The 220,804-nt window shown below is 58.4% G+C and carries 189 protein-coding genes and 3 pseudogenes; 92 read left to right on the top strand and 100 right to left on the bottom strand.

Annotated elements, in window-relative coordinates:
- Positions 1–865 (top strand): RHS repeat-associated core domain-containing protein (locus tag KDX37_RS10530; protein WP_231652633.1); only part of this gene is annotated, 865 nt, incomplete at its 5' end.
- A gap of 207 nt (positions 866–1,072) precedes the next feature.
- On the opposite strand, the gene KDX37_RS10525 is transcribed toward KDX37_RS10530, so the two are convergent.
- Positions 1,073–1,876, bottom strand: a complete 804-nt coding sequence (locus KDX37_RS10525; RefSeq protein ID WP_231652632.1) for a SirB1 family protein — start codon at positions 1,874–1,876, stop codon at positions 1,073–1,075.
- Positions 1,877–2,040: 164 nt separating this feature from the next.
- On the opposite strand from KDX37_RS10525, the gene KDX37_RS10520 reads away from it, so the two are divergent.
- Positions 2,041–3,102 carry a Glu/Leu/Phe/Val dehydrogenase family protein gene (locus KDX37_RS10520; RefSeq protein WP_231652631.1) on the top strand — a complete coding sequence of 354 codons (1,062 nt, stop codon included), beginning with the start codon at positions 2,041–2,043 and terminating at the stop codon, positions 3,100–3,102.
- Here KDX37_RS10520 and KDX37_RS10515 read toward each other — a convergent pair.
- The 6 genes from KDX37_RS10515 to KDX37_RS10490 all read right to left on the bottom strand — a co-directional run bounded on the left by KDX37_RS10515 (position 3,060) and on the right by KDX37_RS10490 (position 12,658).
- The gene (locus KDX37_RS10515; protein ID WP_231652646.1) at positions 3,060–3,875 is read right to left on the bottom strand and encodes an alpha-amylase family protein; all 816 of its coding nucleotides are present in this window, start codon (positions 3,873–3,875) and stop codon (positions 3,060–3,062) included. The genes KDX37_RS10520 and KDX37_RS10515 overlap by 43 nt on opposite strands.
- A gap of 94 nt (positions 3,876–3,969) precedes the next feature.
- Positions 3,970–5,934, bottom strand: coding sequence for a bacteriophage N4 adsorption protein A (locus tag KDX37_RS10510; protein WP_231652630.1), 1,965 nt, complete (start codon positions 5,932–5,934; stop codon positions 3,970–3,972).
- Positions 5,931–8,051, bottom strand: a complete 2,121-nt coding sequence (locus tag KDX37_RS10505) for a glycosyl transferase family protein (RefSeq protein ID WP_231652629.1) — start codon at positions 8,049–8,051, stop codon at positions 5,931–5,933. The genes KDX37_RS10510 and KDX37_RS10505 overlap by 4 nt, the downstream gene beginning before the upstream one ends.
- A gap of 12 nt (positions 8,052–8,063) precedes the next feature.
- On the bottom strand, positions 8,064–10,280 hold the full coding sequence (locus tag KDX37_RS10500; protein ID WP_231652628.1) for a cellulose biosynthesis cyclic di-GMP-binding regulatory protein BcsB: 2,217 nt from the start codon (positions 10,278–10,280) through the stop codon (positions 8,064–8,066).
- Positions 10,281–10,446: 166 nt separating this feature from the next.
- Positions 10,447–11,688, bottom strand: coding sequence for a non-hydrolyzing UDP-N-acetylglucosamine 2-epimerase (gene wecB, locus KDX37_RS10495; RefSeq protein WP_231652627.1), 1,242 nt, complete (start codon positions 11,686–11,688; stop codon positions 10,447–10,449).
- Positions 11,689–12,391: 703 nt separating this feature from the next.
- Positions 12,392–12,658 (bottom strand): YebG family protein, encoded by a 267-nt coding sequence (locus KDX37_RS10490; RefSeq protein WP_231652626.1) that lies wholly within the window; start codon positions 12,656–12,658, stop codon positions 12,392–12,394.
- A gap of 404 nt (positions 12,659–13,062) precedes the next feature.
- Between KDX37_RS10490 and KDX37_RS10485 the strand changes: the two genes are divergently transcribed.
- Positions 13,063–13,551 (top strand): phosphate-starvation-inducible protein PsiE, encoded by a 489-nt coding sequence (locus tag KDX37_RS10485; protein ID WP_231652625.1) that lies wholly within the window; start codon positions 13,063–13,065, stop codon positions 13,549–13,551.
- A gap of 63 nt (positions 13,552–13,614) precedes the next feature.
- Here the strand turns inward: KDX37_RS10485 and KDX37_RS10480 are convergent, their stop codons facing one another.
- Together KDX37_RS10480 and KDX37_RS10475 are read right to left on the bottom strand one after the other, a co-directional pair.
- Positions 13,615–13,944, bottom strand: coding sequence for a YXWGXW repeat-containing protein (locus KDX37_RS10480; RefSeq protein ID WP_231652624.1), 330 nt, complete (start codon positions 13,942–13,944; stop codon positions 13,615–13,617).
- A gap of 313 nt (positions 13,945–14,257) precedes the next feature.
- On the bottom strand, positions 14,258–14,590 hold the full coding sequence (locus tag KDX37_RS10475) for a DUF3509 domain-containing protein (RefSeq protein WP_231652623.1): 333 nt from the start codon (positions 14,588–14,590) through the stop codon (positions 14,258–14,260).
- Positions 14,591–14,754: 164 nt separating this feature from the next.
- On the opposite strand from KDX37_RS10475, the gene KDX37_RS10470 reads away from it, so the two are divergent.
- Both KDX37_RS10470 and KDX37_RS10465 read left to right on the top strand, forming a co-directional pair.
- The gene (locus KDX37_RS10470; RefSeq protein ID WP_231652622.1) at positions 14,755–15,300 is read left to right on the top strand and encodes a sigma-70 family RNA polymerase sigma factor; all 546 of its coding nucleotides are present in this window, start codon (positions 14,755–14,757) and stop codon (positions 15,298–15,300) included.
- Positions 15,297–16,259 (top strand): FecR family protein, encoded by a 963-nt coding sequence (locus tag KDX37_RS10465; RefSeq protein ID WP_231652621.1) that lies wholly within the window; start codon positions 15,297–15,299, stop codon positions 16,257–16,259. The genes KDX37_RS10470 and KDX37_RS10465 overlap by 4 nt, the downstream gene beginning before the upstream one ends.
- A 100-nt stretch (positions 16,260–16,359) precedes the next feature.
- Here the strand turns inward: KDX37_RS10465 and KDX37_RS10460 are convergent, their stop codons facing one another.
- Positions 16,360–16,788: an HPF/RaiA family ribosome-associated protein gene (locus KDX37_RS10460; RefSeq protein ID WP_231652620.1), complete on the bottom strand. Its 429-nt coding sequence runs from the start codon at positions 16,786–16,788 to the stop codon at positions 16,360–16,362.
- A gap of 249 nt (positions 16,789–17,037) precedes the next feature.
- Between KDX37_RS10460 and KDX37_RS10455 the strand changes: the two genes are divergently transcribed.
- The gene (locus KDX37_RS10455) at positions 17,038–19,542 is read left to right on the top strand and encodes a TonB-dependent siderophore receptor (RefSeq protein ID WP_231652619.1); all 2,505 of its coding nucleotides are present in this window, start codon (positions 17,038–17,040) and stop codon (positions 19,540–19,542) included.
- 75 nt (positions 19,543–19,617) lie between these two features.
- On the opposite strand, the gene fecA is transcribed toward KDX37_RS10455, so the two are convergent.
- The 3 genes from fecA to KDX37_RS10440 form a co-directional block, all read right to left on the bottom strand.
- On the bottom strand, positions 19,618–21,966 hold the full coding sequence (fecA, locus tag KDX37_RS10450; protein ID WP_231652618.1) for a TonB-dependent Fe(3+) dicitrate receptor FecA: 2,349 nt from the start codon (positions 21,964–21,966) through the stop codon (positions 19,618–19,620).
- A gap of 135 nt (positions 21,967–22,101) precedes the next feature.
- Positions 22,102–23,079: a FecR domain-containing protein gene (locus KDX37_RS10445; protein ID WP_231652617.1), complete on the bottom strand. Its 978-nt coding sequence runs from the start codon at positions 23,077–23,079 to the stop codon at positions 22,102–22,104.
- Positions 23,076–23,579: a sigma-70 family RNA polymerase sigma factor gene (locus KDX37_RS10440; protein WP_231652645.1), complete on the bottom strand. Its 504-nt coding sequence runs from the start codon at positions 23,577–23,579 to the stop codon at positions 23,076–23,078. Before KDX37_RS10440 ends, KDX37_RS10445 begins: the two co-directional genes overlap by 4 nt.
- A 202-nt stretch (positions 23,580–23,781) precedes the next feature.
- Here KDX37_RS10440 and KDX37_RS10435 point away from each other — a divergent pair, with 202 nt between their 5' ends.
- Genes KDX37_RS10435 through KDX37_RS10425 form a run of 3 tightly spaced genes read left to right on the top strand, consistent with a single transcriptional unit; the run spans position 23,782 to position 26,041 of the window.
- On the top strand, positions 23,782–24,138 hold the full coding sequence (locus KDX37_RS10435) for a DUF3649 domain-containing protein (protein ID WP_231652616.1): 357 nt from the start codon (positions 23,782–23,784) through the stop codon (positions 24,136–24,138).
- A gap of 20 nt (positions 24,139–24,158) precedes the next feature.
- A complete protein-coding gene (locus tag KDX37_RS10430; protein WP_231652644.1) occupies positions 24,159–25,709 on the top strand; it encodes a PepSY-associated TM helix domain-containing protein in 1,551 nt (516 codons plus the stop codon).
- Positions 25,709–26,041 (top strand): DUF3325 domain-containing protein, encoded by a 333-nt coding sequence (locus KDX37_RS10425; protein WP_231652615.1) that lies wholly within the window; start codon positions 25,709–25,711, stop codon positions 26,039–26,041. The genes KDX37_RS10430 and KDX37_RS10425 overlap by 1 nt, the downstream gene beginning before the upstream one ends.
- On the opposite strand, the gene KDX37_RS10420 is transcribed toward KDX37_RS10425, so the two are convergent.
- The gene (locus KDX37_RS10420; RefSeq protein ID WP_231652614.1) at positions 26,026–26,916 is read right to left on the bottom strand and encodes an AraC family transcriptional regulator; all 891 of its coding nucleotides are present in this window, start codon (positions 26,914–26,916) and stop codon (positions 26,026–26,028) included. The two genes, KDX37_RS10425 and KDX37_RS10420, sit on opposite strands and share 16 nt — an antisense overlap.
- A 136-nt stretch (positions 26,917–27,052) precedes the next feature.
- On the opposite strand from KDX37_RS10420, the gene KDX37_RS10415 reads away from it, so the two are divergent.
- Positions 27,053–27,952, top strand: coding sequence for a DMT family transporter (locus KDX37_RS10415; RefSeq protein ID WP_231652613.1), 900 nt, complete (start codon positions 27,053–27,055; stop codon positions 27,950–27,952).
- 70 nt (positions 27,953–28,022) lie between these two features.
- Here KDX37_RS10415 and KDX37_RS10410 read toward each other — a convergent pair whose 3' ends face one another.
- Both KDX37_RS10410 and KDX37_RS10405 read right to left on the bottom strand, forming a co-directional pair.
- Complete coding sequence (locus KDX37_RS10410; RefSeq protein ID WP_231652612.1) at positions 28,023–28,997, bottom strand: 2-hydroxyacid dehydrogenase; 975 nt, start codon at positions 28,995–28,997, stop codon at positions 28,023–28,025.
- Positions 28,998–29,084: 87 nt separating this feature from the next.
- Complete coding sequence (locus KDX37_RS10405) at positions 29,085–30,032, bottom strand: LysR family transcriptional regulator (RefSeq protein WP_231652611.1); 948 nt, start codon at positions 30,030–30,032, stop codon at positions 29,085–29,087.
- A 186-nt stretch (positions 30,033–30,218) separates the two neighbouring features.
- Here KDX37_RS10405 and KDX37_RS10400 point away from each other — a divergent pair, with 186 nt between their 5' ends.
- From KDX37_RS10400 to KDX37_RS10385, 4 genes are read left to right on the top strand one after another with little or no spacing between them, the layout of a single operon-like run.
- On the top strand, positions 30,219–31,721 hold the full coding sequence (locus tag KDX37_RS10400) for an efflux transporter outer membrane subunit (protein WP_231652610.1): 1,503 nt from the start codon (positions 30,219–30,221) through the stop codon (positions 31,719–31,721).
- The gene (locus tag KDX37_RS10395; protein ID WP_231652609.1) at positions 31,718–33,958 is read left to right on the top strand and encodes an FUSC family protein; all 2,241 of its coding nucleotides are present in this window, start codon (positions 31,718–31,720) and stop codon (positions 33,956–33,958) included. Before KDX37_RS10400 ends, KDX37_RS10395 begins: the two co-directional genes overlap by 4 nt.
- Complete coding sequence (locus KDX37_RS10390) at positions 33,948–34,148, top strand: DUF1656 domain-containing protein (protein WP_231652608.1); 201 nt, start codon at positions 33,948–33,950, stop codon at positions 34,146–34,148. The genes KDX37_RS10395 and KDX37_RS10390 overlap by 11 nt, the downstream gene beginning before the upstream one ends.
- 22 nt (positions 34,149–34,170) lie before the next feature.
- Positions 34,171–35,034 (top strand): efflux RND transporter periplasmic adaptor subunit, encoded by an 864-nt coding sequence (locus KDX37_RS10385; RefSeq protein ID WP_231652607.1) that lies wholly within the window; start codon positions 34,171–34,173, stop codon positions 35,032–35,034.
- 36 nt (positions 35,035–35,070) lie between these two features.
- Here KDX37_RS10385 and KDX37_RS10380 read toward each other — a convergent pair whose 3' ends face one another.
- The 3 genes and pseudogenes from KDX37_RS10380 to KDX37_RS10370 form a co-directional block, all read right to left on the bottom strand.
- Positions 35,071–35,889, bottom strand: a complete 819-nt coding sequence (locus KDX37_RS10380) for an SDR family oxidoreductase (protein WP_231652606.1) — start codon at positions 35,887–35,889, stop codon at positions 35,071–35,073.
- Between the two features lie 17 nt (positions 35,890–35,906).
- Positions 35,907–36,371, bottom strand: a pseudogene (locus KDX37_RS10375) (multidrug transporter).
- Between the two features lie 146 nt (positions 36,372–36,517).
- Positions 36,518–38,206: a hypothetical protein gene (locus tag KDX37_RS10370; RefSeq protein WP_231652605.1), complete on the bottom strand. Its 1,689-nt coding sequence runs from the start codon at positions 38,204–38,206 to the stop codon at positions 36,518–36,520.
- Between the two features lie 186 nt (positions 38,207–38,392).
- On the opposite strand from KDX37_RS10370, the gene KDX37_RS10365 reads away from it, so the two are divergent.
- Positions 38,393–41,173: an RHS repeat-associated core domain-containing protein gene (locus KDX37_RS10365; protein ID WP_231652604.1), complete on the top strand. Its 2,781-nt coding sequence runs from the start codon at positions 38,393–38,395 to the stop codon at positions 41,171–41,173.
- A gap of 111 nt (positions 41,174–41,284) precedes the next feature.
- On the opposite strand, the gene KDX37_RS10360 is transcribed toward KDX37_RS10365, so the two are convergent.
- The 13 genes from KDX37_RS10360 to yaaA all read right to left on the bottom strand — a co-directional run bounded on the left by KDX37_RS10360 (position 41,285) and on the right by yaaA (position 59,260).
- The gene (locus KDX37_RS10360; RefSeq protein WP_231652603.1) at positions 41,285–42,736 is read right to left on the bottom strand and encodes a mannose-1-phosphate guanylyltransferase/mannose-6-phosphate isomerase; all 1,452 of its coding nucleotides are present in this window, start codon (positions 42,734–42,736) and stop codon (positions 41,285–41,287) included.
- A gap of 117 nt (positions 42,737–42,853) precedes the next feature.
- On the bottom strand, positions 42,854–43,522 hold the full coding sequence (locus KDX37_RS10355; RefSeq protein WP_231652602.1) for an alginate O-acetyltransferase AlgF: 669 nt from the start codon (positions 43,520–43,522) through the stop codon (positions 42,854–42,856).
- 12 nt (positions 43,523–43,534) lie between these two features.
- A complete protein-coding gene (locus KDX37_RS10350) occupies positions 43,535–44,710 on the bottom strand; it encodes an alginate O-acetyltransferase (protein ID WP_231652601.1) in 1,176 nt (391 codons plus the stop codon).
- A 10-nt stretch (positions 44,711–44,720) separates the two neighbouring features.
- Complete coding sequence (locus KDX37_RS10345; protein WP_231652600.1) at positions 44,721–46,277, bottom strand: MBOAT family O-acyltransferase; 1,557 nt, start codon at positions 46,275–46,277, stop codon at positions 44,721–44,723.
- Between the two features lie 136 nt (positions 46,278–46,413).
- Positions 46,414–47,553, bottom strand: coding sequence for a mannuronate-specific alginate lyase (locus tag KDX37_RS10340; RefSeq protein ID WP_231652599.1), 1,140 nt, complete (start codon positions 47,551–47,553; stop codon positions 46,414–46,416).
- Positions 47,554–47,561: 8 nt separating this feature from the next.
- Positions 47,562–49,001 carry an alginate O-acetyltransferase AlgX-related protein gene (locus KDX37_RS10335; RefSeq protein ID WP_231652598.1) on the bottom strand — a complete coding sequence of 480 codons (1,440 nt, stop codon included), beginning with the start codon at positions 48,999–49,001 and terminating at the stop codon, positions 47,562–47,564.
- A 14-nt stretch (positions 49,002–49,015) separates the two neighbouring features.
- The gene (gene algG, locus KDX37_RS10330) at positions 49,016–50,626 is read right to left on the bottom strand and encodes a mannuronan 5-epimerase AlgG (RefSeq protein ID WP_231652597.1); all 1,611 of its coding nucleotides are present in this window, start codon (positions 50,624–50,626) and stop codon (positions 49,016–49,018) included.
- 26 nt (positions 50,627–50,652) lie between these two features.
- A complete protein-coding gene (locus tag KDX37_RS10325) occupies positions 50,653–52,131 on the bottom strand; it encodes an alginate export family protein (protein WP_231652596.1) in 1,479 nt (492 codons plus the stop codon).
- Complete coding sequence (gene algK, locus KDX37_RS10320; RefSeq protein WP_231652595.1) at positions 52,128–53,540, bottom strand: alginate biosynthesis TPR repeat lipoprotein AlgK; 1,413 nt, start codon at positions 53,538–53,540, stop codon at positions 52,128–52,130. Before algK ends, KDX37_RS10325 begins: the two co-directional genes overlap by 4 nt.
- 2 nt (positions 53,541–53,542) lie before the next feature.
- Positions 53,543–54,715, bottom strand: a complete 1,173-nt coding sequence (locus tag KDX37_RS10315; RefSeq protein ID WP_231652594.1) for an alginate biosynthesis protein Alg44 — start codon at positions 54,713–54,715, stop codon at positions 53,543–53,545.
- A 40-nt stretch (positions 54,716–54,755) separates the two neighbouring features.
- Entirely contained in the window at positions 54,756–56,237 is a 1,482-nt protein-coding gene (alg8, locus tag KDX37_RS10310; protein WP_264759207.1) for a mannuronan synthase, read from the bottom strand.
- Between the two features lie 98 nt (positions 56,238–56,335).
- On the bottom strand, positions 56,336–57,652 hold the full coding sequence (locus KDX37_RS10305; protein ID WP_231652593.1) for a nucleotide sugar dehydrogenase: 1,317 nt from the start codon (positions 57,650–57,652) through the stop codon (positions 56,336–56,338).
- A gap of 825 nt (positions 57,653–58,477) precedes the next feature.
- On the bottom strand, positions 58,478–59,260 hold the full coding sequence (yaaA, locus tag KDX37_RS10300; protein WP_231652592.1) for a peroxide stress protein YaaA: 783 nt from the start codon (positions 59,258–59,260) through the stop codon (positions 58,478–58,480).
- A gap of 235 nt (positions 59,261–59,495) precedes the next feature.
- Between yaaA and KDX37_RS10295 the strand changes: the two genes are divergently transcribed.
- The 8 genes from KDX37_RS10295 to KDX37_RS10260 all read left to right on the top strand — a co-directional run bounded on the left by KDX37_RS10295 (position 59,496) and on the right by KDX37_RS10260 (position 65,702).
- Positions 59,496–60,674 carry a polysaccharide deacetylase family protein gene (locus tag KDX37_RS10295; RefSeq protein WP_231652591.1) on the top strand — a complete coding sequence of 393 codons (1,179 nt, stop codon included), beginning with the start codon at positions 59,496–59,498 and terminating at the stop codon, positions 60,672–60,674.
- Positions 60,675–60,968: 294 nt separating this feature from the next.
- The gene (locus KDX37_RS10290; protein ID WP_231652590.1) at positions 60,969–62,363 is read left to right on the top strand and encodes a PhoH family protein; all 1,395 of its coding nucleotides are present in this window, start codon (positions 60,969–60,971) and stop codon (positions 62,361–62,363) included.
- A 264-nt stretch (positions 62,364–62,627) separates the two neighbouring features.
- The gene (gene moaC, locus KDX37_RS10285) at positions 62,628–63,110 is read left to right on the top strand and encodes a cyclic pyranopterin monophosphate synthase MoaC (RefSeq protein WP_231652589.1); all 483 of its coding nucleotides are present in this window, start codon (positions 62,628–62,630) and stop codon (positions 63,108–63,110) included.
- Positions 63,107–63,352: a MoaD/ThiS family protein gene (locus KDX37_RS10280; RefSeq protein WP_231652588.1), complete on the top strand. Its 246-nt coding sequence runs from the start codon at positions 63,107–63,109 to the stop codon at positions 63,350–63,352. Before moaC ends, KDX37_RS10280 begins: the two co-directional genes overlap by 4 nt.
- Position 63,353: 1 nt before the next feature.
- Positions 63,354–63,803 carry a molybdopterin synthase catalytic subunit MoaE gene (gene moaE, locus KDX37_RS10275; protein WP_231652587.1) on the top strand — a complete coding sequence of 150 codons (450 nt, stop codon included), beginning with the start codon at positions 63,354–63,356 and terminating at the stop codon, positions 63,801–63,803.
- Between the two features lie 194 nt (positions 63,804–63,997).
- A complete protein-coding gene (locus KDX37_RS10270; protein WP_231652642.1) occupies positions 63,998–64,648 on the top strand; it encodes a CsgG/HfaB family protein in 651 nt (216 codons plus the stop codon).
- A 26-nt stretch (positions 64,649–64,674) separates the two neighbouring features.
- Entirely contained in the window at positions 64,675–65,046 is a 372-nt protein-coding gene (locus KDX37_RS10265) for a DUF4810 domain-containing protein (RefSeq protein WP_231652586.1), read from the top strand.
- Positions 65,043–65,702 carry a DUF799 domain-containing protein gene (locus KDX37_RS10260; RefSeq protein WP_231652585.1) on the top strand — a complete coding sequence of 220 codons (660 nt, stop codon included), beginning with the start codon at positions 65,043–65,045 and terminating at the stop codon, positions 65,700–65,702. Before KDX37_RS10265 ends, KDX37_RS10260 begins: the two co-directional genes overlap by 4 nt.
- Positions 65,703–65,827: 125 nt before the next feature.
- Here the strand turns inward: KDX37_RS10260 and rhlB are convergent, their stop codons facing one another.
- A complete protein-coding gene (gene rhlB / locus KDX37_RS10255) occupies positions 65,828–67,300 on the bottom strand; it encodes an ATP-dependent RNA helicase RhlB (protein ID WP_406641963.1) in 1,473 nt (490 codons plus the stop codon).
- Positions 67,301–67,426: 126 nt separating this feature from the next.
- Entirely contained in the window at positions 67,427–68,086 is a 660-nt protein-coding gene (locus tag KDX37_RS10250; RefSeq protein WP_231652583.1) for an alpha/beta hydrolase, read from the bottom strand.
- 483 nt (positions 68,087–68,569) lie between these two features.
- Between KDX37_RS10250 and KDX37_RS10245 the strand changes: the two genes are divergently transcribed.
- From KDX37_RS10245 to KDX37_RS10210, 8 genes are all read left to right on the top strand, one after another.
- The gene (locus tag KDX37_RS10245) at positions 68,570–69,598 is read left to right on the top strand and encodes an amino acid ABC transporter substrate-binding protein (RefSeq protein ID WP_231652582.1); all 1,029 of its coding nucleotides are present in this window, start codon (positions 68,570–68,572) and stop codon (positions 69,596–69,598) included.
- A 73-nt stretch (positions 69,599–69,671) separates the two neighbouring features.
- Entirely contained in the window at positions 69,672–70,853 is a 1,182-nt protein-coding gene (locus tag KDX37_RS10240) for an amino acid ABC transporter permease (protein ID WP_231652581.1), read from the top strand.
- Positions 70,854–70,863: 10 nt separating this feature from the next.
- Positions 70,864–71,961 (top strand): amino acid ABC transporter permease, encoded by a 1,098-nt coding sequence (locus KDX37_RS10235; RefSeq protein WP_231652580.1) that lies wholly within the window; start codon positions 70,864–70,866, stop codon positions 71,959–71,961.
- Positions 71,962–71,971: 10 nt separating this feature from the next.
- Positions 71,972–72,736 carry an amino acid ABC transporter ATP-binding protein gene (locus KDX37_RS10230; RefSeq protein WP_231652579.1) on the top strand — a complete coding sequence of 255 codons (765 nt, stop codon included), beginning with the start codon at positions 71,972–71,974 and terminating at the stop codon, positions 72,734–72,736.
- A gap of 170 nt (positions 72,737–72,906) precedes the next feature.
- Entirely contained in the window at positions 72,907–74,139 is a 1,233-nt protein-coding gene (locus tag KDX37_RS10225; protein WP_231652578.1) for an MFS transporter, read from the top strand.
- 98 nt (positions 74,140–74,237) lie between these two features.
- On the top strand, positions 74,238–74,729 hold the full coding sequence (locus KDX37_RS10220; protein WP_231652577.1) for a nuclear transport factor 2 family protein: 492 nt from the start codon (positions 74,238–74,240) through the stop codon (positions 74,727–74,729).
- A 37-nt stretch (positions 74,730–74,766) separates the two neighbouring features.
- Positions 74,767–75,120 carry a GIY-YIG nuclease family protein gene (locus KDX37_RS10215; protein WP_231652641.1) on the top strand — a complete coding sequence of 118 codons (354 nt, stop codon included), beginning with the start codon at positions 74,767–74,769 and terminating at the stop codon, positions 75,118–75,120.
- Between the two features lie 65 nt (positions 75,121–75,185).
- Entirely contained in the window at positions 75,186–76,118 is a 933-nt protein-coding gene (locus KDX37_RS10210) for a glutathione S-transferase family protein (RefSeq protein WP_231652576.1), read from the top strand.
- A gap of 14 nt (positions 76,119–76,132) precedes the next feature.
- On the opposite strand, the gene KDX37_RS10205 is transcribed toward KDX37_RS10210, so the two are convergent.
- Positions 76,133–76,483: a glutaredoxin family protein gene (locus KDX37_RS10205; protein WP_231652575.1), complete on the bottom strand. Its 351-nt coding sequence runs from the start codon at positions 76,481–76,483 to the stop codon at positions 76,133–76,135.
- A 6-nt stretch (positions 76,484–76,489) separates the two neighbouring features.
- Entirely contained in the window at positions 76,490–77,491 is a 1,002-nt protein-coding gene (yejK, locus tag KDX37_RS10200) for a nucleoid-associated protein YejK (protein ID WP_231652574.1), read from the bottom strand.
- A 394-nt stretch (positions 77,492–77,885) separates the two neighbouring features.
- On the opposite strand from yejK, the gene KDX37_RS10195 reads away from it, so the two are divergent.
- The gene (locus tag KDX37_RS10195) at positions 77,886–78,167 is read left to right on the top strand and encodes an HU family DNA-binding protein (protein WP_020292090.1); all 282 of its coding nucleotides are present in this window, start codon (positions 77,886–77,888) and stop codon (positions 78,165–78,167) included.
- Positions 78,168–78,268: 101 nt separating this feature from the next.
- Here KDX37_RS10195 and rlmF read toward each other — a convergent pair whose 3' ends face one another.
- Both rlmF and KDX37_RS10185 read right to left on the bottom strand, forming a co-directional pair.
- On the bottom strand, positions 78,269–79,261 hold the full coding sequence (rlmF, locus tag KDX37_RS10190; protein ID WP_231652573.1) for a 23S rRNA (adenine(1618)-N(6))-methyltransferase RlmF: 993 nt from the start codon (positions 79,259–79,261) through the stop codon (positions 78,269–78,271).
- A gap of 171 nt (positions 79,262–79,432) precedes the next feature.
- Positions 79,433–82,279: a valine--tRNA ligase gene (locus KDX37_RS10185; protein WP_231652572.1), complete on the bottom strand. Its 2,847-nt coding sequence runs from the start codon at positions 82,277–82,279 to the stop codon at positions 79,433–79,435.
- Between the two features lie 181 nt (positions 82,280–82,460).
- Here KDX37_RS10185 and KDX37_RS10180 point away from each other — a divergent pair, with 181 nt between their 5' ends.
- A complete protein-coding gene (locus KDX37_RS10180; protein ID WP_231652571.1) occupies positions 82,461–83,570 on the top strand; it encodes an RHS repeat-associated core domain-containing protein in 1,110 nt (369 codons plus the stop codon).
- 47 nt (positions 83,571–83,617) lie between these two features.
- Here the strand turns inward: KDX37_RS10180 and KDX37_RS10175 are convergent, their stop codons facing one another.
- From KDX37_RS10175 to KDX37_RS10165, 3 genes are read right to left on the bottom strand one after another with little or no spacing between them, the layout of a single operon-like run.
- A complete protein-coding gene (locus KDX37_RS10175; protein ID WP_231652570.1) occupies positions 83,618–84,091 on the bottom strand; it encodes a DNA polymerase III subunit chi in 474 nt (157 codons plus the stop codon).
- Between the two features lie 7 nt (positions 84,092–84,098).
- Positions 84,099–84,527, bottom strand: coding sequence for a DNA polymerase III subunit chi (locus KDX37_RS10170; protein ID WP_231652569.1), 429 nt, complete (start codon positions 84,525–84,527; stop codon positions 84,099–84,101).
- Positions 84,528–84,586: 59 nt separating this feature from the next.
- Complete coding sequence (locus KDX37_RS10165) at positions 84,587–86,077, bottom strand: leucyl aminopeptidase (protein WP_231652568.1); 1,491 nt, start codon at positions 86,075–86,077, stop codon at positions 84,587–84,589.
- A gap of 339 nt (positions 86,078–86,416) precedes the next feature.
- Here KDX37_RS10165 and lptF point away from each other — a divergent pair, with 339 nt between their 5' ends.
- Together lptF and lptG are read left to right on the top strand one after the other, a co-directional pair.
- Entirely contained in the window at positions 86,417–87,538 is a 1,122-nt protein-coding gene (gene lptF / locus KDX37_RS10160) for an LPS export ABC transporter permease LptF (protein WP_231652567.1), read from the top strand.
- Positions 87,531–88,592, top strand: a complete 1,062-nt coding sequence (gene lptG / locus KDX37_RS10155) for an LPS export ABC transporter permease LptG (RefSeq protein WP_231652566.1) — start codon at positions 87,531–87,533, stop codon at positions 88,590–88,592. Before lptF ends, lptG begins: the two co-directional genes overlap by 8 nt.
- A gap of 83 nt (positions 88,593–88,675) precedes the next feature.
- On the opposite strand, the gene KDX37_RS10150 is transcribed toward lptG, so the two are convergent.
- The 16 genes from KDX37_RS10150 to gap all read right to left on the bottom strand — a co-directional run bounded on the left by KDX37_RS10150 (position 88,676) and on the right by gap (position 107,695).
- Complete coding sequence (locus tag KDX37_RS10150; protein WP_319941690.1) at positions 88,676–89,176, bottom strand: RDD family protein; 501 nt, start codon at positions 89,174–89,176, stop codon at positions 88,676–88,678.
- An 80-nt stretch (positions 89,177–89,256) separates the two neighbouring features.
- Complete coding sequence (locus KDX37_RS10145; protein WP_003227496.1) at positions 89,257–89,469, bottom strand: cold-shock protein; 213 nt, start codon at positions 89,467–89,469, stop codon at positions 89,257–89,259.
- Positions 89,470–89,862: 393 nt separating this feature from the next.
- A complete protein-coding gene (gene gcvT, locus KDX37_RS10140; protein ID WP_231652564.1) occupies positions 89,863–90,987 on the bottom strand; it encodes a glycine cleavage system aminomethyltransferase GcvT in 1,125 nt (374 codons plus the stop codon).
- Between the two features lie 69 nt (positions 90,988–91,056).
- Positions 91,057–93,921: an aminomethyl-transferring glycine dehydrogenase gene (gcvP, locus tag KDX37_RS10135; RefSeq protein ID WP_231652563.1), complete on the bottom strand. Its 2,865-nt coding sequence runs from the start codon at positions 93,919–93,921 to the stop codon at positions 91,057–91,059.
- A 10-nt stretch (positions 93,922–93,931) separates the two neighbouring features.
- Positions 93,932–94,315 (bottom strand): glycine cleavage system protein GcvH, encoded by a 384-nt coding sequence (gcvH, locus tag KDX37_RS10130; RefSeq protein ID WP_231652562.1) that lies wholly within the window; start codon positions 94,313–94,315, stop codon positions 93,932–93,934.
- Positions 94,316–94,639: 324 nt separating this feature from the next.
- Entirely contained in the window at positions 94,640–96,757 is a 2,118-nt protein-coding gene (locus KDX37_RS10125) for a two-component system response regulator (protein ID WP_231652561.1), read from the bottom strand.
- Positions 96,758–96,766: 9 nt separating this feature from the next.
- Complete coding sequence (locus KDX37_RS10120) at positions 96,767–97,156, bottom strand: response regulator (RefSeq protein WP_231652560.1); 390 nt, start codon at positions 97,154–97,156, stop codon at positions 96,767–96,769.
- Positions 97,141–98,871, bottom strand: a complete 1,731-nt coding sequence (locus tag KDX37_RS10115) for a PAS domain-containing sensor histidine kinase (protein ID WP_231652559.1) — start codon at positions 98,869–98,871, stop codon at positions 97,141–97,143. Before KDX37_RS10115 ends, KDX37_RS10120 begins: the two co-directional genes overlap by 16 nt.
- A gap of 171 nt (positions 98,872–99,042) precedes the next feature.
- Positions 99,043–100,551: a sigma-54-dependent transcriptional regulator gene (locus KDX37_RS10110; RefSeq protein ID WP_231652558.1), complete on the bottom strand. Its 1,509-nt coding sequence runs from the start codon at positions 100,549–100,551 to the stop codon at positions 99,043–99,045.
- A gap of 134 nt (positions 100,552–100,685) precedes the next feature.
- Positions 100,686–101,042, bottom strand: a complete 357-nt coding sequence (locus tag KDX37_RS10105) for a DUF5064 family protein (protein ID WP_231652557.1) — start codon at positions 101,040–101,042, stop codon at positions 100,686–100,688.
- Between the two features lie 66 nt (positions 101,043–101,108).
- Complete coding sequence (locus tag KDX37_RS10100; RefSeq protein WP_231652556.1) at positions 101,109–101,567, bottom strand: YbaN family protein; 459 nt, start codon at positions 101,565–101,567, stop codon at positions 101,109–101,111.
- Entirely contained in the window at positions 101,564–102,178 is a 615-nt protein-coding gene (locus KDX37_RS10095) for a biliverdin-producing heme oxygenase (protein ID WP_231652555.1), read from the bottom strand. Before KDX37_RS10095 ends, KDX37_RS10100 begins: the two co-directional genes overlap by 4 nt.
- Before the next feature lie 113 nt (positions 102,179–102,291).
- On the bottom strand, positions 102,292–104,862 hold the full coding sequence (locus KDX37_RS10090) for a TonB-dependent receptor (protein WP_231652554.1): 2,571 nt from the start codon (positions 104,860–104,862) through the stop codon (positions 102,292–102,294).
- A gap of 120 nt (positions 104,863–104,982) precedes the next feature.
- Positions 104,983–105,888: a FecR family protein gene (locus KDX37_RS10085; protein ID WP_231652640.1), complete on the bottom strand. Its 906-nt coding sequence runs from the start codon at positions 105,886–105,888 to the stop codon at positions 104,983–104,985.
- A gap of 127 nt (positions 105,889–106,015) precedes the next feature.
- On the bottom strand, positions 106,016–106,534 hold the full coding sequence (locus tag KDX37_RS10080; protein ID WP_231652553.1) for an RNA polymerase sigma factor: 519 nt from the start codon (positions 106,532–106,534) through the stop codon (positions 106,016–106,018).
- Between the two features lie 159 nt (positions 106,535–106,693).
- Positions 106,694–107,695, bottom strand: coding sequence for a type I glyceraldehyde-3-phosphate dehydrogenase (gene gap / locus KDX37_RS10075; protein WP_231652552.1), 1,002 nt, complete (start codon positions 107,693–107,695; stop codon positions 106,694–106,696).
- A 220-nt stretch (positions 107,696–107,915) separates the two neighbouring features.
- Between gap and edd the strand changes: the two genes are divergently transcribed.
- From edd to KDX37_RS10025, 10 genes and pseudogenes are all read left to right on the top strand, one after another.
- Positions 107,916–109,742 carry a phosphogluconate dehydratase gene (gene edd / locus KDX37_RS10070; RefSeq protein WP_231652551.1) on the top strand — a complete coding sequence of 609 codons (1,827 nt, stop codon included), beginning with the start codon at positions 107,916–107,918 and terminating at the stop codon, positions 109,740–109,742.
- Positions 109,739–110,704: a glucokinase gene (locus KDX37_RS10065; protein WP_231652550.1), complete on the top strand. Its 966-nt coding sequence runs from the start codon at positions 109,739–109,741 to the stop codon at positions 110,702–110,704. Before edd ends, KDX37_RS10065 begins: the two co-directional genes overlap by 4 nt.
- Positions 110,705–110,794: 90 nt before the next feature.
- Positions 110,795–111,532, top strand: coding sequence for a response regulator (locus KDX37_RS10060; protein WP_231652549.1), 738 nt, complete (start codon positions 110,795–110,797; stop codon positions 111,530–111,532).
- 61 nt (positions 111,533–111,593) lie between these two features.
- Positions 111,594–113,006 (top strand): ATP-binding protein, encoded by a 1,413-nt coding sequence (locus KDX37_RS10055; protein WP_319941689.1) that lies wholly within the window; start codon positions 111,594–111,596, stop codon positions 113,004–113,006.
- 182 nt (positions 113,007–113,188) lie between these two features.
- Entirely contained in the window at positions 113,189–114,475 is a 1,287-nt protein-coding gene (locus tag KDX37_RS10050) for an ABC transporter substrate-binding protein (protein WP_231652547.1), read from the top strand.
- Between the two features lie 102 nt (positions 114,476–114,577).
- Positions 114,578–115,486 carry a carbohydrate ABC transporter permease gene (locus KDX37_RS10045; protein ID WP_231652546.1) on the top strand — a complete coding sequence of 303 codons (909 nt, stop codon included), beginning with the start codon at positions 114,578–114,580 and terminating at the stop codon, positions 115,484–115,486.
- The gene (locus tag KDX37_RS10040; RefSeq protein WP_231652545.1) at positions 115,479–116,324 is read left to right on the top strand and encodes a carbohydrate ABC transporter permease; all 846 of its coding nucleotides are present in this window, start codon (positions 115,479–115,481) and stop codon (positions 116,322–116,324) included. Before KDX37_RS10045 ends, KDX37_RS10040 begins: the two co-directional genes overlap by 8 nt.
- A gap of 2 nt (positions 116,325–116,326) precedes the next feature.
- The gene (locus tag KDX37_RS10035) at positions 116,327–117,487 is read left to right on the top strand and encodes an ABC transporter ATP-binding protein (protein WP_231652544.1); all 1,161 of its coding nucleotides are present in this window, start codon (positions 116,327–116,329) and stop codon (positions 117,485–117,487) included.
- 134 nt (positions 117,488–117,621) lie between these two features.
- On the top strand, positions 117,622–118,983 hold the full coding sequence (locus tag KDX37_RS10030; protein ID WP_231652543.1) for a carbohydrate porin: 1,362 nt from the start codon (positions 117,622–117,624) through the stop codon (positions 118,981–118,983).
- A 109-nt stretch (positions 118,984–119,092) separates the two neighbouring features.
- A pseudogene (locus KDX37_RS10025) lies at positions 119,093–119,973 on the top strand (D-hexose-6-phosphate mutarotase).
- A 222-nt stretch (positions 119,974–120,195) separates the two neighbouring features.
- Here KDX37_RS10025 and KDX37_RS10020 read toward each other — a convergent pair.
- Positions 120,196–121,062: a MurR/RpiR family transcriptional regulator gene (locus KDX37_RS10020; RefSeq protein WP_054079498.1), complete on the bottom strand. Its 867-nt coding sequence runs from the start codon at positions 121,060–121,062 to the stop codon at positions 120,196–120,198.
- Between the two features lie 218 nt (positions 121,063–121,280).
- Between KDX37_RS10020 and zwf the strand changes: the two genes are divergently transcribed.
- From zwf to KDX37_RS10005, 3 genes are read left to right on the top strand one after another with little or no spacing between them, the layout of a single operon-like run.
- Positions 121,281–122,750: a glucose-6-phosphate dehydrogenase gene (gene zwf, locus KDX37_RS10015; RefSeq protein WP_231652542.1), complete on the top strand. Its 1,470-nt coding sequence runs from the start codon at positions 121,281–121,283 to the stop codon at positions 122,748–122,750.
- Positions 122,737–123,450, top strand: a complete 714-nt coding sequence (gene pgl / locus KDX37_RS10010) for a 6-phosphogluconolactonase (RefSeq protein ID WP_231652541.1) — start codon at positions 122,737–122,739, stop codon at positions 123,448–123,450. The genes zwf and pgl overlap by 14 nt, the downstream gene beginning before the upstream one ends.
- A 17-nt stretch (positions 123,451–123,467) precedes the next feature.
- Positions 123,468–124,142 carry a bifunctional 4-hydroxy-2-oxoglutarate aldolase/2-dehydro-3-deoxy-phosphogluconate aldolase gene (locus KDX37_RS10005; protein WP_231652540.1) on the top strand — a complete coding sequence of 225 codons (675 nt, stop codon included), beginning with the start codon at positions 123,468–123,470 and terminating at the stop codon, positions 124,140–124,142.
- 132 nt (positions 124,143–124,274) lie between these two features.
- Here the strand turns inward: KDX37_RS10005 and KDX37_RS10000 are convergent, their stop codons facing one another.
- Positions 124,275–124,511 carry a DUF3820 family protein gene (locus tag KDX37_RS10000; protein WP_231652539.1) on the bottom strand — a complete coding sequence of 79 codons (237 nt, stop codon included), beginning with the start codon at positions 124,509–124,511 and terminating at the stop codon, positions 124,275–124,277.
- 219 nt (positions 124,512–124,730) lie between these two features.
- Between KDX37_RS10000 and KDX37_RS09995 the strand changes: the two genes are divergently transcribed.
- On the top strand, positions 124,731–125,201 hold the full coding sequence (locus tag KDX37_RS09995; protein WP_231652538.1) for a PA2169 family four-helix-bundle protein: 471 nt from the start codon (positions 124,731–124,733) through the stop codon (positions 125,199–125,201).
- Positions 125,202–125,269: 68 nt separating this feature from the next.
- Here KDX37_RS09995 and KDX37_RS09990 read toward each other — a convergent pair whose 3' ends face one another.
- The 5 genes from KDX37_RS09990 to KDX37_RS09970 all read right to left on the bottom strand — a co-directional run bounded on the left by KDX37_RS09990 (position 125,270) and on the right by KDX37_RS09970 (position 133,319).
- On the bottom strand, positions 125,270–126,742 hold the full coding sequence (locus KDX37_RS09990) for a sensor domain-containing diguanylate cyclase (RefSeq protein ID WP_231652639.1): 1,473 nt from the start codon (positions 126,740–126,742) through the stop codon (positions 125,270–125,272).
- A gap of 243 nt (positions 126,743–126,985) precedes the next feature.
- Positions 126,986–128,377: a heavy metal sensor histidine kinase gene (locus tag KDX37_RS09985; protein WP_231652537.1), complete on the bottom strand. Its 1,392-nt coding sequence runs from the start codon at positions 128,375–128,377 to the stop codon at positions 126,986–126,988.
- Complete coding sequence (locus tag KDX37_RS09980) at positions 128,367–129,044, bottom strand: heavy metal response regulator transcription factor (protein ID WP_231652536.1); 678 nt, start codon at positions 129,042–129,044, stop codon at positions 128,367–128,369. Before KDX37_RS09980 ends, KDX37_RS09985 begins: the two co-directional genes overlap by 11 nt.
- Before the next feature lie 10 nt (positions 129,045–129,054).
- A complete protein-coding gene (locus tag KDX37_RS09975; RefSeq protein WP_231652535.1) occupies positions 129,055–132,156 on the bottom strand; it encodes a multidrug efflux RND transporter permease subunit in 3,102 nt (1,033 codons plus the stop codon).
- The gene (locus tag KDX37_RS09970) at positions 132,153–133,319 is read right to left on the bottom strand and encodes an efflux RND transporter periplasmic adaptor subunit (RefSeq protein ID WP_231652534.1); all 1,167 of its coding nucleotides are present in this window, start codon (positions 133,317–133,319) and stop codon (positions 132,153–132,155) included. The genes KDX37_RS09975 and KDX37_RS09970 overlap by 4 nt, the downstream gene beginning before the upstream one ends.
- Before the next feature lie 293 nt (positions 133,320–133,612).
- Between KDX37_RS09970 and KDX37_RS09965 the strand changes: the two genes are divergently transcribed.
- The 7 genes from KDX37_RS09965 to KDX37_RS09935 all read left to right on the top strand — a co-directional run bounded on the left by KDX37_RS09965 (position 133,613) and on the right by KDX37_RS09935 (position 140,600).
- Positions 133,613–133,981 (top strand): hypothetical protein, encoded by a 369-nt coding sequence (locus KDX37_RS09965; protein ID WP_231652533.1) that lies wholly within the window; start codon positions 133,613–133,615, stop codon positions 133,979–133,981.
- Between the two features lie 331 nt (positions 133,982–134,312).
- Positions 134,313–134,897, top strand: a complete 585-nt coding sequence (locus tag KDX37_RS09960) for a fimbrial protein (protein ID WP_231652532.1) — start codon at positions 134,313–134,315, stop codon at positions 134,895–134,897.
- Positions 134,898–134,959: 62 nt separating this feature from the next.
- Positions 134,960–135,751 carry a fimbrial biogenesis chaperone gene (locus KDX37_RS09955; protein WP_231652531.1) on the top strand — a complete coding sequence of 264 codons (792 nt, stop codon included), beginning with the start codon at positions 134,960–134,962 and terminating at the stop codon, positions 135,749–135,751.
- A gap of 259 nt (positions 135,752–136,010) precedes the next feature.
- Positions 136,011–138,503 carry a fimbria/pilus outer membrane usher protein gene (locus tag KDX37_RS09950; protein WP_406641920.1) on the top strand — a complete coding sequence of 831 codons (2,493 nt, stop codon included), beginning with the start codon at positions 136,011–136,013 and terminating at the stop codon, positions 138,501–138,503.
- Positions 138,500–139,285 carry a fimbrial biogenesis chaperone gene (locus tag KDX37_RS09945; RefSeq protein ID WP_231652529.1) on the top strand — a complete coding sequence of 262 codons (786 nt, stop codon included), beginning with the start codon at positions 138,500–138,502 and terminating at the stop codon, positions 139,283–139,285. The genes KDX37_RS09950 and KDX37_RS09945 overlap by 4 nt, the downstream gene beginning before the upstream one ends.
- Before the next feature lies 1 nt (position 139,286).
- Entirely contained in the window at positions 139,287–140,282 is a 996-nt protein-coding gene (locus KDX37_RS09940) for a fimbrial protein (RefSeq protein ID WP_231652528.1), read from the top strand.
- A gap of 93 nt (positions 140,283–140,375) precedes the next feature.
- A complete protein-coding gene (locus KDX37_RS09935; protein WP_231652527.1) occupies positions 140,376–140,600 on the top strand; it encodes a hypothetical protein in 225 nt (74 codons plus the stop codon).
- A gap of 24 nt (positions 140,601–140,624) precedes the next feature.
- Here the strand turns inward: KDX37_RS09935 and KDX37_RS09930 are convergent, their stop codons facing one another.
- From KDX37_RS09930 to KDX37_RS09915, 4 genes are all read right to left on the bottom strand, one after another.
- Entirely contained in the window at positions 140,625–141,377 is a 753-nt protein-coding gene (locus KDX37_RS09930; RefSeq protein ID WP_231652526.1) for a YkgJ family cysteine cluster protein, read from the bottom strand.
- A 112-nt stretch (positions 141,378–141,489) separates the two neighbouring features.
- Positions 141,490–141,813: a hypothetical protein gene (locus tag KDX37_RS09925; protein WP_231652525.1), complete on the bottom strand. Its 324-nt coding sequence runs from the start codon at positions 141,811–141,813 to the stop codon at positions 141,490–141,492.
- 40 nt (positions 141,814–141,853) lie between these two features.
- Positions 141,854–142,315 carry a GNAT family N-acetyltransferase gene (locus KDX37_RS09920; RefSeq protein ID WP_231652638.1) on the bottom strand — a complete coding sequence of 154 codons (462 nt, stop codon included), beginning with the start codon at positions 142,313–142,315 and terminating at the stop codon, positions 141,854–141,856.
- A 62-nt stretch (positions 142,316–142,377) separates the two neighbouring features.
- On the bottom strand, positions 142,378–143,274 hold the full coding sequence (locus KDX37_RS09915) for a chemotaxis protein (protein ID WP_231652524.1): 897 nt from the start codon (positions 143,272–143,274) through the stop codon (positions 142,378–142,380).
- Positions 143,275–143,889: 615 nt separating this feature from the next.
- On the opposite strand from KDX37_RS09915, the gene KDX37_RS09910 reads away from it, so the two are divergent.
- From KDX37_RS09910 to KDX37_RS09870, 9 genes are all read left to right on the top strand, one after another.
- Entirely contained in the window at positions 143,890–144,399 is a 510-nt protein-coding gene (locus tag KDX37_RS09910) for a disulfide bond formation protein B (protein ID WP_231652523.1), read from the top strand.
- Between the two features lie 461 nt (positions 144,400–144,860).
- Entirely contained in the window at positions 144,861–145,802 is a 942-nt protein-coding gene (cyoA, locus tag KDX37_RS09905) for a ubiquinol oxidase subunit II (protein WP_231652522.1), read from the top strand.
- Between the two features lie 3 nt (positions 145,803–145,805).
- Positions 145,806–147,818 carry a cytochrome o ubiquinol oxidase subunit I gene (gene cyoB, locus KDX37_RS09900; protein WP_231652521.1) on the top strand — a complete coding sequence of 671 codons (2,013 nt, stop codon included), beginning with the start codon at positions 145,806–145,808 and terminating at the stop codon, positions 147,816–147,818.
- A 2-nt stretch (positions 147,819–147,820) separates the two neighbouring features.
- Entirely contained in the window at positions 147,821–148,450 is a 630-nt protein-coding gene (gene cyoC, locus KDX37_RS09895) for a cytochrome o ubiquinol oxidase subunit III (RefSeq protein ID WP_231652520.1), read from the top strand.
- A complete protein-coding gene (cyoD, locus tag KDX37_RS09890; protein ID WP_231652519.1) occupies positions 148,450–148,782 on the top strand; it encodes a cytochrome o ubiquinol oxidase subunit IV in 333 nt (110 codons plus the stop codon). The genes cyoC and cyoD overlap by 1 nt, the downstream gene beginning before the upstream one ends.
- Before the next feature lie 10 nt (positions 148,783–148,792).
- Positions 148,793–149,680: a heme o synthase gene (gene cyoE, locus KDX37_RS09885; RefSeq protein ID WP_231652518.1), complete on the top strand. Its 888-nt coding sequence runs from the start codon at positions 148,793–148,795 to the stop codon at positions 149,678–149,680.
- Positions 149,681–149,991: 311 nt separating this feature from the next.
- Positions 149,992–150,876 carry a glycosyltransferase family 2 protein gene (locus tag KDX37_RS09880; protein ID WP_231652517.1) on the top strand — a complete coding sequence of 295 codons (885 nt, stop codon included), beginning with the start codon at positions 149,992–149,994 and terminating at the stop codon, positions 150,874–150,876.
- A 40-nt stretch (positions 150,877–150,916) separates the two neighbouring features.
- Positions 150,917–151,558, top strand: coding sequence for a CatB-related O-acetyltransferase (locus KDX37_RS09875; RefSeq protein ID WP_231652516.1), 642 nt, complete (start codon positions 150,917–150,919; stop codon positions 151,556–151,558).
- 131 nt (positions 151,559–151,689) lie between these two features.
- Positions 151,690–152,709, top strand: a complete 1,020-nt coding sequence (locus KDX37_RS09870; RefSeq protein WP_231652515.1) for a branched-chain amino acid aminotransferase — start codon at positions 151,690–151,692, stop codon at positions 152,707–152,709.
- 96 nt (positions 152,710–152,805) lie between these two features.
- Here the strand turns inward: KDX37_RS09870 and KDX37_RS09865 are convergent, their stop codons facing one another.
- Both KDX37_RS09865 and KDX37_RS09860 read right to left on the bottom strand, forming a co-directional pair.
- Positions 152,806–153,765, bottom strand: coding sequence for an ATPase (locus tag KDX37_RS09865; RefSeq protein ID WP_231652514.1), 960 nt, complete (start codon positions 153,763–153,765; stop codon positions 152,806–152,808).
- A gap of 118 nt (positions 153,766–153,883) precedes the next feature.
- The gene (locus KDX37_RS09860; RefSeq protein ID WP_231652513.1) at positions 153,884–154,672 is read right to left on the bottom strand and encodes a transporter substrate-binding domain-containing protein; all 789 of its coding nucleotides are present in this window, start codon (positions 154,670–154,672) and stop codon (positions 153,884–153,886) included.
- A gap of 155 nt (positions 154,673–154,827) precedes the next feature.
- Between KDX37_RS09860 and KDX37_RS09855 the strand changes: the two genes are divergently transcribed.
- Both KDX37_RS09855 and KDX37_RS09850 read left to right on the top strand, forming a co-directional pair.
- Complete coding sequence (locus KDX37_RS09855; RefSeq protein WP_231652512.1) at positions 154,828–155,124, top strand: ArsR/SmtB family transcription factor; 297 nt, start codon at positions 154,828–154,830, stop codon at positions 155,122–155,124.
- A 77-nt stretch (positions 155,125–155,201) separates the two neighbouring features.
- Positions 155,202–156,212, top strand: a complete 1,011-nt coding sequence (locus KDX37_RS09850) for a zinc-dependent alcohol dehydrogenase family protein (RefSeq protein ID WP_231652511.1) — start codon at positions 155,202–155,204, stop codon at positions 156,210–156,212.
- A gap of 65 nt (positions 156,213–156,277) precedes the next feature.
- Here KDX37_RS09850 and KDX37_RS09845 read toward each other — a convergent pair whose 3' ends face one another.
- Positions 156,278–156,928 carry a hypothetical protein gene (locus tag KDX37_RS09845; protein WP_231652510.1) on the bottom strand — a complete coding sequence of 217 codons (651 nt, stop codon included), beginning with the start codon at positions 156,926–156,928 and terminating at the stop codon, positions 156,278–156,280.
- Positions 156,929–157,201: 273 nt separating this feature from the next.
- On the opposite strand from KDX37_RS09845, the gene sodC reads away from it, so the two are divergent.
- The gene (gene sodC, locus KDX37_RS09840) at positions 157,202–157,720 is read left to right on the top strand and encodes a superoxide dismutase family protein (RefSeq protein ID WP_231652509.1); all 519 of its coding nucleotides are present in this window, start codon (positions 157,202–157,204) and stop codon (positions 157,718–157,720) included.
- Positions 157,721–157,772: 52 nt separating this feature from the next.
- On the opposite strand, the gene KDX37_RS09835 is transcribed toward sodC, so the two are convergent.
- The 6 genes from KDX37_RS09835 to KDX37_RS09810 all read right to left on the bottom strand — a co-directional run bounded on the left by KDX37_RS09835 (position 157,773) and on the right by KDX37_RS09810 (position 164,937).
- Positions 157,773–158,975 (bottom strand): MFS transporter, encoded by a 1,203-nt coding sequence (locus KDX37_RS09835; RefSeq protein WP_231652508.1) that lies wholly within the window; start codon positions 158,973–158,975, stop codon positions 157,773–157,775.
- Between the two features lie 229 nt (positions 158,976–159,204).
- Positions 159,205–159,924, bottom strand: a complete 720-nt coding sequence (locus tag KDX37_RS09830) for a carbonic anhydrase (protein ID WP_231652507.1) — start codon at positions 159,922–159,924, stop codon at positions 159,205–159,207.
- Positions 159,925–160,143: 219 nt separating this feature from the next.
- Positions 160,144–160,998, bottom strand: coding sequence for an alpha/beta fold hydrolase (locus KDX37_RS09825; protein ID WP_231652506.1), 855 nt, complete (start codon positions 160,996–160,998; stop codon positions 160,144–160,146).
- A 14-nt stretch (positions 160,999–161,012) separates the two neighbouring features.
- Complete coding sequence (locus KDX37_RS09820; protein WP_231652637.1) at positions 161,013–161,804, bottom strand: TSUP family transporter; 792 nt, start codon at positions 161,802–161,804, stop codon at positions 161,013–161,015.
- Positions 161,805–161,909: 105 nt separating this feature from the next.
- The gene (locus KDX37_RS09815) at positions 161,910–162,989 is read right to left on the bottom strand and encodes a hypothetical protein (RefSeq protein ID WP_231652505.1); all 1,080 of its coding nucleotides are present in this window, start codon (positions 162,987–162,989) and stop codon (positions 161,910–161,912) included.
- A gap of 709 nt (positions 162,990–163,698) precedes the next feature.
- Positions 163,699–164,937, bottom strand: a complete 1,239-nt coding sequence (locus KDX37_RS09810; RefSeq protein WP_231652504.1) for a DUF1835 domain-containing protein — start codon at positions 164,935–164,937, stop codon at positions 163,699–163,701.
- Between the two features lie 286 nt (positions 164,938–165,223).
- Here KDX37_RS09810 and KDX37_RS09805 point away from each other — a divergent pair, with 286 nt between their 5' ends.
- Positions 165,224–166,060: an AraC family transcriptional regulator gene (locus KDX37_RS09805; protein ID WP_231652503.1), complete on the top strand. Its 837-nt coding sequence runs from the start codon at positions 165,224–165,226 to the stop codon at positions 166,058–166,060.
- A 50-nt stretch (positions 166,061–166,110) separates the two neighbouring features.
- Positions 166,111–166,680 (top strand): LysE family translocator, encoded by a 570-nt coding sequence (locus tag KDX37_RS09800; protein ID WP_231652502.1) that lies wholly within the window; start codon positions 166,111–166,113, stop codon positions 166,678–166,680.
- Positions 166,681–166,697: 17 nt separating this feature from the next.
- On the opposite strand, the gene KDX37_RS09795 is transcribed toward KDX37_RS09800, so the two are convergent.
- Positions 166,698–170,060, bottom strand: a complete 3,363-nt coding sequence (locus KDX37_RS09795) for an ATP-binding protein (protein WP_231652501.1) — start codon at positions 170,058–170,060, stop codon at positions 166,698–166,700.
- A gap of 414 nt (positions 170,061–170,474) precedes the next feature.
- On the opposite strand from KDX37_RS09795, the gene hmpA reads away from it, so the two are divergent.
- Positions 170,475–171,665, top strand: coding sequence for an NO-inducible flavohemoprotein (gene hmpA / locus KDX37_RS09790; protein WP_231652500.1), 1,191 nt, complete (start codon positions 170,475–170,477; stop codon positions 171,663–171,665).
- Between the two features lie 79 nt (positions 171,666–171,744).
- Here hmpA and KDX37_RS09785 read toward each other — a convergent pair whose 3' ends face one another.
- Positions 171,745–171,954 carry a hypervirulence associated TUDOR domain-containing protein gene (locus KDX37_RS09785; RefSeq protein ID WP_231652499.1) on the bottom strand — a complete coding sequence of 70 codons (210 nt, stop codon included), beginning with the start codon at positions 171,952–171,954 and terminating at the stop codon, positions 171,745–171,747.
- Positions 171,955–172,105: 151 nt separating this feature from the next.
- Entirely contained in the window at positions 172,106–173,038 is a 933-nt protein-coding gene (locus KDX37_RS09780) for a bestrophin family protein (protein WP_231652498.1), read from the bottom strand.
- 481 nt (positions 173,039–173,519) lie between these two features.
- On the opposite strand from KDX37_RS09780, the gene KDX37_RS09775 reads away from it, so the two are divergent.
- Complete coding sequence (locus KDX37_RS09775; protein ID WP_231652636.1) at positions 173,520–174,896, top strand: type III effector; 1,377 nt, start codon at positions 173,520–173,522, stop codon at positions 174,894–174,896.
- Between the two features lie 97 nt (positions 174,897–174,993).
- On the opposite strand, the gene KDX37_RS09770 is transcribed toward KDX37_RS09775, so the two are convergent.
- Complete coding sequence (locus KDX37_RS09770) at positions 174,994–176,241, bottom strand: pectate lyase (protein ID WP_231652497.1); 1,248 nt, start codon at positions 176,239–176,241, stop codon at positions 174,994–174,996.
- A 300-nt stretch (positions 176,242–176,541) separates the two neighbouring features.
- On the opposite strand from KDX37_RS09770, the gene KDX37_RS09765 reads away from it, so the two are divergent.
- The 3 genes from KDX37_RS09765 to KDX37_RS09755 all read left to right on the top strand — a co-directional run bounded on the left by KDX37_RS09765 (position 176,542) and on the right by KDX37_RS09755 (position 179,951).
- Complete coding sequence (locus KDX37_RS09765) at positions 176,542–177,045, top strand: CesT family type III secretion system chaperone (RefSeq protein ID WP_231652496.1); 504 nt, start codon at positions 176,542–176,544, stop codon at positions 177,043–177,045.
- Positions 177,042–179,486: a restriction endonuclease gene (locus KDX37_RS09760; RefSeq protein WP_231652495.1), complete on the top strand. Its 2,445-nt coding sequence runs from the start codon at positions 177,042–177,044 to the stop codon at positions 179,484–179,486. The genes KDX37_RS09765 and KDX37_RS09760 overlap by 4 nt, the downstream gene beginning before the upstream one ends.
- Before the next feature lie 75 nt (positions 179,487–179,561).
- Complete coding sequence (locus KDX37_RS09755; RefSeq protein WP_231652494.1) at positions 179,562–179,951, top strand: type III secretion system chaperone; 390 nt, start codon at positions 179,562–179,564, stop codon at positions 179,949–179,951.
- Between the two features lie 101 nt (positions 179,952–180,052).
- Here the strand turns inward: KDX37_RS09755 and KDX37_RS09750 are convergent, their stop codons facing one another.
- On the bottom strand, positions 180,053–185,683 hold the full coding sequence (locus KDX37_RS09750; RefSeq protein ID WP_231652493.1) for an AvrE-family type 3 secretion system effector: 5,631 nt from the start codon (positions 185,681–185,683) through the stop codon (positions 180,053–180,055).
- Between the two features lie 192 nt (positions 185,684–185,875).
- Here KDX37_RS09750 and KDX37_RS09745 point away from each other — a divergent pair, with 192 nt between their 5' ends.
- The 14 genes from KDX37_RS09745 to KDX37_RS09680 all read left to right on the top strand — a co-directional run bounded on the left by KDX37_RS09745 (position 185,876) and on the right by KDX37_RS09680 (position 197,656).
- Positions 185,876–187,471, top strand: coding sequence for a transglycosylase SLT domain-containing protein (locus KDX37_RS09745; RefSeq protein ID WP_231652492.1), 1,596 nt, complete (start codon positions 185,876–185,878; stop codon positions 187,469–187,471).
- 1,075 nt (positions 187,472–188,546) lie between these two features.
- Positions 188,547–189,479, top strand: a complete 933-nt coding sequence (locus KDX37_RS09740) for a sigma 54-interacting transcriptional regulator (protein WP_231652491.1) — start codon at positions 188,547–188,549, stop codon at positions 189,477–189,479.
- Positions 189,480–189,532: 53 nt separating this feature from the next.
- Positions 189,533–190,441: a sigma 54-interacting transcriptional regulator gene (locus KDX37_RS09735; RefSeq protein WP_231652490.1), complete on the top strand. Its 909-nt coding sequence runs from the start codon at positions 189,533–189,535 to the stop codon at positions 190,439–190,441.
- A 93-nt stretch (positions 190,442–190,534) separates the two neighbouring features.
- Positions 190,535–190,849 (top strand): hypothetical protein, encoded by a 315-nt coding sequence (locus KDX37_RS09730; protein WP_231652489.1) that lies wholly within the window; start codon positions 190,535–190,537, stop codon positions 190,847–190,849.
- 53 nt (positions 190,850–190,902) lie between these two features.
- Positions 190,903–191,919 carry a type III secretion system effector HrpZ gene (hrpZ, locus tag KDX37_RS09725; protein WP_231652488.1) on the top strand — a complete coding sequence of 339 codons (1,017 nt, stop codon included), beginning with the start codon at positions 190,903–190,905 and terminating at the stop codon, positions 191,917–191,919.
- A gap of 27 nt (positions 191,920–191,946) precedes the next feature.
- Positions 191,947–192,321, top strand: coding sequence for a type III secretion system inner rod subunit SctI (gene sctI / locus KDX37_RS09720; protein ID WP_231652487.1), 375 nt, complete (start codon positions 191,947–191,949; stop codon positions 192,319–192,321).
- Between the two features lie 9 nt (positions 192,322–192,330).
- A complete protein-coding gene (sctJ, locus tag KDX37_RS09715; RefSeq protein WP_231652486.1) occupies positions 192,331–193,134 on the top strand; it encodes a type III secretion system inner membrane ring lipoprotein SctJ in 804 nt (267 codons plus the stop codon).
- Complete coding sequence (locus tag KDX37_RS09710; RefSeq protein WP_231652485.1) at positions 193,131–193,661, top strand: type III secretion protein; 531 nt, start codon at positions 193,131–193,133, stop codon at positions 193,659–193,661. The genes sctJ and KDX37_RS09710 overlap by 4 nt, the downstream gene beginning before the upstream one ends.
- Before the next feature lie 34 nt (positions 193,662–193,695).
- Positions 193,696–194,277, top strand: a complete 582-nt coding sequence (sctL, locus tag KDX37_RS09705; protein ID WP_231652484.1) for a type III secretion system stator protein SctL — start codon at positions 193,696–193,698, stop codon at positions 194,275–194,277.
- Positions 194,278–194,359: 82 nt separating this feature from the next.
- Complete coding sequence (locus tag KDX37_RS09700) at positions 194,360–194,584, top strand: type III secretion protein HrpF (protein ID WP_231652483.1); 225 nt, start codon at positions 194,360–194,362, stop codon at positions 194,582–194,584.
- Complete coding sequence (locus KDX37_RS09695; protein ID WP_231652635.1) at positions 194,571–195,002, top strand: type III secretion system chaperone; 432 nt, start codon at positions 194,571–194,573, stop codon at positions 195,000–195,002. Before KDX37_RS09700 ends, KDX37_RS09695 begins: the two co-directional genes overlap by 14 nt.
- Position 195,003: 1 nt before the next feature.
- Entirely contained in the window at positions 195,004–197,106 is a 2,103-nt protein-coding gene (gene sctC, locus KDX37_RS09690) for a type III secretion system outer membrane ring subunit SctC (protein ID WP_231652482.1), read from the top strand.
- Positions 197,103–197,306, top strand: coding sequence for an HrpT family type III secretion system protein (gene hrpT, locus KDX37_RS09685; protein ID WP_231652481.1), 204 nt, complete (start codon positions 197,103–197,105; stop codon positions 197,304–197,306). The genes sctC and hrpT overlap by 4 nt, the downstream gene beginning before the upstream one ends.
- 2 nt (positions 197,307–197,308) lie before the next feature.
- Positions 197,309–197,656: a type III secretion protein HrpV gene (locus KDX37_RS09680; RefSeq protein WP_231652480.1), complete on the top strand. Its 348-nt coding sequence runs from the start codon at positions 197,309–197,311 to the stop codon at positions 197,654–197,656.
- 469 nt (positions 197,657–198,125) lie between these two features.
- Here the strand turns inward: KDX37_RS09680 and sctU are convergent, their stop codons facing one another.
- From sctU to sctW, 12 genes are read right to left on the bottom strand one after another with little or no spacing between them, the layout of a single operon-like run.
- A complete protein-coding gene (gene sctU, locus KDX37_RS09675; RefSeq protein WP_231652479.1) occupies positions 198,126–199,205 on the bottom strand; it encodes a type III secretion system export apparatus subunit SctU in 1,080 nt (359 codons plus the stop codon).
- The gene (gene sctT / locus KDX37_RS09670; RefSeq protein ID WP_231652478.1) at positions 199,202–199,996 is read right to left on the bottom strand and encodes a type III secretion system export apparatus subunit SctT; all 795 of its coding nucleotides are present in this window, start codon (positions 199,994–199,996) and stop codon (positions 199,202–199,204) included. The genes sctU and sctT overlap by 4 nt, the downstream gene beginning before the upstream one ends.
- Positions 199,997–200,263: a type III secretion system export apparatus subunit SctS gene (gene sctS, locus KDX37_RS09665; RefSeq protein ID WP_003339811.1), complete on the bottom strand. Its 267-nt coding sequence runs from the start codon at positions 200,261–200,263 to the stop codon at positions 199,997–199,999.
- A gap of 7 nt (positions 200,264–200,270) precedes the next feature.
- Positions 200,271–200,924, bottom strand: a complete 654-nt coding sequence (gene sctR / locus KDX37_RS09660) for a type III secretion system export apparatus subunit SctR (RefSeq protein WP_231652477.1) — start codon at positions 200,922–200,924, stop codon at positions 200,271–200,273.
- On the bottom strand, positions 200,921–201,364 hold the full coding sequence (locus tag KDX37_RS09655) for a FliM/FliN family flagellar motor switch protein (RefSeq protein ID WP_231652476.1): 444 nt from the start codon (positions 201,362–201,364) through the stop codon (positions 200,921–200,923). The genes sctR and KDX37_RS09655 overlap by 4 nt, the downstream gene beginning before the upstream one ends.
- Entirely contained in the window at positions 201,357–202,070 is a 714-nt protein-coding gene (locus tag KDX37_RS09650; RefSeq protein ID WP_231652475.1) for a type III secretion system protein, read from the bottom strand. Before KDX37_RS09650 ends, KDX37_RS09655 begins: the two co-directional genes overlap by 8 nt.
- Positions 202,067–202,678, bottom strand: a complete 612-nt coding sequence (locus tag KDX37_RS09645; RefSeq protein WP_319941685.1) for a type III secretion system HrpP C-terminal domain-containing protein — start codon at positions 202,676–202,678, stop codon at positions 202,067–202,069. The genes KDX37_RS09650 and KDX37_RS09645 overlap by 4 nt, the downstream gene beginning before the upstream one ends.
- A 5-nt stretch (positions 202,679–202,683) precedes the next feature.
- Entirely contained in the window at positions 202,684–203,130 is a 447-nt protein-coding gene (locus tag KDX37_RS09640; RefSeq protein ID WP_231652474.1) for a type III secretion protein, read from the bottom strand.
- Between the two features lie 3 nt (positions 203,131–203,133).
- Positions 203,134–204,483: a FliI/YscN family ATPase gene (locus KDX37_RS09635; RefSeq protein WP_231652473.1), complete on the bottom strand. Its 1,350-nt coding sequence runs from the start codon at positions 204,481–204,483 to the stop codon at positions 203,134–203,136.
- Positions 204,480–205,481, bottom strand: a complete 1,002-nt coding sequence (locus tag KDX37_RS09630; protein WP_231652472.1) for an FHA domain-containing protein — start codon at positions 205,479–205,481, stop codon at positions 204,480–204,482. The genes KDX37_RS09635 and KDX37_RS09630 overlap by 4 nt, the downstream gene beginning before the upstream one ends.
- A 33-nt stretch (positions 205,482–205,514) precedes the next feature.
- Positions 205,515–207,614 carry a type III secretion system export apparatus subunit SctV gene (gene sctV / locus KDX37_RS09625; protein WP_231652471.1) on the bottom strand — a complete coding sequence of 700 codons (2,100 nt, stop codon included), beginning with the start codon at positions 207,612–207,614 and terminating at the stop codon, positions 205,515–205,517.
- The gene (sctW, locus tag KDX37_RS09620; protein ID WP_231652470.1) at positions 207,614–208,717 is read right to left on the bottom strand and encodes a type III secretion system gatekeeper subunit SctW; all 1,104 of its coding nucleotides are present in this window, start codon (positions 208,715–208,717) and stop codon (positions 207,614–207,616) included. Before sctW ends, sctV begins: the two co-directional genes overlap by 1 nt.
- Before the next feature lie 245 nt (positions 208,718–208,962).
- Here sctW and KDX37_RS09615 point away from each other — a divergent pair, with 245 nt between their 5' ends.
- The 3 genes from KDX37_RS09615 (at position 208,963) to KDX37_RS09605 (ending at position 213,441) form a co-directional block, all read left to right on the top strand.
- Entirely contained in the window at positions 208,963–209,517 is a 555-nt protein-coding gene (locus tag KDX37_RS09615) for an RNA polymerase sigma factor (RefSeq protein ID WP_231652469.1), read from the top strand.
- Between the two features lie 85 nt (positions 209,518–209,602).
- Positions 209,603–211,888 (top strand): HrpF/NolX family T3SS translocon protein, encoded by a 2,286-nt coding sequence (locus KDX37_RS09610; RefSeq protein ID WP_231652468.1) that lies wholly within the window; start codon positions 209,603–209,605, stop codon positions 211,886–211,888.
- 368 nt (positions 211,889–212,256) lie between these two features.
- Complete coding sequence (locus tag KDX37_RS09605) at positions 212,257–213,441, top strand: membrane-targeted effector domain-containing toxin (RefSeq protein WP_231652467.1); 1,185 nt, start codon at positions 212,257–212,259, stop codon at positions 213,439–213,441.
- A gap of 145 nt (positions 213,442–213,586) precedes the next feature.
- Here the strand turns inward: KDX37_RS09605 and KDX37_RS09600 are convergent.
- The 6 genes and pseudogenes from KDX37_RS09600 to KDX37_RS09575 form a co-directional block, all read right to left on the bottom strand.
- A pseudogene (locus tag KDX37_RS09600) lies at positions 213,587–213,892 on the bottom strand (autotransporter domain-containing protein); the annotation flags it as partial.
- A 931-nt stretch (positions 213,893–214,823) separates the two neighbouring features.
- A complete protein-coding gene (locus KDX37_RS29530) occupies positions 214,824–215,009 on the bottom strand; it encodes an excisionase family protein (protein ID WP_231652634.1) in 186 nt (61 codons plus the stop codon).
- Between the two features lie 933 nt (positions 215,010–215,942).
- On the bottom strand, positions 215,943–216,194 hold the full coding sequence (locus tag KDX37_RS09590) for a hypothetical protein (protein ID WP_231652466.1): 252 nt from the start codon (positions 216,192–216,194) through the stop codon (positions 215,943–215,945).
- Between the two features lie 72 nt (positions 216,195–216,266).
- Positions 216,267–216,581 (bottom strand): hypothetical protein, encoded by a 315-nt coding sequence (locus KDX37_RS09585; RefSeq protein ID WP_231652464.1) that lies wholly within the window; start codon positions 216,579–216,581, stop codon positions 216,267–216,269.
- A 58-nt stretch (positions 216,582–216,639) separates the two neighbouring features.
- On the bottom strand, positions 216,640–218,898 hold the full coding sequence (locus KDX37_RS09580; protein WP_231652462.1) for a hypothetical protein: 2,259 nt from the start codon (positions 218,896–218,898) through the stop codon (positions 216,640–216,642).
- Complete coding sequence (locus KDX37_RS09575) at positions 218,898–220,571, bottom strand: hypothetical protein (protein ID WP_231652460.1); 1,674 nt, start codon at positions 220,569–220,571, stop codon at positions 218,898–218,900. Before KDX37_RS09575 ends, KDX37_RS09580 begins: the two co-directional genes overlap by 1 nt.
- Positions 220,572–220,804 lie beyond the last annotated feature (233 nt).

Below are 220,804 nucleotides of genomic sequence, written 5' to 3'. Positions count from 1 at the left end.
AATCGATGGTCTCAATCTCTATCGGTTTGCCAGGAACAACCCGAGCACCCTGAGTGATCCTGACGGGATGCAGCCGGAGGTCACGTTGCTGTATGGGTTTTCCCGGGCCCGCGTAAGGTATATGAAACGGCCGGATGTGCTGTCCGAGCGCAGCATCACGACAATCGATTTGCTTAATTATGGCCTGGGTATTCAGCCCGCATCCCTACGTAACCATTTTGGACTCATTTATGAACTCCAGAGTGGCATGGAAGTGGTCGAAGAGGGCGTGACGGAATTCATGCAGAAGGCGTCTCCTGCGTTCAAGGGCAGCGCTGAGGATGCTCGGACGATGCTGGAAAGCTGGTCGCGTTATCTGGCTGATCACTCCGCCGCGTTTGACTTGAATACAAAGATCAATCCGAACACCAGCATTGGCAAAGTGAACGAATTCTGGAAGAAGAATGTGGATCTTGTTCTGTCCTCTGATGCCATAGAGGGCTCGACGAATCGGCTGATAAAAGACCCTGCCAGGTTTATTCAAGCCAAGCAAGGGAACGCAAGAGATAGGGCTACTGCTCCGATCAACTGGATATTTCGGCGAATTTCCAAGCTTGGCCTGGATTGGGTCAATAGTGGATCAGCACCTGCATCAGTCATTGTGGGGTTTCTGAATGTCGGTCGTGACAAAGCATCGGTCTCAGGGAAGAAGTGGCAAGACCTGACCTCTGAACAGGTCTTCGCACAATGCTATAAAACGGTATCTGCCGCGGCTGAGGCTTACGAACCAATTACATTTTCCGAAAGGCGCCATCTGCACCGTAAAGGGGGCTCACTGTCATCACGTATCCGGTTCATAAACAAGGCGCAAATGCTGAACAGATAGCACCGACAAAACGTGAACAACTGTCATAAAAAAAGCCGCTGCACAGGGCAGCGGCTAAATTGACGTTGATTCAGGAGCTATCAAACCCACGCCATTGGAGGGCGCGAAGGTTAGCGTCCCTACAGCGGGCGAAACATCCCCTCGCTGGAGATGCAGCGTTACCCTGAAGGTAATAATGGATGCGCGTCGTGCGACGTTATTGTTGGCTCAATGCACGCTACGGTGGGACGGCAGCTGACTCAGCCGCTCGGTCAGTTCCAAGCGCTGGATTGGGTCTTCGCTCAGCAATAACGCGTGCTGAAGGTCGAACCGCTCGGCCTGAGGGCATTCCAGCGACTGATAAAGGCTGGCGCGCGCCATGTGATCGCCGCTGGTGGCCTGGCCCAGTTCGACTATCCGGTCGGCATCCTTGAGTGCTGCAATAAGATCATCGTTGATGGTGTGCAAGTGCCGTAGGTTGCGTGACAGCCGTTGCATCATGTTCACCGGCGTGGCGCGCTTCATGTGTTCGGCCTGCAAATGCATGGTTGGCCCGAACTGACGGACCAGCAGCTCGCGACAATCCTTGGGGTACAGCCTGCGTCCACCGCAGGGATCAAGCAGATGGTCAGCTCCCGGCACGCGCAGCAGAAAGTGACCTGGAAAGTTGACGCCCTCCATCACAATACCCAGTCGTCGCGCAATTTCCATCGCAATCAACGCCAGGCCCAGCGGCTGGCCTCGGCGACGCTCGACGATTCTGTGCAGCAGCGCTGATTCGGCTCGGGGAGGATTCCAGTCATCCTGTTGAAAGCCCAGCGTGCTGAGTTGTCGCAACAACAGCTGGGCCAGTTCCGGCGCGGGCACAATCGGTAACGCCGAGTCGACCTGATGTTGCAGCCGATCGATCTCGCTCATGACTTCGCGACGATGGAAATCCGGGTCGTGCTCCGCCGAAACCCATAGCGCGGCTTCGAACACTGACGCAGGCGTGTGTTGCAGGCAGGTCAGGCAATGTTGACGTGGAGTCATTGGCCACTCCGCTCAAACAGGGGCAGTGAAAGCGTTTGCGTGAAGACTCCTTTTAGCCCTGCGCATGTATTTCGTCCAGTGCCGCTTGTGTCCGTCTGAGCGGTCGGCTGTTTTTTCAGGCCAGCGCCTATACTCGCCTGACAGAAGAATGGAGGGCACGATCCATGTTCGCTCTCATGCAACAGTCGCGTGCCGAGTCACTGCATGTGTTTTGTGATCCGCATGTCGGTCTGAAAGCGGTGATTGTCATTCACAGCAGCCGAAAGGGCCCCGCGCTGGGCGGGTGTCGCTACCTGACGTACTCGGACGAAGATAGTGCGATAGAGGACGCTGTCCTGCTGGCGAGACAGATGAGTTACAAATCTGCGCTGGCGGGGCTTGCTCTGGGCGGTGCCAAAGCCGTCATCATGCGGTCCGCCCTCGTGCCCGATCGTGCCGCGTTGTTCGAATCCTTTGCGCGATGTGTCGAAAGCCTTGAGGGGCGCTATATCACGGCAGTGGATTGCGGAACCTGCAGTGCCGACATGGACTGCATCGCTCGGTATACCCGGCATGTGACCAGTACCACACAGCAGGGTGATCCATCGTTCAGTACGGCGCTCGGGATCTTCACTGGCATTCGTGCCACTGCCATGGCGCGTCTGGGCAGCGACAACCTGGAAGGTCTGCGGGTTGCGATCCAGGGTCTTGGGCACGTCGGTTACCCACTGGCCGAGCAACTGCATGCGGCAGGCGCCGAACTGTTGGTCAGCGATCTGGACAGCGACAAGGTGCAATTGGCGGTCGAACGCTTCAACGCCCACCCGATCGCGTGCGAAGCCTTGATGAGCACGCCGTGCGACATACTCGCACCCTGCGGCCATGGGCAGGTTTTGAATACCAGCAGCGTTGCTCAACTGCGGTGTGCAGCTGTTGCGGGCGGGGCCAACAATCAACTGAGCAGTCTTCAGGTGGCCGATCAGCTCGAAGCGCGGGGCATTCTGTATGCGCCGGATTATGTGATCAATTCCGGTGGGCTTATCCAGTTGGCGCTCGGGCATCAGGGCGAGGATTCGGCCACAATCAATGCTCAGCTTTCACGCATCGGCGTAAGACTGACTGAAGTCTACGCCTGCGCCCAGGCGCAAAAGCGCTCGCCCGCGCGCGTCGCTGATACGCTTGCCGAGCGCCTGCTGGACGCTGATCAAGGTTTCGTCAGCGCGTTCACTAACTCGGGGGTGACGTAATGCGGGCCGTCAAACAGGTAAAGCGGGTATCCGTCATACGCAGCAAGCTGGGGTTTCAGCTCGGCGGCGGTCGCTGAGCGAAAACCGCCACCGACTTGCGGGCGGAACGCTTCGACGATGATTTTCACACGGTTGCTGCCCAGCCGGTCACGCAGGGCATCGGCGTAAGTACGAGCCACTGGTGCCGTACGAGCGTAGACGCCAACCCCGTCCTGAAAGAACACGCCGATGTCATCCGGCAACCAGGTCTTCAGCCAGTCGGCTGTGGCGGCAGGCCCAATGTTGGCATTGTCGTAGACGCTGATCCACAGCGGTCTTGGCAATTTTGCCAGCAGCGCCGGCAGTTCTTTGGCGCGGCTCCAACTGGGGTCCACTTCGGCAGGGAAATACCAGCCGGTGACATTGAGCGGTGTCTTGACCTTGGCCAGTTGCGCCGACAGCGTGGCCAATTGCTCGATGTTGTCACGCGAGCGGTTTTCGCTGAAATATCCGGCCAGGCCGAGAATCACGTCCTGCGCCCAAGGTTCTTTGCCAATGCGCGCCCAATCGGGCAGGACGGGCACAGTGTGCAGCTTCGTACCCGGTATGAAGGCCTGATCATCCACGGCCGTCCACTGCACCAGCAGCTCCCGCGCACCCAGCCGTTGCCAGTCGCCGCGAATGCCAACCGTGGCGTTGTCCGGCTGCCAGACGATACCCACGATTCCTGGCACCTTGGGCTGCATCTGTTGATACAGACCGGCAGTGGCGAGGCTCAACGCGCCGACCAACATGGTCGCCAGCGCTGCTCTGGCCAGCCTGCCATTGCGCCACCGCGCGGTCAAAACACTCAAGCCTCTCTCCCTGATCGGCCAAGTGCCAACCTCTCTACCACGAGAACGTCATGCGAGCGAACACGCCTTCTGCGCGATCATCACCAAACACTTTTTCCCGGTACTGCACCGAGAAATCGACATACGACTGCGACGCCTTGTGAGTGTCCTCACGGAACCAGTAGCGTACTCCGGCACCTACGCCCACCCCACCCGCATTGCCGGACGATGTTTTGCTGCGGCCCAGCGCGTCGACTTCGCTGCGCATCTTCGAGTCATAGTCTGCTGCGGCGACCACATGCGGAAACACCACCAGCCTGGGGCTGACACGGTCCAGGCGGAAGCTGCGCCCGATCTGCCATTCGCTATTGAAGTAGTTTCGCTTGTCCTGCAAATAGCGACCGCCTTCGGCGTACAACTGCGATGTCCACCAGCTCGGCACATCGACCCGCAAGTCCGTACCGATACTGGAACCATAGCCCAGACGTACCAGCCAGTCGCCGTCGGCGCTGGATTTGCCGATCGGGAAAGTGCGTTCGAACGCGCCGATCACGTTGACGCTGCTGAACGGTTTGACCCTGACGCCCAGCGCTGCCTGCAACGCATCCAGGCCAGTATCCGCGCTGTTTTCCTTGCTCCACAGGGTGTCGGTGACGCGTCCGTAAAGCTCGACGAAGCGTGCGTTGCGATACCCGGACGGGCGCCAGAACACTTCTGTACTGTTCTGCACGCTGTCGCTGTTACTGCTCGGTGCGCCGTTCAGACCACTGGACGTGCTTGCTCCACGATAGGTCGTGGTGTTGGTCACGCCCCATTCACGTGACAGGTCCGATACGGCGCGTCGTGTGTCGAAGACTTGCTGATCGGGCATCTGAAGATCGCCTGCCCGCTGGTAATCGAGTACTGGCTTGAAGTAGGCAATGGCCTGCGCATCGTCCGGCGTGCGCATCGCACTGTAGGCCGCATTCTGAAGGTCCTGTGGCTTGAGGCCCGTCTGTCGGTCGACGCGTTTGAAGGTTTCCAGCGCACCGCGGTCGTCGCCCGCCTGGCTGAGGAAATACGCAATCTGTACTTCATCGCCGGGCTGCAACTCGCCTGCATCGCGTGCCTTCTGCAGGCGTTGCAACGCCTGATCCGGCTGGCCCATGGCGGCATACAGTGACGCCTGTTCGCGCATTGGCAAATTGCCGACTGCCAATGCCTGAGCAAAGTCCTGACGGGCACCGGTCTGATCACCCAGGCGCTGCCGCACCTGCCCGCGCTGGGCGAGCAGGGTGGCATCGTTGCCATTGAGCGCCAGCGCTTCGGTCGCCGCAGAGCGGGCTTCGGCGTATTGCTGCTGGGCAATCAACGCACTGACCAGCAGTTTTCGATAAGCCATTTCTTTCGGAAAACTGCGCACCGCTTCGCGGGCTTCAGTCACCGCTGTTTCGCTGTCGCCGCGTGCCAGCGCGTCATAGCCTCTGGCTGCGGTGTTCACCGCCATTTGCTCCTGAATGCCCTGCATTCGGCGGGTCAATGCCGGTTGCGGCCCCAGCGCCTGCACTGCATCGTTGATTGCCGCTTGCGCTTCATCCAGACGTTGCTGACGCTGCAACGCTTCGATCAGCATCATGCGGTAATCAAGGCTGTCCGGTGCCTGGGCAATCGCTTTGCGTGCGTGGTTGGCCGAGCGGTTGTAGTCGCGATCGGCATAAGCTCTCAAGGCAAGGTTGCCTTCCACATAGCCTGGCTTTGGTCGCGCTTTCGGGTAACGCTGCGGGTGATCGCGGCGGTCCTTGTCGCGCTCGGCCAAGGTAATCAGCTTGCGCAACTGGTCGGCATCTGCGCGTTGACGCAGCGCTTCTTGCGCCTTGGCGATAGCAAGGTCGTAGTCCTTGCGGTTGTAAGCGGCGTAGGCGTCGTTGGCGATTGAAAACGCAGGTCCCGTCAACGGCAGTGGCAGGATTTCTGCCTGGCTGAACGACGACGAAAAACTCAAGCCGGTCGCGATAAGCGAGAGGATGAACGGACGCTTCATGATGGCTGCTCCGTCTGGACGTCAGATCGATAATGGTTGTGCTGACGCGCCACGGCCTGCTCGATGGTCTCTCTGGGCAGGACGCCGATATCGACCAGGTAATCGCCGATTCGGCCGTGCACCTGGGGGCGGTAACCAAGCATCGCCTTGCGAAACACTTCACGGTCCAGCAGACCTTGTTCAATCAGCAGATCACCCAGCAACGGTGTGGTGGCAGACAACGGTTGGCCATCGACTACTTTGAGTTGGCGCAACTGGGCAACGATGTCGCTTTCCCGTGCAATCAACTGCACCGGTTCCGAGCCAAGCTGTTCGGTGATCTGCTGCAAGCCTTCGTCCGGAAGCGGGCTGGCCACAGCGATGATTGCTCGGCCCTGGTCATCCGGGTTCAGCGGCACCAGCCGCCAGCGCAGGCAGAACTCATCATCCAGTGTCGAATGGGCAGGGCGCTTGCTGGCGATGTCGAACACCCGCGGCAAGTCGTTCTGGAAGGCAATGGCTTCGGCCAGGGTTTCATCGTCGAGCCAGCCGTGGCTGAGCAGGATTCTGCCCAGTGGCAACTGCCGGGTCTGTTGTTCGGCCAGTGCGCTCTGAAGTCTCTCGTCAGTGATCGCCTGCCACGACAACAACACACTGCCCAGTCGACGTGGCGCGATGGCAACCAGGTCCGTGGACGGGAAGTCGTGCATGGTCTTGTCCCAGGCCAGCTTGCGGTTGAGCAGCTTGCCAATCAAAAACATCCGCCATGCGCGTGCTGCTGCCATGAAGTTGACGAAGTTGCCCACGACCATGCGCGGCAACGACAGCAAGCCGTGCTGCCAGCCATACAACACAGTGGTGAAATAGAAACGGTGAGCCATGCGCCACAGCAGTGCTACGCCGTTGGCTACCAGCAGGTATTGAGTCAGTCCGTGGGTTTCGAACGGGGTCGGGAAACTGGTGTTCCACAGGCCGCTGGCGCGCAGCACGATCAACGCCACCAACTGCACCAGAATCAGGTAGGCGATGATGCTGACAAACGATGTCACCACACCTTTGCGATCCCGGAACAGCAAGTAACGGTTGGCAAGCGAGCCGCTCCAGCCCATCTGCTCCCAGCCTTGCAGGCCGATGCCCAGTGTCCAGCGCGCTTTTTGCCTGAAGGCGGTGCGGAAGGTGTCCGGAAAGAACTCGCGCACACACAGCGGCATTTCCAGCATCGACTCATATGGCTTGCGAAACCAGGATTTGCGCAACACGCGAAACTGCACCGGGAAGCGAACGAAGATCGCCTGCATACCGTATTTCGCCAGTCGTGCGCCCACGTCGTAATCTTCGGTCAGGCTCTCGGTGTTGAACGGCTGATTCTGGTTTTCGTCAGCCAGCACCATCAGTGCCCAACGCGAAAAACAGGTGCCGACGCCCGCAGACGGCACGGTGTCGGTCATGCTTTCACGCACCACCAGATCCTTGCCGTGCCATTCGGCAAATTCATCCATGTAGGTGCCAGCGACCCATTCGTACCAGTTGCGCTCAAGCGACACGACCGGCAACTGGATCATGTCCTTGCGCGGCAGCAGGTAGTTGAACAGCCGCAGCTCCAGGGGGTGCAGTACGTCTTCGCTGTCGTGCAGGATGGTCCCAGCGAACTGCACATCGTGCGTCTTCTCGTACAGAAAGATCGCCTGGATGACCCAGTTCAAACAGTCGGCCTTGCAGGTCGGCCCGTCGTGCGGCACCTCCACGCGGTGCAACTGCTTGTAGCGACGGCGCATGCGCTCCACTTCATCGATGGTGCGCTGATCGTTGATGTAAGTGCCGACGAATACCACGTAGTTCTGGTAATCGAGCGTCGAGACCATGTTCTCGATCATCGGCGCGATGACGTCGTATTCCAGCCACGCCGGAACCATGATCGCCAGCGGCTGTTCGTCGCGGGCCATCAACTGCTCGGCAGTCAAAGGCCGGTAGCGGCGTTCGGCGGTGAACTTGCGATACAGGCGTCGTGCCCAGTACCACAGGTCGATGATCAGGTCGTCGATGCTCGACACCAGAATGATCACGGCAACCACGATGGTCGCGATTTCCAGCGCGCTGTAATAGTGAGCCAGCCAGTAGGGCCAATAAAGCGACGTCATCGAGGCGTCCCTTTATGAGCGATTGCGACGGGCGCGACGGCCAGCCAGCAACAGCAGCAGGAACAGTACGATGCCGCCCGGGATCAGCCACAGCAACGACGGTTTGCGCCAGGCATCAATACCGGTGCTTTCTTCGTCTTCGATCATCTGGCTGCCGGTCGGGTCCTTGCTGTCGAAGGTCACCAGCGAGCCACTTTCAGCCAGCAATGTGGCATTGCCGCGTTCCAGCAGGACCGGACGCTCGAACACAGGTGCCTGACCGCCAAGGGTGCGATAGATCATGCCGTGTTGGCTGCCGGCTTCGATAACTTGCAGCGAGGCGAGGTGATTGAGCGTTTTGAGGTCGAGTAGCGTCTGTTCTTTATGGTTGATCAGCAGGCGCCCGTTGTTGTCGACCTTGACCGACTCAGTCCCGTCCTTGATCGGCAGTTCGAACGCCAGAAAGGCCTTGTCGGGTGTCACGGCCACGCTTGCATCAGTGCTGACCGCGAGATTGGCACGCAGCGGCGAAACGCCCGCAGCGCTGGCGATATGGATGACATTGGGCAGGGTGCTGGCCGGGCGGTCGAGATAGGTTTTCGGGACCATCACTTGAGTTTCGGCCGCAAAGCGCGCAGCCATGCCCGAGAAATCGCTGTCCGGCGTTGTTTTGTCCAGCACCACATGGCTGGTCGGCAATACCGAAATCGGGAAGGCCTGCGGTGTTTCCAGGCACTGATTACTGACCGGTTGACGCTGGAACGACACGCGCAACGTGTTCTGTGCAGCCAGCGCATAGCGTGGAATGCGCGCTTCGATGCGTTCTTTCTGACCATTGGCGGACAGTTGCATCGCGCCGATCAGGTAGTCATTGAGAAACAGCGTGGCGACCGGCGGTGTGCCCGACGCACCAGGCGCTGCGGCGACATCAATGATTGCGGTTACAGGAACGCGGCCATCGTAGGCAACGCTGCCCAGCGGGAACGATGCGCTCCAATCGGTTTTGGCCAGCACATCCACAGTGCCGGGCTTACCGCCCAAGCGGGTCAGCGCGACGCGGCCGTCCTCGCTGAGCGGCATTGCGGTTTCTTCACCGATGGTCAACTGACGGTTGCGTGCCAGCTTGTTCCAGGCCGAACTGAACAGGCCGATCGCCTTGACCGACGATTCGGGCTTGATCATCAGCAGCGCGCGATTGCCAAGCATCGCCAGACTGACGTCACCGTCAGCACTTTTCGCGAGAGCCTGATTCACATGACGTTCGCGCCATTGGCCAAGTGCGCTGGCTGCGGCAGGGTCCAGTCCTTGAACCTGTGCCTGCAGTGCATCCAGCGAGTCATTGATTGCCTTGAGCAGCGCTGGGTCGTTGATTGCCAGGTCCGCCTGTACTGCCGGTGCCTGGCCGAGCATCAGCAGGGCGCCGATTTCTGCCTGATCACTCAGGGTGTGCGGGCCTTTGCCGTCGAGACTGGCGAACGCCGGAATCTGTCTGAGCTCGGCGGGTATGCGCAGATCACTCAGATCGACGCTGTCCTGCAACGCAGGGAACGGCAGGATGCGAACCTGTTTACCGATGCGCTCCAGCGCAACGCCCAGACGCCATGCCGCGTCATAACTGCCGCTGGACAGAGTGCCCGGTGCAACCAGCAGACCTGGTTTGCCGGGCAAGGCGTTCCAGGCCGCACCGACGTCCTGCAACTGACTGGCGTCGTAGCGATACGTCAGGCGCGTATGAGGATCGATGCGCAACACATTGCCAATGGCACGCTGATCTTCGCAAAGCACTTTGGAAATCACCGACGACCAAGCGATACCCAGCCGGACTGAGCCGCTTTCCCGTGCAGCCTTGTCGACACCGAGTGTCGCGCTGGCATTGCCCTGTTCTTCGTTGAGGCCCATTGCCCTGACCGGGTAACCGTCAAGCGACAGCAGCAGGGTGTTACGGCCTGCTTCGCCGTTCAGGTAACTGGCGTCGAAGTTCAAGGTGGCGTCGGTCAGTGCAACGTTGGCCGGCACCGGCAGGTACAGCTCGCGGCGCGCGTCGGTGGCATTGAGAATGATCGGACGATCGATACCCAACTCACGCAGTTCGATCACGCGCTCTTGACGGCTGTCGGTGGTGATCCGGTTGATGGCCTGAGTCAGGGGGCTTTCGGCCGCCAGTGCAAAGGTGGGCAGCAGAGCCAGCAGGCTCATCCCGCAGGCAAGGGCGTTCAACGCGCCCGTGTTCACGGTAACGGAAGACTTCATTGGGCAAATCTCGGTAAGGGCTCAAGGCCATTGGGTCTTGATGCAAAGCGCTGCACGACGTAAACGGCTTCGCTGGCACTCAGCCTGGGCTGAATGCGCGAAAGCGTCACGGGCGTTGCCCTGCAGGTTGTTTACGGTGTTCAGGTGTTGCGACTACAGGCTTGCGCTAAAGCGCCATGGCGCGATACCGGGCTGGGGGTTGTGATTGCACGTCAGGTTGAGGCGCAATCAGGTCTGGGCGACGACGCGGCAACTCGGCGACGAACTCATCCACTGGACGGCCCATCAGCGCATCCACAATCCGGGTGCTGGCCTTGCCGTCGCCGTACGGGTTGGCGGCATGCGCCGAGGTTTGCCACAACTGTTCGTCATCAAACAAGGCATTGACGCCGCTGACGATGGCATCCGGCTCGGTGCCGACCAGACGAACGGTTCCGGCAGCCACGGCTTCCGGACGCTCGGTCACGTCGCGCATGACCAGCACCGGTTTACCCAGCGAAGGCGCTTCTTCCTGTACGCCACCGGAGTCAGTCAGAATCACGTGTGCACGCTGCATGAGGCGCACGAACGACAGGTAATCCAGCGGTTTGATCAAGTGCACGTTAGGCAGATCGCCCAAGTGCTCCGTCACCGGCCCCAGTACGTTGGGATTCAAGTGCACCGGATAGACGATTTGCACGTCGCTGCGCTCAGCCAGGGTGCGCAGCGCCTTGCAGATTTTCAGGAAACCGTCACCGAAGTTTTCACGGCGATGCCCGGTGACCAGCAGCATCTTGATGTCAGGATTCAGAAAAGCGAACTGACGATCCAGTGCATGGCGAAGCTGGCGGTTGGAGTCGATGCGCTGCGCGGTCATTTGCAGTGCGTCGATCACCGTATTACCCGTCACGAATGACACGCCCTGAAGGCGTTCGCCGAGCACGTTACGACGCGATTCGGCCGTGGGCGTGAACAGGTGATCAGAAATCAGATCGATGCATCGACGGTTCATTTCTTCCGGCCACGGCTGGCGAATGTCGCCGGTACGCAGGCCCGCCTCGACGTGACCAATCGGGATGCGGCGGTGAAATGCCGACATCGCCGCGACCATTGCAGATGTGGTGTCGCCGTGAACCAGCACTCTGTCCGGTTTCAGCTCGTCGAGAATCGGATCGATGGCCGCGTAAAGCGCTGCGGTCAGGGAGTTCAGCGTCTGCTCGGGGCGCATCACGTCGAGGCTGTAATCGGCCTTCAGCTCGAACATGTCCAGCACCTGCTGCAGCATGCTCTGATGTTGGCCGGTGATGCAGATTCTCGAATCGATACCCGGCTCTTCGGCCAGCGCTCTGACCAGAGGAGCCATCTTGATGGCCTCCGGGCGAGTGCCGAAAATTGAAAGAACTTTGGTTCGAGGTTGCTGACTGGCCATCGATTTCCTCCCGCGCTCATATCAAGCGCCGCACAGCCGATTGCATGGGCTTGTGACAGCTCACGCAAAGGCAGGTTATTGGTTTTTCGGGCGGAAAAGATCGAAGTATTACGACTCGATGTTCACTTCAGTGTGAGGTGGCGCTATGCCTTGTTACCCGGAATTGCGCAGATTATTAACATACGAGTTTAATAATGCAAAACTTTTTAACAACTATTTTGCAGTGAGGCAAGTTAGAGGAACTTTAATATTTAATGACGGTCAGTTAGAGGTTTTTTGTTTCTGCTTGGTGGGTTTTGCCCAGTTTTTTCGGGGGTTTCAGGGCATACTACCGAAGTTTTTATTGTTTTAAAAGCGTCGGGATAGCGTATTTTTAGATGGTGGCAAAGTGCTAATATCTGGCGATTAATATAGGCGTAAAAAACATGGCGCCTGAATAATGACAGGCGCAAAACAGGCATAACATCAAACTGACGCTGATTTAATGACGGCGGGGTTTATTGGAAAGGGAAAGGGCTCGGAACACCGGGCGACAATGAAAGTGTGACGGTGTTCAAAACAATCAACAGCAAATGATCTGCTCGGAACTGGAACTTCCAATACGAAGTTTAGAGCGTAGGAAAGAAAAAAGAGTGAAAGATTGGTGAAATAAAGGCCCCGTCATACGAGGGGGCCTTGGGATTGCAACCAGTCAGCGTGCAGCTCAGCTTTCAGCGGGTGCCGCGTCTGACAATTCATTGAGTGCCGTCGCATTGTTCTTGAAGGCTGCGGCGAACACTGCCCGATTCTTCGCCATGTAGATGCTCGCGTCTTCCGCATGCTTTTCTGAAATGCCAGGTACGTTCTTGATCAGAACGTCTGTCAGGAGCTCAGCCAGCTCAAGCATTTGGTCGTGCGCATCGGCGAGTTTACGGTCCACGAAAGTAGTCTCCAGATCGCGGGTACTGCGGTAAAGGGTTTCAACAGCCATTTTGGCCTCGTCGTCATATCCAGTGTTGAAAGGGCTAGACCCGGACGCTCAGTGCGTGATGCCCTGATCAGCGGGTAATGCTAAAGCAGTGACTTGCCGGGCCAGCGCGCCAGCCTTGGCTGTTGCGGTGCCCCATCGACGCTCATCCTCCGCCTCGTGATCCGAGAGCGAAAGCGCCGATTGCTGTATCTTTATACAGTTAAATGCAGGGGTCGATCAAGTCCCTGCCGGATAGTGGCCTTGAACCATCTTTTTTGCCTGGCAAATGTGCCTTGCGACAACCCGTCGCGCTCTCAACCATAGCCTATGGCCCTGTTCCTGCTTTAAAAAGCAGGCCACACAGCGCGTCACACGTACCCGGAATCATCCGGTTGGCATAAATGAAGGTTCAGGGGTAGAGAGTCATGGGAAACAAGTGGGCAGAAAAGATGCGTCAGCGGGTGCATTCGCAGGCCGAATCGCTGGGCAATCTCTGCGTCGAGAGCTTTCACTTCCTCGCGCTGTTCGCGATTGGCGCCATCACGGCCTGGGCGTCTGTAGTCGCTTTTCTGGGAATGGTTGAAAAAGGCAACGTCACGGTCGATGACATCCTGCTGCTGTTTATCTACCTCGAGCTGGGTGCGATGACCGGGATCTATTTCAAAACCAATCACATGCCGGTCCGGTTTCTGATTTACGTCGCGATCACTGCGCTGACCCGCTTGCTGATATCGGACGTGTCCCATCACAACCCGCCAGACATCGGCATCATCTACCTGTGCGGCGGGATTCTGCTGTTGGCGTTTGCAATCCTGGTGGTGCGCTACGCGTCTTATAAATACCCGTCAGCGAAGATTCCCGATTCGTCCAGCGCGATCAAAGGTGCGGTGATCGAGGAGAAAGGCGAGATCTGACGGATCTGAAAGCGCGTCCTGCCGGCCCCATCCGGCGCCGGCAGGGCAGTTGCGCGCGACAGGTCAGTTGACCCAGACCCCGGCATGCCAGTGCCAGCCATCACCCGCGCTTTCCCAATGCGGATGTACATAGCGGTAACCCGGACGTTCTGTTTCCCAGTGACCGTGAACCGGTACGTATCGATCACCGTTCCAGTGCCAGTAGCCGCGCGCCCATACATAGCCGGGACGAGGCGTGGGCTCCACTTCTATGATCCGCTCGGGTGGTGCTTGCGGTGCGACAACTTCTACGTACTCGTGATGCACACGCGGCCGCTCATGAACGATGCGTTCTTCGACACAGCCGGACGCTATTGCAAGCAAGACGATCAGTGCCCCATAACGTAAGAACATGTTGCCTCCTCGGAAGTATCCGCAGGTGGAGAGACGGGCGATACCCGGCTACTCGGATGTTGTTGCGCATTATTGTTGTAACAGCTCATGTCTGTACGAAGGCTGAACCTGCGCCAGTACTCAGGCTGCAAACCTGAGGCGCACGGTGTCGCTGGCCGATGGGCCATTGATGGTTTGATTAGGACGACGCAGATGGGCCACGCACTGGACAGGGCGTGGCCACTATATGATGTGACGAGACGGCGGGGGCGGGCCTTGAAACAAGCGCCTCAAGGCTTGCGGCAAAAAGGCACCATTCAGCAGTGCCTTCTGATCAGATACGGGCAGCCAGAGCGGCCTGGTTTCTTGCCCACGGGCCGTTGGAAGGCGCAGGCGTCGGCTTGAGCGTCGCGCTGTCGGTCATGGCAGCCAGAATCTTGATCGCGCTGTCACCGCATTCGATGGCAATACCGAATTGCACGCTCTCGATCAGGCGGCGCAAGCGTTCAGGGTCGTTGCGTTGAGCAGCACTGATCAGACGTTTGGCGACCACGCCGCGCTCGTTGGAGAGCGTCAACATGATGCTGCCGTCCAGTCCTTGAATACTCAGATTCACCCGGTATTCCGGGTGAAAAGTGTCCGTGATCATCTGAAAAGGATTGTCCATATCATTTACCTGCTCAATGGTTCTGCATAAGTTGACCGGGTATTAGTCCCTTTGGTTCTCAACGACTGATCAGCGGTTGAGGTGTTCAGGTGCTTGCCGCTGCTGGGTTTTGCTGTCATCTTTCGCGTTAATGATAATTTTTCGTGTTTGAGAAGCGTTGACGCATGGGTAATATTTCCGCCGTTGATCACGACCTCGTGTGTCGTAATCGGCAAATGACAGAGCTCTATAGCGACCACCATTCGTGGTTGCAGAACTGGCTGCGAAAAAAGCTCGGTTGTTCGCACCGGGCGGCGGATATTGCACAGGACGCTTTCGTCCGGATTCTGACCCTCAGCGAGCCCCTGAACCTCAAGGAGCCGCGCGCGTTTCTGGCGACGACCGCCACGCGTCTGCTGATCGATGGTGCCCGTCGTCGCAAGATAGAACGTGCCTACCTTGATGCGCTGGCATTGCACGCTGACGAAGCGGGTATTCCGAGCCCGGAAGCCATACACGCGGCGCTGCAGATTCTGGAGCGGATCGCTCAATTGCTTGAGGGCCTCCCGGAGAAACCAAGGCAGGCTTTTTTGCTCCACCGTCTTGATGGATTGACGTACAACGAGATCGCCACTCACTTGGGTGTGTCCTCCAGCATGGTCAAACAGTACATGGCCAGCGTCATGGTTCATTGCTACAAGACACTGCACGGTTCGGGCCATTTTTCGTGAGCACCGAGCACGAGCCGACTGAGCAGATGATCACCGAAGCGGCGTCCTGGCTGGCTTTGCTGCATGACGAACCGGTCAGCGCAGACGATCGTGAGGCGTTTGAGATGTGGCTCCAGGCAGACCCGGCACACGAGTTGGCGGTGTCTCGCATGCAATCGTTGTGGGGCAGTTTTGACGGATTGTCCGACACTCCAGCACGGGTCGCGCTGCGTCAATCGTTCGCACCTGCGGGGTCAAAACCGTTGGCAAGAAGCGTACAGGCGATTGCCCTGATTGGCGTTCTTGCATGCGGTTGGGCAGGGGTTGAGCACGTGCCGGTATGGATGGCAGATCACCACACCGATGTAGGGGAGCGGCAGCAGTTTCTGCTTGCAGATGGCAGTCAGGTTCAGCTCAATTCACGCTCCGCCCTGGATGTTAAATTCGATGGGCGGCAACGGATCGTCGAGCTGTTGCAGGGCGAGTTGTGGGTTGAGGTGGCCAAAGATGTGCAGCGGCCGTTCGTGGTGCGCACCGATCAGGGCACGATTACCGCGCTGGGTACGCGCTTCCTGGTCCGCCGTGACCCTGAAGGCACGACAGTCAGCGTATTGGAGTCAGCCATTGCCGCCCAGGCCAATACTGCGAACGTGGTGAAGGTCGCTACCGGTCAGCAGGCGTTACTCAAGGATGGTGTTGTGCAGACGCCACATGCGTTGGGCAACGATGATCCCGCTGCCTGGACACGGGGGCTGCTCAAGGTCGATGACCGTCCGTTGAGTGAAGTGCTGCGTGTGCTGAACGACTACCGCCCTGGGCTGCTGCGTTTCGATGCGGATGAGTTGCAGGGCATGCGTGTGTCAGGCGTTTTCCGGCTGGACGACACGGATACAGCACTGGCGACGCTGGCTGACAACCTGCCGATCAAGGTCGAGCGGTTCACCGATCTGCTGGTAGTGATAAAACCGTCCACACCCTGACAGGGGCATCGGCAAGAAAGCGCTCACAAAAAAGGGCGAGCCTTTGCAGGCTCGCCCCTCGTTGGTCAAACGGCTGTAGAAACTTTTGAAAAGTCCGGCATCACACCAGACGAGCGGCTTCTTTCTCCTGCTCTTTTTCCAGAAACTCTTCTTCGAGCAACGCATCAGGGCTGACCGAATCTTCATCCTCCTCGACGATGATCGGTGCTGCGCCACGTTTGCCGCGCAGCTTGCCAAACAGATGCTCAAGGGCATGGTCGAGTTTTACAGCCGCGCCATCCACAGCCTGATCTACCGTATCGGCCTTGTGGGAAACAGAAATGGGTTGGTGACCTTTTGGCCGGGCTTCCATCTGGCACTTGATGTCGTGCGGGCCGGGCTTGTCGCCGTTTTCATCGCGGATATGGACTTCCACGCGAGTCAGGTATTCATCGTAGTGTTCGAGCGTGCTTTCAACGGTGGTACGAACCCACTCCTCCAGTCGGATACTGCTTTCGATGTGATTATCGCTATTGACCTGGATTTGCATAGTTAATCCTTATTAGGGCTTGCTCGTGTGAGGCTGGAATGTGCGCTTCCGGTTGGAATGCGGTTTCGCTTGCGCTCATTCACAGTGTTGGCGTCATTGGTCCAACAATTCAACCCCAATATGGAAGAAATATTTCGCGGTAAAAAATATTGTGTGGATGTTTTGAATGTAAATCTATCTCATTCACTGTCTGTTTTTATGCGCCGTGCGTCATGGGTAAGGAAACCTCACTTACACAAAGGATCTGTCATGTCCCGTCCCGCCAGTTCGTTGCCACCTGTGGCTCTTGCCGCCTTGATGGTGTGTGCGGCACTGCCCCTGCACGCTGCCGACCCGTCTTTGCCGGAGGGAAGTACCCAGGCGGCGCGAAGCTTTTCCATCCCGGCGGGCGATCTGAGCCAGGCACTGAACCAGTTTGCGGAGCAGGCCAGTCTGGTACTGGCCTTCGATCCGGCGCTGACCCGAGGCAAGCGCAGTGACGGCCTGCAAGGCCAGTACGGTACGGATGAGGGCATTGCCCGCCTGTTGGCCAGCAGTGGTTTGCGCGCTGTGGCGGTATCGAGCGGTCGCTATCGGATCGAGCCAGCGCCGGCTGCGGCCGACGGCTCGCTCGAATTGCAGGCCACGACCATTGACGGGGCCTACCGCGCTGAGACCGCCAGAGGGCCGGTGGACGGCTATGTTGCCACGCGCGGCCTGTCGGCGACCAAGACCGATACCGCACTGATTGAAACCCCGCAGTCGATTTCGGTGGTCACCAAGGACCAGATGCAGGCGCAGGGCGCTCAGAGCCTGACCCAGATTCTGCGTTACACCGCCGCCGTTGTGCCCGAAACACGCGGCTCGACTGCCTCGCGTCTGGACATGCTGACGGTGCGGGGCTTTTCTCCGGCGCTCTATCTGGACGGGCTACGCATGCCGGGCAGTCGGGATGCGGCGCCGCAAAAGGATTCGTTCGACCTGGAGCGCGTCGAAGTGCTTCGTGGTCCTGCGTCGGTGCTGTATGGCCAGGCCAGCCCCAGCGGTGTAGTGAACATGGTCAGCAAGCTGTCCACCGAGGTGCCGTTTCACGAAATCGGCGTGACTTACGGGACCTTCAATAAAAAACGCACCACCTTCGATTTTGGCGGCCCGGTGGATGATCAGGGCGTTTTCTCCTATCGTATTTCCGGTTTGTACGACGATGGCGATGGCCAGATCGAGCACACTGAAACCCGTCGCCAATCGTTGGCGTCCGCGTTCACCTGGCGCCCGAATGACGACACGTCGCTGACGCTGTTGGCCAACTATCAGCGTGACCCCAAAGGCGCGTCCTATGGATCGATCCCTGCGTTCGGCTCTTTGCTGGACAGCCCCACCGGACGCGACATCGACGTCGATTTTTACGACGGCGAGAAGGACTTCGAGAAGAGCGGTCGCAATTATCACGCGCTGGGTTACCTGTTCGAACATCACCTTGATGACACCTGGACCGTTCGCCAGAACGCTCGCTACATGCGCAGCGAAGGTTTGTATCGCAGCATCTACAACGGCAGCGGCGGGCTGGCGGCGGACTATCGCACCATCAGCCGTTACACCATCGCCACTGACGTGAATCTGGATTCCTACACGCTGGATAACCAGTTGCAGGGTAAATTCGATACTGGTCCTTTGCAGCACACGCTGCTGTTCGGAGCCGATTATCAGAACACCAGCACCGACACCAAATCCGCCAACGGCGCCGGGCCTTCGCTGGACCTGTTCGACCCGGTATACGGCGCCAGCGTGGCGGTCCCGGCGTACACCAACCAGTCGACGCAGCGTAACCAGCAGAAAGGGGTGTACCTGCAAGAGCAGATGAAGTGGGACAAGTGGGTGTTGTTGATGGGCGGCCGCTACGATTGGGCTGATACCGCCAACAGTGCACGCAATCTGCAACGTGGGACGAAGACTCGAACCTCTCAGGATTCGGAAGCGTTCACCGGACGCTTCGGTCTGGTGTATCTGTTCGATAACGGTCTTGCGCCGTATATCAGTTATGCCGAGTCGTTCGAGCCACAATCCGGAACCGGTTTTGGCGGGTCGTTTTTCGAGCCGACCGAGGGCAAGCAATACGAACTGGGCATCAAGTATCAACCGCCAGGCAGCAACAGTTTCATCACCGCAGCGATCTTCGACTTGCGCCGCAGCAACGTACTGACACTGGACCCTGACGCCAGCCATCTGTGCAACGGGGTGCGCTGCAACGTGCAGACCGGTGAGGTGCAATCGCGTGGCTTCGAGCTGGAGGGCAAGGCAAGTCTGAACGACAACCTGGATATCACCGCGGCCTACGCGTACCTGGATAACCGTGTCACCAAGTCCAACAGTACGGTCAGCATGATGCCGGGAGTGGCGGGCGTGCCCAATGGTCCGAACATACCGGCCGAAGGCACGACCTCGGTTGCAGTGCCACGCCATACTGCCTCGGCCTGGGTGGATTACACCTTTCGTGAAGGGCGACTGGAGGGCGTAGGTGTAGGCGGCGGTGCGCGGTACATCGGCTCGTCGTGGGGTGACGAAGCCAATACCCTGAAGGTGCCGGGTTACACACTGTTTGATGCGGCGGTGCACTACGACATCCCCAACATTAACAGCACGATGGACAATCTGCGTCTGGCGCTTAATGTGACCAACCTGGCCAACAAGGAATACGTCGCGTCGTGCTACTACTACACATGGTGCTGGTATGGCTCACAGCGCACCGTGCAAGCCAGCGCAACGTATCGTTGGTAAATATTCCGGCCCACGTTCCAGGCGCTTCGAACGTGGGCGGGGCAGTTAAAGAACGGTGGGTCTGACGGTCAGCGATCAGAACGCAACCGAGGTCTGCACGTACACGGTGCGCGGCTCGCCGACGTACTTGCCGCGGTTGTTGTCATCGAACGAGCGTGTGTAGTACTGGCGGTTGAGAATGTTCTTCATGCCGACGGCAACGTTCAGGTCCGAGAGTTTCGGGCCGAAATCATAGCCTGCACGGGTGCTGAACAGCATGTAACCAGGGATCCGGCCAGTGCTGCCGTCAGCACTTTCGGCCGAGGTGTTGGCGTTGTCGGAGAACTGATTGCTCTGGAATGAGCTGTCCAGATTCAGCTTCCACGGGCCGTCGGTGTAACTGACGCCCATGGTGCCTTTATGCCTGGACGAGAAGGGCACGCGGTTGCCCTTGTTCGGGCCGTCTTCACGAATGGTTGCGTCGACAAAGGCGTAACTGGCGTAAACGTCGACGCCTGCCAGCGCTGGCACCAGCCCTTCAAGCGCGTAGTTGACGCTGGTTTCGATGCCTTGATGGCGTGTCTCCCCCCGCGCAATCACCGTATCGTTGGTCTGGTTGCTGTCGTACTGGTTGTCGAAGTTGATCAGGAACGCCCCGATTTCGGCGCGCAGGTTGCCGTTGTCGTACCGCGTACCCAGCTCCCAGGTCCGCGCCTTCTCGGGTTTGACTTCGCCGCCGGTGACGCGGTTGGGCATCTGGCTGTACTGCACGCTGCCGAACGAGCCTTCGGTGTTGGCGTACAAGTTCCAGGTGTCGGTCAGGTGGTAGAGCACATTCAGCGCAGGCAACGCGGTGTTGTAGTCGCCCTGGTATTTGACGTTAGTCAGGTTGTTGTTCTGGGCGGTGTCGATCATCTCGTAGCGGATGCCGGGGGTGATGGTCCACTTGCCGATGTCGATGCGGTCATCGATGTAAAACGCATGGGCCTCGGTCGAGCCACGGGTATCACGGTCGTTGCGGCTGGCGGTGGTCGGCAGTTCGCCGGTCACCGGCTCGCGATAGCGCAGCTCATGGCCGGCTTCGTTGACGTAACGGTAGCCGACGCCCACTTCATGCCAGGTTTCACCCAATGCGAAACCTTGCGAGAAACGGCTCTCCAGGCCACGCACCCAGTATTCGCGAGGCGACAGCGAAACGAAGCTGCCTTGATCCAGATAGCCACTGCGCAAAGTCTTGGTGAAGAACGTGTTGGCGGTGAAGACGCGTGCATCCTGCTCGTAGCGATAGCCGAAGTTGAACATCGTACGGCGGCCCCAGAACTTGTCCTTGAGACGCGTCGACTGGTAAGGGTCGGCATCGTAGTCCGCAACGCTGAGGCCGCCCGGCATCTGTGCTTCACCGTCGTAATACTGCGCCATGGCGTTGAGGCTGTTGGCCTCGTCGATCTGGTATTTGCCCTTGAGAATCAGGTCGTCGATCTGGGTGTCGCTGTGCTCGCGCCAGTCGCCGCCGCGCACGCCGGAGTACAGAATGGCGCCGCCCAGGCCGTTGTCGGCGGTGCCGCCGGCCAACAGGTTGCCGGTGGTCTTGAAGCCGTCGTGGCTGGACGAAGGGCTGGTCTCGGTCTGGATACCGCCCTTGAGCGTCGGCGCATCAGGGATTGCACGGGTCACGAAGTTGACGATGCCGCCCACGTTCTGCGGGCCGTAACGCACTGCACCGCCACCACGAACCACGTCCACGGCATCCATGTTGCCCATGCTGATGGGCGCGAATGATAATTGTGGCTGGCCGTAAGGCGCGAAGGGCACCGGGATGCCGTCCATCAAGACTGTCGAGCGCGAGGCCAGACGTGGGTTGAGGCCACGAATGCCGAAGTTCAGCGCCATGTCATGGCTGCCAGTGCCGTTGTTATCGGGTGCATTGACGCCGGGGATTCGATTAAGCACCTCACGCGCCGAAGTGGCCCCCACACGCTCGAATTCTTCGCGACGGATCACGTCTCGTGCGCCAGGGTGCTCGAACACGTTGGTCTGTTGCGCTTCGCCCAGCCAGTCGCCTACCACGGTGGAGGCGCCCAGCTCGATAGGTGCGCCCGGCACACTCGCCGATTGCAGCGTAAAACCGTTATTGCCGTCGGCCATGGCCTGCAGGCCTGTGCCTTCGAGCAAGGCGTTCAAGCCTTGCTCGGGTGTGTACTGACCTTCCAGCCCCCGGCTTTTAAGGCCGCTGGTGATTTGCGAGCCGTAGGAGATCAGCACGCCCGACTCGCGACCAAACTGACTCAGCGCCGTTTCGAGTTCGGTCGGGGCGATGTGATAGACCTTGGGCGCCGGATCGGCCGCCTGAGCCATCGACAGACTGCCGATCGAGAGGCTGGCGCCAAAAATGACATGGCGCAGCGTGCGCACCAGCGGTGAAAGTTGGGTAGGGCGGGCTGACATGCAGGAGTCCTTTGACCGAAGGGTTGAGAAGTGCTTTCCCTGTCTGTCACGCGAAGGTCGGAAAACGGCTCACTGATTTACAAATAATTTTTTGAGAGTGGCGAGGCGGGGTGTCTCAGTGCGGCAGATTTGTTGTCAGGCACGTGCCTGCACGTTGATCCAATAACGGGTGAAGCGCTGCACGTGCACAGGCAGGGCGACTTCGAGCATGTCGAGAATGCGTTCGCTGTCTGCCAGCGGGTAGCTGCCGGAAATCAGCAGGTTGGCAACCTTGGCATCGCAACTCAAACGCCCGCGGCGATAGCGACCCAACTCATTCAGAAAGTCGGAGAGCTTCATGCGCGAGGCCACCAGCATCCCGTCGGCCCATGCGCCATTGCTGGCGTCCACCGAGCGCACGGTGTCCCATCCCTCGTTGCTGAAAGTCACTTGTTGCCGGGCCTGTAGCATCAGCCCTGTTCCTGGCCTGTTGCCGGGATCAATCTCGATGGCGCCCGCAAACACCGCCAGTTGTGTGCGCCCGTCAAGCTGACGAACGTTGAACCGGCTGCTGGCGGTCGACGCCCTGACCATGCCTTGAGCGGTCAGCAGGTTCAGTGGGCGGTCGTCCGCCGAGGCGGTCATCAGTATTTCGCCCTGCAGCAGGGTGATGAGCCGCTGCTGTGTGTCGAAGCGCACATCGACGGCACTCGCAGTGTTCAACTGCACCTGGCTGCCATCACTCAGAGCCACCTTGCGGCGTTCACCCACACCACTGTTGTAATCGGCCAGCAACGGTTGGAGTGCGATCTGTTCGCGCAGGCTCCAGCCCGCAACGGAGCCTGCGCCCAGCAGCAACAAAAGTTTGAGCGCATGACGCCGGCCTGCTGACTTGGGCGCACCCATCGCGGCATGCGCCAGTGGCGATGACAACCCGCTCAGACGCTGGTTGACCCGCTGGATGTGCGCCCATGCCCGCTGGTGCTCGGCGTTACCGTTGAGCCACAACTGCCACGCGTGCTGGCGACGCGCATCCAGCGCGCCTTCCTGCATTTCCACCAGCCAGCCGACCGCTTGCTGCGCGACGGCAGGCGAGATATCGGATTTGTTCAGCGATTCACTGTTCAGGCTCATAAGGCGAAATAGCAGCGCAGCGCGGCCTTGTTGATGTGGCGCTTGACGGTGGCGATGGAAATGCTCAGTGCATCGGCAATTTCGCCATGGCTCATACCGTCGACCTGCGACATCAGGAAGGCCCGCTTGACCGCAGCAGGCAGGCCGTCGAGCAACTGATCCAGCTCGATCAATGTTTCAAGAATAATGGCGCGCTCTTCTTCAGAAGGGGCCATGCATTCCGGCAATTCCAGCAGCGCCTGATAATAGGCGCGCTCCAGATCCTGACGTCGATAGTGGTTGCACAGCACCCGTCGGGCGATGGTCGTCAGGAATGCCCTGGGCTCGACAATCTGTGGCGTTTCACGTGCGCCCAGCACTTTGATGAAGGTGTCCTGCGTCAGATCCGCAGCACTGTGCGGGCAGCCAAGCCTGCGCCGCAACCAGCCGGTCAGCCAAGCGTTATGCGCCCGGAACAGGCCGTCAACGGTGTGATTGAGAGAGGAGTGGGCGGTGGGTATCACGGAGAACAATCCACGAGGATTCATTGATGGCGTGGATTCTGGCAGACTCTTTTGCGTATGAGAATATTTATCATTAATATTGCGCTTCATTTGTCCGACAACGGGCAAATCATCGTTCAATGCTGGTCATGACCGCGACGTCTGTCTCGCATTCGTGAATCGGCCCTACCGTTTTCATGGATCGAGTGAAGGCTCTCTGATGGATGGCTCTACTGCAAGCAGCCCAATGGCCCAAAAGCGCATTCCCAAAGCCCGTAATAATGCCCGGAACAAAGGCGTCACGGGTGCCTATCGACTGGCCGTGACGTCCCGTGCCCTGGCCGCGATTTTCGCCGGTTATCTATTGGCATCCGTCGCCAGTATCTGTCTTGCGCAGTGGTTGCCAATGCCTCGTGCCGAGGCCGTGGTGCTCAGTATGATGCTGTCGTTCCTGGTTTATCTGGCTGCGATCATCTGGTGTTTCGCGTGCCGTAGCGCGCTACAGGCCTGGGTTGGCGTTCTGGCGCCCTGCGCGCTGCTCGGCGCCGCTTATGCCTTGGCTCGGTGGCTGTCATGAAAGAGGGATTTCGTCAGGCGATGGCCTGGTTGCACACCTGGATCGGCTTACTGTTTGGCTGGCTGCTGTTCGCGATCTTCCTGACCGGCACGCTTTCCTACTTCAAAGACGAAATCACCCAGTGGATGCAGCCGGAAATACCGGTGCGTACGCTTGATGCCAGCCAGAACGTGCAACTGGCGCAGACGTACCTGCAAACTTATGCGGCAGGTGCGTCGCGCTGGGTTATCACTCTGCCCGACCAGCGCAATCCGGGCCTTTCGGTTGGCTGGTTACCGGAAGGCAAGGCCGGGCAGCGCAATAATTTCGTGCGCAGGCTGCTCGATCCGCAAACCGGCAACGAGGTACAGGCGCGCGACACGCGTGGCGGCGACTTCTTCTATCGCTTCCATTACCAGTTGCAGATGCCTTATCCGTGGGGACGCTGGCTGGCGACCATCGCTGCAATGGTGATGTTTGTCACGCTGATCACCGGCATCATCATTCACAAGAAGATCTTCAAGGAGTTCTTCACTTTTCGCCCGCGCAAGGGCCAGCGTTCATGGCTCGACGGGCACAACGCGCTGGGTGTGCTGGTGCTGCCTTTCCACTTGATGATCACCTACAGCAGCCTGGTGATCTTCATGTCGATGGTGATGCCGGCGAGCATTCTGACCGCCTACGGCAACATGCAGGCGTTCTACAGCGAAGTGTTCCCCGGCCCCGGTGGCGTCAAGGCCGCAGGCCAGCCAGCGCCGCTTGTTGCGCTGGCGCCACTGGTCAGGTCCGCAACCGAACGTTGGGACGGCAATCATGTGGCTCGGGTGATCGTCAATAACCCCGGCGATGCAACGGCGACCGTTCTGCTCACTCGCGACGATAAGGGCAGTATTGTGCTTGATCGGGGCGAAGCGCTAACGTTCAAGGGCGTTACGGGCGAGTTGCAGAGTGAGGCACCGGAGCGGGCGATGACGCTGCAGGTTTCCGGTGCAATTTACGGTTTGCATGTGGGGCATTTTGCCGAGCCGTTGCTGCGCTGGCTGTACTTCATTTTTGGTATTGCCGGCACCGCCATGATCGGCACCGGTCTGGTGATGTGGCTGGGCAAGCGTCAGGTCAAACACGTGAAATCTGGCGTGCTGCCTCTGGAACTGCGACTGGTGGAGGTGCTGAACATCGCCAGCATGTCCGGGCTGATGATCGCCGTGGCTGGTTTCTTCTGGGCCAATCGGCTGCTGCCAACCGCGTTCGCCGGACGTGCCGACTGGGAAGTCAGCGTGTTCTTCACGCTCTGGGGCGTTTCCCTGTTGCACGCAGCGGTGCGTGGCGGGCAACGTGCGTGGCGCGAACAACTGTGGCTGGGCGCACTATTGTTTGCAGGGTTGCCAGTGCTGGACCTGCTGACCAGCAGCGGTTATGTGTTGGGCGCATTGAGGGCGGGGAGCTGGGTGTTGGCTGCTTTTGACCTGACGGCGTTGGCGACGGGCCTGTTTCTTGGCTGGGCCGCGATGAAGTTCAAGCCTGACTCCGCTCGCACGGCGGTGGTTACGGACGGCTTGCCCATGCCGGTCAACACAGGGGAGGCCAACTGATGCTGCTGGCTGCCTTGCTGTGCTACGTGGGGTTTACGGCGCTGTGCCTGTCGATGCCGCGCCATTATGGCGAGCTGCTCAGACGCAGTCTGGCCAGGCCGCGCGGGCTGTGGCTCAGGCTGATGGGCTGGAGTTCTCTGATGCTGTCTTGTTGGGGAGCGGTTGACGCGGACGGTTGGGCCATCGGGTTGGTCCAGTGGTTTGCCGTATTGATGGGCAGTGCCGTGCTGCTGGTTGCGTTGATGCCGTTCAGGCCGCGTTGGGTGCTGACGCTGGCAGGTTGTGGCGCCTTAATCAGCCCGCTGGCGGCCCTGAATCAGTTGCTGACGTGAGTGTTGGCCAGCGCCAGCCGGTACTCGCCGGGTGTCGCACCCATGGCCTGACGAAATCGATTGCTGAAATGGCTGGCGCTGGCAAAACCGCACGTCAGCGCGATGTCACCCAGCGCTTTGCCTGTATTGCGCAGTAGCTGGCGCGCCAGTTCAAGACGTCGCGCCAACAGGTATTGATGCGGCGGCAAGCCAAAGCTTTCACGGAACATCCGTGCAAAGTGGTATTCGGACAGTGCGCACAGACTCGCCAGTTGGCCCAGGCTCAAGGGATCCGCCAAGTGCGTTTCGACGAAGTCCACCAATTGCCGACGCAGATGTGGCGCCAGTCCGCCCTTCAGCCGCAGTCCATCGCGCATCCCTACCTGACTGAGCAAGGCATGGCTGATCATTTCGTGCGCCAGACTGCTGGTCAGCAGACGCTCGCCGGGTTCCGCCCAGTTCATACGGATCAGTTGCTGGAAGCGGCTGGCTTGAGCGGGATCTTCGAGAAACGTGTTATCGCGCAGCTGCATCTCGCGCGGTTCGCGGTCCAGCAGGGTGACGCAGCCCAGTGCAAATTGCTCGGGGCTGAAATACAGATGTGCCAGGCGAATCTCGCCATTCACCACCCAGGCTGACTCATGCCCGGCGGGTAATATGCACAGCTTGCCGGGCGAACCCTTCTGATCCGGTCTGCCGCGACGGAACGTGCCCGTGCCATCTTCGATGTAGCACGACAGGGTGTGGTGAGTCGGGCCGTGATATTCCTGCGAGTCATGCCGGTTGTTCCACAACGCGGCCATCAAACCGTCGCCCAGCGTTGCGCTCTGCTCCAGACGGGCATGGGGCGAGCTGTACAGGGCCTCAAAGACCTGGATGGTGTTGGTGGATGACATGGCAATTCCTCTAGGCTTCGTATCCTACCCGCGACAGACTCGCCTGCCAGCACTTGCTCGATCAAATGCGCAAGATTATGCAAACGGTCCGGCATCGCGGAGCAGCAGACTGATGGCTCATTGAGGAGCCTGCGGTATGAATATCTCGCTTTATCTGCTGACCGTCCTGATCTGGGGCACCACCTGGATTGCCTTGAAGCTTCAGCTGGGCGAGGTCGCGATCCCGGTTTCGATCGTCTACCGTTTTGCGCTGGCCGCCCTGGTGCTGTTTGCACTGCTGCTGCTGACCAAGCGCCTGCAACCGGTCAATCGCCGTGGCCAACTGCTTTGCCTGGCGCAAGGCGTCTGTCTGTTCTGTGTCAACTTCATGTGTTTCTACACCGCCAGTCAATGGATCCCCAGCGGCCTGATCGCGGTGGTTTTTTCAACCTCCACCCTATGGAATGCGCTGAATGCCCGTGTGTTTTTCCGGCAGAAGATTGCCAGCAACGTCATCGCCGGCGGCGCACTGGGGTTGGTGGGGCTGGCTTGTCTGTTCTGGCCGGAGCTGTCCGGCCACGGTGCCAGCCACGAAACGCTGATAGGGTTGGGTCTGGCATTGCTGGGTACGCTGTGCTTCTCGGCGGGCAACATGCTGTCGAGCATGCAGCAGAAAGCCGGGCTGCGCCCATTGACCACCAATGCCTGGGGAATGTTTTACGGCGCGACCATTCTTGGCTTTTATTGCCTGCTCAGCGGCACGCCTTTCACGTTTGAATGGAACACTCGCTACATCGGCTCGTTGCTGTTTCTGGTGATTCCCGGCTCGGTCATCGCCTTCACGGCCTACCTGACACTGGTCGGCCGCATGGGACCGGAGCGTGCCGCGTACTGCACCGTGTTGTTCCCGATCGTTGCGCTGAACATATCCGCGTGGGTCGAAGGCTATCAGTGGACCGTTGCGGCCCTGCTGGGGCTGGTGTTGGTGATGGTGGGGAATGTGCTGGTGTTCAGAAAACCCGCCCCGGTCGTCGTTGCGACGGGCAAGCTGGCTTGAGGCAGTGGGTATTCACGCTTCTTCGCGAGCCTGGCAGTGCCTGGGCTCGCAAAGAGTCAGAACACCGGTATCAGCCTTTCCATACCTGCGGGTTGACCAGGTCCTGTGGGCGTTGGCCCAGCAGTGCGCTGCGCAGGTTGTTATAGGCGCGGTCGGCCATGGCCTGGCGGGTTTCGGTGGTGGCCGAGCCGATGTGGGGCAGGGTCACCGCGTTCTTGAGCTGGAACAGCGGCGATTCACTGAGCGGCTCTTTTTCATAAACGTCCAGACCCGCACCGCGAAGGGTGCCGTTCTGCAGGGCTTCGATCAGCGCTGGTTCGTCGACGATCGGGCCACGGGCGATGTTGATCAGGATAGCGTTAGGTTTCATCAGGCCCAGCTCGCGACGACCGATCAGGTGTTTGGTCTTTTCGCTGAGCGGCACCACCAGGCAGACGAAATCTGCTTCGGCCAGCAATTGATCCAGGCTGCGAAATTGCGCGCCCAGCTCCTGTTCGAGTTCGGTCTTGCGGCTGTTGCCGGTGTACAGGATTGGCATGTTGAAACCCAGGCGACCACGGCGCGCGATGGCAGCACCAATGTTGCCCATGCCGACGATGCCCAGCGTCTTGCCATGCACATCGGTGCCGAACTGCGGCGCTTCGATGCTGCGGGTCCACTGTCCGGCCTTGGTAAAGGCATCCAGCTCGGCGACCCGGCGTGCGCTGCTCATGATCAGTGAGAAACCCAAGTCGGCGGTGCTTTCGGTCAGCACGTCCGGGGTGTTGGTCAACAGGATGCCGCGCTCGCTCAGGTAGCCGACGTCGTAGTTGTCATAGCCCACTGAAATGCTGGACACCACCTCCAGCTTTGCCGCGTTGGCCAGCTGTTCGCGACCCAGTTTGCGGCCAGCGCCGATCAAGCCATGGGAATCGGGCAGGGCTTCTTCAAATTGAGCATTGATGTCGCCCTGTTTGGGATCGGGCACGATCACAGTGAAGTCTTGCGACAGGCGCTCGGCCATTGCAGGGGAAACACGGCTGAAGGCGAGTACAGTTTTTTTCATTGGACAGTCACTCTTGAGCGGTTGAATGAGTAGCACGCTAACATTCCTGCCCGCCCTTTGGCAGCCGCTTTTTGCAGTTGTACGATGTCAGGACATCGCCTTGAGTGCCTGCACGTGCAAATCCGCTTCGTCGGCTGCGAGTATTTCTGGCAACGAGCCACGCAGATACTCGACCCAGGTCTTGATCTTGGCATCCAGGTACTGACGCGATGGGTAGATCGCGTACAGGTTGAGTTCCTGCGAGCGGTACTCGGACAGCACGCGCACCAGCGTCCCGTTACGCAAGCCGTCGATGGCGGAGTAGATCGGCAGAATACCGATCCCCATGCCGCTGGAAATCGCGGTTTTCATGGCGTCTGCGGAATTGACCAGCAACGGCGAACTGTTGATGGTGACCATTTCCTGGCCATCCGGGCCGTCGAACAACCATTTTTCCAGCGGAAAAACCGGGCTCACCAGACGCAGGCAGGCATGGTTCAGCAGGTCGGCCGGCTTGTGCGCCATGCCAAACGTTTTGATGTAGTCCGGCGAGGCACAGACGATGCTGTAAGTGATGCCCAGGCGTTGCGACACGAAGCCCGAATCCGGCAGTTCGCTGGCCAGCACGATCGACACGTCGTAGCCGTCCTCCAGCAAATCCGGCACGCGGTTGGTCATGGTCAGGTCAAACGACACGTCCGGATGACTGCGACGGTAGCGGGCGATGGCGTCGATCACATAGTGCTGACCGACACCGGGCATCGAATGCATCTTCAGTTGTCCGGCGGGCCGGGCGTGGGCATCGCTGGCCTCTGATTCCGCTTCTTCGACCGAGGCCAGAATCTGTTCACAGCGCAGCAGGTAGCGTTTGCCCGCTTCGGTCAGTGCGATGCGGCGCGTGGTGCGGTTGAGCAGACGCGTCTGCAGGTGCGCCTCCAGATTGGAGACGGCACGCGATACGTTGGCCGTGGTGGTGTCCAGCAAGGCGGCTGCGGCGGTGAAGCTGCCAGCTTGCGCCACGCAACTGAAGGCACGCATGTTTTGCAGGGTGTCCATGGATATGTCTCACAGTAGATCGGCAAATTGTGACATGAAGTAACGGATGTAGGACATCCATACCAAAGGATTATCGCCGTTTCGGTAACAAAGATTCACATAACTCCCCGCTTATCGCTGCACGAGACGCCGCCTAGAATCGCCGCCATTGAAGAGCGTTTCACTTCCGGTCGGGAATTCGCAGCTGTGCCGCGTCGTATCATCCAGGGGTTACAGCCCCTCAGTATTCTGATTCTGTCACTCGTTCTCGGCGGTTGCATCGGCACAGCTGGAATCAAACCCCAGAGCAGCGCTTTGTCCCCTGATGACCTGACGACCGATCAGGCCATTCAGAACGCAGCCCATGAGGCGCAATGGCCGGCGGCTGAATGGTGGCGTGCCTACGGCGATGCGCAACTCGATCACTGGATCGAATTGGCGACCCTGGGCAGTCCGGGTCTGGCCATCGCTGCGGCCCGTGTGCGAGAGGCGCAGTCGATGGCGGGGTTTGCCGAGTCTGGCGAGTCACTGCAGGTTCAAGGCACGGCCAGTCTGGATCGACACGGCTGGCCCAGCGATCAGTTTTACGGCCCAGGGGCATTGGCGGATAGTCGCACCTGGGACAACAATGCCTCGCTGGGTCTGAGCTATCCGCTGGACCTGTGGGGGCGAGAGCGCAATGCCAGCGAGCGGGCGCTTGACCTGGCGCACATGAGCGCCGCCGAGCAGCGTCAGGCACAGCTCGAATTGCAGGAAAACGTCGTTCGCGCCTACATCCGGTTTTCGCTGAATTTCGCCCGGCTGGATATCGCCAGGGCCATGCTGGTTCAGCAGCAACAGATGCTTGATCTTGCCCAGCGTCGCTTGCGCGGGGGGATCGGCACGCACTTCGAAGTCAGTCAGGCCGAGGCATCGCTGCCAGAAGCGCATCGGCAAATCGATGCACTTGAAGAAGCCATCGCGCTGAGCCGTAATCAGCTGGCGGCGTTGGCGGGCAAAGGTCCAGGTGACGGTGCTGCCTTGCAGCGGCCTGTATTGTCGCTGCATGTCGAACCGGGGTTGCCTTCGGCATTGCCTGCGCAATTGCTGGGGCAACGGCCGGATGTGGTTGCCAGTCGTTGGCAGGTTGCGGCGCAGGCGCGGGGTGTTGAAGTCGCACACGCGGGCTTCTATCCCAACGTCGACCTGCGCGCCAGTCTGGGCTACATGGCGACCGGTGGTGGCATGCTGGCGTTTTTGACGGGCAGCAAGTTCAGCTACAAGGCCGGTCCGGCCATCAGCTTGCCGATCTTCGATGGTGGGCACCTGCGGGCGGAACTGGGCAAGGCGTCGGCCGGTTACGACCTTGCTGTGGCGCACTACAACCAGACGCTGGTCATGGCTCTGAAAAAAATTTCCGACCAGTTGATTCGCCGGGCGTCGATGGCCAGACAGCAGATGTTTGCCGCCGAATCCGTTGCAGCGGCGCAGAAGACTTATGACATTGCACTGATCGCTTATCAACGCGGGCTGACGGATTACCTGAACGTGCTCAACGCACAAACACTGTTGTTTCGTCAGCAGCAGATTCAGCAACAGGTCGACGCTCAAAGGCTGGCCGTTCACGCAGAACTGGTGGTGGCGCTGGGCGGCGGGCTGTCAGCGGGCAATGATGCACCTGTCGAGGCTCGCACCCTGGCGCCGAAGACGCCTGCGGTGCTGGACCGATGATTGGTCAGGGTTCTCGGCCTCATAAACACCGCCCCGCGACGTTTGCGCTCGTGACCGCATCGTTTGAGCGGTTCATTGCCTTGCCCTGGCGTCGCGAGTTCAACGGTTGGGCGCGCAGCGACGGGGTGACGTGGATCTACATCTTCAAGGTGCTGATCGCGGCGTTTCTGACCTATTGGCTCGCCCTGCGTCTGGAGTTGCCACAGCCACGCACCGCGATGATCACGGTATTTATCGTCATGCAGCCGCAGAGCGGTCAGGTGTTCGCCAAAAGTTTCTATCGCTTGCTGGGCACGCTGGCGGGGTCAGCGATGATGGTGCTGTTGATGGCGTTGTTCGCGCAGAACTCGGTGCCTTTTCTGGGTTGCCTGGCGCTGTGGGTCGGGCTCTGCGCGGCGGGCGCGGCACGTTATCGCAACTTTCGGGCCTACGGTTTCGTGCTGGCAGGCTACACCGCGGCGATGGTCGGCCTGCCTGCACTGGCTCACCCGGAAGGTTCGTTCATGGCGGCGGTCTGGCGGGTACTGGAAATTACTCTGGGCATTCTGTGTTCCACCGCAGTGACTGCCGCCATCCTGCCGCAAAGCTCCAGCGCTGCCATGCGCAACGCGCTGTATCAACGTTTCGGCGTGTTTGCCCGCTTCGTTGTCGACGGTTTGCGCGGCAGTCACACGCAGACTGCTTTTGAAACCGGCAACGTACGCTTCGTTGCAGAAGCCATTGGCCTTGAGGGGATGCGCAGCGTCACAGTGTTCGAAGACCCGCACATGCGACGACGCAATGGTCGTTTGAACCGCATGAACAGCGAGTTCATGACGATTACCACGCGCTTCAACGCCTTGCATCAATTACTCGACAGGCTGCGCCGGGAGCACGCAACCACGGTGCTGCAGCATGTTGAGCCGGGTCTTGAACAGCTCGCCGGTTTGCTTGAAGCATTTGCCGATATTGCCCTGACCACGGGTGACGCGACGCTGTTGATCAGCGAGCTTGAATGTTACAAAACTCGATTTCCCGAAGCGGTCAGGCTTTATCGCTTGGCGCTTGAGCAGACTGGCCCCGATGATGCTGAACGGCTGGATTTTCACACCGCGTTCGAGCTGCTGTATCGCCTGGTCGACGACATGCTCAACTACGCCCGGACCCACGCATCGCTGGCAGACCACAACCATGTCCGTGAGCAGTGGGACCCTGGGTTCGAGTCGCGGACCCACTGGATGACAGCGCTGGCCGCAGGCGCTCGTGCTGCCTGCGTCGTGGCCCTGATGAGCGCTTACTGGGTGCTGACCGCCTGGCCCAGTGGCGCGTTCATGACCCTGGCCTCGGCAGCGACGGTCGCGCTGTCCTCGACAACCGACAACCCGACACGCCTGTCCTTTCGGATGGCCTGCGGCACGCTGCTGGGTGCGGTCCTGGGGTTTGTCGAAACCTTCTTTCTGTTCCCGTACATCGACGGTTTCCCCCTGCTGTGCGTGCTGCTGGCGCCGGTCTTCATGTTCGGCGCCTTTCTCGGCTCACGCCCGCAATGGTCTGGCTACGGGCTGGGCCTGCTGATTTTCTTCAGCATCGGCTCGGTGCCGGATAACCTCACGCTGTATGACCCCTATACCTTTATCAACGACTACATCGCGATGATCATTGGCATGCTGTTTTGCGCAGCGGCGGGCGCAGTCATCCTGCCGCCCAACAGCCGCTGGATGTGGCAGCGCCTTGAGCAGGCTTTGCGTCAGCAAGTGGTGTTTGCAATCAGTGCGCCGTTGAACCGGCTGGGTTCACGTTTCGAAAGCCAGACCCGCGACCTTATGCATCAGGCATACGGCCTGGCTGTCGCCAAACCGCTGGTGCAGCGCGAGCTGTTGCGCTGGATGTTTGTGGTGCTCGAAACAGGTCACGCGATCATCGAACTGCGTCACGAGCAGGCCATGCTGCCGGTGCACCCCAGCTACGCGGCCTACCAACCCTGGCGCATCGCGTTACGTGTGATGGGCCGCGCGCTGGTTCGCCTGTTTATCCAGCCCGACGTTTACAACCTGCAACGCTGCCTGTTGGCGGTGGATCACGCGATCAACCGTGCACAGGAGGCCGATGAGCCCTTCGCGTCGCACTTTGATACCTCTGTGTTGCGCCGGGTCAGAAGCTACCTGCACTTCATCCGCACCTCATTACTGGACCCGCAATCGCCTTTGCTGGCCTATGGCCGGGACCCAGGGCCTTCAGGAATTACCCATGCCGCGTGAAATCGCTTTCCACGGTCTTTACATGCCGACGCTGACCCTGGTGTTTGTGGTTGCCACTGCGCTGGCCTGGGCTCTGGATCGCACCTTGGCCGGGTTCGACCTGTACCGCCATTTCTGGCATCCGGCGCTGCTGCGTCTGAGTCTGTTCGTCTGCATTTTCGGCGCGCTGGCGCTGCCTCTTTATCGTTGAAGTCTGGTTCGAGAACCTCTGGATGAAAAAGCTTTTCAGTCTGATCGCTACGCTGTTGGTTCTGGCCATTGCCCTGTGGATCGGTCGTACCTTGTGGGTTCATTACATGGACACGCCTTGGACCCGTGACGGGCGGGTTCGCGCCGACATCATCAATGTGGCTGCTGATGTGTCCGGCACGGTGGTTGCCGTGCCGGTGCATGACAACCAGCGGGTGAAACAGGGCGATCTGTTGATGCAGATTGATCCTGAGCATTACGTCATTGCCGTCAAACAGGCGCAGGCGCTGCTGGCCTCGCGCAAGGCTACCTGGGAAATGCGCAAACTGAACGCCAGACGCCGTGCCGACATGGACGAGCAGGTGATTTCAGCGGAAAACCGTGACGACGCAAGCACCATTGCTTCTTCCGCGCTGGCCGATTATCAACTGGCGCAGGCGCAACTCGAGGCTGCCGAACTTGACCTGTCACGCACCCGCGTGCTCGCCGCCGTGGATGGTTATGTCACCAACCTGAACGTGCACCGTGGTGACTACGCACGTCTGGGGGAGGCTAAAATGGCCGTCGTCGACATGAATTCGTTCTGGGTGTATGGCTTCTTCGAAGAAACCAAGTTGCCCCATCTGAGCATCGGTGACCCTGCCGATATGCAACTGATGAGCGGCCAGGTCCTCAAGGGACACGTTGAAAGTATCGCCCGCGGCATTTATGACCGGGACAATCCTGAAAGCCGGGAATTGATCGCCGACGTCAATCCGACGTTCAACTGGGTGCGCCTGGCGCAACGAGTTCCGGTGCGCATTCATCTGGACCAGGTGCCGGAGGACGTTTTGCTGGCCGCCGGCATGACCTGCACGGTAATCGTCAACCCGCTGACCAGGGGTTGAAGAGGACTGTGTGCGGCCCGCAGGGATGTCTGATTCTTATAACGCGGTATTCAGCCCGAAGCGCTTGCGCAAGCCGTTCTCAAGCAGCCCCTTGGGCAACAACCAGGCCATCATCGGAAGAATCCGCGAGCCGTTGCCCAGGCGCAGCAGGCGGGGAGGGTTGGCTTGCTGGACGGCCTTGAGCAAGTCGCCCGCGAAGTCGGTGGCGGAGGTCGGGTTGTCCTGAGATGCCTTGGCGCGGGCACGAATGCTTTCGCGGATCGGCCACCAGAGCGATTGCTCGCTGATCAACTGTTCGGCTTCGTGACTGGCGTTTTTTGCAAAACTGGTCGCGATAGCACCCGGCTGCACCTCCATGACCTGCACACCAAAGGGTGCCAGCTCCAGACGAAGCGCATCACTCAGCGCATGCACAGCGGCTTTCGATGCGCAGTAAGCCCCGGCAAACGGTGTGACCAGCACCCCCGACACGCTGCCAATATTCACCACCAGGCCTTTGTTGCGTCGCAGCGCCGGAAACAACGCCCGGGTGACGCCAACGATTGAAAACACATTGGTTTCAAACTGCCGCTGCAAAGCTTCGACGCCGCCATCCAGCAGCGGACCCATGGCGCCGTACCCCGCGTTGTTGATCAATACATCCAGCCCGCTGTGCTCAAGCCCGGCGGCCAGTTGTTCCAGCGCCATGGCGTCGTTGACATCCAGTTGCACGGCGATGAACCCGGCTGCGCTGAGTGTTGCAACGTCATCTGCCTTGCGGGCGGTGGCCCACACTTCGTAGCCGGTGGCCTTGAACGCGTCGGCCAGCGCACGGCCGATCCCGCTGGAACAGCCTGTAATGAGAGCAATGGGCATGTAGGAGTCCTTGTGAGTCAGTCCGAGAAACTGCCTTGAAGATGTTCTGCACGAAACTCCAGCGTTTGCGGACGATAACCCGCTCTCAACGCAGGCAGCGGCACACAGTCCTGCCATTGGGCATTCGCCTGTAAATCGCCGGGGCCGCGGTAGCGCGCGGAGGTCTAGGTATTGTCTGCCAGATTGACGGTATCGCCAGGCGCGTAGGCTGCAATACGCCAGCGTAGCGCTTGCAGCGACACCTTGTTGGTGTTGGTGATCATTATGTGCAAAGGACGGTCAGCGGGGCAGGTCTGCGCAGCGTAGCTGAGGCGTATGTCCAACTGTTCGAGTTGGCGTGTTTCACGACTGTCCTGCCAGATCACGACGGCGGCCACGATGCCAAGACCCAAAGCGGCAGCCAGTGATACGGGCAGTGCCTTGGCCGGATAACGCAGCAGCAGAATCAGCCAGGTCAGGATAAGCACCGCACCGATGAGCATGAGTCGCACCTCGTTAAGACAGAAGTCGACATCCTACAGAAAGCCGGGTGAGGTGTGCGAATGCGCCGTTGGTCTGTGCCGCAGGCGCTGTGCTTGCTTTCATCAGGACACATGCCAGTGGTTGCACGCGTCGATGCCCATCCCTTTCAACATTCGTCTCGATGATTGCGGGGTTTGAACAGCCAGCGCTTGACCGCAGTCAGGAGACCGCTCCAACTCCACCGCCTGTTACGTGAGCCTGGAGTTTTTGCTGGTTTCTCAAGCTGCTCCCACAACCCTGTGTCCGCATGGAACATGAAAGCCCCCCGAAAACCAGTGGGGATGCTGACATCAGTCTTGTGCTGCAGATTGTTCCCACTGAGCGTCGACGTGTAGCCCGCACTCGACGTTATGCCGATGATGCTCCAGGCGGGGGCCTGCAGAGGAAGTTGCAGGTTCTTGTTCCAGTGACCATCTTCAAGGATGTAACGACTGAACTTGTCGCGTGACAGTGGGACGGGAATGTTGGGTTGATTGTTTTCAGCCAGGTAGCGGGGGCCTAGCAGCTGCCAGGTGATTCCAGGATCGGGGTGCGGCGCGAAATTAAGGATGTCTCCCATGCGAAGTGTTATCGATGCGGCGGGAAAGTCGGAGCGGGCCATTATCAACTCGGTGGAATACTGCGCTTGAGTGACGATCTGGAGTGAACCTTCAGCGGGTGCAGACAGTGGCAGATGTAATGTCTTTGTCCAGTGGGCGTTTGCCATGTAGGCGATCAAGGCCCGATAGCCGCTCGTCAGTGTGTGTTCAGTTGATTGGGGAATAGTATAGCTGTAATAACCTTTTATTCTTTCCGCCTTGTCATCATTGGCAACGATGCAACAATCTACAAGACGTTGGCGCAAGGACCAATCCGTGTTGATGATAAAAAAGTCTTGTATATAGGCTTGGTCATGGTATGGATAAAACCAGTCCATGACCTTGTCAGAGAAGTCATCGGGTGTGTACAGAGGGAATTTATTATATTTTGCACATTGAGCTGCCCTCAGCTCGTCGTAGGGCTTGGTTTCGTGTGCCACCCCGTTCAAGAAGTCCTTTAGCTCATCTGTTGAAGGTGTGTCATGGCCGATCCACCGTTGATTGACCCCTGGCCAGAATAAAGGGTCTCGGTCATCATTGCGGTACGCGACCACGACGTTCAAACCATCGTAGTTCCATATCTGCTGAAGGGTCAAATCGCTCATCCAGGGCGGAATCAAACTTGAACCGATACGTTTTTTGATGATGTCACGGAGTTCCAGGTGGGCTTCGTGCGTAAATTCCTGCAAATCATGAAAGTCGAGAATAACGACTTCTTTGGTCGCGCTGCCTTGGGCCGGTTTGTGACGATGAAACCTCAGGACTGTCTCAAGGAAGTCGACTTCAACGGTGCGGCCCGAGGCCGAGTCGTGAATAATTGAAAATCGTCTGGGATCTTTGTCTGGGTAGCCCCAATTAAATCTTACTCTAAGGTCCAGTACCCTGATACCTGTCATCAATTGTTCAAAAGGTGGGTGATCCTGACAGGTCTCAAGACTGTTGGTATACGGCGCTTTTTTGTCATATCCCGAGTTATGTGTTCCCGGCAATATTGAATCGGCAATCCGTAGATTCCGGCACCCCTTGTAATAGGACATCCAGGTGCCCCGATACTCGTTCCAGAAAGGAAGGCAGACGCCATTACCGTTACTACCTCCCCGACACGCTTCAAACACGGTATTTCCGCGATCGTCTTTTTCGATAGGCCCTCTATTAGGGGCTTCCGATTCTGGACCGAAAGGCAAATGGTCGCTGTCATGTATGTCGCTGTCTTTCATGATTCTTCTCCAGCGTCGGGAGGGAGCTTCAAAAAACCATGTATGAAAATTTATTGCGACTGACAGAGTTACTAGTCCTGAGAGGTATCCGATAGAACACCCGAAGTTGAGCCGCTGATCGCTATGTAAGGTCAGGCTGTTCTTTCGACCTACACTGTTTGATAGTTCAATGAAATTGATCAGGCCATGAACATGACTGCTGCCACGTTGCACAGACGCACCCCGGTGTTGTCAGAACTTGATCCCCGAGGGGCAGTGATCGCTTCAATTGGTCTGTGCCGAAGGTCAGTTATCGACCCACCTGAGAAGCGCATCAGCCGTTCGGCGTTTGATGCAGCGGGGCGGCTCGTTGCCAGCTGGGATCCTCGGCTATGGGCGGACGGTGCGCCTGCCAACCTGACGGCTGTTCATTCCCTCTCGGGTCAGGTGCTGGCAAGCGAAAGCACGGACTCAGGTTGGCGGATCATGCTGCCGGGTATGGGCGGGCAGATCTTGATGAGCTGGGACGGCCGAGACACCGTTCGGCGGGTTGAGTATGACAAGAAGCTCAGGCCCACTGCGGTGTTTGAAGATGAGTCTTGCGTGGAGCGGCTGCAGTATGGCACTTCAGTTTTATCCACTCACAACCAGTGCGGCCAAGTCATTCGCCACGATGATCCGGCTGGCACATGCTTGAATGCCGAGTTCGAAATCACCGGCAGTGTGCTGGAGCAAACCCGGCATTTTCTGCAAGGTATCGGCATCCCCGACTGGCCTGAAGCTGTAGGTCAGCGCTGCGCACTGTGCGAGCCTGGTGGTGGTGCAACGACAGGCTGGGGCTACAACGCGCTGGGGGAGGTGATCAAACAGACCGATGCAGTGGGCAACATCCAGGTTCTGGCACATACGGTCGCAGGCCAACTCAAAGAGGCACGTTTGCAGCTCAAGGGCGAAGCAGAGCGGACGCTTATCAGGGATATTCATTACGACGCACAGGGCCGAATCGAATCGGAAACCGCTGACAATAGCGTGGTCAGCACGGCGCGTTATTGCGGTGAGGACGGTCGCCTGCTTTCGTTGAAGTCGGCAAAGGGCAGTGATGAACCTCTGCAGAATCTGCTGTATGACTACGACCCGGTCGGCAACGTTATCCGCATCGAGGATCGCGCTCAGCCGGTTCGCTATTTCGCCAATCAGCGCATCGAAGCCGTTTCGACGTATCAGTACGACACGCTGTACCAACTGATCGAGGCCACGGGACGCGAAGCCGCAATGGGGTCTCGCGGGCCGGCTGCTCCCGGTTTCCAAAGCCCGCCCGACCCCTCGCAACTGAGCAATTACACACAGATTTATCACTACGACGCAGGCGGCAATCTGCGGCAGCTGGTCCATAGTGGTTCACAGTCGCATTCCCGGACACTGATGACCGCGGGCCATGGCAACCGCAGCTTGCCGGTGGTCGACGATCAGATTCCCGACGAACAGGACATCGCCGCTGCGTTCGATGCCAATGGCAATCTTCGTCAGTTGCGAGCCGGGCAGGCCCTTAGCTGGGACCGTCGCAATCAGCTTCAGCAGGTCAACCCGGTAGTACGCGAAGCCGGTATCGACGACAGCGAACGTTACGTTTACGACGCCAGCGGCCAGCGTCTGCGCAAGGTGCGAACCACGCAAGCCAGAGCTGTCACGCATACAGCAGAAGTCCGTTATTTGCCAGGACTTGAAATTCGCACCAACACAGCGACCGGCGAAACCCTGCACGTCATCATCGCGCAGGCTGGACGCAGCAGCGTGCGAGCACTGCACTGGCCGTCTGATGCCGTTAAAAAAGATCAGATCCGCTATACGCTTGCCGACCACCTGGGCTCCTGCACCATTGAGCTGGATGAGACGGCGCAACTGATCAGTCAGGAAAGTTATTACCCCTTCGGCGAAACGTCCTGGTGGGCGGGCAGGGATGCCATCGAGGCGAACTACAAAACCGCGCGTTATTCCGGCAAGGAGCGTGATGCCACGGGCTTGTATTACTACGGTCTGAGGTATTACGCGCCGTGGCTGCAGAGGTGGATCAATCCGGACCCAGCGGGGACTGTGGATGGGTTGAACCTGTTCTGCTTCGCCAAAAACAGGGTGTGCAGCGGAGTTGACCTACAAGGAACGGTCTATCAAGGAATGAACGACTCTTTTGAAAAAAACGCTACGAAGACTTATGCCATAAAGTATCGCGGTATCGAGGAGATGGAGCGCGCAGGAGAGCACGCCCTGGTATTTACGCTGGATATGGCTATCGAAGAAGGGCTGAGTGGGATGCGCAAAGCGGTGTCGCGCCTGGCGAGCGGCGACGTGACTGGGCTTGAGGCGTTTGTAGGTGCCGAAGCACTGGCCAAACAGGGCGAGTCGAACGTATTTGTGTCAGGTGTGATTGCGGGCTACACAAGCATCATCAGCGCACTGTCTCAATATCAGAGGGGAGGAGCGCGGCGAGATCAGCTCGTTTACCTGGAGGGCGATGCCTATGGCCCTCCGGTCAGCGAGTACGCATTTGTCTTTCCAGAAGATACCCACAAACGGATATTTTTTACCGCGGAGTTTCGGGCTAACTCACTGGTCGCAAAAATGTCGACATTGATTCATGAGCTCTCGCACCTCGAGCTGAATACCAATGATGATTTTTATTACCCAGCCTTTGACATGGACTACACGCTGTCTTCAGAGCAGGCGACTGGGTACCAACGAGCGGTGGTCAGAGAAGCGATACAACAAAACAGTGAGCTCAAGGCAACCTATCAATCCTGGAAACATCGCTTCAGTAAATTCGAGACATGGCTGACCCGGGTAGCTGATTTCTGGGGGACCTATATCGTGACGCAGATGCACGATGACAAGGCTGGAGAAATGCATGGGCTTTCAATCGACCGCTTCAATGTGCTCGCCAACCGTCCCAACAGCTCTTCATCCAACCGTTCTGTGCCCAGTCGCGCGAGCTGAAACACTTGAAACAGGGTTTCCCAGAACAAAAAACCCACCCCCCGCCTGCGGATGGGGATACGCAGGCAGGGGTTGGGTTTCAACTGTTACAGCGTGCCGTCAGGCTGATCGTTAACGCGCGATCGTCTGGGTTTTCACGCCTGCTTCCAGCGCGCCCGAGCGGCCGTAGACATCTTCGAAACGCTCGATGTCGTCTTCGCCCAGGTAGCTGCCCGATTGCACTTCAATGATCTCCAACGGGATCTTGCCTGGGTTTTTCAGGCGATGCACCGAGGCGATCGGGATGTAGGTGGACTGGTTTTCGGTGAGCAGGAATACGTTCTCGTCACAGGTCACCTGCGCTGTACCGGACACCACGATCCAGTGTTCGGCGCGGTGGTGGTGCATTTGCAGCGACAGGCAGGCGCCCGGCTTGACCGAGATGCGCTTGACCTGGAAACGACCGCCCATGTCGACCGAGTCGTAGGAGCCCCACGGACGGTAAACTTCGAGGTGGTTCTGGGTTTCGGTGCGACCCTGTTCGTTCAGGGTGTTGACCATCTGCTTGACGCCCTGGACCTTGTCCTTGTGGGCAATCATCATGGCGTCCTTGGTTTCGACGACCACAATGTTGTCCAGACCGATCACCGATACCAGCTTGCCGTTGCCGTGGATCATGCAGTTGCGGCTGTCCTGGATGACAACGTCGCCCTTGGTGACGTTGCCGTTGGCGTCCTTGGCATTCACTTCCCATAGCGAAGACCAGCAGCCGACATCGCTCCAGCCGGCCGACAATGGCACGACGCAAGCGCGTTGGGTTTTTTCCATCACCGCGTAGTCAATGGAATTGTCCGGGCAGCAGGCGAAAGTCGACGCGTCGATTTCGACGGTGTCGCCATCTTCTGTGCTGCGCTCAAGTGTCATCAGGCATGTGTCGTAGATATCAGGGTCGTGCTTTTTCAGCTCTTCCAGGAAGCGGCTGGCGCGGAACAGGAACATGCCGCTGTTCCAGTAGTAACCACCGGCTTCAACGAACTCCTTGGCGCGTTTTTCGTCAGGCTTCTCGACGAATTGCGACACGCGGCTCACGCCTTCCGGCAGTAATGCGTCGGCAGTGGATTTGATGTAGCCGTAGCCGGTTTCCGGCTTGTTGGCCGGGATGCCGAACAGCACCATCTCACCACGTTCAGCAGCCACGGTTGCCAGCGCCAGTGCGCGTTGCAGTGCTTTCTGATCGTCGATCACGTGGTCGGCAGGCAGGACCAGCATCAGGCCGTCATTGCCTTCGTTGACCAGTTTCATGGCGGTCAGGGCCACGGCCGGTGCGGTGTTGCGACCGAACGGCTCCATCAGGATGGCCTGGGTTTGCAGCTTCAGGGCAGCGAGTTGCTCGTTGACGATGAAGCGGTGTTCCTTGTTGCAGACAACAATCGGGTCCTGCATGCCATCGAACACCAGGCGCTCCAGCGTTTGCTGGAACAGCGTGTGGTCGCCGGTCAGTGCCAGGAACTGCTTGGGGAATTGTTTACGCGAAAGCGGCCAGAGTCGTGAACCGCTACCGCCTGACAAAATCACTGGAATCATCTTGTTTCTCCAAAGTATTCAATATGGGCTGTACGTGGTATCTGTCGTTTCTGTCTTGTTCTTGTTCCGCGCCGACCGGCTCATGGCTGATGCCTTGAGCCGGCTGACTTGATCCGTTTAGCGGGTTGCGACCGGTGGCTTGACCCACACTGGCGAGAGGCTGCTGCCACTGCCGGTGATGTAGAGCACAGCGGCTTCGCCACGCTCCAGCGCCACAGGTTTCACATCGGTGACTTTCTTGTCGCCGTCGTACAGCGCCAGGCTGACTTTGACCGGATTGATTTCACGCTCGCCGGTACCTTTGGCAGCCACGGTCTTGACGACCTCGGTCTTGCCATCGGCAGTTTTCAGGGTCAGGGATTTGTCGCTGAGGTTCTGAACACGAACCAGGGATTTCTGTTTGTTCTTGAACGGTGCCTCTTCGACCAGTTGCGGCTTGCCGCTGGCGTTGTTGACCAGCGTGTAATAGTGGTCGCCTGCCAGTTTCACCGGCACGTTCTGGCTGCCCAGCTTGGCGGTGTAGTCACCTGGCGGCATGAAGCTGAACGCAGTGCTGCCCAGTGGCGCCACTTCGTTGAGGTTGGTGTTGCCGACGCTGGCGCTGATTTCGGCGTTGCTGGCGTTATAGACACGCACGAAAGTCGAGCCTTTCGGTGCGGTCGGGCCGTACAGGGCGGAGTCACCGGCAAAGGCTTGCAGCGACATCAGGCCCAGGCCCGCGGCCAGTGCGCAGGTTTTGAACAGGCGGTTTTTAGCCAGACGTTGGGTAGTGTTCTGTTGAGTCATGAGTCAGTCCTCTCAGTTTTGCGCCCGGTTGGGCGACTCGGATGGGGTGGCGCCAAGCGCCAGATTTTCTTTGGAATCACGGGATTTCTTCAGCTGAGCGATCCACTGCGGATCGAACTCACCAAGGTCGTTGTGAGCCGGCAGGTAGCGCTCCGGGAATTCCCAGATGACCACTTGCGGCGGGGTGTTCTTGAACGCATCGGTCTGCAGGTACTTGAGCATCGGCAGAATCGGGCCGTGGCCGTCTTCGGCATAGTTGACGACGTCACTGCGCAACGCTTCTTTCAAGGCACCCACGAAGTTCCAGTTAGGGTTGGCGCTGTAGCTGGTGCCGACCAGGCCGACCGGGATGTCGCTGTCTGCAAACAGCGCGTCGTTGCCAGCGGCGGCGCCTTCTGCCAGATCGGTGCTGCGTTGTTGCAGGTCGTCAGGCTTGGGCAGCAGGTTGCTGAACAGCGGGTCCAGCGGCAGGAAGTTGGTCAGGTCGCCTTTGTAGGGAGCGCTTTCCCTGGCCTGCGTGACGAACTGTTCAGGCTCGCCGCTGAGCGGGGTTTTCTGCGCAATCGCAACGCCCAGTTGTTTGGCTGCCACTTCGGCACCCAGTGGGGTCCAGTGAGTGTCGGTACGCAGAAACACCTGGCCTTGCTGTTTGGCGGCCTGCAGCGGAGCCAGCAGGTCCGGGGCGAAGATGCCAGCCTGGGCCACCTGCGCATGGAACTGTTGATACAGATCCACATGCAGGCTGGCAGGTTTGCTGTTACCGATATGCTCCGGGTAAAGGCGAGTCTTGGCCGGAACGATGGCCAGGACCAGTTTGCTGCCCTGTTTTTCCAGCGCATCGCGCACGCCCTGGATCAACGCCAGGTTGTCCGCTTCGTTCTGTTCGCCATTGGCAACAGCGTCGAACTCTTCATCGGTGTACAGCCACTGGTCCTTGCCGAGCACTACGCCCGGACGCCCTTCCTTGAACAGCTTGTAGTCCAGCGCCGCCCAGAGGTTGGTGCCCAGACGCTTGATCGGGAACTCATCGTCGTAATGAGTTTCCGCCGCCTTGGTCCATTTGCCGTTGAGCACCGTGGTCTCGGCCGACGTGGAAAAGTTGCTGAAGCTGCGCAGCGACCAGGCGCCGAGAACCAGCAACAGGCCCAGGAAGATGGCGATATAGAGGATTCGTAATGAACGGGTCATGTCAGGCTCCTCAGAACTGGAAGTAAAGGAACGGCGAGAAGCTCTGCGCCGAAAGTTTGAGAATCGAGGCAACGAACAACAGCAGGATCAGTGCGCGCATTGCGTAGCGAGGCCAGTCCGCAACCCAGTAAGCCGGTTGCACCTGAGCTTCGCTGCCCACGGTGTAGCCGGGCAGGTGCAGGCTGCCGGGAGCATCGCCAGGTACGGCCTTGATGGTGCCCGGTTGCGCAGTCGCCGGACCGTCGGCCTTGGCGCTCCTGCGGTTGTCCGTTTCACGGTTCTGGTAGAAGTCACGCAGGCCGAAGAACGCCAGCGTTGCGTAAGCCAGTACCAGGGTCGCCACTTGCAGGCCGGTGAGGCTTGCGCGGTTGAGCTCGGACAGCTGCCATTCACCGAAGCTGAACATCGCGCCGTACATACGGCCGGCGACGTGCAGGTTTTCTGCGCGGAAGATGACCCAGCCGACCACAACCAGCAGGAATGTCAGGGCCCAGCGGATTGGGTTGAAGTTGTAAGGCTTGGTGTTGATGCCCAGCGCTTTTTCAATCGCCAGCCACATGCCGTGCCATGCACCCCAGATGATGTAGGTGACGTTGGCACCGTGCCACAGGCCGCCCAGCAGCATGGTCAGGAACAGGTTGCGGTAGGTCGCGAACTTGCCGCCACGGTTGCCGCCCAGCGTGATGTACAGGTAGTCACGCAGCCAGGTCGACAGGCTGATGTGCCAGCGACGCCAGAACTCGGTGATCGACTGGCTGATGTAGGGCTGCTTGAAGTTTTCCATGAAGCGGAAACCCATCATCAGACCCAGACCGATGGCCATGTCGCTGTAACCGGAGAAGTCGAAATACAGCTGCGCGGTGTAGGCCAGTGCGCCGAGCCAGGCATCACCCGTGGTCGGGTTTTGCAGGGCGAAGCAGTGGTCCGCCACAACGGCCAGCGTGTCAGCGATGAACACTTTCTTGATGAAGCCCTGCATGAAGCGCGTGGCGCCTTCAGAGAACTTGTCCAGCGTGTGAGTACGGTTGTTGAACTGGTCAGCCAGGTCGCGGAAACGCAACACCGGGCCTGCGATCAGGTGCGGGAAGATCGCCACGAACGCTGCAAAGTCGATCAGATTGCGCGTGGCTGGCGTGTCGCCGCGGTACACGTCGATGATGTAGCTGATGGACTCGAAGACATAGAACGAGATACCGATCGGCAACAGCACGTGCGTCAGGATGAACGGCTCCAGACCCATGGAGGTCATGGCGGCGTTGATGCTGTCGACACCGAAGTTGGCGTACTTGAAGTAGCCCAGGATACCCAGGTCAACCACGACGCCCAGCAAAAGCCAGCGCTGCGCCGGTTTGGTTCGTACGCCTGCTGCGCCCACTTTCAGACCGATCCAGTAGTTCCAGACGGTCACGCCAATGAACAGTGCCAGGAAGTCCACACGCCACCAGGCGTAGAAGATGTAGCTGGCAATCAGCAGCAGCAGATTGCGATAGCGTTGCCCGCTCAGGTAGTACAAGCCGAGAAAGATCGGCAAGAACAGGAACAGGAACACGTTGGATGAGAAAACCATCCTTATCTCTCCGTAAGTCCAACATTCAAGGGCTCAAAGCCCCCCAAACCCCCCATACGAATATGGCGGTTGTCGCGTCGTTTCAGCGTCACCCGTGGGAGCGAGCAGGCTCGCTTCCACAGGCGTCAACTTTTACTCAAGAACCTTTGTCACTCTTGTCGCCCTTTTCGTGCTCAGGGTCGTAGACCTTGGTCAGGTCACCGCCCAGTCGGAAGGTCTTGAAAGGTTGCTTTTCGTGCTTGTCTTCAAGGACTTCCGGGCTGCAGCTGTAGAGCGCGCAAAAGGGTTCAAGCCAGGCAAATTTCGGGTCCTTTTTCAGGTCCGTCATGTCCTGTTTTTCACCGTTGTGCGCGGCGAATATCGAAGGGTCTTTGACGCCCTCAAGCACGCGGTCAGCCAAGCGTTTCAGTGCACCGTTGTTTTCCGGGCGAAGGTCTACGCCGTTTGCCTGGGCAAAACTTGCGATCATCGCCAGCGGTGGCAGCGCGTAGTTGTGGTACGAAAGGGCGCGTTGACGACGCTTCATTTCGTTGGGCAGGAAACCGTCCTTGTCCACCTGGTTCGCGGCGACCTTGTATTCCTTGACCGCCCAGTCAAACAGGTCCTGGCGATTGGTAGCGACAGCAGTTGCCATCACAGACCACGCCGCCCAGTAGGAATGGTTGTTGATCTTTTCGAGTGGCAGGTTGCTCCAGTCACTGATGACCTGATCGGCGAGCTTGCTGAACCAGCCTTCGATGAGTTGCGATTCTTTCTGGCGGTTGGCCAGTGGACGCGACTCGGAGAACTTCAGGCGCAGGTAAGCCGACGACATGCTGCCCAACGCCCACTTGCGCATGGACTTGCCGGTGTGGTTGAACTCGGTGGACTCCAGCGCATCGGCCTTGGCCCAGGTCGTCATCATGTTCAGCGCGCAATCAAGCTGCTCGGGACGACCATCACGCATGAACTGCATCACGACTTTGCTGACGCCACGTTCAAGATCGGTGATGTCCTGGGTCGCATCACGAAACGCTGCCTCGGACTTCAGGTTCAGCGTCGCACGGGCCTTGTCGGAGCCTTCGTACTTGCTGCGAAAAACCAGCTTGTCGGTGTACGGCTTCGGGATCGAGTCACAGGTGAAGTTGTGATCACCGGTCTTCATTTTTTCGATAGGTGCGTCATAACCCTTGGGTGGCACCAGCGTCGCGGCGGCGGACGCACCCATTGCCCAGGCCATCGATGACAGGATTGCCATCGAGAGCAGGGTAGGGCGTATCAGTTTCGGAGTCTGCATAAGTCACCTCATAGTCCGGCTTGAGCGGTGTGTTTCGCAGCGCTCGGGAACACGTTGCGTTTGCATACTTTGGCGTCGACTTTCTGTGGCTCGGCGCCTGCTTCCGGTCCCTGGATTTCGAGGGCCAGCAACTGTTGATCAGCCCAGTCCTCGTCTTCACGCAGCTCAAAGGCGAAACGTCCATCGGTGTCGGAGGTTTCGGGCTTCTCGATTTTCAGATCCTCGTGGCGGCCATTCATGTACCAGAGCCTGGCCTGAAGAGTTTTCACCGAGGTGTCATCGAATTTGATATCGATCTGGTTGCTGCCGTTGCGAATGTCCTTGATGCCGTTCTTGCCGTTGACCAACACTTCGTTGTTGCCCGGCTTGAGGGTGGTGCTGGCGCTCATGACGGCAGGTTTGCCTTCGCAACCGTTGTCCAGCAGGGACATCATCTGGCGATAGATGGTCTCCTGGTCCAGACGGTACAGCGGCGAGAATTCCCAGATCAGGATTTTTGGTGGACGCTTCTGGAAGTCTTCGCTGCCCAGATACTGCAGCATCGAGCCTTCCAGGCCGCCGCCAGGGAACGCGACGTTCAACACATCGGCGCCGATGTATTCCTGAAGGAAACCGCCGAAGTTGTAGTTCTTGCCACTGTGGCTGGTGCCGACCAGGGTGATTTCCGGGTTGCCGGAATCGCTGAACAGATCGCCGTCACCTGCCTCACCCTTGGGTTCGGTGGTGAACTGGTCCATGTACTGCACGGCGTAGCTGGTGCCACACAGTTGGCCAGCCATGTTGTGCAGAGTACCGGTCTTGCCCATCCGGCCCGACTTGTGGCTTTCGAATTCGCGCTTGGGAATGTCGTCGTAGCCCGGAACTTTCTTGACCGTTTCGGCGACTATCTTCGCGGTGCGCTGGGCGCCGTACGGCGTCCAGTGCTGGTCACCGCGGAAGTAGAAATCGTGCGCCTGCTGCTCGTTGGTCAATGGCGACAGGTCCGGTACCCAATAGCCCATCTTGCTGAAGCGACCGAGCATGGCCTGATAGTTTTTCAGCGCCTTGTCATAGTCGTACTTGTCGCGTTCAGCCGGGAACAGTTTGTTGCGGTCGACCAGCCCACGTGTCGGCTGGTAAACCACAACCAGTTCGACACCTTTGCTTTTGAAGGCATCGTGCAGTTCTTTCATGCGGCGATAGCCCGCAGGCGTGGTGTCGAATTCGGTGCGCAGGTCTTCCTGCGTACGGAACAGCCAGTCGCCCTGAGCCTGCACCAGCGTGGTGAAGTTCTGCTGATAGCGCGTGGTGTAGTTCTTCGCGTCGTGAGCCGCCGGGCACAGGCTGCAGCAAGGCTCGGCGGTGAACGTCGGTGCTTGCGAGTCGTCTGCGCGAGCTGCCCCGGCGGCCGCCATCAGGGCTGCAGTAAGGCTGGACAGGCTCAACAGTTTGATCAAATGTGCGTGCATAACAATACCCTTCCTCATTCCCGCAGCTCGGTCTGGCTTTCGACGGGGTCGATCAATACGGCTTTCTTCTGGCGTACCAGCAGATCGAGGATTTCTTCCTGGCGCTCGCCCAGAACGCCGTTGAGGCTGATGCCGACTTCTTTGGTGGGCATCAGCATCGACACGCGGTACAGCTCGACGCTGAGGGGCGAGTCGATGGACAGCGGGCCGGAACCGTTGCTGGCCAGTTCGCCACCTACCACAATCAGCGATACCTGAGCGTCGAACGGGTCGAGCTCAATGTCGCGGTCGGTGTCGCTCAGGTCCTTGATGTGGCCGTAGACACCCATCAGCCCATTGGCCATGGAGACGTTCTCGTAGAGCTTGATGTTGACGCTGTTACGCACGCGGATACCGTGACGGCGGTTGGCAATCACACGGTTGCCCCACAGCAGGTTGTTGCCGCTTTCGTACAACGTGATGCCGTCGGTGTGGTTCTGGTAGATCTCGTTGTAAGCGACGATGTTGCCGACGCTGTTACGGTCCAGCACCACGCCGGACAACTTGTTGTCGTGGCTCTTGTTGCGGAAGATGAAGCTGTTGTCCACTTCGCGGGAAATAATGATCCCGTGCTTCTTCTTGGTTCCGTAGACATCGTTTTCGGCAATGATCAGGCCGTGCGAGCGGTCATGCGGGTCAATGCCGTAGACGATGTTGTCGCGGTAGGTATTGCCCTTGACCACGAAGTCACGCGTCTCATAGCAGTAGAAGCCGTACCACATGTCCGAGAATTCCGAATCAATGATCCAGCCGGTCGGTTCGGCACGCTTGAGGATCTTCGCGGTGTTGGGCGTGTACTGCGAAATACTGACGCCGTACGACTTGCTCTGGTCGTAGCCCATGCTCGCCATCCTGGTGTTAGCGATCCAGGTTTGCGAACCGCCCCAGGTCAGCACGAACGGGCGAAACTCATTCGGCTTGCGATAGGTCGCCAGGCTGTTGCGGGTCTCGCTCCAGGCGTTGACCTGCGTGTGGGTGATCAGCATGTTGCCTTCGCTGACGATGAACGAGCCCTTCTCCTGAGACAGACGCAGCTCTTTGGTCTTGCTGTCGATCTCGAAAATGCCGGTTTCCTTGACCAGGATTGGCAGGCGCGCCACATAGACACCCGGCGACACTTCGTTGAAGAACTGCTTGGGGACTTTCTTCGCCAGGTCCTGAAGGTTCACGTAGCCATCGGAAATGATGATCGCTTGCGGGATCCCTTTCTGACGGGCTACCCATTCGGCCATCTTGTTGTCGCCGCCGATGAATTCCTTCAGGCCGGTTTCTTCCATCATGCGCGAGACGGTGACTTTGCCTGGCTTGTTGCGCACGATCTTCTTCAGCGCAGCCTCGGCGGTGTAGCCGCTGAGGTCCGGCAGCACCGGCTTGGACATTTCCAACGGCTCGGTGGGCGGGCTGGTGATGGTGTAGCTCTTGGCCTGTTGCAACTCCTTGACTACCGCTTTCGGCGACTCGGGTACGACAGGCGCGTTGGCCAGCGCGACACTGCTCGCCATCAGCAGTGCGCTGCTCAGCACGGCGCTTTCGAGCAGGGCGTGAGGCCAGGTTCGGCTACGCCCGTTGCTTGCTTGACTGTTCATCTCTCGCACTCCTTTGGCGGTCTGCATCAGAAGCGCCAGATGACGTCGACAATGGCGCGATGCATGTATTCATCCACACCGTTGTGGTACGCATCGCCGGGCTTGAAGACACCTGCACGCAAGCGCACCAGTGCCGAAGGTTCATCGAAGGACTGGCTGAGCGAAGCCGGCAGCAAGCCTTGCTTGAAGTACTTGGTGACGACCAGGTCCATTTCCTGACCTAGGTCCTTGCGGCCATCTTCCAGGGGCAGCGAGCTGAACGTATTGGTGTCGCCGTTCTCGCGTACTGCGTTGAGCCCTGAGCTGCCGATCCCGGTATTGCCGTCCACGCGACGGAACTTGTGGTAGATCAGCGACGCGTCGTATTCCTCGTTCATCTGCCACGAGGCGAACAGCGAGCCGGTTTCCACGTTGGCCATTTCGCCCTGGAAGGCTTCACCGAAGCGATGGATTCGCGAGCGTGTGCCGGTCCAGTTCGAACGGTTGCTTTCCAGGCCGTTCTGTACGTAGTCCTTGCTGGCGCGCGAGTAGGCGGCGCCGACTTGCCACTGCGGATCGAGGCGCAGACGCAGGCCCAGATCGGTGGCCCAGCCGTTCATGTCGCGGCTGCTTTTCTCGCCTGCAAAATACTGATCGTTTACCGCGTTGACACCGATCTCGTCACGGGTGCCGTTGAGCCAGGTCAGGCTGCCCCAGTAATTGAGCGTATTGGTGTTGCGATGGTTGTACGCGTCGCTGTCAGCTTGCAGGCCCAACCAGGTCAGGTCGCCATTGGACGTCTTGTCCAGATCGTCCAGCTCCTGGTTCTGGCCCTTGAGCTTGCCGTCGTCATGGCTGTAATGAGCGCGGGCGCCCACCCAATGGCCTGGGGTCCACTGGTAGCTGGCCGAGCCGAACAGGTGCTGACGGTCCTCGTCATCCGGCGCCAGTTCGGTCAGGTCCGTGCGGTATTCGCTGAAGCGTTGGGCAGCACCCAGTTCGGCACGCAGCAGGGTAGTGTCGAAGGTCCAGTTGATGGCTTCGATGTTGGTGTCATGCCATTGGCCATCGTCGTTGCGCAGACGCTGGCGGCCGACTTTCAGGATCTCGCCGGGGTAGGGGGTGAAGCCGCTGTAGCCGACCCAGAATTCACGCAGGGCAGCGTAGGTCTTGTCGACTTCGCGTTCGCTGGCCGTGCCGCGCGAAACCTGCGTGCCGTCGCCGTCTCCGGTGGACTGTTCCAGCGGGTCGGTCTGAATGGTGTCGGTGGCGGTGACCACCTGGCCCATGGCGTAGGCGCTCCAGTTGCCGCGCTCGCCATACACCCACGGGCGCACGTCCAGACCCAGACCGTTGACGTCGCCGCCCGAGCGGGTGCCCAGGTCGCGGTCGTCTTCGGCCTGCGCAGTGGCTTTCACTTCCAGACCGAAGTTCTGGACTTCAGTCAGCGCTGCCAGCGTCGGGCAGGCCCACAACAGGGAGAAACCCAGGCCCATGCCCGCAGCCATCAGGGGATTCAACTTCATAGTGCTTCCTCACCGTCTTTTTCTTCTTGCAGGGCCTGCATCGCCAATGCGCTCTGATTGGCGTTTGCGCCCCGGACTTTTTGCTCGCGTGCCAGCAATTCCTTGGCGCCGGCGAGCTTTTCAGGCGGCAGTTGTGCGGTTAGAACCTGTGCAAGCTCGGTGGCCTGCGGGGTGTTGGAGTTCAGCGCGAGTTGGCTGAATACCCAAGCGTTCACTGGGTCAGGCAGCGTGCCCTTGCCTTGCGAGAACAGTTGCGCGAGGGCGAAGTCGGCGCTGTTCTGACCACCGCGTGCGGCGGTCAGCAATTCATCCACGGCTTTTTGTGAATAGACCTGACCCAGGTAGCCGCGACGGTAGATCTGACCCAGGTAATAGTGGGCAGAGATCTCCGTGGCGGAGGCTTTCTTGAGGTGCTCTTCAGCCTTGGCTGCATCGGCTGGCACCCACTTGCCTTCGTAATACAGGCGACCCAGCAACAGCTCGGCACGCGGTTGGTCCGCGGCGCGTCCGTTGTCCAGGTATTCCATCATCTTGTTGACGTCACCCAGTTCCGGGAAGTCGTACAGCAGTTTGGCCAGGGTGACCCAGGAAACCGGATAACCCGGTGCGATGCCTTCGAGCAATTGCTGGGCGGTCTTTTCGTCCGGCGTGCCGATTTCGCTGTCACCCAGGACGCGCGCCACGCTGTCGACACGTTGCGCGCCAATGCGACCGGCAGCGTGTTCGCTCTTGAGTTGCGCGATCAACGCAGCCTGTTGCTCGGTATTGCCGCGCTTCTGGTAAACCGTGGCCAGTTCGACGTAGCAAATATCGGTGGTGTTCAGCGCCTGCTTGCAGATGCTTTCCACTTCATCGAGATGCTGATCGTAGGTGCCCTGAGTGCGATACAGCAGCACCTGGGCCAGACCGGCTTCCGGATAGCCGGCAGCACGCCACTGGCTGATCTTCTGCTGCGCGTTCACATTCGGGAAACTGTGCGGGTATTGCAGGTACAGCATGGCCAGCGGCACCAGGGTGCCCGACTCGCCATTGGCGAAGGCTTGCTTGAGCAGACCTTCGGCTTCCTGACGCTCGGCGTCCGTGGCATCGGGCTTGGCCGCCAGCAGGCGACCCAAACGCGATTGCGCACGTGGCGAAGTCTGCGCCGCAGCACGGTAAGTCGCCTCGGCCTGCTTGAGCAGGGCGGGGTCACGGGTATTGACCTGAATGTCTGCCAGGCCAACCTGTGCATCGCTGTAGCCCAAGTCCGCCAGCTGCCGATAGTTCTGCTCCGCCAGTGCCGTGTCGCCGTTTTTCAGGGCTTCATTGGCAAGGCGTTGGTCAGGCAGGCCGGCACAGCCGCTCAGGCCGAGCGCGACAGCGAGGCTCAATAGCGTGGGGGTCGACAGGCGTCGTAGTGGGCTGCTCATGATTACAGACCCGCAGCCATGGCTTTGTCGATCAGCCAGTTCACGGAAGGCCCGCGATCACTGACCACTTCAACAGGACGGCCGGCAAGCGAGCTGCTCAGGCTTTCATCAGGCTTGATCTGAACGCGAATGTCGGTAGACAGGTCGGTGTCGCTCAGGTTGGTGCTGCTGACGATCTGGCCAGTGCGCAGTTTGTCTTCACCAGCGATCTGGAAGCTGACACGGGTGCCTGGCTTAACGTCGTTGAACTGGCGATAGGTGAAGCGTGCTTCGACGGTAGCCGGTGCATTGCGCGGTACGAGCTGGAAGATCACCTGGCCTTTGGAAGCGAACTGACCATCAGCCACCAGTTGACGCGCAACCACGCAATCGCAAGGGCTGGTCATGGTGCCGCTCATTTGCTTGCCGTACAGCTCTTCGATCTTGGCTGGCTGCAGGTCTTCACCGGTCAGGCTGCCCTTGAGCATTTCCAGCATGCTGGTGTTGAAGGTGGCCAGAGGCGCGCCTTTCACTGCTTCACCGTTGGGACCGACCAGACTTTGCACGGTGCCTTCACGGGGCATGGTCACGTCCATGCTCGGGATCGACACCAGGCCCGCCGAGGCGTGGCTGACGAAATACAGACCGTAGACAGTCTTGAAGATGAACCCGAACGCCGCCAGGCCGACTATGAAGATACCGAGGCTGAACGTGACCGCGCGCAGACGTCCCATCGTGCTCATGCCGCCGTCGTTGCCCTTGACCTTGCGCGCCTTGGTGAAGTTGTCGCGCTGCAAGGTTGCCAGCACCTCGCCCATGCTCACGATGTCGCCGGACAGGTGAGAAGTGATCAGGTGACGCAGGGTGGCGATGTCCTGAGCTTCCAGGTTCTGGAACTGGCAACCGACGCGGCCGCTGGCGTTATCCAGCGAGCGAATCTGCAATTCAACGTCCATGGCCAGGCCAAGGTTGTCGATCAGAAACTGCAGGCGACCCTTGATCACTTCGCCCGTGGTGTATCTCACACCTTGCGGGGCAATGAAGCTCAAGCCGCCCGCTGACAAGTCTTCGATACGGACCAGAGGTGCATTCGGCTGATTGTTCAGCAGGCGCAGCTTGGCAGGGATCTTGACCCGTGCGTGTTGGCGCTGGGCTTCGGATTCATGTACGACGTTCGCATTCACGGCTGTATTCATGGCTATTTTTCCTACTTAAGCGATTAATCCGTTGGCCCGGTCAAACCATCGTCAACAGCACGGCGACGAAGATGGTGCCAGCCGAGAAAGTCATGGTTCGGGATGACCACGTGTTGAACCAGCCCTGAAAGCTGGCCATGTCGCGGCTGAGTTTGGTGTCCTGGCGAGTCCAGGACTGGCGATCCAGGCGGAAGAACACGTAGATCTTCATCAAGGCGCCGACGATCTGGTTGTAATAGAGGATCATGGGGTAGGCAGGGCCGATCCTGTGTCCCGAGAAGGACAGCAGCAGCGTCAGGATCAGGCGGGTAATGCCGATCCACAGCAGGTACATCAGCAGGAAGGCACCGCCATACTTGAAGCTGGCGATGATGGCGACGCTCAACCCGAGGATCGAGGTCCACATCGACACGCGCTGGTCAAACAGCACCACGCTCGTGAACATTCCCAGGCGACGAACACCCAGGCCAAGCGCACGCGAGTTCTGGCGAAGGTTGTTGCCGTACCAGCGGTACATCAGCTTGCGGCTGGCCTTCAGGAAGCTCTTCTCGGGCGGGTGTTCAACGGTGTTGATCGCTGCATCCGGTACGTAAAAGGTGTCGTAGCCCAGGCGCATCAGGCTGAACCAGCTGGACTTGTCGTCGCCGGTCAGAAACTTGAACGTCCCCAGACGCCAGTGGTTGAGCGAATCGCTCTCCACGTCGGCGATGAACTCTGGGTTGGTAACGACCGAGGCGCGGAACACCGACATACGACCGGTCATGGTCAGTACGCGTTTGGACAGAGCCATGGAGCACATGTTGATGTGGCGCTGGGCGAACCGCAGCTTGTGCCATTCACTCATGATGTAGCCGCCACGCACTTCGCAAAATTCGTTGGTGGTCAGGCCGCCGACATTGTCGAACAGCTGAAACCACGGCACGGTCTTGGCCACGACGCCTTCGTTGAGCACAGTGTCGCCGTCGATTACGGCCACAACCGCACGTTCATCCGGAAGGTGACGCGAGATGGCGCGGAAGCCATAGGCCAGGCCGTCACGTTTGCCGGTACCCGGAATGCGCACGAAGTCGAGTTTCACGCGGTTTGGCGGGTTGAGCCTTGCCCACATGCTCTTGACCAGCAGTTCATCGGACATTTCCACCAGCGAGCAGACGATAGTCGTCGGCAGACCGCAATTGATCGCCTCACGAATCACCGAGCTGTACACCTGAGCGGTGGTCAACGCATCGATACGAAAACTGGTCACCATCAGGAATACATGGGACGGATCTGCCGCCGTACCCAACTTCTGAACCTTGCGACGCAAGTGCGGATAAACGATGTACAGAAAAATCATCCCGCGCACAAAGTGCGTGAACCCCATTGAATAACGCCAGATACCAATGAAGCCGATCAGGAAGATAAAGTTCTTCGACTGTGAGTCGAAGATACTGGTGGGCAATGCCGTAGCAATGCCCATTAATAAACTCAGGTAGAACAGCCAACCGGCGGCCTGTAACAGGCCGTGCTTTAGCCTCTGCATAATCTGTATCCCAAAGTCAGTTGCACGCCTCAAGCCCCAAGCTCAAGCAACGCTTGAACTTGTGGCTTGGAGCCTGGCGCTTGTGGCTTGCGGCTGATTTACCAGCAGATACCTTCGGCACGGCCTTCTTCACTGGTGGCCTTGGACATGAAGCCCACCAGGTCGACGACACGTTTGCCTTCTGGCGTCTTGTCGGCGAGTGCACGGAAGCGCTCGTCGCGGTTACCCAGGATGATTACGTCAGAGTCATTGATGACTTGATCGAAGTCCGAATTCAGCAGAGACGAAACGTGCGGAATCTTGGACTCGATGTACTCCTTGTTGGCGCCGTGAACACGTGCGTATTCAACGTTGCTGTCGTAGATGCTGAGGTCGAAGCCTTTGCCGATCAGCATTTCCGCCAGTTCTACCAGCGGGCTTTCGCGCAGGTCGTCAGTACCGGCCTTGAAGCTCAGACCCAGCAGGGCGACTTTGCGAGTGTCGTAGGCGGCGACCATGTCGAACGCGTTCTGAACCTGGGAAACGTTGCTGCGCATCAGGGAGTTGAGCAGGGGAGCATCAACGTCCAGGGTGCTGGCGCGGTAGGTCAGGGCACGCACGTCTTTCGGCAGGCAGGAACCGCCGAATGCGAAGCCAGGGCGCATGTAGTACTGGGACAGGTTCAGTGCCTTGTCCTGGCAGACCACTTCCATCACTTCGCGACCATCGACGCCGACGGCCTTGGCAATGTTGCCGATTTCGTTGGCGAAAGTGACCTTGGTGGCGTGCCACACGTTGCAGGTGTACTTGATCATTTCAGCAACGGCGATGTCCTTGCGGATGATCGGTGCGTCCAGTTCTTCGTACAGCGATTGCAGGACGTCGCCCGACGCCTTGTCGAATTCGCCGATCACAGTCATCGGTGGCAGGTCGTAGTCTTTGATGGCAGTACTTTCACGCAGGAACTCAGGGTTCACTGCTACACCGAAGTCCACGCCTGCTTTCTTGCCCGAGCAGTCTTCAAGGATAGGAATAACCACGTTGGCAACAGTGCCCGGAAGTACGGTGCTGCGGACCACGATGGTGTGACGGGAAGTTTTGTCACGCAGGACATAACCAATTTCACGGCACACGGCTTCAATGAAATCGAGTTCCAGATCGCCGTTTTTCTTGCTGGGCGTACCCACGCAGATCATCGACAGATCGGTGGCACGGATGGCCTCTGCAAAGTCTGTAGTGCCGCGCAGTTTACCGGTACGAATACCTTGCGCCAGAAGGTCTTCGAGACCCGGCTCAACGATAGGCGACTTGCCGCTATTGATCAGGTCGATCTTGGTGCTGGAAATATCCACACCGACAACTTCATGACCCCGTGCAGAAAGGCAACCGGCACAGACTGCACCGACATAACCCAAACCAAAGATGCTGATACGCATCGTATTCTCCTCGATGTTTACGCCATAAGTTGGCTGGATATTAATTTTGGCCAGCAGGTGACACGCGCCCGTTATCACGGCGAGTAACAGCCGTTAAACTAACGCAGGCAAAATAATGAGTGAGTGCCCAAACAAGCGGGGTTGACTCAAATGACACTAAGTACAAGCGGCAAGTGACCTGGCCTTACCGGGCAGGGCCCTGCTCTCTTGGATGCAGTAAACCACTCCTGTGTAGCGATCGACGGCGGATCAGGAGCTGAAAGCCTTGGTGCAGAGCCTTGGCGATCATTGTCGAGTCCTGCGCGCCACACCATTCTGGTGCTTCGCCTGTCTACCTACTTCAACTAGTGATATGAGTTTAATTTCGGTACCTGACGCCTTCGTTTGTCGAAGAAGGCATGTCGTCGGTAACTTCCCTTTACCCTCGCGTCCCTGTAAGTGATCTCTTACAACGTTGCCGAGAATTGTTACGGGATGTAGGAGCGTAAGGTTTCGCATTTAGTTCCTGGCCGCTCGTCCTGTTTTGGAGAAAATAACGTATCGAACCTGTGACATAGACAATTGCATATTGATGGCACTTTTCGTTTTGTGCCTAGTTGGCGGGGAGTTAAGCGGGGTGGGTGTGAAAGTGCTATCAGTGCAAAAAACTGAAATGCTACTACTGAAAAAAGTTGTTATTTTTTTGAGAATCGCGAGGCGGTTTGTAGGACGATTTTTAAATGACATTTATCTGACGTCATTAAGCTGGCAATCAGGGGTTGAAAGAGAGGGGCTGAGTTGTGTAGCGGCAAGGCGCCACACAACTGTTACTGGATCAACAGTCCGTCAGAGCTGATCTTCGACATCGCGCAGGAACACTAACTTGGTTGGCGTGGACTGCTCCGCGTTGTAGCAGTATCCGCCGACATCGAACTCTTTTAGTGCATCGGGGCTGTCGATACGTTCGGAGATCACAAAACGGCTCATCATGCCGCGCGCTTTCTTGGCGTAGAAGCTGATGATCTTGTACTGGCCGTTCTTGAAGTCCTTGAACTCGGTATCAATGATGCGGGCGTTCAATGCCGAGCGCTTGACGGCCGAAAAGTATTCGGTGGACGCCAGGTTCAGCAGCAGATCGTCGCCCTGTTCGGCCAAGGCCTCATTGAGCCATTCGCTGATGCGCGTTCCCCAGAATGCGTAAAGGTCCTTGCCTCGCGCGTTCGGCAATCGAGTGCCCATTTCCAGGCGGTACGGTTGCATCAGGTCCAATGGGCGCAGCAGGCCATAGAGGCCGGACAGCATGCGCAAGTGGTCCTGTGCGTAGGTGAGCTGCGCTTCGCTCAGCGTCTCGGCCTGCAGACCGGTGTATACATCGCCTTTGAATGCCAGCAGTGCCTGTTTTGCATTGTCGAGCGTGAACGCCGGGTTCCAGCTGCCGAACCGTGCGGCATTGAGGCCCGACAGCTTGTCGGACAGGTGCATCAACTCACCGATCTGTGCGGGTGTCAGCTCGCGAAGCTGGGTGATCAGTTCCTGGGAGTGATCCAGGTACTGCGGCTGGGTAAAACGCTCGGTCGTGGGCGGTGTTTCGAAATCGAGGGTTTTCGCTGGGGAAATCACCATCAGCATGAAGTCGTCTCCTTTGATCGTCCGGCGATTCTAGGGGGTGTGCGCCCGTGACTCCAGCTATGGTGGCGATAGAGCTCGCGTACTGGCCAGCCAGACATGCCTCCGAGTGCACAGGCACCCTGCGTCAGTCGGCGATATCGGCTTTGTCAGCGTGCGGACACAAGACGCGGGGCCGGGATCAGCTATAGTGGCGCGCCGGTCATGGCGTTGACCGTAGACAGAGAGGGCAAAGGGTTTGCGTATTGTTTTAGCAGTTTGCGCGTGTCTGTTCTGGGCCCAGGCTCAGGCGGCCGCTCCGGTGATCGCCACGATGGATCGCAGCGTCTGGCCAGAGCGCCTTGAGACGCCCGCGCTGTTCGACGTCGCCTCCCGTGCAGAAATTCTGGCGTTCGCTCATCAGCTTCTGCTCAGTGAGAAGCTGGACGAAGAAGGGCTCAAGCAGCGTCTCGGTCTGCGTTACGTCAATGTGTCGTCGCTGAATGTGGTTCGCCATCGGCTTTGGTCGCGTCTGCTGGAAAACTATCAGAGCGCGCAGAAAAGCTGCGAAGAGGACGCCAACTTCTGTGTCCTGGTCGAAGACATGGATCAGTTGCGTCAGCGCGCCGAGGAATATCAGGTTTCCAACGACTCTTTCTATGCGGCCTGGGCCAAACCCAGCGCAGTGTTTCACCAGCGCTACCTGAATGAACTGTTGTTCATGGCGGCACTCTTCCCGCAGACCAGCAGCGAGATCGAGCGTTACAACTCGGATGAAATGAGCGGTGACGAGATGCCTGACCGCACCTTCATGCTCAACTTTGCCGGCGGCCCTAGTGCTGCCGACGGCGGTACCGACTGGCTTGCCGATTTCATGCGCCAACAGAAGATGAATGCCACCTTCTTCGTACTTGGCAAAAGCTTGCAGGACCGACTGGAGGGCAGCTCTGCAAGCTCGCTTCAGGCCTTGTACCGCCAGCAATGCGTCGGTATCCAGGGTTGGGAGTATCGCTCGCACAGCCAATGGCTTGACTGGCAGGATTCTGTACAGCGCAGTTCCGAACTGGTTCAGCGCATTCTGCCCGACAACTTCGTGCCGTTGTTCCGCCCCCCGTATGGCCACCGTCGCGCTGACAGCGGCGACTATTTCCGCTCCCAGCATTTGCGGGTGTCGTTGTGGAACATTGATGCACAGGACGCAGCGGGTCGGCTCACTGCCGAACAGTCGGGTGACCGGGTGCTGACGCTCATGCTGCTCTGGCGCCGAGGTACCGTGGTGTTCCACGATACGGCCAACAAGGCGCAGTCGGCGTTACCGCTGCTGCTGGCCAATACGGCGCAAAGCGAGCTGATCTGGGATGACTGCCGAAACATCTCTGAGGCCCCCGAGAATGAAGGGCTGGAGAGCAGCGAAGAGGCGTTGCCGGAAGGGGAGTGACGTGGAATTCAGCCAAGGCTGACTTCGGACTGTAAACGCGCCACGGATGTCCGCCAAGCGCTATTCGTCATCCTGTGAAATAAATTTCAAAAAACTGTCAAAGAGCTTTTTTCTGTCATCCCTTTTGCTGTATTACGAATACAGACCGCCGAAACCTGCAACACAGGTGGCGTCCTCAAAGACCCACCTTGAGCAACACTTCTGCCCTGCCTGAAGGGGAGAAACCGGCGGCCTTTTCGTGGCGCAGCACTGTCGTGGTTCTGCGTCGCCTGGCTACTACAAAGGTGAGCGAGTATGGATGATCACGGACGCACCCCTTCCACCAACCAGCCTATCCTTTACGTGCTCGATACCAATGTATTGATCCATGATCCAAACGCATTGCTGAATTTCGAAGAACATCACGTTGCCATTCCCATGACGGTTCTGGAGGAACTCGACAAACTCAAGGACGGTAAACATTCAGTGGCCGCCGAGTGTCGCCAGGCCATCCGCCTGATTGACAAGACCCTGGGCGAGGCCTCGCCGGAAGACGTTGAAAAAGGCGTGCCTATCGACCGCGGCACCGGTGTGCTCAAAGGCTATCTGTCCATCCTCATGAGCAAGCGCGAAGAGCCCAACAGCCTTCTGCCGGAACACCTCAACGACAACATCATCATCAATCAATTGATCGACCTGCACGCGCGCAACAAGGACTTGAGCGTGGTGCTGGTGACCAAAGACATCAACATGCGCCTCAAGGCGCGTGCCTGCGGTATTGCAGCCGAGGATTACAGCACCGACCAGCTGGTCGACGACGTTTCGTTGTTGTCGCGCGGCTATCACGACATGACCGGTTCGTTCTGGGATCGGGTCAACAAGGTCGATACCCGTCAGGAGCGAGGCCGCACCTGGCATCGTGTCCAGCTCAATGAAGCCCTGCCAGCCGTGCATATCAACGAGTTCATCATTGATGAGCAAGGCTTCGTGGGCTGGATCAAAGGCGTCAAGAACGATGAACTGCTGATTCTGGACATGCATCAGGAGCCATTGCTGCACCAGGAAGCGTGGGGGCTCAAGCCTCGTGACATCTATCAGGGGCTTGCGCTGTTCGCGTTGCTCGACCCGGATATCCATCTGGTCAATCTGTCCGGTGCGGCCGGTTCGGGTAAAACCATTCTGGCGCTGGCGGCGGCCATCGAGCAGACCATGGTTACCAAACGCTATCGTCGTATTATCGCAACGCGCAGCGTTCAGGGGCTGGATCAAGAAATCGGCTTCCTGCCGGGCACCGAAGCGGAAAAAATGGAGCCATGGCTCGGCGCGATCACCGATAACCTTGAAGCCTTGCACATGGATGACGAAAGCACCCATGGCAGTGTCGATTACATCCTCAGCAAAGTACCGCTGCAGTTCAAATCCCTCAATTACATACGAGGTCGCAGTTTTCAGCAGAGCCTGATCCTGATCGATGAATGCCAGAACCTGACACCGCACCAGATGAAAACAATCATCACCCGTGCTGGCGCCGGTTCCAAAGTGGTCTGCCTGGGTAACCTGGCGCAGATCGACACCCCTTATCTTTCGGCCACCAGTTCCGGGCTGACCTACCTGACGGAGCGTTTCAAAGACTTCCCCAACGGCGTGCACATTACCTTGCAGGGCGTGCCACGTTCCATTCTGGCCGAATACGCAGAGAGCCATTTGTAATAGCCTTATAGCGTACCCACCTCCAGCGCCAGGCGTTACATACGCCTGACGCTGGACTCACAACTCTCTTCGTCAGCAGGCTGACTCCCACGGAAGCGTTTGTAACCAGTACGAGCTTGCCCGCGAAGATGACGACACAACTGCCACTAACATGGCTCTTTACCATCGCTTTTTGAGCAAACTTACTCCTGCGGAGTCTGCGCTCAGCCAGCCCCATGCCGCACATTTGGTTTACAATCGCCGCTCCTGTTCAGGAGTAAGGCTGTGCTCACTCATCTCGATTCCCAAGGTCGCGCCAACATGGTCGACGTCACCGATAAAGCGATGACGTCCCGTGAAGCTGTGGCTGAAGCACTTGTACGCATGCTGCCCGCCACGCTGGAAATGATCGTCAGCGGTGGCCATCCCAAGGGCGATGTATTTGCTGTGGCCCGCATCGCAGGCATCCAGGCGGCAAAGAAAACCAGTGACCTGATACCGCTCTGCCATCCGTTGATGCTCACCAGCGTCAAGGTCGAACTGGCGGCGGAAGGCGTTGACGCAGTACGTATCATTGCGCGTTGCAAGCTGGCCGGGCAGACCGGCGTGGAAATGGAGGCGCTCACCGCCGCCAGCATCGCGGCCCTGACCATTTATGACATGTGCAAGGCAGTTGATCGCGGCATGGTTATCGAAACTGTGCGTCTGCTCGAAAAGCTGGGCGGCAAGAGCGGTCATTTCATCGCCGGCGAGGCGGAGGGGCAATGAAGGTTCAGGTTCAATATTTTGCCCGTTATCGCGAAGTGCTCGGGCTGGACAGCGAACGGGTCGAAGGCGACTTCTCGACCATGGATGCACTCCGTCAGCAGTTGCTGGCACGCGGCGATGCGTGGCGGGTGCTTGGCGAGCAGAACCTGATGTGCGCCCGCAATCAGGAGCTGTGTCAATTGGACGAGCCGCTGGTGGATGGCGATGAAGTAGCGTTTTTTCCGACAGTGACCGGAGGCTGATATGGCAATTCGCGTGCAAAGCGCAGCATTCGACCCGGGTGCCGAGGTGAATGCACTGCATGCTGCCAATGTCGGCATTGGTGCAGTGGTCAGCTTCGTCGGCTATGTGCGCGACTTCAATGACGGGCGCGACGTGTCAGGAATGTTTCTGGAACACTACCCCGGCATGACTGAAAAAGCGCTGGCAAAGATCATTGTCGCAGCCGAGCAGCGCTGGCCGTTGCTCAGGCTGGAGGTGCTGCATCGAGTGGGGGCGCTGGAGCCGGGCGAGCCTATTGTCTTCGTCGGTGTGGCCAGTGCCCATCGTCAGGCGGCATTCGAAGCCTGCGACTTCGTCATGGACTACCTCAAGACTCGCGCACCGTTCTGGAAGCAGGAGAACACCCCGCAAGGTCCGCGTTGGGTCGAAGGGCGGCACAGTGATCATGAGGCTGCGCAGCGCTGGAAATAGCCCCCTGAAGTCGGCTCGTCCGTTGATGCACGTCGACCCATGACGGCAATCACATGGCCATATGGCCGTTCAGTCAGATTTCTTTCCTTTTTACTCGTGAGCCTGCGCCTTGCAGTGTGGGCGTCGCGATCAGTTTCAGTTGAAAAGACCGGAGTATGGACGTGAGAAAAGTGCAGCAGGTTTTAGTCACAGGGATGGCAGCAGTCACGCTGGCACTGGTAAGTGGTTGTGCGACCGAGAGCTCTCGGGCGCTGCCGGTGGCGAAGGTGGAGAGCGCCGGTGTCGCGTACACCGGGGTCCGCTACCCGGTCGCGGTCGGCAAGTTCGATAACCGTTCGAGTTACATGCGCGGTATTTTTTCTGATGGTGTCGATCGTCTCGGTGGACAGGCCAAGACCATCCTGATCACCCACATGCAGCAGACCAATCGATTCAACGTGCTGGACCGCGACAACCTTGAGGAAATCAAGCGCGAAGCCTCCATCAAGTCCACGGCTCAGCGTCTCAAAGGCGCCGATTATGTGGTAACCGGTGATGTCACTGAGTTCGGTCGCAAAGAGACCGGTGATCAGCAGTTGTTCGGTTTGTTGGGGCGCGGCAAGTCGCAAATCGCTTACGCCAAGGTTGCGCTGAATATCGTCAATATCAGCACCTCGGAAGTGGTGTTTTCGACTCAGGGTGCGGGCGAGTACGAGCTGTCCAACCGCGAAGTGATCGGCTTTGGCGGCACTGCCAGCTACGACTCGACGCTCAATGGCAAGGTGCTGGATCTGGCCATGCGAGAAGCCGTTAACAATATGGTGCGTGCGGTAGACAGCGGTGCCTGGAAGCCTGTCGCCAATTGATTTGAATAAAGGGAATTATCACCGTTATGAGCAGAAGCAGTGTTTCGTTGCGCTGGATCGCAACGACAGTCGTCGCGAGTGCTTTGATCACCGGCTGCGCGCAGCCGCCCAAAACCTTGTATCAGTGGGGCAGTTACCAGCCTGAGGTCTATGAGTACTTCAAGGGCGAAGCCAAGGAAGCTCAGGTCGCCAAGCTGGAGGAGGATCTTCAGAAGATCCGCGCCAGCAATGGGACGCCACCGCCGGGTTACCACGCTCAACTGGGCATGCTTTACGGCAGCCTTGGCAAGGATGACCAGATGGTCCAGGAGTTGCGCACCGAAAAGGCGTTGTTCCCTGAGTCGACCACGTACATGGACTTTTTGCTAAAGAATGCCCACGCGGGAGCTGCCAAATGAGCCGTCATCTATGCAAGGTCGCAATAGGCCTGTTTGCCATCGCGCTTTTGTCAGGCTGCGTCAAACCCAAGACCGTCGACTACTCGGCATTCAAGGAGAGCAAACCTCGCTCGATCCTGGTGCTGCCGCCGATCAATGAGTCGCCCGACCTCAAGGCAACATACAGCACCTTTTCCCAAGTGACCTACCCATTGGCTGAGTCGGGCTATTACGTGCTGCCCGTCGCGTTGGTCGACGAGACGTTTCGCAATAACGGCCTGACCGACGCCAATGATATACAGGCCACATCGCCAGCCAAGCTGCGTGAGATCTTTGGCGCCGATGCCGGCTTGTACATCACCGTCACGCAATACGGCACCAGCTACATCGTCATCAGCAGCCAGACCATCGTGACCGTTACAGCGAAGCTGGTGGATCTGCGTACCGGCGTTACGCTGTGGACAGGTGCCGCCTCTGCCTCCAGTGACGAGGGTGGCAACAACAATGGTGGTGGGCTGGTCGGCATGCTGATCACGGCTGCGGTCAAGCAGATCATCAACAGCTCTACGGATGCCAGTCATCCGATTGCGGGTATTGCGAGTAACCGTTTGCTGTCGGCAGGCCGACCTGCCGGGTTGCTCTATGGGCCACGCTCACCCAGATACGGCAGCGACTGACCGTGACATGAGCCAGGCAGGGCAGGGTGCTGCCTGCTGTTGCTCATGAGCCTGACCTGGCAACAGGCAAAAAAAACGCAACCTGCAAAGGTTGCGTTTTTTTGTGGGTATTCGCCTCCGGGTTATCAGACGGTGCGACGTACCACGGGCCTTAGCAGTTCGGTGGGCGGCGTTTCGCAGCTGATCTTGCGGCCCAGCTTTTCTTCGATGGCGGGCAGCTGATACGAGTCGTCTTCCCCTGCAAAGCTGATCGAGACGCCATCGGCGCCCGCACGGCCGGTTCGGCCGATACGATGAACGTAGTCGTCCGGCACTTCCGGCAGGGTAAAGTTGATCACGTGGCTGATGCCATCAATGTGGATGCCGCGGCCCGCCACATCGGTGGCGACCAGCACGCGAATCTTGCCTTCGCGGAAGCCTTCCAGTGTCTTGATCCGTTTGTGCTGAGGCACATCGCCGGAAAGCTGCGCGGCGTTGACGCCATCGCGTACCAGGCGTTCTTCGATACGCCGCACTTCGTCCTTGCGGTTGGCAAAGACCATCACGCGTTCCCAGCCGTTGTCGGTTACAAGGTTGTACAGCAGCTTGTATTTGTCGGCGCCGGCAACTGCGTAGATGTGCTGCTCGACATTGTCGCTCGCTACATTCAGCGATTCGATTTCAACGATGGACGGGTCAGTGGTCCACTGCTTGGCGAGGTTCATCACGTCTTCAGTGAACGTGGCCGAGAACAGCAGCGTCTGGCGTTCACCCTTGTGCGGGGTCTGACGAATGATCTGACGCACTTGTGGGATGAAACCCATGTCGAGCATACGATCGGCTTCGTCCAGCACCATGACTTCGACCATGTCCAGATGCACCTCGCCACGCTGGTTGAAGTCCAGCAGGCGGCCTGGTGTTGCAACCAGGATGTCGCAGTGCCGAGCTTCGAGCTGCTTGAGTTGCTTGTCGAAGTCCATGCCACCCACGAACGTCATGACGTTCAGGTTGGTGTACTTGGTCAGGTCGGCGGCGTCCTTGGCGATCTGTACCACGAGCTCGCGGGTTGGCGCGATGATCAGAGCGCGAGGTTCGCCCATGTAACGCTCTTCTGGCGGCGGCGTCTGGGTCAGTTGCTCGATGATCGAGATCAGAAAAGCAGCGGTCTTGCCTGTACCTGTCTGGGCACGGCCGATAGCGTCCTTGCCTTTGAGGGTGAAGCCCAGCACGCCCGCCTGAATCGGCGTGCAATACGGGAAACCCAGGTCCTGAATGGCGTGCATCAGCTCAGGCGCAAGGTTGAAATCATGGAAGCGGGTCTTGCCCTCTTGCGGCTCGACCACGAAGTCTTCGAGCTTCCAGGCCGGAGCAGGCGGCTTCGCCACGCGCTCACGGCGTGGGCGCTCGGCCTTGGGCTTTTCAGTGCGCGGGGCTCTTGCCTGGGCAGGCTGTGTGGCGGGCTCCGAAGGAGGAGTCGGGGTTGCTCGATCAGAATTTGGACTGCTGGCAGGCTTGGTAGCGGCAGCGGCAGCGGCAGGGATGGGGGTGGTCGGGCTGGACGCGAGCGGCTCAGCCTCGCTTTTACCGAACATCTTTTTAAGTGCTTTGAGCACGGTGATCTCGTCAATTGGTTAAGGAATGTACGCCGAGCAGTGTAAAGCAAGATCCGTGCTCGGCGTAGTGTCATCCATGATCCGCTACAGAAGGCGTCCTTTCGGGAGCGCGCAGGCGCGTCCGAGACGCTGTCAACGCAGCTTTTCGGTCAGCCATACACCGATGTCATGAATTTCCTGCGGTAACACTTGGTGACCCATTGGGTATTCCTGCCATAGAACGGTGACACCTTGAGCCTTCAAGTGCTCGTAAGCGGTCCGTCCCATGGCGTTATGCACCACTTCGTCGTGCTGACCGTGCAGGCAGTAGCCGGGTATGCGCTGTTGACTGGCTGACAACGTCATCGTATCGGTGAATGTCGGGGCATAAGTCGACAGCGCCAGCACGCCGCCCAGTGGCCCCTGCCAGCGTCGATAACCGGCGTGTAACACCACCGCGCCGCCTTGGGAAAACCCTGCCAGAAAGATCCGCGCCGGGTCGATGCCGCTGTCGCGTTGCTGCTCGATCAAGTCGAGCACCTTTTGCGCCGAGGCCTCCATCTGATCGTCGTCAATGGCGCGGGCCGCGGCGCTCATGGATTTGATGTCATACCAGCTCGGCATTTCGTAGCCGCCATTGATGGTCACCGCGCGGGTTGGCGCCTGCGGCAGTACGAAGCGGGTGGTAGTCAGGGATGTCTGCAATGCTTCGGCAACCGGCAGGAAATCGTAGCGGTCGGCACCCAGCCCGTGCAGCCAGATAACACAGGCGTCTGGGGTGGCGGATGGTTCGATGATCAAGGGTTCGCTCATGAGTGCTCCATTAGTGTGCGCTTGCGCTTTTTGGGCGCATTAATAAGGTGCGCTGCCAGTTTAAAAATGAAAGAAGATGTCGCAAGGGTACAAGTTTTTGTCTTGACCTGTCGCTAATTTGCCTTGGCCAGCATGCTGGTACGGGCTTTGCTACAGCAGGACTGGAGTCGAGGCGCTTACGTCGTTCGGTAACACTATAAGGCTATTACTTATAGCGATCGAAATGCGGCACGGGAGTCCATGCGTCAGGATTCCTGACACGATTCAGCCTGTACCGCACTGGTCCGGGAAAATCATGGGGCTTCAGTCCAAGGGACCGTTTCTGAATCATGGATACGAATGGAAGATGATCTTGCAGGCGACTCGTGATTCAGGTCCAGCGTCGCATGACCCAAAAATAAGCCAGCACGGGTCATTAGCGCCTCACAAAGGTGCGACGCGACTGAAACTCCCAAACAACAAAGAGCAAACTGGAGATTTTGAATGAAGATGTTGAAATCCACTCTGGCTGTAGTGACAGCCGTAGCAGCACTCGGTGTGGCCGGGGCTGCCAACGCAGGTGCCACACTTGACGCTATCCAGAAGAAAGGGTTTGTTCAGTGCGGCGTCAGCGATGGCCTGCCAGGGTTTTCCGTTCCAGATGCTACCGGCAAGATCACCGGTATCGACGCTGACGTGTGCCGTGCCGTAGCTGCCGCTGTTTTTGGCGACGCTACCAAGGTCAAGTTCAGCCAGTTGAACGCCAAAGAGCGTTTCACTGCACTGCAATCGGGCGAAATCGACATCCTCTCGCGTAACACCACCTGGACCAGTTCCCGTGATTCGGGCATGGGTCTGGTGTTCGCTGGCGTGACTTACTATGACGGCATCGGCTTTCTGGTAAACAACAAGCTGGGCGTCAAAAGCGCCAAGGAACTGGACGGTGCAACCGTTTGTATCCAGGCCGGTACCACTACCGAGTTGAACGTCTCTGACTACTTCCGCTCGAACGGCTTGAAATACACGCCGATCACTTTCGACACCTCCGACGAAAGCGCCAAGTCGCTGGAAGGCGGCCGTTGCGACGTGCTGACCTCCGACCAGTCGCAGCTTTACGCACAGCGCAGCAAGCTGGCCAAGCCGGACGACTACGTCGTTCTGCCGGAAGTCATCTCCAAGGAGCCTCTGGGCCCAGTCGTACGTAAAGGCGACGAAGAGTGGTTCTCGATCGTCAAGTGGACCCTGTTCGCCATGCTGAACGCCGAAGAAGCCAAAGTGACTTCCAAGAACGTTGAAGCTGAAGCCAAGTCGACCAAAAACCCTGACGTCGCCCGTATGCTCGGCGCTGACGGCGAGTACGGCAAAGACCTGAAACTGCCGAAGGACTGGGTAGTTCAGATCGTCAAACAAGTCGGTAACTACGGTGAAGTTTTCGAACGTAACCTGGGCGAAGGCACTGCGCTGAAAATCAAGCGCGGCCAGAATGCTCTGTGGAACGCCGGCGGCATCCAGTACGCTCCACCGATTCGCTGATTGACCCCTGCGCCCGGTCGCCTGAAAAGGTGGCCGGGCGTTTTGTCCTGTTCCATTTTTCCTGGGGCTCTTCATGCCAAATGAAATCGTCGCACCCAAGTCAAAGCTCTCTTTGACTGACCCCAAAGTGCGCGCCTGGTTATTTCAGATCATCACCATTGTGGCTGTGGTCTCAATGGGCTGGTTCCTGTTCGACAATACCCAGACCAACCTGGAGCATCGTGGCATTACCTCTGGCTTCAGCTTTCTTGAGCGAAGTGCAGGTTTCGGTATCGCCCAACACCTTATTGATTACACCGAATCGGACAGCTATGCCCGGGTGTTTTTGATCGGCTTGCTCAATACACTGCTGGTTTCGTTCATCGGTATCATCCTGGCGACGATTCTTGGCTTCATCATCGGTGTGGCGCGTCTCTCGCCCAACTGGATGATCAGCAAACTGGCGACGGTCTACGTCGAGGTTTTCCGTAACATTCCGCCTCTGCTACAGATTCTGTTCTGGTATTTCGCGGTGTTCCTGACCCTGCCGGGTCCGCGTAACGCTCACGGCTACCTGGACATGTTCTACGTCAGCAGTCGCGGCTTGAATATGCCAAGGGCATTCGCTGCCGAAGGTATGTTGCCGTTCGTGGTCGGCGTCGTGATCGCTATTGTCGCAACGGTTCTGATGACCCGCTGGGCCAACAAGCGCTTCGAACAGACCGGACAGCCGTTCCACAAGTTCTGGGTCGGACTGGCGCTGATGGTGCTGCTTCCAACGCTGACGGCACTGGTATTCGGCTCTCCCGTGCACTGGGAAATGCCTGAGCTCAAGGGCTTCAACTTTGTCGGCGGCTGGGTATTGATCCCTGAACTGCTGGCCTTGACGCTGGCGCTTACGGTTTACACCGCAGCGTTCATCGCCGAGATCGTGCGTTCGGGAATCAAGTCGGTCAGCCACGGTCAGACCGAAGCGGCTCGCTCGCTCGGCCTGCGTCCTGGTCCGACTCTGCGCAAGGTCATCATCCCGCAGGCATTGCGCGTGATCATTCCGCCCCTGACCAGCCAATACCTGAACCTGGCGAAAAACTCTTCGCTGGCGGCCGGTATCGGTTATCCGGAAATGGTGTCGTTGTTTGCCGGTACGGTGCTGAACCAGACCGGACAGGCCATCGAAGTCATTGCCATCACCATGAGCGTGTACCTGGCGATCAGCATCAGCATTTCCCTGCTGATGAACTGGTACAACAAGCGCATTGCGCTGATCGAGCGGTGAGGAAAGACGCATGACTACTCATATTTTCAAACCCAACCTCGCACCGCCGAAAACCAGCGTTGGCGTGGTCGCATGGATGCGGGCCAATCTGTTCTCCAGCTGGATCAACACGCTGCTGACGCTGCTGTCGATCTACCTCGTATGGCTGATTGTGCCACCGATCATCAACTGGGCATTTCTGGATGCAAACTGGATCGGTACGACCCGCGCCGATTGCACCAAGGCGGGGGCTTGCTGGGTGTTCATCGAGCAGCGCTTCGGTCAGTTCATGTATGGCTATTTCCCTACCGAGCTGCGCTGGAGAGTAGACCTGACGGTCATTCTGGCGATCGTGGGCGTAGCGCCACTGTTTATCTCCAAGGTGCCGCGCAAGGCTGTATACGGCCTGAGCTTCCTGGTGATTTACCCGATTGTTGCGTTCTACCTGCTGCATGGCGGCGCGTTTGGTCTGACCACCGTGCCTACCAGCCAGTGGGGCGGCCTGATGCTGACGCTGGTCATCGCCACTGTCGGTATCGCAGGCGCCTTGCCACTGGGTATCGTGCTGGCGTTGGGGCGTCGCTCCAACATGCCTGCGGTGCGCGTGGTTTGCGTGACGTTCATCGAGTTCTGGCGCGGCGTGCCGCTGATCACCGTACTGTTCATGTCGTCGGTGATGCTGCCGTTGTTCATGCCAGAAGGGATGAACTTCGACAAACTGCTGCGCGCCCTGATCGGCGTGATCCTGTTCCAGTCGGCCTATGTGGCTGAAGTGGTGCGTGGCGGCATGCAGGCGATTCCCAAGGGTCAGTACGAAGCGGCTGCGGCAATGGGCCTGGGTTACTGGCGTGCCATGGGGCTGGTCATTCTGCCTCAGGCGTTGAAGATGGTAATCCCGGGTATCGTCAACACCTTCATCGCCCTGTTCAAGGATACGAGTCTGGTGATCATCATCGGCCTGTTCGACCTGCTCAACAGCGTCAAGCAGGCGGCCGCCGATCCCAACTGGCTCGGCATGGCCACCGAAGGCTATGTCTTCGCGGCACTGGTGTTCTGGATTTTCTGTTTCGGTATGTCCCGCTACTCCATGCATCTGGAGCACAAGCTGGACACTGGCCACAAGCGTTAGGAGTTTTGTGATGAGTGAAGCTATCAGTAAGCCTCTGGGCGCCGAAGGCATGATCCGGATGGAAGGCGTACACAAGTGGTACGGCCAGTTCCACGTGTTGAAAGACATCAACCTGAACGTGCGTCAGGGCGAGCGTATCGTTTTGTGCGGCCCTTCGGGCTCGGGCAAGTCGACGACCATCCGTTGCCTGAACCGTCTGGAAGAGCATCAGCAGGGGCGCATCGTGGTTGATGGCACCGAGCTGACCTCCGACCTGCGTCAGATCGAAACTATCCGCCGTGAAGTCGGCATGGTGTTTCAGCACTTCAACCTGTTCCCGCACCTGACCATCCTGCAGAACTGCACGCTGGCACCGATGTGGGTTCGCAAGATGCCGAAGAAGAAAGCTGAAGAAATCGCCATGCACTACCTGGAGCGTGTACGGATTCCGGAGCAGGCTCACAAATACCCTGGTCAGCTTTCCGGCGGTCAGCAACAGCGTGTGGCCATCGCTCGTGCCCTGTGCATGAAACCGAAAATCATGTTGTTCGATGAGCCGACCTCGGCACTCGACCCGGAAATGGTCAAGGAAGTACTCGACACCATGGTCAGCCTGGCTGAAGAAGGCATGACCATGCTGTGCGTGACCCACGAGATGGGCTTTGCCCGCACTGTGGCGAACCGGGTGATCTTCATGGACAAGGGCGAAATCGTCGAACAGGCTGCGCCGAACGACTTCTTCGACAATCCGCAAAGCGACCGTACCAAACTGTTCCTCAGCCAGATCATTCACTGATCTCTGAGAGCTGCTTGAGCGGTATGAAGAAACCGGGCAATCGCCCGGTTTTTTTACGCCTGCAAATACCGTCTTGTATGCAATCGCACCTGAACCTTGTGTTCGCAATCATTCTCCAACAGGATACTTGCCCCCTGAAACGGGTCGACATACCTGATACCGAGAACCTGATGACTGCCAAGGCTCCACTCACACCGCAAGCGACTGCCGAGCAAACCCACCCCATTTTGAAGCGACCCTGGCTACTGCTGTTGGGGCTGGTGCTTGTTGCGCTCAACCTGCGCCCTGCGCTGTCCAGCATTGCGCCACTGCTCAACAAGGTTTCTGAAAGCCTGGGCATGTCAGCTGCCGAAGCCGGTCTGCTGACTACTTTGCCGGTGCTTTGCCTGGGGCTGTTCGCACCGCTGGCACCGATTCTGGCACGCCGGTTCGGCAGTGAGCGGGTCGTGCTGGTCATCCTGTTGATTCTGGCGTCGGGCCTGGCATTACGCAGCTCATTCGGCGAGGTCGGTCTGTTCAGCGGCAGCCTGCTGGCGGGAGCGAGCATCGGTATCATTGGTGTGCTGCTGCCCGGCATCGTGAAGCGTGATTTCCCCCGGCAAGCGGGCGCCATGACCGGCGTCTACACCATGGCCCTCTGTCTGGGCGCGGCCATTGCGGCGGGCTCTACCGTGCCGTTGAGTCAGTACTTCGGAGACAGTTGGCAAATCGGCCTGGGATTCTGGCTGATCCCGGCAGTGATTGCGGCGATCTTCTGGCTGCCACAGACCGGCGAAGTGCATGGCACGCGCCGTGATGTCTATCGTGTTCGTGGTCTGCTGCGCGATCCGTTGGCCTGGCAGGTCACCCTGTACATGGGGCTGCAGTCATCGCTGTCATACATCGTGTTCGGCTGGCTGCCATCGATCCTGATCGGTCGTGGTATGACGCCCACCGCCGCAGGTCTGCTGTTGTCCGGCTCGATCATCGTCCAGGTCATCAGCGCCTTGAGTGCGCCGTGGCTGGCCACGCGTGGCAAGGATCAACGGCTGGCAATCCTGTTGGTCATGGCGCTGACCCTCACGGGTCTGTTCGGCTGCCTGTACGCGCCGCTGGAAGGCCTGTGGGGCTGGGCGATCCTGCTCGGTCTGGGGCAGGGCGGCACCTTCAGCCTGGCGCTGGCCTTGATCGTCCTGCGCTCACGCGACTCGCACGTGGCGTCGAATCTTTCCAGCATGGCCCAGGGCTTTGGCTACACCATCGCCTCGATGGGACCTTTCGCGGTTGGTGTCGTGCACGACGTGACCGGAAGCTGGGACGCCATCGGCTGGATCTTCGCAGTGCTGGGCATCGGTGCCGTGATCGCCGGCATGGGCGCAGGGCGCACGCTGTACGTGCAGGTCAGCAGTGAGAAGGTTGAGTAGTCACAGGCCACAAGCTACATATGCGCGGCGAATGTGGGTGGCTAATGAGCCATTTGCCGCTTATCGTGCACCCCTCTTTCGCCAAGGAATGTGCAAGCATGAGCTACGAAGAACAAAGCCAGGCCAATAGCGCACTGATCAACCGGTTCTACGAAGCCTTTGCGCTGTTGGATGCCGAGGCGATGAGTGCTTGTTACACCGACGATGTGGTGTTCAGCGATCCGGCCTTTGGTGAGCTGCGTGGCCGTGAGGTGGGTGACATGTGGCGAATGCTGACGTCGCGTGCAAAAAACTTCTCGGTGGTGTTTGATCAGGTGCGTGCTGACGACCGTACTGGCAGTGCGCATTGGGTGGCGACGTATCTGTTCAGCCAGACAGGCCGGACGGTGGTCAATGACATTCAGGCACGGTTTGTATTACGCGACGGCAAGATCTGCGAGCATCACGATCATTTCGATATGTGGCGCTGGTCGCGTCAGGCACTGGGTGCCAAGGGTCTGTTGCTGGGCTGGACGCCACTGGTGCGCAATGCGGTCCGTGCTCAGGCGCTCAAGGGTCTGAAAACGTTCAGCGAGAGCCGCCGTGCCTGAAGTCGCCCAGCCTGAAATGCCTGCACCTGAGACAGCTGTGCCTGGTGTATCACTGGCCTCCATTGCCAAGGCCGGCGCGCCGGTTGTGGAAAAAAGCTGGTTTGTCTATCTGGTGCGGGCTGCCAATGGGTCACTGTACTGCGGGATCAGTGATGATCCGCATCGGCGCTTTGCCGCGCATCAGAGCGGCAAAGGCGCGCGCTTCTTCTATTCAAGCCCGGCCGTGGCACTGGTTTACGTGGAGCAGTGCGTGAGCAAAGGCGAAGCGCTTCGTCAGGAGCGGCTGATCAAAAAGCTGAGAAAGAGCGCCAAGGAGGTCCTGGCTGCCAGCTATGTCGCAGCGGGTGATTACGCCTCCATCCACGAGCGTGATGCCTTGCCATCCACGTGAGTCGGTAGGCTGACTGCACGTCGCGGGTTAAGCTGTGGGCTTTCCATGTGCCGCAGAGGCTGACCATGTCTGAGCTGATTCTTCATCACTACCCGACGTCGCTGTTCGCGGAAAAAGCCCGTTTGATGCTGGGCTACAAAGGACTTTCGTGGCGCTCGGTCACGATCCCCTCGATCATGCCCAAGCCTGATTTGACGGCGTTGACCGGCGGTTACCGCAAGACGCCGGTGCTGCAGGTCGGCGCGGACATTTATTGCGACACCGCACTGATGGCGCGCCGTCTGGAGCAAGAGAAGGTATCACCGACCTTTTACCCGGAAGGGCAGGAATTCACCGTTGCCGGCTTCGCTGCCTGGGCTGACTCGGTACTGTTTCTGCACGCGGTCAGCCTGGTGTTTCAGCCAGAATCGTTGGCAGTGCGATTTGCCAAGGTGCCGCCGGAAGCCGCAAAAGCGTTCATCGCTGACCGTTCGACGCTGTTCAATGGTGGTAATGCGTCGCGCCTGCCCGCCGAGCAGGCCAGGCACCAGTGGCCGACACTCATGTCTCGCCTGCAACTGCAGCTTTCACGCAATGGCGACTTCCTGTTTGGCGAGCCATCCATCGCCGACTTCTCGGTGGCGCATGCACTGTGGTTCCTCAAGCAGACACCGGTCACCGCACCATTTGTGGACGACTACGCAGGTATCGCAGCCTGGTTTGCCCGTGTGCTGGATTTCGGTCATGGCGCGCCCAGCGACCTGAGCTCCGCCGATGCCGTGGAGATCGCAAAAAATGCCACACCCGCAGCCTTGCCTGAAGAACACTTCGTGGACCCGAATGGCTTCAAGGCAGGTGATCAGGTAGCCATTTCAGCAATTGATTACGGCGTCGAAGCCGTCGAGGGCGAGCTGGCGTTCGCGGGCACTGAAGAGCTGATACTGCGCCGCGAGGATGATCGCGCCGGTACCGTGCATGTGCACTTCCCGCGGTTTGGTTTCAGGATCGAGAAGCGCTGATCAAGGATTGAGTGTTACTTCAGCGCCGCCAATATGTCATCCGGGGCAAAACCCCGGATGATTGTGCCGTTGACATCGATCAGCGGAATGCCGCGCCCACCCAGCGCTTCATAGGCCTTGCGGCCTTGGTCTGATTTCTCGATGTCATATTCCTGGAAGGGGATGCCCTTGCTGTCCAGGAAGCGCCGGGTCTGTTTACAGTAGCCACACCACTCGGTGGCGTACATCACGACGTTTGCCTGACTGTAACTCTGCGCAACATCGGCAGGCGCCGGATTGACGAAGTGCTCGATCCGGCCCCAATTCTGATAGATCACCACCACCAGCATGATCAACGCAAATTTTTTCAGCGTGCGCAGCAGCATGGCCAGTTACCGTCGCTTCAACTGATCGGTGAGCTGGGTCGGCAGGCCTTTGATGATCAGAGTGCCTGCGGTTTCGTCATATTCGATCTTGTCGCCCAGCAAGTGCGCTTCAAAGCTGATCGACAGACCTTCAGCGCGGCCGGTGAAGCGGCGGAACTGATTCAACGTGCGCTTATCGGCCGGAATCTCTGGTGAAAGGCCGTAGTCCTTGTTGCGGATGTGATCGTAGAACGCCCGTGGACGCTCCTCGTCGATCAGCTCGGAAAGCTCTTCCAGGCCCATGGGCTCGCCCATCTTGCTCTGGCTGCTGGCGTAGTCGACCAGGGTCTTGGTCTTTTCGCGCGCCGACTCTTCCGGCAGGTCTTCACTTTCGACAAAGTCACTGAAGGCTTTGAGCAGGGTACGGGTTTCGCCGGGGCCGTCCACGCCTTCCTGGCAGCCGATGAAGTCGCGGAAATACTCCGAGACCTTCTTGCCGTTCTTGCCCTTGATGAACGAAATGTACTGCTTGGACTGCTTGTTGTTCTGCCACTCCGAAATATTGATCCGGGCGGCCAGATGCAGTTGCCCCAGATCCAGGTGTCGTGAGGGGGTCACGTCAAGCAGGTCATTCACTGCCACGCCTTCGCTGTGGTGGAGCAGGGCGATGGCCAGGTAGTCGGTCATGCCTTGCTGATAGTGAGCGAACAGCACATGGCCACCCACCGACAGGTTGGACTCTTCCATCAGCTTTTGCAGATGTTCGACCGCAACACGGGAGAAGGCCGTGAAGTCAGTGCCGCCATCCAGATATTCTTTCAGCCAGCCGCTGAAAGGATGAGCGCCGGACTCGGGGTGGAACAAACCCCAGGCTTTGCCCTGCTTGGCGTTATAGCTTTCATTAAGGTCGGCCAACATGTTCTCGATGGCCTGGGACTCAGCGAGTTCGGAGTCGCGTGCATGGAGAACAGCGGGCGTACCGTCGGGTTTCTTGTCGATCAGGTGGACGATGCAGTGACGGATCGGCATGGGCTTCTCGGCTGAAAAAGGTGAAGAGCGTGCGGCTCGTAGCAAGTCGCCAAGTGTAACGCACGCATGCGCTTGTGGGCTCCGAGCGAGCCGGTTTTCAGCTTCTCGATACTCCCGGCGATCGTTTTTTGCGCAATTCCCATTAAAACCTGACCAAAAGGATAGGTAGGGGCGGATATTTGCTCGGCTCTGTGCTAGTTTTGCGCGGTCTTGCGCACCTTAGCGCGTCAAGCATGCAGATTATGCAAACGTAGGCCGAACCATTACCCGGTTTCAGTATCTACAACTTCGCGATTAATCGTGGCTGCTAGCGGGTGGCCAGGTTCATTGCCTGGCTACTGGCCGACGTTGCGCTCTGCAATCCAAATGAATTTGATAGGGAAGGAACACCACCATGGCTCTTACTAAAGACCAATTGATCGCCGATATCGCTGAAGCTATCGACGCGCCAAAAACCACCGCGCGTAATGCTCTTGAGCAATTGGGCCAAATCGTTGCAGACCAACTGGAAAACGGCGTTGAAATCACTCTGCCAGGCATCGGCAAACTGAAAGTGGCTGAGCGTCCAGCTCGCACTGGCCGTAACCCTTCGACTGGCGCAGCCATCGAAATCGCTGCCAAGAAAGTCATCAAGTTCGTACCAGCCAAAGTGCTGAGCGACTCGATCAACAAGTAAGCCCTGCTTGCTGTTGAAAAAGCCGTGCGCCGTATAACCGGGCACGGCTTTTTTGTGGACGTCAGTTTTTCATGGGCAATTCACATAAGGCTCAGTCCGTCTCAGCGCGGCCAGGCCTGTTGCTGTGCCTTGTCATGAAAGGTCCACGCCACGAAGCGGCTCTGCTTCTGGCCTTGGCCCATTTCGACAACCTTCACTTCCAGGGCACCCGCCTTTTTCAGCGCGCTCTGAATCAGTGGCATGTTTGAAGCCTTGGACACCAGGGTGCTGAACCACAGAACTTGCAACGGTAATGTAGCGCTTTCCTGGATCAACTGGGTCACGAAGCCGATCTCGCCACCTTCGCACCACAACTCCTGCGATTGACCGCCGAAATTGAGCACCGGCAGCTTGCGCTTGGGGTCGGCCTTGCCCAGCGCGCGCCATTTGCGTTGGCTGCCGCGCTGCGCCTCATCCAGCGAAGCATGGAAGGGCGGGTTGCAGAGGCTCACGTCGAAGCGTTCGCTACTATCGAGTAAGCCGAGCAGGATGTGCTTGCGATCGCTCTGCTGGCGCACGCTGATGGCTTTGTGCAGGCCATTGGCTTTGACAATGGTAATGGCTGCCGCAATGGCGGTGCTGTCGATGTCCGAACCCACGAACTGCCAGCCGTAATCACTGTGCCCGATCAATGGATAGATGCAGTTGGCCCCGGTGCCGATATCCAGCGCTTTGACAGCTGCGCCACGTGGAATGACGCCGTTATTGCCTTCGGCCAACAGGTCAGCCAGAAAGTGCAGGTAGTCGGCACGTCCTGGAATGGGCGGGCAGAGGTAGTCGGCCGGGATGTCCCAATGGGCGATGCCATAAAACGCTTTGAGCAGCGCCCGGTTGAACACCCGCACGGCCTGCGGGTTGGCGAAGTCGATGCTTTCCTTGCCGTAGGGGTTGAGAATCACGAACTTCGCCAGCTCAGGGCTGGATTTGATCAGCTTGGGGAAGTCGTAGCGGCCTTGATGGCGGTTACGCGGGTGCAGGGTGGCTTTTTCGCGAGGCTCGACTGGTTTTGCAGGCCGTTGGGGTTTTTTGCGAGGCGGTTTCGGGGTGTCGGTCATGGTGGTGATGTCAGCCGTGGTGTCGAAGTAACCGGCCTATTCGCGAGCAATCTGTGTGCAAGAGTGGCCAGGTCTCGGAGAGTTGGCGGCGCAGGCTTGCTCGCGAATAGGTCAGTGCAGATGTTCAGGTAATAAAAAGCCAGCCCGTGAACGGGCTGGCTGGTTTCTGCGTTACAGGCTGGCGATACGAGCGTGTTGCTCGGCCAGCTTCCCGAGGGCCTGTTCGGCTTCGGTCATTTTGGCGCGTTCCTTGGCAATGACTTCGGGCGGCGCCTTGTCGACGAAGGCCGCGTTGGACAGCTTGCCGCCCACACGTTGCACTTCACCTTGCAGACGCTGGATTTCCTTGTCCAGACGGGCAAGCTCGGCGTCTTTGTCGATCAGGCCAGCCATCGGCACCAGCACTTCCATGTCGCCCACCAGCGCGGTGGCCGACAGCGGCGCTTCGGCGCCGTCAGTCAGTACCGTCATGGCTTCAAGCTTGGCCAGTTTCTTGAGCAGGTAGTCGTTTTCGCTCAAGCGACGCTGGTCTTCGGCAGAAACGTTCTTGAGGAACAGCTGCAGGGGCTTGCCCGGACCGATGTTCATTTCCCCGCGAATGTTACGCACGGCCAGCATCAGGCCCTTGAGCCATTCGATGTCGTCTTCGGCAGCCGTATCAATGCGTGCTTCGTTGGCCACCGGCCATTCCTGCAACATGATCGTCTTGCCCTGCGCACCGGCCAGCGGCGCCAGACGCTGCCAGATTTCTTCGGTGATGAATGGCATGAACGGGTGAGCCAGGCGCAGCGCGACTTCCAGTACGCGAACCAGCGTGCGGCGTGTGCCGCGCTGGCGCTCGACGGGTGCGGTTTCGTCCCACAGCACAGGCTTGGAAAGCTCCAGATACCAGTCGCAATACTGGTTCCAGATGAACTCGTACAGCGCTTGAGCCGCGAGGTCGAAGCGGAACTGCTCGAGTTGCCGGGTCACTTCGGCTTCGGTGCGCTGCAGTTGCGAAATGATCCAGCGATCAGCCAGCGACAGCTCGACGGCTTCGCCGTTCTGACCGCAGTCTTCGCCCTTGTCGAGCACGTAACGCGCGGCGTTCCAGATCTTGTTGCAGAAGTTGCGATAGCCTTCGACGCGGCCCATGTCGAACTTGATGTCGCGCCCGGTGGAGGCCAGCGAGCAGAAGGTGAAGCGCAGGGCGTCGGTGCCGTAGCTGGCAATGCCGTCAGCGAACTCCTGGCGGGTCTGCTTCTCGATTTTCTTCGCCAATTGCGGTTGCATCAGGCCGCTGGTGCGTTTCTGTACCAGCGTTTCCAGGTCGATACCGTCGACGATGTCCAGCGGGTCCAGCACGTTACCCTTGGACTTGGACATTTTCTGCCCTTGTCCATCACGCACCAGGCCGTGTACATAGACCGTCTTGAACGGCACCTGCGGTGTGCCATCTTCGTTCTTCACCAAATGCATGGTGAGCATGATCATCCGGGCAACCCAGAAGAAAATGATGTCGAAACCGGTGACCAGCACGTCGGTGGAGTGGAAGGTTTCCAGCGCCTTGGTTTTTTCCGGCCAGCCGAGCGTGGAGAAGGTCCACAGGCCCGAACTGAACCAGGTGTCGAGTACGTCGTTGTCCTGCTGCAGGGCGATATCTGGCCCCAGGTTGTGCTTGGCGCGCACTTCGGCTTCGTCGCGGCCCACGTAGACCTTGCCGGATTCATCGTACCAGGCCGGGATGCGATGGCCCCACCAGAGCTGACGGCTGATGCACCAGTCCTGGATGTCGCGCATCCACGAAAAATACATGTTTTCGTACTGCTTGGGCACGAAGGCAATGCGACCGTCTTCAACGGCAGCAATCGCAGGTTCGGCCAGTGGTTTGGTGGAGACGTACCATTGGTCCGTCAGCCATGGCTCGATAATAGTGCCCGAACGGTCGCCTTTCGGAACCTTCAGTGCGTGGTCATCAACGCTGACCAGCAGGCCGGCGGCGTCGAAGGCGGCGACGATCTGCTTGCGAGCCTCGAAACGGTCGAGCCCTGCATATTGAGCAGGCAGGCTGCCATCAACGCTTTCGTTCAGTGTGCCATCGAGGTTGAACACCTGCGCAGCAGGCAGAACGGCGGCGTTCTTGTCGAAGATGTTCAGCAGCGGCAGGTTGTGGCGCTTGCCAACTTCATAGTCGTTGAAATCGTGAGCCGGGGTGATCTTCACGCAGCCGGTGCCGAATTCCGGGTCGCAATAGTCGTCTGCGATGATCGGAATGCGGCGACCCACCAGCGGCAGCTCGACAAACTTGCCGATCAGCGCCTTGTAGCGCTCGTCTTCCGGGTTCACCGCAACGGCTGCATCGCCGAGCATGGTCTCCGGACGAGTGGTGGCAACGATCAGATAATCCAGACCTTCTGCGGTCTTTGCACCGTCAGCCAGAGGGTAACGCAGGTTCCAAAGGTGGCCCTTCTCGTCGTGGTTTTCCACTTCGAGATCGGAAATCGCCGTGTGCAGTTTGGTGTCCCAGTTGACCAGGCGCTTGCCACGATAGATCAGACCGTCTTCATGCAGACGGACAAACGCTTCTTTCACGGCGTCGGACAGGCCGTCGTCCATGGTGAAGCGCTCGCGGCTCCAGTCGACCGATGAACCCAGTCGGCGGATCTGACGGCTGATGTTACCACCCGATTCGGCCTTCCATTCCCAGATCTTGTCCAGAAACTTCTCGCGACCCAGTTCATGACGGTTCACGCCCTGGGCTTCAAGACGACGCTCAACCAGCATTTGGGTGGCGATACCTGCGTGGTCGGTGCCCGGCTGCCACAAGGTGTTGCGACCCTGCATGCGACGGAAACGGATCAAGGCGTCCATGATCGCGTTATTGAAACCGTGACCCATGTGCAGGCTGCCGGTGACGTTTGGCGGCGGAATCATGATGGTGTACGAGTCACCCGCGCCTTGGGGAGCGAAGTAGTTCTCTGACTCCCAGGTCTGGTACCAGGAAGTTTCGATAGCGTGCGGCTGGTAAGTCTTGTCCATGTGCGGCGGGAACCTGTGGCATTGATTCGGAAACCGGCAAGTATAGCCCTGTGGGCAAGTGACAAGCCATAAGCAGCATGCGACAAGCTGACCGCCTACCTCGTTGATCTGCTAGCTTGCGGCGAGTGGGGCAGGACGGATAATCCGCTTTTCAGACTCAATCTGCAGGGCGGGTTTCGCCATGAACGATATTTCTGAAACCAGGCGCACGCTGTGTCGATACCGCTATGACGGGCTGGATCGTATTGCCATGGTGGGTATGGATACACAGGATTCAGTGTCGCGCTTTTATCAACAGAGTCGTTTGACGGTTGAGGTACAAGGATCTGCTAGCCGTAAGGTCTTTCAGGGTGGCGGCCAGTTGTTGGCCGAGCATGGCGCTGACTGCTCCAGTGTTCAGGTGGAGCTGCTGGGCACTGACACACAGCACAGCGTACTGCACGCCCTGAGCGGGCAAGCGTTTCAACCGCTCGCCTACAGCCCTTACGGGCATCGGCTACCGGCAAGCATCCTTTCGGGTTTCAACGGCGAGCGCCCGGATGCTGTGACCGGACATTATGCGTTGGGCAATGGTTACCGCTCTTTCAACCCGGTACTGATGCGCTTCAACCAGCCAGACAGCCTGAGCCCATTCGGGAGGGGAGGCTTGAACGCCTATGCTTATTGTCTGGGGGACCCGATTAACAGGCGTGACCCGAGTGGACATATCTCGGGGTTCAGAGTGCCGGGCCTGACCTTGTTTCCTGCCAGGCTCCCCCTTCAGAAACTACCGAACGAAATCCTTGCAAAGGTCGTCAGGCACCTGTCAGCCAGAGACGCTGCCGCGCTGAGTGCAACGGCCCCTGCAATGGGACAGAGAGTGTCCGGGCTGTTAAACAAAAAGTGGGTTGATATACATGGTCCAGACGCACTGAAGACGATCAAAGCGGATCTGAAAGGGGAAACGGGACTTTCATTCGCCGAACTCAGCAACGACCCCTTTTACCGAGCGCAGTTTGAGCATGCGGCGACGATCGCTGATCAAAACATGGCGAATCAAATCAGTATCGCCATAAGTGAAAAACAATCATTTATCAGGGAGGTGACAGGTGTATCACCTGCCAGTCAGTTCGAATTCGATCGCCAGTTAAATCTTCACAAGCTCAACGCAGATAACCCCGGCGCATGGTCGAGGATTCACCGAACAGCGGAAAGACTTCGTCAGTTGGACGCACGCGCAAAGTCGTTTATCAGTCAGCGCGCAGACACACACGATCTGGCAAAGGAGATCCGCTTGAACATTGGCGCTTAAGTACGGAGCATCGACGCATGACCTGGCCATACACCGACGCCCCCATTTCACTTTTGCTGCTGAGCCAATAACCGGTCCAGTCTGGATTCAAGCCTGCGCTTGATCTCGGTTTCGATGTGCGGCGCGAAATCGTCGATCACATCCTGCATGATCAACTGCGCGGCGGCTCGCAGTTCACTGTCCAGATGCAACAGGGCGTCAGGGTTGGGCTGTGCCGGGTTCCGGGCCTGAGCTGGCGGCGGTAATACCGGGGTGATCGCGGGTGGCAGCACGTCAGGCGTGTCAGCGACCAGGGTCGGTATGTCGGCTTCGTCGACATAGTCGTAATTATCATGACCTTCTTGATCGTGATCGGTTCTGGGCTTGCCACCCACCACATCGAACAACAGGGGAATCTGGCCTTCACGGTGCACTGTGTCGGTCAGCAACGGCGGTTGTGTGGTGTCATCGCCGAGCAATTGGCGGATCGATTCAAGATCGTCCAGCAAATGCGCGGATTCAGCTTTTTTTGAAGTGTCCATCGTGTCCTCAAAGACGCTGCAGTCGGTGATCTTGCGGAGGATAACCCTGTTCGCGGTAGGAGCGGAAACTCTCACGCGCGGCAAGGCGCACCGACGGGTCCTCGACAACCACTTCTGCCACACGGGCGAAGCGCTTGAAGAAGGTCGGGATACGCAGGTCAAGATTGACCAGCAAGTCATCGTGTGTGCCCGAGTCATCGCCGAGGCCCAGCACCACCGGCGCGTCGTTATCGCTCTCGGCGTCGCCGTGGGGCAGGAATACTTCGCCCTTGAAGCGCCAGAGCCGTGCATCAAGGTCTTCACGTTGCGCTGCATCGCTGCAGTGCAGGTAAACCTTGTGTCCCAGGCGCCAGGCTTTTTCAGTGAGTTTGCAGGCGAAGTCCAGACGGGCAGCCGGGTCGGCCACCGGGAGAATGTAAAAATCGACTTGGGTCATAGGGGTTCCAGAGCCAGTGGCGCATCGACGTTACGCGATGCGCCACAAGGCAGCCTGTGTCAGGCGCCAGCGCGGTCAAGCAGATACTGGGTCAGCAGCGGGACCGGACGACCGGTAGCGCCTTTTTCCTTGCCGCCGCTCAGCCATGCGGTACCCGCGATGTCCAGGTGCGCCCAGTCATACGCTTTGGTGAAGCGCGACAGGAAGCACGCCGCCGTGATGGTCCCGCCTTTCGGTCCGCCAATATTGGCGATGTCGGCAAACGGGCTGTCCAGCTGTTCCTGGTACTCATCGAACAACGGCAATTGCCAGGCACGGTCATCGGCCAGTTTGCCAGCGTCCAGCAGTTGATTGATCAGTGCGTCATTGTTGCCCAGCAGGCCGGTGGTATGACCGCCCAGTGCAACCACGCAAGCGCCGGTCAGGGTCGCGATGTCGATCACCGCCTGCGGCTTGAAGCGCTCGGCATAGGTCAGGGCATCGCACAGCACCAGACGGCCTTCGGCGTCGGTGTTGAGGATTTCGACGGTCTGGCCACTCATGGTGGTGACGATGTCGCCCGGACGGGTCGCAGTACCGCTCGGCATGTTCTCGGCGCACGCCAGGATACACACCAGGTTGATCGGCAGCTTCAGTTCCAGTACCGCACGCAGGGTGCCGAACACACTGGCCGCGCCGCACATGTCGAACTTCATCTCGTCCATGCCGGCCGCTGGCTTGATGCTGATACCGCCGGTGTCGAAGGTGATGCCTTTGCCGACCAGTACGAACGGCTGGTCACCTTTCTTGGCGCCCTGATAGTTCATGACGATCAAACGGGGCGGCTGGGCGCTGCCCTGTGCTACGGCCAGGAACGAGCCCATGCCCAGTTCGGCCAGTTTTTTCTCGTCGTGTACTTCAACTTTCAGGTTTTTGTGAGCCTTGCCCAGCGCCTTGGCTTCTTCGCCCAGGTAGGTTGGATGGCAGATGTTTGGCGGCAGGTTGCCCAGATCGCGGGTCAGCGCCATGCCGGTAGCGATTGCCTGAGCGTGGGTGGCCGCACGCTCGACGTCGGCTACGCTGACCTTGGCGGTCAACAGCGTGATTTTCTTGAGGGCGCGTGCTTCGGCTTTCTGCGTCTTGAAACGGTCGAAAACGTACTCGCCGTCGGCCAGCGCTTCAACCAGCAGGCGTGCCTTGCCGTAGGTGTCGCGCTGCTTGACGGTCAGGTCATCCAGAGCGATGGCGGCGTCGGTGCCGCCCAGGCCTTTGAGCGAGGTCAGAACGCTGCCAACGATTTTCTTGAGTTGACGGTCGGACAATTCGGCTTCTTTACCGGTGCCGGCCAGCAGCACACGTTCGGCTTTCAGGTTGGGCAGATTGTGCAGCAATAGGCTCTGGCCGACCTTGCCTGCCAGGTCGCCGCGCTTGAGAATGGCAGCAATCGCGCCACCGCTGAGGGTGTCGACGCTTTGAGCAGCGAGGCCCAGTACGCGGTTTTCGCCGACGGTGACGACCAGCGTTGCAGTCTTCAAGGTTTCTGGGCTTACGCTTTTAACAACCAATTCCATGTGGGGTCCCCGAATAAACGATGAGAGTCGCAATTATGAATGATTACGCAGCGTGGGATGCCTCTGTCCTCTTGCGAGGAGGGTGTCTGGAGGATCGCGCCTGCGGCAAGTCTTGCAGTTTGACCCTGCTGTGCGACTGCTGACAACCCCGTAGAGTGCCTCGCGGTGAAGCCCATGTAGGAACTATCCCTAGTGCTCAGTGACATAAACACTCAATCACAGGATAATGCCGCATATTTTTGAAGGCCCGGGCGTTTGACGGGCGTGAACATCCGGTTGCCGTGGCTCACAATTTCCCTTGTTTGGCTGCCTGAGCCTGACAACCCTGGAGTGTCTGGTTTGATTGTCTTTCGTTATCTGTCCCGAGAAGTGCTGGTTACCCTGAGCGCGGTCAGCGCCGTGCTGCTGGTAATCATCATGAGTGGGCGTTTCATCAAATACCTGGCCCAGGCCGCCTCTGGCGCCCTGGATCCAGGCGTGCTGTTCATGATCATGGGCTTTCGCCTGCCTGGTTTTCTGCAGCTGATTCTGCCGCTGGGGCTGTTTCTTGGCATCCTGCTGGCATACGGCCGCCTTTACCTGGAAAGCGAAATGACCGTGCTGGCGGCCACCGGCATGAGCCAGCAGCGTCTGCTCGCCATCACCATGGCGCCTGCTGCGTTGGTCGCTCTTCTGGTTGCGTGGTTGAGCTTCAGTCTGGCGCCGCAGGGTGCCACGCAGTTTTCGCTGCTGATCAATCAGCAGGATGCGATGACCGAATTCGACACGCTGGTGCCGGGTCGCTTTCAGGCATTGCGTGACGGTACGCGTATCACCTACACGCAGGAAATGTCGGAAGACCGCTCGCAACTGGGCGGTGTGTTCATTTCAGAAAAACGTCTGTCCTCTGACAAGAGCAAGGATCGCGGCATTACCGTGCTGGTCGCTGAAAAAGGGCACCAGGAAGTTCGACCCGATGGCAGCCGTTTTCTGATTCTCGAAAACGGCTACCGTTACGACGGTAACCCGGGGCAGGCCGACTATCGCACCATCAAGTACGACACCTACGGTGCGATGCTGCCAAAACCTGAAATCAGCGAAGAGATCACTGACCGCGAAGCGATTCCGACGCTTGAACTGTTTGGCAATAACACGCCGCGTTATGTGGCCGAGCTGCAATGGCGTATCTCGTTGCCGATCCTGGTTTTCATCGTGACGCTGATGGCCGTGCCACTGGCTCGGGTCAACCCGCGTCAGGGTCGCTACCTGAAACTGTTGCCAGCCATTCTTCTTTATATGTCGTACCTGACCATCCTGATTGCCGTACGCGGCGCGCTGGAGAAGGGCAAGCTGCCTTTGTCGCTGGGCATGTGGTGGGTCCATGGGCTCTTCCTGTTGATCGGTCTCGGATTGTTCTACTGGGAGCCATTGCGGCTGAAAATGGCGAGTCGCCGTAGCGTTGCGGAGGTGGCTCGTGGTTAAGCTCGACCGGTACATTGGCAAAAGTGTGTTCATGGCCATTATGGCGGTACTGGGGATCATCCTTGGCCTGGCGTCGCTGTTCGCGTTCATCGACGAAATGGGCGATATCTCCGACACCTACAGTGTGTGGGATGCCAGCAGTTTCGTACTGATGACGGCACCACGTCGCGTCTACGACATGCTGCCGATGGCTGCGCTGATCGGCTGTCTGATCGGTCTGGGCAGCCTGGCCAGCAGCAGCGAACTGACCATCATGCGTGCAGCGGGTGTTTCCATAGGGCGTATCGTGTGGGCAGTCATGAAGCCCATGCTGTTCCTGATGGTCGCCGGTGTGCTGGTGGGTGAATACGTCGCGCCTTATGCCGAGAATCAGGCGCAGGCCAACCGTTCGCTGGCTCAGGGCACCGGTGATGCGCAAAGCGCCAAGCACGGCCTGTGGCATCGTCAGGGTGATGAGTTCATCCATATCAACGCCGTGCAGCCCAACGGCCTGATGTATGGCGTGACGCGCTATCGGTTCGACGATCAGCGCCACATGCTGACCTCAAGCTTCGCCCGGCAGGCCAACTTCAAGACGGATTACTGGGAACTGAAAGACGTCGCCACCACGTATTTCCGTGACGGCAGCACCGAGGTTATCAACACTCCGCTGGAACGATGGGATGTGTCTCTCAGCCCGCAGTTGCTGAGCACCGTAGTCATGCCGCCCGAGTCGCTGTCGATCTCTGGCTTGTGGAGCTACTCGCATTACCTCGCCGATCAGGGCTTGAGCAACGGTCGTTACTGGCTGGCGTTCTGGACCAAGGTCTTGCAGCCATTCGTGACGGTGGCGCTGGTGCTGATGGCCATCTCGTTCATTTTCGGGCCACTGCGTTCTGTAACACTGGGACAACGCGTGTTTACGGGCGTATTGGTCGGTTTCACTTTCCGTATCGTCCAGGACCTGCTGGGTCCGTCAAGCCAGGTGTTCGGCTTCCCGCCGTTGCTGGCCGTACTGGTGCCTGCCACTGCCTGTGCCGTCGCGGGCTTGTGGTTGCTGCGTCGCGCCGGATAGCGCTTGGCAGTTCTGAAAAAGCCGACTCAGAGTCGGCTTTTTCATGGGCGACGTATTTGTTTGCGGGGCAGGTGGGAGGGCGGTTATCTCTGCCCAGGTACTCGTACCAGCCGACTCCTGGAGTACCGGTCGTGCCAGGTACGGCGATCTGTGTCGAACAGGCTCCAGATAAAGCCTAGCCCAAAGCACAGCCAGGAAACCACCGCTACCGCAAAGCGCAACAGTGCCTGTGTCAGGCTGATACGCGTGCCGTCCGCGTTTTGCACGCGAATCCCCCAGGCCTGCATGCCCAGCGTCTGTCCGCCACGGGTCCAGAATCGGGCGAAGAAGGCAAAGGTGACCAGCAGCAGAATGCACGAAAGCAGTGGATCGCCGTCCAGCGATCCTGACTCGGAAAGTTCGCGCAGACGTGCTTCACGGACGATCATCATTGAGATGAGCTTGTAGAGAAAGGTGGTGATCATTTGCAGAGCGAGGCAAAGCAGTATGTCGTAGCTGATGGCAGCCATACGGCGAGGCAGGCTGGCGGGCTGAAAATCACCCCGAGGCCGGAGGACGTGTCGGGGCGTTGTAACGCTATCAATCACGATGAAGCCGCCGTTCACGAAGTGACGTCTGCAAAAAAGCCCCTGGCAGTCATGTCAGGGGCTTTCGGGGGTGTGGCTCAGGCTTCGGCTTGAACTTCGTCAGCCTGCATGCCTTTCTGGCCCTGCACTGCGACGAATGTAACTTTCTGGCCTTCTTTCAGGCTCTTGAAGCCGTTACCTTGAATTGCGCGGAAATGCACGAACAGATCCGGACCGCTTTCTGGAGTGATAAAACCAAAACCCTTTTCGTCGTTGAACCACTTGACGGTGCCGCTCTGACGTGTGGACATTATCTTATTTCCTTGACGCTTGAATTAATGACAGCCTCTTTCACCTGAAAGAGTACTGGGGCTGGTTGCAGGAAGTAAGAAACGTAGAGCGGGTTGTAGCAAACCTAGAGCTACTGCCCAGGTCCCGATTCAGCGACCTATGCAAACACAGTTCAGAAACTCTACGCCAACTCTTGTGACAAAAACAAGCCCCCGTTTCGTACCCTGTTTCCGGGGGCAGAGGGTGGCAAAACGCTTGTTCACCGAATGGGTGCAGTCATCATGTTTACACGTGTTTGTGCACATTGCCGGTGCGTTTCAAGTGCTGACCTCAGGCTGTTCAACTCCGCATGGCAGCAGAGTGGACAGCCTGTTTATATGATGCACGCGTCGCTGTTTTTTTGACGCTGCTATTCAACCGCGGAAGTAACGTTGCGCAACAAAAGGCATTTTAGCGATATGCATCGGAACTTTCTTGCCGCGAACCATTGCCCAGACCGATGTATCCAGCGTTGTATAGTCAATGTTCAGATAAGCCATTGCCAACGGACCGCCGAGACTCGGGCCGAACCCACCACTGCATACCGTACCAATGACGTTATCGCTGGCATCTACAATCTGAGTGCCTTCACGCACGGGCGTGCGCTCTTGTGGCAACAGGCCGACGCGCTTTTTATCGACGCCGTTCTTCTGTTGGGCAAAGATATGCGCTGCGCCCGGAAAACCACCCGCCCGCGCGCCATCGGCCCGACGGGTTTTGGAAATTGCCCACAACAGGCTGGCCTCGACAGGTGAGGTTTCAGTGTTCATGTCGTGGCCATACAGGCAGAGGCCTGCTTCAAGACGCAGGGAATCACGCGCGCCCAGGCCGATAGGTGCGACTTCCGGCTCATCCAGCAAGCGACGCGCCAGAGCTTCGGCATGCTCGGTGGGCACGGAGATTTCATAACCGTCTTCGCCGGTGTAACCCGAGCGGCTGACGAAGCATTCGACGCCCATCAGCGTGACGCTGGCAAACTGCATGAAGGTCATGGTCGCTACTTGCGGCGCGAGACGTGCAAGCACCGTGACGGCCTCCGGGCCCTGCAAGGCGAGCAGCGCGCGTTGTTCAAACAGCGATTCGACGGTGCAGGACTCGCCCAGGTGCTTGCGCAGATGTGCCAGATCCTGATCCTTGCAGGCTGCGTTGACGACCAGCATGAGTTGGTCGTTACCCAGATTGGCGACCATCAGGTCGTCGAGGATGCCCCCGGTTTCGTTGGTGAACATCGCATAACGCTGCATGCCGACCGGCAGGTCGACGATATCCACCGGAACCAGGGTTTCCAGTGCGGTGGCGGCTTCAGCGCCAGTCAGGCGAATCTGGCCCATGTGCGAGACGTCAAACAAACCTGCCTGCGCACGGGTGTGCAAGTGTTCTTTCATGACGCCGGCCGGGTATTGGACCGGCATATCGTAGCCTGCGAACGGCACCATTTTTGCGCCGAGTTCGCGGTGCAGGGCGTGCAGGGGAGTGGTCAGCAACGTTTCTGTGGACATGTTCAATTCCTTGATGATCGAGTGCTTGCAGCGCCGCCGACCGGGGTCGACAGCGCCGTGAGGTGGCTGTCAGGCTTCCTGATAGCTCTCGATGGAGGGGCAGGCACAGACCAGGTTGCGGTCGCCGAACACGTTGTCGACACGACCTACCGGCGGCCAGTACTTGTTTTCGATCAGGGAATCGACCGGGTACACGGCTTGTTCACGGCTGTACGGATGCGTCCATTGGCCGACGATTTCAGCGGCGGTGTGCGGCGCGTTTTTCAGCGGGTTGTCGTCCTTGTCCAGCGTGCCGTTCTCGACCGCGCGGATTTCTTCGCGAATCTTGATCATGGCGTCACAGAAACGGTCCAGTTCTTCCTTGGATTCGCTCTCGGTCGGCTCGATCATCAGCGTGCCCGCGACCGGGAAGGACATGGTCGGAGCATGGAAGCCGAAGTCGATCAGGCGCTTGGCCACGTCATCCACGCTGATGCCGCTGGTCTCTTTCAGAGGACGCAGATCAAGGATGCACTCGTGTGCCACCAGCCCGTTGGTGCCGGTGTAGAGCACTGGGTAGTGCTCTTCGAGACGACGGGAAATGTAGTTGGCATTGAGGATCGCCAATTGCGATGCGCGTTTGAGGCCCTCACCGCCCATCATGCGGATGTACATCCAGGTAATCGGCAAAATGCTCGCGCTGCCAAATGGCGCAGCGCAGACGGCGCCTTCCTTGCGTTCCATGCGCGCATGGCCTGGCATGAATGGCGCCAGGTGCGATTTGACGCCGATCGGACCAACGCCCGGACCGCCGCCACCGTGCGGGATGCAGAACGTCTTGTGCAGGTTGAGGTGCGAGACGTCGCCGCCGAACTTGCCTGGAGCACAGAGGCCGACCATGGCGTTCATGTTGGCGCCATCAATGTAAACCTGGCCGCCGTGGTCGTGGACGATGCCGCAGATCTCGCGAATGCCTTCTTCGAACACGCCATGAGTGGACGGGTAGGTAATCATCAAGGCTGCGAGCTTGTCGCTGTGCTCGATGGCTTTGGCGCGCAGGTCGTCGATGTCAACGTTGCCGCGGGCATCACACGCGGTCACCACCACGCGCATGCCTGCCATGTTGGCAGTGGCGGGGTTGGTGCCGTGTGCGGAAGAAGGGATCAGGCAGATGTCGCGGTGTTCGTCGCCACGGCTCTGGTGGTAAGCGCGAATGGCCAGCAGGCCTGCGTACTCACCCTGGGAGCCCGCGTTGGGCTGCAGCGAGATGGCGTCGTAACCGGTGGCTGCGCAAAGCATGGTTTCCAGCTCGTCAGTCAGTTGCTGATAACCGGCACTTTGCTCTGCGGGTGCGAACGGGTGCAGATTGCCGAACTCGGCCCAGGTCACCGGGATCATTTCGCTGGCAGCGTTGAGTTTCATGGTGCACGAACCCAGCGGAATCATGGTGCGGTCCAGTGCCAGGTCCTTGTCGGCCAGCTTGCGCAGATAGCGCATCAATTCGGTTTCAGAATGGTAGCGGTTGAACACCGGGTGGCTGAGAATCGCCGATTCACGCAGCAGTGCGGTTGGCAGGCGTGATGTGGTGCTCGCAGCCAGTGCCGGGAAATCAGGCAGGCTCTGGCCATCAGTAGCAAAAATCGACCATAGCGCTTCGACGGCGGATTGCGAGGTGGTCTCGTCGAGTGAGACACCTAGCGATTCGTCACTGACTTCGCGCAGATTGATGTGCTGCTCACGTGCGGCGGTATGCAGTGCTGCCGTCTTGCTGCCCGTGTTGATGGTCAGGCTGTCAAAGAAGAACTGCTGCTCGACCTTGAGGCCCAACTGGCCCAGGCCCTGGGCGAATATCGCAGTCAGGTGATGAACGCGACTGGCGATTTGCGTCAGGCCGCGTGGCCCGTGGTAGACCGCGTACATGCTGGCAATATTCGCCAGCAATACCTGGGCGGTGCAGATGTTGCTGGTCGCTTTCTCGCGACGAATGTGTTGCTCGCGGGTTTGCATGGCCAGACGTAGCGCCTGCTTGCCGTGGCGATCAACCGAGACACCGACCAGACGGCCAGGCATGTCGCGCTTGAACGCGTCGCGTGTCGAGAAGTAAGCCGCATGCGGGCCGCCGAAGCCCAGCGGCACGCCAAAGCGTTGCGCGCTGCCGATGGCAACGTCGGCGCCAAATTCACCTGGAGGCGTCAGCAATGTCAGGGCCAGCAGGTCGGCCGCTACCGCGACCAGTGCGTGGGCACTGTGGAAGCGCTCGACCAGCTCGCGGTAATCAAACACGTCACCGTTGCTGGCCGGGTATTGCAGCAGCGCACCGAAGTAGTCGCTGACGTCGCCCAGTTCGCTTTCATCCGCCACGACCACAGTGATGCCCAGCGGCTCGGCTCGGGTCTGTAACACGTCCAGCGTTTGTGGATGGCAATGGCTGGAGGCGAAAAACTGCATGCTGCCTTTGTTCTTGCTGAGGCGTTTGCAGAACGTCATGGCCTCGGCAGCGGCGGTTGCTTCGTCCAGCAGTGATGCGTTGGCAATCGGCAGACCGGTCAGGTCGCTGATCAGGGTCTGGAAGTTGAGCAGCGATTCCAGGCGGCCTTGGGAAATTTCCGGCTGATAAGGCGTGTAGGCGGTGTACCAGGCCGGATTTTCCAACAGATTGCGCAGGATCGGCGCAGGTGTGTGAGTGTTGTAGTAACCCTGGCCAATGTAGGTTTTGAACAGTTGGTTCTTGCCAGCGATTGCCTTGATCGAGGCCAGCGCATCAGCTTCGCTTTGCCCGGCAGGCAGGTTGAGAACGCTGGTGCCCTTGATGCTTTCCGGGATCACGCTCTCGCTGAGCGCGTCGATAGAGTCGAAACCCAGTGTCTGCAGCATGGCCTGTTCGTCGGCAGCGCGCGGGCCGATGTGACGGGCAATGAATTCGTTGGCGGTGGTCAGTTCAATACGGTCAGTCATGGCTCGCTCCTCAGGCTTCGGCATTGGCTTTGATCAGACGGTCGTAAGCGTCCTGATCCAGCAGGCCGTGGATGGCGTTGGCATCTTGCGGGATGAAGCGGAAGAACCAGCCAGCGCCCAGGGCGTCTTCGTTGACCAATTCTGGCGTGGCGTCGAGCGCCGAGTTGACGTCGACCACTTCGCCGTCCAGCGGCATGTTGATGCTGCTGGCGGCTTTTACCGATTCCACGACCGAGACTTCGGCGTGCTGAGTGTAGGACTGCAGATCGGGAAGCTGTACGAAGACTACGTCGCCGAGCGATTCTTGTGCGTAGGGCGTGATGCCTACCGTGACACTGCCATCGGCTTCGGCGCGAAGCCATTCGTGGTCAACGGTGAATCGCAACTCGCTCATAAAAACTCCTCGGTATAGGTTCCGCGCTAGGCGCGAAGGAATCCTTTACCCATAGCAATTTTACGGCCATGTTTTATTTTTCTTTATAAATCAGAGGCTTGTTTGGTTTTGGTGCGAGCAGCAAGCAGGAGAGCTGTAATGAAAACGCTACAGGCAGGGATATCCTGAAATACGATTGCGATCAGAGCCTTGCCGTCCGCTTGCTCGGTCGAGGTGGAATGAATTCATTACGTCGGATCGAATTCGTTACGGTAGTGAGAAGGGGCAGTTTGCTGCCCATCTGCGTCCTGCAAATCCGGACTGAAGGGTAGACCAGATCAAGGCCTACGCAACTCGGCTGCCTGATGAGCGCAAGTAAGTCTCCAGTTGTTCGCGCTGCAGCGGTCGGCTCACCAGAAAGCCTTGCACCTGATCGCAGTGGTTCAGGGTCAGAAAATTCAGTTGTTCCACAGTTTCGACGCCCTCGGCAATGACCTTCAGATCAAGACTGTGAGCCAGTTCGATGATTGCTCTGGCAATGGCGGCGTCCTGCGGGTTGCTGGTGACTTCACGAATGAAGGCGATGTCGATCTTCAGCTTGTCGATGGGGAACCGGCGCAGGTACGCGAGGCTTGAATAGCCGGTGCCAAAATCATCGATGGAAATCTTCACGCCGATGTCCTTGAGTGTCTTCAGGCTGGCGATGGTGTGCGAGGTGTTCTCCATCAGTGAGCTTTCGGTCAGCTCCACTTCCAGCCATTTCGGGTCAATCTGGTTGTCGGTCAACGCCTTGCGGATCCCGTCTATCAAGCTGTCACCCTTTATCTGATGGCCTGAGACATTCACTGCCACCTGATAAAGCCCCACCCCTCGGCGATGCCAATCTGCAATCTGTGCGCAAACGCTGTCGATCACCCAACTGCCGACCTGACTGACCAGCCCTAGGCTCTCCAGTACAGGGATGAACACCGCTGGCGACACGGCGGGAAGGTCCGGTCGGGGCCACCGCAGCAGAGCTTCAAGCCCGCAGACCTGGCGATCATGCAGGCTGATCTTGGGCTGATAAACGATCTCGAAGGCGTTCTTGTGAACCGCGTCGCGCAGAGCGTTTTCGAGGTCCAGGCGGGCAGCAACCTCTGCATTCATTTGTGCGGTGTAAAAGCGATACGTATTCACCCCTGCCTTCTTCGCGCTGTTCATCGCGGTGTAGGCGTGGCGGATCAGTTCAGGCGCGTTGTCTCCGTCTTCCGGGTACAGCGCAATGCCGATACTGGCCGTCATGATGATGTCCTGACCTTCGATCTGGAAAGGTTTGTGCAGGGCTTTGCGAATGCGTTCCAGGGTCTGCCGGCTGTCGGTCTGACCGTCACGGAGCATGAGAATCAACGCGAATTCGTCGCCGTCCACGCGGCCCAGCGTGTCACTGACGTTGAGGCATTCGGCAAGGCGCTGGCTGACTTCCAGCAGCACCTGATCGCCCAGCACATGCCCCCAGGTTTCGTTGATGGTTTTGAAGCCGTCCAGGTTTACGGTCATCGCGGCCAGTTTCCAGCGGCTCACCGCCGCCTGGGTCAGGCCCATTTGCAGGCTGGTGAAAAACAGGTCGCGGTTGGGCAGGCCTGTCAGCGAGTCGTAATGGGCCATCTTCAGTAAACGCTGATCGGTTTCCTTGCGCCGGGTGATGTCGCGCACGATGCCGACGATGATCCAGTCTTCGCCTGCTTTATAGGCCTGGCGATGAACCTCCACCGAAACATCCCGGCCGCTTTTGTCGCGTATCTGCGTTTCCATCGGCTCGACCGGGCCTTTGCCGGCAATGATCTGGTCGTAGACGACTTCCAGCTGTTCCATGGACGCCTCGCCCAGGTCAGCGGGCGTCTTGTGCAGCAGTTCTTCCGTGGTGTAGCCCAATAGCTGACAGGCGCGGCGGTTGAATTCGATCAGGCTCATGGTGTTACGGTTGATGAGGAAAATTGCATCTTCCGAGGCGTCCATCACCGAACGAAAACGTTCAAGATCAATGGTGCGTTGCTGCAACTGATCCTCAAGGATCAGGCTATGGCTTTTCAGGTAATCGCCAAATGCCTTGAGCCTCAAGAGATTGCGCACGCGAAGCCACAACTCTGCGCTGTCCACCGGCTTGTTGAGGTACTCCTCGGCGCCAGCTTCCAGGCCCGATATTCGGGCGCTTTTCTGATCGAGTGCCGACAGCATGATGATGGGGATATTGGAGGTACTTTTATTGGACTTGAGCTGGCTGGCGACTTCATAGCCGTCCATGCCCGGCATCATGATATCCAGCAGGATCAGGTCTGGCGGGCTCTGCTCGATCAGCGCCAGTGCCTGCTCGCCGGACTCTGCGGTCTGGGTCAGGTAATTCTGATTGTGCAGCAGAACTTCCAGCAGGTCTCGGACGTGGGCGTCGTCATCGACAATCAGTATGGTTGCAGTGGTATCGGTCATGATGATCGCTCATGTGGTTGGCTGTTGAAGGTCCGTTTTTTCCAACAAGTCATCAATGACCCGATACAGCTCCTGGTAACGCAAGGGTTTGGTGATGTAAGCGTCGCAACCCGCCAGGCGCGCTTTTTCTTCGTCTTCTTTCATTGCCATGGCGGTCAGGGCAATCACCGGTATCGCGGAGGTCCTGTCGTCCTTCTTGAGCAGCGAAGTGGCTGTCAGACCGTCCATCGCGGGTAACTGGATGTCCATCAGAATCAGTTCAGGCTGGCATTCACGGGCCAGTTTCAAGCCGGTTTCGGCGTCGGCTGCGCCTGTGACACGGTGTCCGGCGCTGGTCAACAGCAACTCCGCGAGGCGCATGTTGGCCGCGTTGTCTTCGACAATCATGATATGGGCCACGGCGCCTCCGCAGGAGCACTGGCGCGGACCGGCAGCCATGCGACGAAACGCGCCCCAAGCCCTTCGACACTGGCCACCGCGACGCAGCCGCCATGCAGTTCGGTCAATTGCTTGACCATCGCCAGGCCCAGTCCGGTGCCTTCGAATTTTCTCGACAGACCACTGTCGATCTGGCTGAAAGCCTTGAACAGCTTGCTCATGTCACTTTTGGCAATACCGATGCCGGTATCGCTGACGCTCAGTTCTAGAAACTGCTCGTGTTCGCTGCCTGGGTTATGCAAGCAATAAGACGGCCAGTCACCTTCCAGAACGCCGACTTGGGTTACAGGCACCTGACGAACCCTGAGCGTCACCCAGCCGCCGGGCGAGCTGAATTTCACTGCATTGGCCAGCAGGTTGTAAACGATCTGCTTGGTCTTGCGCCGGTCCAGCTCAATCAGGCCAAAGTCGGTGTCGGCCTCAAGTTTCAGTTGAATGCTCTGCAACGCTGCCTGTTCACGAACAATCAGCAGGCTGTTACTGAGCAGGTCGTTCAGCTCGACGGGTTCCAGTTCCAGCTCCATCATCCCGGCCTCGACCTTGGACAGGTCGAGGATGTCATTGATCAGCGACAGCAGATGTTGGCCGCTGTTGAAAATGTCGCCGATGTATCTGCGCTGATCGTCAGTCATGTCGCCGACCATACCGTCGCGTAGCGCTTCGGAAAAACCGATCACGGCATTCAGGGGCGTGCGCAGTTCGTGAGACATGGTGGCGAGAAATTCGGATTTCATATGGCTGGCGTGCTCCAGCTCGATGTTCTTTTCTTCCAGTGTGCGCTCGAAGCGTTTGCGCTCCGTCACATCGCGCGCTGCGGCGAAGACGCCCTTGAGTTTGCGGTCGCGGTCATGAAAGGTCGCAGCGTTATAGGACACCACGGTTTCGCTGCCATCGTAGGCCCGCACCGTCAGCTCGTAGTCACTGACTGTGTGTTCGCTGAGCACGCGCTTGATTGCAGCATCTGCGCTCGCGGGGTCGGTAAAGAACTTGCGGCAGGGCGCGCCGATCAATTCGTCACGAGTGCGTCCGGTCAACGCCATCATCTGTTTATTGACGTCGGAGATGATCCCCTGCGGGTCAGTCATCATCAGCGCATCGATATTCGATTCGATCAACGAGCGGGTATAGAAGTGTTGATCGCGCAATCGTTGGTCCAGCAGTGCCTGGGTTTCTTCCTCCTGCTTGCGGGCCGTGTTATCGGTGCCGATCAACAGGTAGCCAATGATGGTTTCAGCGCTGTCACGCAACGACGTGACCGAGACCATGGCCGACAGGCGGCTGCCGTCCTTGCGGATGTAGGTGAGTTCGTAAATGTCTTCGATGCCACGCGAGGCCTTGAACACCAGCGCCTCGAAACCCGGCGTGATCGGCGTATTCAGTTCATGGCTCAACGCGGCTGCACGGGTGATAAGTTCTGCCGGGTCGGAAATGTCGGCGGGCGTAATCTTGTTGACGACGTCTTCTGACTGATAGCCAAGCATGCGCTCGGCGCCGACGTTGAATATCTGGATGACGCCATGCTCGTCGGTGGCGATGCTGGAGAAATAAGCACTGTTGAAGATCGCGTCCTGGAGGGCACCGGTCTTGAGCAGGTTTTTCTGACGCTGCGACTCGACCAGCTTCTCGGCGCGAGACTCAGGTTCGGCGGGCGGGCTGTCTGTTGGTGGGGTCTGCATGATGTGCTCCCGGTACTTCGTGAACCTGCCTGCACTGGCTAGCGAAGCGCGCAAGGGCACTCATTCGGATGGATGAGACGAGGTAGGTGAAACATAGCAGACACGCTATCGACTGGCCGCGTTTAAATAGCCTGCTTCATGGGATTTATTTAACAGGATCACGAAACAGACTCAACGTTTGGCAGAGATTCCGTATTTGCGCAGCCGGTGTGCAATGGCTGTGTGCGAGGTGTGCAGGCGGGCTGCCAACTGGCGAGTCGAGGGGTAATCGGCGTAGAGCTTTTCCAGCAGGTCTTTTTCAAAGGCTTCGACAGCGTTTTCGAGGCTGTCGACCTGAGTGTCGTTCTGGCGCGCTACCGCCGTGCCAGCGATATCCAGATCGCCGATATCAACCACATTGCCGTCACTGATGGCAGCGGCCCTGAAAATGACATTCTGCAACTGACGGACATTGCCCGGCCAGCGGTTGCTCAGCAGGGCCGGGTAGGTGCCGGGTGCCAGACGACAGATCGGTCGTTGTATCTGGGCGCAGGCCTGCTCCATGAAATAGCGCGCCAATAACAGGATGTCCTGCCCGCGTTCGCGCAGTGGCGGTACTTCCAGGTTGAGCACATTCAGGCGGTAGAACAGGTCTTCGCGGAAGCTGCCCTCACTGACCATTTTTTCCAGGTCGCGGTGGGTAGCGCTGAGAATGCGTACGTTGACTCGGACTTCCCGGTCGCCACCCACGCGTCGAAAGCTGCCATCGTTGAGAAAGCGCAACAGTTTGGCTTGCAGATAGGGCGACATTTCGCCGATTTCATCGAGGAACACTGTGCCCTGGTTGGCCAGTTCCATCAGCCCAGGCTTGCCGCCGCGTTGCGCACCGGTAAAGGCGCCGGGTGCGTAGCCGAAGAGCTCGCTTTCCGCGAGGTTTTCAGGGAGCGCCGCGCAATTGAGCGCCAGAAAGGGCTCGCCGTGACGGGCACTGCTGGCATGGCACGCCCGGGCGACGAGTTCCTTGCCGGTCCCTGTCTCACCCTGAATGAGCAAAGGAGCGTCCAGCGCTGCGATCCGTTGCGCGCGCGCCTTGAGTGTACGAATCGCCGATGATTCGCCGAGCAGCGCGTCGAAGCCTTCGGCGTGATCGTGGTGCAGCGCTGACAGGCGTTCGCCGATCCGGCTCGGCAAATAAAGAGTAATCAGGGCGCCCGCTTCGGTGATGGGCGTGGCGTCGAGCAGCAACGCTTCGCCATTGAGCGTGATCTCGCGCAGCGGCAGGCGAAAGCCGTTTTCCAGCAGCGCGGTTTGCAGGCCGGGGTCGGCGAACAGCTCACCAATAGGTTCGCCGGCAGGTTCCCTGCCAATCAGCGCGTTGAGCGCGGGGTTGGCCAGTAGCACATGCCCGGCGCTGTCGAGCGCCAGAACCGGATCGGTCATGGCGGCGAGCAATGCGTCCAGCTGCAAATGTCGACGCTGGCCAGGAAGAATATCCACCACGGTGATCGCTTCGACGCCACGCACCCGAAACAGCGCATCCTTGAGCTCTTCCAGCATTTGATGGCTCAAGGTGGGCGCGTCGATGTAGACGTTGGGTGGCACCATTTCCACCGCATCCAGATTCAGATTGCGCCCGCCCAGAATCGCCAGAACTTCCTGAGTGATACCGACGCGGTCAATGAAACTGACATGGATACGCATGAAGTGGGTCTGGCTCGGCGAAAAAGGTCACCAAGTATGCCCTGCCACAGTGCGTTGAGTGAAATGCATTGGCTGGCGAGCCCGCAGACGTTCGCCAGCTCGCATTTTGCCTGAAGGGCACCAGCTGGAAAGTGTTACTCCAGATGCTCCGGCTTGACCGGCTCGCCTGACTTGGCGTGCAGTTTGTTACGAATGTCTTCGAACATCGAGTCGTAGTCTTTGTGCTGGGCCAGCGGCAGCCCGGCGCTATTGGGCAGGCCGTGCCTGATGGCAATACGCGAAACGTCATGGGCAAAGTTGTAGGCCAGGTCGCGTGGCAACTGAAACTCTTCGTTGAAGGCCTTGCCGCCGATGTCGCCCTGTACGGTGAAATGGACGCCGGTGCCTTCCTTGGGGTCTTCGGTCACTTCATAGTTGAGGTGTATGTCATACGTGACGTCGGACTGTTGCAGCGCCGCGTGGGTGATATGCAGATGGCCAGGCTCGAACATGGAGGTTGCTCCATCGGGTGAGTGTGTGGGTTGTGACACCCGCTTCTTCCCGGCAGTTCAGCCTGATCAGCGTTCAGTCCTGGCGGGCTCGGGCCTCGACCATATCCACAGATTGCCAAGCCCCATGCCTGCGATTGCCAGATAGAGCCACCAGACATGGTTAAGCAGGCTCAGCATCATGACGGCGCAAAAAAGCATGCTCACGGTGGCGCTGATCTTGGCTTTGCGTGTGACCAGTCTGCCGTTGCGCCAGTTGCGAAGCATGGGTCCGAACAGTCGGTGGTTTTCCAGCCAGGCGTTCAACCGCGGCGAACTGCGGGTGGCGGCCCAGGCGGCGAGCAGGATGAATTCGGTGGTGGGCAGCCCCGGAATAAAAATCGCAGCGATGCCGATACCCAGGCTGGCATAGGCGAGGATGCCAAACAGGAAGCGCGAAAGTCTTGAGCCGGGTGGTTTGTACGTCATGATCTCTACAGGCAGGTTCGAAAAGCCCGGCCAGCTTAACAGCACCGGGCGTTTTTTCATGCGTGTGCCACTTCTGTGACGGGTGCGGTGGCATAGGCGTGTTGCAGCAAGACGTTAAAACGCTCGAATGCTGCGACAGCGCCCTTATCCAGTTGGATCTCCTGTTCGGCAGTCAGCGGCAGTTCGTCCAGTGTCTTGACGAAGGTCTTCCACCCCGCAGCCCGTCCACCGGCAGGCTCGCCCAAGTGTCGTGCACCAAAGCTGTCGCTGAGGTTCAGTGCCACGGCGCGTTTGATCAGGAAAGCAGCGCCCAGCTTCGAGCCCTCGGAGACGAACAGCCAGCCAAGGGCTTGAGCGATACCCGGATCGTGCAACGCCCCGGACACCGGCTCCGGGATGTCCATATTCAGGTCGGCAAGGTCAGCCCTGGCCTGCTCGGCTCGGCAACGAGCGGGCAGGTCGCTGATGATCGCTTGAAGTGCCGTTTCGTTGTACAGGCTTTGCAGCTCCGCCTGGAACAGGTATTGCGCCACCACAAAACGACCGTAGCTGGGCAGCGTTTCGAACGGCGCGTGCGCCTTGACGGCCTTGTCGAGTTGTTCGTGCGGAGCATGGGTAATCAGGTTGAGACGTTGCGAGCGCAGGAGCGTACGGTTCTGTTCAGGGGGCATTGCAGTCTTCCTTGCGGATTGAAGGGCTTGTTGAATAGACGAATGGCCACGTCTGCGAGCGTAAAAAAACACGCCGTCCAACCTCGACGGCGCGGCGCAGGGCAGCAGAGGGATCAGATGTCCCAGACAACATTGACGCTGAAGTTGCGGCCCGGTTGGGTAAGCCGATCAAGGTTGGCCGGGGCGGTTACGCCTGCTTCGCCGACGCCGTCATAGCCTCGCACGTCATCCCACAGCCAGTACTTTTTATCCGTCAGGTTGTAGAGGCCGGCATTGACGGTCACGTCGTGGGTGACCTTGTAATACCCCGTCAGGTCGAGAATGCCGAAGCCTGGCGTCTTGAACTGGCTGGAGGTGCCGTCCGGCGTATGGAAGTTGCTGTCATCCACACCTGTCTTGCGCTTGACCAGCGTCCAGCTCAGCAGGCTGCCATAGCGGTCCTGTTCGTAGCCCAGACCGAGCACGCCGGTCAGCGGGTTGACGCTGTTGATGGGCTCGCCGGAGTCGTTGTTGCGTCCGTGTGCGTAGGCAACGGATGCCTGACTGTAAAGGCCTTGCGGCGCGCCAACGCTGTCGAGGTTCAAACGGCCCTTGAACTCTGCGCCTTTGATGGTGGCGTGCTTGATGTTGTTGGACTGGAAGGTGGTCTGACTGTAACCGGGGGTGATGGCGTCTTCGTTGATGAAGTCACGGTATTTGTTATAGAACACCGCGATGTCGAACGAGCCCTGCTCGAAGCGTCCGCGCAGACCGGTTTCATAGCTTTTGCTTTTTTCCGGGTCCAGGTCCGGGTTGGGCTCTACCACGTAACCTGCATTGAGGTTTTCAAAGCGTCCGTACAGCGCCTTGGCCGATGGGGTGCGGAAGCCTTCGGCATATTGGCCATACCAGGTGTACGCGTCCGTCAACGCGTAGGTCACGCCGAGTTTTGGCGATACGCGGTGCCAGGTCTTGTTTTCGTCACTGGCCTGGCTGGCATCGGTCAGGCTGACCGAGTTGAGAAATTCAGGTGTGATTTTCGGATCAAGCCGGGTGTAGTCGTAGCGTACGCCGGGCAGCAAGGTCCAGTTGTTCCAGCTGATCTGGTCCTGCGCGAACAGCGCATAACTGTTGACGGTCGGATCGGGAAAGTCGCTGGTTGCGACCAGTCGATCACTCGGGCTGTCTGCGCCCACCACGCGGCAGGAGCCGAAGACGCGCGCGCAGGTCCCGCTGCCACTGCGCAGCCCAGTGACCTTCTGTTGTTTGAGAGTGGTGCCGTAGGTCAGCACGTGGTCAGTGCTCGCAATGGAAAACGCCTTGTCGAGCTGGGCATCGAAAATCCACTGTTTTTCCTGGTACTGGGTATCGCGGTAGCGAAACACGTCACGGGAGAACGGGAAGTAGCGCTCCTGAGTGCTCTGATCGGTCTTGGCGGCCTGATAGTTCAGGCTCCACTTGACGTTGTCGACCAGCCCGCTGTCGAGGGTGAAGCTGTTGTCGATGCCGAAGCGCTCACGGGAGATGGTGTCGCTGCCTTCGCGCGACTGATACATGCCAAGGCCGCTGCCATTGGTAAAGGGGCCGCCCACGGCACTTTTCTGATCGGTGTCGCGATCGTCCTTGTACTTTTCGTACGTAAGGGCCACGCGGGAGCCTTCTCCGTAATTCCAGCCCAGTTTGGCCAGCACATTGGTTGTGCGCACATCCTGCGGATTGGCTTCGGTGCGGCTCAGGCCGTTTCCGCCAGTGCTGCCGTAGGATTCGGTCTCGTGCCCATTGCGCTGACTGACGTGCAACAAGGCGTCGAAATCATCCAGACGTCCAGCGGCTGTAACGGAATTCAGCCAGCTGTCGTCGGCTGAGCTGTAGCCGGTTTTCAGGCGTGCGCCGACGTCTTTTCCGGGCTTGATGATGTCGTCCGGGTCCAGCGTGTAATAGCTGACCACCCCGCCGATGGCGCTGCTGCCGTAGAGAGCAGAGGCGGGGCCACGCAGCACTTCGACGCGTTTGACGATTTCCGGATCGACGTAATTGCGATGCGTCTGGGCGTAGGGGCCGGTGAAGAAACTGTCGGGCACTTCAACGCCATCGACCTGAGTCAGGATGCGATCACCGTCAATGCCGCGAATGTTATATCCGGTGGTGCCTGCGCGCTGTCCCGCGCCGCCGACCGAAATCCCCGGCTCGTTGCGCACCAGGTCGCGAATGCTGTTGACGTTGCGCCGGTCCAGCTCGTCTCTTGAATGCACGCTGACCGTGCTGGGCACTGTTGCAACATCCTGAGCCTGGCGGGTGGCGCTGACTGTGATCTGTTCAAGCGCGAGCACACCGGCGATACGTTTTTCCAGCACCACGTTGTTGTTGCCCAGGTTTCGGTAACTCAGTTGGCTGCCCGCCAGCAGCGCGTCGAGCGCTCTGGATGCGGTCAGATCCCCACGTGCGCCCGACGATTTCACGTTCTGCGCCAGTTCCGACGACACGCCCACTTGCCAGCCAGTGATGCGGCTGAACTCGTTCAGCGCCGACACCAGCGATTGCGGGGCGATCGCGAAGTGGTAAGTGCCTGCCGTGCTTGTGCGCTGCGAGCTTTCGGCGGCGACTGCCGGAATCGCCTGCAGGCTTGCGCCCAGCATGGCGATGGTCAGCAGTGAAAGCGTCATTCGTACGCGGGGCTGAACGGTGGGCGTGAACGTGGATGACATCGGTAGCGCTCCCTGATGTGTGGCTCGTTATAGTGTTCTGCAGTTGCTCAATAATGAGAATCAGTTGCATTGGCTATAACTAGACGAACGACCAGTGGCTATCGCGTAAAAAAAGTTCGATCAGTTGAGGATGACCAGCGCCGGCATTTCGCGCACGCTCGCCGAAGTGATATGGGCCAGTGAGCGCACCACATCCAGCGGGTTGTCCAGGCGGTAATTGCCGGTCACTGCCAGACGGTCCAACTGTGGGTTGGTGTTGATGATCCAGCCCGGATAATAACGACGCACCTCGGCGAGTACCTCGCTCAGCGGGCAATTGTCGAAAATCAGGCGGCCTTGCACCCAGGCCAGATCCCGGACCGGATCGAGTTTTTCCCGGTGGCCGAAACCGCCCGGGCCTACGCTAATACGCTCCCCGGCAGCGAGGCTGACGCTGGCATCGCCCCGGGTAGCCCGCACGTCCACCGCACCACGCTGGACCTGAACCTGAGTAACACCGTCCAGGTAGCGCACTGAGAACTCGGTGCTGTTGGTACTCATGCGTACGGGGCCTGCTTCGATTTCCAGCGGCAGACCTGGCCTTGGCGGGACAGTGATGTACGCCTCGCCTTGCAGCAGGCGGGCAGATCGTTGAGTGCTGGTGATCGTGCTGGAAAATGCCGAGTCGGTATTGAGCAGGACTTTCGAGCCGTCGGCCAACTCCAGGCGCTGACGTTCGCCGACGACCGTCAGGTGTTGCGCCTGCAACTTCAGCGGCAGATTGCTGAAATTGAACAGCCCCACCAACAGCACGGCAGCAGTGGCCAGGGGTTTCCAGTGTGGACGGGCGCGTTGCCACATCGACGGCCTTTGCGAGTGCTCGACACTCACCGCAGCCTGCTGCACCGCTTGAGAGTTCCAGATGGTCCGAGCCTTTTCGAACGCGCACTCGTGCGCCGGGTCGGCGTTCAACCACTCGCGGAACCGGGCGTGCTGCGCATCGTCAGCATCCTCCAGTTCTATGAGCCAGGTCAGCGCCTGATCCATTGCGCGGTCGCTCACCACCTTTTCTGCAGGTGGCTGTGAGCGTTCTGTTCGTGGGGCCACGGTGTTCCTCAACAATCCTGAAACGGTATCAATGTGGTTCTGCTGGCTTTGCAGCCTGCGTCAGGGTTCAGGGCGGGTCAAGCCTTGAAACGACGCCCACGCAGATCGCCATGATCAGTTTCAATTCTTTTTGCACCGTGCTGGCCGAGACATCCAGTTGTCTGCCGATCTCCGTATAACTGCATCCATTCAGGCGGCTGAGAGTGAAGATTTTCTGCTGCCGCGGGCTCAATGTTTTCAGGCTGTCGCTCAGACCTTCGATCAGCCTGTTGGCATGCGTGGCGTCTTCCGGGGTGCTGAGTTGAGCCACGACGCTTTCAAGCTGGGCCGATGAAACATCCTCGATCATGGTCCGGCCGTGAATACGTCGCGCGCGCAGATGGTCCAGCGCCAGATTGCGGGCGGTCTGAAAAACGAAAGGTTCAAGATGATCGATAGGGTGTTCGGTCAAAGCGCGGCTTACCCGCAGCCAGGTTTCCTGCAGCAGATCTTCCGCAGCGCTGCGGTTGCCGACCATGCGCTGCAACGTGCGTAACAGCACATCGCGCTGGGCCAGGAAAATATCGTTGAAATGTGACTGCGACACGGAGGGACTCAACCGATGATTCAAGCGAATGATAATGCTTATCATCTGTCTTTGCGGTCAAGAGCTGAGTTGTATCTGTTTTGATGCAATTTCTTCTCGGACCAGCGGCGCAGCGCTGGTCCGCGAAGAGGTTGTTGCAGAGCGTTACCGTAGCGAGCCTTACTGGGCGTTATGCAGCGCCAGGCAGTTGTCCAGCATGCGGTTGGAGAAAGCCCACTCGTTGTCGTACCAGGACAGCACCTTGAGCAGCTTGCCGCTCACCTTGGTGTGGTTGGCGTCGAAAATCGACGACAACGGGTTGTGATTGAAGTCGTGGGAAACCAGCGGCAGGGTGTTGTAACCCAGGACCTTGGAGTGCTGGCTCGCTTCTTTCATCAACGCGTTGACTTCCTCGGCAGTGGTTTCGCGCTTGAGGGTCACAGTCAGGTCGACCAGCGATACGTTGATCACAGGAACCCGAACCGCCATGCCGGTGAGTTTGCCTGCCAGTTCCGGCAGCACCAGACCTACCGCTTCAGCAGCACCGGTCTTGCTCGGGATCATCGATTGGGTAGCCGAGCGGGCACGGTACGGATCGGTGTGATAAACGTCGATCAGATTCTGGTCGTTGGTGTAGGCGTGGATGGTGGTCATCAGGCCGTTTTCGATACCCAGCTCACGGTGCAGAACCTGAGCAACCGGCGCCAGGCAGTTGGTGGTGCAAGAAGCGCTGGAGATGATCTGGTGTGACTGGCGCAGGGTGTCGTGGTTGACGCCATAGACGATGGTGGCATCGGCACCACTGGCCGGTGCTGAAATAATGACCTTGCGTGCGCCCGCAGTCAGGTGTGCCGAGGCCTTGTCGCGGCTGGTGAACAGCCCGGTGCATTCGAACACCACATCAATGTTGTGAGACTTCCACGGCAAATCGGCAGGGTTGCGGATGGCGCTTACGGCGATACGGTCACCGTTGACGGTCAGGCTTTCAGCGTCGCACTCGACGGTACCGCTGAAAGGGCCGTGTACAGTGTCGAAACGAAGCAGGTGTGCGTTCATCTCGCTATCGCCCAGATCGTTGATGGCGACGACCTGCAGGTCCTGCCGGTAACCTTGGGTATACAGTGCGCGTAGGACGTTGCGGCCGATGCGGCCAAAACCGTTGATTGCGATACGAAGAGTCATACAGCCGTCCTTCCTGAATTTGTTGTTGGAATTACAAGATTATTCTCATAAAAATAGAAAACAAGCCTTTTTAGTGGCAATATTTTGTTTTATCTACAACTACAAGCCTGAAAGGCCTTCCCAGCTGATCGAGATCAGGGTTCCGCATCGTTGCGAACCGGGCTCGATCACTGAAACCGTCTTTACGGGTGACCATAGACGTTAGCCTGGAGTTCATCACATGCATCCCCGCATTCTTGAGGTAACCGAGCGGCTGATCGCTCGCAGTCGCGACACCCGTCAGCGCTATCTCCAATTGATTCGCGGCGCAGCGAGCGATGGCCCGATGCGCGGAAAGCTGCAATGCGCCAACTTCGCCCACGGCGTTGCCGCCTGCGGGCCGGAAGACAAGCAAAGCCTGCGCATGATGAACGCCGCCAACGTGGCCATCGTCTCCTCCTACAACGAAATGCTCTCGGCGCATCAGCCTTACGAACACTTCCCCACCCAGATCAAACAGGCACTGCGTGACATTGGTTCGGTTGGCCAGTTTGCCGGCGGCGTGCCGGCAATGTGCGACGGCGTGACCCAGGGTGAGCCCGGCATGGAGCTCGCCATTGCCAGCCGCGAAGTAATCGCCATGTCTACAGCGGTGGCGTTGTCGCACAACATGTTTGATGCCGCGATGATGCTGGGCATATGTGACAAGATCGTTCCGGGCCTGATGATGGGGGCGCTGCGTTTCGGCCACTTGCCAGTCATCTTTGTGCCGGGTGGGCCGATGGTTTCCGGCATATCCAACAAGGAAAAAGCCGATGTCCGCCAGCGCTACGCCGAAGGCAAGGCCACTCGTGAGGAATTGCTGGACTCGGAAATGAAGTCCTATCACGGCCCGGGCACTTGCACCTTCTACGGCACCGCCAACACTAACCAGTTGCTCATGGAAGTGATGGGTATGCACTTGCCGGGTGCTTCGTTCGTCAATCCGTACACGCCCTTGCGCGACGCACTGACCGTCGAAGCCGCGCATCAGGTCACGCGCCTGACCAAGCAGAGTGGCAGCTTCATGCCCATCGGCGAAATCGTCGACGAGCGCTCATTGGTCAACTCGATTGTCGCGCTGCACGCCACCGGTGGTTCGACCAACCACACCTTGCACATGCCGGCAATTGCTCAGGCCGCCGGCATCCAGCTGACCTGGCAGGACATGGCCGACCTTTCGGAAGTGGTGCCTACCCTCAGCCACGTTTATCCAAACGGCAAGGCAGATATCAACCACTTCCAGGCGGCAGGTGGCATGTCGTTCCTGATCCGTGAACTGTTGGCGGCGGGTCTGCTGCACGAGAACGTCAATACCGTGGCCGGTTACGGCTTGAGCCGCTACACCAGAGAGCCTTTCCTTGAGGACGGCAAACTGGTCTGGCGTGAAGGCCCGCTCAACAGCCTGGATGAAAACATCCTGCGCCCGGTGTCCCGTCCGTTCTCGCCGGAAGGCGGTCTGCGGGTCATGGAAGGCAACTTGGGCCGAGGCGTGATGAAGGTATCTGCCGTGGCACTTGAGCATCAGATTGTCGAAGCTCCTGCCAAGGTCTTTCAGGATCAGCAGGCCCTGGCGGATGCGTTCAAGGCGGGCGAACTGGAGTGTGATTTTGTAGCCGTGATGCGTTTCCAGGGGCCGCGCTCCAACGGCATGCCGGAGCTGCACAAAATGACGCCTTTCCTTGGGGTGCTTCAGGACCGTGGCTTCAAGGTGGCACTGGTGACCGATGGACGAATGTCCGGCGCTTCGGGCAAGATTCCGGCGGCCATTCACGTCTGCCCGGAAGCCTTTGATGGTGGCCCTTTGGCTCTTGTGCAGGATGGTGACGTGATTCGCGTTGATGGCGTGAAAGGAACGTTGCAAGTTCTGGTCGAACCGTCAGAATTGGCCGCCAGAGAACCTGCCATCTGCCAGATCGACTATAGCGTCGGCTGCGGTCGGGAGCTGTTTGGATTCATGCGCATGGCCTTCAGCTCCGCAGAGCAGGGCGCCAGCGCCTTTACCTCTAGTCTGGAGAAGCTCAAGTGAAATTGGCCCTGGTCGGCGACATCGGCGGTACCAACGCAAGGTTTGCCATCTGGGAAGACGATTCACTGCATTCGGTGCGGGTATTCCCGACAATCGACTACACGGGTCCGGAGAAAGCGATCGAGGTCTACATGCAAGACCTCGAACTGCAACGCGGCGACATCGGTTACGTCTGCCTGGCGGTAGCAGGGCCGGTCGACGGCGACCATTTCCAGTTCACCAACAGCCACTGGGAACTGAGCAAGACCGCATTCTGTGCCACGCTGAAAGTCGATCATCTGCTGCTGATCAACGATTTCACCGCCATGGCACTGGGCATGACCCGGCTCAAGGATGACGAATACCTGACAGTCTGCCACGGCATCGGCAAGTCTGATCGCCCACGCGTGATTGTCGGGCCGGGGACCGGCCTGGGTGTCGGTACCTTGATCAAGCAGAGTGGCAGCCACTGGATGGCGTTGCCGGGCGAGGGCGGTCATGTCGATCTGCCGATTGGCACAGCACGCGAAGCCTTGCTCTGGACGCGGCTGATGGCCGAGCACAAGCATGTCAGTGCAGAAGTGGTGCTCAGCGGTGCCGGGCTGTTGTTGCTGTATCAGGTGAGTTGCGCGCTGGATGGCATCGAGCCAACCCTCAAATCTCCGGCCGCCATTACTTCGGCTGCGCTCGAAGGCGATGCGGTTGCAGCAGCGGTGCTGGAGCAGTTCTGCGTGTTTCTTGGTCGGGTGGCCGGCAACCAGGTGCTGGCCGTGGGCGGTCTGGGTGGTGTGTACATTGCCGGTGGTGTGGTGCCGCGTTTCGTCGACTTCTTCATGAGCAGCGGCTTCAAGCGTGCGCTCGCCGAGAAGGGCGTGATGAGCGATTATTTCAAAGGCCTGCCGGTCTGGCTGGTCACCGCTGAATACCCCGGCCTGATGGGCTCGGGTGTTGCCTTGCAACAGGCATTTGGCTCAGAAATCTAGAGCTGCAGTCAGCGATGTGGAGTCAGGGCAGCGCGGAGGCGCGCTGCCCCACATAACAACAAAGATCTACAGCCAACAAGGACGCTTCAATTGAGTTCAGTCAGTAAATCGATCCTGCTGGTGGACGACGATCAAGAGATTCGGGAGCTGTTGGACACTTACCTGACCCGTGCCGGTTTTCAGGTGCGTACGGTCGGCGACGGTGCCGGGTTTCGCCAGGCCTTCAACGAAGCGCCCAGCGATCTGCTGATTCTCGACGTCATGCTGCCCGACGAAGACGGGTTCAGTCTGTGCCGTTGGGTACGTCAACATCCCCGCCAACCCCACGTACCCATCATCATGCTGACGGCGAGTTCCGACGAAGCTGATCGGGTAATCGGCCTTGAGCTGGGCGCTGACGATTATCTGGGCAAACCCTTCAGCCCGCGTGAACTTCAGGCGCGTATCAAGGCGCTGCTGCGACGTGCCCAGTTCGGCCAGGAGCGGCCGGGTGGCGATGTTCTGCTGTTCGATGAATGGCGCCTGGACATGGTCAGTCACCGGCTGTTTCACAATGACGGCGAGGAAGTGATCCTGTCCGGCGCCGACTTTGCCTTGCTCAAACTGTTCCTCGATAACCCGCAGCAGATCCTCGACCGCGACACTATCGGCAATGCCACTCGTGGGCGTGAGCTGATGCCGCTGGAGCGCATTGTCGACATGGCAGTCAGTCGTTTGCGCCAGCGCTTGCGCGACACCGGCAAGTCGCCACGTCTGATTCGTACCGTGCGCGGCAGTGGCTACCTGCTGGCCGCCAACGTCAATACGCAAGCGAGCAACGGCTATTAAGCCGCTGGAGACCGCTTCCCGGAAACGCAGCCTGCCTTTGCCGCGTTCACTGCTGGGGCGCATGCTGCTGCTGACACTGTTGGCGGTTTTGCTGGCCCAGACGTTGTCCAGCGCAATCTGGTTGTCACAGTTGCGCGCCACGCAGATGGAAGGGCTGGTCACCAGTGCCCGCAGCCTAGCGTATTCCATGGCCGCCAGCGTCAGTTACTTCCGCTCCCTGCCGCTGGCCTATCGCCCGCTGGTGCTGGATCAATTGCGCAGCATGGGCGGCACGCGTTTCGTGGTGTCGCTCAACGATCACCCGCTCGACATGCAGCTCATGCAGCCGACACCGCGCAAGCAGGCCGTGCTGGATGTGGTCGGTCAGGTGCTGCGTCAGCACCTGGGCAACGATCCGGACATTGCCGTGTGGTTTGTACGGCCTGACGACCTGCGGATCTTCAACAGTGGGCTAAAGCTGGATGAGCTACCCCGCTCATGGGCGCACTACGCGTTGACTCTTGAGCCGGTGAATCCACCGGTACTGGTCACGCAGATCGAGATGGCACCCGGCGAATGGTTCTATATCGCGTCATTGCTGCCCGAGCCTTATACAACCCTTGAAGAACAGGAGTTGCCAGTTCAGCAGGTCTGGTTCATCGCTCTGACCAGCGCCTTTCTGCTGTTGTTCATCGGCCTGTTGGTGCATTGGCAGAGTCGGCCACTCAAGCGTCTGGCGCGGGCAGCACGCGACATGTCCCTTGGCGCTGACGTCGAGCCGGTGGTCGAGGGTGGCGGCAGCGAGGTGGTGGAGGTCAGTCGGGCATTCAACGCGATGCGCAACCGGATCAGCCGTTATCTCACCGAACGGGGACAACTGTTCAGCGCTATTTCCCACGATTTGCGCACGCCTATCACGCGCCTGCGATTGCGGGTCGAACTGCTGGAAGACGAGATGTTGCAACGCAAATTCAGCCGTGACCTCGACGAGCTGGAGCTGTTGGTCAAGGGCGCGCTGCAATGCGTCAAGGACACGGATATCCACGAAAACATCGAGCAGGTCGACCTCAACGTGTTGATCGATTGCCTCGTCGAACCTTATCTGCGTGCCGAGGGCGACGGGCGTGTGACATTGACGGGCGAAGCCTTGGCCAGCTATCCCGGCAAACCGCTGGCGCTCAAGCGCTGCATCGGCAACCTGATCGACAACGCGCTCAAGTACGGTCACCGGGCGCACCTGACCGTCGAGGACAGCCCGTTGGCGTTTGTGCTGTTCGTGGACGACGAAGGTCCTGGCGTTCCCGAGCAGCGGCTGGAGCACGTGTTCGAACCGCATTTCCGTTTGGCAGGCAGCCAGCAGCAAGGCTATGGCCTGGGGCTGGGTATTGCACGCAACATCGCTCACAGCCACGGCGGTGAGGTCAGCCTGCAAAACCTGCGTGATGGCGGGCTGCGGGTGACCCTTCATTTGCCCAGGACTGGTCATGATCTTTGAATCCGTTAACGGGCGCGCCGAACCCTTGGGATAGAGCGTTTCCAGGGAATATCCGTCAATGTAACCAGGTTGTGACATTCGCGCGTCCCTTCGTTACCGTTGCCGTGTTGCGCTTGGTTAGACTCAGGCCAAGCGCAAGCACAAGACTTGCTGGTGTATAACAACAAGAAAAGGTCCCATCGATGAATTCACTCTCTCGCCTCGCCGTTGTCATTTCCCTCGCCTCGCTGTTCCCTCTGAGCGTTTCCGCTGCTGAATCCAAAGGCACTGTAGAAGTGGTGCACTGGTGGACGTCCGGCGGAGAAAAGGCTGCGGTCGATGTGCTCAAGGCTCAGGTTGAAAAAGACGGCTTTGTCTGGAAGGATGGCGCTGTAGCCGGTGGTGGTGGTTCCACCGCCATGACTGTGCTGAAAAGCCGCGCGGTCGCCGGCAATCCTCCGGGCGTTGCCCAGATCAAAGGTCCGGATATCCAGGAATGGGCCTCTACCGGCCTGCTTGACACCGACGCGCTGAAAGACGTCGCCAAGGCTGAAAAGTGGGACTCGCTGCTCGACAAGAAAGTCTCTGACACCGTCAAGTACGACGGCGATTACGTGGCCGTGCCAGTGAACATTCACCGCGTCAACTGGCTGTGGATCAACCCGGAAGTCTTCAAGAAGGCCGGTATCGAGAAAGCACCGACCACTCTGGAAGAGTTCTACGCAGCGGGCGACAAGCTCAAGAAAGCCGGCTTCATCCCCCTGGCCCATGGCGGCCAGCCTTGGCAGGACAGCACGGTGTTTGAAGCCGTTGTGTTGTCGGTCATGGGCGCTGATGGCTACAAAAAAGCTCTGGTTGATCTGGACAATGACGCGCTGACCGGTGCTGGCATGGTCAAGTCGCTCACCGAACTGAAAAAAGTCGCCACCTACATGGATGCCGACGGCAAAGGCCAGGACTGGAACCTGGAAGCTGCCAAGGTCATCAATGGCAAGGCCGGCATGCAGATCATGGGTGACTGGGCCAAGAGCGAGTGGACTGCCGCCAAGAAAGTCGCTGGCAAGGACTACCAGTGCGTAGCCTTCCCGGGTACTGACAAGGCGTTCACCTACAACATCGACTCGCTCGCCGTGTTCAAACAGAAAGACAAGGGCACCACCGCCGGTCAACAGGACCTGGCCAAGGTCGCGATGGGTGAGGACTTCCAGAAGGTCTTCAGCATCAACAAGGGCTCGATCCCGGTGCGCGAAGACATGTTGAACAACATGGCGAAGTACGGTTTTGACTCTTGTGCGCAAACCGCGGCCAAGGACTTCCTGACAGACGCGAAAAGCGGCGGACTGCAACCAAGCATGGCGCACAACATGGCGACCACGCTGGCTGTTCAGGGTGCGTTCTTCGATGTGGTAACCAACTACATCAACGATCCCAAAGCTGACCCGGCAGACACTGCCAAGAAGCTTGGCGCAGCGATCAAGTCCGCGAAGTAATCGGTATCACCTGACCTGAAGCAGTAGTGCTTGCTTGAAATCCCGAGCGGGTTTCAAGCACGCCTGCGGCTCTGATTCGATACACCAGATGGGATATTCCCGATGAGCTCTGTCGCTGTGTTCAGCAAAGCCTCACCACTGGATGCACTGCAACGCTGGCTGCCAAAACTGGTGCTGGCGCCGAGCATGTTCGTCGTGCTGGTGGGTTTTTATGGCTACATTCTGTGGACGTTCGTTCTGTCGTTCACCAATTCGACTTTCCTGCCGTCCTACAAGTGGGTCGGCCTTGCGCAATATGCGCGCCTGATGGACAACGACCGCTGGTGGGTAGCGAGCAAGAACCTGGCAGTCTTCGGTGGCATGTTCATTGGCATCAGTCTGGTCATTGGCGTATTGCTGGCGGTGCTGCTCGATCAGCGCATTCGTCGCGAAGGTGTGATCCGCACTATCTATCTGTACCCGATGGCGCTGTCGATGATCGTCACCGGTACTGCCTGGAAATGGCTGCTCAACCCTGGCCTCGGCCTGGACAAGATGCTGCGTGACTGGGGTTGGGAAGGCTTTCGCCTGGACTGGCTGATCGATCCGGATCGGGTGGTTTACTGCCTGGTGATCGCAGCGGTGTGGCAATCCTCCGGTTTTGTCATGGCGCTGTTTCTGGCCGGTCTGCGAGGTGTCGATCAATCGATCATCCGCGCCGCACAGATGGACGGTGCCAGCCTGCCGATGATCTATTGGCGTGTCGTGCTGCCAAGCCTGCGTCCGGTATTTTTCAGTGCAGTCATGATCCTCGCGCACATTGCGATCAAGAGCTTCGACCTGGTTGCTGCGATGACCGCTGGCGGCCCGGGTTACTCTTCGGACCTGCCCGCGATGTTCATGTATTCGTTCACCTTCAGTCGAGGCCAGATGGGCATGGGCTCAGCCAGTGCCATTCTGATGCTCGGCGCTATCCTGGCGATTCTCGTGCCGTATCTGTACTCCGAGCTGAGGACCAAACGCCATGACTAGTGTTGTCGTCAAACCGGGCATCAGCTTCAGCCGCGTCGTGATTCACGCCGTTCTGCTGGTCGCCTGTTTTCTTTACCTGGTACCGCTGGTGGTGATGTTGTTCACCAGCTTCAAGACGCCGGAAGACATCGGCAGTGGCAACCTGCTGAGCCTGCCGGTGGTGACCACCGCCATTGGCTGGATCAAGGCGTGGGACATCGTCGACGGGTACTTCTGGAACTCGATCCGCATTACGGTCCCGGCCGTGATCCTCTCGACCGCGATCGGTGCGCTCAACGGCTATGTGTTGTCAATGTGGAAGTTCAGGGGCTCGCAACTGTTCTTCGGTCTGCTGTTGTTCGGCTGCTTCCTGCCGTTCCAGACCGTGCTGCTGCCCGCGTCCTTCACGCTTGGCAAGATGGGCCTGGCGAACACCACCACTGGGCTGGTATTCGTCCATGTGGTCTATGGACTGGCGTTCACCACGCTATTCTTCCGTAACTACTACGTGAGCATTCCAGACGCACTGGTCAAGGCCGCACGCCTGGACGGCGCAGGTTTCTTCACCATCTTCGGGCGGATCATCCTGCCGATGTCCACCCCGATCGTGATGGTCTGCCTGATCTGGCAGTTCACCCAGATCTGGAACGACTTCCTGTTCGGCGTGGTGTTCTCCAGTGGCGAATCGCAGCCGATTACCGTGGCGCTGAACAACCTGGTCAACACCAGTACGGGCGCCAAGGAATACAACGTTGACATGGCGGCGGCGATGATCGCCGGGCTGCCGACATTGCTGGTCTACGTACTGGCTGGCAAGTATTTCCTGCGTGGGCTCACAGCCGGCGCGGTCAAGGGGTAATCATGGCGACTCTCGAACTACGTAACGTCAACAAGACGTACGGCACTAACCTGCCAGACACGCTGAAGAACATCGAACTGTCGATCAAGGATGGCGAGTTTCTGATTCTGGTCGGTCCTTCCGGCTGCGGTAAGTCCACCTTGATGAACTGCATTGCCGGTCTGGAAAGCATCAGCGGCGGTGCGATCCTGATTGATGGCGAAGACGTCAGTGGCACCAGCCCCAAGGATCGCGACATCGCGATGGTGTTTCAGTCCTACGCGCTCTACCCAACCATGACCGTGCGCGAGAACATCGCGTTTGGCCTGAAGATTCGCAAGATGGCACCTGCGGCCATTGAAGAGGAAGTCACGCGCGTGGCCAAGCTGCTGCAGATCGAGCACTTGCTCAATCGCAAGCCAGGCCAGATGTCCGGTGGTCAGCAGCAGCGTGTGGCCATGGGCCGTGCTCTGGCGCGTCGGCCGAAGATCTATCTGTTCGACGAACCGCTGTCCAACCTCGACGCCAAACTGCGTGTCGAAATGCGGACTGAAATGAAACTGATGCACCAGCGCCTGAAAACCACCACGGTCTACGTGACTCACGATCAGATCGAGGCCATGACCCTGGGCGACAAGGTTGCGGTCATGAAGGACGGGATCGTTCAACAGTTCGGCACGCCCAAACAGATCTACAACGATCCGGCGAACCTGTTTGTGGCCAGTTTCATTGGCTCGCCGCCGATGAACTTCATCCCGCTGCGTCTGCAACGCAAGGACGGCCAACTGCTGGCTCTGCTCGACAGCGGCCAGGCGCGTTGCGAACTGCCGGTGGGCGTGTCTGACGCAGGTCTTGAGGATCGGGAAGTCATTCTGGGTATCCGTCCTGAGCAGATCATGCTCGCCTCCAGTGAGTCGAGTGGCTTGCCTACGATTCGTGCAGAAGTTCAGGTGACCGAGCCGACAGGACCGGATACGCTGGTATTCGTCACGCTTAACCAGAGCAAGGTCTGCTGCCGTCTGGCACCGGATGTTGCCCCTCAGGTGGGCGAAAGTCTGACCTTGCAGTTCGATCCGTCCAAGGTGCTGCTGTTTGATGCCCAGAGTGGCGAACGTCTTGGGGTTCTCGCAAAGCAACCCTTGGTTGAGCGGCTGAGCAACGTTTCTCAACTGAACCGCAAATGATCGATTGATTCATGTCGAGCACAGCTGGCCGGTTGCTCATTGCCACCACGGGTAGCCGACCAGCGAACACGAAGCAGTGAAATGTAAAACCGATGCACACCAAAGCTAATAACAATAAAACGAGGAATGATGGGATGAAGAAGATCAAAAAGGCTAAATCGCTTTCCCGGCTTCAATTGGTACGCAATCTGTCAGTGTTGGGCGCCATGAGTCTGGCGGGCGGCGCTCAGGCTGCTGACGCGTTCAGTGCCGATTCGCCGTGGATGACGGGCGATTGGGGCGGAGCGCGTACCGAACTGCTCGACAAGGGTTATGACTTCTCTCTGGAATACGTTTCCGAGATGGCCAGCAACGTCAAAGGTGGCTACAACGACGACGTGACGGGCCGTTACAGTGACCAGTTCGCACTGGGTATGAAAGTTGACCTGCAAAAGGTATTCGGTTGGCAAGACGCCGAATTCAAGCTGGCCATCACCGAGCGTAGTGGCCGCAACATCTCCAACGACCGCATCGGCGACCCACGTGCCGGCACACTCAGCTCGTCTCAGGAAGTCTGGGGCCGTGGTCAGACCTGGCGTCTGACCCAGATGTGGGTCAAGCAGAAGTACTTTGACGGCGCGCTGGATATCAAGGCCGGTCGTTTCGGACCGGGCGAAGACTTCAACAGCTTCCCGTGCGACTTCCAGAACCTTTCGTTCTGCGGCTCGCAAGTCGGTAACTACGTAAGCACCTGGTACAACTGGCCAATCAGCCAGTGGGCCTTGCGCGTGAAGTACAACATCACGCCAGAAGTGTATGCGCAGGTAGGTGTGTACGAGCAGAACCCGTCCAACCTCGAAACCGGCAACGGCTTCAAGCTCAGCGGCAGCGGCACCAAAGGCATGATTCTGCCGGTCGAGCTGGTCTGGACTCCGACCGTCAATTCGCTGCCTGGCGAATACCGCGTCGGCTTCTACAAGAGCACGCCTAACGCCGATGACGTCTATGAAGACGTGAACGGTCAGGCCCAAGGTGCTACCGGCGCTGCGTTCAAGTCGCATGACAGCAAGCACGGCTGGTGGATCGTGGCTCAGCAGCAACTGACTGCTCACAATGGCGACGCATCGCGTGGTCTGAGCATTTTCGCCAACGCCACTGTGCACGACAAGGAAACCAACTTCGTCGATAACTACCAGCAGATCGGCCTGACCTACAAAGGTCCATTCGATTCGCGTCCGAAGGATGACATCGGTATCGGTGTTGCCCGCATCCACGTGAACGATGACGTGCAGGATCGTCGTCGTCTGATCAATCAGATCAACAACATCAATGACTACGATAACGCGGGCTACCTGCCAATTCAGAGCACTGAATACAACTCTGAAATCTACTATGGCTTCCACGTTACCAACTGGCTGACCGTGCGTCCCAACGTGCAATTCGTCAAACACCCAGGTGGTGTGAACGAGGTTGACGATGCAATCGTTGTGGGCTTGAAAGTTCAGTCCAAGTTCTGAGTAATGACTGACGCTTAACGCGATCAAGGGTCGTGTGTGCTTTGCGGGCAGCCCTGGCTGCCCGTTTTTTTATGGCGGTGACTTTTTATTTTTCAGGACGCGATTGGTGATGCCCCTCAACGACGCGCAGATGCACGAACACCCACTGCAACGTTTCTTCACATCGCGTCGGCCCAGGCCCACGTTCGAATGGGAGCGTCATCAACTGCGTGACGTGCTGGTGATCGATCATCCTCACTGCCAGGCGGTATTCAGCCGTCAGGGCGCACAGTTACTGCACTTCCAACCGCGAGGCCAGAAGCCCTGGCTCTGGTGCGCCGCACAGTGGCCGCAGGTGGGCGCGATTCGTGGCGGCGTGCCGGTCTGCTGGCCATGGTATGGCCGGCATCCCGGTGAAAGTGGCTGGCCGGCACATGGCTGGGTCGCCTGCTGGACTGGAAGCTTATCGACAGCAGCGAAAGTGAGGAGGGCGTCTGCCTGCACTGGCGCCTGCAACTGTGGGACTGGCAGGTCGACCTGCACGCGGAGCTGGGGCAGGGCATGGAGCTGCGCTTGAGCACCTGTCACGAGGACAGCGAGCCTTGCCATTTCAGTCATGCATTACATGCCTACTGGCGAATCAGTGATGTCGCCGACGTGGCGCTGGACGGCCTCGACGGTGCGCAGGGCTATGACGAGTTGAGTCGCCGGGCGTGCCAGCAGGAAGGCGAGCTGCGCGTGGCAGGTGGCTGTCAGAGGGTCTTCGAGCATGAGGGTGCCTTGCAGCTTCAGGACCCGGCCTGGCAACGACGGCTGAACATCGATACCGGCGACAGCACCAATACCGTCGTATGGCATCCAGGCAGCAGGCCCTTGCTGGGTGTGTGTGGCAGTGAAACGACAGGATTTGTCCGCGTGGAAGCGGCTTCGGGTGCTGCTGATGCTTTCAGCCTGAATCCGGGTGAACACGTGCACCTGAAGCTTCAGGCCAGCGTGGGTTCCTATGCATGATAAGCGTTGGGGTCGGCGTCCATTTTCAAGTCTTTTACCGACGGTCCATCCTGCCTCGTTAACCAACGAGACGCCGCCCGGCTCGCTCTCGCTGGTCGCGATGAAATCTGAACCTGTGGAATCAGTTTGCTGACGAAGAAGCCGGTACAGGCGATGGAGAGGTATCGCCTGTCGGTAAACCTTCGTGACCCGCTCACCGTTGCGGCTATGACACGATAAACGTCAGCCCTGATCTTCTATCGGGTATCGACTGTCGTTCAGGCTTTCCTTGATCTTGCGCAGATGCGGCTGGAAGTCGACGCCGCGGCGCAGGGTCATGCCGGTGGCCAGTACGTCCAGTACGGTGAGCTGAATGATCCGCGAGGTCATCGGCATGTAGATGTCAGTGTCCTCGGGCAGGGGGATGTTGAGGCTGACGGTACTGGCTTGCGCCAGGGGCGAGCCAGCCGCTGTAAGGCCCAGCACCGAAGCGCCGTTGGCCCGGGCGATGCGGGCTACTTCGACCAGTTCACGCGTGCGTCCGGTGTAGGAAATGATCACGAACAGCTCACCGGTGTGCGCCACCGAGGCGATCATGCGTTGCATCAGCACATCGGCGTGGGCGGTGACCGCCAGGTTGAAGCGGAAAAACTTGTGCTGCGCGTCGAGCGCAACCGGCGCTGAAGCACCCAGACCGAAAAAGTGGATCTGCCGCGCCTGGATCAGCATGTCCACCGACTTGCTGATCAGAGCCGGGTCGAGTTGCTGACAGGCGCTGTCCAGTGATGCAATGGCGCTGCCGAAAATCTTCTGGGTATACGCTTCGGGGTTGTCATCCGCCTCGACCGCTCGGCTCACATACGCCGCGCCACTGGCAAGGCTCTGAGCCAGTTGCAGCTTAAGTTCTGGATAGCCGCTGACGTTGAACGAGCGGCAGAAGCGATTGACCGTGGGTTCGCTGACCTTGGCCGCCTGAGCGAGCGCTGCAATGCTGAGTCGCGTCGCCATCTGCGGGTTGAGCAGGATCACTTCGGCCACTTTGCGCTCGGCCTTGTTCAACTCATCGAGTCGGCCCTGGATTTGCTCCAGGAGGTTTCTTACGCGGTCCATTCAAAGTCCTTGTCGGGGCAGATTCACCAACGGTTTTGTCTCGGGCTTTTATTAGCCCTTTAGCCTGTAGCAAAGGTGGCCTATCGTACTGAGGGCCTGTGTTGATCACCACTGGAATATGCTTTTCGACAGAATGTTGTGGTTATTACTACATATGGCCTTGAGTAACGCCTTTAAAAAAGGTATTTGTAGCTTAACTTGATAAAAGAACCAACATTATGCCCTTGATTACGGTTGAACCGTGCACATTTGCCCTGTTTGGTGCCTTGGGAGACCTGGCAGTGCGCAAGCTGTTCCCGGCTCTTTATCAGCTTGATCGCGCCGGACTGCTGCATGAAGACACACGCATCCTGGCCCTGGCGCGTGAACCAGGCGACGAACAGTCGCATCTGGCCTACATCGAAAAATCCATGCGCCGCTTCATTCCCGAGGCTGAGCTTGAAGCAGACAACGTGGGACGCTTCCTGGCGCGCTTGAGCTACCTGCACGTCGATTTCCTCAAGGCTGAGGATTACGCGGCGCTGGCAGAGCGTGTGGGCGATGCGGAAACGCTGATTGCCTACTTCGCGACGCCTGCCTCGGTGTATGGCGCGATTTGCGAGAACCTTGCGTCGGTCAATCTCGCGGACCGTACCCGTGCCGTGCTGGAGAAGCCCATTGGTCACGACCTGGCGTCTTCACGTCGGGTCAACGATGCCGTGGCGCAGTTCTTCCCGGAAAACCGCGTTTACCGCATCGACCATTACCTGGGCAAGGACACCGTTCAGAACCTGATCGCACTACGCTTTGCCAACAGCCTGTTCGAGACTCAATGGAACCAGAACCATATTTCCCATGTGGAAATCACGGTTGCCGAGAAAGTCGGCATCGAAGGTCGCTGGGGCTATTTCGATCAGGCTGGCCAACTGCGCGACATGATCCAGAACCACCTGCTGCAATTGCTCTGCCTGATCGCGATGGACCCGCCCAGCGACCTGTCGGCCGACAGTATCCGCGACGAGAAGGTCAAGGTGCTCAAGGCGCTGGCGCCGTTCAACCCTGAGCGACTGGCCACCCAAGTGGTGCGCGGCCAGTACACCTCGGGTTACAGCGAAGGCAAGGCGGTGCCGGGTTATCTGGAAGAAGAAAACTCCAATACTCAGAGCGACACCGAGACCTTCGTCGCGCTGCGTGCAGATATTCGTAACTGGCGTTGGTCGGGCACACCGTTCTACCTGCGCACCGGCAAACGTATGCCGCAGAAGCTGTCGCAGATCGTGATCCACTTCAAAGAGCCGCCGCACTACATTTTTGCGCCGGAGCAGCGGTTGCAGATCAGCAACCGATTGATCATCCGTCTGCAGCCTGATGAAGGTATCTCGCTGCAGGTGATGACCAAGGACCAGGGCCTGGATAAAGGCATGCAACTGCGCAGTGGTCCGTTGCAACTGAATTTTTCCGACACCTACCGCAGCGCTCGTGTCCCCGATGCCTATGAGCGGTTGTTGCTGGAAGTCATGCGTGGCAATCAGAACCTGTTTGTCCGCAAAGATGAAATCGAGTATGCGTGGCAATGGTGCGATCAACTGATCGCGGGCTGGAAGAAGGCGGGCGATGCGCCAAAGCCTTATGCAGCCGGATCCTGGGGGCCGATGAGCTCCATTGCTCTTATTACTCGTGACGGGAGATCCTGGTATGGCGATATGTGACCTTGAGCTGCCAGCAGGGCTGGTAGCGCGTGACTTCGACACGCCACAGCAACTGGCCGACGCGCTGGCTGCCAATGTGGCTGATCGTTTGAAAACAGCAATCACCGAGAACGGCCTGGCCACCCTCGTGGTTTCCGGTGGCCGCAGCCCGGTTGCGTTTTTCCAGAGCCTGGCGCAGCAGTCACTGGACTGGTCAAAAGTGGTTGTGAGCCTGGCTGACGAGCGCTTCGTACCGACCGAACACGCCGACAGCAATGCTGGCCTGCTTCAGCGTTATCTGTTGCAGGGGCCAGCAGCCAAGGCTCGGTTCCTGGGGTTGTACACCCTGGCAGGCAGTCTGGAGGAGGCTGCGTTGGCAGCCGATCAAGCGCTGGCCGAGTTACCGCCCATCGATGTGCTGATTCTGGGCATGGGTGATGACGGACACACCGCGTCTTTGTTTCCCAACAGTCCCAACCTGACAGAAGCGTTGAGCCTGGAGGGCGAGCGTCTTTGTCTGCCGATGCTGGCACCCACCGTCCCGCACCAGCGCCTGACCCTGACCCGTCGACTACTGGCTTCGGCGAAGCTGCCGATTCTGTCGGTTTCGGGCCAGGCCAAACTCGACACACTGCGCTCGGCCCTGGCGGGCGATGACCTCGCTCAAATGCCGGTTCGTGCCTTTCTAAACCCGTCCCTTGAGATTTACTGGTGCCCATAAGCAAAGGAAGCGTCGCCATGACACAGAACGAAAATAATCAGCCGCGAAGCAGCATGGCGAACAAGATTGCCCAGATCGACGAACTCTGTGCCAAAGCCAGGATACTGCCGGTCATCACCATCTTGCGTGACGAGGATGTGCTGCCATTGGCGGACGCTTTGGCCGCAGGTGGCATGACGGCACTGGAAATCACGCTGCGCTCGGCGTTTGGCCTGAGCGCAATCCGTATTCTGCGTGAGCAGCGTCCGGAGTTATGTGTGGGGGCAGGGACCATTCTGGACCGCAATATGCTGGCTGATGCGGAAGCGGCAGGCGCGCAATTCATCGTTACCCCTGGCAGCACGCAAGAGCTGTTGCAGGCGGCGCTGGACAGTCCGCTGCCACTGTTGCCAGGCATCAGCAGCGCCTCCGAAATCATGATCGGTTACGCCATGGGCTATCGCCGTTTCAAACTGTTCCCGGCAGAAATCAGCGGCGGCGTGGCAGCTATCAAAGCGCTGGGCGGCCCGTTCAACGAAGTGCGCTTCTGCCCAACCGGCGGCGTGAACGAGCAGAATCTGAAGAGCTACACGGCCTTGCCGAATGTCATGTGCGTCGGCGGCACGTGGATGATCGACAATGCGTGGGTCAAGAATGGCGACTGGGGTCGCATCCAGGAAGCCACCGCTCAGGCACTGGCATTGTTCGATTGAAATGAGAATTTCAGGGCGGGGCGCTGACGGCGCCTGGCCCTGGTCAAGAAGTTGTTGTTGGTTGTATGGCTTTGCGGCGCTCCCTGGTCCGGAGCGCCGTTTTTTTGTCCAGACTGTCTGCCGCTTCGCGTATCAACTGTCCTTGAAGGACTGACGCGGGCGTTTTCGCAATGGGTCCAGCAGTGCGCCGAGACCGTTGTGATCAATTTCCTGCATCAATGCCAGTAGTCCGCCAAGCTCCCCTTTCGGAAACCCTTCACGTGCGAACCAGTTCAGATAGTGGCCTGGCAGATCGGCGATCAATCGTCCCTTGTATTTGCCGAACGGCATCTCCTGAGTAACCAGTAACCGTAATTTTTCCGGGTTCATGAGTGAGCCCCCTTGTCGTTTCATCCAGGCGCATACGATACGTGCATTCTGCATGCAGGCCAAAGGACAGTTCATGCAGAAGTCACGACCGAACAGATGTGAAAATTTCGTAAGTTATTGAAAATAATAATAAATAAATTTTTTAAAAACTGGCACGGCGACTGCAATTATCCATGCAGTACCCATTTTCGTATCAACCTGCCATTAGGAAATTATCAAATGACTGATATCAATAAAGAATCGATCTCTATCCTGAATGACCTGATCGAAACCAGCATCGACGGTGAAGAAGGCTTCAAGACCAGTGCAGAGAATGCGAAAAGCCCGCAAGTAAAAGCGTTTTTGGCCAACCGTTCCGCTGAAGTGGCGAGCGCTGTGCGTGAGCTGCAAGCTGAAGTGGTAGCCTTGGGCGGCAAGCCTGAAGATTCTTCCAGTGTATCGGGCTCTCTGCACCGTGCATGGGTCAAACTGAAGTCGGCGGTGACTTCGGATGACGACAAGGCAGTACTTGAAGAAGCCGAGCGTGGCGAAGACGTAGCCAAGAAAGCTTACCGTGAAGCTCTTGAAAAAGCGCGTGAGCACAATGTGCCAGCCAGCGTTATCAGCCTCATCGAGAAGCAACAGGCTGGCGTACTTGCCAACCATGACAAAGTGAAAGCACTGCGTGACCAGGCCCGTGCCGCATCGTAATTCGATGATCCCGCAGTAACAAAAAACGCCAGCCAGTCTGGCGTTTTTTTATGTCGATCGACAGACAATCAGGCTTGGGCGAGGTTCTGCATTTGAGGCGCGGCATAATGCTCGACGCGGTTACGCCCGTTGTTCTTGGCCTGATACAGCGCCTTGTCGGCCATGCCGAAGAACGCTGTCAATTTGTCGCCCGGTTGAATGATCTCCGAGGCCACACCAATGCTTACCGTAATCGGTCGGCCATCCCCGGCAAAGGAGGGCATTGATTCGACCGATCGACGAATGCCCTCGGCAATCAGCAATGCGCCTTCGATGCCTGTCTCGGGCAGCACTACCACGAACTCTTCACCGCCATAGCGCGCGGCCTTGTCGCCTGGACGCCTTATATTGTTGGCGATAGTCAGTGCGACTTGTCGCAATGCCTTGTCGCCGCCCTGATGGCCGTGACGTTCATTGAACGCCTTGAAGTGGTCAACGTCGATCATGAGCAGAGACAACTGTCTGCCGGAGCGTTGCGACCGTGCCCATTCTGTTTCCATTGCTTCATCGAGCTGACGCCGGTTGTCCAGCCCGGTCAAACCGTCGGTGGCTGCAAGACTGGCCAGCTTGTCTTCTGCCCGGTGGCGCCGTCGCAGTTCACGGCACAGCAGCCCGGTCAGCCAGAGCAGGCCCACACACAGCACGCTGGTGGCCGTACCAACCAGCCAGACATTTCGACGCCAACCAGCAAAGACTTCTTCTTGCGACTGGCCAATGACGACAATCAACGGCAGATTACCGACGCGCGAAAACGTGTAGAGCCGCTGTTCCTGCATTTGGGTCGACCATGCGCCGAAGGTGCCGTCGCCTTCTTTGAGGATGCGCTGAAAGTTGGCCGTGTGACTGTAGTCCTTGCCGACCAGGTCCTTGCCATCCCGGTCGGGATGTCGGACCACCAGAATGCCATCAGTGGTAATCAGATTGATGCTGCTGCCTTTGCCAAGCGTCTGGCTTTTGAATAAGTGCTTGAAATAGACCAGTCGCATGGCTGCGCTGGCGATCCCCTGAAATTCACCATCCGGGCCCGACATTCTTCGACTGAAGCTGATGCACCAATCCTTGTAACCCCAGCGGGTCTTGTAGGGAGGGCTGACATGCAGGTCCAGTGAAGGGTCGATCGCATGCTGTTTGAAGTAGGAGCGGTCAGAAAAGTTATCGTCGCGCGGTATGACCGACAATGAGTCCGCGAGTATCTCTCCCTTGTTGTCCAGCAGTACCAGGTCGCCTTTGTAAGGCGCGGCGGTGGAACGATCAAACAGGACAAGTTGTTGAAGTTCCGGTGATATGTGCTTCAAGTCTTCGCGCTGCCAGGACTGGATCATGCCCTGCAAGGAAGAGTCATACACTTCCGCATTTCTCAGCACATCCGCATCAATCAAGTTAACGATGTTGGACGCCGTGCGCGCTGCCGACTCTTCGGTATCACTGCGTTCACGCACCAGCAGGGATGCCACAATCGTCAGGATGGCGAGCACTGACACCGAGCTGCCAAGGATAAGCATGAGCTCCGGCCCGGACCATTTGCCGGTGCTTTTATCGGGTGCAGACAGCGGCATTGGTGTACTACCTACGAACGAATGATTCTTGATAATTGGTTGAGTGTATTATCTAAATGCAGCGGCTTTTAATAAGCGCTGTTCGACGACTGCCCTTATAACCTCATCTGAATTGTTTGGGAATAAAGGCGGGTCTATAAATGTTTAAATATTGAATTCAATCAACTCTTTGAACCGTTGAATATAAATTCACACCCGAGGCGTTCCGAAAAGATCGGACACTGGAAGGTTGATGCCGAAGGTATTGATACCGTGGCGGCTGTTCACAAACACGGTGCCGCCATGCATGACGGCGATGGCCTTGACGATGGCGAGCCCCAGGCCATGGTTTGCGCCACTGTTGCTGCGCGAGGCATCGACACGATAAAAGCGCTCGAACAGTCTGGGCAGGTGTTCGCCGGAAATGGGCGGCCCAGGGTTGGCGACCCCGATGCTGACATGATCCTTGAGCGGTTCAATGTTCACATGGATGATGCCGCCGGCTTTTGTGTGCTGAACGGCGTTATGCAGCAGGTTGATCAAGGCGCGTCGCAGTTGGGTCTTTTCGATGGGGACGCTGGCGTCACCTCGAACCTGTACCTGCACCTGTGCATCTTCGAGAATGAAGTCCAGGTAATCCAGAGTCGTCGCCACTTCCTCTGCCAGCGATGCGCATGTGAGTTCCTTGACCTTGGTGCCCTGGTCTGCGCTGGCCAGAAACAGCATGTCATTGATGATCGAGCGTAGTCTTTCAAGCTCTTCCAGATTGGATTGCAGCACCTCGAAATAATGCTCGGCGGACCGACCGCGTGTCAGCGCCACCTGCGTCTGGCCGATCAGGTTGGTCAGCGGCGAGCGCAGTTCGTGGGCCACATCGGCATTGAACGATTCAAGCCTTGAATACGCCTGCTCCACGCGTTCGAGGGTGGAATTGAACGACGCCACGAATTGCTCAAGCTCTGGCGGCAACGGCGAGAGTTGCAGGCGCCCGGACAGGCGCGGAGGGGCCAGCTTCTGCACCTCCTGCGAAAGGCTTCTCAGCGGACGCAGACCAACGCGCGCCACCCAATAGCCCAGTACGGATGCCAGTACAATGCCGAGCGACGCCAGGCTGACCAGCGCGACCATCAAAGCGTGTTGGGTGTGCCAGAACGTCTCGGTATCGATGCCCGTCAAAAAGCGCAGGGCAGGGCGTTGCTCTTTCGCCGGAAACTCGCTGACCAGTACTTTGAATGCGAAGGGGTGATCCGCCACTTTCAGGTCGTGCATGCCCAGACTGCCTGCAGCGAATCGACGGATATCCGCGTCCGGCTGGCCGAACTCATAGACCGGGTTGTCACTGACTACCCAGAACCTCAAGCGCTTGTCTTCTTCACTGAGCAGGGTGAGTTTGGTCCTGATCTTGTTCCAGTGCTCCGGGTTGCCAAAACGACTGACGGCCGATTCGAGCACGCTGTAGCGCGCATCGACCTCCGCCCGTGGCAGCAGGTCCATGCTTTTGTCGACCTGAAAGTACAGCGCCCAGCCGATCAGCAGGAAGACGCCCAGCGCGACCAGTGCGAACAGGCCGCTCAGACGCAGGGCAATCGAATCAATCCGCACTGCGGTCCTCCAGCGCATAACCCATGCCGCGAATGGTGTGCAGGAGTTTATGTTCGTGCGGACCGTCGAGCTTGGCGCGCAGGCGCTTGATCGCCACTTCGACGACATTGGTGTCGCTGTCGAAATTGATGTCCCAGACCATTTCGGCAATCGAGGTCTTGGACAGGATGTCGCCCTGACGACGAGCCAGCACGCTGAGCAGCGAAAACTCCTTGGCGGTCAGTTCCAGGCGTACACCGGCACGTGTCGCCTTGCGGCTGATGAGGTCGATCCACAAGTCCGAAATAGTGATCTGCACTGGCTCATGGGTCCCGCTGCGACGGGTCAGCGCCTGCAGGCGTGCAACCAGTTCGAGGAAGGAAAACGGCTTGCCCAGATAATCGTCGGCCCCTTCGCGCAGCCCGCGAATACGGTCATCGACCTGCTCACGTGCGGTCAGCATGATCACCGGTGTCTGCTTTCTGGCCCGCAAGGCGCGTAACACACCAAAGCCGTCCATGCCTGGCAGCATGACATCGAGGATGATCACGGCATGGTCATTCTCCAGCCCCAGATGCAGCCCTTCTATGCCATCGCGGGCGACGTCCACGGTGTAACCCTGTTCAGTCAGGCCGCGCCGCAGGTAGTCGGCAGTTTTTTCTTCGTCTTCAATGATCAGCACGCGCATGAAGCGACTCTCATTCGTGGATGGCCAGCGTCGGTGCGGGCGCTGGGTGGCGTCGATGAAACAGTCGTTCTAGCTGCAGATAGATGACCGGTGTGGTAAACAGCGTCAGCATCTGGCTGACCAGCAGGCCGCCTACCACGGCGATGCCCAGTGGCTGGCGCAGTTCGGCGCCGACACCGAAGCCCAGCATCAGCGGCAGGGCGCCGAGCAGGGCAGCCAGGGTTGTCATGATAATGGGCCTGAAGCGCGTCATGCAGGCTTCGTAAATCGCTTCGTGAGGCGTCAGTCCCGGTTCGCGCTGCGCTTGCAATGCGAAGTCCACCAGCAGGATGCCGTTCTTTTTGACGATGCCGATCAGCAGCACTACGCCGATCAGCGCCATGATCGAGAAGTCCTGCCCCATCATCCACAGCAGCAACAACGCACCAATGCCTGCGGAGGGCAGCGTCGAGATAATTGTCAGAGGGTGAACGAAGCTTTCATAACGCACGCCGAGGATGATGTACACCGCGACCAGCGCTGCAAGGATCAGCCATGGCTGATTGGCCAGCGAACTCTGGAAGGCCTGCGCAGCACCCTGAAAGCTGCCGATGATCGAGGCGGGCATGCCGATCTCGTTCTTGGCCTGATCCAGCATACGGACCGCATCGCCGAGTGCGACGCCGGAAGCGAGGTTGAAAGAGAGGTTTGCTGCCGGAAACATGCCGTCATGGCTGATCGACAGCGGCCCCATGCGCGGGGCGCTGACCTTGGCCAGGGCCGACAGCGGCACCATTTCGTTGGTCAATGGCGAGCGCAGGTAAAAATAAGCCAGGCTTTCGGCCTTGCCACGTTGCCGGGCGTCGAGTTCCAGAATCACCTTGTACTGGTTGACCTCGGTCTGATACTCGCTGATCTGTCGCTGGCCGAATGCGTCATAGAGCGCCTGATCGACGTCGGCCGTGGTCAGCCCAAAACGCGCAGCGGCGCTGCGGTCGATATCGATGTGCGTCACGCTGCCGCCTAGTTGCAGGTCGTTGGACAGGTCGCGAAAGGCCGGGTTGGCGCGCAGCTTTTCGGTGAGCCGCTGCGTCCAGGTATTGAGCAGCGGGCCATCATTGCTCTTCAGCACATATTGATACTGGCTGCGGCTGGGGCCTGAGCTCAGGTTGATGTCCTGTCCTGCTCGCAAATACAGAACGATGCCCGGTACCTTGGCCAGCTTGGGGCGCAGACGATCGATGAACTCGCTGACCGACACATCGCGTTCAGATCGGGGTTTGAGTGAAATCCAGAATCGCCCGTTGGCAATGGTCTGGTTGCTGCCCGACACACCCACCGAGTGAGAGTACGCCAGGACTGCGGGGTCGGCACCGACGATCTTGGCCAGTTCCAGGTGTTTTTCGACCATGTCCGGATAAGAAATATCAGCAGCCGCCTCGGTGGTGCCCAGTGCGAATGCCGTGTCCTGAATCGGGAAAAAGCCTTTGGGGATGAGAACGTAGCCTACCACCGCAAGCGCAAGGGTCAGGCCGAATACCCCGAGCATCAGCCGCTGGTGGGCGAGGGCCTTGCGCAGGCCGCGCTCGTAGGTGGTCAGCAGGCGGTCGCTGAACCCCGGCTTCTGATGCTGGTTGTGCTTGGGCGCGCGCATGAACATCGCCGCCAGAGTCGGCGCCAACGTCAGCGAAACGACCACCGAAATCAGAATGGTCGCGGTGGTGGTCAGGGCGAACTCCTTGAACAGTCGACCTACGACGCCGCCCATGAACAGCAGTGGAATGAACGCTGCCACCAGCGAAAAGCTGATCGACACCACCGTGAAACCAATTTCTCCGGAGCCCTTGATCGCAGCCTCTCGCATGCCCTGGCCAGCCTCGAGGTGGCGATGGATGTTTTCGACTACCACGATGGCGTCGTCCACCACGAACCCCACCGCAACGACAATCGCCACCAGCGTCAGGTTGTTCAGGCTGAACCCGAACAAGTACATCATGGCGAAGCTGGCCACCAGCGACACGCCCAGCACGGCGCTGACAATCAGCGTCGCGGACAGCTGGCGCAGGAACAGCGCCATCACAGCGACCACCAGCAGTACGGCGATCAGCAGCGTCATTTCCACCTCGTGCAGCGAGGCGCGGATGGTGCGCGTCCGGTCGTTGAGCACCGAAACATCGACAGTCGCCGGGAGCATTTCCTGCAAGCGCGGCAACTCGCGCTGGATGCGGTCCACCGTGTCGACAATGTTGGCACCGGGTTGGCGGAAAATGGCGATGTTGACGCCTTGCTGATCCCCGGACCACGCCTTGACGTAAGCGTTCTCCGAGCCATTGACCACGCGCGCCACATCACTGAGATGCACCGGCGCGCCGTTTTTGTAGGAAACGATGAGTTGTGCGTAGTCCTGCGGTTTGAACAGCTGGTCGTTGGAGGACAGGGTAGAAATGCTGTCGTTGCCATACAACGCGCCCTTGGCCAGGTTCAGGCTGGTCTGTTGCACCGCCAGTCTGATGTCGGCCAGGGTCAGGCCCAGTGCGGCGAGCTTTTCGGGCGCTGCCTGAACACGAATGGCAGGTCGTTGCTGTCCGGTGATGAAAACCTGGCCGACCCCTTCGACCTGGCTGAGTTGTCTGGCCAGAATGGTCTCGGTCACGTCGCTAAGCTCGGTACCTGGCATCAGGCTCGAGCTGACGCTCAGAATCAGCACCGGGCTGTCGGCGGGGTTTACCTTGCGCCAGGTCGGCAGGTTGGGCATGTCGGCAGGCAGTCGTCCAGCCGCCGTATTGATCGCCGCCTGAACTTCCTGGGCGGCGGTGTCGATGCTTTTGTTGAGCGTGAACTGCAGCGTCAGGTTGGTGGAGCCCAAAGCGCTGCTGGAGGTCATCTGGGTCATGCCAGGGATGGCGCTGAACTGCACCTCGAGTGGTGTGGCCACTGAAGAGGCCATGGTTTCCGGGCTGGCGCCGGGAAGTTGGGCGCTGACCTGGATGGTCGGAAACTCCGCCTCCGGCAGCGGCGCGACGGGCAGCCGGGGGAAGGCAATGACCCCGAGCAAAACCAGGGCAAACGTCAACAGCAAGGTGGCGACCGGATGGTTGATGCACCAGGCGGACACCGAACCCCGGCCGTTCATTGCGCGCGCTCCGCGAGTGCTGGCTGGTTGTCCTGCGCCGGTTCGCCGACTACTTCAATGCTGGCTCCCGGCTTGAGGCGCGACTGACCGTCGATAACCAGTACGTCACCTGCCTGCGGGCCGCTGATCAGGGACTGATCGCTGTCCTGATACAGCACTTTGACCGGCACGACCTCAACCTTGTTATCACCAGTGACGCGATAGACAAAGTGCTGATCAATGCCACGCTGCACCACCTGTGGCGCGACCTTGAGCGAGTTGCGCTCGATGCCGGTCTGGATCTTTACAGTCACCAACTGACCTGGCCAGAGCCGCTCGCCGGGGTTTTTGAACTGTGCCTTGGCACGAATCGTTCCGGTGGTGGCCGAGACCTGGTTGTCGATGAGAGAAAGCGTGCCTTCCCCCAGCAAAAGGCCGTTGGCAGCGCCATCGCCCTGGAACGCCTTGACCGCTGCCGACGTACTGTTGGCGATCAAACCCTGCAGCGTGGGCAGCAATTGTTGGGGCAGCGAAAACTCCACTGTAATGGGGTCGATCTGTGTAACGGAAAACAACCCCGCCGCATCAGTGACGCGCATGAAGTTGCCCTCATCGACGTTGCGAATCCCGACTCGGCCGGCGACTGGCGAGCGTATCTGAGTGTAAGAGAGTTGAACCTGTGCAGCATTGATCGTCGCTTCATTGCCCTGCGCCGTCGCGCCCAGTTGCCTGACCAGCGCCTGCTGCTGATCGAATGTCTGGCGCGAGATGCCGTTGTCTTCCGTCAGTTGGCGATAGCGTTTGAGATCGAGTTGTGCAACGTCCAGCTGCGCCTTGCTCTGGGCCAACTGCGCTTTCGCCTGCTCCAGCGACGCGCGAATGGACCGGTCATCCAGAGTCGCGAGCAGCTCGCCGACTTTGACCTGTTGACCTTCCTTGACCAGCACACGCGTCAGGATGCGGTCCACCTGAGGCCGGATCACCACGCTTTGCAGCGACAGCACCGAACCAATGCCGGTCACGAACCGTGGAACATCCTCAACAGCAACCTTTATCACCTTGACTGGAACGGCTGAAGCCGCATTTTTATGAACAGTGGCGGGCTTTTTCAGGCCCCACACCACGCCCGCGGCGACTGCTATGAGAAGGACGACGACGGTAATAGTCAGGGTCTGTTTGCGCATGTGAAGAAGACGCCGAAAAAGTCAGGGGGAGAGCTATTGGTTTTAGTGCTTCCTTATAGCCTGCAAATACGGTCAGCAAAATGACTTTCAGCTGTCAGGATTGTCAGAAAGCAAAGGGCTGCCTGGGCTGAGTATCAAGAAAACCATGAATCGGGCGATAACCTTTTATAACGGCGAGGTGTCCATAAGGTTGATGGATCCCAAGAAATTTCCGGCGTGTTGTTGGTTGCACGTTTGGCAGTTGCCGTCAGTCTCGACGTAACTCAAACGACGGTTTACCGATGGAGAGTGCCATGAATATCAAGGAAGTGTGCAGCAGGATTCTGACGACCCTGACCCGCCGTCCAGCATGGGCCGCTTCGGCACTGGTGGTGCCCTTGTTGTTTGCGCCAGCGTTGTCACATGCCCGGGACGGCGTACTGAATTTTCGAGGGAGTGTGGTCAATTACAGTTGTGACGTGTCAGCGTCTGTTCAGTCATCCCACGTGTACGCCTCTGCCGATCTGGAAAATGTTCCGGGTATTGTGATTCACATCAACGACGCACGCGGTCCTTGTGCCGACTCGGCCGCTTCCTTCACGGCTCACTATCAATCTTTGCCCGCAGCAGTGTTTGCTGACTATGGTTATCGTGCGGGTATTGTCACGCTGACTTATTTGTAATCGACGAATGACTGTGTATTAACGAGTGTTCCTGCCCGTCACATGACGCCTGCGACGGGCAGCCTTCCATAGCGCACACCCGCAGGCCGGGTCTCGGCATTGCAAATCCATTCCTTTGGTTGATCTTTCAAGTTGGGTATTGGCTGAAACGCCGTGAAACCGCGGCGTGCACGCTGATAAAGTTTACTCCTACAGAGGGATCCTGCACGCCATGTAGTATTGTCCTTGACGTTAAAGTAATGAGCCTGACATCGATTAAGTACTTCGAGACCTATAGTGCTCGCCGTCCGATAGTGGGCACACACGAAATAACACAAGGAAGGTAGTTATCATGAAAAAGCTTTCTCTGACAGTTGCTGTCATGGGTGTACTTGGTTTCGGCCTGGTGGGCACCGCCAGCGCTGCGAACAACGGTAAGCTTATATTTAACGGAACATTGACTAATGTTTCTTGTGATGTTGCTCCAGGCACGGGCGTCAGTGCGGGCACTAATCCAGGCGAAATCAATGTAGACCTGGGTAACGTTTCGTTTTCCGACATCGGCCTCTCAAGTGCGAGTCGATATGAAACCGCTACGCCGATTCAATTGTTGGTCAACTGCAGCGCGGGTACCGACGCTTATAATATGGTGAAAATGCGCTTCACCGCCCGTAACGGCAGTGGCCTGGACAACAACGATGCGAAACTGCTGCGCACCACCGGCGCTGCAGACGGTGTGGGCATTGGCTTGCTCAACGCTTCGAACGTGTTGATGGACCTGAGCGGCAACGAAACAATCGACACCAGCCTGATCAAGGATGGCGCTGGTGGTGCGACCGCAGAAATCAACTTCGGCGCAGTCTACGTGCTCAATGGCACACCCACCAATCCGGGTAACGCCGATGGCTTCATGCCGTTCGTGATGGACTACGAGTAACGCCAGTACAGGGCGAGTTCACTCGCCCTGTCTCCTCTCGAATTCAGGATGATGCCCCGTATATGGTTCTCGACTTTTTCCGTTGTGTCGCGTTGATCGCGATGGCGTTATACCTGCCTTCGGCGCAGGCCGGTATTGTCCTCAATACCACACGTGTCATTTATCAGGGAAGCGACAAGGAAGCCAGTCTGGGTGTGCAAAACACGGGCACTGGAGAGATTCTCTTGCAGTCCTGGCTTGAAGCCGGATTGCCGCGCGTTAACGAGTCGGCGTCAGACAAACCCTCTGAAGATAAACGTTTACCCCTGCAAGGTGCGTCGGACCTGTCGTTTATCGTGACACCCGCGCTCGCCCGCATGCCCGGTGGCGGCAGGCAGTTGCTGCGTATCATTCACTCCGGTGCCAACCTGCCTGCCGACCGTGAGTCGGTGCTGTGGCTCAATGTTCAGGAAATACCTCAAACAGCCGCAGAAAATACGTTGCAGGTCGCGATACGACAGCGCATCAAAGTGTTCTTTCGCCCGAAGGGCCTGCAAGGCGATCCCTTGCAGGCACCTGAAAAGTTGCAATGGAAGTTGCTTGCCGGCGATGTGTTACGGGTTGATAACACCGGGCCGTATCACGTCTCGATGCTCAAGATTACCGCGCAGCAACGCGGTCGTGAACTTGCGACACTGGGCAGTGGAATGCTGGCGCCACATCAACAATTGATTCTCGCGCTTGCACACAGGTCTGACGAAGTACCGGTTGAGTTGAGTTTTATCAGCATCAACGATTTTGGCGGACAGGTTCGTTACAGCGCCACACTATCGGGCAGCGATACAGGATATGCACGTAAAACCGAGCCTCGATAACGCAGAGCCTTCCCGTGGACTCTGAGAGAAACGATGAGCCCGGAAATATAAGCCTGGAGGCTTTTATTTACGCTTGATTATGGGGTCCCTCTGAATAGGGTGGACCGGTAGCCGTGCGCCTGCATGAAAGGATTCCGCTGCGCGTGAGATAGCCGAAGTAGAGTGAAAAACGCTAATGGAATGGCACAGTTCAGACAATAAGGGAGTCGTTGCGCGCTCCCTTTTCCCTCCGGCGCGCTGCCGGTCAGGGCACCGTACAATGACGTCGGCCGGGTTTTACGCCGTCGGTATCGGGCTTGCGTCGATCTTTTCAGGCACGTTACTGGCAGCTTCGCCGAGCATTGCTGATGGGACCGGTACGACCCGATTCAATACCGCGTTTCTTCAGGGCAGCGATCAGCCACCTGACCTTAAAGAGTTTCTGCGCGCCAACAGCGTACTGCCAGGCACTTATCGAATCGACATCTACGTCAATCGTGCACTGAGCGGACGACGCGATATCGTTTTTTCCAAAAGTGAGCGCTCAGGTCTGATCGAACCCTGCCTGACGCAGGACATGCTGCAGAGTTTCGGGCTCGACCTGGGGCGCCTGCCCAAGGTGACCGAGCCCGCCGAAGCCTGTTTCAATCTGCCGGCCAGTGTCGAGTTCGCAAGGGTTGATTACCAGCCTGGAGCGCTGCGTCTGAATATCAGCCTCCCTCAAGCCTTCATGTCGCGTAGCGCCAGGGGTTATGTTTCACCGCAGTTGTGGGACGAAGGGCAAACCGCAGGCTTTGTCAGCTACACCTTCAATGGCTCCCGACGTCGTAACCGCGACCTTGAGACGGATCATTACTACCTCGGGCTGCGCAACGGCGTGAATCTTGGCGCCTGGCGACTGAGAAACGAGTCTTCGCTGGTATATGGCAGCGACCTGCCGATGCGTTTTCGCAGCAATCGCACTTTTGCCCAGCGCGACCTGACCGCCTTGAAAAGCCAATTGACGGTCGGAGAGACGTTTACCGACTCGCAGGTGTTTGACAGTGTGCGCTTCAAAGGCGCCTCCATCGCCTCCGATGAAGGCATGCTGCCGGACAGCGAACGCAATTACACGCCGGTTGTACGCGGCATCGCCGAGACCAACGCGACCGTTGAAGTGCGTCAAAATGGTTTCATGCTCTACAGCGGCAATGTCTCCCCAGGGCCGTTCGAAATTACCGATATCTATCCCAGCGGTTCCAACGGCGATCTTTTGATTACCATCATTGAGGCCGACGGTCGTCAACGTACCTTCACTCAGGCGTATGCCTCGTTGCCGATCATGGTGGCGGCGGGCTCCTTTCGTTTCAGTCTGGCTGCTGGCCGTGTCGACAACAATGATGTCAGTGGTCAAGCATCGCCGATGTTCAGCAGCGCCTCGCTTATCTATGGCCTTTCCGACCGGATAACCGGGTTTGGCGGCCTGCAACTGGCCGAAGACTTTCAGGCGGCCAATCTGGGCGCAGGTGTGAACACCGGGCTGGGTGCCGTTTCTCTGGACGTCACTCAATCCATCAGCCAGTGGCAGGACGCGACTCGCTCCGGCCAGAGTCTGCGGGTTCGCTACGCCAATACGCTGGACGTTACCAATACGACTTTTGCAGTGGCGGGCTACCGTTATTCCACGGACCAGTACCGGACACTCAACCAGCAGGTGAGTGAGACCAGCAGTACTTATGACCAACGGTCACGAGGTCTTGCCAGGGATCGCCTCGAAGTGAACGTTACCCAGATGTTGTCCAGGCAAAACGCATCGTTGAGCCTGACGGCCTCAGAGCAGCGCTACTGGAACCTGCCAGGCAAAACCCGTCAGCTTTATCTGGCTTACAACAGCGCGTGGCGGACTCTGAATTACAGTCTGTCACTGGAACGCAGCGAGGATTTCGGTCGGGCAGGCGATGCGCAAGCAGACAACCGAATCGCTTTGAGCGTAACCATGCCACTGGGGTCAGGCCCAGGCTCGTCACGTGTTTCGTTCAACGGCGTACGCGACAGCGCCGGCGAATACAGTGTGCAGGCCGGGCTCAACGGGCAATTTCTGAATGACCGCGACACGTTCTATTCGGTACAGACCGGCCGCGACAGCAGTTCTGGCAGCTTCGGCGCCGGCAAAATCAACACAACAACGCCGTTCGGACGTTTCGAAGCGGGTTACAGCCAGGGCCGGGATTACGACGCCTTCACGCTGGCGGCGGCAGGGTCGCTGGTGGCCCACGAAGGTGGCGTGAATCTGGGGCAACCCCTTGGCGAGACATTCGCGCTGGTTCAGGTACCCGGCATCGGCGGTGCTCGTCTGAAAACCTTCAGCAATGTTCAAACGGCAGACAATGGCTACGCAGTTCTGCCTTATGCGCAACCCTATCGCACCAATTGGATCAGCCTGGACACCCGTCAATTGGGCGCTGATATCGACCTGGAAAACGCCGTGAATCAGATTGTGCCGCGGCGCGGCGCGATGCCGCTGGTGCGGTTCAAGGCATCGACTGGCAGGCGTGTCCAGTTCGAGCTGGTCCGTGTCGACGGCAGCAGGTTGCCGCTGGGCGCCAGCGTCGAAGACGAACACGGCAAAGCCCTCGCGGTGGTCGACCCCACCAGTCAGGCGCTGGTGCTGAGCGAACTGGACAGCGGATTTTTGTGGGTACGCTGGTCCGATCAGCGCTGCAAGGCACCGTTTGCGCTACCCGCCAGAAACCCCACCCGTGCTTACGAACGACTCAAAGTGATTTGCCAATGACCAGACTTTCACTGGCGCGGACGGGTGGATGTCTCCTGTCGCTGATATTGACGAGTGCCGGCGCAGAGGGCGCTTTATCGCTGGCAGGTACGCGTCTGATCTTTGATGGCCGCTACACGGAGGTCAGCATCGAAACGCACAACAAGGGGAGTAACGCGGTACTCGTACAGGCCACCCTCAGTGACCCTCGCGACGACGATGATACGCCGCCGGACCAGCGCAGGCTGTTGCCGTTCGTGATAACACCACCACTTTCCAAGGTGCCCGCAGGTGGCAAGCAATTGCTGCGCGTGCTGTATCAAGGCGCGGGCATGCCAGCCGGGCAGGAGTCCTTGTTGCACTTGTACGCGCTTGAAGTGCCTCAGCGTCAAGCGCTTGAACAGCAGTTGAATATCGCAGTGCGTCAGCGAATCAACGTCTTTTACCGCCCGCCAGGGCTGGAGGGCGATCCGGCCGACAGCGCCGAGCGATTGCGTTGGACATTCAATAGCCCAGCGTCAGGTACGCGTACCTTGAGCGTTGAAAACCCCACGGTTTATCACGTCTCGCTGGAGGTTGTGCAACTGAACGGTGTTCAAGTCATCGATTACCTGCTGCTGGCGCCAAGGGCCCGACTTGAACTGCCTTTGGCCGAAAGCCATTCCACAGCGCAGGGCCATCAATTGAGGTTCAACGCGCTGACTGATTATGGCGCCCGGCGCAGGTATTGCGCGCCATGGACTGAACAGGCGTCCTTCACGGCTCGTTTGCAGGACACCACTCCCATTCAGGATGAATGCTGACATGACATTTCCCTTAGCCAGCCGCTGGCTGCAACTGACCGCACTTTTGACAATGCTGGCGCCGAGCAGTGCTTTCGCGTTGGTCTGCACCCCATACGATTCTGGTGAAACCGCCATTCATGGAGATCTTGGCAGCACAGTTGCTATACCGGTTTCATTGCCGAACGGCGACATTGTCTGGCGCTCCGAGCCGCTGAGCATCGAGGTCGAGTGCGCGCGGGATGATCAGCCATCGGCTCAGGAAGAAGTGTTTATTCACCTGAATCCCGACGACCTTGTCATCGGCCAGGGTATCCGGGCGGGTTTGACGCTCAATGGTATTGATTACCTGCAAGACAGCGGACGAATAAGCACCGGAGCCTTGCTCACGCCGTGTCTGGAGAACGACGCCACGGTAGAGCGGTGTCCAACGACCCGTTTCAGTCTCGCGTTTTCAGTGTTCATTCAAAAGTTTGGCGCGACACCGCCGTCCGGTGTGGCGAGCCATCTGCTCGATTATCGTTTCTTCGAACTGGGCGGTGCAGGCCTTGACCGCAAGCCTGGGCGCAACCTCAGTTACGTGATCAATAACCTGACGGGACTGCGCTTCGTAGCGTGCGATGCCGAGCTGCAAGTCCTGCCGGAAACGGTGGAGTTCGGTGATCAGGCCATACAGCAGGCCGCTGTCGGCAAGGTGTTTGCCGCGCGACCGTTTTCCCTGCTGACCAGTCGTAGCTGTGACTCCCCGTTCAGCATCAACGCCCGGTTCCGGCCTGTCACCGGCAGTGTGTCTGGCGATTTGCTCATCCCGGCCAATAACGATTCGCTGGGGATACGGATCGTCAGCATGGTCAACGGCAAAACGTTGCGCTACAACGAGCCGTTTCACCTGGCGGACTTGCTGGGTGCGACACACACGGCGCGTGCTGACTTCAACGCTGAGCTGCTCTGGAACAGCAGTCGCCCAAGGACCGGGCCGTTCAACGCCGAAGTGATGGTGGATCTGTTTTACAAATGATGGCGACAGGAGGCTCGGGCGGCCGTTCGACGATTGATGTATGCTGCGCGCCCGCGGGCGTTCGCCCGGCCAATTAGACTTTCTGGTGCCATCATGACCACTCCTGAACAACCACCTGTTCAAGAAGCCCCAACCGACTCGGTAGACACCGCTGAAACGAAGGCTGCCATTGCGCCGTTCAGCTTTCCGTTCAAGCCTTCGGAGTTCGCTCAGGCCAAAAAAGAACAGGCCTGGTATCAGAAGTCGAACAAGCCAGGTCATCACAAGACCCCAGGCGTTGCACCGTCCGGCACCCGTCGTTCCATGGGCAAGCGCTGAGTTTCGGTGGCTTGCCTTGCCTGTTCAGGCTGCCTGCAGCGGGATGAACAGGTAAGACACCGGCTCGCGCAATGTCACCTTGGCACCCGCGAGCTGCAGCGTGTCGATTACGGTTTCACCGACAACATGAAACTCCCATCCCGCATCCTGCGACGATTCGCGTTGACCGTCAGCGATCTGCTCGATAGCCGCCGCGAAGGCATTCATGTCCGGCAGATAGGCCACAAACCCGTTGCCCTTGAGCGCAGTTGTACGAATGCCCAATGTCTGGCAGATCGACTGCTTGGCGTCGATCTCGTCCCGGTCTGCCTGACGTGATTGCTCGATCAGCCTGAGCAACTGGGTATCCACCAGCGTAGTGCCGACGATCAGATCAGGACCCTGTTCCCAGGATTCGGGCGGGCAGTCCTTGTTTTCCGGGCGCAACGGGATGTGCGGATTGATTTCCATCGGATAGATCCGACATACCAGAGGTCGCCGCTCATAGATACGGCAAAGATTTTCTTCGTCAAGATTCCGGCAGCGGCCCACGTTGTACGCAGCGAAGGTGATGGCTACGTGGGCCTTGGTACTTCCGCTGTCAACGATCGTCGAGCGGCGGGTCGCGTGGGTCAGCTGCGCTTCTGGTACGCCATAGCCGTTGGCCAGAAACGCTTCGGTGAGAATGATCACAGTGCCACCGTCAGCCGCCCACTGCTTGGCTTCGGTGAGTGTCAGGGGAACATGGTGATCGGTACAGCAGCTGCCGCAACCTGTGCAGGAAAACCTGGTGCTCATTGATTCTTGGCCTGTTCAGACGTGTATCGGCAGTGGCAGGAATTCTGTCGTCTGCCGATGGATCAAACAGGCAAAGCAAGTAGTGCGCCAGTAAGCGTTCCTGCGGGATAGCTTACCGGGTTGCGGCTTTGCCGATACCGTCCCATTCGGTCACATGGGCCTGGCGGTTTTTTCGGTCATAAAGACACAGCTCGGTGCCTGCGCGGTTTTTCATATGTTTTTGCGGGTAGCGACCTTGCATCAATTGGGCGCTGAAGCCGACCTTGTCGTCGAACAGGGCACTGGTGCCTATGGCGACGGTGCCCTTGAGCTGGCTGGCCTTCAGGCAATCGGCGAGCATGGCCTTGTTCAGGTCATTCCAGGCCTGTTCGCTGGAGGCACGGGCGTGACTGGACAAGGCGAGTGCGCCTGCCAGCAGCAAGATGGGTGCTTTCATCACGATCTCGGCGAAGGTGTCGGGCGGAGATTATGGCAGATCACGACGGGAGAACGGCTGAGCGCCTGACGTAGGACATGTCTGATTTTTCATACAGACGTCGCGCGCCGAGATTGTTTTCCATCACATTCAGATCCACGAAGCCTTCACCATGCTCGCGAAGATGGATGAACAGATGCCTAAGCAGCGCTCCACCAATGCCGCAGTTCCTGTAGTCGGGATGAACGACCAGATCCCTGATGAAGGCGCTGGTCCAGCAAGTGATCACACCCACCGGCACGTCGGCCGCCAATGCCAGAAAACACAGTGAGCGGTCGAACTCGGGATTGTGATCGAAAGCCGCGAGCCACACGGTGTACTCAGGCAGGCTGCCGCTACCGTCTCGATAACCCGACTCCAGCAAGCGATATGCTGACAGCGTGTGGCCTCGACTGAACGCGGCGGGCCGGATATTCGCAGGCCAATGTGCATCAGGCTGCGGCCCGGTGAGGTCGCGTCGCATGAGCCAGTAGTGGTCGGGCGACGCATCTCCAGACGCGGGGCGATCACCCTGCTTTTGCAGGATCAGATACCTTGCGCCACAACCGTCCGCGCCGCCTCGATCAGACACTTGGTCAGCTCGGGGGACGAAAACTTGGTCAGTACCGCATTGGCGCCTGCGATCTGAGCTTTCTCACTGTTCATCGCGCTGTCGAGCGAGGTGTGCAGCAGGATGTACAGATCGTAGAAGTCAGGCGTATCACGCAGCGTGCGGGTCAGAGCGTAACCGTCCATCTCCGACATTTCGATATCGGAAACCACCACGTTGATCTGGGCTGCGGTGCCCTGCAGTTCCAGCAATACATCGATGGCTTCTTTCGCGCTGCGAGCGGTATGGCAACTGATGCCCAGATTGCGCAACGTGATGATGGATTGCTGCAGAGCGACCTGGCTGTCGTCCACCACCAGAATCCGCGCTTTGGCCAATACTTCGGCGTCTTCCTTGGCCAGTTCTGCCGATTGCACGACGATCTGGGCCGGGGCGATGCCGTGAATCACTTTCTCGATATCCAGAACTTGCACCAGCACCCCATCCACCTGGGTAACACCGGTGATGAACGATTTGCTGCTCGAGCCATAGGGAGGAGGGCGGATATCAGTGGTCAGGCAATGAACGATCTTGCTGACCGCCTGCACATGCAAACCCTGTTTGGAACGGCTGACATCGGTCACGATCAGGCAACCACCATCGGGGTCGGCCAGTGGACGCTCACCAATGGCGCGGCTGAGGTCTATCACCGACAGCGACGAGCCCCGCAGGGTTGCGATGCCTTTGACGTGCGGATGTGATTCTGGCAAATGGGTAAGAGGCGGGCAGGGGATGATTTCACTGACCTTGAGCAGGTTGATCGCCATCAGCTTGCCGCTGCGCAACGTGAAGAGGAGCAGCGAGAGTGAATCTGCTCGGACGTTCTTGGACATATGAACCTTCTGGCTGTAGGTGCTTCGTCGCCAGCAGGCGACAAACAACTTTCTATGACAGGTTATCGACCCTCGACGATCTGGCTTTAGGATTTTTAAAAGGATAGCGGGTCTTCAGGCTCGTCGTCAGGCGTCCGGATGCCCTCCCGAGTGTGGGTTTGCGATGAGCGCGAACCTTCGGCGCTTGGCCCGTACGTCAGAAGTTGATAGTGGCATTTTGATTTACGGGGCGTCAAACCCAATGCCAGCGGACAGGCTGGTGCTCGGGGCACGGTATTTCGCGTCCGGGCAGTGTCTGTGCAGGTCATCCGTAAAACCAAGGCTTGCCTGCGACAAAATACCGCGCCTTCTATATATAGAGGAGGTGCGGCAAATTGACGCAGCCTTCTATATATAGAAGGATTGTGATTTCGCTCCCAGGCAGGTGCCGTGAGGCGCGCGCAGTGTGCCACGCCAGCCTCTGAGCAACCACCCGGCGGGCAAATGTGTCCGTATGGTCGGCAATTGCTTGAGTTGGTCGGGACAGCAGATGATTATCGCGTACGATTCGAACCTGACCCGCTTGCATGGCGCGCGAATCCGTTAATCACCCAATCACCTCAGTAAGGTATGTGAATGAGCGACAACCTGTTGTACCTCCGCCGCGAAAAGCGCTTTCTGGTTTTGCTGGGAATCATCTGCCTGTCTCTGATCGGTGGCGCCTTGTACATGCAGATCGTTCTGGGCGAGGCGCCTTGCCCCTTGTGCATCCTGCAGCGTTACGCGTTGCTGTTCATCGCCATCTTCGCATTCGCCGGCGCGGCCATGCCTGGGCGCACAAGCGTAACGGTATGCGAGATGCTGGTGACTCTCAGTGCGTTGGGTGGCATCGTGGCTGCAGGTCGTCATGCCTGGATTCTCGCTCACCCTTCTGAGAGCTGCGGTATCGATATACTGCAACCCATCGTCGATGGTCTGCCGTTGGCTGATCTGTTTCCGGTCGGGTTCCAGGTCAGCGGTTTTTGCACAACGCCGTACCCGCCGGTCCTGGGTTTGTCGCTGGCTCAGTGGGCTCTGGTAGCATTTGTCCTCACGGCAGTGCTGGTCCCGGTATGCATTATTCGTAATCGCCGTAAACCTTACTGAATACAAGGGCTTTAATCCGAAAAGCCTCGCTCTCGCGGGGCTTTTTTTGATCCAAAGGGTGGTAAAACGAGGCGACTGTTACAGATTCTGATAATAACTGTTGCAAAATTAGGCATAGTCATTAAAAATTTACGTATCTACAATCCCCAGCACTTGTCGTCTGGCTTGTCCTGACGATCAGAATTTTGAGGCCTGGAGCGTCCCCTGTGTTCTCTGAACAGGCAGCGCAATGCTGGTCTCTGAGGACGCACAATGGCCGCGCTGAAGGCGTCTGTCCGGTACATCGGGCAGTTTCCAGCAGCTCAAAAATAAGAATCCATAGCTAAAACCGGATTTGTCGATGCGCAGTTGCGTGCTGGCAGGCCCTTGTTCAATTCAAAAAAATTGCCGGCACTGGCAGGGTGAAGTGTTGGCGGTCGAAACCCAACTGCACCGCGCAAGCTGCTTTTAGAGGTCGTGAAATGAGTGAAAAAAGGTACCCCAGGTTTTTTGGCTTCTTGGCCCTTTTCTGTATGCTTTTGCTCAGTGGATGCGAAGGCGTACCTCTGCTCGATCCGAAAGGGCAGGTGGGTATCGAGCAGCGTAACCTGATCATTATCGCTACACTGCTGATGCTGATCGTCGTGATCCCGGTCATTCTCTTGACCCTGATTTTCGCCTGGAAATATCGCGCAACAAATAAAGCGGCCAAATACACGCCGGACTGGTCGCACTCCACCAAGATCGAGATCGCGGTGTGGGGCGTTCCAATGCTCCTGCTGGTCTTCCTTGGCTACTACACGTACGTGTCGACACATTCGCTTGATCCGTACCGTCCGCTGGAATCCAGTGTCGAACCGGTTACCATTCAGGCAGTTTCTGTCGACTGGAAGTGGATCTTCATCTATCCGAAGCAGGGCATTGCCACGGTCAACAAGATCGTCTTCCCGGCCAACACGCCGATCAATTTCCAGGTGACCTCCGACAGCGTGATGAACTCGTTCTTCATCCCGGGTCTGGGTGGCCAGATTTACGCGATGGCGGGCATGCACACCAAGTTGCACCTGATCGCCAACGAAAATCACGAATTCAACGGTATCTCGGCCAACTACAGCGGCGCGGGTTTCACCGGCATGAAATTCAAGGCTATCGCCACGAGTCAGGCTGATTTCGACGCCTGGGTCACCGAAGTCAAGAACTCACCTAAAAAGCTTGGCACGGCGGAATACGCTGAACTGCTCAAGCCCAGCGAGCGCAACCCCGTAGAACTGTTTTCCACGGTTACTCCGAACCTGTTCCAGATCATCATCGACAAGTATGAAGGTATGAACCCAGGCAAGAAGGTTGTTGCTGGTGAGAAAGAAGTCGCTGGTGACGCTGGGACCGGAAAGGGCAAAAATTCAGCTGCTGGGGCAGAGGAGTAAACGATGTTTGGCAAATTAAGTCTGGAAGCGGTGCCGTTCCACGAGCCGATAGTCATGGTGACGCTTGCCATGATCGCGCTTGGCGGTCTCGCTGTAGTCGGGTTGATCACCTATTTCCGCAAGTGGACCTACTTGTGGTCTGAATGGCTGACTTCCGTCGACCACAAAAAAATCGGTGTGATGTACATCATCGTTGCCATGGTCATGCTGCTGCGCGGTTTTGCCGACGCAATCATGATGCGTACTCAGCTGGCAATGGCCCAGAACGGATCCGAAGGGTTCCTGCCGCCTGAACACTATGACCAGATCTTCACCGCTCACGGTGTGATCATGATCATCTTCATGGCGATGCCGTTCTTTACCGGTCTGATGAACATTGTTCTGCCTCTGCAGATCGGTGCTCGCGACGTTGCGTTCCCGTTCCTGAACTCTCTGAGTTTCTGGTTGCTGGTCGCCGGTATGCTGTTGATCAACCTGTCTCTGGGTGTTGGTGAGTTTGCCAAGACTGGCTGGGTCGCGTACCCGCCTCTTTCCGGCTTGCAATACAGTCCTGGCGTGGGTGTCGATTACTACATCTGGGCACTGCAGTTATCCGGGTTAGGTACGACATTGACGGGGGTCAACTTCCTCGTGACCGTGCTGAAAATGCGTACCCCCGGCATGAAACTGCTGGACATGCCGATCTTCACCTGGACCTGCACCTGGGCAAACATCCTGATCGTGGCTTCGTTCCCGATCCTGACCGCTACCCTGGCGTTCCTGACGCTTGACCGCTATCTGGACTTCCACATCTTCACGAACGAAATGGGCGGTAACCCCATGATGTACGTGAACCTGTTCTGGGCGTGGGGTCACCCTGAGGTGTACATCCTGATCCTGCCGGCATTCGGCGTGTTCTCGGAAGTCATCTCCACGTTCTCGGGCAAGCGTCTGTTCGGCCACAAGTCAATGATCTTCGCCTCCGGTGCGATCTGCGTCCTCGGCTTCATGGTCTGGCTGCACCACTTCTTCACCATGGGGGCGGGCGCGAACGTAAACGCCTTCTTTGGCCTTGCGACGATGCTCATCGCGATCCCGACGGGTGTGAAGCTGTTCAACTGGCTGTTTACCATCTACCAGGGTCGTCTGCGCTTCACCGCGCCAGTGCTCTGGACCCTGGGCTTCATGGTGACCTTCTCGATCGGCGGCATGACCGGCGTTCTGTTGGCCATCCCGGGTGCTGACTTCGTACTGCACAACAGCCTGTTTGTGATCGCTCACTTCCACAACGTCATCATCGGCGGTGCGGTGTTCGGTTATATCGCTGGCTTCGCGTTCTGGTTCCCGAAAGCGTTCGGTTTCAAACTGAACGAAGCGTGGGGCAAGGCAGCGTTCTGGTTCTGGATCGTCGGCTTCTTCGTCGCATTCATGCCGTTGTACGCGCTGGGCTTCCTGGGCATGACCCGTCGTTTGAACGCGACCGACATGCCGGAGTGGAACATCTACCTGGACGTCGCGCTGTTCGGTGCCGTACTGATCGCCTGTGGTATCGCTTCGCAACTGATCCAGCTGTTCGTCAGTATCCGTGACCGCAATCAGAACCTCGATCTGACTGGCGACCCATGGAATGGCCACACGCTGGAATGGTCGACCTCGTCGCCGCCGCCGTTCTACAACTTTGCCGAGCTGCCGAAGGCAGACGACATCGATCCGTTCACGGACGCCAAGCGCGCAGGTACTGCTTATCAGGTGCCGGCTCGTTACACGGCGATCCACATGCCGAACAACACGCCGACCGGCTTGTACATGGGCATGTTGTTGACCGTATTCGGCTTCGCATTCATCTGGCACATCTGGTGGCTGGTTGGCGCAAGTCTGGTCGCGACCATTGCAGTCTTCGTTGCTCACGCTGCACGTGACGACCAGGGTTACATGGTGCCGGCAGAAGAAGTAGCGCGTATTGAAGGTGAGCATCACAAGGTCCTGGCGGCCAACGGTGCATACACTCCTGTCAAGTCCTCGCTGGAACAGGTTTAAACATGTCAAACATTGCAATCAATCCAGGAGCCCACGATCACCATCATGATGATCATGGGCATGACGATCACCACGACAGCGGTGGCATGACGGTTTACGGCTTCTGGCTGTACCTGATGACCGACTGCGTGTTGTTCGCCTCGTTCTTCGCGGTGTACGCCGTGATGGTCAACAGTGTCGCGGGCGGCCCGTCGGGCCAGGACATTTTCCTGCTGCCATTCGTGGCTGTGGAAACCGCGTTCCTGTTGGTCAGTAGTATCACCTACGGCTTCGCCATGCTGGCGCTGTACAAGGGCAAGAAGAGCCAGGTATTGGGCTGGCTCTTCCTGACTTTCCTGTGCGGTGTCGCGTTTATCGGCATGGAAGTCTATGAGTTCCATCACCTGATCCACGAAGGTTACGGCCCAAGCCGTAGCGGCTTCCTGTCGGCGTTCTTCTCATTGGTGGGCCTGCACGGTCTGCACGTGACCAGTGGTCTGATCTGGATGAGCATCATGATGTATCAGGTCCAGAAAAAGGGTCTGACCAATACCAACAAGACTCGCCTGAGCTGCCTGAGCCTGTTCTGGCACTTCCTGGACGTGGTCTGGATCGGCGTGTTCACCGTTGTCTATCTGATGGGGGCTTTGTAATGTCAAATTCGCATCACTCCGCTGAAGACAATAGTCACGGCTCGGTGAAGTCGTATGTCATTGGCTTCGTATTGTCGATCATCCTGACCGCTATACCGTTTGCTCTGGTGATGTCTCCCTCGCTGCCGAAGGACATGACTATCGCGATCATCCTGGCGTTCGCGATCATCCAGATCCTGGTGCACTTGCATTACTTCCTGCACCTGGACTTCACGAGCGTACAGCGCAACAACGTGATGGCCTTCGCCTTTACCACGATGGTCATCGTTCTGCTGGTCGGCCTGTCGCTGTGGATCATTTTCAGTATCCACCGCGAAATGATGGCGCATTGAGGAATACCAGATGTCACTGAAGCACTTTATCCAAATCACCAAGCCGGGGATCATTTTCGGTAACGTGCTTTCGGTGGCAGGTGGCTTTTTTCTGGCTTCCAAGGGAAATATCGATTTCAGCGTGTTTCTTGCTGCGGTGATCGGTACTTCTCTGGTCGTTGCGTCCGGTTGCGTGTTCAACAACTGCATTGATCGTGATATTGATCAGCGTATGGAACGAACCCGTAACAGGGTTCTGGTGCAGGGTCTGGTTTCGTTGAAACTGGCTCTGCTCTACGCAACCGTGCTCGGTATCGCAGGCGTTGGCCTGCTGTATACCAAGGCCAATCCGCTGGCTGCACTGTTCGCAGTGATCGGGTTTGTGATTTATGTTGGCTTCTACAGCCTGTACCTCAAACGTAAATCCGTTCACGGCACGTTGGTCGGTAGCCTTTCCGGAGCAATGCCTCCGGTGATCGGTTACTGCGCGGTGAGCAACAGCTTTGACTTTGCGGCGCTGACGCTACTGGTGATGTTCAGCCTGTGGCAAATGCCGCATTCGTACGCGATCGCTATTTTCCGCTTCAATGACTATCGTGCCGCGAAGATCCCGGTTCTGCCGGTCAAGCGCGGCATTCTGGTCACCAAACGCCATATCCTGCTCTACATCCTGGCGTTTCTTGTCGCTACCCTGATGTTGACTGTTGGCGGTTATGCCGGCCTCAACTATCTGGCAGTTGCAGCAGGTATGGGGATGTATTGGTTGTATATGGCCTGGAAAGGCTACAAGGCGGCAGACGATACTGTCTGGGCTCGTAAGTTGTTCGTGTTTTCCATCCTCACCATCACTGCGTTGAGCGTGATGATGTCGGTGGACTTTCAGGTAACGAAAGAGCTGCTGGTCACCTACGCGTTCTGACTGGTCACTGTTTGAAAAACCCCATGCCGAAAGGATGGGGTTTTTTTTCGCCTGCGTTTTATCAATAGCGAAATAGAGACGCTTGTCGGACTGACGATGTAAGACGGTTCCTGAATGCACGAAAGGCATGACAGAACAACGGTCATGGCCTCGTGTTCTGATGAACGGGGTGCCAATCTGTTAGCTGTTCAGGGGCTGGCGTGGAAAAACGCGGTTGGTTGTCGCATCATGTACGCGTTTGTAGGTGATCCGTTACGCTACATCCGGTGCCCTGAGCCTTAAAACTGCAACTCATACAAGGCTGTACTCCAATGACACCCTCAGAAACACAGTGCTCTGCGCCAAAGCCTCTCGTGTCGATCATCGCGCCCTGCTATAACGCGGAGCGCTTTCTCAAGGCGGCTATTGAAAGCATTTTTGCCCAGGACTACGATAATTTCGAGGTCATCATTGTTGATGACGGTTCAAGCGACAACAGCATTGCGATGCTTGAAGACCTGCAACAGCGATACACGTTTCAGCTTTATACCCAACCCAATCAGGGCGTCAGTGCGGCGCTGAACCATGGGCTCAAATACGCCAGGGGCGTGTACGTTTCAACGCCCGACCTGGATGACATCATGCTGGCGTCCTCGGTGCGCATTCGTGCCGAGTATCTGGATGAGCATCCGCAGGTCGGCTGCGTGGGCGCACTGATCCAGTACATGGATTGCGATGGCAATAACGTAAAAAGCCAGTCGCGCACTGAGATCGAACGGCTGCAATTTGACGATATTCTGCGCGGGGCGGTCGTCGTGGGGGCGCCGGTTGCGCTTTATCGAATGCAGGCGATCAAGGATGCGGGTGGGTATGACCCGGAGATCAAGGTGCAGGATTTTCAGATGACGCTGAGGATTGCGCGCAAGGGCTACCACATTCATGTGCTGCCGGTGATCGTGACTCGGTACCGTCGACATCCGAACAACCTCTCGCGCAAGTACAAAGTGCTGTTCGATGCGGACCTCAAAAGCATCGAACCGTACCGCGACCATCCAGACTATCAGGCGGGCCGTACCCAGATCGTCAACAAGGCGCTCAAGTATGCGGCCGTCTCGGACAAGCGATATGCCTGGAGCCTGCTGTGCTCCATCCCCTTCAAATATGTGAACCGGACCACCTGGCGGCGCTGCAAGCGCTTGTTGTTGAGCTACCGATAGCCCGCTGGTTTGTTCAAAATTGGATTTCATCCGAGTGCCCATGAACCCGATCAAATGGCTTGAAGCCAGAAAAGTACGCAAGCACCTGCGCAAGCTGGACAAGCTGGAGAGGGCCGCCGAGAAGATCAGGCTTCGCTATCCTCGCTATCAGATAGGCGTTGGCACGTATGGTATTCCGGAGGTCGTCGAGTTTGGTGACGAAACGGTTTTGCGCGTGGGCTCTTACACGTCCATTGCCGAAGGTGTGCGGATTCTGTTGGGTGGCAAGCATCGTACGGACTGGATCACCACTTACCCGTTCCCCGCGATGGTCGATCAGGTGCGGGACATCAAGGATTACGCCCCGAGCAAAGGCGACGTGACCATTGGTAGCGACTGCTGGATCTGTGCGGATGCCGTGATTCTGTCGGGCGTCACCATCGGTCACGGAGCCATCGTGGCCGCCGGCGCCATGGTGGTACGCGACGTTGCGCCGTTTTCCGTAGTGGGTGGCAACCCCTGCAAGTTCATCCGTTGGCGGTTTGAGGAAGAGGTCCGCGAGCTGCTGCTTCAGGCTGCTTGGTGGGATTGGCCCATGGATGAGGTCAAGTCGGTCGCGCGAACGCTGTGCAGCTCCGATATGGAAGCTTTTCTGACGTATGTTCTTCAGCGTCAGGCCAGCGGGCAGGGGCGAGCAGGCTGACTGTCTGCGCGCCCGGATGCAAAATTGCCTGATCTGTTTGTGTTTATTTCGAGCCTCAGGTTTTGAATGATCTGGCAGAATACGGCATTGGCCTGACTCGTCCAGGCAGTCGCTAAAAGATAGAGGGTGTTATGAGTCAAGAAAGCATCAACTGGGACACGCTGGGTTTCGACTACATCAAGACTGACAAACGCTACCTTTCACACTGGCGTGATGGTGCCTGGGATCAAGGCTCGCTGACCGAAGACAACACTCTGCACATCAGTGAAGGTTCCACCGCGCTTCACTATGGTCAGCAGTGTTTCGAAGGCCTGAAGGCGTATCGCTGCAAAGATGGCTCGATCAACCTGTTCCGTCCTGACCAGAACGCCGGGCGCATGCAGCGCAGCTGTTCTCGTCTGTTGATGCCCCATGTGCCTACCGATGTGTTCATCGAGGCCTGTAAACAGGTCGTCAAGGCCAACGAGCGTTTCATCCCACCCTACGGCTCGGGTGGTGCGTTGTATCTGCGTCCTTTCGTGATCGGCGTAGGCGACAACATTGGTGTGCGCACTGCACCGGAATTCATCTTTTCGATCTTCTGCATTCCAGTGGGTGCGTATTTCAAAGGTGGCCTGAAGCCCAATAACTTCGTGATCTCCGGTTATGACCGTGCGGCACCCAATGGTACCGGCGCAGCCAAGGTCGGTGGTAACTACGCTGCCAGCCTGATGCCAGGTTCGGAAGCCAAGAAGCACAGCTTTGCCGACTGCATCTACCTTGATCCGCAAACCCATTCGAAAATCGAAGAAGTAGGCTCTGCCAACTTCTTCGCGATCACCGAAGACGATGTATTCCTGACGCCGAAGTCGCCGTCGGTGTTGCCGGGTATCACCCGTCAATCGCTGATCGAGCTGGCGAAGTCTCGCCTGGGCCTGACGGTTGTTGAAGGCGACGTGTTCATCGATCAGATCGGCACCTTCAAGGAAGCCGGTGCCTGCGGTACTGCTGCGGTGATTACGCCGATCGGCGGCATTTCGTACAACGACAACCTGCATGTCTTCTACAGCGAAACCGAAGTCGGTCCTGTGACCCAGCGGCTCTACAAAGAGCTGACCGGCGTGCAGTCCGGTGATATCGAAGCGCCAGAAGGCTGGATCGTCAAGGTCTGATGATTTGTGCATGGAGGCGTTGCCGTCGGCAACGCCTCCATGAGTGCATAACGATCAAAGGGCAGACTCGGCCACATACGGTTTTCAGGTCGCAGGTTACTTCGCCGGGCCCAGGACGATTGCCAGATGGCGCAAGTCGTCTATCTCAACGCTGTAACTCTTGCCTGACGGACTCTGCGTCAGCTTCCCCAGCCCGTAGACCGTAAAGAACTTGACCTCATCGGCATGGCTCAGCAGTTCGCTGATATAGCGACTTGAGCGATAGGCCTGCATTTGCGCAGGTGACACATACAAGGTCACCAGTTTGCCGTCCAGACGGTCGAAGAACTTGAACTTGAATCCTTGCCCGTAACGCTGCTCAACCAGTCCGCCGCCATACAGCACGCGACCGTTATCGCCAGGCTGTGCGTACTTGATGTGGCGAAAATACGAACGTAATGACACCTCGCCCTGACCGGGAATCCTCAGTTTCAACAATTTGAATTCTTCGATAGACAGCTCGGCACGGGCCTGGCGATAGCTGTCGACGAGACGTTCGAGATTGTTGGTGCGGGTCTCGCTGTAGCGCGTCGCTTTTGGCGAGCCCGGTTCGGCAGGTTCAGCCTTGACCGCTGCCGGCTGGGGGCGTGGTCCGGTTTTTTCTTCGCCGGACTTTTCCTTTTCGGGCTCTTTTATGACCGGATCAAACACGTCGATGTAGTCGTCGAGCTTGCGTTTGGCCTTGCGCAGACTGGCCTGGGCATCGGTCTCTTCGGCTGGTGTGTCGGGCGTGGCGTCGGCGTCTTCATCTACCCACTCGCACGACGGGTGATGGCCGTAATGTGGGTTGGCGCGAAAGTGTGCCGCCACGAATGTGGGATTGTCCTGGGGTTTGACGTCATAGCGAACCCCCGTCACTTTGGCACCCAAGGCTCGGCAGGCCTCGTTGGAACACAGAAATTCGAAGCGTGCGCGCGGCGGTTCCTGAGAGAAATACTCCCGCCGGGCTGCCGCAATGGACAACTCCTGCTGCAGTTCGACGCAGAACGCACGAGTGATGGGTTTGCTGGGCTTCATGCTCAAGGGCTGCCTTTCGGAACAGGTTCTTGCAACAACCTATTTCAGCGCAACCCGGCTTGCAACTGTTGCCGTACGGTAACCCGCTCTGGATTGCCGCACGGTATGGTGAACGCTCTTACTGGGCCGGTACCGCCAGCCATTCGCTCAGAGCCTGCTGATAAGCACCTGTCGCCTTACTCAGGTGCAACCACTGATCGACATAGCCTTTCCAGGTCACGTCGTCTCGGGGCAGCAGATAAGCTTTTTCACCGTACTGCATGTAACGGGTCGGGTTGACCGCACACAGACCGGGCATACGTTTCTGCTGATAAAGCGCCTCGGAGGCGTCGGTGATCATCACGTCGGCCTTCTTGTCCAGCAACTCCTGGAAGATGGTCTTATTGTCGTGGAACGCAATCGGCGCCTTGGGCAGATACGCGCGGGCGAACGCCTCATTGGTGCCTCCGGCAGGCTCTATCAGGCGAACTGAAGGTTGATTGATCTGTTCGACCGTCTGGTACAGCTTTTCGTCTTCGCAGCGCACCAGAGGGATTTTGCCGTCCACGTCCAGGGTATTGCTGAAGAAAGCCTTCTTCTGTCGTTCCAGCGTGACCGAGATACCGCCCATACCGATGTCGCACTTGCCAGCGATCATGTCCGGCATCAGGGTTTTCCAGGTGGTCGGCACCCATTGCACGGTAACGCCGAGGCTTTTTGCCAGCGAGCGAGCCATGGTGATGTCGATGCCTTCGTATTCACCGTCCTCGCGCAGAAACGTATACGGCTTGTAGTCGCCCGTGGTGCACACCGACAACTGGCCGGCCTGCAACACTTTGTCCAGATGGGTAGAAGGTTCCTGAGCCTGGACCATGCCGGTCAGGCCCAGAAGGAAGGCGGCCAGTGCGCTGTATTTCAGATTCATCATGGGGCTGGGTGCTCACAACGGGTTGGTTAGAATTATTGGACGCACAGAGTGCTTCATTTTCAGGCTGGATGTGAAGCAGGAACCGCGCCAGCCGCGCGCAAATTTTCGCAAGACAGGGGTTGAACATTTCGTAAAAAAGCGTAACGTTGCACCCCATGATACTTGAGCAAATCAAAGCGGTCGGCAATGACACTCGCATGTTGATCATGGAGTGGCTCAAAGACCCGCAGGCCCATTTCCCGCCCCAGGACCATGGTGATCCGGCAATAGGGGTGTGCGTGTCGCATATTCAGGCCAAGGCCTGTCTTTCTGCTTCCACGGCTTCTGCGCACCTGGCGATTCTGCAGCGCGCCGGGTTGGTGCAAGCGACCCGAATCGGCAAATGGACTTACTTCCGCCGCGATGAAGGTGCAATTGACCGCTTCGCCGACAGGCTTAAAAAAGAGCTCTGATGGGCGTACTTCGTCCATTGCGTTTTACATATACATTTCGTCATTTTGCGTAATGTTGAATTGATAGGAGAGAGATCATGAACAACACCACTATTTATGTGCAGGCTGGCGGCGGTTACGACCGTGTGATCGTGGGCAACAGTGAAGTGCTGGCACCAAAAGCCGGCGAAATAACCGTGCGCTTGCACGCCAACTCGCTCAACTACCATGACTTCGCAGTGGTCAGTGGGATGTGGGGCCCAAGCGAGTCACGCATCCCGATGGCGGACGGCGCAGGCGTTGTGACGGCGGTGGGCGAGGGCGTCAGCGAGTTCAAGATCGGTGATTCGGTTGTCAGTACGTTTTTCCCGGAGTGGATCAGCGGAGAGCCGCTGGTTGAAGGGTTTGTTACCGTGCCGGGCGATGGCGTTGATGGCTATGCCCGCGAGCAGGTCACTGCTCGAGCTACCTCGTTCACCCTCGCACCAATGGGTTATACCCACGCACAAGCCTCCACACTGACCACAGCAGGCCTGACTGCCTGGCGTGCGTTGATGGCCGATGATGCGCTCAAGGCCGGGGACACCGTGCTGGTACAGGGTACGGGTGGCGTGTCGATCTTTGCTTTGCAGTTCGCCAAGATGGCGGGGGCGACGGTCATCGCCACCTCATCCAGCGACGAGAAGCTGGAGCGTTTGCATGGCATGGGTGCCGATCATTTGATCAACTACCGCACAGACAGTAACTGGGGCGAGACCGCCCGCAAGCTGACTGGCGGTCGTGGTGTGGACCACATTATCGATGTGGGCGGTCCTTCGACGCTGCAGCACTCCATGACCGCTGCGCGGGTGGGTGGCCATATTTCGGTCATCGGCATCCTCAGCGGCGTCACGGGTCAGCTGGAAATCGTTCCGGCGCTGGTCAAACAGCTGCGCATGCAAGGTGTGCTGGTCGGCAGCCGCACTCAGCAACAGGACATGATCCGCGCTATCGATGCCAACGGTATGCGTCCGGTCATGGATCGCTCGTTCCCGTTGACCGATATTGTCGAAGCCTTCCGCTATCAGGAAACCAACCAGCATTTCGGCAAGATCTGCCTGGACATCTGATGCTGTGACGGACCGTTATCGCCCTTATGGGCGGTAACGCCGGGTGGTGACTGTCATCAGCCGTCTCATAGATACGCCTGCTCAAGCACGAGCAGTTGCGCCTCGACTGCTTTCATCTGCGCTTCCCATTCCGCCTGTGTGCTTTTCCAGTTGTCGCCTTCATGGGTGAAGAGCAGGTCAACGATGGTGTGCGTGAGCGTGCGTTTGCCCGGCAAGGCAAAGGCTTCGACACTCAATGTACGCGCCAGCACGTTGAGCTGGGCAGCGTGATGCATCCAGCGCCACTGATCCTTGACCACCAGCTTGTCCAGCAAAATGCATTGTTTCTTGAACGTCCTGAGCGCGATGCCGAAAGGACTCGAGTCCAGCAGTGACTCGATCTGGCTGGCGTCATGGCCTGTTCGCTCATCAGCCTTCGGGCCGAAGAACCATTCGTTGAAGCCTATCTCTATCTCCCGGAATGTGACGCTGGCTTCCCAGATGACGCCGAGCACCTTTTGCTGACGTGTCTCGCGTTTCCATGAGCCATATGCCTTGAACACCACACCGGCAATGCCGATGACAGCCAGCGCTTCGCCGAGGGAGGACGCCGCTTCGATGAAATAGTAGGCGTTGACCGGCGAGGCGCTGAAGGCCGAGCTGTATACGATGGCGGCCACAACGACTATCAACGCAAGGCAGGCGCTGTAGAACCCGAATGCATAGGGGTCTTTCATGTGTTGCTCGTCCTCATCAGTGATGTGATTGAGGGATCAACTGCTCGGATGATCGGTTTCAGGTTCGCCAGCAATGGACGACGTTGTTGTTCTGACAAGTCGGTAATGCGAGCGGTTGCCATTTTTTTGCATCAAAACCCGCGTGGTTGTGGTCACACCTGTGTTGCATCACAGATGTCGCAGGCCTTCAAAGGTTGGAGGCCCTGGCTGTGCTGGCTTGCCCCTGCACCGCTGACGACTTCTATCAACCGATCAAGGACGCATTGAAACCTTATGAAATCTCATCTTTGGCTAGGTCTGCTGGGTATTTTTTCTGTCAGTGTTCAGGCGGCATCGCTGGACGTTCCGATCAACCTTGTCAGCGCCGATGGCGCGCCCAAGCCCATCGGCAGCGTGACGGTGAGCGAAACAGAATACGGTTTGCTGTTCACCCCTGAACTGAGCGACCTGCCAGCGGGTGTTCATGGTTTTCACGTGCATGAAAACGGCAGTTGCGAGGCCGGTACCAAGGATGGCGTCAAGGTTGCCGCACTGGCGGCGGGCGGGCATTTTGATCCGGCCAGGACCGGTAAGCACTTGGGGCCTTATGCCAATGGTCATCTGGGCGACTTGCCCGCCCTGTACGTGAATGCCGACGGCACGGCGAATTATCCGGTCCTGGCGCCGCGTTTGAAAAAGCTGTCAGAAATCAAAGGCCATGCGCTGATGGTGCATGCGGGCGGCGATAACCACTCTGATATGCCAAAGCCTCTGGGCGGTGGCGGTGATCGCGCAGCCTGTGGCGTGATCTGATCGTGAATGCTCACGCAGTCACTGGCGTGGGCATCACTCATGCGCCAGTGGATCAATCCGCTTGAAGGGCTGATGAGGATCTTCGATCTGCAAACAGCCACGGCGCAATGGCACCGAGCGCGATGCTGATCGTGGTCAACAGCAATATGACCTTTTGCACACTCAAAGGCGCTGCCAGCACAGCAACCGCCAGGCCCGCAAAAGGTTGTGACAGGTTGTTGAGCAGGGTGATGACACCCACTGTCTTGCCGAAGTCTTCTTTCGGAATGACCCTTTGCCGCGTGCTGCGCATGTAGACATTGAACATTTTGTCGAAGCCTACGATCAGCAGGAACCCCAACACATATCCGCTGAAATCCGGACTCAGCGCGCAGATCAACGCTCCGCTGACGATCATCACGTATGAAACGCCGCCCAGAGCACGCAGGGCGACGGCTACGTGGGCGAGAAAGAACAGAATTACCAGGGTGGTCGCAGCGCCCGCCATCTGCAGGCCTGCGTAAGTGGTTTTGGCGGCCGCATGTTCGCCGATGACCATTGCCGCAGACGTGGCGAGTGTCACGCCAACGATCAGGTTGACCCCGACCGCGAGCATGATGATTCGCTTGAGCTCGGTCAGTCTTAGGATATGCCCGACCGCAATTTTCATCGGCTGCCACCAGTTCCCGGCTGACTGTCGTTGCACATCGAATGTCATCCCGCTGATACGTCGCCATACCCACATGGCCAGATCGGCCAGCAGAAAAAGCCCGGCACAGACCAGGACCACCCAGGGCCAGGCCCATTGGTCAAGCAACAGCACCGCCGCCAAAGGGCCAAGCACCAGACCGGTCTGGTCTGCTATCTGTGAGTACGACAGGGTTTTGGTATAGCTGTAGCGCTGAAACACATAGGGCATCAGCACCTCACGTGCCATCACACCCTGGGTGGTGAGGATGCCGCACAGTGCCGACAGGATCACCAGCCAGACAACGCCGCCGAACAGTCCGTACAAAGCCATGGCCAACATACAGATGACTGCTCGGTACACCTGGCTGATGTGCAGAATCCGGACAGGCGAAAACCGGTCGCAGAGTGCGCCGCAAACGGGGAATGCCAGAAAGCGCGGCAGGGATTCGGCGAAGAACGCCAACCCGGCCAATGAGGCGCTTTGGGTGGTCTGGAAGACGATCAAAGGCACGATGAACAGCAGAATCTGATCCGCCAGCCGTGACAGAAACAATGAGATGAAAAATGCGATGTAGTCCTTGCCCACGCAGCTCTCCTGTCGGAATGGCGCGTCATGACGCAAGCCATTGCTCGTGACCGCCTCCGGGTTTGATCAGGCAGATATTACCGTGCAGACGGCGTGTCGTGGTCAGGGTTTTCCAGCGGGGGAGTGGAGGGGGATCAAGGCCCGAACAGGCCGAATGGGGATGAGCGCGATCCCTGCGCTTGAATCTGGATGGACTCAGCCATCGTTGCAACGGTTTGCAGCGTCGGGATCAGACGTCGAAGAATTCGACCTTGCCGTTCTCAAGGCTGTAGTAGGCACCTACGACCTTGACCTTGCCGTCTTTGATCGGGTTCATCAGGGCCGGCTCGGAAGCGGAACGCAGACGGGCAACGGTACGCTGGACGTTGCTCTTGACCGAGTCTTCCAGCAGGTTCTTGCTCTTCTTCGACTTGGCAGACAGTACCGCAGGCACGATAGGTTCGATCATCTGGCCAATGGCACCCGCGAAAACAGTGTTGTCTTCAACCACGGAAACGGCGGCCGCTACGGCGCCACATTTTTCGTGACCCATCACCACAACCAAAGGGACGCCCAACTGGCTGACGCCATATTCGATCGAGCCCAGCGCCGTGGTATCCACTGTGTTGCCCGCGTTACGCACGATAAACAACTCACCGAGGCCGCGGCCGAACAGCAGCTCTGGCGGAACGCGGGAATCGGAGCACGAAATCAGAATGCAGAACGGGGTCTGGCCCTTGGCGATTTCGAGACGACGATCACGGTCGTTTTCGCTTTTTGGGACTTTGCCGCTCATGAACGCATCATTGCCATCGCGCAGCGCTTTCAGCGCCTGATCGGCAGTCATGGTGGTGCGTGGGGAAGCAGGAGTCGCAGCGTTGGCAATGGACGGCATTTCCATCAGGACGGCAGCAACGGGAAGGCAACAGGCGCCTTGCAGAATCTTGCGGCGGGACAGGGACGAATTCATAAAAAGCCTCAGGCTAGTTAACTGTCGATAGTGGAATGACCCTGCGCCCCGAAAAACCAGCGTTACGGGATGCAGAATCCGTTCACTTAATACAGTCAATGGAATTTTAATTCCAATTATATTTGTCACAATTCGTCATAGTGAGAATTTGCGCCTCCAAGTCGCTCGTGACCCGCCTGCATCAGGCAGGGCTTGTTTCAGCATCTGCGTCCACGCTGGTCAAGTCAAAAACGTCGCAATTTTTTTCGCCAGATCGCGAGCATGCTGCGGGTGGTCGCCGAGCCACGCTGAAATGGCATGGTCGCAGCCTGGCAAAACCAGTTTTTCCAGTTGATCGGGCGAGACGCTGTTTTCGATTGCGTCGATTACCTCCCAAGGGATCGCGCTGTTTACCCCGCGTGCCGTTTGCTGATCATTGCGGACCTGTACCAGGCCTGCTGCTTTGCCAGCAATGCCGCCGAAGGCGGTGGATCGCAGCCCGTCGAACTCACCGATGACCAGCATCACCTTGCCCGCGAATGTCCGAAGAAACGCGAGAGATGAAGAGTCGAGAAAACCATAGGGGACGGACAGGACACGTTTGAAAGGCTTCCCGAACGGCTGAGCGTACGCCGCCTCGGGATAGACCGCAGGGCAAAACAGAATGATTTTTCTGACTGTGGCCCGGTGCACTTCGGCCACTTTCAAGGCCAGCGCCCCACCTAGGCTGTGGCCGATAACAGTGTCGAGCGCAGCCCCCGGATGACCTGCAAAACGCAATGACTCTTCCAGGTTACGCGTCAGGGACGTGTCTTCTGCGCTTATGTCTGTGGTGGTGTTATGACCTGAGAGGTTGAAACTCAGGCTGGCCACACCTGCCGCCTGCAAGGGGTAAAGCAGCCCGTTGAGTTTGCTGTAGTCCGAGCGCGCACCGTGAATGGCCAGCACGTGTGGCATGACGGACGGCTGCGTGCGGTTCAACAACACTCGGCCTTCCAGCGCATAACCGGCAAACGGCTCGGAAAAGTAAAACGCCGGGCCCGCCGCTGGCTCGTTGAACTGTAGCCGCGACGTGATCGCAGAGGTCTGGACCATTGCTGAACGGTTCATCATAACGAGGCAAGCGTATGCATGAATGCCATCCGAAGTGGATTGGTGTCGACGCTCAGGAGTTTGATGGCCAGCGCGCAGCAGACCACGATCAACATCGGCTTGATCAGGCGTGGACCTACCCTTACCGCCGCCCGTGCACCGAGCTGAGCACCTGCGAAAGCTGCCAACGCCATGGCGATTGCAATCGGCCAGATAATCACCCCTTTGGTAATGAAAACCGACAGCGAACCCAGGTTGCAGGCAGCATTGGCCAGTTTGGTAAAACTCATGGCGCGCATCATGCCCAGACCGCACAGCAGGACAAGTCCGACGATGAAAAACGAACCGACACCGGGGCCGAAGATACCGTCGTAAAAGCCAAGAAGCGGCGCCACGGTGAAAGAGAAGGCCAGAATGCCGATGCGCTTTCGTCGGTCTTCGTTACCCAGTTTTGGCGACAGCGCAAAATAGACAGCTACCAGAATCAACATCAGAGGTACGCAGACTTCCAGATAGCGCTTGTCAACAGAACTGACCAGCAACGCACCGCTGGCGCCACCCAGAAATCCACACAGCACCAGAAAGCGACCTTCTCGCCATTCGATCAGCCCCTTGCGGGCGAAGGTTGCGGTCGCCGATATCGTGGCTGATGCGGCCTGAAACTTGTTCGTCGCAATGGCGCTGATAGGGTCGACACCCGCCAGAAACAGCGCCGGCAAGGTAATCAGCCCACCGCCGCCAGCAATGGCATCAAAAAAACCGGCGCAAAAAGCAACCAGCGCCAACATGCCAATCAAATCCCAGGACATCATGTTTTTCTCTCAAAAGACGGGTGCTGGCCACTTGCATGGCTGGCGTTTAAAAAGCCCCGCGCGCGGGTGTCGGGATCTTCGTCACAAAAAGCGCGACGGGCGTCAACCGCGCAGCAACAGCGGATCTTCGGAAATCACCAGAGGGGATGAGAATTTTGACAGACCAAAGATTCGCACCAGCACGCGCCGGTTGTCTTTGATCACGTCGCGACAGTGCAGAGCCCGGACGTTGTTGATGATGATGGCGGACTCCTGATTCAACACGTATTGATGGGCTTTGGCCTTGCCGACACCCTCGCAAAACGCTGCGTACGCGGTTTTCACGAATGCCGAGGCGTGCTCGTTGACTGAAAACCGGTAAGCGTTGAATCGGGCGGCGAAGCCGACGTTATCGTTGAACTCCAGAATGGAAACGTTGCGACCATCTTCGCCTTTGCCACTGACGAACGAGTCACTGCGGGTGAACTGGAAACTACCGGTGGTAAGCGCCAGGCAATTCGTAAAACCGATGGTTTCCAGTACTGGGGGCAATGGAATGACCGTCGTGGGCTCGTTTCCGGGGTTCCACAACGCGGACAGGATCAAGGAGGACGGTGATGGAGAGTGTCCGTTTTGTGCGTCTACTGCACACCAGTACGGAGCTTCGGTGTGCGGGCCTAGAGCCAGTCCGGAATGCGAGCTCAGCTCTTTCACAGCGGGTTCTGCGTTTATCGGTGTTGCACCGCCGCCCTTGAAGTTGGCGACCAGTCGAACCAGCTGACCTTCGTTGTCCATGTCGTAGGCAAACGCGCTATTGTCCACAAGCTTTAATAGAATCTGGTTGCGCGCTGCCATGCTCAACACGTCATGGCGGTTTTTCAGATGGGTCAGTTCTGGTAATTCTTCAGGCGGGCAGGCCGAACTGATCGGCAGCATGCCTTCGAATATCAATAATGAGACCAGACCATCCGAATACGCCTCAAGCAGTTCGCATTGGGTGCGGGACAACGAAAACTTCAACTCCGTCGCGGCCACTGATGCCAGCGACTTGGCACCGGCAGCTTGCGGGCCACCCTGTGTTGCCATGCGGTTGGCATGAGTATGAAGCAGTGTCGCTTGCTGTTTGTCGAACTGGAAAGTTCTAACTTCCGGCAGGCTTGAAGAGACAGCGTTGGCAGTGGTGTGCTTAACAGCATCTGACATGTTTACATCCCTGTTGTTTTTGCGCGCCTTTTTGCCTGACTGGCGTCGGCGCTATTGTTATAAGTGTTGACCCCACAAGAGCCGGGTCGGTAAAGACTCATGCCTTGCATACCGGGCGTTGCAGACCATTGACCCATTCAGGACTCTACGACGCACGGCAACGGCGTTTGCTGATACCCGCTACGTTATACAAAAGCCAAACAGCAGCCGTCAGCGGAGTCGTTTTCAACGTTCCGTTCAGGGGGGCTCAACGCAAGATGTCTTAAGGTGCTGTTCTCTGAACGGTCAGACGAACACAACCTGTTTGGCGAAAGCAATACGTGATTACATCGGGACTGGGCGCATGATTGTATAACCTGACTGACTGTTTTTATTGTGGGTTTAAAGCGGCTTTATCGCATTCAGACAGGCATCTACCGAGCGCTGTCTAATGTGTCTGGAAGAGCTGAAGCTTCCAACGGAAAGATTCCGTCCCTAGTTGATTGAACTCCTTTTGAAGCGGGCGAGATGTTATCACCGTGGTGAACGGTGACAAGCTTTTCGACGAAATGCACTTTTCACTTAACCTTATGATTTTGTTGGTTATATTAAATGCAAGAGGTACGACAACTTGTGTTTTAAGGTTGTTTCCGACGAGTGGTAGTAGTCGAATCTGCCGATCATGCAGATCCGACTTCAAGTCATGCCTCCTCGAACGCGTCGAGAAGGCTCAGTCTCGCCACACCGGGGACAGGTCAGCGTCGATCATCCAGTGAGGCTGCCCAGGCCGGATACACACGCCGCCGGTCCAGCGTTCATGATGGGCGTGGTCTGGCCAGTAAGCCTGACCGTTTACCACGTGTTCGCCCAATGCCGTCAATGTCAGCGTTCTGCCAGGCCACTTCAGGTGGGTGTCCGTTTCGCTCAGCAACGGCGCCGGAGTGTCGATCAACGGGCGCAACAACGCGTGGAACATCATGTCACCGAGAAAGGGCAACGGTTCGCGCCGGCCCATCAGTTCTGCGAACACCCTGCCAAAGGTCATCGGGCCCGCCTCGCTGAGGTAGTGCAAGGTCAGGCGCTCGGTGAGGGACAAACCGTCGGTGACGCCAGGCAGCTCCTGAAGCTGGCGCGACAACGCCGGGGCCAGAAGCACCAATGGCAGTTTCGGGTTGCGGGCCAGCGCGGCGAGTTTTACAGGGGAGGGATCGCAATAGGCCAGCCATGCCTCTCGGGCGCAGGTCAGCATGGTTTGTGTGACTGGCTTGCGCTGCGGCCATAACCACGCGAGGACGTCTGGCGCCAGTTGACCAATCCCGATGAATCGCTGAACGCCCGGTATCCGGTCGACTTCGATGAGTTCCAGTCGGCGCGGCAACTGCTCAAGGCCTGCCAGCGCACGGACCAGAAACAGCTGATCATAGGCATCGGCTTCACACCACAGCACCGAGTGCTCGGCCCTGCTCAGGCCTTTCAGCTGAGCGTATTCATCGTCAAATCGCCGTGCCGCATCGTCCCTGTCTATGCCGAATGCCTGGCTGATGAATTGGCTGCGCAATGGATTATATTGCGAAAACGGTACGTTCTGGACCGGGCCCATGCACAGTGGGTCAGCCAACATATGAAATGAGCCCTTGAAGCCAGCCACGCTCAGGCTATGAGCAATATCGTTGCCGCATCGCCAATGCTCGGTTCTGGCTTCATCGCTTGCGGCGAAGTCCGGATGGCGTGCAGCGAAGTCGACCGCATCGACGTGGGCCTTCAGTTTGGGCCAACTGCTGAAACCCAGCTGTCTGGCGATCAACCATTGGGCGTCGGATAACGTTGGCGTCGAGCCTGAGCTGACGAGCTGTGCGAGTTGATCAGGTGCGGCGCCGCTCTTCATGCGCTGCAGAAGTTCCCTGGCACGCTTGCGCTGCTGCTCAAGGTTGATACGGCCGTCATGGGGCAGTGACGAATGGCTGGACATACGATCTCCTTGCACAAACCTTGTCCGCTTGAAGGTTGGGGAGTCGTAGTGACTTGAAGATGAATCTGATCCTGGGCGCAGCCCTTTCCGCGGGTGGTGGCGTGGAATACGCCGACCGGGAATATAGGCAATCGACAGCTCCAAAGCAATGCATGGCAATTTTTACAAAAAAAGCACGCAGGCTTTTGCAGACCGACGTGAACTCATGCGCAGCACAAACCTTCTAGACTGTGCACCTTGCCTGCGCGATAACAGCGGGCCATTTCCAGAACCTCCTCGGTTGACCATGACGCAGAACAACTGGATCGATCTTGCTCAGGACCGTGATACCGGTATCGAGACGCTGCGCGCTCACTTTGAGGGGCATGCCTACGATCCGCATTGGCATGACAGCTATCTGGTAGGCGTGACGGAGCAGGGCGTTCAGCAGTTTCATTGCCGCCGTCAGCGTCACGTAGGCACCTCGGGCCAGGTGTTCATGCTGGAGCCGGGCGAAATTCACGACGGCGATGCGCCAAGTGCAGACGGTTTCACCTACCGGATGCTGTATCTGGACCCGCACTGGATCGCCCGTGAATTGACCTCGTTGTTTGAGCAGGCACCTGAAGGTTATCAGCCCGGTTTTGCCAGCACCCTGATCAGTGATCCGGGCCTCGCCAGCGCTACGATGTCGGCATTCGCTGCACTGCACGGTCAAGCGCCGCGAATTGTCAGGCAAAGCGCTCTGGACGGGTTGCTGGAACGATTGACGCGGCACGTGCACTGGCGCCTCGCACACGACCATGACCCTCGAATGCCGGGAGTGGCACTGCGCGCCCGCGACTATTTGCATGCCCATTATCAGCGTGATCTGGGGCTGGATGAGTTGGCGCTGGTGTGCGCAGTGGACCGCTTTCGGCTGACGCGCGCCTTCAAGGCAGCGTTTGGGCTGCCACCGCATGCCTATCTGGTGCAGTTGCGTCTGTCCATGGCCCGCAGGCTATTGGCGCGAGGTGTTGCGCCCGCGCAAGTCGCCGGTGAGCTGGGGTTCGCCGATCAGAGTCACTTGGGTCGCTGGTTTCTGCGTGCCTACGGCCTGACACCTTCCAGCTACCGCAAGCAGTGCACAGACCGTCCAGACTGAAGCGCTGCGTTGCGCGAGCATGACTGCTTACCGCTTCGGGAGCCGTTGTCATGCTGTCCTTCGTATTATTCGCGTTCGTTGCCTCGATCACCCCAGGGCCTACCAATATTCTGGTGCTCAGCAACAGCGCTCGCTACGGGATATGGGCCAGCCTGCCGATCATCCTCGGTGCCTGCATGGGCGCTGCGGCACTGGTGCTGCTGGTGGGCACCGGCGTCGGCCGTTCGCTGATCGAGGTGCCCGCCGCACAGCCGATCATGTCGTTTGTCGGCCTGGCCTGGTTGACGTGGCTTGCCTGGAAGATCTTCAACAGCGCGACTGCGGTGATCAACTCCGATAAATCCCGTCCGCGCCTGGGTTTCTTCGGTGCCGCCAGTCTTCAGGTGGTGAACCCCAAAACCTGGATGATGGCGCTGGCGGTGGTCAGCGTCTTCAGTCAGGGCGCGGTGGCGGTGCTGGCGTTGGTATTTTTTCTGGTCTCGCTGCCGTGCCTGGCGTGCTGGGCATTGCTGGGTGCGGGTTCAGCGCGACTGCTCGACTCCGAACGCGCCATGCGATGGTTTAACAGGGGGATGGCGTTATTGTTGCTGGTTTCGGCATGGGCGGGCTTCCTTTACTGAGACAAGCCCGCGATCCATCAGGCCTGCTGCAGTTGCTCGCGAACGCTGCCGATCAGATCTGCATGGGTGAAAGGCTTGGCCAGAGACGGCCAGTCCACTTCCAGCGCGGCGAAACCGGTTATGACCAGTACCGCCAGGTTTGCGACCAGGGTCACGGCCTCGGTGGCCAGTTGCGAGCCGTCGATCCCGGGCATCTTGAAGTCGGTCAGCAACAGATCCGGTTGCAAGCCGCTGCGGATCAGTTCAAGCGCGTGTTCGCCGGATCGAGCCTGGGTCAGCACATAGCCTTCGTCTTCGAGCATGTCCATGATCGTCATGCGAACCAGGTCTTCATCGTCGACGACCAGAATGGATGCAATACGAGGCTCGGCGACGGCGTTGTCCGGCGCTGGTGCCTCGTCGTCAGGGATGGCTTCGCTGGCGGGTAGAAACAGATGCACCTGGGTTCCGATCCCGACGGCACTTTCGATCTGTATGTAGCCGCCCATCTGCGCAACGACACCATGCACCATGGACAGCCCCAGTCCGGTCCCCTTGGTGCCCTTGGTGGAGAAGAACGGCTCGATGGCGCGTGTACGCGTCTCGTCGTCCATCCCGATGCCGTTATCGATGACGCTGACTTTCAGGTAGCCACTGGTGGTCGCGCTGATATCAGGCACGTTTTCGGCGCATGAATTCGACAGCCTTACCCGCAACACACCCCCCGAAGGCATGGCATCACGAGCGTTGAGGCACAGGTTGAGCAGCGCCAGCTCCACTTGATTGGCGTCGACCATGGACAAGCGTCTGACGTGATCCAGTTCAAGCACCAGTTCGATGTTGGACTCGAGCGAGCGTTTCAACAGGTCCTGCATGCTCACAATCAACTGTCGTAGATGGGTTGGGCGAGGGTCCAGCGTCTGTTTGCGGGCAAAGGCCAGTAGCCGACTGACCAGCACCTTCGCGCGCTCGGCGCACTGCAACCCGGCGTTGGCCATTCGGGTCGCACGATCATCGCCATCCAGGCGGCGCTTGAGCATTTCCAGGCTGGCAAAAATCGGTGTCAGCAGATTGTTGAAGTCGTGTGCGACGCCGCCGGTCAACTGGCCGATTGTTTCCATTTTCTGCATCTGGTGAAATTGCACAACCAGCGCCTCGCGCTCGCGATTGGCCTTTTCAAGCAGATCACGCTCGCGGCTCTGTGCCGCCTGACGCTGCCTGGCCAGGCTGACAGCGCCGTCGATCCGTGCACGCAGCTCGCGGGCATTGAAGGGTTTGACCAGATAGTCGTCGGCACCTGCAGTGAGGCCTTCAACGCGAGCTTCTTCGCCCGCCCTGGCCGAGAGCAGCATGAACACAGGGTTGCCCAGTTCAGGATCCTTGCGCACAGCTTCCAGCAGCGCGAAGCCGTCCAGTCCGGGCATCATCACGTCGCTGAGAATCAGGTCCGGCCGGGTTTTGCGCGCGGCCTCGAGGGCACTTGAGCCGTTGTCCACAGTAAGTACTTCATAGCCGCCATCGGTGAGGATACGTGCGATGTAATCGCGCATGTCGGCGTTGTCATCGGCGAGCAGGATACGTGGCGCCGGGCCGCCCTTGATGTCGTGCGGTGCAACCATAGCGTGCTGGTGGTGTTCGTCGTTGTCGGGCAGCCAGCGCAGTGCTTCCTCGACATACGCCTGTGTTCTCACACCGGTCGACAATAAAGTGTGTTCAGCACCTATCCGGTCGGCAGGCAAATGACTGGAGCCCGTCGGTATTGAGACGGTGAAGGTGGTGCCTGTTCCGTGCTTGCTTTCCAGCGAAATGGTTCCGCCATGCAGCCTGACCAGTTCATCCACCAGCGACAGCCCGATGCCGGTGCCTTCAAACGTTCGACCTTGCTGGTTCTCTATCCGATGGAAGCGCTGGAAGACCAGTGCCTGCTGATCATCGGCAATGCCAGTGCCGGTGTCGCTCACGGTCAAAACGGCAGCGTCGGCGTCTTGCGTTATCGCGACTCGAATACCGCCTTTCAGTGTGAATTTGAAGGCGTTTGACAGCAGGTTCAGAACGATCTTTTCCCACATTTCCCGATCAACAAAGACCGGTTGCAAGCCGGGTGTGACCTGAATATCCAGGTCAAGCCCGGCGCGTTCACAGGCCGAGCGAAAGTTGCTGGCCAGTTCGGCGGTCAGGACGTTGATGTCGGTCGCTTGAAAGCTGGCGTGTGTGCGGCCGGATTCGAGCCGCGCAAAGTCGAGCAGCGAGTTGACCAGTTTGAGCAGGCGCAGGGCGTTACGGTGTGCGACCGTCAGGCTCTCCTGCTGGGCTGCAGGCAGATCCTGTGCCTGCAGCAAAGCGTCTTCGAGCGGACCGAGCATTAGTGTCAGCGGGGTACGAAACTCATGACTGACATTGGAAAAGAAATCGATCTTCGCCTTGTCGAGCGCGGCGAGTGCCTCGATTTTCTGCCGCTCTTCTTCGTAAGTCCTGGCGTTGGCATAACCTGCCGCAAGGGTGGCCGTCAGTAGGGCAAAGAACACCCGATAAGCGTTGTCGACAGGCAAGCGGGCGCTCACGCCAGCAAGCACCATCGCCACCGGATGCTCGATGCCGGGAACGCGAACCGGGAGTAGAAACGCTTGGTCGGGTGCATCTTCATAGGGGCCACACGTGGTGCCATCGAACAGCGGAGCCAGGCCGCTGATGGCGGTAGGTTCGGTGCTTTTCAACGCCTCTCTCAAGGAGAAAGGCACTGGCGTGTCCACGTCTACGCTTGAAGGCAGCGTGTGCAGGCTGCCGATGCCTGCCTGGGCAACACAGGCGTAGCTCATGTCATGGGGCACAAGTTCGTAGAACGCCAGGTAAGGAATATCGAAGGCAGCTCTCTGCAGGCATTGCAACGCCCGGGCAGCGATCCCGGACATGGACTTCACATCGGCCAACTCGATGTGGACGTCACGCAGTGTGCGGGTCCGGCGCTCACTGAGCATGGTTGCCGTGGTTTCGGTCACTGGGTGAAACAGTCCGCCGATACCGCCACTTTCATCCCTGATCGGGCTGGTGGAAAACGTGAAGAACGTCTCCTCCAGATAACCGTTGCGCGACAGGAACATGCGCTGGTTTTCCAGAAATGAGGTTTTACCCGTCAGAGCCTGCTCGAAGGGTTCGCCAATGGCCGGCCAGGCGGAAGCCCACGTGGTTGTATAAGGCTCACCCAGTGCTTGCGGGTGTGACGCGCCACACAGAACAAGGTAGCCATCGTTATAGATCTGAACATGCTCCGGCCCCCATATGATGTTGATGGGGAAGTTCGAGGCCAGGCACAGACTGACTGTGGTCTTCAGGCTCTGTGGCCATGACTCGATAGGGCCGAGCGCTGTGGACGACCAATCCCTGGAGCGGATCAGACGGGCCATTTCACCCTCGCCGACAAGAAAAGCCGAAGATGCTGACGGGTCGACAAGGGGTTTCACTGGCGGGTAAGGCTCCGTACTGGTCGGGTAAGTGCCGGGCATTGTGGCGGATTCACCTTCATCGATCCACGCCTTTAACACTCATGTGAGTGAAATGAATCAGGAAATTTTCGTCTTTGCATTCATTAAGAGGGTTTGGTCTCGGCCGATGTCCACTGAAGTTAAAACCCGTGCCTGGCGACTGCTTCAGCTGACAGCATCTGGCAAGTCGATATGACATGTTTTCCCTGGCTGGTGTCATTTTGACCAAGTCTTTTTGACTTTTTTTGGCGCCTTGCCATTGATTCATAAGCGGTTTTTATCTGGCACGTAGCTTGCTCCGGTCTGCACATCGAAACTGTATGCAATGGAGTCCACATGCTCACCTCAGCGCAAACCGACATCATCAAGGCCACCGTCCCGATTCTGGAGAAAGGCGGCGAGGCCCTGACCACTCATTTCTACAAGCTCTTGCTGAAAGATCATCCCGAAGTTCGCCCGTTGTTCAATCAGACGCACCAGGAGAACGGCGCCCAGCCACGTGCGCTGGCCAACGCAGTGCTGATTTACGCCCGTAACATCGATCGCCTGGAAAACCTTGGCCCGCTCGCGGCGCTGATCGTCAACAAGCACGTCGCGCTGCAGATCCTGCCCGAACATTACCCCATCGTAGGCAAATGCCTGTTGCAGGCCATTCGCGAAGTGCTGGGTGCTGAAACCGCGACAGACGCCGTGATTGCTGCGTGGGCAGCGGCTTATGGGCAACTGGCCGACCTATTGATAGGCGCCGAAGAAGCTCGATACGCACAGACCGCGGCGGCCACCGGTGGCTGGCGCGGCGAGCGGGAATTCAAGGTGGTTCGCAAGGCAAAGGAAAGCAGCGAGATCACTTCTTTCTATCTTGAGCCTGTGGACGGCAAGCCCGTGGTGGCGCACGAGGCGGGCCAGTACATCGGCATTCGTATGGATGTGGATGGGCAGGACATTCGTCGAAACTACTCGTTGTCGGCAGCCTCGACAGGCCGCCAGTACCGTATCAGCATCAAACGCGAACCCAAGGGGGTTGCCTCCCGTTATCTGCACGATCAAATCGCTACAGGCAGCGTCGTAAAGCTGTTTCCGCCGTCCGGTGCTTTTACGCTCATCGACAGCCGCAAACCCCTGGTGTTGATCAGCGGTGGAGTGGGCATCACACCGACGCTGGCGATGGCCGAGACAGCGCTCAAGGCGGGCGACAGAAGAGTCATTTTCATCCACTACGCGCGCGACGCCGACGTGCAGGCGTTCAAGAGTGTGTTGAGCGAATGGAGCAAGCGTTACCCCCGAAAATTCGAAGCCTTCGTGGTTCATGACTATGTGATCGCTGGCGCGACACCCTTGCCCAATGCTGTAGGTCGTCCAACTATCGAGCAGTTGGAGAAGTGGTTGCCAAAGGACCGCAATGTAGACGCCTATTTTCTGGGTCCCAAGCCGTTCATGGCGTTCATGAAACGCGCACTTGACCAGCTGGGCGTCCCGCAAGGGCAGACCCATTACGAATTCTTCGGCCCAGCAGAGGCATTGGCTTGATTCAACGAACCAAGCGGACAGCCGGTTGTGCTGAAGAAAACGGACGCTGATCAGCGCCCACTTTTCGTTCCGTCTGGGCTCAGGCGTGCTTGAGGGCACTTTGGTGATGCATCGCCAAGTGCCCGGTCTTGTCGCTCTTGACCTCATATTGCGGGTCGTCTTTGGAGGCGGGCCGATGTTTGCCCATGAACTCCACATCCTTTACATGCACCTTGGTGACTTTGCCATGGATCTCGCCGGCCTCGGAGTTCCAGCGCACGGCATCGCCTGTCTTGAATGAAGCAGTCATCGAGTTCTCCTTGATCAGCACAGGTGGCGGACAACGCCCGATGCGTTGACAGCGTGCTGACCAGGTCTTGGATAGCTGTGCGCCATCCGCGTTCCTGCGGGTTGCTCCAGCGGCAGGCTGCCAGTTCCGGTTCAAAACCCGTATCGGTCGCTCAAATCGCCCGCAATAACAGACCGCTGGTGCCGCTTGAATAATTCAACAGCGGGCCCTGTTCAGGTTCGTTGTACATCGAGCACAGGTTTTTTTCGATGTTGCGACACAGTTCATCCATGCGTATCCGATGCTGACTGCTACCAAAGGGCGCTTGCAGGTCTGTTCCGATGCGTTCCATTGCCAGCAGCATGCAACCCACCACAGTGGACACAGCAGGAGTGAACCAGCCCATGGTCGTCACCAGGCTCAGCGGCATGACAATGCAGAACAACGTGCTGAATAGACGGGGGAAGTACACGTAAGGGTAGGGCAGCGGTGTATTGGCAATCCGTTCCATACCGCCCTGGCAGTTCGAGAGGTCGACCAGCGTCGTCTCGATTCTGGAAAAGCGGATGCTGTCGAGTCGGCCTTCGGCAAACTCATCGGCGAGCAACGCAGCAGAACCATTGAGGATATCGTTGGGGAAGTTGTTGCTGTCACGTGATCTCTCAATCTCGTGAGCAGGCAGCAAACCGTCGAGGTCCGCCGTACTCACATCGCCCTTCAGATGCGCTCGCAAGGCACGCAGATAAGCGACATGGCGTCGAAACAACAGGCCCTTGATCGGGTTGCGCCGTAGCGCACCCTCGCCGTCGATCAAGTTCAGTACCTGCCGCCCGTAACTGCGCGAACTGTTGACCATCGCGCCCCACAACGTGCGTGCTTCCCACCACCGGCTGTAGGCACTGGTGTTACGAAAACTGATCAGTACGATCAGCGCCGAGCACAGCAGCGTCAAAGGCATGAGCGGAAAGTCGATGCCGTTGCCGTCGATCAGCATCACATCGACCGTCACCGCGACGTCCCAGAGCAATAACCACAACAGCGACCAGCCGATGTAAGTCAGCGTCCGTTTGAAGCACTTCCATTTTTTTTCAAAAAGACCGGCCATGGCGAAACTCCTGCCCGAGGTGAATGGACGGCTCGCTACTGAGTTGTAACAAGTCGTGACACAAACCTACGGGATAAGCCTTAACGCTCGCTTAATCGGAAGGACTCCGGGTTGCGCGTTGAAAGGCGACGCACTCATGCGCGTCAGCCAATGGGTGGTTCAGGCCCGGCATCCGGTTCCAGGCTTACGGCTGCCAGTTTGGAACCGCGAGGCATAGTCGGACCACAGACCCATTGTCGATCTTTATCGACTGGCAAAAGTCCATGACTTCAGCCACTCCTTTCGTCGCTTGATCGACGCCCTTGCCTTGCCGTCAGGCAAGCACGCTTGGGTGGCGGCGCCTTGCGCGCGTCTCGCCACTCCTACTTCCGTAAGACATAGAGGGAATTTTATGTTGTCTGTCAGTGGTCAAATGACTCAGCGTTCCAGCGTTGAGTCAGCTGAAATCCATTCCGCTCATGAGTCGCAGGCTTCGAGTTCTGTGCAGTCGCTCAGCCCCGCCGAGGAAGCTGAAGTGCGGGCAATCACCGAATGTCTGAATGACATATTTGCAGCTCACAAGCTGCCAGGGAACGACAGCGCAGCCCATGCGCATAACCAGCAGATCGATGCCTTGATCGACAGTCGCGCCCGGTGCCTGCACGATAAAGAGCAGACCCCTGCGATGATCAGGGACACGTTCGCCAAGGCTCAGAAACTGGATCGACTGGCGACAACGGCATCGGGCGCGCTGCGTGCAATGCCCTTTGCAGCCGCGTCGGTGCTGCAGTACATGAAGCCTGCGATCAACAAGGGCGACTGGTTGCCGACACCACTCAAGCCATTGACACCGTTCGTCTCTGGCGCATTGTCCGGCGTCATGGATCAGGTGGGTACTGGCGTCATGAACCGTGTTACCGGCAACGCGCACTACCTGACTGCGCCGACAGAACGATTGCATGAGGCGATGGCCGCTTCGGTCAAACGACATGAGCCAGGTGTGTTGAAGCAAGCCTGGGACATGGGCATCGGCGTGCAGACTTACACCGCACGTAATGCTGTTCGCACCGTGTTGGCGCCGGCACTGGCATCCCATCCGACGGCACAAGGCGCGGTGGACATCACTGTGTCGGCGCTGGGAGGGCTGGCCGCTAATGCGGGCTTCAGCAACCGCATGCAAAGCGTTCAGGAACGCGATCACCTCAGAGGGGCAGCCTTTGTGCTGGGTCTGAAAGACAAGGAACCCAAGGCTGACCTGAATGAAGAGACCGACTGGCTGCATGCGTACGAAGCGATACAATCCGCCAGTTATTCCGGCGCTGCGCTCAATGCTGGCAAGCGTGTCGCAGGCCTGCCTATAGACATTGCCATCGACGGGCTCAAGGCAGTCAGAAGCCTGGTGTCTGCTACCAGTCTGACGCAAAACGGACTGGCGTTGGCGGGTGGCTTTGCGGGGGTCGGAAAACTGCAGGAGTTGGCGACCAGGAATGTTTCTCAGCCGGCAGCCAAGGCGGCGGTCAGTCAATTGACTAACCTGGCTGGCTCGGCAGGTGTCTTTGCCGCCTGGACCACTGCTGCGGTAGCGACCGGACCTGCAATGGAAAAAGCCGAATCCTTTTTGCAGGACACGGTGAAGTCAGCGGCGTCCAGTGTGTCGAGTTACGTCGCCAGCCACACGGCTGAACTCGCCACCCAGACCGCTGGACTCGCCACTCAGGGGGTGCGCCGGGGCGGTGAGGCGATCGTGACGACCGGGGCGATGTTACGCAGCACGTACGACTCGTTGCGCCATCGAAACGTCCGTGAGCCCGACATCGAGGAAGGCGGCATACCGGCCGGCTCGCCCAGCGAATTTCCGTTCAGGGCGGACTATTCATAAGTCGAGATAACGCATCTGGTCAGCACAAAGGGCGCCCTCGGAAGAGGGCGCCCTTTGTGTTTTTGCTGTTTTTCAGAATGATCAGGGTCGCCCGGATTCAGAGCTGATTGAGTTGGGCGGAAGGGGTGAGTTTGTCGTAGGCGTGTTTCACGTCATCGAGCTTGATGTTGCTGGTGGTTACCTTCATGCCCTCGTCCTCGCCTTTGACGAAGGCGAATTTCCCGTGATTGGCTTCAACGTTATTCAGCTCGATGTTCATCTCATCAAACTGCTTGCCACCGTTGGGACGCAGGAACGTGCCGAAATTGCCGGCCTTGAAATTATCGATCTTTATATTGGTATTGGCGTTGAGCTGAAAGATCTTGTCATCGGCCCCCTGAGCGCTGCTATTGGTGATGTTCAGGTTGGTGACCTTCGCGCCGCCTTCGCCCTTGACCGTCAGTGCGTCCTCACCGACATCGGTCCAGTGCACGTTATCGATATTGACGGCTTTATCATTAGCCGCCTTGACGTGAATCCCGTCAGCCTCGTCTTTACCCAGAATCACGTTTTTCAGCGTGGCACCTTCTTCGACTACGAACATCGATTTCTGGTCTTCGCTCTGGTCCCCCGAACCCAGCTTGCTGCTGGCCGAGAAGGTCTGGTTGTGGCCGTCAAACGTTTCGCCCGCGTGGACCACGATGGTGTTGTCCAGAATCTGTTCTTTGCCCGACGATGTCGGCACATTCACCGAGCAGGTTCCAGTACCTCCAGTGGTGGAAGACGTGCCACCAGAATTACCGCCTGCCTGGGTCGTACTGCCTGAGCCACCCTTGCCATCGCCCTCTGGAGAGGATGTACCGCCGCCATTGCCGCTTGTGGTCTCTGGTGTCTCGCCGCCGCCGGTTCCGCCCGTTGCGTCTGGTGTGTATCCGCCGCCACCGCCTGTTTCATCGGTCGAGTAACCGTCGTCACCGCTTTCTGCGGGATCTGAACCCAGACCACCGCTATTCTGGAAAGGGTCCTGCTCCTTGGACTGATCGTCTGCAGGGTTGGTGCCTTGGCCCGTGAGGAGCTTCATGAGCATCTGAATCAGCGATGTCACCAGCGCCGTGAGGAGTTTTACGGGGTCGGACTGGCTGTCACTTGTCTTGGTCTGGTCGACCGGGTTAACCGGTTTGGTGGGCTCTCCGAAGCTGACGTTCTGCTGTTTTTCTGTGGCGAACAACAAGCTGCCGGGGTCTATCGATTGCTGGGTGTTCTGCGGGACCGACGAGCCGGTCTGAGGCTTGTCGTCGTTGAATGCCGAAAAGTCCAGAGCAGATGAAGGGCTTTGATAGGGCTGGGATGAAATGCCGATGCTCATGTTGCTTACCTCCTGGAGGACAGGGCCACGAGTCGAACGCCCTGAATTCATCAGGAACGGGTCGTCGAGTCACCGTCGATTCGTATCGGATTGAGACGCTGGATTGACCTTGCCTGAGGTGAGTGGCAACGGGCGCGCAAGGGGTTCCCGTATTCGCCTGGTGCGGCTGCGATTTCGAAAGGACTTACTGATCAGCGGTGGCGACGAACGTAAGGAACCGAAAATGGCGCTGTGCCGACTCAGTGGCAATACGCTCTGCCGTGGAGGGGGCGTTGCACCCGCCAAATGAGAGGCCATCCAATGGACAACCACCTTGAGCAATACAAAGCACTTATCAACGAGATCTGTGCGCTCAGCCTGATTTCCTCGCCTGAACGTTTTTACGAATCTGCCAGCTTCAGGATCAGTGACATCGATTTTACCCTCCAGTACCAGGACCGTGATCAGGGCCGCGCTGTGCTTGTCTATGGCGACATGGGTGGTTTGCCCGAGCGCAATCGCGACCAGGCGTTACTGGCGCTCATGGACATCAACTTTCACTTGTTTGCAGGCGCACACAGCCCGGCTTTTTCCTGGAATGCGCAGACAGGGCGTGTGTTATTGATGGGCTCGGTCGGGCTGGAGCGAGCCACAGCGGAAGGCGTTCTGCTGCTGATGAGGTCGTTCGCCAATCTGGCCAAGGAATGGCGTGATCATGGGTTTGTTGGCTCAACCAAAGCCGGCGGTGCCAATGCCTCGAACGGAGTGCCCGCTCCCAGGGCTGGACAACGTGAAACGCTTGCCGCGTCGGGGAGGTTTCAATGATCAACTCACGCGTAGGTGGAACCAGCGAAATCCAACTGGCCGCGCTGGCGCATCAAGAGTCGACTGCACCGGTTTCTTCGGCCCACCCCAATGCCGTCACGCCCAGCAATAATCCTCCGCTGACGCCCAACCAGTCGGCGCGGCTCAGTGAGCCGGAGCCGGGTACACGCGCCGGGCAGATGGGCATCGCCAGACAATACACCGAGCGGCTGGCGCAGTTTGAGGCCGAGCAGGCGCAGGGGCGCCAGGGCTCGTCCCCGGTCATCAGCGAGCATGCGGCTGTGTTGATCGGCAGCATGCTGGAGGTCGCCAACAAGGATAGACCGCTGGCCGAACATGTCGGTTTCGAGTTGCTGGCAGAGCGGTTGTCTCCGAGTCTGGCGCTCAAGCAGTTTCACGCCAGTGGCGTGTCCGAGTTGCTGGCGCAATTCACCCGACCCGGGGCGAGCCCGGACAAGGCAGCAGTCGGGCTGCTACTCAAGACCCACGCACAATCGGTCACTCATCAGCTGGAGCACTTTCAGCTCATGCACGATGCATCGGCAGGCTCGGCAGCTGACCGTACCACGCTGGCCGTCAGTCAGGCCGCTTTTGGCGAGTACGCAGGGCGTGCCGGCAAAGCGATTGATCAAGGGCTGACGCAGAGCATCACGACGCTGGATGAACGGATCGCGGCGTTGGACACGACGCTCGCGGGCGAGGTCGATAGCGCATCCAGGCCGGTACTGCAGGCCGACAAGCAAGCGCTGGTCGAGGCGCGGGCGACGTTGAAGGATGTGCAAACTGATTTCGCCAAATCCCCGGAAGCCAAACGGCTCAAGTCCGTTGTCAACCATACGCAGCTGGATACGCAGGCACAAAAGCTGAACGCTGAACGCAACGCGGTAGGCGGACTGAAAGGAGCAGGGCCAATCGTTGCTGCTGCGATCCCGCAGTTTCTGTCCTCGATGACCCACCTGGGGTTCATCCGCTCGGCGACCAACGACAAGATGCAGGACACAGTGCCAGGCAGCAGCAGTGACGCCAGCATGCTGAAAGCTGCGGTTGTCGGGTTGGTGGCCGGCATCGCCCATGAAGGTGTGACCAATCTGGTGAAACCGCTGATGCAGGCCGGCCTGCAGGCAACCGGCCTGAACGAGCGCTTGAACATGGTTCCGCTCAAGGGCGTCGACACTGAGTCGGTGATTCCTGACCCGTTCGAGTTCAAGAACGAGGGTGGGAGAATGGTCAGGAAACCCGACGCCGAACTTGCGGCGGACAAAGCCTATGTTGCCCAGCAGCGCGCAGTGCTTGATCAGAAGAAGGTCCAGGTTTCGTCGACCCATCCGCTGGGCGAGTTTATCCCCTACGCAAGCTTTGGCGGCGGCCAGGCGGTTCGCCAGTTGCTCAACGATTTCAACCAGATCAATGGCCAGACCGTGACCGCCAGGGCGATTGCCTCCGGCTTTGCCGGAGCGGTATCCGCTACGGCTCAGACGCTGTACCAGTTGAACGCGACCTACACCGATCCTCAGGGCCGTACCGTGCCCGTGTTCACCCCGGACAAAAAAGAAGCGAAGTTGGGCGAGGAACTGGCCAAAGGTTTGAACCCCTTGGACGCTGGAGTGCGCACCTCGTTCTACAGCAAGGCTGTTTCCGGGATCCAGAGTTCTGCGCTGACAGCTGAACTGCCGGCCACCTCGAAGGCCAATCCCGGCGGGACCCTGAGTGGCGGCAAAATTGTGGGCAACATGGCGCTGGCAGCACTGGGCTCTGTGACGTATCTGTCGACCCTTTACGCCAACCAGTCGGTAACAGCCGAGGCCAAGGCCCTCAAGGCCGCAGGTGAGGGCGGCGCAACGCCGATGCTGGAGCGCTCGGAAGTCCCCCTCAACAATATTCGTCACCCAAACCGGGCGTCGCTACCGCATACGTCTTCGCAGGACCGATTCCGTGGCCTGCCACGCATCGCGGAAAACGCTTACCACGTCGCGAGGGGTGCGCTGCAGCTGCCTTCCCAGGTCGCCGTCGACATGCTGCGGACAGTGGAGGACGGCGCCCTGAGTGGACTGTCCTCGCTGCGTGACAAGCTCAAGACCGAGACGCCGCCTCAGGTCTCGGTGCAGTCACCGCCGGGCTACGTGTCTGTCGAGACTCCACGAATCTCCGAGCAAGTGCCGCCGTCAACGCCGCCCCGTATCACACCGACGCCGCCCCCCCTCACGCCGCGAACGCAACGGCCCGCGCCCGTCGCCCCACCGGATGACGCCGCTCTGCAAGCGATGGAAGAAGGTCTGCTGCCGACGCCTGAGCCAGATCGCACCCCACGCACGCCGCCGCAACGCAGCGTGCCAAACGCTGAAAGACCCGTTGCCGCTCGCCCACTTGACGACGCTTCGCTGAGGGCGCTGGAAGAGGGCTTGCTCCAACCGGCAAGTAATAGCCCCGTGTCATCACGTTGACCACCCGACCGGGCGCGTGTCGCTGGCAGTACGCGCCCGGTTGACCGGACTGTTATTCACTAAAGGACTTTAGCGATGAAAACCCAATTCAGCCCTCTCACCGGCTTCATCAACGCCCTTGGCGCCCGGCTGGGCACGTCGCTCACGGTGCAGAACGGCGTTTGTGCCCTGTACGACGGCGAGGACAACGAAGCGGCAGTGATAGAATTGCCTGAGCACAGCGAAATGGTGGTGTTTCATTGCCGGGTGGGGCGCTGTCCGGAGCGCTCTGCCGATCTGCAGCAGTTGCTGAGCCTGAATTTCGACGTCGCGCGCTTGCATGGCTGCTGGTTTGCAGTTGATCAGGGTGACGTCAGGCTGTGTGCCCAGCGCGAACTGGCGACACTGGATGAGTCGCAATTTTGCGACGCAGCGCATGGCTTCATTGCGCAGGCGCGGGAGGCCCGCGCGTTCTTGCAGGCCTAAGTGTTAGGCGGGCTTGCCCCGCCTGAACTGCGCAGCTGATTTGACCATTTGAACATCAAAGAAAGCGCCGCATGAAGCGGCGCTTTTCTTTGGTCTGCGTTTCAGCTTTTGAGCTCGAAGCCTTGCTGCTTGAGCAGATCCGCCGCCTCTTTCAGCGCTTCGGACGGCCGTGACAGCTCACCGTCGAACGTATAGCCAATGGGCATATCCTGGTCTTCGCCATAAACGAAGTTGATCCGCCCTAGGGTTTTGGTGATGTTCAATGTCGCGCCACTGTTGTAGCTGACCAACGGTGTCGGGGAGGTGAAGTCTTCCGACTGGGTAGCCGTGTGGAACACCACCAGGCGCTTGATGCGCATTTTATTGCGGTCACCCAGCAAGGCAGACAGATCACCCTGCGTCATGCTGCCCTCGCGACTGCCTTCATCGATCTCATCAAGCAATGAGTCCTTGGGCTCCAGGCGTACGCGTGCCAAGGTACCGTCGCTGCCCTGCATGGCCTTGATCAGGGCACTGAGTTTGGGATCCTGGCGCATCAGTTCGGCAACCCTTTTTGCGTTGCCGGGCGCGCTGGCCTCTCTCACACTGCTCATTATCTTGGTGAGAATACTTTCGCTGTCCAGGCCAGAGAGATCGGTCTTGCTCGTCTCGAAGCGCGCATTGTCCAGCACACTGTGGTTTTTGGCCGAGGCGTCGTCTTGAACCCTGGCCCGCTTCAAGCCACGTAGCGCTTTGTATTGGTCGTCATTTTGCGACTGTTTACCGTCGAACAGCTCGCAAAGCCCTTCGAGGTGAGCCTGGATGGCTGCTTGCGGAGTTTTGCCGGCATAACGTTCGTCCAGAGGATCGGCCAGTTTCGCCAGGCTGGCTGTCGTGGCAGCGTCTTTGAATGCGGCCCCGAGACTGGTGGACAGTTTGTCCACGCTTTTGCGGGTCATGGGGGTCGCCACGTTGTAGCGGAACTTGACCCTTTTGACGGTCCTGCGATCGATCGTCAGGTTAGCGGTAGTGCCCAGATTATTGGCGGCCGACTGAGTGGCCGGTGTGGTACCTGGCGCCGAGGCAGGCGTTGAATGGGCATGAGTGCCGCTGAGCTGAGCGCGGGCCTGTGCACCCACTGCGAGGGTGTTGAGGAAGCGCGGACGGTTTTTCCCGCCTTCACGCAGTTCCGTCTTGTCATTTTTCTGGGTCAGAGAGTAGTCGGTGTACGTCAGCAGGTTGACGGTCACGTTGGCGGCTACACCGAGCCGCGCCACCGCGGAAAAAGGTGTACTGCCTGAATCGGACAGCTCGAAGCCTGCGCGGAACTCTGCCGTACCGCCTGCGATAACGTCAAAGTTGAACCGACGACTCTCGATGGCTTCATGGTCCACGGCTTTCTTGAGCACCTGCAACGGGTTGAGTTTGCCCTCGAACAGGTCATCGACGAACCCGTCGATGTCTTCATCTGCGACAGTAAAGACCACGCCGCTACGCTGACTGCCGGCTGCGGTGGCTGTCAACTCGCCGCCAAGGCGCAGGTTGGGGAGCAGGTTATGCTTGTTGCCGAGGTAGACACTGCCTCTCGGGTTTTTCTCGTCGAAAAACCCAGGCCAGTAATCCTTGCCTGCACCCACGCCACCACTGAGGTTGCCTGCCATTTCACTCATCAGATACAGAGTGATTCCCCCTTCACCGCGCTCGGCATTGAGGATGTAGTTGCGGTTGCTGGTAGTCCCGGCGGTTGGCCATGGCCCCGTGACCTTGTCGGCAAGAATGGCGAATGGCGAGGTGACATTGAGCCCGTAGCTACGCACCAGGCCGATTTCGTCGTCGCCATGTTCCAGTTGCTTGAGCATCGATTTGAACGTGCTGGCCAACTGAGCCTGATCTTTGCTGCCCGTTGCCGCCCGCATGTTGACGCTCACCGCGTGATCGGACTTCTTGAACGATTTCAGGAACGTTTTCACCGAGTCGTAGGCGCTTTCAAGCGCCGCGTTGTCAGTGAAGCCCATGTCGGTGGCGAGCTTGATCGGATTCTCACCGTATACGTCATCGCGCAATGTACTCAGTCTTTTCTGCATCACGGACATATCGCTCTGAGGGGTAAGCAGCTCAGCCTGGTCCAGCAGGTCGCCCAGCTTCTTCAGTGTCACCAGGTCCAGCGCAAGACGCGCTTTGGTCAAGCCCTGATCCTCGCCGGCATCGCGGCGCTGCCCCAGTGGAATGTCGGCCTTCTGGTGCGATATCTTCACACCGTTGTCCTTCAGTTCCTTGAGGATTTTACCGGTCGGGTTATCCGCCGAGGGCGCCACTCTCGCAAGTGCGTTTTCAAGCTCCGCAATCAGGTCATGCCCGGAGCTCTTGTAGTTCAACGCCGAGCCAAGCTCGGCCAGGCGTTTGCCAAGTCCCGTACGCGCTGACGGTTTTGCCACTTCCCCAAGCTGGTTGAGAGCGCCGTCCTGCTGGCCGAGATTCTTCAGCGTGCCGTAACTTTTGCCGATCGACGTCAGTGCAGTCGTGCTGTGTTTCTCCAGATCGTCGCGCAGTGCTTCCAGCTCCTTGACCAGCGTTGCGCCCGCAGGTCCGAGGTTCAGCCGGGCGATGCGCGCCTTGAGGTCATTGCCTGGCGTCGGGTTTGTGCCGGCGGTTTCATGGATCAGTTCAAGTTGCTTGAACACGATCGACTCTTGCTTGTAGAGCGCTTTCAAACCCTCACGGCCGTGGTAACGATGCTGCAGATGGTTGCCGACGTTCTTTGTCCAGCGAGGCGTGAAACCGGAGCTTTTCCAGATATTGGACGCTATGAATTCACGAGTACTGGCGGGTTTGCTTTTCTCCATCCCGCCGCGTCCAAGGGTGTTGACCTCCTGTCTGACCGTCAGCCCGGTACCTGGAATGCGCCAGGTTTTCTGGGAGCGCTTGATTCGGCTGTGCACATCGTTCAAGCCATTCTCTTCCACGGGACGCTGGGTGAACGGCTCCCACTTCCCGTTCTTCAGCCGCATCAGCCCCTGATCCGGTGCATCCTCGATCTGCGCGCTCAGCAGGTTGTCATCGTTGCTGTAAAGGGCTTTGAGGGGCTGGCCGCCGGGCGTGGGCACCTCAGTCCATCTGGCTTGCAATTGCTCGCCCAGTGTCTTGGCCTGCCAGCCTTCTTTGGGCAGGCAAAAAAGCCCGCCGGTGCTGGTGTGTGCGTACAGGTTGTGCTTCTCGTCCAGTGCCAGGGTATTGACAGTGCCCTGCAGACCGGGCGCATCCAGCTCGATCGGCTTGCCGTCCTTGCGATGGGCGGTCAGCACATTCTGGTCGTCGACTGCGACGAATCGCTCGGCGTTGACCATGGCGAAGGCGGTGATCACCCGGTCTTCGAGGCCCTCGATTTCCTTGCCTATTTCAACCTTGGTCGATCGAGCCGTCTGGGCCAGCGCCGAGTGAGGGCCAAAGGCAATGCTGGGATGTTCGGGAGTGACGGTCAGTTTGAGCAGTTTGCCGCCCATGAGCGCGTACGCATTACTGTCAGCCCCGCGCTGCAGACGGTCTACGTCTTTGATCCCGGCGTCTTTCCAGCACTGTGGCGTGGCGTCCCAGCGCTGCACACGACCTTCGCTGAGGCCCACCAGCCCGGACCGGTCAAGGTTGAGCCGGTCTGCCGGCGCCGGTGCTGTGGCCCCGTTGAGTCCGCTGGTCTTGTCCAGCGCCAGGGCGTCAGTGAGGTTCCAGCCTTTTTCAAGGGATGCATTCTGTTCGTCGAGTGAGTGGGTATGAACCTCACCCTGGCGGTTTTTGATCAAGGCATGCACACGGCCGTTTTCGCCGCTGATAAACCCAGTGACGACGTTGTGTCCACCCAATGGCTGGTTATTGATCCGATAACCGTCCTGTTCAGGCTCAAGCGTCACTGACTCCCGATCACGGGCCAGATCGCTGCGCAGTACGCTATACAGTCGGCCTTGTGTGTCCGCAACAAACAAACGATCAGCGCTTAACCCGACAGCTGCCGCCTGCGCCTGACCGCCGCCCAGCACGAGCGTTCGGGCGCGCATGGGGACAGTGGCGTCTGGCTTCAGGTCAGCCATCAGCACGGTTTGAGCATCATCACCCCCCAACAGGGCGGCGGTGCCGTCCGAGGCGATTGAAAAGGACTTCAGGTCATTGATTTGTGCAGTCGATTTCAGCCCGGTTGACAGGGCGCCGACGGTGTCTCCTACCTGGGCGTAGATAACACCGTTACCTCCAATCGCCAGTGATTTGCATGGCACTTCCTGACCATTTTCAGCCACCTTCCACTGATCCTTTGTCGAATCGAAAGTATTAAGCTGTCCATCGTGCAGCCGCAGGCGACCCACGTCGGGGTGCTGGTAGACACCGGTTATATGGCTTATGGCCGCCTTGGGTGGCGGTTCTTGGGTCAGAATCACCTGACCCGCATTGGCAGGGGCCCGGCTGGTGACCAGCGATGTGGCGCCTTCTGCGACGTGACTCATCTGCTGGCTGCTGCGCAGCACCACCAGAGAGGTCTCGTTCTGGGTCAGCTGCAAAAGATGGCCGCTGGACTCAAGCAGCAGGTGGTGTTCGTCACCGGGTTTGCTCTGAACGGCGGTGTAGGTCTGTTTCGATGTGGCGAGGATGTCGGTCAGTAACGGCGCGAGGCCGGGTGTGGTGAAGGTAGAAAAGTCGGGCTTGCCTTTTGCGTTCAGCGTGACGGAACCCTGAGGTCGTGTGGTGCGAACCAGATTGTCATCCTGTTGGGCAAAGCGCCCGCCGTTATTACGTTGCAAGGTCGGCCCTCCGGGGGGAGGAGGCAGTTCGCTCGCTCCGCTGGCCGGATTGCTGAGGCGACTGGTCAAGGTGCGATCGGACTGCCCCAGTGCCCCTTGCGGTGATTCAAATCGTCCACCGGCAGTCACCAGCCTGGACTCGTCAAACGGAGGCGGGTCGGTGTCATTGCCGGCAGTGCCGGAGCTGCTTGCCTCGTTCGGCTCCAGCAAGAGCGGGGCCTTGCCCAGCCTCTGGTTGACGGGGGGACGGCGGGTTCGGGCGTCGCTGTCGGGCGGGTTTTGTGTGTCCTGCGAAAGGGGCTCGTGAGACGGTCTGCTGGTGCGCATCAGCGTGTCTTGCTGCCGGGTGAAACGGCCGCCATTACTGCGGCGCAAAGAAGGTTGCTCAGAGGACGGCTCATCCGCTTCGCTGTTCGCGTGAAGGGTATCGGTGGCCGGGGGATGGGTGTTACGCACCAGCGTGTCTTGCTGCTGGGTGAAACGTCCGCCGTTACTGCGCTGCAACGAAGGTTGCTCAGAGGACGGCTCTTCCGCTTCACTGTTCGAGTGGCGGGTGTCACCAGCTGGTCGATCTGTTGGATCTGATCGCTGCAACGACCGGTTCAGTCCATCGGCGCCTTGCAGGCGGCTCCCGGGATTGCGGGTCTGACGCGCTGCATCCCTTGCAGCCTGCTCATCTGACGGCTTCTTTGATGCCGAGGCCGAGGCCGAGGCCGAGGCCGAGGTAGAGGTAGAGGTAGAGCTGACAGCGGCCTGTGTGGGTTTCTTTGATTTCTGGAAAAGCTTGCCGACACTCTTGGCCATTCTTTTGCCAATGCTGCCCAGCGAATGAGAGGCGCGCTGGGTTGCAGGTTCAGTTCTTTGTCTCAGGTTGCTGGTGCTGCTGGAGGCCGCAGCGGGGTCTGGCTGCACGGTGTGTCCGGTCGTCCGGTTGATCGAGGGTGCCAGCACGTCATAACTCCCTAATTCCATGTGTGCTCGTCAGAGCTTGCGTCCACTAAAAATCCTTTAAGTGACTGAGTGTCGTCATCGGGCAATCGGTTCCTGGGCTTTATTGCGGCTGAAATGATTCAGCATTGAAGCTGCGCGTTGGGTTTAAGCCCGTTCAGGGAACCGAAACGGGGGAGGTGCCACGTAGGAGGACACGATCAGGACATCCCGCTCATGCCAGCCTCCTTCACACTTGCGCGCAGTCATTCGCTTGCCCGCGCGATCCAGATCGCAACGTTTGCCTTGGGTTCGCTGTGCGCAGGTTGCCAGTCGGTGGACTATTCCCAGCCGCATTCGGAACGCACGCCACGGTTGGTTGCTGGCCTGAACTTTTGGTCAGATGCCCCCGAGCCGAGTCCGCGTACGGCGCACGTGGTCAGCGATTTGCCGCCCTTCACCGGCGACGATGTCTGGCGTCGCGTCGCTGAGCGCTGCACGTTGGTCACGGGCCAGGAGGCCAATGAGCGGATCCAGCGCCAGCGCGACTGGCTGCTTGGCAATCGAGGTTTTTTGCGTGGCGCCAGCGAGCGGGCAAGCCCCTATCTGCACTTCATTGTGGAGCGCCTGGACGAACGCCGCATGCCGATGGAGCTGGCGCTGCTGCCGATGATCGAAAGCGCGTATAACCCGATGGCCAACTCGTCGGCCGCCGCAGCAGGTCTGTGGCAGTTCATTCCGTCCACGGGGCGGGATTTCAATCTTCACCAGAGTGCCGCTTATGACGCGCGTCGTGATGTGGTCGCCTCAAGCAAGGCGGCCATGGACTACCTGACTCGTCTGCACGACCAGTTCGATAACGACTGGCTTCTGGCGCTGGCAGCCTATAACTCGGGGGAGGGTACGGTCAGTCGCGCCATCGCAGCCAATCGTCGGCGGGGTTTACCCGCTGATTACTGGCATTTGTCACTGCCCAAGGAAACTCAGGATTACGTTCCACGCCTGCTGGCACTTTCAATGCTGGTGCGCGACCCCGATGCTTACGGGGTAAAGCTGACACCCGTGGCCAACACGCCTTATTTCGATGTGGTAGAGCTGAATCGTTCGGTGGATCTCACCCAGCTTGCGGCCACCGCAGGTGTGGACGAAGGCCAACTGCTGAGGCTGAACTCTGCATTCGTGCGTAAAAAAACCCTGGATGGGCCCGGTCGCCTGCTGATACCCAAGGCTCAGCGGCAAGTGCTGACAGCAGGCATCACCCGGATTACGGGCGAATCTCCGATAATCCCGGCTGCGCTGCAGAGTACGCAAGAGCGAATCGCCGAGCGTACGTCTGCCCCCGAGGCACCGCCGAAAGTCCCGGCCCCGATACGTGAGCCTGTCGTCAGTGCAGCCAGGCCTGTGCAAGTCGCTGCGCGCGCGCCAGTGCCAGTTCCGGTTGAGACACCGGTATCCGTTCCGGCTCGTGATCCGGTTCCTGCAACGGCTGCCTCCGTTCAAGTGGCTGAAACAACGCCTCAGACCGCTCAACCTGCGCAGGCGACCTCACCGCAGTCGCCTCAACCTGTTCAGCCCATGGCGATCGCATCGGTATCAGGCGCCGATGCAGCGGTTCATTCGGCCTCGGCCAGCGAGACAGCTGCAAAAAGCCATTTAGTTGAAGCATTGGCTGACGTAAATCGACCGTCTGTCGCCAAACCGACGCGCATCATCGAGACATTTGAAGACCGTTCGTCGCCTCGCAAGCGTGATGACAGCGAATATCGGAGCGGTCCCCGTGAGCTGCCGACAGGTCCAAGGGTGGTGGTCTACGCCAGCGATCCACGCCAGTAACCTCGGTTTTAATGCCGTGCTCAGTTGAAAACCCCTGAAAAGCGCGCCTTTTTGGTGCTTTTTCTCGTTTTGTTTTTGCTGGTAATTATTTTGGGCCTGTGTGCGTGACCCGATTTCTGATCCGTTATTAAAAATAGACAGGCAGGTCGCCATACTTTTTTGCTCATTCGGGCAGCGATATTTGTATGAACTTCCTTGCTCCTTTGTAGGTGAATCTTTACACACATTTTGAAACACCATGAGTGATGATGCGATATCACTGGCATTTATGGAACCATATTTCCTGAATCGATGTTCGAATGAGGCGTCGCGTTTTGCGCTGAATCATTTCCGCCGGTTATTTTTCTTCGACGTTATGTATCCATTTGCTCTCCCGGCCGACCGTTCGGATTGCCGAATGTAATGATGGCCTATTGTTATCATTTTTGATGCTTGGAAACCGGGGATTGGAGCCGGGTTTTTCACTCGACGCCTTTGTCGTTCGGAAATCCGAATTGAATCGATACTCGATTGCCGTCAACGCTGCCTACTGTTAGCAGGCGCTTCGCTTATTGAATAACGTGTGAAGTATCGTTAATAAAGCGTGTGCGGTTTAGTGTAAGTGGCGTGTGATTAATAAAACTAACGGGTCCATGAAAGTTCTCGGGTAGCCCTGCGGAAGTTTCAAACTTTCTCTGAGGCATGCATTTCGGTCTTGATAAGTTTTGCTGCCTGATCATTTGTTCAAAAAAAACGCGGCCGGTGTGTGCAATCGAAAACGGCTTTGGAAAGACTGTTTCAGGTGCTCTGGACATTTTGACCCTTCGTGCGCTGGCCTTTACGCCCGTTTTAGAGGCAAAGCGTACTGTTCAAGGCGCATCGGGGTCGTCAGGCGTTGGTAATCGCCAGGCGCCCAGGGCGCTTCTTCGGGAAGACCCAACCCCCCTCTTCGAGCCTTTATATGATGATGGTACTTTGACGGTAAATCTCAACTTTGTGATATTTTTCTCATTCGTCAGGGAACTAAATTTTTATATGTGCTCGATGTGGAGCGTGGTATTAGTATTTCTCTTGCCACTCACAGTGAGGGTCATCGATGAGCACAGACATTAATACGGACGTTCGAGAACGTTGGGGTGTTACTGCATTGTCGGCGGGTCAGAAAGTAGCAATGAATGGTGCATTCCTGGATATGGATTTGCTGTTGTGCGGCGAGACCGGCACCGGCAAAGATACCTTGGCCAACGGCATTCATGAGCTTTCCAGCCGCTCCGGGCCTTTTGTGGGCATGAACTGCGCAGCCATCCCTGAATCACTGGCCGAAAGCCAGCTGTTCGGTGTGGTCAGCGGGGCCTTCACAGGCGTTTGCCGGGCACGCGAGGGCTACATCGAAGCGTCCAGTGGCGGCACGTTGTACCTGGATGAAATCGACAGCATGCCTGTCAGCCTTCAGGCCAAGCTGCTGCGGGTGCTGGAGTGCCGTGGCATTGAGCGCCTGGGCTCTACCGAGTTCATTCCGGTGGATCTGCGCGTGATTGCCTCGGCCCAGCGGCCTCTGGATGAACTGGTGGAACAAGGACTATTCCGTCGCGACCTGTATTTTCGGCTCAACGCGCTGACGCTTCATTTGCCAGCCTTGCGCACCCGTCGTGAACAGATATTGCCGTTGTTCGACCAGTTCACCCAGGCCATCGCGGCCCAATTCGGCCGGCCTGCTCCAGTTCTGGACAGCAGACGCGTGCAACTGCTGCTCAGCCACGACTGGTCCGGCAATATCCGCGAGTTGAAATCAGCGGCCAAGCGCTTCGTGTTGGGCTTTCCCTTGTTGGGTACCGAGCAGTTGGAAGCCCGCGACCCTGACACAGGTCTGCGCACGCAGCTGCGTGTGATCGAAAAAAGGCTCATTCAGGATGCCTTCAAGCGCCACAGGCACAACGTCGACGCCGTGCTTCAGGAGCTCGAACTCCCGAGACGCACCTTGTACCACCGCATGAAAGAGCTGGGGGTGCCGGCGCATACCGCCGTGTAACCCGCAATCCCGTTCGCTTGTATTTGCGCAATGATGCTGTGTAGGGGCAATGGATGACTGTTCACGACGGATTCGATGATGATCTGGACCACGAACGTGTTCCGAATCTGGGAATCGTAGCGGAAAGTATTTCGCAGCTGGGGATCGACGTGTTGCTGTCTGGAGAAACCGGTACGGGCAAGGACACGATCGCCAAGCGTATCCATCAGATGTCTGGCCGCAAAGGGCGACTGGTGGCGATGAATTGCGCGGCCATTCCCGAGTCCCTGGCAGAGAGCGAGTTGTTCGGGGTGGTCAGTGGCGCGTTTACCGGCGCAGATCGCTCCCGCGTCGGCTACATCGAGGCAGCCCAGGGCGGCACGTTGTACCTGGATGAGATCGACAGCATGCCGCTCAATCTCCAGGTCAAGCTGTTGCGCGTGCTGGAAACCCGTGCGGTGGAGAGATTGGGGTCCACCTCTCCGATCAAGCTGGATGTGTGTGTGATTGCCTCGGCACAGAGCTCTCTCGACGATGCGGTCGAGCAGGGACGCTTTCGTCGTGACCTGTATTTCCGGCTCAATGTGCTGACGCTTCAGTTGCCGCCACTGCGTTCTCAGCGCGAGCGCATCGTGCCGCTGTTCATGCGGTTCGCGACCGCTATCGCCAGTGAACTTGAGGTGCCTGTGCCGACGGTCTGCCCCTTGTTGCAGCAGGTGCTTATGGAGCATGAGTGGCCCGGCAATATCCGTGAGCTCAAGGCCGCAGCGAAGCGCTTCGTGCTGGGTCTGTCATTGCTGGGGCTGGAACCGCCGAATGAACATCATGCGGGTGCTGGTCTGAAATCGCAGCTGCGAGCCATCGAGAAAGCCTTGATTCAAGACGCCCTCAAGCGTCACCGCAATTGCGTCGATGCGGTGAGCGCAGAGCTCGACATGCCACGTCGCACGCTCTACCGACGTATCAAGGAACTGCAGATCTGATTTTTTTTGCGCAGGTGCTGGAACCGATTTGCTGACCGCTGCCACCTAGTTGTACCAAGCAATCACGCTGGTTATTCGACGAGGTATCAAGCTATGCCACTTTCTAGCGTTTTAAACAAAGCTATCAACACTGTCGGTAGCGGCGCTCAAACGATCAACAGCAGCAAGAGCTCTATCGACCGTAACACCGCCCTGGTCAAGAACACCGGCAGCACTGACAGCATCGACGCAACGCGTGACACAATCAAAAGCGGTGACAAGAAAAGCGCCGAGCTGGACACCACCGCAGACAGCGAGAACGGCCTGCTGCGTGAGTCAAGCATGCTGGCAGGTTTCGAAGACAAGAAAGAAGCACTCTCCAACCAGATCGTCGCCAGTAAGATCCGGAACTCGGTCGTCCAGTTCTGATTGTTCTGAACGCCCCTTCACCATGAAGGGGCAGCTACTTCGAGGAGGGTGTGATGCAGAGTCTCAGTCTTAACAGTTCACTGCAAAGCCCGACGATGGCGCTGGTTCTGATACGTCCCGAGGCGCCTGCCGAGAGCACGTCGAGCAAGGCGCTTCAGGACGTCATCGCTCAGTTGGCTCAAGACCTGACCCAGAATGGTCAGTTGGACCAGAGCTCGCCACTGGGCAAGATGCTCGCCAAAGTCATGGATGCCATGGGGACCACCGGCGGCGGTCTTGAGGATATCAAGGCGGCTCTGGACAAGCTTATCCACGAGAAGCTGGGTGACAATTTTGGCGCCTCGGCCGACACCTTTGGTGCCGGTAACTCATCGGGTGCAGGTCAGTCCGGCCTGATGACTCAGGTGCTGAACGGTCTTGCCAAGTCGGCGCTGGACGAACTGTTGTCCCAGCAAGGCAACGGGACCAGCTTTTCCAAGGACGATATGCCGATGCTGGAAAAGATCGCGCAGTTCATGGACGACAATCCTGCCGCATTTCCGGCCCCCGATTCAGGTTCGTGGACCAAGGAACTCACCGAGGACAACTTCCTGGATGCCAATGAAACGGCTCAATTTCGTTCGGCTCTGGACGTCATCGGTCAGCAGTTGGCCACTCAGCCGAACGAGGCCAGCGGCGGCAGTGGTTTGGGTGGCTCTTCGATTTCGCCGGAAAACCAGGACGTCGACCCTGCTTCCTATTTCACGCCTGATCCGCAAAAGGCCGAGAACACCAGCCTTGGGCAATTGGTAGGCGAAATGGTAGACCGCGGCCTGGAGTCGATGCTGTCCGGCGGAGGATTGGGCACCCCCAGCCCAGCGGCACAACCCGCCAATTCAACAAGCGGCAATACCTCAGGTGTCGACCTGGGTCAATTGCTGGATGGCCTCTTCGAAAAAGGGCTTGAAGCATCGCTTGCAGGCAGCGTCACGGCCAATGTCGGCGGTGACATGAAGAAGGGGGCCGAGCTGATCGCAGCAGCGATCGTCGAGACCCTGCTGCAAAGTCGACAAAGCCAGGCTGTTGCCTGATTCGCATCCGCCTGGAGGAGAGTTCACGTGACCATTTCCCATCTCAGTAACGTCAAAAGCCTTTCGTCGGATCTTGGGCAGGATGGGCCTCAGGGCCTCGTGTCCGAGCCGGCCCAGGCGGATGTCGATTTCTTTACCGCTGCGATGCAGCCAGACAAGGTGCCCGGCGGCGCACCGCTGTCCGAGCACATCGCCAGCGCGATTTCCGGGAGCCTTGGCGAAACCGACAAAATATCCCAGCAAGCCATGCGGTCCATGAAAAAGGCTTCAAACACCGGTGATGCCATGGACATTGCGGCGATGACCAGAACATTGTCGCAATGTTCTCTGCAAACGGCGTTTGCGACCAAGGTGGTAAGCAAAACGGCGCAAGCACTCGATAAGCTGACCAACCTGCAGTAGAGGTCTTGTGTGAAATTTCTCAGTGCAGGCTTGCTGCTGTGCATCCTCATGCTTGGCGGGTGTAGTAACGAAACCGATCTGTTTACCGGTATGTCCGAACAGGACTCCAATGAGGTGGTTGCGCGCCTGGCTGATCAGCATATCGATGCGCGCAAGCGCATGGAGAAGTCAGGTGTAGTGGTCACGGTGGCCACCAGCGACATGAACCGTGCAGTACGCGTCCTGGACGCTGCTGGCTTGCCACGTCAGTCGCGTACCAGCCTGGGCGAGATCTTCAAGAAGGAGGGCGTGATCTCCACGCCCCTCGAAGAGCGTGCACGCTATATCTACGCGCTCTCTCAGGAACTCGAAGCGACGCTCTCGCAGATCGATGGGGTGATCGTGGCCAGGGTTCACGTGGTCCTGCCGGAACGTATTGCGCCCGGTGAACCTGTTCAACCTGCGTCGGCGGCGGTGTTTATCAAGCACTCCTCGATCCTTGATCCTGACAGCGTGCGTGGGCGCATCCAGCAGATGGTGGCCAGCAGTATTCCTGGCATGTCCGGTCAGTCGGCCGATTCGAAGAAGTTTTCGATCGTCTTCGTGCCCGCCACAGAATTTCAGGAAACCACTGAATGGGTCAGCTTCGGGCCTTTCAAACTCGACAGCGCTAACCTGCCGTTCTGGAACCTGATGCTCTGGCTTGTCCCCGTTGCGATCGCGGTGCTGCTGCTCATCGTCACGCTGCTGTTGCGCGGTGACTGGCGCGCTGCGGTGCTGCGACGCATCGGCCTGGGCGGTCGCGGCCGTTCGAATCTGCCGGCACGCACATGACCGGTCTCACCGCCGAAGACCTTTGGGTGCAATGGTGGTGCAACCCCTGGCGGTGGGCTCATCCGGGCTGGCAGAGCCGGTTTGCCGAGCCGCAGGGGCTGTCGGTACAGGCCTGCGACACATTGATGAGCAGCCGTCACAACGCGTTTTTGCAAATCGCAGGAATAGCGCCCAGCCAACCCCCCGAACCTGTCGAGCCGGTGCTGCGCTGGATCGCGATGGACCCCTCACAACAGCAGCGGGCGCTGGCTCTGGCGCAGCTCATCTGCTTCGCTCAGACCGAAACCGCAGGCCCGGATGGGCAGTGGTGCTGGGCGCTGACCAAGGCGCTGCGGCCGGGTGTCTGGCTGGACTGCGACAAGTGCGATGCGCGGCCCTTGCTCGGCGCCTGGCTGGGGCTTGAGTTCTGGTCACGGTTACGTTTGGCATGGCCGCCCGGTGAGGTCGCCGACTATCCGTGCCAGGCCCCTGACAACAAGTTGCAGACGTTGTGGCAGGCCATCATGTGGCGTGTCACCGCGAACTGAACACTTTCGCGTATTACCCGTGCCGGAGTTTCCCATGCTAGCCAAACGCAGTATTGCTCTTTCGGCCGCGACGCTGTTGCCTGAACCGATCCTGCGCCGCGAAGAGATCGCCGACAGCCTGTTGGCACAGAACATCCTGGCCGATGCGCAGGCACAGGTCAGTCAGATGCTGGCCCGTCAGCAAGAGGAAGGGGATCGTCTTCGTGAGCAGGCGCTGGCTGAGTTCTGGACATCTGCCAATGTGTTTCTGATTGAGCTCAAGGCCCAGCGCGAATCCTTGCAGCGACAAGCGATGGAGGCCGTCGAGCAGCTACTGACCGAGTCGCTCAAGCATTTGCTCGATGAGACGTCGCTCGCCGAGCGCGCTCGGGCGCTTGTCAAAAATCTTGCGGCCAGTCAGCTCAACGAGTCGGTAGCCACGCTGAGCGTCCATCCGGATATCGCTGATACCGTTGCCGAGTGGTTGGCGCAGAGTCGCTTTGCCGAATATTGGCAGCTCAAACGTGATGCTTTGATTGCCACCGAAAGCTTGCGTCTGAGCGACGCCAATGGTGCGTTCGATGTCGACTGGGCCACGCTGCGTAACGGTTTGATGGGCAGTCAGCCTTCTAATTGAGTGACCTTTACCGGCAAAAATGGAACCGCTCTGTGCCTTTGCTCCACTCAAGGTTTGAACCTTTCTGCTGGAGTATCAGGACATGATAAGTTTCAAGTCGCTGCAAAATAACCTCGACAACACGCTCACCCGTGCCCTGTCCAACGTGGACGACGTACTGGAAGACGGCAACGGTCATTTTACCGCCGACGATATCGATGCCTTCGGTGAGGCGAGCCAGCAGGCTGCCGTCAGCTCTAACGTTGCTGACCAGTGCCAGCAAGCCAGTTACAAACTGACCAAAAATGTCATTGATGGATTTCAGTGATTTCACCGAGGTCGTCGGCCAGTGGTGCGAACTGCGGCCGTGGACCCCGTTCGACTGCTGGATAGATGACGCCAACGCGCGTCTGGCTGTGGTCGGCGACGGCATCCGCTGCAGTATCGAGCTGCTCGACCCCTACGACGCCAATGATCCGCAGCGGCTCGATGCACTGCTCAGTCAGGGGGGCGCGAGCCTGGCCTGCGCCTGTGAGGGTGCGTTCGGCATCGATCCGCAGACCCGTTGTGTAGTCCTGGTCAGCTGGATGCCCAACCCGTGCACCGTCAACGACCTGCTCAATCGCCTCGAAAGCCTGGCCAATCAGCGCGCAGCCTTGCTGAGCCTGATGCAGACCTCTATTGGAAACACCGCGCTCGCCGCCTTCGGGCGAACAACCCTCAATTACCGGCAACCTGGAGTGTGACATGCGCAAGGCCTTGATGTGGTTGCCTTTATTGTTGATAGGGATAGCCTCTCCAACGTGGGCGGCTACCCCTGAAGCCTGGAAACATACGGCCTACGCCTACGATGCCCGCCAGACTGAGCTGGGCACGGCGCTGGCCGACTTTGCCAAAGAATTCGGAATGGCGCTGGACATGACGCCAGTGACGGGAACGCTCGACGGTCGTATCCGGGCCCAGACCCCCGAAGACTTTCTTGAGCGGCTTGCCCAGGAGTATCACTTCCAGTGGTTTGTCTATAACGACACGCTGTACATCAGCCCGGCCAGCGAGCGCACCTCGGCACGCATCGAGGTGTCATCCGATGCAGTAGACGATCTGCAGACTGCGCTGACCGATGTCGGTCTGCTGGACAAACGTTTTGGTTGGGGCGTGCTGCCGAACGAAGGCGTTGTCCTGGTTCGAGGCCCTGTGAAGTACGTCGACCTTGTGCGCGATTACAGCAAGAAGGTCGACTCGCCGGAGAAAGGCGAAAAGCAGGATGTGGTGGTCTTTCCTCTCAAATACGCCAACGCGGCTGATCGCACCATTCGCTATCGTGATCAACAGCTGGTGGTGGCCGGGGTCGCCAGTATTCTTCAGGACCTGTTGGACACTCGTTCCCGAGGTGATTCCATCAATGGCATCAACTTGTTGGGACGCGGCAGCGCGGGCGGCGGTTTTTCCGGCGGCGGCAGCTCGGGTGTGCCGAGCCTGCCTTACAACATGGATGCCAACGGCATCGATACTGGCGCGCTCCAGCAGGGGTTGGATCGGGTGCTGAGTTATGGCAGCAAAAAACCTGAAAAAGGCAAATCTGGTGGACGCGTGAACATCCGGGTGAGCTCCGATGTACGCAATAACGCGGTGTTGATCTATGACTTGCCCGAGCGCAAGCCGATGTATGAAAAACTGATCAAGGAACTGGACATCCCGCGCAATCTGATCGAAATCGATGCGGTGATTCTCGACATTGATCGCAACGAATTGGCGGAGCTGTCCAGTCGCTGGAACTTCAATCGTGGCAACGTCAGTGGTGGCGCCAACCTGTTCGATGCGGGCACCAGTTCGACGCTATTTATTCAGAACGCCAGCAAATTCTCGGCCGAACTGCACGCGCTGGAAGGCAAGGGCTCGGCGTCTGTCATTGGTAACCCGTCTATCCTGACCCTGGAAAACCAGCCGGCTGTCATCGATTTCAGTCGCACTGAATACCTGACTGCAACCTCCGAGCGGGTGGCGACAATCGAGCCCATCACGGCAGGCACCAGTCTGCAGGTGATACCGCGCTCGCTGGATCATGACGGAAAACCTCAGGTGCAACTGATCATCGACATCGAAGACGGTCAGATCGACGTTTCGGACATCAATGATCAACAGCCAAGCGTGCGCAAAGGTAACGTCAGCACTCAAGCGGTCATCGCCGAGCACGGCTCGCTGGTGGTCGGTGGTTTCCATGGGCTGGAAACCAACGACAAGGTGCACAAGATTCCGCTGCTGGGCGACATTCCCTACATCGGCAAACTGTTGTTCCAGTCTCGCACACGTGAGTTGAGCCAGCGTGAACGGCTGTTCATTCTGACGCCGCGCCTGATCGGCGATCAGGTGAACCCTGCGCGTTACGTACAGAACGGCAACCCTCACGATATCGATGACCAGATGAAGACCATCAAGGAGCGCCGTGACGGCGGCGAGCTGCCGACCCGTGGCGATGTCCAGCAAGTCTTTACCCAGATGGTTGATGGCGTGGCGCCGGTGGGCATGCGCTCCGGGGAAACCCTGCCGTTTGAGACCGACAGTCTGTGCGACCCGGGCGAGGGCCTGGTGCTCGATCAGAAACGCTCACAGTGGTTCGTCAAGAAAGACTGGGGTGTTGCGGTAGTGGTGGCGCGAAACACTACAGACAAACCGGTCCGTATCGATGAAAGCCGATGCGGCGGGCGCTGGGTCATCGGCGTGGCGGCCTGGCCTCATGCCTGGGTGCAGCCGGGCCAGGAGAGCGAGATCTATATCGCCGTTCGCCAACCTCAGATATCGAAGATGGCCAAGGAAAGTCGACCTTCGCTGCTTAAGGGAGTCACACCATGAAAAGCCGTAGCGTTGTTCTGTTGCTCGTTATGTTCGCGACCCTGACAGGTTGCGCCACTCACGGCTGTGCAGGTTATGCCTGCAAACGTCCGGACTCCAGTAACCGTGAACTGGTTATCTGGTGGCCGCAGGATATGCGTCAGGGCGTGGATGAGCGTGATAACGAGCGGGACTATACCGTTGTGCAGTTAAAGGATTAGAAATGATTGAGGTAACTGAAAAAGTGGCGTTCTACACTCAGGTCGCCTCCCAAAGTCCCGCTGTCTGGCCAGTGGCCAATGGAGTGGCTTTCGTCAGTCGTCGCGAACACCATGACTGGGGCATTGCGCTGCACATCGAAGGCCGGGCGCTGCGCCCGGAGCAACTCAGAGAAGCACTGCAACTCCGGTTTTCAGAAGCAGAGCGCTTCAGTAACTATTTTCTGTTTCTGGACGTGCAGCGCGATTTTGTCGTGTGGCATGCGGTCAGTGATGCGCCGAACTCAGTCACCAACCTGGACGACATTCGACGGCACGAGTTGATACTGGCAGGGCTGGATCATCTGGCTTAGGCCGGTATCGCTTGACTCTGCGCCAACGCAGCCCGCGCCGCTTCCGTCTTCACGGAAGCGGTTTTTTTGGGCGCGCTACTTTCTGCTTCTTACTTCCCATTTCTCACGCAACACATGACTGACCAGAGCTGGCAGGGCCTTTCCCGTCCCGCGGGATGAGCCTTGATGTCTGCGCTGGCTGGCGGTCTTGTCCCTATTGCTGGCGTATAACGTTCTTGCCGGGGGTCAGGTGGCAGCAAGCTCGCAGCCTTTCATTGAGCCAGAAAGCATGCGTGCCTCAACGCTCTGGGTTTTCAGGTGTCTGTCAGTCTGCTGCGCTTGCAAGGACCGGCATGCTGGCTCCAGCCACAGGCACCGCGTGCTTCAGCCTCGAACGGCTTGTCGGCGGCGGTTGGATCGGGGGGAGAGGGGAGAGGGGAGAGGGGATAATAAAGCAGGCCAGTGAGTCAGGCCGCCATCAATGCGGTGCTTACAGCTCGACTTCGACCTGGATCACTTCGTCGGTAACCTCATCCAGCTGTCTGACGATTTTGTAGATGTGTCCGACGGCCGTCAGGGTAGGGCGGGGGATGTAGCGGCCGACGTTGACCCTGAACAGGGTTCGCGTCAGCCAGATGCTTTGCACCACGGGAATGCCAGCTTTCCTGGCGCGTGCGATCAGCGCCAGGGCGTCTTCGTCTTCAGCTTTGCAGTGGATCAACGGCAATGGTGTCTCACCCGGACGGTAATAGAGCGCAACCGCGTAATGCGTCGGGTTGATCAACAGCATGTCGGCGTCTTCCACCGGTTTGGGCGCAGCAGAGGGTTCCTGGTTGAGAATCTCATGAGAAAGCTGCCGACGGTGGCCCTTGACGTGGGGGTCGCCTTCGGACTGCTTGTACTCCTTCTTGATATCCTCATGGCTCATGCGCAGCTTTTTCGCGTGGAAGTATTTCTGCAAGGCGAAGTCAACCATTGCGATCACCAGAAGCAGCCCCAGTATCACCCGCATGATGTGCCTGAACAGCTCAAGCAGCGCATGCCAATACGTGCCCAGGTCGCTATTGGCCAGCAAGACCAGCGCACCCAGTGACGGTTTGACCTGCGTGTAAAGCGTCGCAGAAATGGCGACGGCCTTGAGAATGCTGGTCAGCAGGGTGGTGAGGTTCTGCGCCGAAAACAACTGTTTGGCGTGGGAAAAGGGGTTGATCTTGTTGATGTCGATTTTCAGTGCCTTGGGTGCAAACAGAAAGCCGATCTGCATCCAACTGCTGAGCAGCCGCATGAGCATGGCAAGGCCGACGCTGCACAGGGTAAAGCTCAGCAGCACTGAAAACCCTTCGCTGGCGATCAGTTCGACTGATGCTGCGAAGGAGCGGTCGATGCCTTTGAACGAAAGCGCGAGCAATGCTTTCAACTGCTCCACGCTCTGGTCGGCCAGGCCCAGAGTCACTTCACTGACCGCCATCAACACCATCAGCTTGCCCAGGTCCTGACTCTGTCCGACCTGGCCCTTTTCCCGTGCATCACGTATCTGCTTGGGCGTGGCCTTTTCGGTTTTTTCGCTCACGGCACTTGCACCAGGTGAATGAGCAGCGTCTTCAGGTCAGCCAGTTGCTGGATCTGACCGTTACCCAGTTCGAGCAATGTCGGCATGTAAACCAGCAGAAATGCCAGACCGGCCATGCTCTTGGCCGGCATGGACAGCACCGATACGTTCAGTTGCTGGGCATACAGACCGATAATCGCAAACGCCGCTTCGATCATCAGCAACAGGGCAATAAAGGGCGCGGCGTATAGCAGCATGTGCTGCATGGTCTGGTTCAACTGTTCAAGAAAGATATCCAGGCCATCGGCGTTCATGCCCGGCATCCAGGCGGTCGGTGGCCAGAGCGTGTAGCTGTCCCAGATGACTTGGGTGATCAGCGATAGCCCGCCGGTGAGAATGACCAGCATCACCAGGGTTTCCTGGAACAGTTCCCCGAGCGGGGTCGCATCAGGCCCCAGCGAGGGGTTCAACTGACCGCCGCTGAGCGCGCCGCGCTGACTGTCGAGCAAGGCACCGACCGAGGCGAACATCCAGAAGGGTGCATACAGTAACAGCCCCATCAGTGTGCCCAGTACCGCCTCCTTGATCAGCAGCCCGCCGATTGCAAACCAGTTATCGTGCAGTGTGCCTAGCGCACGGCTGATGGCGGGCGCCGGGATCAGTGCAACCGCCGCCACCACGGCATAGCGCAACGGCCCTTTGAGGTATTTGAAACAAAAGGCTGGCACCAGCAACATGCACGGCACCAGGCGCGCCATGGCCAGCGCCATGCCCAGCATTAGCTCGAATATGTATTGCGCGTCAAAGGGCATCTAATGACTGACCCCGGACCGTGCGATCAGGTCGAAGGCCATGTTGATGAACTGGATCAGCTCAACGCCGATCCAGCGGCCGGTCATGGCCAGCGTCAGGCCTACCGCGCCCAGTTTGATGCCAAAGGGCAGGGTCTGGTCCTGGATCTGCATCAAGGCCTGCAGCAAAGACGTGACCACACCGACCAGCACCGCAACTGCCAACGGCGGTGCCGTGAGAATAACGACCAGAAACATGCCTTGCTTGAACAGTGCCAACGCTTCCATGACTGCCTCACATATACGAATAGAACAGGCTGTCGAGAAGCCGCGACCAGCCCGACACCAGTACGAACAGCAGCAGCTTGAGCGGCAGTGACAGGGTCATGGGCGAGACCATCTGCATGCCCAGTGCCAGCAGCAGGTTGGACACGATCAGGTCAATCACGATGAACGGGATATAGATCAGAAAACCGATCTCGAACCCGGCCTGCAATTCCGACATGACGAACGCCGGGATCGCCAGCAGCAGGTCTTCTTTGGTCGCCTGATCGGCCATTTCCTTCGGCCACATTCGCTGGGTATTTTCCAGCAGATGAGCGACCACGTCCGGGTCGGTGTTACGGGTCATGAAGCGTTGCAGTGGCTCGATGACGGTGCGCAGGCTGGTTTGCAGTTTTTCGGCGCTGCCCAGTTCCAGTGGGTGTTCGTGTACACGCTGCTGGATATCGTGTGCGACCGGCGCCATGACGAACATTGTGGCTGCCAGGGCGATGCCATACAGCGCCATGTTGGGCGGTACTTGTTGAACGCCGATGGCGTTTCGCGTGATCAGCAGGGTCATGGCAATTTTCAGGAATGCCGTGCAGACGATCAACAGGAACGGGATCAGCGATAACGAGCCCAGAAACAGCGCGAGCAGGATCGGGTTGACCCCCTCCATGATCATGGCTGAGTCACCATTCGTGTGATCTGCAGGCCCAGTCTGCCATCGACGTCCACCAGCTCGCCTTCGGCCACGACCCGCTCACCGTGGCACAGCGTGGCATAGCCTGGCGCGATGCCGGCCACTTCCAGAACCGTTCCGGCGTCCAGACGTCGCAGCTCGCCGAGGGTGAGTTTGAGTTGGCCGCAACGCAGCGTCAGCTCCAATTCCAGGCTTTCAAACGCGGCCCGGTCAGGCGGTGCTTCGCTTGCTACGGCCTGTTGCGCTTGTTGGTCCTCCAGTTCCCCTTCCTGGTGATCTTCGTCGGCGCCTGCCCAATGCTGTTGGTTATGATCGTCAGCGTTAAAGGCGTGATCATGTTCGTCACGGTCCGCGTAGTCCGTTGCACGCTCGTCGTCTTCCAGGGTGTCTACATCATCCTGGTACAGATCTTCATTACTCATGGTGAGCATGCTCCTCGTGGCTGAGCCGCAGAAATAGTTGGTGATCCTGACTGCCAGCATGGGCTGCCCATTGGCGCCCACCGAGGGCAAGGCGGCCTTGTCCTGCGCTGTCGAACTGGCAATGGGCGGGCAGAAGTACGTCGCCCGGTCGCAGGGAGGCGAGCTGATCCAGGGTCAGCGCCAACTGACCAACGATCAATGGCGTGGTCACGGACCAGGCGTCATCGACCGGCCGCTTGCAGGCTGTCCAGGGCGCGCAGGCGAACAGCCTGAGCAACGTTTCAGGCGCGCAGTGCAGGTGAGCGTGCAGCGACTCTTCGGCAAGACGCACTTGAACCCGGCATCCGAAAAGTGTCGGCGCAGGACCGTCGGCCAGTGGCCCGATCGGTGCCAGCACTGCGGCAATCGAGGGGCTTAAACGTTGATTGAAAAACTGCCAGTACCAGCCTTGTTGCTCCCCGCTCAGCGTCAGCGGGGCGTCGCCCAACAGGCTCAGCACCGCCTCGGCGTCGTCCAGACACAAGGGGCCGACTGCAGTCGTCAGCCAGACACCCTTGATTGGCGTATCGCTGTCTGCTACCAGCGGCAACAGACTCAATTCGCCTTTCTGGCCCTGGGCTTCAAACGTCAATCGCTGACCAGCGCCCAGCTCACGGGTCGCCCTGGCTGGCAGTGGGTCGACCTTGCGCAGACGTAACGCGCTCATGCTGCGAGGTCCTCGTGCAAATGCAGGTCGACGTCATGCCCCATGGCGAGCGCCAGCGCGTCACGGCAGGCACCCGTGCGGCCTTGAAGCCGCTTGAGCACGTCGCGCCGGTTGAACCCCAACTGAATGTTCCATCGGGCTTCAGACTTTTCGGCATTGACCCGCACCTGGCCCAGGTTGGGCATCAGCAGGGTAAAATTGAGCGGCCCGGCAGGCTGGTCCGGTAACCGTTGCGCGACTTCATCAATCAGTTGCGCGGGCACCGGCTCTGTGGTCCCGGAGAAGTCCAGGTTGCTTCCGGCAAAGCTTTGTTGGTCGGGTTCCTCGCTCACCGATGGCACCAGCAGTTGGGAGAAGAACAGCCCGTCGGCGTTCATTGATTCGTCTTCGACGGACCTCCTTGATGTCGAGCGGCCCGATTGCCAGTCGCTGCGTCCGGTGCCGGCGGCCCCGGTGCGCTTTTCATTCATCCCTGCCGATGCACGATCAAATGTCAGGGGACGCCGAGCCGGCAGCGGCGCGGGTGCCTTGTGCTCATCGTGTTCTGGATGTTCGGCGGCGGGCGGTGTTGGCTGTGGCTTTGGTGCGTGTTTGATCGGAATGGGCATCGGCACTAACCTTCTTCGTTGAGGGTCTCGCTCATGCAGGCCAGTTTCTCGACTGCACGCTGAGACGCCTTGGCCTGTTGCTGTCGCTCTTCAAGCAACGCCTGTTGTTCGGCGATTCGAAGTTGCTGTTGCTGAATGTCCTGACGGATGTACGCCAGACGATCGAGCATTTTTTTCTCTTTTTCGTGCCATGCATCGACATCGTTCAGGCTCATGGTCTTTTCCAGGTGAGCCTCTGAAAGCGTCGCGCGTCGTCGTTTGTGGCGGTCACGTTCCTGGTCCAGCAACGCTCTGGTTTCTGATAGGTGGTCCAGCATGGATTTCAGTTCCACCTGTGCCTGGCGTTGCGCCCGTTCGGCACTGGCTTGTCGGTGTTGACGCAGTGGCGTGAGCAGGCCGATCACCTGTTCAAGCGCCAGTCGCTGCGGATCCTCTTCGAGGTTTTCTTCCATGCGTCACCCCGGCAGTTGAGAGGTGAGCCGCAACAGCCCTTCCAGCGTTTCTTCCAGGGGAACCGGTTCTCGCAGGTCCTGACGCAGAAACGCATTGATATCGTCGTTCAACTTCACGGCGCAGTCGGTTACCGGGTCGGCACCCGCCTGGTATTCACCCAGACGCAGCAGCATTTCCACCTGTTTGTAAGCGGCCAGCAGTTGCCGCAGCTGGTTATTGGCGCGTTGATGTTCGCGGCCGGTGACGTTGCCGAGAATCCGGCTGATGCTGGCCGACACATCAATGGCCGGGTAATGGCCGCGCTCGGCCAGCTTGCGGGACAGCACGATATGCCCGTCCAGCAGCGAGCGTACTTCGTCTGCCACCGGGTCGTTCATCGAGTCCTGTTCGATCAGCACCGTATACAGCGCGGTAATTGAACCTTGCTCGCTCATGCCTGCGCGCTCGACCAGGCGCGGCAGCAAGGTGTAGACCGACGGCGGCAGCCCGCCGCGGCCCAGCGGCTCGCCGGAGGCAATACCGATCTCCCGTTGCGCACGTGCAAAGCGGGTCAGGGAGTCGAGCAGCAGCAGTACTTTCTGACCACGAGCGCGAAACGCTTCGGCAATGGCCGTGGCGGTGAACGCCGCGCGGGCTCGCTCCATGCTCGAGCGGTCCGAGGTGGCACACACCAGAACCGAGCGGCTACGCAAGGTTGCATCCAGCTCATGGTCGAGGAACTCGCGCAGTTCTCGGCCCCGTTCACCGATCAGGCCGAAGACAATCACGTCGCACCCCATGTTGCGCGCCAGCTCTGCCATCAGTGTGGTCTTGCCGCAGCCCGCACCGGCGAACAGCCCGACGCGTTGCCCTTCGCCCAGCAGGATGGCGCTGTCGATCGCCCGAACGCCCGTAGGCAGGGCGTTGGTGATGCGTGGTCGCTGAGTGGGCGGCAGCGCATCGGCGATTACCGGCAGGGTCGTGCGGCGATCATCAGGGCCCGCAAAAGCGCCGATGGCGTCGCCCATCAGCGGACGGCCAAAGCCGTCCAGCACACAACCCAGCAGGCTGTCATCGACGCCAATCCGGTGGGCGATGCCCAGCGGACGAATGGGCGCGCCTACCTGAATGCCATCTGGCGCACCGAGAGCGCTGAGCAGCGTGCAGTCCGGGGTGAAGCCCACGATCTCTGCCAGTAGCAGGCTGCCATCGGCCTTGCTCACCTCGCACAGGTCGCCGACCTTTGCGGCGGGCAGTTTGCACTCCAGCAAAATACCCCGCACTGCGCTGACCCTGCCGCTCACCCTTACGGCGCTGTACTGTGAAAGACGCGCCGTATGAACGGCTTTCCAGTGATCCAGAGCAGCGTTCACCAGTTCACCTCGACGTGGCGGTCGCCGTCGAACTGCAGATGATGTTCATCGATCCTGGAGAGGCGTAGCCCGTCTACTTCGTCACCCACATAGAGACGGCGACCATCCGCTGTCACCAGATGGGCATGAGGTCCTGTCATGATCTGCACCACCACGAAGGGCAGGGCGTTGTGAGCACTGGATACATTGTCCAGCACGTTGATCGGTGAGCGGTATCTGTCTTTGAAGCGCTGCAGCATGCGCTGATAGACCAGCAGCGCTTCTTCTTTGACATCGCCGTCGAGCACCAGGCCTTCTGGCCGCTCTTCAATCCTGATATCCGTAAGCAGGCGTTCGCTGAGCATGGTGTTGAGCTGACGTCGAACGGCGTCTGCATCAGCGAGGCGGATGCGCGTGTCCGGCTTTGCCGCTTTCGACGCTGCTGGCATGACCTGCCCGGGCGTATCAGAGGCGGCCGAGCCAACTTGTCGGGCTGCTGCAACCTGGATCACTTCAGGGTCCATTGCGATAGGCGATGGCCGGGTCAGGCTCCAGGCACTGCCGATCACACCAATCAGCAAGCCTGCAATGATGCCCGTGGTGCGGTTCAGGAATTTCTGTGAGCGCGACGGTACCTTCCTCAGCGGCGCAGCGCTGGCAGCTGGCTCGGCCTCGGGGCTAGGCTGAGTCTGAGGCTGTGGAGGAATGATGGCCGGCACCGACGGCCAGTCGTCACCGGCCGGGGATACGCACAGCCAGACCGGGCCCAGCATGAACGCGCTGTTGAGGGTCAGTTCGAGGCTGGCCTGAGGGTTGCCATTCTCGTCGCAGACTTGCCCTTGTTCACCGTTCAGAACCCAACTGTCGTCCTGGCGTTGCAGGCGCCCGTGAAGGCTCTCCACGCCAGCGTCTTCCAGCGCCAGGTCCTGTTGCTCGTCCGAGCCAATCGACCATTGCTCGCCAATCAGTGGCAGAGCCGCACCCTGGTGCTGGCCGTTCAATACGCGTAATTCAAACATTCTGCGTTCTCCCTGTCCTCAAGCCAGGCAGGCTCAAGCGGCATGCTCGTTATCCATCGGTTCGAGATCGTCTTCCAGATCGAACCGCCCCATGACCTTGACCTTGGCCGCGTTGCTGATTTCGGCGAAAGACAGCACGGGCACGTGGTAGAACTCTTCCTTGAGCAAGTTGCGCAGCGGACTGCGCAGGTCCTGTGCGACCAACAGCACAGCTTGCTCCGGCGCTCGCAAGGGGAACGCCATGTGCAATTGCTGCACGAGCAGTTGACTGATCTCGTTGCTCAGCGCAAAGAACGTTTCGGTCTGTGTCTGACGCAGTCCGTCGCGCAGCAGTCCTTCGCTTTCCGGCGTCAGCAGCCACACCATCAAGCCTTCGGCTCCACAGTACTGGTGGTAAATCTGCGATTTGAGTGCGATGCGCACGTAGTCGGTCAGCACGCTGATGTCGCGTTCGTGCTGGGCATGTTCGATCAGGGTTTCGGCAATCACCCTGATCGCTCGCAGCGGCACGCATTCGGAAGCCAGTCGTTGCAGGACCGCAGAGAATCGTGTGAGCGTCAGCACCCTCTGCATCTCCTGGGCAAGTTCGGGTTGTTCGGCTTCCAGCCAACTCAGGATCGCCTTGGTTTCCTGCAAACCGATAAATTGCGGCCCGCAGGATTGCAACGCACGCTCCATGCGCTCGATGATCAAGGTCATGGCGCTCACGCCGTTCAGGTCGTTGTTCTGCAACTCCGGCGCGTCGGCGGGTAGCCACACCCACTGGTCTTCCTGACGATCGGTGTCGCCGTAGATGACAGGCGTCTGGGTGTCGTTTTGCAGCAGGTGTGAAGCCACTGCTTTGTGGGTCTGGCTGAAGGTCGCTTTGACCATCGGTACTTCGTACACCGTAAAGCGGAACTCATCCGGCTGCAGATGGTGTGCATGCTCGATGATGAACGAGGGCAGGGTGAGCCCGTATTGCACCACCAGGCGATTGCGTCGCTGACGGATTTCGCTGACCAGCTTTTCTATCTGGGTGTTGTCCTGGCTGGGGTGGAACTGCAGGACAAACTGCCGGCTCGGCGAGAACGTTCGCAGGTCTTCCTTGCCATTCAGCTCCGGGGCTACCGCCACTGCGCCTTCCTGCTGAGCCTTGGGTTTGGCTCGCTGCAATTGCAGCAGACCACCGGCACCACAAATGATCGCAATGGTGATGAACACCGCCGTCGGCATCCCTGGCAGCGCGGCAAAGCCGAGCATGGCCACTGACGCAATGATCCAGGCTTTGGGCTGGCTGGTGATCTGCTCTGCGATCTCACGACCGATATTGGCTTCGGCCCCTGCGTCTGCGTTGGGGACCCGGGTGATGATCATGCCGCACGTGACGGAAATCAGCAGCGCCGGGATCTGTGCGATCAGGCCGTCACCGATGGTCAATACCGTGTACAGCTGCAAGGCGTCACCGGCGCTCATGCCATGCTGCACGACACCGATGGAGATGCCGCCGATCATGTTGATTGCGACGATGATCAGGCTGGCGATGGCGTCGCCATTGACGAACTTCATCGCCCCGTCCATGGCGCCGAACAGTTGGCTTTCCTTGTTCAGTTCGGCTCGGCGCTTGCGCGCCTCTTGCACGCTGATAAGGTTGGCCCGCAGATCACTGTCGATCGACATCTGCTTGCCGGGCATGGCGTCCAGTGTGAACCGCGCCCCTACTTCTGCGACGCGCTCGGAGCCTTTGGTGATGACCAGAAAGTTGACCACGGTCAGGATCAGAAAGATCACCAGGCCCACGGCAAGGTTGCCACCCACCACGAACTGACCGAAGGCTTCAACGATATGCCCTGCGTCCTGATTGAGCAGGATAAGGCGTGTGGTGGAAATCGACAGTGCCAGGCGAAACATGGTGGTCAGCAGCAGCACCGCCGGAAAGGTCGAGAACGCCAGCGGCCTTGGCAGGTGCATGGCCAGCATGATCAGCAGGCAGGAAATACAGATATTGACCGCAATCAGCACATCCACCAGCCCGGTCGGCAGCGGGGTGATCATCATGAACACGATGGCGATCACAAAAAATGCGCCCACCAGTTCCGAGCGACGCATGGCTGCCAGCGCGACACCGTTCAGCAGGTTGATGAGTTGATTCATCAGGCGAGTCCCTCGTAAAGCTGCTTCTGTTCCTGTTGCGTGAGCTCGGCCATCAGCGTGAGCAGGTTGCTCAACGCGGTCTGACGGCTTTTCATGTCACGCCAAAGCAGAATGGGTAATTGCAGGAGCATCGGGCGCAGACCGTTCAGGAATGCCAGCTGATGCTTGAGTTGCTCGCCACCAATGTGCTGGGTCAGCTGCAACGTCTGGTTCACGTTCATGCCGTTGGCGGTGAGTGTCAGCAGATGTTTGAGAAACGCTGGCGGATCGACTTTCAGGTCAGGGTTCTTGTTACGCATCCGCCCCAGCAAATGCTCGCAGCCTCTGAGCAGTGTGGTCACATGCCGTGCGGTGGTCAGGCCGTGCATCAGCGTGCGCAGCTGCTCATGAGAGGCCGATGGCGTAATGGCCGAAAGATCGTCTGCGATTGCACTGCGCATGTCACGAAGATTGAGATCGAATTGCCCAGGCTCTTCCTGCTCGCTGATCAAGGCCTCGATCAAGCCGGTGACATTGGGCTGGCCGCTCACCGCTACACCGTAGAGATTGCGCAGTGCGGCGCGACGCTTGTTATCGATGTTCTGGCGCCCGAACGCTTTGGCGGTGTTGATACCTGCCTGGGCACGATGGCCGAACTTGCGGCGCAGCTGTTTGAGCCTTTCAGTCAGGACCTCATGCTCTTGCAGACTGCCTTCGGACTCTGCCTGCTTGCGTGCAGCCTGCAGCACGACATGAGCCTTGGCGGCATCGCCGTCTGCAAATTCCAGAATCTGCTCGACCTCTGTTGCATCCTCTTTGAGCAGCTTTTTACGCAGCAGTCTGGCAGCGTTGTCGAGCCCGGTGTCCTGGGTGCTCATCAGCAACTGATAGAGCTCGCCCAGTTTGACCGCCCGTGACTGCAGGGCATTTCTGCTGGCGATCAGCTCTCGCTGACGCAGTATCCGGCTTTGCTGCACCAGCGCTGCGGCGAAGCGTGAAACCTGTTGTGTCGAGGTTCCCTTACCGTTTGGCTCCGTGCCATGAATCGGCCGCGCAGCAGGCGTGATCGCTTGCGTCGGCGCGACTGAATGGATAGGCAATATAGGCGGGGCAACGATTTTCATAGTGAGGTTCTGAGCCTGATCATGACGCCTGAGTGGGGCCACTGGTCGGTTCAGTTCCCTGACAAGGGGCGGCTTCGCGTTTGTGCCAAATGCTGTCGTGGTAAACGTAGGGGTTTGGCAAAAAAATGTATTACAAAAGATTACATGTTTTAAAATGTTCTTTATGATCAAAGAGTTATGTTGATTTTTTGCTTGGCACGGTTATCGCTATAGGGCTTGCACACCATTAGAAAGGGTAGGCCCCCATGTTTCAAAACCTCGTGATCCTGGACAAGACCCAACCCCGTCAAGCGTCTTCAAAAGCTGGTGTGCGCCAGATGACGGACGATCAGATCCAAATGCTCAGGGCGTTCATACAGAAGCGTGTGATGAACCCCGATGATGTGGATGACATCCTGCAGTGTGTTTTTCTTGAGGCGCTGCGCAGCGAGCACAAGTTTCAGCATGCCAGCAAACCGCAAACCTGGTTGTGCGGCATTGCGTTGAACCTGATCCGCAATCACTTCCGCAAAATGTACCGCCAGCCTTATCAGGAAAGCTGGGAAGAAGAGGTGCATTCTGAAGTGGACCTGCACAGCGACATCGGTCACCAGGTCGACGGCCATCGTCAGTTGGCGCGGGTGATCGAGGCCATTGGTGACCTGCCGTCCAACATGCAGCGAGTGCTTGAGGTGTCGCTGGAGATGGACGGCAACTATCAGGACACCGCAAGCAATCTGGGCGTACCGATCGGCACCGTACGTTCACGGTTATCGCGCGCACGCGTGCAATTGAAGCAGCAGATCGACCCGTTCGCCTGAAGGCGTATTTTTGCGCGAGAGCGGGAACCGACCGAGGTCGCCGGCCACACAGTGATCAACCCTCACTTTTGGACGGCGACTTATCATGCGTATATCCAGTTCTCCAGTCTTCAGCGGTAATGTCCCCCAAGTCACCTCTGGCGAGCTGGCTGATACGTCGCCGGTGGCCAGAAACCTGACCTCATCGGGCGGCGATGTGCAGTTCGGTCAATCCGGTCAGAGCCTGTCCGATCTGCTCAACAATGAGGACGACACGGGTTCGTCCGCAGCCTCGTTTTTCTCTCGCAGCAGTACCTCTTCAAGCAGCGACTTCGACTCGTTGTCCACCTCGGGATCTGGCGGGGTTTCGTCCACTGGCTCGGTGGCTTCGACCGGTACTCCAGCCAGCAGCGATGCATCTGACCCGGCCAATGCGCCTCAAGCCTCTGATGCTGCATTTCTCGACAATTCCGAATACTCCTCTCCTGAGGCGCTGAAGCGTTGGGAGCCGATGGTCGCTCATCTGCCGCCGGAAGAGCGTGAGCAAGCGGCCAAGGAACTCAATCGACCGATCGCGGCAGCCTGGATGGCGCGCGACGATGGTCCGGACGCGGCCAAGGCGATGGAGTTCATCAACGCCAACCCTGCATTGAAAACCGCAGTGGACACCGCTCAAGGCGGTAGAGCGGATGGCAAAATCACCAACAAAGACCTCAAGGTCTTCGCCAAAAACATGCAAAAGGCTGCTGACAGCGCCGACAAGGATGTCGAGAAGTATCAGAAAGACAACCCGGACGCAGATCCTCAGTCCCTCGAAATGGTCCGTAATGCGGCTGTGATGCGTGCGAACGTTCCGTTGGCCCGCGCCGCTGAGCCGAATAATGCGCAGGGGGCGGCCAACCAGACCAAGGTCGATGACAACATCAGCGCCGAGGATCTGAAAGGCCTGGCAGCCAACAACCCAGGCTTGTCGGGTGCGCTCAAACGGTCGTGCAGCACGTGGTCGCAACCGGGCTTTATGGGCCAGCTCGATGAAGCCGGGATGAAAGGCCGCGCGAAGGCGGCGCACAGTCCTGACCACCTGTTCAACGCGAAAAACATCAATGAGTGGATCAAGACCAGCGCCCCCACCAACGGGGGTCAGTTTGCCGGGATGCTGAGTGATGCCGCCACGCTCAACTCTGTCGCGGGTATCGATATCAGCAAACTGGGCGCTGACGTTTTTGATCACCCTGATGCCTATACCGGCGCCCAGAAGGCGGCGGTGATGGTCAAGCTGCAGCAAATCCAGCAAAGCGTTGTTGCTGGACGCGGGTTGCGCAACACAGATAAAACTGAAGAAGCGCTCAACGAGCGGATCGCCAAGCTTCAGAGCGACCAGGGCCTCCAGGAATACCTCAACAAAAGTATCCCCGAACAGGAGCGAAAACTGGTACGCAGCGATGCCGCCTTGCAAAAAGCGGTAGTCGAGCAGGCAAACAACGTCGACAGCGGCAAAGCGCTGGAAACCGACATGGCGACGGCGGGCAAGGCGGTCGACAAACACAAGCCCAATGTTGACTACAGCGGTGCGATCAGCGGCCTGGGCGCTCAATTGCAGTTACAGAAAGACCTGTTTCCCGACAAACAGGTAATGACGCCCGATCAGGTGCTGGCTCAGCGTCCAGACCTTCAATCTTCCATAGAAGACTCCTACGTCAAAAATTTCAGTGAGGGTGGCGCGATCAAGCAACTGCTCGATCAGAAGAAGGTGGACGCCAACACGGCATTGCAGACCGCAGATGCGCAGAAGGCAGCGTACGACAGCGTGTTGCCTCCCGAGGTTACCGACAGCCAGCATGAAGACTATGTGAACTCGACCATGGCGCAGCTGCAGGATTCGAAAAAGGGTCGCAAGTTTCTTGAAGGCAAATCAGACGAAGGCAAAGGCCCTTCGGAAGCCATGCAGATCATGGAGCAAGTGGGCCCCAAGGCACTTCAGTCCGTCGTGGGTTTCATGTCGGTTTCCGACATGCTCGCTCAGGGCAACAAATTGGGTGCGACTCAGGCCATCTATGACAGCACCAAACTGGCCGGGGAGGCCGTCAAGGGCGGCTTCGACGCCGGGGCCAAAATGCTGGGTCGTGAGGCTTCAGCCGGTCTGGGACGCATGACCGGGCAGCTGGTGGGACGTGCAATCGGCATGGTGGCGGGCGAAGCGACCGGCCTGGCCGCAGGCGCGGTACTGGGTGCCGCGATCCCGGTCATCGGCTGGGCGATTGATGGCGCCATGGCGCTGGGCTTCGGTATTTCCGCAATTTTCGATGCGGTGAAAAAGCACAAGGCGCAGAAAGCGTTCGACCACAACGTCGACCCAACGCTTGAGCAGTTCGGTATTCCGAAGGCGCATTGATCGATCAGACAACAGGCGGCAGCGACATGTTGGCTTGGTCAGCAACATGCTTGCCTGTCTGAACCTGCAGGGATCGGACTGTGAATGCTCTCCTTGCCAGGAGGTTATTTTTAACTCAGACCCTTTGGCTATCCAACCCAACCGGAGATTGACTCATGAGACCTGTCGGTGGCTCTTCCCCACACTATTATCCAAGCGCGCCTGACGTTCAAAGGCCTGTAACACGACCTGCTCAAGCCGAGTCGGCCCATAGATCGGAGGCCAGTTCATCCAGAGCAGCAGATGAGCCGGTGGCCCCACCGCCTTTGGGCGGTGTTCGCCGTTACGGAGGAGGGCGTTACGCCCATCTTGCTGAGGCCATCGTGCACATGAACATTGCAGGTCAAACGTCTGAAAACGATGAGTCCAAAGGTGAACTGCGCAGCAGGCGAGATACTCGAGTCGGCGGTCAGCGGCGTGCTACTGACTCATCCAGTGTCGCGTCGAGTTCGCGCGCACCACGTGGTCATTCAGGTGACGGCTTCAAAGCCGCAAACCTTGCCGAGCTGGCACGCTGGACGGAGAACAAACACACACACCGTTATGACCCCCGCCTCGCATCTGGGGTATCTATGCCTTCATCCGTGATAGCCAGCATGCTGGATCGCGAAATGAAAGCCATCAAGGCGGGGATTGGCTTTGCGGACCTCAAGCCTGAGGATGTCGGGCTTTTACAAAGCAGGAATCATATTGATGTGAACCTCAATTATCTCGAAATGAGGGAGTGGGCTAAAAGAAGGCCGTGGGGCCCCCTGGATGAAAACAAAGTCGAAGCTAATTTGATCAGAAGGGCAGATCGTTACTTTGATGACTTCAAATCCCAGGACAGGCCTGCGTTGGGTCCTGTTCCCAAACTGAAAAGCAAAGACAGCCTGGGTGTCATGCGCGAATTGTTGAACGATGCCCCTGGGCTGGTAATCGGGGAAGCGCACAGTTCGGTTGCCAGTAAGCGTGAGCTGACCAAAAACATGAAGGATTTGAAGGCTGCTGGCGTGACGACGCTGTTCATGGAACACCTGTGCTCAGACTCCCACGGACAAGCCCTGGACGAGTACATGAACTCTCCGAAAGGCAGTCCTATGCCTCCAAGGCTTAAGGCCTATCTTGATATGCAGACCAGAGGGAATTTACCACCTAACAGACCAATGCCCTCATACACTTTTGCAACCGTAGTGGAATCTGCAAAGAAGGCCGGGATTCAAGTCATTCCACTGGATACCGCTCAGACGTATGACACGTCACGCGATGAGGACGGTAACTCGAGAATCAAAGCGATGAACTATTATGGCTCTGAAAAAATACGCCTCACCCAGCCCCCGGGAAAATGGCTTGCCTTTGTTGGCTCAGGTCACGCCACTGACTACCAAAACGTACCTGGACTCGCTGAGCTACAGGGTGTGAGGAGCCTGATCATTGATGATTATGGTTCAAAGTCCCGTCCTCAGATCGATACCAACGTCAAAAACTATCTGGAGCAAATCAATCCAGACGTAACGATGTCTTATCAGGTCTGATTGAGCTTCTCTTGGCGGTTCCCGTGCACTGTGACAGGACTGAACGGAGTCGCTTTGTCAGCTTCGGTGAGTAATGCCAGCGCGTGGGCGACAGAGGGGCGAGCAAGTGTTTGCTCGTCCCCTCTGAATGCAATGCTCGCTTTTCTCAGAATTGCCAATCCAGCGACAGGCCCACACCGTGGGTCTTGCTACGCGAGCCCAGCGAACCGCTGTAGTCCATGAGCCGCGCATCCCCGCCCAGTGCCAGGCTTGCACGCGCACCGACGACGGCTGCATCGCGATCCATCGATACACTCTGCACGGCGAACGTGTTCACCGCTTTGGCGAACGACAAGTGCTGGTCGGACGACGTATCGCTCAGGTTATGTCGCCAGCCCAGCGTAGCCGACACGTCCAGCTTCTGCGTGTCGGTGAGGTTGAAACGGTTGGCCGCCCGAACGCCCAGGGTTGAAAAGTGATGAAGGGTCTGGCAAGTCAGACTGCTTTGCAGGGTTGAGCCTGGGTTGCAACGATTTCACCCGGTTGAGGCGAGCAATCGACGCTATCGAAGATGGCAGGCCAACTACCCGGAACCCGGTTGACTTTGGGCCAGATGGATAATTGACGTGCTATGGGCATTTTCACTGCATGAAGGACGAATGGGCGGCGACCCACCTCGCGGCTTCTAATGGTCAGTCGTTCATGCAGCCTTTGGACTCGACCATTGATCATCTTGCGGTTATAGCTGGGGACAGTGATTACAAATCTGCCCTTCAAGAGAAAATACCCAGGTTTTCTCGACGGGTCAGCGAAGCTTCTGACGACTGGGTGCTTTACCGTAATGGGGCAGGAGGACGTGAATACCTAGCGATCAGTGAGCACGTGGCAAGGGGCTCAGTAGAAGCGCAGGGACTGCGACGCTTGCTTGATAGCATCGTCACCAGCGGGAACAGCTCCATCTGGCGATTTGGTGCTTTGCCAGAGTAAGACTTGACCCAATTCCGCCCGACGATGCACGCGGCGCTGGGAGCGATCCTGAAAATTTAACTCCGGGCATTACGCCAACTTTACGTCAGACGAAAAAAAAGACCTTGAAGTTCAAGGTCTTTTTTAATTTTGGTGCCCGAGGGGGACTAGAAAACATGGCTGTAAGCCTTTATCTATAAGGGCTTGTTCGTTGTTTGGTTTTTCATCTACTCACAAAACTACTCACTTTTTCAAAAGCCACCCCATCTGCCAAGCCAATTATGTCTTCGTAAACGAGGCTGCTCATACTCCATCGCACCTGACGAACGGTCGTCGCGCCGCTGGCCCTGCCCGAGGAAGTGCTGGAAGGCGTGTCACGACCCCACGGCTTCGAGCGCAACATTTTCGCTTTGTGTTGTTGAGCCGCCCTTAAATGATTAAAGTTCGCCAGCCATCCACGCTTCGATAGCCTGACGACTGTATACGACACGGTTCGCCGGATCTTTGCGCCAGTGCTTGCCCTCCAGCCACAAACCGTTTGATCGGTATTTGCGCGCCGCTTCGGTTGTGATTCCAAAGACTGCTGGCAGGAGCTCCTGCCGAAACCATGCTCCCGCGAATATTTCTGAAGTTCGCTCTTTCGCCCCCGGCCTGGCAGATGGGGTTCTTGTTGAGCTCTGCTGTTCGGCAGCCCACGCAGATATATCCTCGACCGCTTTAGACACTGCGTCCTGCTTTTCGACGAGCTGCTGAAGCAGCGATGTAAGCGTCTTGTTGCTTCGCATGGGCCAACCCCCCTTTTAAAGCATACGGTCCTGGCAGAGCCTGTCCGAACTGCTACGAAAATAGCATTTCCAAAACTACCCAGAATCCGGGTAGTTCGTTCCAATTTGGCTTTTCCGTAAAGCCGCTCAGCAGGGTTGCCAGGCAATTCTGTGGAAACCTTTGTGGAAACCTCGCTTTTGGAAACCAGGCTCAGCAGGCATACGCCTACAACTTGATGTTGCCAACCCCGCGTTATCCACTGCAATGCCTGTTACACCAGTCTGTTCAAGCATCGCAGATGCGTAACCTTGAGCGTAACAATGATCGGCCTAGGCACACCACCCATCTCCCGCACAGGGGCGTCAACACTGTTAACCGGATGTTAGCTCGCGTTCGTACAGCCGCCAGCAATCCTCTAGTAGCAAAATTTAGTCGTGTTTCCAAATTCGTGGATACCGACATGGATACCACCGCGATGGATACCTCGGTTGGGCGTGCACGCCCTGCAGCGCTTGATCGCGCATGAGCACCAGAGCAGTACCGATTTTCTCGGTACCACTCCAGAGTGGTATGAATGCCACGATGTGTTGAAATTGCAGCTATCCGCAGAGGATGGGAAGTGCTCCATACGCAACCCCGTGAACGTGCGTACCTGTCTGCGTACCAGCCAGCTGCGTACCTGCTGGCTCGTCTTGTGAGCGACAAGCCCGATGTGTCTCATTCTTCTGAGCGCGCCGCCTGCAATGCTGAGTGCGTGAAATCTATGCGCCGAGAATTGCTCGAAATCATGCCTATCCGTTTAGGCGCCAGCGGCTCATGAATGTGGTTTTTCGGAGCTTGGGCTCAAGCGCTTTCTGCCAGGTATCACCCCGCAGACGACGCATCTTCACGGTCTGCCATTTGAGGCCGCGCATTGCCGCCCAAAGCATTGCAGGCATGGTCTCAGTACCGAGCGTGACCAGCGTCGCCCCGGCACAAACCGTTGTGCGGATAGGCATGCGTGGAAGTGAAATTGCTGCATTGCCAACGGTCACCAGTTGCATGCTCGGCCATCCTAAGTAAGTCCAGATGGCGCGAATTTATGTGACTGGTAGCCGACCGGTAGGCTATCCCCTTTAATGCAAAGGCAAGGCGTCATACTTGGGTGCAATCTGGGCAACGGCCGCGAGCATCGCATCGACGTTCCGCGTACCAGCCTCGATCATGCGATTAGTCATCGCTAGCGCTTCCTCAATCACGACTGGCCTGGCGTCAACATGGTGCGGGTCAAGAAACGGGTAACGGGCGTAGACGCCATTGAGAGCTGAGGCATATTCATCATTGAGCGCCTTGTCTACTCGGGCTTGGGTAGCTTGCTGCTCAGCCAGCATCTCGATTACACGCTTGGCAATTCGGGTGATCTGGTCGTCGCTCATTTCATTTTGGCTCATGGTTATCTCCTTTGTGCCCGATGGTTCTGCGTGTTCGTTGCGCAGATTTCAACTCTTCTCAGTCCTTTGCTCGCACTACCCAGGCTTTCGAGCCTTCTGGCTGATAAGCCTCGTAGCCGTCGCGTAAGTCGGCCTCACGGATCGCAGCGTTCGCCGCTATTCTCGTCTGGTAGTAGCCCGTAGTTGCGGCTTGGATTTCGATTTGGCGCCTCTGGGCGCGGCGCTCAGCAGGAACATTCCGCTTCTGGGCCGTTGCTGATCCGTACTGGCCTGCCGCAATGCTCGCGGCCGCTGGTGCAGTACCGCCTACCATTGCTCGCGGCAGCACGCCGTTTAGCTTGTCCAGCCCATCCTTAGAGGTCAAAGCGTTGGCCAATATGCGGTTTGAGCGTTCGTTGAGTTTTGCGCCGGCCTTGCGTGGAAGGGTGCGCAAAATGGTGTGCAAGAACCCAGCAGTTGAAGCTCCGGGGGAAAGAGCCGCAACTGCAAGGTCTTCAATCAATCCGCTAGCATCGTCCTGCTCCGCCACTCGCCTGGCTGTTGCGCTGCCCCCGGTCGCTCTTCGGGTAAGACCTGACACGTCCAGCTCATGATCCAAGGTCTGCGTCCACTGCTTGCGGGCGGCATCATCCGGCAGAACAGCAGCGATCTTGCTCCGCCCCTCAGGCGTTCTCAAAAATCCAGCCAAGTCCGGAAGTGCTCCTCGTGTGTTCCTGATCTTATCGGCAATGGCTGATACGACACCGATGCGGGTCGCTTCTTGTTCTGATGGATTGAGTCGTGAAAACTCAGCGGACCATTGCTCAGCGTTTTTGCCGGAATTGAGAAGGGTTTTGCCGTTGTCTATGGCCTTTGCGTATTCGGTATGCCCTGCGAATGAGGCTCGAGCTTTGGCATAGGTTGGTGCGCTGGCATCCATGATCGATAGCAGCTCGTTTTTGATCGTGATGATGTCGCGAGCCTTTGAGCGCTGATTGGAGCCCAGCAAGGTCTCAATCTGGTCATCCAGGTTCTGCTTGATAATGTCCAGATCCCCGGTTTTTGGCACGCGCTTGGCCGTGACTGTTCCGTCATCCGCGATCTGGGCAAAGCTGCCGTCGAACTGACGGCCTTGGTTGGCAGCTTTAATCTCGGCGGCACGGTAGGCAGTCTGCATGGCCGGGCGGCTCATCAAACTTTCGAGAGCAGGGCTCCAAGGCACGTCTTCCGCATGAGCTGCGGCGTATAGCGGAGCAGCTGTTGCGGCGCGCTCTTTTATTACGTCCTCAGTAGCTTGATACGCTGATTTGTTGGTACCCGTCAGCTGTTGTAGGGCTGACTCGATCCGGCCGCCTTGTCCCGCTTGGCGCCCGTATACCGTGTCAACCACGGTCGTTCTTGCTTGGCCTGGCGTGTTGGCTAATCGCTCAACCAGCCCTTTTACGTTCTCCCCACCTGCATCTGCCGGAATTGCGGTGCCAGGCTGCTGAGTCGCTATTTCATCGTATTGGGTACGAAATTGGCCCGGGGTCAAGTTGTCTCGTTCCAAAGCGCGGTTGAGTTGCGATTGTGCTCTCACCTCGGGGCTGACCAGCGCGTTTCTTACGCCCTTCGCGGCGCCAATAACACCAGGCACTGCGCCGCCTACGACGGCGCCCAGCGCAGCACCTTGAAGCGCACCCGGAACCCGGTCTCCGAGATCGCCCTCGGCAGATCCTAGTCCGTAGGCGCCGCCATAAGCTGCCCCGAAGCCAGCACCTTGCACCATCGCGCGCCCGGTTGTCTGCCGCGCCGCCGCTGCGGTCGCAGAGGCGCCGAGTGACATCCCGCCAGACGCAATAGCCGGCGCAATACCACCGACCACTGCGCCGACGGTCGACGTCACAGGATGCTGCTCTTGTCCGATTTTCAGCTGGGCACGCTGGTTGGCCACGTTCTCGTCGTAACGCTGGCGCCAGGTATCAGCAGAAGAACCGTTCTCTGGCGTGGAGATCAGCGGCTGCACTGCAGCGTCCAGTCCTGCGAGGATTTCGTCTTGGAAGCCGAATGTGATGCCGTCGCCCGCGCCTCGAATGGCTGCCGTGCCAACACCCACCTTTTCCTTGGTGTCACTGAATGCACCGTCATACCAGGGCTTGTCCGGCTGAGACGCTGAAGTAGTGGGCAGGGCAGGGCCTTGTGAACGCTGGCCAGCTGGGGTGATGATGGGATCACTCTCCCAGGCGAACCCTTGGCTGGCTTGCGATATCGGAGCGCTCTGTCCGTCAGGCTGCATGCCATTCTGATTCTGCCGCTCCGGTGCAGGATTGATGATTGGGTCGTTGTCCCAGGCGGCCATTATGGTTTTCTCCGATAGTTGCCCTGCGGGTCAATGTAATCTGCCCCAGAGGGCAGGCGGGCGTATTGATCGTCAGTGGTAATGGTGTAAACGGCACCTTGTGCGGGTGAAGGGCTGGCAGCCCGCTGCTGTGGCTGCGCTTGCGCTCCGGATGGTGATCCTGCTTGTAAGGCACCATCAAGCAGACCGTTGACATCCAAGGGATCTAATCCCTGATTTGCCCGGCGGTTGTTGATTGTTGCTCCCCTAAGAGCGGATGCCTGATTGTTGTAGCCGTTGATTTCCTTGATGCGCTGCTGGACGATCTTCGGGTCTCGGATGTTGGTAAACAATTCATTCCAGGCTCGATCAGCGTCACCCTCAGTCTGCGTACCTTTGTTGAGGCGCAGGCTCTCGTTTCGCAGTTTTTCCATTGTCGACAGCATGGACGAATAGTTGGCGCTCACGTCGTCGCTGCCGCCTACAGCATTGCGCGCAGCGCTGGCGATGTTGTCCAACAGCCCGAGCTTGAGAGTGCCATCGCTGATTTGGGAGCTGATTTTTTCCAATGCTCCGTTCATGGTTTTTGTGACGCCTACCGCCTCAATGTCACCGTCTTCGAGCTTCTGCAGGGCAGATGGAAGTCCGCGAGTGTTGCGCTCGGCCCGGCCAGCCAGTGCGATATCTTTTTGCGCGCGCGCGTTCTTGGCGGCCGTGTCTGCCTCGAGTGCGCGAAGCTTTGCTGATCCCGTGCCCAGAGGGTCGCTCAGGGCGCGGTAGGCGTTGCGCTGTTCCTCTGTGGCGTTCGGTGCCGTTGCTGCGTTGAACGCATCTTCGAGACGAGAAGACTGTCGTAGCTGCTGATCGGCAGTCTGGCCCTGACGACGATCGTCGATCTGTCCCTGGGCGTTTTTAACAGCCTCCTGCATGCCTTGGGTTTCGGCTTGTCGCTGCTGATCAAAACGCATATCAGCAAGGGTCGGGCGCCGGCTGCTGTCACTGACCACATTGAAGTTCTGGTCCCTGACCAGTCTGGTATTGGCAAGGTCTAGCCGATCCTTATCGCGCCCAGCTTCACGGATGTCATTCGCTCTCTGGAAGCGCGTAGCTGCCAGTGCCGAGTCGCCAGCATTGGACTGGCTGAACGTGCCAACCCCATCTCCTACGTTTGCGGTCGAGCCGAGAGAGGCGAACCCGGGGCCTTGCGCCGGCGTGCGCCAAGCATCGGACAGCCTGGCCTGTTGTTGCGCGACCGGGTAGGCAGGGCTTGCTGGTTGCTGAGATGCTGAGTTGCCCAAGGTCGGCGAAAGAGAGGTAAGGCGCTGTTCTATCGGCTGATTGGGGGCAGTGAAGTTCGTCTGTATGGAGTTCAGCGAGGACGGAGAGCTACTGAATGACGCCTCACCGTTGGCACCCACGCCAGCGTAGATAGCTTTTCTCCCATCGCCAACGCCTGTAGGGAATGCTTCAGCCAAGCTTACCGGTTGTGTTGTGGACTGGCTGGTCAACTGCTGAGCAGCGCGTCCGACCGGGCCAGCCGGTGATGGCGCTGTAGCCGGTGCGAGTTGGGCTGGCTTCGGTAAATATTGAGCCGGTGTATTCGTCGCATCGAACGATCGCTGTTTTGCTTTGGTCGCCTGGACGACATCGCCGGCCAGGATTGGGTCGTAATCGTCTTTGCTGCTGGTGGCCATGGGGTACTCCGGCTAATTGGGTGGGTGAGTCACAATTAGAGAGTTTGTGACTGATACCCGCTTCACAACCGGAAACTGGGTTATCTCACTTGCCCTGTTGCCTCGGCTTACGCCCGCGCCGCACCTCGCCCAAAGCCTCGCTCCAGTTCATACCTCGATAGCGCCGCATCCTCAGCGCCTGCCACTTGATCCCTTGGATAACCGCCCATTCCTTGGCCGGTCGTGTTTGGCCG

The sequence above is a fragment of the Pseudomonas californiensis genome, from assembly GCF_021147775.1.
GTDB lineage: Bacteria > Pseudomonadota > Gammaproteobacteria > Pseudomonadales > Pseudomonadaceae > Aquipseudomonas > Aquipseudomonas californiensis.
The sequence above is the reverse complement of the archived record's forward strand: the minus strand, read 5'-3'. Positions and strand labels throughout refer to the sequence as shown.

What these genes read in the sequence shown, in the direction of transcription:
- KDX37_RS09750 (WP_231652493.1), bottom strand. Translation starts at nt 185,683, where the DNA reads ATGGAATTAGGGAGTTATGACGTGCTGGCACCCTCGATCAACCGGACG.
- KDX37_RS09940 (WP_231652528.1), top strand. Translation starts at nt 139,287, where the DNA reads ATGACATTTCCCTTAGCCAGCCGCTGGCTGCAACTGACCGCACTTTTG.
- KDX37_RS10435 (WP_231652616.1), top strand. Translation starts at nt 23,782, where the DNA reads ATGGATGGCTCTACTGCAAGCAGCCCAATGGCCCAAAAGCGCATTCCC.
- KDX37_RS09745 (WP_231652492.1), top strand. Translation starts at nt 185,876, where the DNA reads ATGCCAGCCTCCTTCACACTTGCGCGCAGTCATTCGCTTGCCCGCGCG.
- KDX37_RS10250 (WP_231652583.1), bottom strand. Translation starts at nt 68,086, where the DNA reads ATGAGCGAACCCTTGATCATCGAACCATCCGCCACCCCAGACGCCTGT.
- KDX37_RS10360 (WP_231652603.1), bottom strand. Translation starts at nt 42,736, where the DNA reads ATGATTCCAGTGATTTTGTCAGGCGGTAGCGGTTCACGACTCTGGCCG.
- KDX37_RS10415 (WP_231652613.1), top strand. Translation starts at nt 27,053, where the DNA reads ATGAATATCTCGCTTTATCTGCTGACCGTCCTGATCTGGGGCACCACC.
- KDX37_RS10185 (WP_231652572.1), bottom strand. Translation starts at nt 82,279, where the DNA reads ATGGACAAGACTTACCAGCCGCACGCTATCGAAACTTCCTGGTACCAG.
- KDX37_RS09925 (WP_231652525.1), bottom strand. Translation starts at nt 141,813, where the DNA reads ATGAAAGCACCCATCTTGCTGCTGGCAGGCGCACTCGCCTTGTCCAGT.
- KDX37_RS09860 (WP_231652513.1), bottom strand. Translation starts at nt 154,672, where the DNA reads ATGATGAATCTGAAATACAGCGCACTGGCCGCCTTCCTTCTGGGCCTG.
- KDX37_RS10210 (WP_231652576.1), top strand. Translation starts at nt 75,186, where the DNA reads ATGTCTGAGCTGATTCTTCATCACTACCCGACGTCGCTGTTCGCGGAA.
- KDX37_RS09945 (WP_231652529.1), top strand. Translation starts at nt 138,500, where the DNA reads ATGACCAGACTTTCACTGGCGCGGACGGGTGGATGTCTCCTGTCGCTG.
- cyoA (WP_231652522.1), top strand. Translation starts at nt 144,861, where the DNA reads ATGAGTGAAAAAAGGTACCCCAGGTTTTTTGGCTTCTTGGCCCTTTTC.
- cyoC (WP_231652520.1), top strand. Translation starts at nt 147,821, where the DNA reads ATGTCAAACATTGCAATCAATCCAGGAGCCCACGATCACCATCATGAT.
- KDX37_RS10395 (WP_231652609.1), top strand. Translation starts at nt 31,718, where the DNA reads ATGATTGGTCAGGGTTCTCGGCCTCATAAACACCGCCCCGCGACGTTT.
- KDX37_RS09760 (WP_231652495.1), top strand. Translation starts at nt 177,042, where the DNA reads ATGATCAACTCACGCGTAGGTGGAACCAGCGAAATCCAACTGGCCGCG.
- hmpA (WP_231652500.1), top strand. Translation starts at nt 170,475, where the DNA reads ATGCTCACCTCAGCGCAAACCGACATCATCAAGGCCACCGTCCCGATT.
- KDX37_RS09920 (WP_231652638.1), bottom strand. Translation starts at nt 142,315, where the DNA reads ATGCGACGCGACCTCACCGGGCCGCAGCCTGATGCACATTGGCCTGCG.
- KDX37_RS09875 (WP_231652516.1), top strand. Translation starts at nt 150,917, where the DNA reads ATGAACCCGATCAAATGGCTTGAAGCCAGAAAAGTACGCAAGCACCTG.
- KDX37_RS09915 (WP_231652524.1), bottom strand. Translation starts at nt 143,274, where the DNA reads ATGTCCAAGAACGTCCGAGCAGATTCACTCTCGCTGCTCCTCTTCACG.
- KDX37_RS09820 (WP_231652637.1), bottom strand. Translation starts at nt 161,804, where the DNA reads ATGTCCTGGGATTTGATTGGCATGTTGGCGCTGGTTGCTTTTTGCGCC.
- KDX37_RS09805 (WP_231652503.1), top strand. Translation starts at nt 165,224, where the DNA reads ATGACGCAGAACAACTGGATCGATCTTGCTCAGGACCGTGATACCGGT.
- KDX37_RS09610 (WP_231652468.1), top strand. Translation starts at nt 209,603, where the DNA reads ATGCGTATATCCAGTTCTCCAGTCTTCAGCGGTAATGTCCCCCAAGTC.
- yejK (WP_231652574.1), bottom strand. Translation starts at nt 77,491, where the DNA reads ATGCCGATCCGTCACTGCATCGTCCACCTGATCGACAAGAAACCCGAC.
- KDX37_RS09645 (WP_319941685.1), bottom strand. Translation starts at nt 202,678, where the DNA reads ATGCCCATTCCGATCAAACACGCACCAAAGCCACAGCCAACACCGCCC.
- KDX37_RS09770 (WP_231652497.1), bottom strand. Translation starts at nt 176,241, where the DNA reads ATGAGCATCGGCATTTCATCCCAGCCCTATCAAAGCCCTTCATCTGCT.
- KDX37_RS10390 (WP_231652608.1), top strand. Translation starts at nt 33,948, where the DNA reads ATGCCGCGTGAAATCGCTTTCCACGGTCTTTACATGCCGACGCTGACC.
- KDX37_RS10105 (WP_231652557.1), bottom strand. Translation starts at nt 101,042, where the DNA reads ATGTTCGAGCCTGGCCATCTGCATATCACCCACGCGGCGCTGCAACAG.
- KDX37_RS10115 (WP_231652559.1), bottom strand. Translation starts at nt 98,871, where the DNA reads ATGCAGACCCCACCAACAGACAGCCCGCCCGCCGAACCTGAGTCTCGC.
- KDX37_RS09830 (WP_231652507.1), bottom strand. Translation starts at nt 159,924, where the DNA reads ATGAATTCGTCCCTGTCCCGCCGCAAGATTCTGCAAGGCGCCTGTTGC.
- KDX37_RS09970 (WP_231652534.1), bottom strand. Translation starts at nt 133,319, where the DNA reads ATGCGCAAACAGACCCTGACTATTACCGTCGTCGTCCTTCTCATAGCA.
- KDX37_RS10385 (WP_231652607.1), top strand. Translation starts at nt 34,171, where the DNA reads ATGAAAAAGCTTTTCAGTCTGATCGCTACGCTGTTGGTTCTGGCCATT.
- KDX37_RS09980 (WP_231652536.1), bottom strand. Translation starts at nt 129,044, where the DNA reads ATGCGCGTGCTGATCATTGAAGACGAAGAAAAAACTGCCGACTACCTG.
- KDX37_RS10335 (WP_231652598.1), bottom strand. Translation starts at nt 49,001, where the DNA reads ATGCACGCACATTTGATCAAACTGTTGAGCCTGTCCAGCCTTACTGCA.
- edd (WP_231652551.1), top strand. Translation starts at nt 107,916, where the DNA reads ATGCATCCCCGCATTCTTGAGGTAACCGAGCGGCTGATCGCTCGCAGT.
- KDX37_RS10500 (WP_231652628.1), bottom strand. Translation starts at nt 10,280, where the DNA reads ATGAAGTCTTCCGTTACCGTGAACACGGGCGCGTTGAACGCCCTTGCC.
- KDX37_RS10110 (WP_231652558.1), bottom strand. Translation starts at nt 100,551, where the DNA reads ATGCGTATCCATGTCAGTTTCATTGACCGCGTCGGTATCACTCAGGAA.
- KDX37_RS10180 (WP_231652571.1), top strand. Translation starts at nt 82,461, where the DNA reads ATGAACGATATTTCTGAAACCAGGCGCACGCTGTGTCGATACCGCTAT.
- KDX37_RS09710 (WP_231652485.1), top strand. Translation starts at nt 193,131, where the DNA reads ATGACCGGTCTCACCGCCGAAGACCTTTGGGTGCAATGGTGGTGCAAC.
- KDX37_RS10430 (WP_231652644.1), top strand. Translation starts at nt 24,159, where the DNA reads ATGGCCTGGTTGCACACCTGGATCGGCTTACTGTTTGGCTGGCTGCTG.
- KDX37_RS09855 (WP_231652512.1), top strand. Translation starts at nt 154,828, where the DNA reads ATGATACTTGAGCAAATCAAAGCGGTCGGCAATGACACTCGCATGTTG.
- KDX37_RS10290 (WP_231652590.1), top strand. Translation starts at nt 60,969, where the DNA reads ATGGATGATCACGGACGCACCCCTTCCACCAACCAGCCTATCCTTTAC.
- KDX37_RS10125 (WP_231652561.1), bottom strand. Translation starts at nt 96,757, where the DNA reads ATGACCGATACCACTGCAACCATACTGATTGTCGATGACGACGCCCAC.
- KDX37_RS09975 (WP_231652535.1), bottom strand. Translation starts at nt 132,156, where the DNA reads ATGAACGGCCGGGGTTCGGTGTCCGCCTGGTGCATCAACCATCCGGTC.
- KDX37_RS10325 (WP_231652596.1), bottom strand. Translation starts at nt 52,131, where the DNA reads ATGAAGTTGAATCCCCTGATGGCTGCGGGCATGGGCCTGGGTTTCTCC.
- pgl (WP_231652541.1), top strand. Translation starts at nt 122,737, where the DNA reads ATGGCGATATGTGACCTTGAGCTGCCAGCAGGGCTGGTAGCGCGTGAC.
- KDX37_RS10525 (WP_231652632.1), bottom strand. Translation starts at nt 1,876, where the DNA reads ATGACTCCACGTCAACATTGCCTGACCTGCCTGCAACACACGCCTGCG.
- KDX37_RS09765 (WP_231652496.1), top strand. Translation starts at nt 176,542, where the DNA reads ATGGACAACCACCTTGAGCAATACAAAGCACTTATCAACGAGATCTGT.
- KDX37_RS10175 (WP_231652570.1), bottom strand. Translation starts at nt 84,091, where the DNA reads ATGGACACTTCAAAAAAAGCTGAATCCGCGCATTTGCTGGACGATCTT.
- KDX37_RS09700 (WP_231652483.1), top strand. Translation starts at nt 194,360, where the DNA reads ATGATAAGTTTCAAGTCGCTGCAAAATAACCTCGACAACACGCTCACC.
- cyoE (WP_231652518.1), top strand. Translation starts at nt 148,793, where the DNA reads ATGTCACTGAAGCACTTTATCCAAATCACCAAGCCGGGGATCATTTTC.
- KDX37_RS09880 (WP_231652517.1), top strand. Translation starts at nt 149,992, where the DNA reads ATGACACCCTCAGAAACACAGTGCTCTGCGCCAAAGCCTCTCGTGTCG.
- KDX37_RS10515 (WP_231652646.1), bottom strand. Translation starts at nt 3,875, where the DNA reads ATGTTGGTCGGCGCGTTGAGCCTCGCCACTGCCGGTCTGTATCAACAG.
- sctV (WP_231652471.1), bottom strand. Translation starts at nt 207,614, where the DNA reads ATGAATCAACTCATCAACCTGCTGAACGGTGTCGCGCTGGCAGCCATG.
- fecA (WP_231652618.1), bottom strand. Translation starts at nt 21,966, where the DNA reads ATGTCAGCCCGCCCTACCCAACTTTCACCGCTGGTGCGCACGCTGCGC.
- KDX37_RS10220 (WP_231652577.1), top strand. Translation starts at nt 74,238, where the DNA reads ATGAGCTACGAAGAACAAAGCCAGGCCAATAGCGCACTGATCAACCGG.
- KDX37_RS10050 (WP_231652547.1), top strand. Translation starts at nt 113,189, where the DNA reads ATGAATTCACTCTCTCGCCTCGCCGTTGTCATTTCCCTCGCCTCGCTG.
- KDX37_RS09735 (WP_231652490.1), top strand. Translation starts at nt 189,533, where the DNA reads ATGACTGTTCACGACGGATTCGATGATGATCTGGACCACGAACGTGTT.
- KDX37_RS09605 (WP_231652467.1), top strand. Translation starts at nt 212,257, where the DNA reads ATGAACATTGCAGGTCAAACGTCTGAAAACGATGAGTCCAAAGGTGAA.
- KDX37_RS09800 (WP_231652502.1), top strand. Translation starts at nt 166,111, where the DNA reads ATGCTGTCCTTCGTATTATTCGCGTTCGTTGCCTCGATCACCCCAGGG.
- KDX37_RS10030 (WP_231652543.1), top strand. Translation starts at nt 117,622, where the DNA reads ATGAAGAAGATCAAAAAGGCTAAATCGCTTTCCCGGCTTCAATTGGTA.
- sctL (WP_231652484.1), top strand. Translation starts at nt 193,696, where the DNA reads ATGCTAGCCAAACGCAGTATTGCTCTTTCGGCCGCGACGCTGTTGCCT.
- KDX37_RS09935 (WP_231652527.1), top strand. Translation starts at nt 140,376, where the DNA reads ATGACCACTCCTGAACAACCACCTGTTCAAGAAGCCCCAACCGACTCG.
- gcvH (WP_231652562.1), bottom strand. Translation starts at nt 94,315, where the DNA reads ATGAGCGAGTTGCGATTCACCGTTGACCACGAATGGCTTCGCGCCGAA.
- KDX37_RS10205 (WP_231652575.1), bottom strand. Translation starts at nt 76,483, where the DNA reads ATGCTGCTGCGCACGCTGAAAAAATTTGCGTTGATCATGCTGGTGGTG.
- yaaA (WP_231652592.1), bottom strand. Translation starts at nt 59,260, where the DNA reads ATGCTGATGGTGATTTCCCCAGCGAAAACCCTCGATTTCGAAACACCG.
- KDX37_RS10420 (WP_231652614.1), bottom strand. Translation starts at nt 26,916, where the DNA reads ATGTCATCCACCAACACCATCCAGGTCTTTGAGGCCCTGTACAGCTCG.
- KDX37_RS09655 (WP_231652476.1), bottom strand. Translation starts at nt 201,364, where the DNA reads ATGAGTAATGAAGATCTGTACCAGGATGATGTAGACACCCTGGAAGAC.
- KDX37_RS09585 (WP_231652464.1), bottom strand. Translation starts at nt 216,581, where the DNA reads ATGAGCCAAAATGAAATGAGCGACGACCAGATCACCCGAATTGCCAAG.
- KDX37_RS10345 (WP_231652600.1), bottom strand. Translation starts at nt 46,277, where the DNA reads ATGGTTTTCTCATCCAACGTGTTCCTGTTCCTGTTCTTGCCGATCTTT.
- KDX37_RS10270 (WP_231652642.1), top strand. Translation starts at nt 63,998, where the DNA reads ATGGCAGCAGTCACGCTGGCACTGGTAAGTGGTTGTGCGACCGAGAGC.
- KDX37_RS09965 (WP_231652533.1), top strand. Translation starts at nt 133,613, where the DNA reads ATGAATATCAAGGAAGTGTGCAGCAGGATTCTGACGACCCTGACCCGC.
- cyoB (WP_231652521.1), top strand. Translation starts at nt 145,806, where the DNA reads ATGTTTGGCAAATTAAGTCTGGAAGCGGTGCCGTTCCACGAGCCGATA.
- KDX37_RS09640 (WP_231652474.1), bottom strand. Translation starts at nt 203,130, where the DNA reads ATGGAAGAAAACCTCGAAGAGGATCCGCAGCGACTGGCGCTTGAACAG.
- KDX37_RS10040 (WP_231652545.1), top strand. Translation starts at nt 115,479, where the DNA reads ATGACTAGTGTTGTCGTCAAACCGGGCATCAGCTTCAGCCGCGTCGTG.
- hrpZ (WP_231652488.1), top strand. Translation starts at nt 190,903, where the DNA reads ATGCAGAGTCTCAGTCTTAACAGTTCACTGCAAAGCCCGACGATGGCG.
- KDX37_RS09580 (WP_231652462.1), bottom strand. Translation starts at nt 218,898, where the DNA reads ATGGCCGCCTGGGACAACGACCCAATCATCAATCCTGCACCGGAGCGG.
- KDX37_RS10405 (WP_231652611.1), bottom strand. Translation starts at nt 30,032, where the DNA reads ATGGACACCCTGCAAAACATGCGTGCCTTCAGTTGCGTGGCGCAAGCT.
- KDX37_RS09755 (WP_231652494.1), top strand. Translation starts at nt 179,562, where the DNA reads ATGAAAACCCAATTCAGCCCTCTCACCGGCTTCATCAACGCCCTTGGC.
- KDX37_RS10085 (WP_231652640.1), bottom strand. Translation starts at nt 105,888, where the DNA reads ATGGATCAGGCGCTGACCTGGCTCATAGAACTGGAGGATGCTGACGAT.
- KDX37_RS10425 (WP_231652615.1), top strand. Translation starts at nt 25,709, where the DNA reads ATGCTGCTGGCTGCCTTGCTGTGCTACGTGGGGTTTACGGCGCTGTGC.
- KDX37_RS10170 (WP_231652569.1), bottom strand. Translation starts at nt 84,527, where the DNA reads ATGACCCAAGTCGATTTTTACATTCTCCCGGTGGCCGACCCGGCTGCC.
- KDX37_RS09615 (WP_231652469.1), top strand. Translation starts at nt 208,963, where the DNA reads ATGTTTCAAAACCTCGTGATCCTGGACAAGACCCAACCCCGTCAAGCG.
- KDX37_RS10490 (WP_231652626.1), bottom strand. Translation starts at nt 12,658, where the DNA reads ATGGCTGTTGAAACCCTTTACCGCAGTACCCGCGATCTGGAGACTACT.
- KDX37_RS10280 (WP_231652588.1), top strand. Translation starts at nt 63,107, where the DNA reads ATGAAGGTTCAGGTTCAATATTTTGCCCGTTATCGCGAAGTGCTCGGG.
- KDX37_RS09990 (WP_231652639.1), bottom strand. Translation starts at nt 126,742, where the DNA reads ATGCTTATCCTTGGCAGCTCGGTGTCAGTGCTCGCCATCCTGACGATT.
- cyoD (WP_231652519.1), top strand. Translation starts at nt 148,450, where the DNA reads ATGTCAAATTCGCATCACTCCGCTGAAGACAATAGTCACGGCTCGGTG.
- KDX37_RS09575 (WP_231652460.1), bottom strand. Translation starts at nt 220,571, where the DNA reads ATGGCCACCAGCAGCAAAGACGATTACGACCCAATCCTGGCCGGCGAT.
- KDX37_RS09995 (WP_231652538.1), top strand. Translation starts at nt 124,731, where the DNA reads ATGACTGATATCAATAAAGAATCGATCTCTATCCTGAATGACCTGATC.
- KDX37_RS10350 (WP_231652601.1), bottom strand. Translation starts at nt 44,710, where the DNA reads ATGACCCGTTCATTACGAATCCTCTATATCGCCATCTTCCTGGGCCTG.
- KDX37_RS09795 (WP_231652501.1), bottom strand. Translation starts at nt 170,060, where the DNA reads ATGGCCCGTCTGATCCGCTCCAGGGATTGGTCGTCCACAGCGCTCGGC.
- KDX37_RS10235 (WP_231652580.1), top strand. Translation starts at nt 70,864, where the DNA reads ATGACTACTCATATTTTCAAACCCAACCTCGCACCGCCGAAAACCAGC.
- KDX37_RS10100 (WP_231652556.1), bottom strand. Translation starts at nt 101,567, where the DNA reads ATGAAAAAACGCCCGGTGCTGTTAAGCTGGCCGGGCTTTTCGAACCTG.
- KDX37_RS10305 (WP_231652593.1), bottom strand. Translation starts at nt 57,652, where the DNA reads ATGCGTATCAGCATCTTTGGTTTGGGTTATGTCGGTGCAGTCTGTGCC.
- hrpT (WP_231652481.1), top strand. Translation starts at nt 197,103, where the DNA reads ATGAAAAGCCGTAGCGTTGTTCTGTTGCTCGTTATGTTCGCGACCCTG.
- sctR (WP_231652477.1), bottom strand. Translation starts at nt 200,924, where the DNA reads ATGATCATGGAGGGGGTCAACCCGATCCTGCTCGCGCTGTTTCTGGGC.
- KDX37_RS09810 (WP_231652504.1), bottom strand. Translation starts at nt 164,937, where the DNA reads ATGTCCAGCCATTCGTCACTGCCCCATGACGGCCGTATCAACCTTGAG.
- KDX37_RS09960 (WP_231652532.1), top strand. Translation starts at nt 134,313, where the DNA reads ATGAAAAAGCTTTCTCTGACAGTTGCTGTCATGGGTGTACTTGGTTTC.
- sodC (WP_231652509.1), top strand. Translation starts at nt 157,202, where the DNA reads ATGAAATCTCATCTTTGGCTAGGTCTGCTGGGTATTTTTTCTGTCAGT.
- KDX37_RS10460 (WP_231652620.1), bottom strand. Translation starts at nt 16,788, where the DNA reads ATGCAAATCCAGGTCAATAGCGATAATCACATCGAAAGCAGTATCCGA.
- KDX37_RS10315 (WP_231652594.1), bottom strand. Translation starts at nt 54,715, where the DNA reads ATGAATACAGCCGTGAATGCGAACGTCGTACATGAATCCGAAGCCCAG.
- KDX37_RS09950 (WP_406641920.1), top strand. Translation starts at nt 136,011, where the DNA reads ATGACGTCGGCCGGGTTTTACGCCGTCGGTATCGGGCTTGCGTCGATC.
- KDX37_RS10000 (WP_231652539.1), bottom strand. Translation starts at nt 124,511, where the DNA reads ATGAACCCGGAAAAATTACGGTTACTGGTTACTCAGGAGATGCCGTTC.
- KDX37_RS10005 (WP_231652540.1), top strand. Translation starts at nt 123,468, where the DNA reads ATGACACAGAACGAAAATAATCAGCCGCGAAGCAGCATGGCGAACAAG.
- KDX37_RS10370 (WP_231652605.1), bottom strand. Translation starts at nt 38,206, where the DNA reads ATGAAAGACAGCGACATACATGACAGCGACCATTTGCCTTTCGGTCCA.
- KDX37_RS10020 (WP_054079498.1), bottom strand. Translation starts at nt 121,062, where the DNA reads ATGGACCGCGTAAGAAACCTCCTGGAGCAAATCCAGGGCCGACTCGAT.
- KDX37_RS10045 (WP_231652546.1), top strand. Translation starts at nt 114,578, where the DNA reads ATGAGCTCTGTCGCTGTGTTCAGCAAAGCCTCACCACTGGATGCACTG.
- KDX37_RS09695 (WP_231652635.1), top strand. Translation starts at nt 194,571, where the DNA reads ATGGATTTCAGTGATTTCACCGAGGTCGTCGGCCAGTGGTGCGAACTG.
- KDX37_RS10410 (WP_231652612.1), bottom strand. Translation starts at nt 28,997, where the DNA reads ATGAAAAAAACTGTACTCGCCTTCAGCCGTGTTTCCCCTGCAATGGCC.
- KDX37_RS10475 (WP_231652623.1), bottom strand. Translation starts at nt 14,590, where the DNA reads ATGGACAATCCTTTTCAGATGATCACGGACACTTTTCACCCGGAATAC.
- algG (WP_231652597.1), bottom strand. Translation starts at nt 50,626, where the DNA reads ATGAACAGTCAAGCAAGCAACGGGCGTAGCCGAACCTGGCCTCACGCC.
- gcvP (WP_231652563.1), bottom strand. Translation starts at nt 93,921, where the DNA reads ATGACTGACCGTATTGAACTGACCACCGCCAACGAATTCATTGCCCGT.
- sctT (WP_231652478.1), bottom strand. Translation starts at nt 199,996, where the DNA reads ATGCCCTTTGACGCGCAATACATATTCGAGCTAATGCTGGGCATGGCG.
- sctW (WP_231652470.1), bottom strand. Translation starts at nt 208,717, where the DNA reads ATGAAAATCGTTGCCCCGCCTATATTGCCTATCCATTCAGTCGCGCCG.
- KDX37_RS09865 (WP_231652514.1), bottom strand. Translation starts at nt 153,765, where the DNA reads ATGAAGCCCAGCAAACCCATCACTCGTGCGTTCTGCGTCGAACTGCAG.
- KDX37_RS09815 (WP_231652505.1), bottom strand. Translation starts at nt 162,989, where the DNA reads ATGTCAGATGCTGTTAAGCACACCACTGCCAACGCTGTCTCTTCAAGC.
- sctC (WP_231652482.1), top strand. Translation starts at nt 195,004, where the DNA reads ATGCGCAAGGCCTTGATGTGGTTGCCTTTATTGTTGATAGGGATAGCC.
- rlmF (WP_231652573.1), bottom strand. Translation starts at nt 79,261, where the DNA reads ATGACCGACACCCCGAAACCGCCTCGCAAAAAACCCCAACGGCCTGCA.
- alg8 (WP_264759207.1), bottom strand. Translation starts at nt 56,237, where the DNA reads ATGCAGAGGCTAAAGCACGGCCTGTTACAGGCCGCCGGTTGGCTGTTC.
- KDX37_RS09825 (WP_231652506.1), bottom strand. Translation starts at nt 160,998, where the DNA reads ATGGTCCAGACCTCTGCGATCACGTCGCGGCTACAGTTCAACGAGCCA.
- KDX37_RS10510 (WP_231652630.1), bottom strand. Translation starts at nt 5,934, where the DNA reads ATGAAGCGTCCGTTCATCCTCTCGCTTATCGCGACCGGCTTGAGTTTT.
- zwf (WP_231652542.1), top strand. Translation starts at nt 121,281, where the DNA reads ATGCCCTTGATTACGGTTGAACCGTGCACATTTGCCCTGTTTGGTGCC.
- KDX37_RS10260 (WP_231652585.1), top strand. Translation starts at nt 65,043, where the DNA reads ATGAGCCGTCATCTATGCAAGGTCGCAATAGGCCTGTTTGCCATCGCG.
- gcvT (WP_231652564.1), bottom strand. Translation starts at nt 90,987, where the DNA reads ATGTCCACAGAAACGTTGCTGACCACTCCCCTGCACGCCCTGCACCGC.
- KDX37_RS10455 (WP_231652619.1), top strand. Translation starts at nt 17,038, where the DNA reads ATGTCCCGTCCCGCCAGTTCGTTGCCACCTGTGGCTCTTGCCGCCTTG.
- KDX37_RS09785 (WP_231652499.1), bottom strand. Translation starts at nt 171,954, where the DNA reads ATGACTGCTTCATTCAAGACAGGCGATGCCGTGCGCTGGAACTCCGAG.
- sctS (WP_003339811.1), bottom strand. Translation starts at nt 200,263, where the DNA reads ATGGAAGCGTTGGCACTGTTCAAGCAAGGCATGTTTCTGGTCGTTATT.
- KDX37_RS09740 (WP_231652491.1), top strand. Translation starts at nt 188,547, where the DNA reads ATGAGCACAGACATTAATACGGACGTTCGAGAACGTTGGGGTGTTACT.
- KDX37_RS09955 (WP_231652531.1), top strand. Translation starts at nt 134,960, where the DNA reads ATGGTTCTCGACTTTTTCCGTTGTGTCGCGTTGATCGCGATGGCGTTA.
- KDX37_RS10245 (WP_231652582.1), top strand. Translation starts at nt 68,570, where the DNA reads ATGAAGATGTTGAAATCCACTCTGGCTGTAGTGACAGCCGTAGCAGCA.
- KDX37_RS10340 (WP_231652599.1), bottom strand. Translation starts at nt 47,553, where the DNA reads ATGCAGACTCCGAAACTGATACGCCCTACCCTGCTCTCGATGGCAATC.
- KDX37_RS10365 (WP_231652604.1), top strand. Translation starts at nt 38,393, where the DNA reads ATGAACATGACTGCTGCCACGTTGCACAGACGCACCCCGGTGTTGTCA.
- KDX37_RS10195 (WP_020292090.1), top strand. Translation starts at nt 77,886, where the DNA reads ATGGCTCTTACTAAAGACCAATTGATCGCCGATATCGCTGAAGCTATC.
- KDX37_RS10505 (WP_231652629.1), bottom strand. Translation starts at nt 8,051, where the DNA reads ATGACGTCGCTTTATTGGCCCTACTGGCTGGCTCACTATTACAGCGCG.
- KDX37_RS10225 (WP_231652578.1), top strand. Translation starts at nt 72,907, where the DNA reads ATGACTGCCAAGGCTCCACTCACACCGCAAGCGACTGCCGAGCAAACC.
- KDX37_RS09730 (WP_231652489.1), top strand. Translation starts at nt 190,535, where the DNA reads ATGCCACTTTCTAGCGTTTTAAACAAAGCTATCAACACTGTCGGTAGC.
- KDX37_RS10095 (WP_231652555.1), bottom strand. Translation starts at nt 102,178, where the DNA reads ATGCCCCCTGAACAGAACCGTACGCTCCTGCGCTCGCAACGTCTCAAC.
- KDX37_RS10470 (WP_231652622.1), top strand. Translation starts at nt 14,755, where the DNA reads ATGGGTAATATTTCCGCCGTTGATCACGACCTCGTGTGTCGTAATCGG.
- wecB (WP_231652627.1), bottom strand. Translation starts at nt 11,688, where the DNA reads ATGGCCAGTCAGCAACCTCGAACCAAAGTTCTTTCAATTTTCGGCACT.
- KDX37_RS10485 (WP_231652625.1), top strand. Translation starts at nt 13,063, where the DNA reads ATGGGAAACAAGTGGGCAGAAAAGATGCGTCAGCGGGTGCATTCGCAG.
- KDX37_RS09780 (WP_231652498.1), bottom strand. Translation starts at nt 173,038, where the DNA reads ATGGCCGGTCTTTTTGAAAAAAAATGGAAGTGCTTCAAACGGACGCTG.
- KDX37_RS09680 (WP_231652480.1), top strand. Translation starts at nt 197,309, where the DNA reads ATGATTGAGGTAACTGAAAAAGTGGCGTTCTACACTCAGGTCGCCTCC.
- KDX37_RS09910 (WP_231652523.1), top strand. Translation starts at nt 143,890, where the DNA reads ATGAGCGACAACCTGTTGTACCTCCGCCGCGAAAAGCGCTTTCTGGTT.
- KDX37_RS09590 (WP_231652466.1), bottom strand. Translation starts at nt 216,194, where the DNA reads ATGCAACTGGTGACCGTTGGCAATGCAGCAATTTCACTTCCACGCATG.
- moaE (WP_231652587.1), top strand. Translation starts at nt 63,354, where the DNA reads ATGGCAATTCGCGTGCAAAGCGCAGCATTCGACCCGGGTGCCGAGGTG.
- KDX37_RS09850 (WP_231652511.1), top strand. Translation starts at nt 155,202, where the DNA reads ATGAACAACACCACTATTTATGTGCAGGCTGGCGGCGGTTACGACCGT.
- KDX37_RS10480 (WP_231652624.1), bottom strand. Translation starts at nt 13,944, where the DNA reads ATGTTCTTACGTTATGGGGCACTGATCGTCTTGCTTGCAATAGCGTCC.
- KDX37_RS10055 (WP_319941689.1), top strand. Translation starts at nt 111,594, where the DNA reads ATGCTGCTGCTGACACTGTTGGCGGTTTTGCTGGCCCAGACGTTGTCC.
- KDX37_RS10145 (WP_003227496.1), bottom strand. Translation starts at nt 89,469, where the DNA reads ATGTCCACACGTCAGAGCGGCACCGTCAAGTGGTTCAACGACGAAAAG.
- KDX37_RS09870 (WP_231652515.1), top strand. Translation starts at nt 151,690, where the DNA reads ATGAGTCAAGAAAGCATCAACTGGGACACGCTGGGTTTCGACTACATC.
- KDX37_RS10445 (WP_231652617.1), bottom strand. Translation starts at nt 23,079, where the DNA reads ATGAGCCTGAACAGTGAATCGCTGAACAAATCCGATATCTCGCCTGCC.
- KDX37_RS09845 (WP_231652510.1), bottom strand. Translation starts at nt 156,928, where the DNA reads ATGAAAGACCCCTATGCATTCGGGTTCTACAGCGCCTGCCTTGCGTTG.
- gap (WP_231652552.1), bottom strand. Translation starts at nt 107,695, where the DNA reads ATGACTCTTCGTATCGCAATCAACGGTTTTGGCCGCATCGGCCGCAAC.
- KDX37_RS10090 (WP_231652554.1), bottom strand. Translation starts at nt 104,862, where the DNA reads ATGTCATCCACGTTCACGCCCACCGTTCAGCCCCGCGTACGAATGACG.
- KDX37_RS09630 (WP_231652472.1), bottom strand. Translation starts at nt 205,481, where the DNA reads ATGTTTGAATTACGCGTATTGAACGGCCAGCACCAGGGTGCGGCTCTG.
- KDX37_RS10355 (WP_231652602.1), bottom strand. Translation starts at nt 43,522, where the DNA reads ATGACTCAACAGAACACTACCCAACGTCTGGCTAAAAACCGCCTGTTC.
- algK (WP_231652595.1), bottom strand. Translation starts at nt 53,540, where the DNA reads ATGAGCAGCCCACTACGACGCCTGTCGACCCCCACGCTATTGAGCCTC.
- KDX37_RS10165 (WP_231652568.1), bottom strand. Translation starts at nt 86,077, where the DNA reads ATGGAATTGGTTGTTAAAAGCGTAAGCCCAGAAACCTTGAAGACTGCA.
- KDX37_RS09650 (WP_231652475.1), bottom strand. Translation starts at nt 202,070, where the DNA reads ATGAGCGCGTTACGTCTGCGCAAGGTCGACCCACTGCCAGCCAGGGCG.
- KDX37_RS10520 (WP_231652631.1), top strand. Translation starts at nt 2,041, where the DNA reads ATGTTCGCTCTCATGCAACAGTCGCGTGCCGAGTCACTGCATGTGTTT.
- KDX37_RS10240 (WP_231652581.1), top strand. Translation starts at nt 69,672, where the DNA reads ATGCCAAATGAAATCGTCGCACCCAAGTCAAAGCTCTCTTTGACTGAC.
- KDX37_RS10380 (WP_231652606.1), bottom strand. Translation starts at nt 35,889, where the DNA reads ATGCCCATTGCTCTCATTACAGGCTGTTCCAGCGGGATCGGCCGTGCG.
- KDX37_RS10035 (WP_231652544.1), top strand. Translation starts at nt 116,327, where the DNA reads ATGGCGACTCTCGAACTACGTAACGTCAACAAGACGTACGGCACTAAC.
- KDX37_RS10265 (WP_231652586.1), top strand. Translation starts at nt 64,675, where the DNA reads ATGAGCAGAAGCAGTGTTTCGTTGCGCTGGATCGCAACGACAGTCGTC.
- KDX37_RS09930 (WP_231652526.1), bottom strand. Translation starts at nt 141,377, where the DNA reads ATGAGCACCAGGTTTTCCTGCACAGGTTGCGGCAGCTGCTGTACCGAT.
- KDX37_RS10230 (WP_231652579.1), top strand. Translation starts at nt 71,972, where the DNA reads ATGAGTGAAGCTATCAGTAAGCCTCTGGGCGCCGAAGGCATGATCCGG.